The sequence below is a fragment of the Virgibacillus sp. MG-45 genome, from assembly GCF_036409425.1.
GTDB lineage: Bacteria > Bacillota > Bacilli > Bacillales > Amphibacillaceae > LDC-1.
Genome location: NZ_JAXOFU010000001.1, coordinates 1 through 230,686 on the forward strand (window position 1 = coordinate 1; position 230,686 = coordinate 230,686).

The 230,686-nt window shown below is 37.0% G+C and carries 241 protein-coding genes, 1 tRNA gene, 2 pseudogenes, 2 riboswitches and 1 other annotated feature (1 of these 247 cut by a window edge); of the genes and pseudogenes, 85 read left to right on the top strand and 159 right to left on the bottom strand.

Annotated features, from left to right (window positions below):
• Positions 1–141: 141 nt before the first annotated feature.
• Positions 142–1,008: a LysR family transcriptional regulator gene (locus SPK86_RS00005; RefSeq protein ID WP_284140878.1), complete on the bottom strand. Its 867-nt coding sequence runs from the start codon at positions 1,006–1,008 to the stop codon at positions 142–144.
• 119 nt (positions 1,009–1,127) lie between these two features.
• Here SPK86_RS00005 and SPK86_RS00010 point away from each other — a divergent pair, with 119 nt between their 5' ends.
• On the top strand, positions 1,128–1,904 hold the full coding sequence (locus SPK86_RS00010; RefSeq protein ID WP_330948419.1) for a class I SAM-dependent methyltransferase: 777 nt from the start codon (positions 1,128–1,130) through the stop codon (positions 1,902–1,904).
• Positions 1,905–1,986: 82 nt separating this feature from the next.
• On the opposite strand, the gene pyrE is transcribed toward SPK86_RS00010, so the two are convergent.
• The 36 genes from pyrE to SPK86_RS00190 form a co-directional block, all read right to left on the bottom strand.
• The gene (gene pyrE, locus SPK86_RS00015; protein ID WP_330948420.1) at positions 1,987–2,601 is read right to left on the bottom strand and encodes an orotate phosphoribosyltransferase; all 615 of its coding nucleotides are present in this window, start codon (positions 2,599–2,601) and stop codon (positions 1,987–1,989) included.
• The gene (gene pyrF, locus SPK86_RS00020; protein ID WP_330948421.1) at positions 2,591–3,298 is read right to left on the bottom strand and encodes an orotidine-5'-phosphate decarboxylase; all 708 of its coding nucleotides are present in this window, start codon (positions 3,296–3,298) and stop codon (positions 2,591–2,593) included. Before pyrF ends, pyrE begins: the two co-directional genes overlap by 11 nt.
• Complete coding sequence (locus SPK86_RS00025) at positions 3,295–4,206, bottom strand: dihydroorotate dehydrogenase (protein ID WP_330948580.1); 912 nt, start codon at positions 4,204–4,206, stop codon at positions 3,295–3,297. Before SPK86_RS00025 ends, pyrF begins: the two co-directional genes overlap by 4 nt.
• Positions 4,206–4,958, bottom strand: coding sequence for a dihydroorotate dehydrogenase electron transfer subunit (locus SPK86_RS00030; protein WP_284140882.1), 753 nt, complete (start codon positions 4,956–4,958; stop codon positions 4,206–4,208). Before SPK86_RS00030 ends, SPK86_RS00025 begins: the two co-directional genes overlap by 1 nt.
• Before the next feature lie 118 nt (positions 4,959–5,076).
• A complete protein-coding gene (locus tag SPK86_RS00035; protein ID WP_330948422.1) occupies positions 5,077–6,357 on the bottom strand; it encodes a dihydroorotase in 1,281 nt (426 codons plus the stop codon).
• The gene (locus SPK86_RS00040; RefSeq protein ID WP_284140884.1) at positions 6,314–7,237 is read right to left on the bottom strand and encodes an aspartate carbamoyltransferase catalytic subunit; all 924 of its coding nucleotides are present in this window, start codon (positions 7,235–7,237) and stop codon (positions 6,314–6,316) included. Before SPK86_RS00040 ends, SPK86_RS00035 begins: the two co-directional genes overlap by 44 nt.
• A 182-nt stretch (positions 7,238–7,419) precedes the next feature.
• Positions 7,420–7,968: a bifunctional pyr operon transcriptional regulator/uracil phosphoribosyltransferase PyrR gene (gene pyrR, locus SPK86_RS00045; protein ID WP_284140885.1), complete on the bottom strand. Its 549-nt coding sequence runs from the start codon at positions 7,966–7,968 to the stop codon at positions 7,420–7,422.
• Positions 7,969–8,115: 147 nt separating this feature from the next.
• Positions 8,116–9,024: an RluA family pseudouridine synthase gene (locus tag SPK86_RS00050; protein WP_330948423.1), complete on the bottom strand. Its 909-nt coding sequence runs from the start codon at positions 9,022–9,024 to the stop codon at positions 8,116–8,118.
• Positions 9,021–9,494 (bottom strand): signal peptidase II, encoded by a 474-nt coding sequence (gene lspA, locus SPK86_RS00055; RefSeq protein WP_284140977.1) that lies wholly within the window; start codon positions 9,492–9,494, stop codon positions 9,021–9,023. The genes SPK86_RS00050 and lspA overlap by 4 nt, the downstream gene beginning before the upstream one ends.
• Positions 9,495–9,620: 126 nt before the next feature.
• A complete protein-coding gene (gene ileS, locus SPK86_RS00060) occupies positions 9,621–12,380 on the bottom strand; it encodes an isoleucine--tRNA ligase (protein ID WP_284140978.1) in 2,760 nt (919 codons plus the stop codon).
• A 49-nt stretch (positions 12,381–12,429) separates the two neighbouring features.
• Positions 12,430–12,667, bottom strand: a binding site (T-box leader).
• 69 nt (positions 12,668–12,736) lie between these two features.
• Entirely contained in the window at positions 12,737–13,240 is a 504-nt protein-coding gene (locus tag SPK86_RS00065; RefSeq protein WP_284140887.1) for a DivIVA domain-containing protein, read from the bottom strand.
• Positions 13,241–13,341: 101 nt separating this feature from the next.
• Positions 13,342–14,118: a YlmH family RNA-binding protein gene (locus tag SPK86_RS00070; protein ID WP_330948424.1), complete on the bottom strand. Its 777-nt coding sequence runs from the start codon at positions 14,116–14,118 to the stop codon at positions 13,342–13,344.
• Positions 14,119–14,129: 11 nt separating this feature from the next.
• Positions 14,130–14,396 carry a YggT family protein gene (locus SPK86_RS00075; protein WP_284140889.1) on the bottom strand — a complete coding sequence of 89 codons (267 nt, stop codon included), beginning with the start codon at positions 14,394–14,396 and terminating at the stop codon, positions 14,130–14,132.
• A gap of 6 nt (positions 14,397–14,402) precedes the next feature.
• Entirely contained in the window at positions 14,403–14,825 is a 423-nt protein-coding gene (locus SPK86_RS00080) for a cell division protein SepF (RefSeq protein ID WP_284140890.1), read from the bottom strand.
• A 45-nt stretch (positions 14,826–14,870) separates the two neighbouring features.
• Positions 14,871–15,548: a YggS family pyridoxal phosphate-dependent enzyme gene (locus SPK86_RS00085; protein ID WP_330948581.1), complete on the bottom strand. Its 678-nt coding sequence runs from the start codon at positions 15,546–15,548 to the stop codon at positions 14,871–14,873.
• A 21-nt stretch (positions 15,549–15,569) separates the two neighbouring features.
• On the bottom strand, positions 15,570–16,382 hold the full coding sequence (pgeF, locus tag SPK86_RS00090; protein WP_284140891.1) for a peptidoglycan editing factor PgeF: 813 nt from the start codon (positions 16,380–16,382) through the stop codon (positions 15,570–15,572).
• Between the two features lie 66 nt (positions 16,383–16,448).
• Positions 16,449–16,712, bottom strand: a complete 264-nt coding sequence (locus SPK86_RS00095) for a YlmC/YmxH family sporulation protein (RefSeq protein ID WP_284140892.1) — start codon at positions 16,710–16,712, stop codon at positions 16,449–16,451.
• 87 nt (positions 16,713–16,799) lie between these two features.
• The gene (gene sigG, locus SPK86_RS00100) at positions 16,800–17,579 is read right to left on the bottom strand and encodes an RNA polymerase sporulation sigma factor SigG (protein WP_284140893.1); all 780 of its coding nucleotides are present in this window, start codon (positions 17,577–17,579) and stop codon (positions 16,800–16,802) included.
• A 121-nt stretch (positions 17,580–17,700) separates the two neighbouring features.
• The gene (gene sigE / locus SPK86_RS00105) at positions 17,701–18,420 is read right to left on the bottom strand and encodes an RNA polymerase sporulation sigma factor SigE (RefSeq protein WP_284140894.1); all 720 of its coding nucleotides are present in this window, start codon (positions 18,418–18,420) and stop codon (positions 17,701–17,703) included.
• Between the two features lie 23 nt (positions 18,421–18,443).
• Complete coding sequence (spoIIGA, locus tag SPK86_RS00110) at positions 18,444–19,364, bottom strand: sigma-E processing peptidase SpoIIGA (protein ID WP_330948425.1); 921 nt, start codon at positions 19,362–19,364, stop codon at positions 18,444–18,446.
• 319 nt (positions 19,365–19,683) lie between these two features.
• Positions 19,684–20,811 (bottom strand): cell division protein FtsZ, encoded by a 1,128-nt coding sequence (ftsZ, locus tag SPK86_RS00115; protein ID WP_330948426.1) that lies wholly within the window; start codon positions 20,809–20,811, stop codon positions 19,684–19,686.
• Between the two features lie 121 nt (positions 20,812–20,932).
• The gene (gene ftsA / locus SPK86_RS00120; RefSeq protein ID WP_284140897.1) at positions 20,933–22,216 is read right to left on the bottom strand and encodes a cell division protein FtsA; all 1,284 of its coding nucleotides are present in this window, start codon (positions 22,214–22,216) and stop codon (positions 20,933–20,935) included.
• A 219-nt stretch (positions 22,217–22,435) separates the two neighbouring features.
• On the bottom strand, positions 22,436–23,218 hold the full coding sequence (locus SPK86_RS00125; RefSeq protein WP_284140898.1) for a cell division protein FtsQ/DivIB: 783 nt from the start codon (positions 23,216–23,218) through the stop codon (positions 22,436–22,438).
• 165 nt (positions 23,219–23,383) lie between these two features.
• Positions 23,384–24,493 carry a stage V sporulation protein E gene (spoVE, locus tag SPK86_RS00130; RefSeq protein WP_284140899.1) on the bottom strand — a complete coding sequence of 370 codons (1,110 nt, stop codon included), beginning with the start codon at positions 24,491–24,493 and terminating at the stop codon, positions 23,384–23,386.
• A gap of 80 nt (positions 24,494–24,573) precedes the next feature.
• Complete coding sequence (murD, locus tag SPK86_RS00135) at positions 24,574–25,923, bottom strand: UDP-N-acetylmuramoyl-L-alanine--D-glutamate ligase (RefSeq protein WP_330948427.1); 1,350 nt, start codon at positions 25,921–25,923, stop codon at positions 24,574–24,576.
• Complete coding sequence (mraY, locus tag SPK86_RS00140) at positions 25,920–26,894, bottom strand: phospho-N-acetylmuramoyl-pentapeptide-transferase (protein ID WP_284140980.1); 975 nt, start codon at positions 26,892–26,894, stop codon at positions 25,920–25,922. Before mraY ends, murD begins: the two co-directional genes overlap by 4 nt.
• Positions 26,895–26,982: 88 nt before the next feature.
• Complete coding sequence (locus SPK86_RS00145) at positions 26,983–28,344, bottom strand: UDP-N-acetylmuramoyl-tripeptide--D-alanyl-D-alanine ligase (protein WP_330948428.1); 1,362 nt, start codon at positions 28,342–28,344, stop codon at positions 26,983–26,985.
• The gene (locus SPK86_RS00150) at positions 28,344–29,819 is read right to left on the bottom strand and encodes a UDP-N-acetylmuramoyl-L-alanyl-D-glutamate--2,6-diaminopimelate ligase (protein ID WP_284140902.1); all 1,476 of its coding nucleotides are present in this window, start codon (positions 29,817–29,819) and stop codon (positions 28,344–28,346) included. The genes SPK86_RS00145 and SPK86_RS00150 overlap by 1 nt, the downstream gene beginning before the upstream one ends.
• 138 nt (positions 29,820–29,957) lie before the next feature.
• On the bottom strand, positions 29,958–31,886 hold the full coding sequence (locus SPK86_RS00155; RefSeq protein WP_284140903.1) for a stage V sporulation protein D: 1,929 nt from the start codon (positions 31,884–31,886) through the stop codon (positions 29,958–29,960).
• Positions 31,887–32,012: 126 nt separating this feature from the next.
• Entirely contained in the window at positions 32,013–34,256 is a 2,244-nt protein-coding gene (locus SPK86_RS00160) for a penicillin-binding protein (RefSeq protein ID WP_330948429.1), read from the bottom strand.
• 14 nt (positions 34,257–34,270) lie between these two features.
• Positions 34,271–34,642, bottom strand: a complete 372-nt coding sequence (gene ftsL, locus SPK86_RS00165) for a cell division protein FtsL (RefSeq protein WP_284140905.1) — start codon at positions 34,640–34,642, stop codon at positions 34,271–34,273.
• On the bottom strand, positions 34,642–35,619 hold the full coding sequence (gene rsmH, locus SPK86_RS00170; RefSeq protein WP_284140906.1) for a 16S rRNA (cytosine(1402)-N(4))-methyltransferase RsmH: 978 nt from the start codon (positions 35,617–35,619) through the stop codon (positions 34,642–34,644). The genes ftsL and rsmH overlap by 1 nt, the downstream gene beginning before the upstream one ends.
• 42 nt (positions 35,620–35,661) lie before the next feature.
• Entirely contained in the window at positions 35,662–36,093 is a 432-nt protein-coding gene (gene mraZ / locus SPK86_RS00175) for a division/cell wall cluster transcriptional repressor MraZ (protein WP_284140907.1), read from the bottom strand.
• Between the two features lie 273 nt (positions 36,094–36,366).
• Complete coding sequence (gene bshC / locus SPK86_RS00180; protein ID WP_284140908.1) at positions 36,367–37,989, bottom strand: bacillithiol biosynthesis cysteine-adding enzyme BshC; 1,623 nt, start codon at positions 37,987–37,989, stop codon at positions 36,367–36,369.
• Between the two features lie 218 nt (positions 37,990–38,207).
• Complete coding sequence (locus SPK86_RS00185; protein ID WP_330948430.1) at positions 38,208–38,588, bottom strand: DUF3397 domain-containing protein; 381 nt, start codon at positions 38,586–38,588, stop codon at positions 38,208–38,210.
• Positions 38,585–39,472, bottom strand: coding sequence for a 2-dehydropantoate 2-reductase (locus SPK86_RS00190; protein ID WP_330948431.1), 888 nt, complete (start codon positions 39,470–39,472; stop codon positions 38,585–38,587). The genes SPK86_RS00185 and SPK86_RS00190 overlap by 4 nt, the downstream gene beginning before the upstream one ends.
• A 154-nt stretch (positions 39,473–39,626) precedes the next feature.
• On the opposite strand from SPK86_RS00190, the gene SPK86_RS00195 reads away from it, so the two are divergent.
• Positions 39,627–40,106: an N-acetyltransferase gene (locus SPK86_RS00195; protein WP_284140911.1), complete on the top strand. Its 480-nt coding sequence runs from the start codon at positions 39,627–39,629 to the stop codon at positions 40,104–40,106.
• Between the two features lie 73 nt (positions 40,107–40,179).
• Here the strand turns inward: SPK86_RS00195 and SPK86_RS00200 are convergent, their stop codons facing one another.
• From SPK86_RS00200 to SPK86_RS00215, 4 genes are all read right to left on the bottom strand, one after another.
• On the bottom strand, positions 40,180–40,653 hold the full coding sequence (locus tag SPK86_RS00200; RefSeq protein ID WP_284140912.1) for an RsfA family transcriptional regulator: 474 nt from the start codon (positions 40,651–40,653) through the stop codon (positions 40,180–40,182).
• 97 nt (positions 40,654–40,750) lie between these two features.
• On the bottom strand, positions 40,751–41,512 hold the full coding sequence (locus SPK86_RS00205) for an enoyl-CoA hydratase/isomerase family protein (RefSeq protein WP_330948432.1): 762 nt from the start codon (positions 41,510–41,512) through the stop codon (positions 40,751–40,753).
• Positions 41,513–41,681: 169 nt separating this feature from the next.
• Positions 41,682–41,855: a 50S ribosomal protein L32 gene (gene rpmF, locus SPK86_RS00210; RefSeq protein WP_284140914.1), complete on the bottom strand. Its 174-nt coding sequence runs from the start codon at positions 41,853–41,855 to the stop codon at positions 41,682–41,684.
• A 33-nt stretch (positions 41,856–41,888) separates the two neighbouring features.
• Positions 41,889–42,416: a YceD family protein gene (locus SPK86_RS00215; protein WP_330948433.1), complete on the bottom strand. Its 528-nt coding sequence runs from the start codon at positions 42,414–42,416 to the stop codon at positions 41,889–41,891.
• Positions 42,417–42,621: 205 nt separating this feature from the next.
• On the opposite strand from SPK86_RS00215, the gene SPK86_RS00220 reads away from it, so the two are divergent.
• Entirely contained in the window at positions 42,622–43,830 is a 1,209-nt protein-coding gene (locus tag SPK86_RS00220; protein WP_330948434.1) for a nucleotidyltransferase, read from the top strand.
• Between the two features lie 83 nt (positions 43,831–43,913).
• Here SPK86_RS00220 and SPK86_RS00225 read toward each other — a convergent pair whose 3' ends face one another.
• A complete protein-coding gene (locus SPK86_RS00225; protein ID WP_284140917.1) occupies positions 43,914–44,939 on the bottom strand; it encodes a SepM family pheromone-processing serine protease in 1,026 nt (341 codons plus the stop codon).
• A gap of 248 nt (positions 44,940–45,187) precedes the next feature.
• On the opposite strand from SPK86_RS00225, the gene ylbJ reads away from it, so the two are divergent.
• On the top strand, positions 45,188–46,399 hold the full coding sequence (ylbJ, locus tag SPK86_RS00230; protein WP_284140918.1) for a sporulation integral membrane protein YlbJ: 1,212 nt from the start codon (positions 45,188–45,190) through the stop codon (positions 46,397–46,399).
• Between the two features lie 55 nt (positions 46,400–46,454).
• Here ylbJ and coaD read toward each other — a convergent pair whose 3' ends face one another.
• The 7 genes from coaD to SPK86_RS00265 all read right to left on the bottom strand — a co-directional run bounded on the left by coaD (position 46,455) and on the right by SPK86_RS00265 (position 50,650).
• Positions 46,455–46,952 carry a pantetheine-phosphate adenylyltransferase gene (coaD, locus tag SPK86_RS00235; protein ID WP_284140919.1) on the bottom strand — a complete coding sequence of 166 codons (498 nt, stop codon included), beginning with the start codon at positions 46,950–46,952 and terminating at the stop codon, positions 46,455–46,457.
• The gene (rsmD, locus tag SPK86_RS00240) at positions 46,945–47,526 is read right to left on the bottom strand and encodes a 16S rRNA (guanine(966)-N(2))-methyltransferase RsmD (RefSeq protein ID WP_330948435.1); all 582 of its coding nucleotides are present in this window, start codon (positions 47,524–47,526) and stop codon (positions 46,945–46,947) included. Before rsmD ends, coaD begins: the two co-directional genes overlap by 8 nt.
• Before the next feature lie 360 nt (positions 47,527–47,886).
• Entirely contained in the window at positions 47,887–48,162 is a 276-nt protein-coding gene (locus tag SPK86_RS00245) for a YlbG family protein (protein ID WP_284140921.1), read from the bottom strand.
• Between the two features lie 87 nt (positions 48,163–48,249).
• Positions 48,250–48,690, bottom strand: coding sequence for a YlbF family regulator (locus SPK86_RS00250; RefSeq protein WP_284140922.1), 441 nt, complete (start codon positions 48,688–48,690; stop codon positions 48,250–48,252).
• Positions 48,691–48,750: 60 nt separating this feature from the next.
• Positions 48,751–48,984, bottom strand: coding sequence for a YlbE-like family protein (locus SPK86_RS00255; protein ID WP_330948436.1), 234 nt, complete (start codon positions 48,982–48,984; stop codon positions 48,751–48,753).
• Between the two features lie 7 nt (positions 48,985–48,991).
• A complete protein-coding gene (gene ylbD / locus SPK86_RS00260; protein WP_330948437.1) occupies positions 48,992–49,378 on the bottom strand; it encodes a spore coat protein YlbD in 387 nt (128 codons plus the stop codon).
• Positions 49,379–49,585: 207 nt separating this feature from the next.
• The gene (locus SPK86_RS00265) at positions 49,586–50,650 is read right to left on the bottom strand and encodes a CAP domain-containing protein (RefSeq protein WP_330948438.1); all 1,065 of its coding nucleotides are present in this window, start codon (positions 50,648–50,650) and stop codon (positions 49,586–49,588) included.
• 249 nt (positions 50,651–50,899) lie between these two features.
• Between SPK86_RS00265 and SPK86_RS00270 the strand changes: the two genes are divergently transcribed.
• Positions 50,900–51,268 (top strand): YugN family protein, encoded by a 369-nt coding sequence (locus tag SPK86_RS00270; protein ID WP_284140926.1) that lies wholly within the window; start codon positions 50,900–50,902, stop codon positions 51,266–51,268.
• A 226-nt stretch (positions 51,269–51,494) separates the two neighbouring features.
• Entirely contained in the window at positions 51,495–52,553 is a 1,059-nt protein-coding gene (ytvI, locus tag SPK86_RS00275) for a sporulation integral membrane protein YtvI (protein ID WP_284140927.1), read from the top strand.
• Between the two features lie 117 nt (positions 52,554–52,670).
• Here ytvI and SPK86_RS00280 read toward each other — a convergent pair whose 3' ends face one another.
• The 7 genes from SPK86_RS00280 to cyoE all read right to left on the bottom strand — a co-directional run bounded on the left by SPK86_RS00280 (position 52,671) and on the right by cyoE (position 59,178).
• Positions 52,671–53,126, bottom strand: coding sequence for a DUF420 domain-containing protein (locus SPK86_RS00280; protein WP_330948439.1), 456 nt, complete (start codon positions 53,124–53,126; stop codon positions 52,671–52,673).
• A 54-nt stretch (positions 53,127–53,180) separates the two neighbouring features.
• Positions 53,181–54,092 carry a cytochrome c oxidase assembly factor CtaG gene (ctaG, locus tag SPK86_RS00285; RefSeq protein WP_284140929.1) on the bottom strand — a complete coding sequence of 304 codons (912 nt, stop codon included), beginning with the start codon at positions 54,090–54,092 and terminating at the stop codon, positions 53,181–53,183.
• Positions 54,093–54,263: 171 nt separating this feature from the next.
• A complete protein-coding gene (gene ctaF, locus SPK86_RS00290) occupies positions 54,264–54,584 on the bottom strand; it encodes a cytochrome c oxidase subunit IVB (RefSeq protein WP_284140930.1) in 321 nt (106 codons plus the stop codon).
• A gap of 3 nt (positions 54,585–54,587) precedes the next feature.
• Positions 54,588–55,211: a cytochrome c oxidase subunit 3 gene (locus SPK86_RS00295; RefSeq protein ID WP_284140981.1), complete on the bottom strand. Its 624-nt coding sequence runs from the start codon at positions 55,209–55,211 to the stop codon at positions 54,588–54,590.
• The gene (ctaD, locus tag SPK86_RS00300; RefSeq protein WP_284140931.1) at positions 55,211–57,067 is read right to left on the bottom strand and encodes a cytochrome c oxidase subunit I; all 1,857 of its coding nucleotides are present in this window, start codon (positions 57,065–57,067) and stop codon (positions 55,211–55,213) included. Before ctaD ends, SPK86_RS00295 begins: the two co-directional genes overlap by 1 nt.
• A gap of 51 nt (positions 57,068–57,118) precedes the next feature.
• Complete coding sequence (gene coxB, locus SPK86_RS00305) at positions 57,119–58,171, bottom strand: cytochrome c oxidase subunit II (protein WP_284140932.1); 1,053 nt, start codon at positions 58,169–58,171, stop codon at positions 57,119–57,121.
• Between the two features lie 65 nt (positions 58,172–58,236).
• Positions 58,237–59,178, bottom strand: coding sequence for a heme o synthase (cyoE, locus tag SPK86_RS00310; RefSeq protein ID WP_284140933.1), 942 nt, complete (start codon positions 59,176–59,178; stop codon positions 58,237–58,239).
• Positions 59,179–59,689: 511 nt separating this feature from the next.
• Between cyoE and SPK86_RS00315 the strand changes: the two genes are divergently transcribed.
• A complete protein-coding gene (locus SPK86_RS00315; RefSeq protein WP_284140934.1) occupies positions 59,690–60,643 on the top strand; it encodes a COX15/CtaA family protein in 954 nt (317 codons plus the stop codon).
• 66 nt (positions 60,644–60,709) lie between these two features.
• Here the strand turns inward: SPK86_RS00315 and pyc are convergent, their stop codons facing one another.
• The 3 genes from pyc to SPK86_RS00330 all read right to left on the bottom strand — a co-directional run bounded on the left by pyc (position 60,710) and on the right by SPK86_RS00330 (position 65,981).
• Positions 60,710–64,153 (bottom strand): pyruvate carboxylase, encoded by a 3,444-nt coding sequence (pyc, locus tag SPK86_RS00320; protein WP_330948440.1) that lies wholly within the window; start codon positions 64,151–64,153, stop codon positions 60,710–60,712.
• On the bottom strand, positions 64,141–65,325 hold the full coding sequence (locus SPK86_RS00325; RefSeq protein WP_284140936.1) for an FtsW/RodA/SpoVE family cell cycle protein: 1,185 nt from the start codon (positions 65,323–65,325) through the stop codon (positions 64,141–64,143). Before SPK86_RS00325 ends, pyc begins: the two co-directional genes overlap by 13 nt.
• Before the next feature lie 374 nt (positions 65,326–65,699).
• The gene (locus SPK86_RS00330) at positions 65,700–65,981 is read right to left on the bottom strand and encodes a YlaN family protein (protein ID WP_284140937.1); all 282 of its coding nucleotides are present in this window, start codon (positions 65,979–65,981) and stop codon (positions 65,700–65,702) included.
• A 231-nt stretch (positions 65,982–66,212) separates the two neighbouring features.
• On the opposite strand from SPK86_RS00330, the gene SPK86_RS00335 reads away from it, so the two are divergent.
• Positions 66,213–66,701, top strand: a complete 489-nt coding sequence (locus tag SPK86_RS00335) for a hypothetical protein (RefSeq protein ID WP_330948441.1) — start codon at positions 66,213–66,215, stop codon at positions 66,699–66,701.
• Positions 66,702–66,834: 133 nt separating this feature from the next.
• A complete protein-coding gene (locus SPK86_RS00340; protein ID WP_284140939.1) occupies positions 66,835–67,437 on the top strand; it encodes a YhcN/YlaJ family sporulation lipoprotein in 603 nt (200 codons plus the stop codon).
• An 83-nt stretch (positions 67,438–67,520) separates the two neighbouring features.
• Here the strand turns inward: SPK86_RS00340 and SPK86_RS00345 are convergent, their stop codons facing one another.
• Positions 67,521–67,775 carry a hypothetical protein gene (locus SPK86_RS00345; protein ID WP_284140940.1) on the bottom strand — a complete coding sequence of 85 codons (255 nt, stop codon included), beginning with the start codon at positions 67,773–67,775 and terminating at the stop codon, positions 67,521–67,523.
• A 138-nt stretch (positions 67,776–67,913) separates the two neighbouring features.
• On the opposite strand from SPK86_RS00345, the gene SPK86_RS00350 reads away from it, so the two are divergent.
• Complete coding sequence (locus tag SPK86_RS00350; RefSeq protein ID WP_284140941.1) at positions 67,914–68,117, top strand: YlaI family protein; 204 nt, start codon at positions 67,914–67,916, stop codon at positions 68,115–68,117.
• 81 nt (positions 68,118–68,198) lie between these two features.
• Here the strand turns inward: SPK86_RS00350 and SPK86_RS00355 are convergent, their stop codons facing one another.
• Positions 68,199–68,504, bottom strand: a complete 306-nt coding sequence (locus SPK86_RS00355; RefSeq protein WP_284140942.1) for a YlaH-like family protein — start codon at positions 68,502–68,504, stop codon at positions 68,199–68,201.
• Between the two features lie 255 nt (positions 68,505–68,759).
• Here SPK86_RS00355 and SPK86_RS00360 point away from each other — a divergent pair, with 255 nt between their 5' ends.
• Positions 68,760–68,936 (top strand): DUF5325 family protein, encoded by a 177-nt coding sequence (locus SPK86_RS00360; protein WP_284140943.1) that lies wholly within the window; start codon positions 68,760–68,762, stop codon positions 68,934–68,936.
• A gap of 4 nt (positions 68,937–68,940) precedes the next feature.
• On the opposite strand, the gene SPK86_RS00365 is transcribed toward SPK86_RS00360, so the two are convergent.
• Both SPK86_RS00365 and SPK86_RS00370 read right to left on the bottom strand, forming a co-directional pair.
• Positions 68,941–69,750 carry an inositol monophosphatase family protein gene (locus tag SPK86_RS00365; RefSeq protein WP_284140944.1) on the bottom strand — a complete coding sequence of 270 codons (810 nt, stop codon included), beginning with the start codon at positions 69,748–69,750 and terminating at the stop codon, positions 68,941–68,943.
• Positions 69,751–69,925: 175 nt separating this feature from the next.
• Positions 69,926–70,135 carry a hypothetical protein gene (locus SPK86_RS00370; protein WP_330948582.1) on the bottom strand — a complete coding sequence of 70 codons (210 nt, stop codon included), beginning with the start codon at positions 70,133–70,135 and terminating at the stop codon, positions 69,926–69,928.
• Positions 70,136–70,429: 294 nt separating this feature from the next.
• Here SPK86_RS00370 and SPK86_RS00375 point away from each other — a divergent pair, with 294 nt between their 5' ends.
• Positions 70,430–71,056: a YktB family protein gene (locus tag SPK86_RS00375; protein ID WP_330948442.1), complete on the top strand. Its 627-nt coding sequence runs from the start codon at positions 70,430–70,432 to the stop codon at positions 71,054–71,056.
• Positions 71,057–71,214: 158 nt separating this feature from the next.
• On the opposite strand, the gene SPK86_RS00380 is transcribed toward SPK86_RS00375, so the two are convergent.
• The 4 genes from SPK86_RS00380 to SPK86_RS00395 form a co-directional block, all read right to left on the bottom strand.
• On the bottom strand, positions 71,215–71,484 hold the full coding sequence (locus SPK86_RS00380; RefSeq protein WP_284140947.1) for a UPF0223 family protein: 270 nt from the start codon (positions 71,482–71,484) through the stop codon (positions 71,215–71,217).
• A 1-nt stretch (position 71,485) separates the two neighbouring features.
• Positions 71,486–72,454, bottom strand: coding sequence for an NAD(P)H-dependent flavin oxidoreductase (locus tag SPK86_RS00385; RefSeq protein ID WP_284140948.1), 969 nt, complete (start codon positions 72,452–72,454; stop codon positions 71,486–71,488).
• 107 nt (positions 72,455–72,561) lie between these two features.
• Positions 72,562–72,666 (bottom strand): GapA-binding peptide SR1P, encoded by a 105-nt coding sequence (locus tag SPK86_RS00390; RefSeq protein WP_284140949.1) that lies wholly within the window; start codon positions 72,664–72,666, stop codon positions 72,562–72,564.
• 247 nt (positions 72,667–72,913) lie between these two features.
• On the bottom strand, positions 72,914–73,768 hold the full coding sequence (locus SPK86_RS00395) for a polysaccharide deacetylase family protein (RefSeq protein WP_284140950.1): 855 nt from the start codon (positions 73,766–73,768) through the stop codon (positions 72,914–72,916).
• Positions 73,769–74,012: 244 nt separating this feature from the next.
• On the opposite strand from SPK86_RS00395, the gene SPK86_RS00400 reads away from it, so the two are divergent.
• Positions 74,013–75,551: a glycine betaine uptake BCCT transporter gene (locus tag SPK86_RS00400; protein ID WP_284140951.1), complete on the top strand. Its 1,539-nt coding sequence runs from the start codon at positions 74,013–74,015 to the stop codon at positions 75,549–75,551.
• Between the two features lie 120 nt (positions 75,552–75,671).
• Here the strand turns inward: SPK86_RS00400 and lpdA are convergent, their stop codons facing one another.
• The 5 genes from lpdA to SPK86_RS00425 form a co-directional block, all read right to left on the bottom strand.
• Positions 75,672–77,081, bottom strand: coding sequence for a dihydrolipoyl dehydrogenase (gene lpdA / locus SPK86_RS00405; RefSeq protein WP_284140952.1), 1,410 nt, complete (start codon positions 77,079–77,081; stop codon positions 75,672–75,674).
• Positions 77,082–77,085: 4 nt separating this feature from the next.
• Positions 77,086–78,390 carry a dihydrolipoamide acetyltransferase family protein gene (locus SPK86_RS00410; protein WP_330948443.1) on the bottom strand — a complete coding sequence of 435 codons (1,305 nt, stop codon included), beginning with the start codon at positions 78,388–78,390 and terminating at the stop codon, positions 77,086–77,088.
• A 27-nt stretch (positions 78,391–78,417) separates the two neighbouring features.
• Positions 78,418–79,395 (bottom strand): alpha-ketoacid dehydrogenase subunit beta, encoded by a 978-nt coding sequence (locus SPK86_RS00415; RefSeq protein ID WP_284140954.1) that lies wholly within the window; start codon positions 79,393–79,395, stop codon positions 78,418–78,420.
• A 3-nt stretch (positions 79,396–79,398) separates the two neighbouring features.
• Positions 79,399–80,442, bottom strand: a complete 1,044-nt coding sequence (gene pdhA / locus SPK86_RS00420) for a pyruvate dehydrogenase (acetyl-transferring) E1 component subunit alpha (RefSeq protein WP_284140982.1) — start codon at positions 80,440–80,442, stop codon at positions 79,399–79,401.
• Between the two features lie 465 nt (positions 80,443–80,907).
• The gene (locus SPK86_RS00425) at positions 80,908–81,564 is read right to left on the bottom strand and encodes a YkyA family protein (protein WP_284140955.1); all 657 of its coding nucleotides are present in this window, start codon (positions 81,562–81,564) and stop codon (positions 80,908–80,910) included.
• 205 nt (positions 81,565–81,769) lie between these two features.
• On the opposite strand from SPK86_RS00425, the gene def reads away from it, so the two are divergent.
• Positions 81,770–82,321, top strand: a complete 552-nt coding sequence (gene def, locus SPK86_RS00430; RefSeq protein WP_284140956.1) for a peptide deformylase — start codon at positions 81,770–81,772, stop codon at positions 82,319–82,321.
• A 53-nt stretch (positions 82,322–82,374) separates the two neighbouring features.
• On the opposite strand, the gene SPK86_RS00435 is transcribed toward def, so the two are convergent.
• Complete coding sequence (locus SPK86_RS00435) at positions 82,375–83,151, bottom strand: Cof-type HAD-IIB family hydrolase (protein WP_284140957.1); 777 nt, start codon at positions 83,149–83,151, stop codon at positions 82,375–82,377.
• 699 nt (positions 83,152–83,850) lie between these two features.
• Here SPK86_RS00435 and SPK86_RS00440 point away from each other — a divergent pair.
• Together SPK86_RS00440 and rnjA are read left to right on the top strand one after the other, a co-directional pair.
• A complete protein-coding gene (locus SPK86_RS00440; RefSeq protein WP_284140958.1) occupies positions 83,851–84,060 on the top strand; it encodes a DNA-dependent RNA polymerase subunit epsilon in 210 nt (69 codons plus the stop codon).
• Positions 84,061–84,063: 3 nt separating this feature from the next.
• The gene (gene rnjA / locus SPK86_RS00445) at positions 84,064–85,731 is read left to right on the top strand and encodes a ribonuclease J1 (RefSeq protein ID WP_330948444.1); all 1,668 of its coding nucleotides are present in this window, start codon (positions 84,064–84,066) and stop codon (positions 85,729–85,731) included.
• A gap of 183 nt (positions 85,732–85,914) precedes the next feature.
• Here rnjA and SPK86_RS00450 read toward each other — a convergent pair whose 3' ends face one another.
• The 7 genes from SPK86_RS00450 to cbpB form a co-directional block, all read right to left on the bottom strand.
• A complete protein-coding gene (locus SPK86_RS00450) occupies positions 85,915–86,583 on the bottom strand; it encodes a potassium channel family protein (RefSeq protein ID WP_284140960.1) in 669 nt (222 codons plus the stop codon).
• A gap of 122 nt (positions 86,584–86,705) precedes the next feature.
• Entirely contained in the window at positions 86,706–88,547 is a 1,842-nt protein-coding gene (locus tag SPK86_RS00455; protein WP_284140961.1) for an ABC transporter ATP-binding protein, read from the bottom strand.
• A 107-nt stretch (positions 88,548–88,654) separates the two neighbouring features.
• On the bottom strand, positions 88,655–90,409 hold the full coding sequence (locus SPK86_RS00460; protein ID WP_330948445.1) for an ABC transporter ATP-binding protein: 1,755 nt from the start codon (positions 90,407–90,409) through the stop codon (positions 88,655–88,657).
• Positions 90,410–90,661: 252 nt separating this feature from the next.
• Positions 90,662–91,114, bottom strand: a complete 453-nt coding sequence (locus SPK86_RS00465) for a TlpA family protein disulfide reductase (protein WP_284140963.1) — start codon at positions 91,112–91,114, stop codon at positions 90,662–90,664.
• A gap of 156 nt (positions 91,115–91,270) precedes the next feature.
• Positions 91,271–91,813, bottom strand: a complete 543-nt coding sequence (locus tag SPK86_RS00470) for a peroxiredoxin (protein WP_284140964.1) — start codon at positions 91,811–91,813, stop codon at positions 91,271–91,273.
• Between the two features lie 229 nt (positions 91,814–92,042).
• A complete protein-coding gene (locus SPK86_RS00475) occupies positions 92,043–92,285 on the bottom strand; it encodes a YkuS family protein (RefSeq protein ID WP_284140965.1) in 243 nt (80 codons plus the stop codon).
• A 167-nt stretch (positions 92,286–92,452) separates the two neighbouring features.
• A complete protein-coding gene (gene cbpB / locus SPK86_RS00480) occupies positions 92,453–92,905 on the bottom strand; it encodes a cyclic-di-AMP-binding protein CbpB (protein ID WP_284140966.1) in 453 nt (150 codons plus the stop codon).
• 165 nt (positions 92,906–93,070) lie between these two features.
• Here cbpB and SPK86_RS00485 point away from each other — a divergent pair, with 165 nt between their 5' ends.
• Complete coding sequence (locus tag SPK86_RS00485; RefSeq protein WP_330948446.1) at positions 93,071–93,379, top strand: ArsR/SmtB family transcription factor; 309 nt, start codon at positions 93,071–93,073, stop codon at positions 93,377–93,379.
• Between the two features lie 2 nt (positions 93,380–93,381).
• Positions 93,382–94,296, top strand: coding sequence for a cation diffusion facilitator family transporter (locus SPK86_RS00490; protein ID WP_330948447.1), 915 nt, complete (start codon positions 93,382–93,384; stop codon positions 94,294–94,296).
• Between the two features lie 63 nt (positions 94,297–94,359).
• On the opposite strand, the gene fadH is transcribed toward SPK86_RS00490, so the two are convergent.
• The gene (gene fadH, locus SPK86_RS00495; RefSeq protein WP_284140969.1) at positions 94,360–95,127 is read right to left on the bottom strand and encodes a 2,4-dienoyl-CoA reductase; all 768 of its coding nucleotides are present in this window, start codon (positions 95,125–95,127) and stop codon (positions 94,360–94,362) included.
• 165 nt (positions 95,128–95,292) lie between these two features.
• Between fadH and SPK86_RS00500 the strand changes: the two genes are divergently transcribed.
• The 3 genes from SPK86_RS00500 (at position 95,293) to SPK86_RS00510 (ending at position 97,243) form a co-directional block, all read left to right on the top strand.
• A complete protein-coding gene (locus SPK86_RS00500) occupies positions 95,293–96,141 on the top strand; it encodes a metallophosphoesterase (RefSeq protein ID WP_284140970.1) in 849 nt (282 codons plus the stop codon).
• A gap of 100 nt (positions 96,142–96,241) precedes the next feature.
• On the top strand, positions 96,242–96,520 hold the full coding sequence (locus SPK86_RS00505; protein ID WP_330948448.1) for a hypothetical protein: 279 nt from the start codon (positions 96,242–96,244) through the stop codon (positions 96,518–96,520).
• A 246-nt stretch (positions 96,521–96,766) separates the two neighbouring features.
• Positions 96,767–97,243, top strand: a complete 477-nt coding sequence (locus SPK86_RS00510) for a YkyB family protein (protein ID WP_330948449.1) — start codon at positions 96,767–96,769, stop codon at positions 97,241–97,243.
• Positions 97,244–97,311: 68 nt separating this feature from the next.
• On the opposite strand, the gene SPK86_RS00515 is transcribed toward SPK86_RS00510, so the two are convergent.
• Both SPK86_RS00515 and SPK86_RS00520 read right to left on the bottom strand, forming a co-directional pair.
• Entirely contained in the window at positions 97,312–97,647 is a 336-nt protein-coding gene (locus SPK86_RS00515) for a hypothetical protein (protein ID WP_284140973.1), read from the bottom strand.
• A gap of 304 nt (positions 97,648–97,951) precedes the next feature.
• Complete coding sequence (locus SPK86_RS00520) at positions 97,952–98,164, bottom strand: aspartyl-phosphate phosphatase Spo0E family protein (protein WP_284140974.1); 213 nt, start codon at positions 98,162–98,164, stop codon at positions 97,952–97,954.
• Between the two features lie 287 nt (positions 98,165–98,451).
• Here SPK86_RS00520 and lepB point away from each other — a divergent pair, with 287 nt between their 5' ends.
• The 3 genes from lepB (at position 98,452) to SPK86_RS00535 (ending at position 101,761) form a co-directional block, all read left to right on the top strand.
• The gene (lepB, locus tag SPK86_RS00525) at positions 98,452–98,985 is read left to right on the top strand and encodes a signal peptidase I (protein ID WP_443089739.1); all 534 of its coding nucleotides are present in this window, start codon (positions 98,452–98,454) and stop codon (positions 98,983–98,985) included.
• A 454-nt stretch (positions 98,986–99,439) separates the two neighbouring features.
• Positions 99,440–100,594 (top strand): zinc-ribbon domain-containing protein, encoded by a 1,155-nt coding sequence (locus SPK86_RS00530; protein WP_330948450.1) that lies wholly within the window; start codon positions 99,440–99,442, stop codon positions 100,592–100,594.
• 27 nt (positions 100,595–100,621) lie between these two features.
• Positions 100,622–101,761 (top strand): S1C family serine protease, encoded by a 1,140-nt coding sequence (locus SPK86_RS00535; RefSeq protein ID WP_284139291.1) that lies wholly within the window; start codon positions 100,622–100,624, stop codon positions 101,759–101,761.
• A 108-nt stretch (positions 101,762–101,869) separates the two neighbouring features.
• Here SPK86_RS00535 and SPK86_RS00540 read toward each other — a convergent pair whose 3' ends face one another.
• The 4 genes from SPK86_RS00540 to SPK86_RS00555 all read right to left on the bottom strand — a co-directional run bounded on the left by SPK86_RS00540 (position 101,870) and on the right by SPK86_RS00555 (position 106,192).
• Complete coding sequence (locus tag SPK86_RS00540; protein ID WP_284139292.1) at positions 101,870–103,231, bottom strand: TrkH family potassium uptake protein; 1,362 nt, start codon at positions 103,229–103,231, stop codon at positions 101,870–101,872.
• 204 nt (positions 103,232–103,435) lie between these two features.
• Positions 103,436–103,846 (bottom strand): YwpF family protein, encoded by a 411-nt coding sequence (locus SPK86_RS00545; RefSeq protein ID WP_330948451.1) that lies wholly within the window; start codon positions 103,844–103,846, stop codon positions 103,436–103,438.
• Positions 103,847–103,890: 44 nt separating this feature from the next.
• Positions 103,891–104,907 (bottom strand): GTP 3',8-cyclase MoaA, encoded by a 1,017-nt coding sequence (moaA, locus tag SPK86_RS00550; RefSeq protein WP_284139294.1) that lies wholly within the window; start codon positions 104,905–104,907, stop codon positions 103,891–103,893.
• 4 nt (positions 104,908–104,911) lie between these two features.
• A complete protein-coding gene (locus SPK86_RS00555; RefSeq protein WP_330948452.1) occupies positions 104,912–106,192 on the bottom strand; it encodes a molybdopterin molybdotransferase MoeA in 1,281 nt (426 codons plus the stop codon).
• A gap of 146 nt (positions 106,193–106,338) precedes the next feature.
• On the opposite strand from SPK86_RS00555, the gene SPK86_RS00560 reads away from it, so the two are divergent.
• The 14 genes from SPK86_RS00560 to SPK86_RS00625 all read left to right on the top strand — a co-directional run bounded on the left by SPK86_RS00560 (position 106,339) and on the right by SPK86_RS00625 (position 116,724).
• Positions 106,339–106,491 carry a hypothetical protein gene (locus tag SPK86_RS00560; protein ID WP_284139296.1) on the top strand — a complete coding sequence of 51 codons (153 nt, stop codon included), beginning with the start codon at positions 106,339–106,341 and terminating at the stop codon, positions 106,489–106,491.
• A gap of 64 nt (positions 106,492–106,555) precedes the next feature.
• Positions 106,556–106,729: a hypothetical protein gene (locus tag SPK86_RS00565; protein WP_284139297.1), complete on the top strand. Its 174-nt coding sequence runs from the start codon at positions 106,556–106,558 to the stop codon at positions 106,727–106,729.
• A 149-nt stretch (positions 106,730–106,878) separates the two neighbouring features.
• Positions 106,879–107,085, top strand: coding sequence for a DUF1657 domain-containing protein (locus SPK86_RS00570; RefSeq protein ID WP_284139298.1), 207 nt, complete (start codon positions 106,879–106,881; stop codon positions 107,083–107,085).
• 61 nt (positions 107,086–107,146) lie between these two features.
• A complete protein-coding gene (locus SPK86_RS00575; protein WP_330948453.1) occupies positions 107,147–107,620 on the top strand; it encodes a YhcN/YlaJ family sporulation lipoprotein in 474 nt (157 codons plus the stop codon).
• A gap of 77 nt (positions 107,621–107,697) precedes the next feature.
• Positions 107,698–108,177, top strand: coding sequence for a stage V sporulation protein AC (spoVAC, locus tag SPK86_RS00580; protein ID WP_284139300.1), 480 nt, complete (start codon positions 107,698–107,700; stop codon positions 108,175–108,177).
• The gene (gene spoVAD / locus SPK86_RS00585) at positions 108,177–109,193 is read left to right on the top strand and encodes a stage V sporulation protein AD (protein ID WP_284139301.1); all 1,017 of its coding nucleotides are present in this window, start codon (positions 108,177–108,179) and stop codon (positions 109,191–109,193) included. The genes spoVAC and spoVAD overlap by 1 nt, the downstream gene beginning before the upstream one ends.
• Complete coding sequence (gene spoVAE / locus SPK86_RS00590) at positions 109,190–109,540, top strand: stage V sporulation protein AE (RefSeq protein ID WP_284139302.1); 351 nt, start codon at positions 109,190–109,192, stop codon at positions 109,538–109,540. Before spoVAD ends, spoVAE begins: the two co-directional genes overlap by 4 nt.
• Positions 109,541–109,562: 22 nt before the next feature.
• Entirely contained in the window at positions 109,563–109,766 is a 204-nt protein-coding gene (locus tag SPK86_RS00595; RefSeq protein ID WP_284139303.1) for a DUF1657 domain-containing protein, read from the top strand.
• A 15-nt stretch (positions 109,767–109,781) separates the two neighbouring features.
• Positions 109,782–110,639, top strand: coding sequence for a DUF421 domain-containing protein (locus tag SPK86_RS00600; protein ID WP_284139304.1), 858 nt, complete (start codon positions 109,782–109,784; stop codon positions 110,637–110,639).
• Positions 110,640–110,745: 106 nt separating this feature from the next.
• The gene (locus SPK86_RS00605) at positions 110,746–111,975 is read left to right on the top strand and encodes a dicarboxylate/amino acid:cation symporter (protein ID WP_284139305.1); all 1,230 of its coding nucleotides are present in this window, start codon (positions 110,746–110,748) and stop codon (positions 111,973–111,975) included.
• 733 nt (positions 111,976–112,708) lie between these two features.
• Positions 112,709–114,220, top strand: a complete 1,512-nt coding sequence (locus SPK86_RS00610; RefSeq protein ID WP_284139306.1) for a spore germination protein — start codon at positions 112,709–112,711, stop codon at positions 114,218–114,220.
• 8 nt (positions 114,221–114,228) lie between these two features.
• Positions 114,229–115,329, top strand: coding sequence for a GerAB/ArcD/ProY family transporter (locus SPK86_RS00615; protein WP_330948454.1), 1,101 nt, complete (start codon positions 114,229–114,231; stop codon positions 115,327–115,329).
• On the top strand, positions 115,313–116,557 hold the full coding sequence (locus tag SPK86_RS00620; RefSeq protein WP_330948455.1) for a Ger(x)C family spore germination protein: 1,245 nt from the start codon (positions 115,313–115,315) through the stop codon (positions 116,555–116,557). Before SPK86_RS00615 ends, SPK86_RS00620 begins: the two co-directional genes overlap by 17 nt.
• Positions 116,557–116,724, top strand: a complete 168-nt coding sequence (locus tag SPK86_RS00625; protein ID WP_284139309.1) for a hypothetical protein — start codon at positions 116,557–116,559, stop codon at positions 116,722–116,724. Before SPK86_RS00620 ends, SPK86_RS00625 begins: the two co-directional genes overlap by 1 nt.
• Positions 116,725–116,755: 31 nt before the next feature.
• Here SPK86_RS00625 and SPK86_RS00630 read toward each other — a convergent pair whose 3' ends face one another.
• The 10 genes from SPK86_RS00630 to SPK86_RS00675 form a co-directional block, all read right to left on the bottom strand.
• Entirely contained in the window at positions 116,756–117,742 is a 987-nt protein-coding gene (locus SPK86_RS00630) for a zinc-binding dehydrogenase (protein ID WP_330948456.1), read from the bottom strand.
• A complete protein-coding gene (locus SPK86_RS00635; RefSeq protein ID WP_330948457.1) occupies positions 117,739–118,680 on the bottom strand; it encodes an ArsA family ATPase in 942 nt (313 codons plus the stop codon). Before SPK86_RS00635 ends, SPK86_RS00630 begins: the two co-directional genes overlap by 4 nt.
• Before the next feature lie 27 nt (positions 118,681–118,707).
• Positions 118,708–118,965: a cory-CC-star protein gene (locus SPK86_RS00640; RefSeq protein ID WP_284139312.1), complete on the bottom strand. Its 258-nt coding sequence runs from the start codon at positions 118,963–118,965 to the stop codon at positions 118,708–118,710.
• A gap of 252 nt (positions 118,966–119,217) precedes the next feature.
• On the bottom strand, positions 119,218–120,951 hold the full coding sequence (locus SPK86_RS00645) for a carbon starvation CstA family protein (RefSeq protein ID WP_284139313.1): 1,734 nt from the start codon (positions 120,949–120,951) through the stop codon (positions 119,218–119,220).
• A gap of 314 nt (positions 120,952–121,265) precedes the next feature.
• Positions 121,266–122,684 (bottom strand): hypothetical protein, encoded by a 1,419-nt coding sequence (locus SPK86_RS00650; protein WP_330948458.1) that lies wholly within the window; start codon positions 122,682–122,684, stop codon positions 121,266–121,268.
• A gap of 86 nt (positions 122,685–122,770) precedes the next feature.
• Entirely contained in the window at positions 122,771–122,917 is a 147-nt protein-coding gene (locus SPK86_RS00655) for a hypothetical protein (RefSeq protein WP_330948459.1), read from the bottom strand.
• 158 nt (positions 122,918–123,075) lie between these two features.
• Complete coding sequence (gene thiT / locus SPK86_RS00660; protein ID WP_330948460.1) at positions 123,076–123,654, bottom strand: energy-coupled thiamine transporter ThiT; 579 nt, start codon at positions 123,652–123,654, stop codon at positions 123,076–123,078.
• Between the two features lie 121 nt (positions 123,655–123,775).
• Positions 123,776–123,876: riboswitch (TPP riboswitch) on the bottom strand.
• 73 nt (positions 123,877–123,949) lie between these two features.
• The gene (locus SPK86_RS00665) at positions 123,950–125,740 is read right to left on the bottom strand and encodes a M3 family oligoendopeptidase (RefSeq protein WP_284139317.1); all 1,791 of its coding nucleotides are present in this window, start codon (positions 125,738–125,740) and stop codon (positions 123,950–123,952) included.
• 121 nt (positions 125,741–125,861) lie between these two features.
• Positions 125,862–126,728 (bottom strand): VanW family protein, encoded by an 867-nt coding sequence (locus SPK86_RS00670; RefSeq protein WP_284139318.1) that lies wholly within the window; start codon positions 126,726–126,728, stop codon positions 125,862–125,864.
• A 282-nt stretch (positions 126,729–127,010) separates the two neighbouring features.
• Entirely contained in the window at positions 127,011–128,219 is a 1,209-nt protein-coding gene (locus tag SPK86_RS00675) for an NAD(P)/FAD-dependent oxidoreductase (protein ID WP_284139319.1), read from the bottom strand.
• 624 nt (positions 128,220–128,843) lie between these two features.
• On the opposite strand from SPK86_RS00675, the gene uraA reads away from it, so the two are divergent.
• On the top strand, positions 128,844–130,130 hold the full coding sequence (uraA, locus tag SPK86_RS00680) for a uracil permease (RefSeq protein ID WP_284139320.1): 1,287 nt from the start codon (positions 128,844–128,846) through the stop codon (positions 130,128–130,130).
• 222 nt (positions 130,131–130,352) lie between these two features.
• A complete protein-coding gene (locus SPK86_RS00685) occupies positions 130,353–130,877 on the top strand; it encodes a DinB family protein (RefSeq protein WP_284139321.1) in 525 nt (174 codons plus the stop codon).
• A gap of 149 nt (positions 130,878–131,026) precedes the next feature.
• On the opposite strand, the gene SPK86_RS00690 is transcribed toward SPK86_RS00685, so the two are convergent.
• The 5 genes and pseudogenes from SPK86_RS00690 to SPK86_RS00710 all read right to left on the bottom strand — a co-directional run bounded on the left by SPK86_RS00690 (position 131,027) and on the right by SPK86_RS00710 (position 139,759).
• A complete protein-coding gene (locus tag SPK86_RS00690) occupies positions 131,027–133,393 on the bottom strand; it encodes a YhgE/Pip family protein (RefSeq protein ID WP_284139322.1) in 2,367 nt (788 codons plus the stop codon).
• 101 nt (positions 133,394–133,494) lie between these two features.
• A complete protein-coding gene (locus SPK86_RS00695; protein WP_284139323.1) occupies positions 133,495–134,067 on the bottom strand; it encodes a TetR/AcrR family transcriptional regulator in 573 nt (190 codons plus the stop codon).
• Positions 134,068–134,181: 114 nt separating this feature from the next.
• Positions 134,182–135,606: a D-alanyl-D-alanine carboxypeptidase/D-alanyl-D-alanine endopeptidase gene (gene dacB, locus SPK86_RS00700; protein ID WP_284139324.1), complete on the bottom strand. Its 1,425-nt coding sequence runs from the start codon at positions 135,604–135,606 to the stop codon at positions 134,182–134,184.
• 132 nt (positions 135,607–135,738) lie between these two features.
• Positions 135,739–137,313 (bottom strand): annotated as a pseudogene (gene abc-f / locus SPK86_RS00705) (ribosomal protection-like ABC-F family protein).
• A gap of 712 nt (positions 137,314–138,025) precedes the next feature.
• Positions 138,026–139,759 (bottom strand): methyl-accepting chemotaxis protein, encoded by a 1,734-nt coding sequence (locus SPK86_RS00710; protein WP_284139325.1) that lies wholly within the window; start codon positions 139,757–139,759, stop codon positions 138,026–138,028.
• Between the two features lie 257 nt (positions 139,760–140,016).
• Between SPK86_RS00710 and SPK86_RS00715 the strand changes: the two genes are divergently transcribed.
• The 3 genes from SPK86_RS00715 to SPK86_RS00725 all read left to right on the top strand — a co-directional run bounded on the left by SPK86_RS00715 (position 140,017) and on the right by SPK86_RS00725 (position 143,124).
• Positions 140,017–140,553, top strand: coding sequence for a hypothetical protein (locus SPK86_RS00715; protein WP_284139326.1), 537 nt, complete (start codon positions 140,017–140,019; stop codon positions 140,551–140,553).
• A gap of 60 nt (positions 140,554–140,613) precedes the next feature.
• Positions 140,614–142,179 (top strand): flotillin family protein, encoded by a 1,566-nt coding sequence (locus SPK86_RS00720; protein WP_284139327.1) that lies wholly within the window; start codon positions 140,614–140,616, stop codon positions 142,177–142,179.
• A 276-nt stretch (positions 142,180–142,455) separates the two neighbouring features.
• Positions 142,456–143,124: an HAD family hydrolase gene (locus tag SPK86_RS00725; RefSeq protein WP_284139328.1), complete on the top strand. Its 669-nt coding sequence runs from the start codon at positions 142,456–142,458 to the stop codon at positions 143,122–143,124.
• A gap of 102 nt (positions 143,125–143,226) precedes the next feature.
• Here SPK86_RS00725 and SPK86_RS00730 read toward each other — a convergent pair whose 3' ends face one another.
• The 3 genes from SPK86_RS00730 to SPK86_RS00740 form a co-directional block, all read right to left on the bottom strand.
• Complete coding sequence (locus tag SPK86_RS00730) at positions 143,227–144,639, bottom strand: DHA2 family efflux MFS transporter permease subunit (RefSeq protein ID WP_284139329.1); 1,413 nt, start codon at positions 144,637–144,639, stop codon at positions 143,227–143,229.
• Between the two features lie 214 nt (positions 144,640–144,853).
• Complete coding sequence (locus SPK86_RS00735; RefSeq protein WP_284139330.1) at positions 144,854–145,807, bottom strand: C45 family autoproteolytic acyltransferase/hydolase; 954 nt, start codon at positions 145,805–145,807, stop codon at positions 144,854–144,856.
• 161 nt (positions 145,808–145,968) lie between these two features.
• Positions 145,969–146,274 carry a DUF378 domain-containing protein gene (locus tag SPK86_RS00740; protein WP_284139331.1) on the bottom strand — a complete coding sequence of 102 codons (306 nt, stop codon included), beginning with the start codon at positions 146,272–146,274 and terminating at the stop codon, positions 145,969–145,971.
• Between the two features lie 338 nt (positions 146,275–146,612).
• Between SPK86_RS00740 and SPK86_RS00745 the strand changes: the two genes are divergently transcribed.
• Positions 146,613–146,873, top strand: coding sequence for a transcriptional regulator SplA domain-containing protein (locus tag SPK86_RS00745; protein WP_284139332.1), 261 nt, complete (start codon positions 146,613–146,615; stop codon positions 146,871–146,873).
• Positions 146,866–147,894, top strand: coding sequence for a spore photoproduct lyase (splB, locus tag SPK86_RS00750; RefSeq protein WP_284139633.1), 1,029 nt, complete (start codon positions 146,866–146,868; stop codon positions 147,892–147,894). The genes SPK86_RS00745 and splB overlap by 8 nt, the downstream gene beginning before the upstream one ends.
• Before the next feature lie 170 nt (positions 147,895–148,064).
• Here splB and SPK86_RS00755 read toward each other — a convergent pair whose 3' ends face one another.
• From SPK86_RS00755 to SPK86_RS00765, 3 genes are read right to left on the bottom strand one after another with little or no spacing between them, the layout of a single operon-like run.
• A complete protein-coding gene (locus SPK86_RS00755; protein ID WP_330948462.1) occupies positions 148,065–148,829 on the bottom strand; it encodes an ATP-binding cassette domain-containing protein in 765 nt (254 codons plus the stop codon).
• 21 nt (positions 148,830–148,850) lie between these two features.
• Positions 148,851–149,609, bottom strand: coding sequence for an aliphatic sulfonate ABC transporter permease SsuC (ssuC, locus tag SPK86_RS00760; protein WP_284139334.1), 759 nt, complete (start codon positions 149,607–149,609; stop codon positions 148,851–148,853).
• Positions 149,610–149,630: 21 nt separating this feature from the next.
• On the bottom strand, positions 149,631–150,599 hold the full coding sequence (locus tag SPK86_RS00765) for a sulfonate ABC transporter substrate-binding protein (protein ID WP_284139335.1): 969 nt from the start codon (positions 150,597–150,599) through the stop codon (positions 149,631–149,633).
• Positions 150,600–150,793: 194 nt separating this feature from the next.
• Between SPK86_RS00765 and SPK86_RS00770 the strand changes: the two genes are divergently transcribed.
• Positions 150,794–151,285, top strand: coding sequence for a DUF3231 family protein (locus tag SPK86_RS00770; protein ID WP_330948583.1), 492 nt, complete (start codon positions 150,794–150,796; stop codon positions 151,283–151,285).
• A 143-nt stretch (positions 151,286–151,428) separates the two neighbouring features.
• Positions 151,429–152,667, top strand: a complete 1,239-nt coding sequence (locus SPK86_RS00775; RefSeq protein WP_284139336.1) for an MFS transporter — start codon at positions 151,429–151,431, stop codon at positions 152,665–152,667.
• Here SPK86_RS00775 and SPK86_RS00780 read toward each other — a convergent pair.
• A complete protein-coding gene (locus SPK86_RS00780) occupies positions 152,664–153,224 on the bottom strand; it encodes a YitT family protein (protein WP_284139337.1) in 561 nt (186 codons plus the stop codon). The two genes, SPK86_RS00775 and SPK86_RS00780, sit on opposite strands and share 4 nt — an antisense overlap.
• Positions 153,225–153,500: 276 nt before the next feature.
• Between SPK86_RS00780 and SPK86_RS00785 the strand changes: the two genes are divergently transcribed.
• From SPK86_RS00785 to SPK86_RS00800, 4 genes are all read left to right on the top strand, one after another.
• Positions 153,501–153,689: a YjcZ family sporulation protein gene (locus SPK86_RS00785; RefSeq protein WP_284139338.1), complete on the top strand. Its 189-nt coding sequence runs from the start codon at positions 153,501–153,503 to the stop codon at positions 153,687–153,689.
• A 274-nt stretch (positions 153,690–153,963) separates the two neighbouring features.
• Positions 153,964–155,931: an acetate--CoA ligase gene (locus SPK86_RS00790; RefSeq protein WP_330948463.1), complete on the top strand. Its 1,968-nt coding sequence runs from the start codon at positions 153,964–153,966 to the stop codon at positions 155,929–155,931.
• Between the two features lie 211 nt (positions 155,932–156,142).
• Positions 156,143–156,877 (top strand): ABC transporter ATP-binding protein, encoded by a 735-nt coding sequence (locus SPK86_RS00795; protein ID WP_330948464.1) that lies wholly within the window; start codon positions 156,143–156,145, stop codon positions 156,875–156,877.
• A complete protein-coding gene (locus SPK86_RS00800; RefSeq protein WP_284139341.1) occupies positions 156,874–157,647 on the top strand; it encodes an ABC transporter permease in 774 nt (257 codons plus the stop codon). Before SPK86_RS00795 ends, SPK86_RS00800 begins: the two co-directional genes overlap by 4 nt.
• A 60-nt stretch (positions 157,648–157,707) precedes the next feature.
• Here SPK86_RS00800 and coaW read toward each other — a convergent pair whose 3' ends face one another.
• From coaW to SPK86_RS00815, 3 genes are all read right to left on the bottom strand, one after another.
• The gene (coaW, locus tag SPK86_RS00805; protein ID WP_330948465.1) at positions 157,708–158,562 is read right to left on the bottom strand and encodes a type II pantothenate kinase; all 855 of its coding nucleotides are present in this window, start codon (positions 158,560–158,562) and stop codon (positions 157,708–157,710) included.
• Positions 158,563–158,774: 212 nt separating this feature from the next.
• Positions 158,775–159,140, bottom strand: coding sequence for a DUF4363 family protein (locus SPK86_RS00810; RefSeq protein ID WP_330948466.1), 366 nt, complete (start codon positions 159,138–159,140; stop codon positions 158,775–158,777).
• Between the two features lie 4 nt (positions 159,141–159,144).
• The gene (locus SPK86_RS00815; RefSeq protein ID WP_330948467.1) at positions 159,145–159,876 is read right to left on the bottom strand and encodes a DUF421 domain-containing protein; all 732 of its coding nucleotides are present in this window, start codon (positions 159,874–159,876) and stop codon (positions 159,145–159,147) included.
• 176 nt (positions 159,877–160,052) lie between these two features.
• Between SPK86_RS00815 and SPK86_RS00820 the strand changes: the two genes are divergently transcribed.
• Entirely contained in the window at positions 160,053–160,508 is a 456-nt protein-coding gene (locus SPK86_RS00820; RefSeq protein WP_284139345.1) for an Hsp20/alpha crystallin family protein, read from the top strand.
• Positions 160,509–160,715: 207 nt separating this feature from the next.
• Here the strand turns inward: SPK86_RS00820 and SPK86_RS00825 are convergent, their stop codons facing one another.
• From SPK86_RS00825 to SPK86_RS00835, 3 genes are all read right to left on the bottom strand, one after another.
• Complete coding sequence (locus SPK86_RS00825; RefSeq protein WP_284139346.1) at positions 160,716–161,156, bottom strand: GNAT family N-acetyltransferase; 441 nt, start codon at positions 161,154–161,156, stop codon at positions 160,716–160,718.
• A 55-nt stretch (positions 161,157–161,211) separates the two neighbouring features.
• Positions 161,212–161,922 (bottom strand): class I SAM-dependent methyltransferase, encoded by a 711-nt coding sequence (locus tag SPK86_RS00830; protein WP_284139347.1) that lies wholly within the window; start codon positions 161,920–161,922, stop codon positions 161,212–161,214.
• 90 nt (positions 161,923–162,012) lie between these two features.
• A complete protein-coding gene (locus SPK86_RS00835; RefSeq protein ID WP_284139348.1) occupies positions 162,013–162,267 on the bottom strand; it encodes a YppG family protein in 255 nt (84 codons plus the stop codon).
• Positions 162,268–162,463: 196 nt separating this feature from the next.
• On the opposite strand from SPK86_RS00835, the gene SPK86_RS00840 reads away from it, so the two are divergent.
• Complete coding sequence (locus SPK86_RS00840) at positions 162,464–163,264, top strand: DUF2268 domain-containing protein (RefSeq protein ID WP_284139349.1); 801 nt, start codon at positions 162,464–162,466, stop codon at positions 163,262–163,264.
• A 91-nt stretch (positions 163,265–163,355) separates the two neighbouring features.
• On the opposite strand, the gene SPK86_RS00845 is transcribed toward SPK86_RS00840, so the two are convergent.
• Positions 163,356–163,604: a hypothetical protein gene (locus SPK86_RS00845; RefSeq protein ID WP_284139350.1), complete on the bottom strand. Its 249-nt coding sequence runs from the start codon at positions 163,602–163,604 to the stop codon at positions 163,356–163,358.
• A 520-nt stretch (positions 163,605–164,124) separates the two neighbouring features.
• On the opposite strand from SPK86_RS00845, the gene SPK86_RS00850 reads away from it, so the two are divergent.
• The 3 genes from SPK86_RS00850 (at position 164,125) to SPK86_RS00860 (ending at position 164,745) form a co-directional block, all read left to right on the top strand.
• Positions 164,125–164,271, top strand: coding sequence for a YjcZ family sporulation protein (locus tag SPK86_RS00850; RefSeq protein WP_284139351.1), 147 nt, complete (start codon positions 164,125–164,127; stop codon positions 164,269–164,271).
• A gap of 200 nt (positions 164,272–164,471) precedes the next feature.
• Positions 164,472–164,582 (top strand): YjcZ family sporulation protein, encoded by a 111-nt coding sequence (locus tag SPK86_RS00855; protein WP_284139352.1) that lies wholly within the window; start codon positions 164,472–164,474, stop codon positions 164,580–164,582.
• A 28-nt stretch (positions 164,583–164,610) separates the two neighbouring features.
• Positions 164,611–164,745 (top strand): YjcZ family sporulation protein, encoded by a 135-nt coding sequence (locus SPK86_RS00860; protein WP_284139353.1) that lies wholly within the window; start codon positions 164,611–164,613, stop codon positions 164,743–164,745.
• A gap of 115 nt (positions 164,746–164,860) precedes the next feature.
• Here the strand turns inward: SPK86_RS00860 and SPK86_RS00865 are convergent, their stop codons facing one another.
• The 4 genes from SPK86_RS00865 to SPK86_RS00880 form a co-directional block, all read right to left on the bottom strand.
• Positions 164,861–166,069 (bottom strand): S8 family peptidase, encoded by a 1,209-nt coding sequence (locus SPK86_RS00865; protein ID WP_330948468.1) that lies wholly within the window; start codon positions 166,067–166,069, stop codon positions 164,861–164,863.
• Between the two features lie 309 nt (positions 166,070–166,378).
• On the bottom strand, positions 166,379–167,173 hold the full coding sequence (locus tag SPK86_RS00870) for an aminoglycoside phosphotransferase family protein (protein ID WP_330948469.1): 795 nt from the start codon (positions 167,171–167,173) through the stop codon (positions 166,379–166,381).
• Positions 167,174–167,255: 82 nt separating this feature from the next.
• Complete coding sequence (locus tag SPK86_RS00875; protein ID WP_330948470.1) at positions 167,256–167,693, bottom strand: CBS domain-containing protein; 438 nt, start codon at positions 167,691–167,693, stop codon at positions 167,256–167,258.
• 50 nt (positions 167,694–167,743) lie between these two features.
• On the bottom strand, positions 167,744–168,907 hold the full coding sequence (locus SPK86_RS00880; protein ID WP_330948471.1) for an MFS transporter: 1,164 nt from the start codon (positions 168,905–168,907) through the stop codon (positions 167,744–167,746).
• A gap of 248 nt (positions 168,908–169,155) precedes the next feature.
• Between SPK86_RS00880 and SPK86_RS00885 the strand changes: the two genes are divergently transcribed.
• Entirely contained in the window at positions 169,156–170,382 is a 1,227-nt protein-coding gene (locus SPK86_RS00885; protein WP_284139359.1) for a dicarboxylate/amino acid:cation symporter, read from the top strand.
• Between the two features lie 140 nt (positions 170,383–170,522).
• On the opposite strand, the gene SPK86_RS00890 is transcribed toward SPK86_RS00885, so the two are convergent.
• The 6 genes from SPK86_RS00890 to SPK86_RS00915 all read right to left on the bottom strand — a co-directional run bounded on the left by SPK86_RS00890 (position 170,523) and on the right by SPK86_RS00915 (position 178,549).
• Positions 170,523–171,638 (bottom strand): anti-sigma-I factor RsgI family protein, encoded by a 1,116-nt coding sequence (locus SPK86_RS00890; RefSeq protein WP_330948472.1) that lies wholly within the window; start codon positions 171,636–171,638, stop codon positions 170,523–170,525.
• Positions 171,635–172,363 carry an RNA polymerase sigma-I factor gene (sigI, locus tag SPK86_RS00895; RefSeq protein WP_284139361.1) on the bottom strand — a complete coding sequence of 243 codons (729 nt, stop codon included), beginning with the start codon at positions 172,361–172,363 and terminating at the stop codon, positions 171,635–171,637. The genes SPK86_RS00890 and sigI overlap by 4 nt, the downstream gene beginning before the upstream one ends.
• Before the next feature lie 427 nt (positions 172,364–172,790).
• Positions 172,791–174,182: a DUF5667 domain-containing protein gene (locus tag SPK86_RS00900; RefSeq protein ID WP_330948473.1), complete on the bottom strand. Its 1,392-nt coding sequence runs from the start codon at positions 174,180–174,182 to the stop codon at positions 172,791–172,793.
• A 50-nt stretch (positions 174,183–174,232) separates the two neighbouring features.
• Positions 174,233–174,327: riboswitch (cyclic di-GMP riboswitch) on the bottom strand.
• Positions 174,328–174,882: 555 nt separating this feature from the next.
• Entirely contained in the window at positions 174,883–175,935 is a 1,053-nt protein-coding gene (locus SPK86_RS00905) for a phosphotransferase family protein (RefSeq protein ID WP_330948474.1), read from the bottom strand.
• Between the two features lie 124 nt (positions 175,936–176,059).
• Positions 176,060–177,298 (bottom strand): metal-dependent hydrolase family protein, encoded by a 1,239-nt coding sequence (locus SPK86_RS00910; RefSeq protein ID WP_330948475.1) that lies wholly within the window; start codon positions 177,296–177,298, stop codon positions 176,060–176,062.
• Between the two features lie 81 nt (positions 177,299–177,379).
• A complete protein-coding gene (locus SPK86_RS00915; RefSeq protein WP_330948476.1) occupies positions 177,380–178,549 on the bottom strand; it encodes a hypothetical protein in 1,170 nt (389 codons plus the stop codon).
• A 261-nt stretch (positions 178,550–178,810) separates the two neighbouring features.
• Between SPK86_RS00915 and SPK86_RS00920 the strand changes: the two genes are divergently transcribed.
• Positions 178,811–180,064, top strand: coding sequence for a DNA polymerase IV (locus tag SPK86_RS00920; RefSeq protein WP_284139366.1), 1,254 nt, complete (start codon positions 178,811–178,813; stop codon positions 180,062–180,064).
• 29 nt (positions 180,065–180,093) lie between these two features.
• On the opposite strand, the gene SPK86_RS00925 is transcribed toward SPK86_RS00920, so the two are convergent.
• Positions 180,094–182,838 (bottom strand): UPF0182 family membrane protein, encoded by a 2,745-nt coding sequence (locus SPK86_RS00925; RefSeq protein ID WP_330948477.1) that lies wholly within the window; start codon positions 182,836–182,838, stop codon positions 180,094–180,096.
• A gap of 244 nt (positions 182,839–183,082) precedes the next feature.
• Here SPK86_RS00925 and SPK86_RS00930 point away from each other — a divergent pair, with 244 nt between their 5' ends.
• Positions 183,083–183,307 (top strand): hypothetical protein, encoded by a 225-nt coding sequence (locus SPK86_RS00930; protein ID WP_284139367.1) that lies wholly within the window; start codon positions 183,083–183,085, stop codon positions 183,305–183,307.
• Between the two features lie 61 nt (positions 183,308–183,368).
• On the opposite strand, the gene SPK86_RS00935 is transcribed toward SPK86_RS00930, so the two are convergent.
• The 3 genes from SPK86_RS00935 to SPK86_RS00945 form a co-directional block, all read right to left on the bottom strand.
• Positions 183,369–183,776, bottom strand: a complete 408-nt coding sequence (locus SPK86_RS00935) for a hypothetical protein (protein WP_284139368.1) — start codon at positions 183,774–183,776, stop codon at positions 183,369–183,371.
• A 140-nt stretch (positions 183,777–183,916) separates the two neighbouring features.
• Complete coding sequence (locus SPK86_RS00940) at positions 183,917–184,342, bottom strand: OsmC family protein (RefSeq protein ID WP_284139369.1); 426 nt, start codon at positions 184,340–184,342, stop codon at positions 183,917–183,919.
• Between the two features lie 156 nt (positions 184,343–184,498).
• Positions 184,499–185,314, bottom strand: a complete 816-nt coding sequence (locus tag SPK86_RS00945; RefSeq protein WP_330948478.1) for a nuclease-related domain-containing protein — start codon at positions 185,312–185,314, stop codon at positions 184,499–184,501.
• 162 nt (positions 185,315–185,476) lie between these two features.
• Between SPK86_RS00945 and SPK86_RS00950 the strand changes: the two genes are divergently transcribed.
• Positions 185,477–186,196 carry a YebC/PmpR family DNA-binding transcriptional regulator gene (locus SPK86_RS00950; RefSeq protein ID WP_284139371.1) on the top strand — a complete coding sequence of 240 codons (720 nt, stop codon included), beginning with the start codon at positions 185,477–185,479 and terminating at the stop codon, positions 186,194–186,196.
• Positions 186,197–186,284: 88 nt separating this feature from the next.
• Here the strand turns inward: SPK86_RS00950 and SPK86_RS00955 are convergent, their stop codons facing one another.
• The 7 genes and pseudogenes from SPK86_RS00955 to SPK86_RS00990 all read right to left on the bottom strand — a co-directional run bounded on the left by SPK86_RS00955 (position 186,285) and on the right by SPK86_RS00990 (position 192,258).
• Positions 186,285–186,617, bottom strand: a complete 333-nt coding sequence (locus tag SPK86_RS00955) for a DUF4870 domain-containing protein (protein WP_284139372.1) — start codon at positions 186,615–186,617, stop codon at positions 186,285–186,287.
• Between the two features lie 296 nt (positions 186,618–186,913).
• On the bottom strand, positions 186,914–187,885 hold the full coding sequence (locus SPK86_RS00960; protein ID WP_284139373.1) for an NAD-dependent epimerase/dehydratase family protein: 972 nt from the start codon (positions 187,883–187,885) through the stop codon (positions 186,914–186,916).
• 299 nt (positions 187,886–188,184) lie between these two features.
• A complete protein-coding gene (locus tag SPK86_RS00965; RefSeq protein ID WP_284139636.1) occupies positions 188,185–189,057 on the bottom strand; it encodes an alpha/beta fold hydrolase in 873 nt (290 codons plus the stop codon).
• 88 nt (positions 189,058–189,145) lie between these two features.
• Positions 189,146–189,494 (bottom strand): annotated as a pseudogene (locus SPK86_RS15165) (GNAT family N-acetyltransferase).
• Between the two features lie 47 nt (positions 189,495–189,541).
• Positions 189,542–190,462, bottom strand: a complete 921-nt coding sequence (locus SPK86_RS00980) for a Gfo/Idh/MocA family protein (RefSeq protein ID WP_284139374.1) — start codon at positions 190,460–190,462, stop codon at positions 189,542–189,544.
• Positions 190,463–190,550: 88 nt separating this feature from the next.
• Positions 190,551–192,005: an alkaline phosphatase family protein gene (locus tag SPK86_RS00985; protein WP_330948480.1), complete on the bottom strand. Its 1,455-nt coding sequence runs from the start codon at positions 192,003–192,005 to the stop codon at positions 190,551–190,553.
• 64 nt (positions 192,006–192,069) lie between these two features.
• Positions 192,070–192,258, bottom strand: a complete 189-nt coding sequence (locus SPK86_RS00990; protein ID WP_330948481.1) for a gamma-type small acid-soluble spore protein — start codon at positions 192,256–192,258, stop codon at positions 192,070–192,072.
• Between the two features lie 423 nt (positions 192,259–192,681).
• Here SPK86_RS00990 and SPK86_RS00995 point away from each other — a divergent pair, with 423 nt between their 5' ends.
• The 4 genes from SPK86_RS00995 (at position 192,682) to SPK86_RS01010 (ending at position 195,892) form a co-directional block, all read left to right on the top strand.
• Entirely contained in the window at positions 192,682–194,277 is a 1,596-nt protein-coding gene (locus tag SPK86_RS00995; protein WP_330948482.1) for an aspartate:alanine exchanger family transporter, read from the top strand.
• Positions 194,278–194,385: 108 nt separating this feature from the next.
• Positions 194,386–194,661 (top strand): hypothetical protein, encoded by a 276-nt coding sequence (locus SPK86_RS01000; protein ID WP_330948483.1) that lies wholly within the window; start codon positions 194,386–194,388, stop codon positions 194,659–194,661.
• Positions 194,662–194,933: 272 nt separating this feature from the next.
• Positions 194,934–195,638: a Na-translocating system protein MpsC family protein gene (locus tag SPK86_RS01005; protein ID WP_330948584.1), complete on the top strand. Its 705-nt coding sequence runs from the start codon at positions 194,934–194,936 to the stop codon at positions 195,636–195,638.
• A gap of 86 nt (positions 195,639–195,724) precedes the next feature.
• Positions 195,725–195,892: a hypothetical protein gene (locus SPK86_RS01010; RefSeq protein WP_330948484.1), complete on the top strand. Its 168-nt coding sequence runs from the start codon at positions 195,725–195,727 to the stop codon at positions 195,890–195,892.
• A gap of 53 nt (positions 195,893–195,945) precedes the next feature.
• Here the strand turns inward: SPK86_RS01010 and SPK86_RS01015 are convergent, their stop codons facing one another.
• Positions 195,946–196,929 (bottom strand): ring-cleaving dioxygenase, encoded by a 984-nt coding sequence (locus SPK86_RS01015; RefSeq protein WP_284139380.1) that lies wholly within the window; start codon positions 196,927–196,929, stop codon positions 195,946–195,948.
• 166 nt (positions 196,930–197,095) lie between these two features.
• A complete protein-coding gene (locus SPK86_RS01020) occupies positions 197,096–197,704 on the bottom strand; it encodes an alpha/beta hydrolase (protein ID WP_330948485.1) in 609 nt (202 codons plus the stop codon).
• Positions 197,705–197,831: 127 nt separating this feature from the next.
• On the opposite strand from SPK86_RS01020, the gene SPK86_RS01025 reads away from it, so the two are divergent.
• The 3 genes from SPK86_RS01025 (at position 197,832) to SPK86_RS01035 (ending at position 199,606) form a co-directional block, all read left to right on the top strand.
• Complete coding sequence (locus tag SPK86_RS01025; RefSeq protein WP_330948486.1) at positions 197,832–198,800, top strand: ring-cleaving dioxygenase; 969 nt, start codon at positions 197,832–197,834, stop codon at positions 198,798–198,800.
• 49 nt (positions 198,801–198,849) lie between these two features.
• A complete protein-coding gene (locus SPK86_RS01030) occupies positions 198,850–199,305 on the top strand; it encodes a MarR family winged helix-turn-helix transcriptional regulator (protein WP_330948585.1) in 456 nt (151 codons plus the stop codon).
• 106 nt (positions 199,306–199,411) lie between these two features.
• Complete coding sequence (locus SPK86_RS01035) at positions 199,412–199,606, top strand: hypothetical protein (protein WP_443089740.1); 195 nt, start codon at positions 199,412–199,414, stop codon at positions 199,604–199,606.
• A gap of 133 nt (positions 199,607–199,739) precedes the next feature.
• On the opposite strand, the gene SPK86_RS01040 is transcribed toward SPK86_RS01035, so the two are convergent.
• Entirely contained in the window at positions 199,740–199,862 is a 123-nt protein-coding gene (locus tag SPK86_RS01040) for a hypothetical protein (protein WP_284139384.1), read from the bottom strand.
• Positions 199,863–200,048: 186 nt separating this feature from the next.
• Here SPK86_RS01040 and SPK86_RS01045 point away from each other — a divergent pair, with 186 nt between their 5' ends.
• Entirely contained in the window at positions 200,049–200,531 is a 483-nt protein-coding gene (locus SPK86_RS01045) for a hypothetical protein (RefSeq protein ID WP_284139385.1), read from the top strand.
• Positions 200,532–200,800: 269 nt separating this feature from the next.
• On the opposite strand, the gene SPK86_RS01050 is transcribed toward SPK86_RS01045, so the two are convergent.
• A complete protein-coding gene (locus SPK86_RS01050; protein ID WP_330948487.1) occupies positions 200,801–201,598 on the bottom strand; it encodes a hypothetical protein in 798 nt (265 codons plus the stop codon).
• Positions 201,599–202,013: 415 nt separating this feature from the next.
• Between SPK86_RS01050 and SPK86_RS01055 the strand changes: the two genes are divergently transcribed.
• The 4 genes from SPK86_RS01055 to SPK86_RS01070 all read left to right on the top strand — a co-directional run bounded on the left by SPK86_RS01055 (position 202,014) and on the right by SPK86_RS01070 (position 203,739).
• Positions 202,014–202,214, top strand: a complete 201-nt coding sequence (locus SPK86_RS01055) for a hypothetical protein (protein WP_330948488.1) — start codon at positions 202,014–202,016, stop codon at positions 202,212–202,214.
• Between the two features lie 350 nt (positions 202,215–202,564).
• Positions 202,565–202,966 carry a spore coat protein gene (locus SPK86_RS01060; RefSeq protein WP_330948489.1) on the top strand — a complete coding sequence of 134 codons (402 nt, stop codon included), beginning with the start codon at positions 202,565–202,567 and terminating at the stop codon, positions 202,964–202,966.
• A gap of 136 nt (positions 202,967–203,102) precedes the next feature.
• A complete protein-coding gene (locus tag SPK86_RS01065; protein WP_330948490.1) occupies positions 203,103–203,312 on the top strand; it encodes a hypothetical protein in 210 nt (69 codons plus the stop codon).
• 13 nt (positions 203,313–203,325) lie between these two features.
• Positions 203,326–203,739: a spore coat protein gene (locus SPK86_RS01070; protein WP_330948491.1), complete on the top strand. Its 414-nt coding sequence runs from the start codon at positions 203,326–203,328 to the stop codon at positions 203,737–203,739.
• A gap of 145 nt (positions 203,740–203,884) precedes the next feature.
• Here the strand turns inward: SPK86_RS01070 and SPK86_RS01075 are convergent, their stop codons facing one another.
• The 4 genes from SPK86_RS01075 to SPK86_RS01090 all read right to left on the bottom strand — a co-directional run bounded on the left by SPK86_RS01075 (position 203,885) and on the right by SPK86_RS01090 (position 206,292).
• Complete coding sequence (locus SPK86_RS01075; RefSeq protein ID WP_330948492.1) at positions 203,885–204,649, bottom strand: hypothetical protein; 765 nt, start codon at positions 204,647–204,649, stop codon at positions 203,885–203,887.
• Positions 204,642–204,854 (bottom strand): helix-turn-helix transcriptional regulator, encoded by a 213-nt coding sequence (locus SPK86_RS01080; protein ID WP_330948493.1) that lies wholly within the window; start codon positions 204,852–204,854, stop codon positions 204,642–204,644. The genes SPK86_RS01075 and SPK86_RS01080 overlap by 8 nt, the downstream gene beginning before the upstream one ends.
• A gap of 483 nt (positions 204,855–205,337) precedes the next feature.
• Positions 205,338–205,730, bottom strand: coding sequence for a hypothetical protein (locus SPK86_RS01085; protein WP_330948494.1), 393 nt, complete (start codon positions 205,728–205,730; stop codon positions 205,338–205,340).
• Positions 205,731–206,219: 489 nt separating this feature from the next.
• Positions 206,220–206,292 (bottom strand) — tRNA-Val (locus SPK86_RS01090).
• 262 nt (positions 206,293–206,554) lie between these two features.
• On the opposite strand from SPK86_RS01090, the gene SPK86_RS01095 reads away from it, so the two are divergent.
• From SPK86_RS01095 to SPK86_RS01120, 6 genes are all read left to right on the top strand, one after another.
• Positions 206,555–208,288: an ABC transporter ATP-binding protein gene (locus tag SPK86_RS01095; protein WP_330948495.1), complete on the top strand. Its 1,734-nt coding sequence runs from the start codon at positions 206,555–206,557 to the stop codon at positions 208,286–208,288.
• Entirely contained in the window at positions 208,278–210,110 is a 1,833-nt protein-coding gene (locus tag SPK86_RS01100; protein ID WP_330948496.1) for an ABC transporter ATP-binding protein, read from the top strand. The genes SPK86_RS01095 and SPK86_RS01100 overlap by 11 nt, the downstream gene beginning before the upstream one ends.
• A 138-nt stretch (positions 210,111–210,248) precedes the next feature.
• A complete protein-coding gene (locus tag SPK86_RS01105; RefSeq protein ID WP_330948497.1) occupies positions 210,249–210,974 on the top strand; it encodes an alpha/beta hydrolase in 726 nt (241 codons plus the stop codon).
• Positions 210,975–211,115: 141 nt separating this feature from the next.
• Complete coding sequence (locus SPK86_RS01110) at positions 211,116–211,634, top strand: YjcG family protein (RefSeq protein WP_284139390.1); 519 nt, start codon at positions 211,116–211,118, stop codon at positions 211,632–211,634.
• A complete protein-coding gene (locus SPK86_RS01115; protein ID WP_284139391.1) occupies positions 211,631–212,062 on the top strand; it encodes a GNAT family N-acetyltransferase in 432 nt (143 codons plus the stop codon). The genes SPK86_RS01110 and SPK86_RS01115 overlap by 4 nt, the downstream gene beginning before the upstream one ends.
• 140 nt (positions 212,063–212,202) lie before the next feature.
• Positions 212,203–212,907 carry a DUF421 domain-containing protein gene (locus tag SPK86_RS01120; protein ID WP_330948498.1) on the top strand — a complete coding sequence of 235 codons (705 nt, stop codon included), beginning with the start codon at positions 212,203–212,205 and terminating at the stop codon, positions 212,905–212,907.
• A gap of 56 nt (positions 212,908–212,963) precedes the next feature.
• Here SPK86_RS01120 and SPK86_RS01125 read toward each other — a convergent pair whose 3' ends face one another.
• From SPK86_RS01125 to SPK86_RS01135, 3 genes are all read right to left on the bottom strand, one after another.
• Complete coding sequence (locus SPK86_RS01125) at positions 212,964–213,227, bottom strand: hypothetical protein (protein ID WP_284139393.1); 264 nt, start codon at positions 213,225–213,227, stop codon at positions 212,964–212,966.
• 111 nt (positions 213,228–213,338) lie between these two features.
• On the bottom strand, positions 213,339–213,545 hold the full coding sequence (locus tag SPK86_RS01130) for a hypothetical protein (RefSeq protein ID WP_284139394.1): 207 nt from the start codon (positions 213,543–213,545) through the stop codon (positions 213,339–213,341).
• 369 nt (positions 213,546–213,914) lie between these two features.
• On the bottom strand, positions 213,915–214,298 hold the full coding sequence (locus SPK86_RS01135) for a hypothetical protein (RefSeq protein WP_284139395.1): 384 nt from the start codon (positions 214,296–214,298) through the stop codon (positions 213,915–213,917).
• Positions 214,299–214,516: 218 nt separating this feature from the next.
• On the opposite strand from SPK86_RS01135, the gene SPK86_RS01140 reads away from it, so the two are divergent.
• Entirely contained in the window at positions 214,517–215,005 is a 489-nt protein-coding gene (locus SPK86_RS01140) for a CotY/CotZ family spore coat protein (RefSeq protein WP_284139396.1), read from the top strand.
• Between the two features lie 88 nt (positions 215,006–215,093).
• Here SPK86_RS01140 and SPK86_RS01145 read toward each other — a convergent pair whose 3' ends face one another.
• Positions 215,094–215,657 (bottom strand): CotO family spore coat protein, encoded by a 564-nt coding sequence (locus tag SPK86_RS01145; protein ID WP_284139397.1) that lies wholly within the window; start codon positions 215,655–215,657, stop codon positions 215,094–215,096.
• A gap of 172 nt (positions 215,658–215,829) precedes the next feature.
• Entirely contained in the window at positions 215,830–217,188 is a 1,359-nt protein-coding gene (gene mgtE / locus SPK86_RS01150) for a magnesium transporter (RefSeq protein ID WP_284139398.1), read from the bottom strand.
• Positions 217,189–217,405: 217 nt separating this feature from the next.
• Here mgtE and SPK86_RS01155 point away from each other — a divergent pair, with 217 nt between their 5' ends.
• Together SPK86_RS01155 and prpE are read left to right on the top strand one after the other, a co-directional pair.
• Positions 217,406–218,584 carry an FtsW/RodA/SpoVE family cell cycle protein gene (locus tag SPK86_RS01155; protein WP_330948499.1) on the top strand — a complete coding sequence of 393 codons (1,179 nt, stop codon included), beginning with the start codon at positions 217,406–217,408 and terminating at the stop codon, positions 218,582–218,584.
• A gap of 134 nt (positions 218,585–218,718) precedes the next feature.
• A complete protein-coding gene (gene prpE, locus SPK86_RS01160) occupies positions 218,719–219,465 on the top strand; it encodes a bis(5'-nucleosyl)-tetraphosphatase PrpE (RefSeq protein ID WP_284139639.1) in 747 nt (248 codons plus the stop codon).
• A 58-nt stretch (positions 219,466–219,523) separates the two neighbouring features.
• Here the strand turns inward: prpE and SPK86_RS01165 are convergent, their stop codons facing one another.
• The 4 genes from SPK86_RS01165 to SPK86_RS01180 form a co-directional block, all read right to left on the bottom strand.
• Positions 219,524–220,045, bottom strand: a complete 522-nt coding sequence (locus SPK86_RS01165) for a GrpB family protein (protein WP_330948500.1) — start codon at positions 220,043–220,045, stop codon at positions 219,524–219,526.
• Between the two features lie 39 nt (positions 220,046–220,084).
• Entirely contained in the window at positions 220,085–220,969 is an 885-nt protein-coding gene (locus SPK86_RS01170) for an RluA family pseudouridine synthase (protein WP_330948501.1), read from the bottom strand.
• Positions 220,970–221,033: 64 nt separating this feature from the next.
• On the bottom strand, positions 221,034–221,837 hold the full coding sequence (locus SPK86_RS01175; protein ID WP_284139401.1) for an NAD kinase: 804 nt from the start codon (positions 221,835–221,837) through the stop codon (positions 221,034–221,036).
• A 74-nt stretch (positions 221,838–221,911) separates the two neighbouring features.
• A complete protein-coding gene (locus SPK86_RS01180) occupies positions 221,912–222,526 on the bottom strand; it encodes a GTP pyrophosphokinase (protein WP_284139402.1) in 615 nt (204 codons plus the stop codon).
• Positions 222,527–222,667: 141 nt separating this feature from the next.
• On the opposite strand from SPK86_RS01180, the gene SPK86_RS01185 reads away from it, so the two are divergent.
• From SPK86_RS01185 to SPK86_RS01200, 4 genes are all read left to right on the top strand, one after another.
• A complete protein-coding gene (locus SPK86_RS01185) occupies positions 222,668–223,240 on the top strand; it encodes a CYTH domain-containing protein (RefSeq protein ID WP_284139403.1) in 573 nt (190 codons plus the stop codon).
• An 83-nt stretch (positions 223,241–223,323) separates the two neighbouring features.
• Complete coding sequence (locus tag SPK86_RS01190; protein WP_330948502.1) at positions 223,324–223,704, top strand: globin domain-containing protein; 381 nt, start codon at positions 223,324–223,326, stop codon at positions 223,702–223,704.
• A gap of 18 nt (positions 223,705–223,722) precedes the next feature.
• Complete coding sequence (locus tag SPK86_RS01195; protein WP_330948503.1) at positions 223,723–224,616, top strand: ClpXP adapter SpxH family protein; 894 nt, start codon at positions 223,723–223,725, stop codon at positions 224,614–224,616.
• A gap of 293 nt (positions 224,617–224,909) precedes the next feature.
• Positions 224,910–225,089: a hypothetical protein gene (locus tag SPK86_RS01200; protein ID WP_443089741.1), complete on the top strand. Its 180-nt coding sequence runs from the start codon at positions 224,910–224,912 to the stop codon at positions 225,087–225,089.
• 103 nt (positions 225,090–225,192) lie between these two features.
• Here SPK86_RS01200 and pepF read toward each other — a convergent pair whose 3' ends face one another.
• From pepF to SPK86_RS01225, 5 genes are all read right to left on the bottom strand, one after another.
• Positions 225,193–227,007 (bottom strand): oligoendopeptidase F, encoded by a 1,815-nt coding sequence (pepF, locus tag SPK86_RS01205; RefSeq protein ID WP_330948504.1) that lies wholly within the window; start codon positions 227,005–227,007, stop codon positions 225,193–225,195.
• 212 nt (positions 227,008–227,219) lie between these two features.
• Positions 227,220–228,410 carry a competence protein CoiA gene (locus tag SPK86_RS01210; RefSeq protein WP_330948505.1) on the bottom strand — a complete coding sequence of 397 codons (1,191 nt, stop codon included), beginning with the start codon at positions 228,408–228,410 and terminating at the stop codon, positions 227,220–227,222.
• A gap of 131 nt (positions 228,411–228,541) precedes the next feature.
• Positions 228,542–229,231 carry an adaptor protein MecA gene (mecA, locus tag SPK86_RS01215; protein ID WP_284139408.1) on the bottom strand — a complete coding sequence of 230 codons (690 nt, stop codon included), beginning with the start codon at positions 229,229–229,231 and terminating at the stop codon, positions 228,542–228,544.
• A gap of 323 nt (positions 229,232–229,554) precedes the next feature.
• Positions 229,555–229,950: a transcriptional regulator SpxA gene (gene spxA / locus SPK86_RS01220; protein ID WP_284139409.1), complete on the bottom strand. Its 396-nt coding sequence runs from the start codon at positions 229,948–229,950 to the stop codon at positions 229,555–229,557.
• A gap of 373 nt (positions 229,951–230,323) precedes the next feature.
• A protein-coding gene (locus tag SPK86_RS01225) for a GNAT family N-acetyltransferase (RefSeq protein WP_284139410.1) crosses the window boundary here: on the bottom strand, positions 230,324–230,686 show its 3' portion. 231 nt of this gene lie beyond the right edge of the window; only the last 363 of its 594 coding nucleotides appear in the window; the start codon falls outside the window, past its right edge; it ends in the stop codon at positions 230,324–230,326.

The following is a 230,686-nucleotide window of genomic DNA, read 5'->3' on the forward strand; positions in this document are numbered from 1 at the left end:
TAAGCTTGTACCACCGCTAGCTTAAAAGCCAAGTCATACTTTGCCATACTAAAACACCCCTAGAGTTAGATTTTTTGGTCTAACTCTAGGGGTTCACATCAATCGGAAAAATTCGATTGCCCTTTTTTCTCATTCCTTTCTTTAATGCGATAAAAAAGTTTCTTTCGTTAATAAGGATATAAATTCATGAACTTGTGGAAGATCACGGATCCCTTCTTGAAAGCATACCCAGGAATCACGCGTAACCTTCTTCCCTGCTAGCATTAATGGAATGTGTGGATATTCTTCTTTCATGGAATCAGAAACACTTTCTGGTAATACTGCCATGCCAATTCCTTGCTTCATAAATTGCTTACACGTCTCTATTTGATCTACTCGGATTGTTTTCAACGGTTTAATATCGTGTTGATGATGATACAACCAATTGTCCACAAGCTCGTGCATACTATCGTCACTCTTAAATGCGATTAATGGTCTTTCCTTCAACTTCCCTAATGGAAACGGTTCTGTATCAAAAATATATAGTGGATCCTGAAACAGACGGATACATGTACTTTCCTTTAACTTATCTCCGCGAATAATACAAACATGAAAATCTTTATGATTTTTTCGAATATCCTCACTAATTCCTGTTACTAAATCAATTGTTACATTTGGATAAAGAGCTGTGTACTCTCCTAGAATAGCGGGTAAAAAACGCTGACTAATTAATGAAGAACACGCAATGGATAATGTTCCTTGAACTTCACTACTCGAACTAGCAAGTTTATTCACAATCGCCCTTTCGCCATCGATAACTTGTTTAGCATGCTGAAGAATTAACTCGCCTGCTGGGGTCAAAATAAGTCGTTTCGGAGATCGAATAAAAATAGCTTGTCCAAAGTATGCTTCAATATATTTTAATCGTTGTGTTACAGCAGGCTGTGAAATAAGAATCGCCTTTGCTGTACCACGGATCGTTCCAATTTCCTGCAGCTTTAACAATAGTTCATAGTCTTCTATTTTCATCTTCTCACCACCATATAATAAATTATTATCACTTTCTATTATATATTAGTATTTTACTTATTGCACAACTGTTTTTAAACTAAGAATGAGAAAGGAACAACATGGAGAGAAGGGATAGCGTGGATAATAGTAAACTGACGGAAACGATATTTGCTAGAAATACAGAAGAATATATTACTAGTAGTACGCATGCAAACGAAAAGGACTTGAAAACAATTATAGAATGGCTCAAGCCAGCTTCGAACATGGTATGCTTAGATATTGCTACTGGGGGTGGTCATGTTGCAAAACAGCTGGCAATGCATACAAAACATGTTATTGCTTTAGACGTTACGCGGGAAATGCTTTTTGCAGCAGCAAAGCATCTAGAAGACCAGTCAAACATTCTTTATTGTGTTGCAGACGCAGAACAGCTACCGTTTTTGAACAGTCAATTTGATATTGTCACATGTCGTATTGCCGCACATCATTTTTCCAATCCGAATCAATTTATATTAGAAGTTGCTCGGGTGCTAAAACCAAACGGAAAATTCCTGTTAATTGACAATGTTGCTCCTGAGGATACAAAACTAGATATATTTTATAATACGTTTGAAAAAATACGTGACAAGAGCCATGTTAAAGCACATAACGTTTCGAAATGGAGAGGCTTCATCCAACAAAATAAGCTGCAAATTCACAAAGAACATACTCGTAAGAAAACATTGCCCTATAATGAATGGATAGCACGAGCTGGACTAGCGGAAGATGTAAAGAAGAAGCTAGAAGACTATTTGCTAGCAGCACCAGCTGCATATCGAAGTTATTTTCAAATCCAAATGAAAAACAATTCCATTGATTCTATATCTATCGACGAATGGATGACATTGTGTATAAAAGAACATCCCGATTCCTAAAAGAAATTATCCCATCTAGTTTTATCTTCAACTAGATGGGGCCTTATACATAATTCCTTATGATTGTTGCAATGTGCAACGACTATAATGCTTGTCGCCATTCGAATAATTTCTGCTTTTGATGACGATTAACCTCTCCTCTTGCCTCCATCATCGAAACAAGCTGATCAAAGCTTGTTATCGTTTGAAGGGGAAGCTGTAATGCAGAAAAGCGCTCAGTAGCTACTTGAAGCCCATATGTAAAAATAGCTAGAACACCAATCACCTCTACTCCAGCTCGCTGCAATACTTGCGCAGTTTCAATCGCAGATCCACCTGTTGAGATTAAATCTTCGATCACAATAGCCTTTTGTCCAGGGGTGATTCGCCCTTCTACTTGATTTCCTTTCCCATGTCCCTTCGGCTTTGACCTTACATATACCATCGGAAGATCTAATCGATCTGCTAACCAAGCCGCATGTGGAATACCTGCTGTAGCACAGCCAACAATAATATCAGTCTTTACATTCATGTCAACAATCATATGTTCAAATGCATCCGTAATTTTCTTACGAATAGCAGGATAAGACATGGTAAGTCGATTATCACAATAAATCGGCGACTGAATCCCTGAGGTCCACGTAAAATATGATTCTGCGTTTATTTGAATTGCTTTGATCTGCAATAAATCTTGTGCTAATTCCCATTCATTCGCCATTATTCCACTCCTTTAATGCTTGTTGATAAGCTTGATGAGGATCAAGTGCTTTTGTAATACTTCGTCCAATAACGAGGATATCTGCTTGCTGTTTTTTTGCATACGCAGGTGTTGCGATTCTTATTTGATCATGCTGATGAGATTGTGCCAATCGGATTCCAGGAGTAACGGTTAAAAATCCCTCCCCACAAGCTGCTTTAATCTGCTTCGCTTCATGAACAGAACATACCACACCATCAGCCCCATTATTTTTTGCTAGCTTAGCAAGGTGAACCGCTTCTGCTTTCATTCCACCTTGGAGGTGCAATTCATTTTTCACAACACCTTCATCCATAGAAGTTAATATTGTAACGGCAATTAATTTTGTCTTTCCATTTGGATTTCCTTGTAATAGTCCTTCTTTGGCTTGTTCAATCATTTTCGCCCCACCAAGCGCATGAACATTAACGATATCCATATTAAGCCTTGCCAGATTCATCATCGCCTGCTTCACCGTGTTAGGAATATCATGCAATTTCAAATCTAAAAACACTGGATAGTTTTCCGCGATTAATTTTTCTACAACACTTGGTCCTTCGCGATAAAAAAGCTCCATTCCTATTTTTACAGGGACTTGCTGTAATCGATGCACCTTTAAAAAGTGCTTCGATTCCTCCCAGCTCGGAAAATCCAGTGCAAGATACATTGAACCCCTCATATCCCATGCCCCTTTCCAATCGCATCCTCGACCGAACGGAATCCGTTTTCCTTTAAGACAGTCGGCAAAGCGTCAATAATTTCTGGACAGACATACGGATTTTGAAAATTAGCTGTTCCAACTGCTACTGCACTAGCACCAGCAAGTAAAAATTCAAGTACATCGGTTGCAGTTGAAACACCACCCATCCCAATGATTGGTATAGAAACATGCTCGTACACCTCATAGACCATGCGAATTGCTACCGGTTTAATGGCTGGTCCTGAAAGCCCCCCTGTTTTATTTGCGAGCACTGGTGTTTTAGATGGAAGATGTATTTGCATCCCAGTTAGTGTATTTATCAAACTAAGCCCGTCTGCACCAGCCGCTTCCACTGCTTTCGCCATTTCTACGATATTCGATACATTCGGTGATAATTTTACATACACTGGTTTATTACTAACCTTTTTCACAGCCATTGTAACTTGAGCTGCGATGTTGGGATCTGTTCCAAACTGAACGCCGCCAGCCGTTACATTCGGACAGGATATGTTAAGCTCAAGTGCATGAACTGTCTTTACATCATTAAAGGCATAGGCAACGCGTTCATATTCCTCTTTCGTGCTGCCCGCAATATTAGCAATGATACACGTATCATATTGGGCAAGAAAAGGAACCTCTTCCTCAATAATCGTATGCACACCTGGATTTTGAAGTCCAATTGCGTTTAGCATGCCACTTTCTGTTTCCGTAACGCGTGGAGTTGGATTTCCTAGCCGCATATTTTCAGTAGCTGCCTTCATCATAACAGCACCTAATTTTCCTAAATCATAAAATTGACTATATTCTCTGCCAAAACCAAAGCACCCTGAAGCAGGCATTATTGGATTTTTCAGTGATAAACCTGGTAATTCAATCGACGTGTTTATCATAGAATAACCTCCCCTACTGCAAATACTGGACCATCCTTGCATATTTTTTTGTACCCAATTTCATTGTTGGATGGAACAATACATGCAAAACATGCACCAACTCCACATCCCATCCGTTCTTCCATCGAAATATAGCCTGGAACACCTTGTAGGTTGGATGTAACTGCTTTTAGCATGGGAACAGGACCACAGGTGCAAAAAACATCGACTTGTTTCTTATCTGGAAGTGCAGCTGTAACGAGCCCTTTTAAGCCATATGAACCATCTTCTGTCACAATAACCGTCTCTCCTAATTGACGAAACTGTTCCTCATAAAACACATAATTCAAGCTTTGAAAGCCTAATACTGCTGTTATTTGGCAGCCTTGCTTACTCAATTCTTTTCCAAGATAATAAAGTGGTGGAACGCCAATCCCACCGCCAATTAATAAGACCGTTGAATCTTGCATTCTATCTATCGGAAAACCATTCCCTATCGGACCAATTCCATCAATCACTTCATCTACGTGAAGATTTGCAAGCGCGGAAGTCCCTTTGCCTACAACCTTAAATAGGAGCGTAACCGTTCCTGCTTGCTTATTTACATCTGCTATGGAAATTGGGCGTCTTAGTGTATGTCCATTCACAGATAAATGGATAAATTGCCCTGGCTTTGCACACTTACTTACCCGATTATTTTGTAGCACCATTTCGATTGTATCCTTTGCAATTTGGTGCTTTTGTTGAATTCGTAATGGTTCTTTTCTCATCTCTTTACACAGCCTCTTTATTCGTTATAGAAATCAATTTATTATCCATTTAATATAGTACGTTGCAGTCCACATGAAAAAACGTTTCGGATCGGAAAGCGTCCCATCTGAAGCTTTATCATCGAGTGGACGCTTTAAAAACAATGTTCCCTTCAACGATTGTTAACGTAGGTTGACCTTGCACCTTCCAGCCATGAAATGGGGTGTTTTTTCCCTTCGAAAAAAATTGAGCTCGGTCAATTAAAGACACTTCTTCTATATCTACTACGGTCATATCCGCGACAGCTCCTTCTTCGAGCTTGCCGTACGGAAGGTTAAATACAAGAGCAGGCTTTATCGTTAGCCATTCTACCAATTGCTGTAAGGTTACTTGCTTTGTTTTTACAAGATACGTATAAAGCAACGGAAAAGCTGTTTCGAGTCCAACGATTCCAAATGGAGAATCGAGCATTCCTTTTGCTTTTTCATCAGTAGCATGTGGGGCATGATCCGTTGCAATAAAATCAATTGTCCCATCAAGTAGACCTTCTAATAAGGCTTGTTGGTCTGCTTTACTTCGAAGGGGTGGATTCATTTTAAAATTTGTATCTTTTGTAATGATTGCCGTTTCATTTAATAGAAGATGATGTGGTGTAACCTCCGCAGTTACATGGATCCCTGCTTTTTTTGCATCTCGAATGACACGAACAGATTCCTTTGAACTAACATGGCAAACATGATAATGACATCCTGTTGCTTCTGCTAATAATACGTCTCTTGCAATTTGTACGGATTCACTTAGTTGCGGAATTCCCGGTAGCTCTAATCGCTCACTAACAAGCCCATCATGCACAACGCCACCATACACAATGGAGTTATCCTCACAATGGGCAACAATCGCTTTTCCACAAGCAGCCGCTTCCTTCATCGCACGTAGCATTACATCCGCTGTTTGAATCCCAATCCCATCGTCTGTGAAGGCAAAGGCCCCTTCCTCAGCAATTGCTCTAATTTTTGTTAGTTTTTCACCTTGCAAACCTTCCGTAATTGCTGCATATGGAAGCACCCGAACGCATGCCTTTTCTTTTATTTTTTTTTGTAAAGACCGTATTTGTTCTACATTATCTGGAACAGGATTTGTATTAGGCATCGCACAAACGGTTGTAAAACCACCTCGCGCTGCTGCTTTTGTACCTGTTTCAATTGATTCTTTATGCTCGCCACCCGGCTCACGCAAATGAATATGAACATCAATAAAACCTGGCAACAATAGCTGGTTATCGCAATCGATGACTTGATCTACTTGTGAATGAAGCGCTCCGCCAATCGAAATAATTCGATCGTCTTCAATTAATACCTCACAGTTTTCCGTTGTATTATCCGGCAATAAACGCTTGGCGTTCTTTAGCAGCATGCGCATTGGTAATCCCCCATCCTTCTAATAAGTGTGTTATTACAGCCATCCTGGCATAAACCCCATTCTCCATTTGCTTAAAAATTCTTGAGCGATTACATTCTACTAAGGATTCATCTATTTCAACTCCTCTGTTCACTGGAGCGGGATGCATAATGATAGCATTCGGTTTCATTTTACGTTCACGTGCTTTTGTCATTCCATAATGCGCTAAATAGTTTTGTAATTCTTTTTTATTTGCATGACGCTCATGCTGGACACGAAGTAGCATAATCACATCACAGCGTTCAACTGCTTCATCAATCGTTAAGGCTGGAATTTCTAAACAAGGATCTTCAAATCCAGGTGCAGCACTAATGAATACATTCGCCCCTAACCTTTGCAAGGCTTGCGCATTGGAATGTGCAACTCTACTGTGCTTAATGTCGCCAACAATTGCGATATTCAAGTTTGAAAAATCTCCAAACTCTTGATAGATTGTTAGTAAATCAAGCAAGCATTGCGTAGGATGCTCTTTCGTTCCAGCACCTGCATTAATAACTGGAATTGCCATTTTATCCGCGAGCCCTTCTATCCAATTATCATCATGATGACGAATAACGAGAAGATTTGCTCCAATCGCCTCAAACGTTTTCGCTGTATCGTACAATGATTCTCCTTTTTTTATACTAGACGTATCTGCATGAAAATCGATGACTTCCATTCCTAATTTTTTCTGGGAAACGATAAAGCTCATGCTCGTTCTCGTACTCGGTTCAAAAAATAAATTCGCAGCAAATAAAGGAGTATCTATTTTTCTTTCATTTTTCCGATGCTGTTCTGCACTTTCTAATAACGACATGATTTCCCCCACAGATAATTGATCTAATGAAATAAAATGTTTCATAGCTTCCTCCTTAACAATAGTATGAAATTTCATCCCACAATCCTATTGGTCTTTGTTCAGCTCCATAAAAAAAACTCTTTGCGAATTTTAGTCGCAAAGAGATGAACGTATCCTTATCTAGCAATACGTAAGCTGTGCGACCTTGTAAATCTCGCTGGATTTTCTTAAAGGTCTTTCGATATTTAAACTTTTTCATATAGACTAACAGAATCATCCTGCTCATCAGTTTCCTGTAATTGAACGACGATAATCTCCTGATCCGATGTTGGAATATTTTTCCCCGCAAAATCTGCTCTTATCGGTAGCTCTCGATGTCCTCGATCAACAAGCACTGCTAATTGAATTTGCGAAGGTCTACCAATATCCATTACTGCATCCATTGCTGCTCTTACTGTTCTTCCTGTATAAAGGACGTCATCAACTAAAATTACTTTCTTCCCAGTAATGTCGATCGGAATATTTGTATCCTTTAACTCTGGATCATTAGACTCAACCGCGATTTCTAAATCATCACGATACAAGGTAATATCTAATTCTCCTAAAGGTACTTCCAAGCTCTCAATCCGTTTAATATTATCCTGTAACCTTTTAGCCAGCGGGACCCCACGAGTCTTAATTCCTACTAAAATGATATCCTCTCCACCCTTATTCTTCTCCAGAATTTCATGTGAAATCCTAGTCAGCGCACGATGGATAGCCGAATGATCGAGTAAATCGGTTTTTTTTCGCATGCCACCACTCCTCCCAAAAAAAATTCCCTTTCTCCACGAGGAAAAAGGGATAAACAATAACGAAGATATCCGTTCCCTTGTAGCCTCACAGGACTATATTAAAGGTTCGATTCATTGTTATTATTATTCCAAACTCTACAACCGTTGTCAATACATATTCTTCATATCGTCTAATAATTGGTTAAAATATGCTGGAGCATCGACTTCAAATCGCATCCTCTCTCCAGTTCTAGGATGCTGGAAGCCGAGCACCTTGGCGTGAAGTGCTTGGCCGTTGATTTGCAAGGTTTTTCGTGGCCCATACTTTAAGTCTCCAACGAGTGGATAACCTATATACCGCATATGCACCCGAATTTGATGGGTTCTTCCTGTTTCAAGCTGACACTCAATATGTGTAAATTTTTCAAATCGATGGATGACCCGAAAATGGGTAACTGCTTGTTTTCCCTTATCTACAATTCCCATTCTTTGACGATCATTCGGATCTCTGCCAATTGGGGCATCAATCTTTCCGTGTTCATGATGAATAACCCCATGAACAAGGGCTTCATATTTGCGTTCCATTTGTTTATCCGCTAATTGCTCTGCTAAATGAATATGTGCCTGATCATTTTTTGCTACAACAAGTAAGCCACTTGTATCTTTATCAATTCGATGAACGATTCCAGGCCGTTCGACTCCGTTAATCCCCGATAAGTCATCACAATGAGCCAATAACGCATGAACGAGTGTACCAGTTTGATGACCAGCGGATGGATGAACTACCATACCCTTTGGCTTATTTACAACTAATAAATCACTATCCTCATACATAATATCTAATGGGATGCTTTCTGGCTCTAAATTCAAAGGAACTGTTTCTGGAATTTGCCACTGAATAACATCCCCTGATTGGCATTTATAATTCGGTTTGACAATCTCTTCATTCACTGTAACATTTCCGTCTGTAATCCAATCTTTAATTTGTGAACGTGATATTTCTGGGTTTATCGACGACATTAATTTATCAATTCTTGTTTTTGCCTCCGTATCGGCGACAACATGCTGAAAGCTCATTTAGCTGTTCCTTTCCGTTGTTTCTTTTCGTCTATTATTGTAGCAATAATTACCATTCCTACGCCAACGACTAATGCTGCATCGGCAACATTAAAAATTGGGTAGTCATAATTAAATAGGATAAAATCAAAAAAATCGACAACCTCTTTCCGAAACAAACGATCAATAAAATTACCTATTGCTCCGCCTAAAATAAAACTCAGCGCAATTGCTAGTAACTTACTTTCTCTTGCAAACTTCTGAAGGTAATAAACTACTGCTATAACGACAATAATCGTAATGATATAAAAGAATACCATCTGGTCTTGTAAGATTCCCCATGCTGCTCCTTTATTTCGGTGGGAGGTAAGATAAAAGAAACCATCAATAATCGGTATTTGTTCATACAACTCCATATTTTTTACAACAAGCCATTTTGTAAACTGGTCAACGGCAATTATGCTTGCTGCAATAAGGTAATACCATATCATGCGCCATCCTCCGTTATATTCAATTTGTACATCGTTTCGAATCATCTGTGTCATATTAAAAGGCTGTCCGCAATGGATTTGTTTATGCACCTTTTCCATGGGACAGCCTAGTAGCTTACACCGTAATTAAGACGAATAATTTGTTTTTACGATATCCGCACAACGCGTACAAAGGGTTGGATGCTCCTGATCTTTTCCAACTGTATTGGAAGCAACCCAGCAACGTTCACATTTTTCTCCAGTATGCTTTTGAACTACAATATCAACATAGCGGAAAGGTTTCGCATTTTCATCCTTCTCTACAATTTCTGCCTCTGACACGATAAATAATTGGTGTAGATTCGGAATCGACAATAAGATGTCTTTCGTTTCTTCGTCTTTTGGCACAAGCGTAATTTTTGCCTCTAACGATTTCCCGATAACCTTTTCATTCCTTGCTTCCTCTAGCGCTTTAAGCACATCGTCACGAACGAGCATGAAGTGGTTCCATTTTGTTTCCTCTTGAACGTCGAACTGTGCAATCTTTCTTGGCTCTGGAATATCAGTTAGCTGAACACTTTCTTCCGTAACACCTGGAATATACTCCCATACCTCATCAGCAGTATGTGGAATTATTGGTGTCAACAGCTTCACTAATGTTGTTAAAATTTCATAATAACCGGTTTGAATACTTCTTCTTCTATGATTGTCTTTTGCTTCAATGTATAATACATCCTTCGCAAAGTCTAAATAGAAGGAGCTTAAATCATCCGCACAGAAGTTATGGATGCGATGAAAGATTGGCGAATATTCAAATGCATCATAGCTTGCACGCACATCTTTTACTAGCTGCTGTAATCGATAGATCATAAAACGATCTACTTCCTCTAGGTTTTCCTCTGCTACACGATCTGTCTTCGGATCAAAATCTGCTAAATTTGCAAGCATAAAGCGGAAGGTATTTCTAATTTTACGATAAGCCTCCGATGTTTGCTTTAAAATATCGTCCGAAATTCTAACGTCAGCCTGATAATCAACGGAAGCAACCCACAAGCGTAAAATATCGGCACCAAGCTGCTTTAGAACCTTAGATGGCAAAATCACATTTCCTAATGACTTACTCATCTTACGGCCATCTCCATCCATAACAAATCCGTGGCTTACTACATTTTTGTAAGGTGCCTTACCGGTAACAGCAACTGCAGTTGATAAGGATGAATTAAACCAACCACGATATTGGTCACTTCCTTCTAAATACAAGTCTGCAGGTCGCTGATGATCGTCTCGTCCTTCAAGAACTGCCTCATGCGATGAACCCGAATCAAACCATACGTCCATAATATCGGTTTCTTTCGTGAATTTTCCGTTCGGACTATGCTCCGATGTAAATCCATCTGGAAGTAATGCTTCTGCCTCTTTTTCAAACCATATATTAGATCCATGCTCTTTAAACAATTGAGAAACATGATTGATGGTTTCATCCGTAATTATTGGTGTTCCATCCTCGCCATAAAAGACAGGAATCGGAACCCCCCACGTACGTTGACGAGAAATACACCAATCCTCCCGATCACGGACCATATTATAGAGACGTGTTTCTCCCCATGCAGGATACCAATTTACTTTTTTAATTTCATCTAAAATATTTTGACGAAAATCCTTAATCGATGCAAACCATTGCGATGTTGCTCGGAAAATCGTCGGTTTTTTTGTTCTCCAGTCATGTGGATAAGAGTGTGTAATAAATGAAAGCTTTAGAAGCGCTCCGACCTCTTCTAATTTTTCCGTAATTGGTTTATTCGCTTGATCATAAAATAATCCTTCAAAGCCAGGAGCTTCATTTGTCATAACTCCTTTTTCATCAACAGGACACAATGCATCGATACCATAGCGCTTCGACACGTAAAAATCATCTTCCCCATGACCAGGTGCAGTGTGTACACAGCCAGTACCAGCATCTGTTGTCACATGATCTCCTAGCATCACAAGTGAATCACGATCATAAAACGGATGCTTCGCAACAACTTTATCTGCCTGTTTTCCGACAAACGTGCGAATCGTTTCGCTGTTTTCCCAGCCTAATTCTTCAGCAACTGTTTCCAATAATTCTGTAGCTACGACAAAATGATTAGCACCCACCTTCACAACCGAATATTCAAGCTCCGGATGTAAGCTAATTCCTAAATTCGCTGGAATAGTCCAAGGTGTTGTCGTCCAAATAATAATTTTTTCTCCGTTCTTCAATACATCATTTCCTTCTTTTACATCAAACGCGACATAAATGGAAGGAGATCGCTTATCTTGATATTCAATTTCTGCCTCTGCTAAAGCAGATTCAGATGATGGTGACCAATAAACAGGCTTTAATCCTTTATAGATATAGCCTCTTTTAGCCATTTCACCAAATACTTTAATTTGAGCTGCCTCATAATCCTTTGTTAATGTAATGTAAGGATTATCCCAATCACCACGAACACCGAGTTGCTTAAATTGAATCCGTTGATTATCAATTTGGTTCATTGCATAGTCAGCACATTTTTGTCTAAACGCTGCAATACTCATTTTTTTACGATCGACTTTTTTATTTTTTGTTAAAGCAGCTTCAATCGGTAGTCCGTGCGTATCCCACCCAGGGACATATGGCGCTTGAAAACCCGTCATTGATTTATAACGAACGATAAAATCCTTTAATATTTTGTTTAAGGCATGACCAATGTGCAGATCTCCATTCGCATATGGGGGACCATCATGCAAAATAAATAACGGTCTTCCTTTTGTTCGTTCTTGAACCTTTTCATATAAGTTGTTTGCTTCCCATTCTTGTTGCCTTAATGGTTCTTTATTCGGTAAATTTCCACGCATCGGAAAATCTGTCTTAGGCATAAGTAATGTTTCTTTATAATCCATCATAATTTCCTCCTATAGTCCAAAATAATATAAAAAGCCTTCTAATCCCAGAAGGGACGAGAAGACTCGCGGTACCACCCTTATAAATTTAAATAGCAAAGCTACTTAAACTCACTCGATATTCGTAACGTGAATAAACGTCCTTTCCTACTCAATAGCGGTAATGCTATTTTTCGTAAGGATACTCCAGAGTGATTTTCTAAAAGAAGTACTGTAATCAGGCTCCCACCATTTCCCGACTCGCTTCACAGCCTTTGCTTTTATACTTTCTCTTTCACCGTAGTTACATATTAAAAAATGATTTCATTCATTACATGATAATGAATTATATGTAAAATTGCAATATACGTCAAGCTTTATGATTCATTTTCAACAAGATCTAATTCTTCTTCCACATCTGTATCCAATAAGCCTTCCCAATCATTGGTAGATATCATATCGAGTTGCGCTTCAACAAGCATTTTTAGTCTTGTTCGGAAGACTTTTGCTTGTTTTTTTAATTCTTCTACTTCAATAGAAATTCTTCGTGACTTACTCAACGCTTCGTTAATAATACGATCCGCATTTTTTTCTGCTTCTTTAATGATAAGCTTTGATTCTTTTGTTGCATTGCTCTTTAACTCTTCCGCTGTTTCCTGCGCAATTAATATCGACTTATTTAAAGTCCCTTCAATATTCGTAAAGTGACTTAAACGATCCTTCATTTGCGCTACTTGCTCTTTTAATTCTTTTCTTTCTCGAATTACGATTTCATAATCTTTAATTACTTGATCAAGAAATTCATTTACTTCATCTTCATCATACCCTCGAAAGCCTTTTGTAAATTCTTTATTATGAATATCTAATGGTGTTAATGGCACATTGGCCACCTCCTCATCTTATTTACCAAAAAACTTGTATACGAACATTGTTTATCCTATATTTCGACAAAAAAACATCAGATTCCTGCATTTTCAGTTCATTATTTTAATAAAGCGGCAGTAATTCTAATTTTGTCTTTTTTTGTACGTCCATTGACATCAATAAGCTTACTTCTTCCTTTTCCTCGTAGGGAAAGAATATCTCCCGGTTGCACGAGGAATTTAGCATCATCCACCACACGAAAATTAACCTTTACTTGTTGCTTATTAATGTATTCATTTGCTTGCTTTCTGGGTATATTATATATTTCTTTAACTATATTATCCAGCCTTAAAGAGGAAATCGTCTTTGATACTTCTTCCCATATAGGCGCTACTTCAATAAGTTGATTAAATGATACCTCATGTAATTGTATACTAGCTCGTTTTACAGCAGTTAACTGAGTCATTACAAACGGTGAAATTTCTTTAGCTAGAACAATTTGAATGATGCCATTTGATACATATATATCCCCAAGCTTTTCTCGTTTCACTCCAAGCGATAAGAAAGCTCCTAATACATCTCGATGCTCAATTTGAATAAACTTGTCCGGATACGTCGCTTCTAAAAGGACCACCCCAAATGATTCTTCAGTTATCTCTTCATAGTACGGTGAAATCACTGCTCGTTTTCGTTCAGAATAATTACCGCCACCAAACAAATCTAACGTCACATCATCGCCTGATGAATTGACAAGCATCCGAACAATCTGTTGTTCTCGTGGGTCTAAAAAATCAGTGAGCCTTGATTGAAAACGGGTTTCAACCAAGGTTTTCCAAGATAAAACTTGATCAATAAATGGGTATTCCTCTTTCCGAAAGTGCTGATAAATTTCCATAGCTTTAACCCTTAATACACAAGTATTTTATAAAGCTCCCACACACCAACCTTTGCCAGTTGTAGCACTATAATCGCTACGATTGGTGAAAAGTCAATCATTCCTAATGGCGGAATTATTTTACGGAATTGTTCTAAATATGGTTCAACAATCTTCCCTAAAAATTCACCAACAGTTGATTCTCGCGCTCCTGGGAACCATGACATAAAAATATAAATAATAATCGCGAATATATAAACATATAACACAAAATCTAACAATCTAAACAACTGAAACATAGGCTCTTACCATCCTTTTTCTAATTCATCCTCTTCTTCAAAAACATCGGTGATCTTGCCAGAAACGTCAACATTATCTGGTGTACATAGAAAAGTTTCCGCACCCAACTTTTGGATATCACCATTAATTGCATATACTGTACCACTTAAAAAATCAACAATTCGTTTTGCCTCATAACGATCTACACGTTGCAAATTAATTACAACAGAACGTCGATTAACGACATGATCAGCAATTTCCTGAACTTCATTATAAGACCTTGGCTCGCAAAGCACCATTTTTGATGATGCTTGTTGCATTGATGTCAAGTTAACAACATTATCCTTGCGCTGCTTATCATCCATCCCCGGTGTAGGCATCGCGTCTTCTACATATTCATATTCATCATCCATCGTAAAAAATGATTTTAGCTTATGTTTAATACTCATATCTTCACCACCTTATAAAAGCTTTTACATATATGTATTTTTCATTTAGTGGTCGGAACCAACAAGCTTAGATCCAATCCGTATATGGGTAGCTCCTTCTTCAATAGCGATTTGATAATCATTACTCATCCCCATTGATAAATAGTTACATGGTGCAAAGGGATATCCTTTATTTTGAACAGATACACGAAGTGCATGAAGTTGCTTAAAAACCGATCTAATCTTCTCTTTATCATCTGTATGTGGTGCCATTGTCATTAATCCAACTACGTTAATTTTTTGAAACAAGGCTAGCTGCTCAATAAAGGGCAGTACTTCTTCCATAGCCAGTCCATGCTTTGACGCTTCTCCACTTACATTTACTTGAACAAAGCAATCCACAGGTTTATTTGCTCTTTTTTCAATTTCTTTTGCTAAAGAAATGCGATCTAATGAATGAAGCACATCAATTTTATCTATCACATCTCTTACCTTACGAGTTTGCAATGTTCCAATAAAATGCCATTTCGCTTCATTCGTAAAATGCGCATACTTCTCTAAAAAACCTTCAAGTCGATTTTCGCCTAAGTTGACAATTCCTGCATCAATTGCTTCTCTTGTTCGTTCTATTGTAACATATTTCGTTACGCCGATAAGTGTAATATCATTTGGATTTCGATTTTTTTGCATACATACATTATCTATTTCTTGTTGAATTGTTGCTAAATTTGCGGCTACATCCATTATTGCCATGTCTCCTCCTCATTATAAGCACTCATCAAAGCCGATATATCCTAACATTCTTCCAGTCTTTCCATTATCGCGCCGATGTGAGAAAAAGAGTTCTTCGTCGCGAAATGTGCATAAGTTTGTTCTTTCTATATTATGACGTAATATACCATTTTGTAAAAGGATTTCGACGTTTAATTGCTTTAAATCAATCATATATCGACCATTCTCAAGATAGGTGACAGTTTTGTCAACGTGCTGCTTAGGAATCTGCTTCATTACATAATCATCTACCTCATAAAATTGCTGACTTATAGATGGACCAATGGCAACTTGTAATTGATTAACAGAAACGCCCAATGCGATCAATGCGTGTACCATTTCTGCAGCGATTCCTTTCACAGTACCTTTCCATCCTGCATGTGCGATTCCAACATAACCTGTTTCTGGATCGTAAAAAAAGAGAGGTACGCAATCTGCAAAAAAAGCGGTACAAAGAATCCCAGGTTTATTTGTAATTATACCGTCTGTACCTTTAATGGAAGTGCTCATCGAGCTAGCTCCCTTTCCTTTATCCTCATCATCCACGATTTTTATCTCCACTCCATGCACTTGTTCTGCACATACCCAATTTTCGACTGCAAAATGCAGCTTCTGTGCAAGTAGATTTCGGTTTTCGATAACATTTTCATGTAAATCATCAACATGAAGTCCAAAATTAAAGTGATTATATGGCTCTTCACTTACTCCACCTCTTCTTGTAGTAAAGCCTACACGAAGATTTGGGTTACTTTCTTGCCATTTTTTTATAACAAAGATATTCTCATCCAAATTAAATGGTTCGTTCACATTGATCAACCCCTATATAGAATACTCGTATTATTTTACCATATTTGAAACGAGGTTGTTCTACATTCATTGCTTTGTTTCCTCATATAGGATGGGCTCCTCTATTTGTTTAACTAGGATCACATCCGAACCTATTGTTACAATTTGTTCCCAATAAATAATCATTTCTTCTGCTTTTCCGAATAGTCCTTTTTTCTCACGTAAGTAAATAATAATCGCTGTAATTTTTCCACGGCTTGGATCAATATCTAAATCAGAAATGTGACCGATTCTTTCCCCACTATTAATAGCTATAACTTCCTTTACTTGAAGTTCTGATAATTTTATCATTACGCTCACCTTCCTTCTTTTATTTATATGCAACGAATGCCTATTTTTTCATAAAAAAACGGAACAGGCACATCCTGTTCCGTTTTTTTATTCAAACATTTGCTTATTCATTTGACTGATCGCTGCTTTTTCAAGTCTTGATACTTGTGCTTGAGAAATACCAATTTCCTCTGCAACTTCCATTTGGGTTTTCCCTTGAAAAAAACGTTTATTTAAGATCATTTTTTCACGTTCATTCAATCGGTACATCCCTTCTTTCAAAGAAAGCTTGTCTACCCAACCTTCATCTTTATCCTTATCGTCACTTATTTGATCCATCACATATATTGGATCTCCTCCATCATTATATATTGGCTCAAATAACGAAACCGGGTCCTGAATCGCATCCATTGCAAATATAATATCAGAATGAGGAATCCCCATTTCTTCGGCTATTTCCATTGGGGTTGGTTCTTTAGAGGTTTTATTGATTAGCTTTTCTCTTACTTGTAGTGCCTTATAAGCAATATCTCGTAAAGAACGTGACACACGAATTGGATTATTATCCCTTAAATATCTGCGTATTTCACCAATAATCATTGGAACCGCATATGTAGAAAATCGTACATTATGGCTTAAATCAAAATTATCAATTGATTTCATTAATCCAATACAACCAACCTGAAACAAGTCATCTACATACTCTCCACGATTGTTAAAGCGTTGAATAACACTTAACACTAAACGTAAGTTTCCATTTACAAGTTCTTCTCGTGCTGTTAAATCACCTTCTTGCATCTTTACAAATAATTTACGCATTTCCTTGTTTGTCAACACAGGTAATTTAGACGTGTCAACTCCGCAAATCACTACTTTATGTCTAGACATTCTGTACCCTCCCGATTGGAGATGCTGTTCATGGACAGTATCTCCGACCCGGGAGTTTTTTATGCAATAGATAAAAAATAAATTCATCTATTCAGTTACTGAAATAAAGTGCCTATTCTAGCTAAACCATCTTGTTAAATTCTTTTTTTAAACGACGGATAATTTTCTTTTCTAGCCTTGATATATAGGATTGGGAAATGCCCAGCATATCTGCAACATCTTTTTGCGTTTTTTCTTCTTCCCCTATTAATCCGAAACGCAATTCCATTATCTGTTTTTCTCTTGCGTTTAATTGAGATAGTGCATCCTTTAAAAGATGTTTATCCACTTTTGTTTCTAAATCCTTTGTAATAATGTCATCATCTGTACCAAGGACATCTGACAACAATAGTTCATTCCCATCCCAATCAATATTTAACGGTTCATCAAACGATATTTCTGATTTTAGTTTATTATTCCGACGCAAGTACATTAGAATTTCATTCTCAATGCATCGAGACGCATATGTAGCAAGCTTTATCTTTTTTTCAGGATTGAATGTATTAACTGCTTTAATGAGACCGATTGTTCCAATACTTATCAAATCTTCAATATTTATTCCAGTATTCTCAAACTTGCGGGCAATATACACTACAAGTCGTAAATTCCGCTCGATTAGAACTGCTCGCGCTGATCTATCTCCTTTTGGAAGCAGCTCTAATAATTCTTTTTCTTCATCTTTACTTAATGGAGGTGGAAGTGCTTCACTCCCGCCAATATAATATATTTCCTCAGACTTTATTCCCAACTTAATTAATACCTTATACCACCATAAACGTATACGTAACCTCATAATTCTCATATCGATCCGCTCCTTCATTTTCATTATGCAGAATTCATTATTGCTAGCTTTACAATTTGTGGATGCAGTAAGCAATGATACATCTGATCACCCGTTAGTGTAGCAAATTGGATACCAACAAGTACCTTAGATGTTTCTATCGAGTGATTATGATAGTGAATAACTAAATGATCTGGCTTTATTGCTAGCATAAAGCTATTCTTTCCCGCAACACCTTGATATGGAATCAGCTGGATTACATCTTCCCATCGAGATGGAATGTTAGCTATATTCAAAGTTTCATAAATAGATTTTAATGTTGTCCAGTCGTCTACTGAAAACCAATTTTTTAGAAATGGTTCATCACAAATAACAACTGGTTTTTTTGTTAACGGGTCAACTAGCTGATTTCCACTATCGATATATCCTGTTGTTGAATAAGTTTCACCCTTTATCGTAAGATCAATTGAATAAAGCTGATCATATCGGATTTTCTCTATTGCGTGCTTGTCCATACGCCACTTCGTAAAGAACCATGAAATAGGGAAGCCTAAAATAACAAAAGTCCAGCTAACTGGATCACCAAAACCACTTTGAAATGTAAATAATCCTTCAGCAGAGATGCCAATAGGACGTTGGAATAAATAATGTACAGCTATCAATCCTCCTCCAATTGAAAAGGTTGTAAAATAGAACAAAAAGAGTAATTTTAGAAATCGTTTAACCGAGTACCAACGAAACGTACACCCAATAATAAGAAGGGAATAGGCAATTTTTCCAATGACTGTTGATGAAAATGAATTTGGATAATAGAGTGTAATCGGGACAAGAAGCGATGCAATAAAAGCACCAACAACAAGCCTTTTCACCGTAGTTTTCTCTTTCGCTATTGCTTGTGTCAGCATTAAGAGCATCATATCAAGAAAAAAGTTTAGCGCCCAAACGACATCAAGATAAATCGTCATCCTTTCCCTCCCATCAAAACCCCCAATGCCCAATAGACTTCGCCTTCAGTTCTTCTCACTTACAAAAACTAGATAATGTTTAAAGACAAATACGCAATGTTTCATTTTTTAGAAACTATGAAAAGTATAGCTGACGCTTCTTGCAAAGTCTGTCAATTCTTGTATGCAAAAATAGACTATTTTGTACTAGTTATCACCTTATTTGTCGGAGAAATATTACGAGTATATAAGTGAACGAATAATCTAAAAAACAAAAAACAAACAGCTATAATGTATAGCTGTTTGTTTGTAAAATTCGAATTCAATTGTAAATTAAAACCTATCGATCACGATTTCGGTTTCTTAAAAAGGTTGGAATATCAAGCACATCATCTTCCTGCCTTACATGCTGTCCTTGTCCAGCATCTCTTGAATAATCCTCTGTCGCTCTCGTGGCAGCCTGTTGATGATGATGGATAACAGGGCGTTGCTTTGGCTGTGGTTCAACCTGCTTTGATTCGTCAAACCCAGTAGCAATTACTGTTACAATAATTTCGTCTTTCAAACTTTCATTAATTACAGAACCAAAGATAACATTTACCTCATCATCCGCAGCTGTAGTTACTAGATCTGCAGCTTCTTGCACTTCATAAAGACTTAAATTCGTACCGCCAGTAATGTTCATAAGAATTCCATGCGCACCATCAATAGATGTTTCTAATAATGGGGAGGAAATTGCCTTTTTAGCAGCTTCGGTTGCTCTATTTTCACCTGTCGCAACACCAATACCCATTAATGCAGATCCCTTATCAAACATGATTGTTTTAACGTCTGCGAAATCCACATTAATCAATCCTGGTTTTGCAATTAAATCGGAGATCCCTTGCACTCCTTGACGTAGGACATTATCTGCTTCACGGAACGCTTCTAGCATCGGAGTGTTCTTATCAACAATCTCTAATAAACGATCGTTTGGTATAACGATTAGCGTATCCACACTACTTTTTAATGCATCAATTCCAGATACAGCTTGTGTCGATCTTCTTCTTCCTTCAAATGAGAATGGGCGTGTCACGACACCAACAGTTAACGCACCTAACTCCTTTGAAATTTGAGCAATAACAGGTGCAGCACCAGTTCCTGTACCGCCTCCCATGCCAGCAGTAACAAAAATCATATCAGCACCTTGTAACACTTCTTCAATTTGCTCTCTGCTTTCTTCTGCTGCCTTTTTACCAACATCTGGATTAGCGCCAGCACCCAAACCACGGGTTAACTTAGAACCAATTTGTAATTTCACTTCTGCTTTTGATAAATTTAAAGCTTGTGCATCCGTGTTGACAGCGATAAATTCAACACCTTCTACACCATGCTCAATCATTCTGTTAACAGCATTATTTCCACCACCGCCAACACCGATGACTTTAATTGTCGCTAGTTGATCCATATTTGTATCAAAATCTAACATACTATTCGTTCCTCCTAATATGCAAAATGACAAAATTTCAAGTAACTCTTTGTCAGCAGTTGCTTCTAATCCGATTCTGAATAAATCATCTTACCTACAGCTGCTAACAAGGAACGCTCGATTAATCAAAGAAATACTTAAAGAAATTAGCGATTCCAGATTCTTTCTTACTTTCTTTTGATTCCTTCGTACTTACTTTTACTTGCTGTTTTTTAATTTTCTTTGGTTGTTGTTCATATGACTGAGAAATCGAAGGAAACAATTCTTTTCCTTGTATTTTCGCATTATGATAAGCAAATTGCAAGATGCCTACCCCTGCTGTAAATTGAGGCTCTCGAACACCAATATAATCTGGAATAGCAATTCTCACATTGGCACGAAATATATCTTGTGCTAACTCTAATACACCAGGCATTTTCATAGAACCACCTGTAAGCACATACCCTCCAGGCAACTCTCTGAAGCCCATTTTACGAATTTCTCGTTCAGCATATGCATATATTTCTTCTAATCTAGCTTCAATCATATCTGCTATTTGTAATTGATTATATGATTGCTTATTATTACTACCTATAATAGAGGCTTCAAAAATTTCATCTTCGAGTGCATTATTATAAAAAGCATGTCCATGATTAATTTTTATATCTTCTGCTTCTTCTGTTGTCGTACGCAACCCAATAGATAAATCTTTTGTAATATTATCGCCACCGAGTGGAACGACACTTGTTGAAACTAAATGATCATTTGCATAGATAGAAACTGTTGAACAGCCGCCTCCCACATCAATAAGTGCGACACCAAGATTTCTTTCGTCCTTAGAAAGGGCAACAGTTCCAGCAGCTAATGGCTGCAGACAAATATCTGATATTTGTAGATTTGCTCGTTCCACACATTTCAACGTGTTATGTAATACTGTTTTGGAGCAGGTAATAATCGTACCTTCCATTTCTAAACGAACACCTATCATTCCTCTAGGATCCGTTATTTCATCTAGACCATCAACAATAAATTGCTTTGGAATAACATCAATGATTTCACGTTCTGGAGGAATAGAAATAACTTGCGCTCCATCAATTACTCTCTTTACATCTTCATCGCCAATTTCACGATTTTCACTTTGAACAGCAACAACGCCGTGACATGGTTGCAATTGAATATGATTCCCACTAATCCCTACAACCACACTATCAATTTGCATGCCAACCATTCTTTCGGCTTGCTCGACAGCATTTCGAATGGACTGTACCGTTTGATCAATGTCAACAATTGCTCCTTTTTTCATGCCATTGGACTTCGCTGTTCCAACACCAATTACATTTAACGAATCGTTTAAAACTTCACCAATGATTACTTTTGTTTTTGATGTACCTATATCAAGGCTTACCAGTATTTCACTGTTGTTCAAAGAAGGGCACCTCCAGTTTAAAACCATCCACTCACATGGTAGATTGTTTCAAAATTTACCAATTGTATAATCTAACTATAATCTCTTATTCTATCGGACTTACACTAAAAAATAAATATATATTCAGTATTTCCTTTAGAACCATGCTTATTTTTCATTATAAACTATTCGTTAAGACTTTTACATATTTGACTGCACGAAAAAATGATCAAATGTTCTTTATTCTCCAACCGTTTCTTCATTTAACTTATCCTTCTTGTTAAATGACTCGAAATATGCACCTACACCAATATGGATAATTCCTTTTTCTTTTGGATCGAGCTGCGACACAATAGATGGATAAACCTGCATACGATCTGCAAAATTGCGAATCGTTCCGGAAACGATATATCCATCATTCATGTATAAAGTTATCTTATTGGAATTTTCCTTTGATGGTGTCCAATATACTTCTGAAATAATATCGAGAATACTCTTTGGCAATTGCGAAAGTTCATCTGTCATGCGGTCAAGTAATTTTTTATTATCAAAGTCTAATAACATGGGAGCATCTCCACGCATACCATTAAGCACTTCATCTTTTAGAATAGTACCATTACCAAGCACAGCATATACCTTATTCTCTTTCTTTATGTATCCAACTCGATCTTGCTCTACTATCCGTATATCTACTGTCCATGGTAGTTGTCTACTAATTTCTACTTTCTCTACAATTGGGTCTTTCAATAATTGTGTTTTTGCTTCCTCTTTATTTATCGTCCAAATGTTCATATGTTTTAATAATCCACTTTTTTCCATTACTTCTTGATCAGTCAGAAGCGCATTTCCCTGGATAGTTATATTTTTAATCTCACTTAACGGAGACTGTAAATAAACAATGATAGAAAGTAAGAAGAAAAAAATAGACAGGTAAAACACAAGACGCCGATTTGCTTTTTTCTTTCGGGCTTGCTTCAATTTTGGAATTCGATCCTCAATCGAAACAACTTTTTTTTTGCTCATCTATTTTCGTCCTTTTAATAAAGTAATAGAAGAAAATGGCATGTATCATGCCATTTACCCCAGTTAAATGAATTATAACACAATATTGGAAAGAACAGATAGTAGTCAATGGTAGTTTTCAAGCTTTTTTTGTAAAACAATAATAGCGCGATTTCTTTCCCCCTTTTATAAATGAGAAGATTTACTTATATTAAGCAATATTCCTACAGAACAAAGTGTTAAAGTTAAGGACGAACCACCATAACTAAGAAATGGCAAAGTAATTCCTGTAACCGGAATTAAACCAATAACTACACTAATATTTATCATTACTTGAATTGCTAGCATGGAGACAATCCCTAAAGCCAGTAACCGTCCATATTGATCAGCTGCTTCTAATGCGATCCGTATCCCACGCCAAAACATAAATGCAAATAATCCAATTACAAATGTTCCACCAATAAATCCAAGCTCTTCTCCAAGAATAGCAAAAATAAAATCTGTCTGTGGTTCAGGAAGATAGAAATACTTTTGTAAACTTTCCCCTAATCCCATACCCATTAATCCACCTGGTCCAATGGCATAAAGTGATTGGATAATTTGAAAGCCATCTCCAAGTGGATCTTCCCACGGATTTAAAAATGCAGTAATTCTGCTAATTCGGTAGGGTGCAGATAATATTAAAAAAGCGAAACCTGCTAGCCCTAATATGGCTAGTCCAAAAAAATGTGACAGTCGTGCACCAGATACAAAAATCATAATCATACATGTAAGCACAAGAACAACACCTGTTCCTAGATCTGGCTGTAGCATGATAAGTCCGAAGGCAGTAAAAACCAACAGTAAAGACGGAAAAAATCCTTGTTTAAACGAAGTAATATATTTCTGATTATGATCTAAAAACAAAGCTAAATAAATAATCAAACCTAACTTCATAAATTCAGAGGGTTGTATACTAAATGCTCCTACTCCAATCCAGCTTTGAGCTCCACCTCTTGTCATACCGACACCTGGAATTAACACGAGTAGTAATAAACAAAAGCAAGCGAATAAAATTCCCTTCGCATACTTTCGCCATGTTCCGTACGGAATATTCATCGTAGTAAACATAGCAGCAATACCAGCACCAGCGAAGAGGAGCTGCCGTTTCAAGAAGTAAAGCTTATCATTATACTTATATTCTGCCCACACATAGGAAGAGCTTAGCACCATAATAATACCGATCAATAGAAGCAATAAAATGATTGTTAATAGTGTATAGTCTGGTTTGTCACCGAGCTTTGATTTTGAAAACAAAAAAAACACCCCTTTTTCCAAAGATGGAATAGGGGCTTCTAGCAATTATATACATCATTCATTTTCTTTGAAACAAGCCCCTACTTTAATGTATGCACGGCTTGCATAAACATGTCTCCTCTTTCTTCAAACGTACGATATTGATCCCAGCTTGCACAGGCAGGAGACAATAAGATTACATCACCTGGATCAGACAAGGAATATGCTTCTTTCACTGCTTCTTGCATGTTTTTTACAGCGATTTGTTTCTCTATTCCTGCTTTTAGAGCTGTTTGACTAAGTTTTGCTGCAGTTTGCCCGAATAATACCATCGCTTTCACGTTTTCTAAATAAGGGATTAAATCATCAAATGAATTTCCTCTATCTAGTCCCCCCGCTAATAAAATTACAGGCTGCTGAAATGACGCTAACGCTTTTTTTGTTGCCAGCATATTGGTTGCTTTGGAGTCATTATAAAATTGACGATCTTGTATAACGTCCACAAATTGTAGCCGGTGCTCTACACCCGAAAAAGTACGCAATACCTTCTGAATACCTTTGTTCGTTGCTCCTCCTAGCTTCGCTGCACTAACTGCAGCTAATATATTCTCAATATTATGCTCCCCAACCAAAACAACTGAATGGCGATCCATTACTTTCTCCGTTTTAAAGTAGATACTGTTATCATCTATCCATGCTCCATCAGCTAACTTTCTTGTAACCGAAAAAGGAATCTTTTGTGCAGATGCTTCCTGCACCTTCTTAGACAGAATAGGGTCATCTGCATTATAAACTAACATATCCGTATCACGTTGATTTTTATAAATATTACATTTAGCCATTACATAATTATCCATCGTTTTATGATAATCCAAATGCGCTTCAAAAATATTTAATAATACTGCGATATGAGGTCTGAATTGAGAGGTTCCTTGGAGCTGGAAGGAAGATAATTCAAGAACAAGCTTTTCTTCATCCTTAAGTGCTTGTGCAACTTCTGTTGCTACAAAGCCAATATTTCCCGCTACCTGTACACCTTGATTGCTTGCCTTTAGCATTTCAGTGATAAGCATCGTAGTCGTTGTTTTCCCATTAGATCCGGTAATACCAATAATCTGGTCTTCTGCAATATAACCCGCAAGCTCTACTTCCGTTATAATTGGAATATTGCGCTTCACTGCCTCAGCAACGATTGGATTATCATATGGAATTCCGGGATTTTTCACAACGACATCAATCTCTGTTAGCGTCGATAATGGATGGGAGCCAAGTATTACCTCTGCTCCCATATTTTTCAGCTCCACTACTTCTGGATCTAGACCCTTTGCTTTCATATCATTTACACGTACCTGTTTATCATTTAGAAGTAAAGCTTTCGCAGCCGCAGTTCCACTTTTCGCTAATCCGAGTACTAATATATGTTTATAAGGGAATTCCGCTAATTTCTTCACCCTAGCCACACCTCGATATATATTCCTAAAGCGGCGAAAATAAGTCCTACTAACCAAAAAGTAGTTACCACACGCCATTCTGACCAACCTAATAGCTCATAGTGATGATGTAATGGACTCATTTTAAAAATACGTTTGCCAGTCGTTTTAAATGATATGACTTGAATAATAACCGACAATGTTTCAATTACAAATACACCACCAACGATGACTAATAATATTTCTAACTTCATTAAGATAGCAATAGCCGCAATTGCACCACCGAGTGCTAATGAACCTGTATCACCCATAAATACCTTTGCTGGATGTGCGTTAAATACCAAGAAGCCAAGGAGCGCACCAACAACGGCTAAAGCAAAAATCCCAATTTCCTGCTGTGGGAAACCGTGCCAAGCAAGAATTCCAAAAGCTCCAAACGCTATTGCTGCCGTCCCCGCCAGTAAACCGTCTAGCCCATCCGTTAAATTAACAGCGTTTGAGGCTCCAACAAGCATAAATACGATTAGGATTGCGTATCCCCAGCCTAAATCCCACTGAATGGTAGTACCAGGAATTTGAATATGTGTTGGAAAGTCGTTACTACGTAAAATAAAGTAAAAAATAAATGCGATCACTAATTGTCCAAGCATTTTTTGCTTTGACGTTAGCCCTAAATTTCGCTTCATTACGACTTTAATAAAGTCATCTAAAAAACCAAGTAATCCATAGCCAACAAGCACAAAAATTAATAGCCAAAGCTCATAGCCAATATTGCCACTCGCCGTATATTTCCCTGCCATTATAATTGCAGTTATAACGATACTGAATACGATCATTATTCCACCCATCGTTGGTGTACCTGTTTTCTTCATATGTGATTTTGGGCCCTCTTCGCGAATACTTTGTCCAAACTTTAATCTTCTTAGAAATGGGATAAATATCGGTGATAAGAGGACGGTAATTAAAAATGCAATTGCTATTGTTATCGTCATAACGAAAATATTCACTGTAATTCCTCCTTGTATAAACCGTCCAAACGAAATCGTTGTTGCGTACTGCGCTATTGTTGTTCATTTATTATTATGATTGGATTGCTTTTACCATTGTTTCAAATTGCATTCCACGTGAGGCTTTGAATAATACTAATGTATCGTGCATAAGATATTCGTGCAATTCTCCCAATAAATCCTCTTTTGATTGAAAATGCGCACATAGCATGTTAGGTTGCTGTTTGCTTACAGTCTTACTAATGATTTCCGCTTCCTTGCCTACCGTATACAAGACAGTAATTGGAGGCTCGATACTTGCTGCTACAGACTGATGTAACTGTTTAGCTTTATCCCCTAACTCAAATATATCTCCCAGTACAAGCACTTTGTTCTTGTACCCTGTCATTTGTTTTATTACTTCAATAGCAGCAACCATAGAAGTTGGCGAAGCATTATACGTATCATTGATGATTGCAACACCTGATGCTCCTCGTGTAATTTCCATACGCATAGAAGTTGGCGGCAAAGTAGCTAGCGCCTTTTCTATTTGCTCCTGCCCAATATTTAGTTTCCTTCCAACCGCAATCGCATACGAAGCATTTTTGGCATTATGTACTCCGAGTAATGGAATAGAATATGAATAATTATCCGAGAGCTTAAAGCTTGTTTGGGTATTACTAATGGTAACATCTGACAAAACAACATCGTTCTCAGATTCAAGCCCACATGTTAATACATTATCATCCTTTTTAACATGATTTAGTAATGGTTCATCGCCATCGATAATGAGGCAACCATTTTGCTTTAATCCATGTCGAATTTCTAATTTTGCCTTGGCTATGCCTTCACGTGAACCGAGAAACTCAATATGTGATTCCCCAATATTTGTAATGACTGCATAATCAGGCTTAGAAATTTTCGTTAAACGTTCAATCTCACCAAAATGGTTCATTCCCATTTCCAGCACAAGCAGTTCTGTATCGCGTGTCATTGATAATATTGTTAACGGCAGTCCAATATGGTTATTAAAGTTTCCTTGTGTAAAATGGGTCTTATAGCTTGTGCTTGCAATAGCTGCGATCATTTCCTTTGTTGTTGTCTTCCCGTTTGAGCCTGTAACGCCAATAACAACAGGGTCAACTAGATCTCGATATGCCGCTGCCAGCTTCTGCAGGGCGACATCCGTATCCTCAACTAAAAAAACTGGAAAGTCAGTCGGTAGGAATCGGGGTAACGCTTTGTCTTTATTCCAAATCGCTGCAACAGCACCATTATTAAAAGCTTGCTTTATATAATCATGACCATCAAACTTTTCACCAACTAAAGGGATAAAAAGTGAGTGGGAGGCATTTTCTCGGCTGTCTGTTGATACCGCATTGATAGGAATTGCAGACTGTGCTTCTCCACGATAATTTTCAAACACACTAGCAATCCATTGTGTTGTAAATAACATTATTTTCTCTCCTTAGCTACTATAGCTTCCTGAGCAACCTCACGATCATCAAAATGAAGTTTTTCATGACCGATTTGTTGATACGTCTCATGTCCCTTTCCAGCTATAAGAATGATATCATCGTTTTTAGCAAGTGCTACAGCATGGTGTATTGCTTGCTTCCGATCAACGATGACCTCATAATTTGTTTCTTTTGTTAACCCATTAACCATGTCTTGCAAAATTGCTTCAGGCTGTTCTGTTCTAGGATTATCAGACGTAAGTACGGCGTGATCAGCATATTTTGTAGCAATTTGTGCCATCAGCGGACGCTTCGTTCGATCACGGTCTCCTCCGCAGCCAACAATCGCATATATTTTTCCTTTCACAAACTCTTGTACTGTTTGTAATACATTTTCTAATGAATCCGGTGTATGCGCATAATCCACTATCACACCAAAATCTTGCCCAGCTTTTACTGGTTCAAAACGACCATTTACTCCAGGAATCGTTTCAAAAGCTTGCTTAATAACTTGAAGGTTAACCCCATCTGCTATTGCAGCACTTGCGGCTGCGAGCATATTATACACATTAAACATGCCAATTAATCTACTCTTCACGTTAATCGTTCCGATAGGTGTTACGAGTGTATACGTTGTTTCCCCTGCGTGTAGCTGGATATCTGTTGCCGATACATCCGCATCATTACGACAACCATATGTTAAAACATGCTGTGCCGTACTTCGTTTTAAGAGATCGATGGAGGAATCATCCGCATTTAAGATAGCAAATTTTCTTCCTGCTTTTATATAACTATTTCCTAATTGGGCAAAAAGCAGACTCTTCGCACGTAAATAATCATCTAAATCTTTATGATAATCAAGATGATCCTGAGATAAATTCGTAAATATGGCTATATCAAAATCTGTACCATGAACTCTTCCTTGATCTAAGGCATGCGAGGAAACCTCCATTATCCCCTGTTCCACTCCTGCTTCTATCATCTGATGGAATGTGCGTTGGAGAAAAAGTGCATCTGGCGTTGTGTTTTGAATTGGAAACGCCTCATCCCCAATTTTCATTTGAATCGTACCAATAACACCTGTTTTCTTTCCATTTACTCGATAGATTGAATCTAAAAGATATGTTATAGTCGTTTTCCCATTCGTCCCAGTAATTCCAATGAGCGGGAGCTGACTTGAAGGATAATTATAAAAATGAGAAGCAAGCAAAGCCAATGCGCGTGTTGTATCCGATACAACAATCACAGGAACTGCTGCCTCTACTTTCTTTTCAGCAATGATTGCAACCGCACCATTTTCGATTGCTTGTGGTATGTAATTATGTCCATCGACCGAAAAACCAGTGATACAAATAAAAACATCACCTTGTTCGATTGCACGTGAGTCTATCTTTAACGATTGCACTTCAATATTGTCTAATTCACTATAACTAGTATAGAACGGTACGGGTGTAAGTAATTCTAATAATTTCATTGTAAACATCCTCATTATTATTTTTTCGAAACAATGCCTAAGTATAATTATTCTAAACCGAAACAATTTTTAAGAGGGTGGATCACCCTCTTCATTTTATATCCCATTTATTATAGCAAAATTCACCTTGAATCTCGATTATTTTTTATTTGAAAGATAAATCCGAATCTTAGAACCTTGCTCTACTTTCACACCTGGCTTTGGTGACTGATCAATAATATAGTCTCCCTTACCACTTGTTTCAATAGCTAAATTAGTTTGAAATTCAACAATCTCCTTTTTTTTCAATCCAACTAAAGAGGGAACCTCGACCTTTGGCTGTTCAGGCCATTTATACTCTTTTTCTAGTCCATCTTTTCGTCTTTTAACGCCTAAAGCGTTAAGACTATCACCAATAATCGTACCAACAATAGGGGCTGTCACAACACCACCAAATTGAACCGTTCCTTTTGGATTATCAACCGCTACATAGACAACAATCTCTGGATCATCTGCAGGAGCAAATCCTATAAAAGAAACAATATGGTTGTTCGACATATATTTCCCATCTGGCCCAACCTTTTGGGCAGTTCCAGTTTTCCCTCCGACACGATAACCATCAACATAAGCTGGTCTACCTGTACCTTTTGCTACAACACTTTCTAACGCATTCCGAACTTCCTTTGAGGTGGCGTCAGAAATAATGCGTTCCTTTAATACTGGTTGATGTTCTTTTACTGTGCTATTTGTTTGTGGATCAATCCATTCTTTAGCAACAAACGGCTCATACAAGTAGCCGCCATTTACTGCGGCTGATACTGCCATTACTTGCTGTATAGGGGTAACAGATACGCCTTGTCCAAAAGCAGTTGTGGCTAACTCGACCGGCCCAACATTTTCTGGCTTAAAGAGAATCCCATTACCTTCTCCTTGTAAATCAATCCCTGTCTTCGTTCCAAACCCAAAATCTCGGATGTAACTAAATAACCGTTCTTTTCCCAATTTCTGTCCAAGATTAACGAATCCGGGGTTGCACGAGTTTTCAACAACTTCCAAATAAGATTGATGACCATGGCCTCCACTTTTCCAGCAGCGTAGCTTCGCACCACCAACTTTAATCGAACCTGAGTCATGATAATGATCCTTTTGTAAATCAACGACTCCTTCTTCTAAAGCTGCGGCTAATGTAATAATTTTAAATGTTGAGCCCGGTTCATAGGTACTCCAAATCGGTAAATTACGATTATAAATATCAGCATCCACTTCTTGATATTTTTCTGGATGGAAAGCTGGTCTTGCTGCCATTCCTAATACTGAACCATTTTTCGGATTCACGGCAATCGCTAACGCGCCATCTGGATTATATTTTGCGACAGCAAGGTCAAGCTCTCTTTCAATAATTGTTTGCACTCTACTATCAATCGTAGTTTTTAAATCTAAGCCATCCTCTGGTGCTTTATATACATCAGCAAGCTGCTTTAGCTTACCTCCCTTTGCATCCGAATAAAATGAAAGACTTCCTTTTTCACCACTTAATTTCTCATCATGATAAAGTTCTAAACCCATTAAGCCCTGATTATCTATGCCCGTAAATCCAAGAACATGAGCTAAATCATCTCCGAACGGATAATGTCGCTTTGAATCCTTTGCTAAATACACACCTTCCATATCAAGTGTACGGATTGCTTTTTCCTGCTCTTCAGAAATCTTTATCCCTTCTGGTCTTATTTGTGAGGACATAGCTGACTTTGTTATTTGCTTGTACGCTTTTTCAACAGATATATGTAAAATAGCTGCCAGCTTCTCTGCTGTTTCCTGTGGATTTTTAATTTGTCTGGGTACAACTACAACAGAAGGTGCTGTTACGTTTTCTGCTAATACTTCCCCATTTACATCTAATATTAAACCTCGCTCAGGTTCAAAGAGAATATCTCTACTCCAAGATTCATCAGCAAGCCCCATAAGTTTATCTCCAATAACAAATTGCACATAACCTAAACGAAAGTCAATGATTCCAAAGAATAAAATGCCAATAAGAAAAACAGTAACTAATCTTTTTCTAACGGTCACAGTCGATACTCGCTTCATCTTTTTACCCCTTTTCATAGGTATGCTTGTATCAACTATATGAGATAGAATATAGATTAGAACACTGTTTTTCTGAGAAAATAATTCACATATATGGAGTACTAGCTGCAAGCAGCTCCACTATTTTTATTCTATGTCACCATCACTTTGTTGCGCTTCTTTTTCTTCCGTGTTTTTTTCTAGTTTCAGCTTATTTGGTGGCTTCAATTCCACGCCAAGGTATGCATTTTCTTTTATTGGTTTCCCTTGTTGAATGCTTTGCTTCACAACATATCCATTGCCAATTGTTTCAAGCTTTAATTCGGTTAATTGCGCCAGCTGAAGTACATCTCGCATCGACCAGCCAATAACCGATGGCATGCTAGGATTTTCTGTCAACAAAAGCACACGTTTGCCCGGGAGAATATCATCACCCACTGCCACGTTAGCACGAGTTATCGTATCTCCAGAACCTATTACAGTAACATGAATATCTTTTTCTGCTAATACCTGTTTTACTTTAGTCACAGATTCTCCTACCAGATCTGGAACCTTAACTTTCTGCGTTTTATTGTTCTCACTTTTATCTGGCTTAATGTCCATATAATGTAGCCCGTTTTGCATCACATTTTTAAAAATAAATGATGTTGGCGTAGCTCCATGCTCATAGCCTTCTTCAAAGAACAATTTTGGTTGTTTAATCGATACATACATCATTAATTGTGGATCATCCTTTGGAGCCATTCCAAGAAAAGAATAGAGGTTATTTTCTACTCCACTCATATATCCACCTGTTTCTGGATCAGGAATTTGTGCTGTTCCTGTTTTTCCAACAACGGAATAATCATCCAATGCGTACATTTTACCTGTACCATACTTTCCGTTTACAACAGATTCCATCAAGTTTAACATTTGCTTCGAGGTTTCTGGAGATATCGGCTCCCCTACCACCTTAGGCTTGCTTTCTTCAATAATTGTACCGTTGTTTGCATCAACAATTTTCTTTAAAACAAATGGCTGCATCATTTTTCCGTTATTTGCAATGGCTGTTGCAGCCTTCATTTGCTGGATTGGTGTGATCGTACTTCCTTGCCCAAAAGCTGTAGTAGCTTTTTCAAGTGGCCAATTATAAAGAATCTTCCCTTTAACTTCACCCGGTAAATCAATGTTCGTTTCTTTATCGAAATCAAATGCTTTTAAATACTCTAGGTACTTCTCAGGACCAAGCTTTTCCCAAGCAAGTTTAGCAGCAGCAACGTTGGAGGAACGTTGGAACCCTTCATCATAAGATATGGTTCCCCATCCCTTTCCATAGTTATGATCTGGGATTGCCCTAATTTGCTTATTAATCTTGTACTTTCCTGATTTATATAAATCCGCTCCGTTGTAGACTCCTTCTTCGATAGCAGAAGCCCATGTAAATATTTTCATTGTAGAACCTGGCTCTATCGGGGTGGATATCGCATCATCGTACCAGTTCTTTACGTCTGCTGGGTTATTTGGATCATAGCTCGGCCGGTTGCTCATTGCGAGAATTTCACCAGTTTTAGGATTCATAACAATCGCCGTTAGCCGTTCTGGCTCATATTTATCCTCTACCTGACTCATTACATCCTCTAGCAATGTTTGTATTTTTTGATCAATTGTTAAGTATATATCATCACCATCATGTGGTTTCTTTATTTTTTCATTGGGATCAAGCAGTTTCTTATTAAACCGATCACGCTCGAATGAAATATAGCCATCCTTTCCGGCTAATAAATCATTCATTTCTTTTTCAATCCCAGTGACACCGGTTATATTTTGTTCCACTCCTGTGTCCGTTTTCTTTTCTGATTCTTGTGCAAATCCAATGATATGTGATGCAAATTTCCCATTCGGATAATATCGGATCGCTTCCTCCGTAAAATTAATGCCAGGCAGCTTTAATGCTTCAATCTCTTCTTTCTTTTTTTGCGAAAGTTGTTTCCCCTTCGCACCGAATTCCACCTGTGTTCGACCTTTTTCAATTCCATCTTTTATTTGTTTTACGATGTACGTTTTGTCCATATTTAATAAAGGAGCCAGCATTTCCGCAGTTTTCTCCGGATCTTCGACATGCTTAGGCTCCTTTAAATTTTTAGAATAGGCTTTATCGACGATAGCATAAAGTCGAAAAGTTGGTCGATCATAAGCCAGTAGCATTCCGCTACTATCATATATTTTTCCTCGTTCCGCTTCGATCGAATAAGAGGCTGTTCTTTTTTCCTTGGCCCAATCCTTTAATGATACGTTATCCACTACACCAGTTACTTGAATGTACAAAAAACGACCAGTTAAAAGTAAAAACAAACCAACAAAACAAACAATAAGGATACCGGCCATCATATGCGTTGTTTTATTTTTTTTCATTTTCCTTCACCCGATCAATTATGGAATGAAGCCGCTTGTTTTACAGTAGCATTTTGTATTTTCAAGCCATTTTCCTTTGCGATTTTAATAATTCGTTCAGGCTCACTTAACTCTTTTACTTCATATTGCAAGTGTTCATTGCTAAGCTGTTGCGTTTGAACGGTTTTTTCTAATGATTGCAACTCTCTATTTAATGCGTCCGTTGAAGAAGAAAAAGAAACAACCAATGTTGCAGCAACAACAAGGATGATTGCTACCACAGAATACAAAATCTTTTCACCCTTTGTAATCCATCCCGCTTTACGAATTATGACTTTTTGTTTATCCTGTTGCGGCGTCTGGACAGTATAAGATTGTTCCCAGCTTCTTGCGTGATTTGCTGCCATTATTTTTTCCACCCTTCTTCATAAGTAAAGTCATCGTTCCACGCTTTTGTTTTTTCCACGATTCTTAGTTTTGCTGATCTTGATCTACGGTTTTCATCAAGTTCGTTATCTTCTGCCACGATTGGTTTTCTAGTCACTAATTTAAATGGTGCTTCATTTTCTTTTGGAATAACCGGTAAGTTCCGTGGCGTTTCTTTTCTTGTACTCCATTTTTTAAAAGCTTGCTTACATAGTCTGTCTTCTAATGAATGGAAGGTAATCACAACGATACGACCATCCACAGAAACAAGTTTCGCCGCTTGATGAAGTGCATCATTAAACACTTGCAATTCATTGTTTACAGCTATGCGAATTGCTTGAAAAATTCGTTTTGCTGGATGTCCACCCTTTCTCCTTGCGGGTGCAGGAATTCCATCCTTAATGATATCTACTAATTGGTGCGTTGTATCGATGGGTTGTTTTTCACGATATGCTTCAATTTTTCTCGCAATTTGCTTTGAAAACTTTTCTTCGCCATATGTAAAGAAAATTGCTACTAAATCGTTATATTCCCAATGATTAACGACATCCCATGCAGTTAAATCTTGTTCTCTATTCATCCGCATATCAAGCGGTGCATCATGCTGATAACTGAACCCTCGATCCTCTCTGTCTAACTGAGGAGAAGAGACCCCTAAATCAAATAATATGCCATCCACATGAGTTATCTCATGCTTGGTTAATTGTTCTGTTAGTTGACTAAAGTTACTGTGTATAAATAATATTCGATCCTGATAGAGCTTTAATCTTTCTTTCGCTGCTTTTAAAGCATCTTGATCCTGATCAAATGCAATAAGCAATCCATTCTCATTTAAGCGAGAAGCTATTTCTTCTGAATGCCCTCCACCACCAACTGTACAATCTATATATGTACCATTTGGCTTAATGGATAGCCCTTCAATGGCTTCCTTTTTTAACACGGTATAATGTTCAAACATGGGTTCACCTTCTTTATAAATTCCACCGCTACCTTTATGTTCCTAAATATCAAAATCCATTAGGTTTTCGGCGATTTCCGCAAATGACTCTTCTGATTCATTGAAATAATCCTCCCAGTTCTCTTTCGCCCAGAATTCGATCCGGTTAGATACGCCAATGACTATGCAATCCTTATCTAGAACTGCATATTTTCGAAGTGGTTGCGGGATATTTATTCTTCCCTGTTTATCAACATCACATTCTACTGCGCCTGAAAAGAAAAAACGAGTGAAGGCTCTAGCATCTTTTTTTGTTAATGGAAGCTGCTTTAACTTGTCTTCTAGTGCCTTCCATTCTTGCATTGGATAGGCGAACAAGCATTTATCTAGTCCACGGGTCACAACAAAGCTATCTCCAAGTCCATCACGGAACTTGGAGGGAACAATTATTCTTCCCTTTGTATCAATGCTATGTTGGTATTCTCCCATAAACATAGAGTCCGCCCCACTTTCATATTTTCATATTACCACAACACCCCACATTTCACCACTTTTTTTCTAAAAAAAGCATATTTTTTTAGAAAAACAAGCTTTATTGGTATTCGATATGATCAAAAACCACTCGTCTTATCCTCTAAAAAATGATCAAGCAAAAAAAGCATAAACCTTGTTGAAACAAGGTTTATGCTAGATTCAGATCAATTATTTAGTATGAATAAACAGAAACAAAATCATGATAATTAAAAAAGTGGAGAATGGTGGGGGAAATTATAAATAAACAATATAATGGTCCTCATCCATCCTAAAAGATTGATCTAATAATTGGCTAATAAATGATGCACCATGCTCGTTAATGAACGGCAACGGATTCCATATTCTTTCCTGAAGTCCGCCAGCAGGATGAAGTGCTTTTTGTAGCAAGTCAAATTCCTCTAGCTCTTTCGAACATTTTTCCTCGATTGCTTGCAAAATTCGTTTTTCAAAATACGCAATTTCAGAATGTAAATGGGAAAGGTTTCTTTCTCCTATTTCTCCAAGATCTGCGCGAAGATTCTTTGCGATTTCGCGAAGTGGCTTGTGTGCTTCTGTTAATGTTTGTTTTAATTGCGCTACAACAGCATGAACCTGTGGGTTATGCTGGCTTGCTAGCCAATCCGCCCTCACCTGATCTATTCCACCATTCACTGCAGATTCAATCGAAATGTTATATTTGTGTGCTATTTTTTCGATATGACGATCAATATACGTAAACGACAATCGCGGCAGCACTGGCGGCATCTTCATATCTAGTGCATGAAATGCAGGCTTCAAGACAGACCAATATGCAATTTCTCCTGGTCCACCTATAAAAGCTAATGATGGAAACAAGAGTTCTTGCATTACTGGCCGTGTTACTACATTGTTACTTAATTGTTCAGGATAATTTTCTGCGATATGTAATATTTCTTCAGTAGTAAGCTTTACTTCGTCTTGCTTTCCAAGCCAATCTCCATTTTGATCTCGAGTCAATAAAATTCTCTCATTGTTATAATGGTAGAATAGATGTGCATCCCTTTCATTACAATCTAAAGAAACTGGATAATCCTTTTCCTTGATACGACGTATCGTCTCATAAACACCTGAACTAATCTCTGATTGTTTCTCCAGCATCCGGACAAAATAGTCGCTTTCTAATTTACGAAGCGCTTCATTTCCTGAATCAACTAAAACGAGACCTTCTTCAGCGAAAAGCAGATGAATGATCCTAGCAAAAAAGTCGACATACGTTTCTGAAAGGAATAAACAGTTCTGTAATGACTGATAAAGATCGTTCGTATAAGCTGTCTCCTTTAACTGCGAACATATTTGATACAACCATTCTTCCACTACGGGTTTATCCAATTTAATATCAGAAACCGGATATTTGTACATCACTTTTTGAAGAAGCTTATGTTTTTGCATTTCTTTCTTTCCTGGTAAATATACATGATTAATTTCATCGAAATCATGATCTTCCCCAGCAATCCAGAACACAGGTATAACCGGTATTCCAAGTGATTTTTCTTGTTCCTTTGCATGGTACAGGATAGAAATTATTTTATTAATCGTATACATTGGCCCCGTTAATATTCCAGCTTGTTGTCCACCGATTATAACGACACTATTTTCATCCTTTAAACGATGGATGTTCGTAATTGTTTTATTTGAAGCATCCCATGCTTTATTCATTGATAGTAAGCATTCAGATAGTTGTTCACGTTTAAATTGACGGTTGTTTAAATCACGGACCCTATTATTTAAATCTGTTAGTGAAAATGCATAATCAAAATAAGACATAATTGCATCATCATTGTTTCTGTAATCTCGAATTAGTTTGTTCTGACCATTCAATTGAATAGGGTCTATATGCATAAATAACTTACTCCTTTTATTTTAATAAAGTAAAACTTTAATAAATCATTCCTCGACGTCCCCTCAATTTGGGGTTGTCAGTTTTATGTAGGATAAATACTTCCATTATGTATTTTACATAAGTTTACCTTTCTTTTCATGTATTCTGTTTAGGAGTTTAATCGACCCAATGGAAGGTATACTTTTATCGTATCCGCCAAAGAGGCTTCCTGAATTCGTTAAACAAAGATCTTCCCTAAAATTCCATAGCATATTAATACGAAATATAAAAATGAGAAAAGCAAAAAGCAGCTTCGCCAAAGCACTTTAAATGCTGCTTGATAATTTATTTCTATTTTTGTTTTCCATTGAACGATAATGATAACCGTAAATAATATTAATAGTACAAGTAGAAAAATACCAATAAAAAATTGATCAAACAAATTATTCAAAATAATAAATACTGCAATTATGTATAATAATGTCGTCCAATTCACTGCCTTAAAAAATGCTTTGCGTGAATAATTCGATTTAAGACGGAGCAATCGATAAATTAAAAAAGTTGTAATTGGTGGTACGGTTACGAAAATCGCAATGAAATATGCCATCATATCGATCATTTATTTTGTTTCCCCCTGTTCCATTCCATCGCAAGCACGGCATCATGAATAAAAGCTATATTCGGAATTGCCTTTTCTGCTCTTTCCATTATATATCCTGTGATGGAAGAAATCTCTGTACGTCTCCCCGCAATTATATCTGTAAGCATGGAGGAATAATTATTTTTTGTCTTTTCTGCGATTTGTTGCACCCGATGCCAATGCGTTGAAAAATCAACGCCTAAAACCATAGCTGCCTCATTACAAATTTCCTTGGCAATCGCATGAAGGTAAGGATTCTCATTCAGCTGGCCATTCGTAACGTGAAACAAAGCAGTTAAAGGATTAATTACTACATTTATCATTAATTTCTCTACTAGCATCTGTTCCCATCGGTTTTCAACTATAATTGGAAAATCTGACTGTTCAAGCTGCCTTTTGACATTCGCTAATTTTTCTATATCGATTCCTTTATATGTCGCTAACCGAATACATCCATGGCCTGTGTGCTGGTACGTATAATCATTGTGTTTGAGAGCTCCATGCTCTACAATCCCAACAATTGTAGGATATTCAAGCGATTCTAACAATTTCACATGCCCCATCCCGTTTTGCAAAAAAATAAGAGGCGTTGAACGATTTACATGCTGTCGGATACTTAACAAAACGTTAGGCAAATGGTATTGCTTCACACATAAAAACAAATAATCTACTTCCTCTAATTCTTCGAGTAGCTTTACAGTAATATACTGCGATTGCGTAGAATTAGCTTTTTTTAATCCAAAGCGCATCAGGTCGTTCTTTTGCTCTAATCTTCGTACATACAATGTAACCTCATGCAGATTGTTTAGAAATCCTGTAATTAACAAACCGATCGAGCCACCGCCGATTACTCCTATTTTCATGGTTATACGCCTCTCCATTGTAATATTCAGTCAGGGAAAAAGGAAATGTTTCACCACATTTGCTACCCTGTCATTTCTTTCTATATTTTTTTATACTATAATAATATAAAAGGGGTAAAAACAAAAACAATTTTCAACGAAGGGGGAAGTTACATTGGACACGATCAAGGTGGAGCGTCTCTTAATCAACTACAAAACATTAGAGGAGTTTAAACGATTTAAGGAATACGGACATCAGGAATTGTCCATGCTAGAGGATCTAGAATCGAATATTGTTGAGAACAACAGTGAATCGCCTTTTTATGGAATTTATTATGGAGATACGTTAATTGCACGAATGAGCTTATATAAAGTAGATAAGAAATATGATGCTTATTTTGAACCAGCACATGATTATTTAGAACTGTGGAAGCTAGAGGTAATCCCACACTACCGTAATAAAGGGTATGGAAAGGTATTAGTTGATTTTGCAAAAAGCTTTGAACTTCCAATTAAGACGAATCCAAGGGTTAACTCACATGGCTTTTGGGAAAAGATGGGATTTCAGAAAGCGCATTATGATATGCAGCGTGATTTAGGAGAAAACCCATTAATTTGGTTACCACAAGGGGTTAGCGAAAAAGGAGTCGAATAACGTAATAAAAGAGGCCAACGCCTCTTTTATTTCATTTCGGCAACCAAGTATAGTATGATTTCAGCGTGTAAGGCTATTTAAGTGCTTTATCGTTTACCCAGCTCCATAATTTCCCCATTTCTTGCCATGCATTCTCATATCGAAGGAGTTGTTCTTTTAACCTTCTATTTTCTTCCTCTAACAGCTCCGCCTGCTTTTGTTTTTTCTTGTTGGAGCTAAACTCCATTGCAAACCCTGATCGCATTTTCTCCAACAATAATATCGCGGAATCTATCGTATCTTTTTCTACATCATCTTTCACAGCTTCTGCACTATATGTCCCCCCGCGCTTCCGCTCTTCTTTTGCACGCTGTATCGCATCTTCATATTGCTTTCGAATGGTTGCATTCCAACGAAAGCCACAGGCAGCCGCCGTTCGAGATAGCCTTTCTGCTACTTCTTTAAAAGCTTCCAGTTGAGTCTTCCCATCACGAATATAGCGAAGTACTGTTTCAGCAAGTATCATATCTTCCTCTTCTGTCCATGCATCCTGCCGTGTCACATTCATACCATCACTCCTTACATGTTTGCTTACAATGTATGCAAAAAATAGGAATGATAGAATAACTGTTTCATAAAACGATATAAAAAGTCACTATCAAGTACTATTTACGATGCATAAACCGGTGGACTGCTTGCTTATGCTCTGGACTATCCCATAACGTTGCACAGCTTCGAACCTCTGCATTCATTTCAGCGTTTAATGCTAGAGCGGATAGTTTTTTCTTATACTGCGCTTTCAATAGTTTCATTTGATCAACTGATTTTAAAATATAGGGTTGAAGGAAAACATTAGGATCAGACCATTGAGATTTATCAACTACTTGTTGTATCCATCCCTTTTCCATTAAATAGGATGCTGAATAGATAGCTCCTTCTAATAACCATTGAAATGCGAATGTATGATGCACCTTTTCATAGAGCAAGACCCCCCCACCCCATCCAGGAACAATGCCTAATGTACTTTGTACAAATCCAAATGTAGTAGATTCTTTTGCGATTCGAATATCACATGCAGTGGCTATTTCGCAACCACCTCCAAGCGCATTGCCATTCAACAAGCAGATAACTGGAACTGGAAAAGCTACAATTTTATATAATACCTCTTTCATTGGATACAAGATCGAAAATGCTTCATCAGGAGATAAATCCCCGTGTAAATCATATAAATCTCCACCAGAACAAAACATCTTATCTCCGAATCCCGTCAAAACTAAAAAATTTAACGGTTTTTGCTTCGCTTTTTCTAAACAATCGTTCAAGTCCTGTGTCATTTTTTTCGAAATAGCATTATGTTTTTCTGGTCTATGTAATGTGATAACTCCATAGCCTGCCGCTTCGAACGCTAATGTTACATTGCCTGCCACCTTCATCAATTCCTTTCTCAGCATGCTCCGTACAAAATATCATATTTATCATAGCCCGAATAGCGATTACTGTCCAATGACTACGAAACCGAGAGAATCAATGTAAGAATCTCTTTTTCTATAAACAAAAAACAGATCACTTCAAATAGTGATCTGTTTTATACGTTCATTAGCTATTAACTACTTCTTTTCCATCGTAATGTCCACATGATTTACATACATGGTGTGGCTTTGTTAACTCACCACAATTTGAACATTCTACCATGCCAGGTACATGTAGCTTTTTATGCGTACGACGTTGATTTTTAACCTTTTTAGAAGTTCTTCGCTTCGGTACTGCCATGACTTACACCTCCTTCAAATGAAAAGCATCTTACTATTTTTGCTTACTATCTTTTAATAAGGACTCTAGCTTTTGCAAGCGAGGGTCTATTTTCTTTTCACTTATTTCCTCAGAAAGTACTTCCCATCCATTCCCTTTATTAGGGATATTGTTCTCAGTATTTGCTTCATCGGAAAAAACACGAAAAGGAATCTCCAATAGAATATTTTCCTTTATAAATGGAGTTAAGTCAAGCACTTCTCCATTCACCGGATGAATTTCATTTGCTTCATCTTCATTTTCTAAATATGGTGAAGCAGAAAAAATTTCCTGTGTTTTTATTTCGAATGGATATGGTACATCGACTAATGTACGTGCACATGGTAATACCATTTCTCCTTGAATCGTAAACGAAAAAATAAACTGATCTCCGCTCATGGTGCAATCACCATAAACATGAACTGGTTTAATAAGACGAATGTCATTATTCATCGTTTCTAGTTCAGACACATCTACTTCTCCATCAAAGGAAAATGGTTTTGAATGTGCATTTTTTTTAATTTGTCCTAATGTAAATTTCATTTCCTTCACCTCAAGGCAACAAAAGTAATTTTAAAATGAAAATCGGTATTTGTCAATATCATTCTCTTTACAGAAGCAAAAATTTATCATTTCGAATAGTATTCCCTTCTAGCATTGCATTAATCATGCGCAAGATGAAGGCGATGCAACGAGCAACAATCTTTGGTACAATTATAACCATCAATTTATATTTGGAGATGGGACTATGCGAGCATGTGGACTAGTTGTTGAATACAATCCTTTTCACAATGGGCATTTATATCATTTGCAACAAGCAAAAAAAACGACTGATGCTGATATCATGATTGCTGTTATGAGTGGCTCTTTTCTCCAACGTGGAGAGCCGGCAATCATCGATAAATTCCATCGTGTACAAGCTGCATTAAAAAGCGGCATCGATATAGTTTTAGAATTGCCTTACGCATTTTCTGTACAAAGCAGTGAGCTTTTTGCCAAAGGATCGATTCAAACATTATCAAAAATTGGTGTTGACTCCGTTTGTTTTGGCAGTGAATCTGGAGATATTCACGATTTTTTGACAAGCTATCAGCTCCTCAAAAATAAGTTAAATACATATAAAGCATTGTTACACGAAAACCTAAATAAAGGACTATCTTTCCCTGAAGCTAGTAAAATTGCCTATGAGCATATTGGACTTACTAAGGATTTTGACCTTTCCAAGCCAAATAATATACTTGGTTTTAGCTATGTAAAAGAAATACTTGAACAGCATTTACCAATCAAGCCAGTAACAATAAAAAGAATTAAAAACAACTACCATGATGTTGATATCTCTGACACGATTGCAAGTGCTACGAGTATTCGAAGTGAGCTTCTAGTTAAGCAGTCCCAGTTAAACGATTTAGCTCAAACTATGCCTTCTCCAACCTTTGAGGTTTTACAAGCTTATAAGGATAAGGCTTCACAGTGGCATCAATGGGAGGCCTATTTTCCTTTTCTTCAATATCGCGTGCTTACTATGGGGAGTAAAGAACTTGCCTTAATCGAAGGTGTCATCGAAGGACTAGAATATCGGATCTATAAAACAGCTAAAAAGGCTTCAAGCTTCCATGAATGGGTGCAGTTAATTAAGTCAAAACGGTATACTTGGACGCGCATTCAACGTATCTTCGTACATATTTTAACGAATACAAAAAAAGCGGAAATAGCCTCTTTAAACCTAATGGAAAGTATTCCATATGTAAGGCTGTTAGGGATGAGTCCATCTGGACAACACTATTTAAATATTAAAAAGAAACAGATGGATGTGCCTATTGTGACAAAGCTTTCACGAAGCATGCATCCGATGTTACAAATCGAAGAAAGAGCTACCCATGCTTATTATAGTATTCTTTCTTCGGCACAAAAACAGGAATTGTTTCGCAAAGAGCTATCAGCCCCAATACAAGCTTAGTACGTTATTAAGCTCGATTATCAAAAAAAGATAATCGAGCTCTTTTTCGTTTATGAGGTAGCTTTTTTATTACTTTCGATAATTCATTTTTTCGTATCAATCGTTTCTAAATAATCAATAGCATCCTGAAAGCTATCTACTGGAACGATTTTCATATCTGAATCAATTTCATTTACTGTATCAATCGCAATTTCATAATTCGAGTTTGCTGCTCCACCTTCATTTGGAGCAAAAAAGATATCACAACCTTCTTTATCAGCAGCAATGACTTTTTTATCAATACCACCAATTCGATAGACACGGCCATCATAGTCGATTTCACCCGTTCCAGCAATCTGATACCCCTTCGTTATATCCTCTTCTACTAATTGATCATAAATTTCTAAAGAAAACATCAATCCTGCACTAGGGCCGCCAATACTTCCACTAGCAAAGGTAATGTTAGGGTTGACCTCAACACTTCGATCAGTAACAAGCTGAATACCCAACCCAACCTTTTCTTCATCATCTTGGAAGGTCTCCAACGTAACTTCTTTTGTCAATTCTTTATCATCACGTACTATTTTTAACTGAACAGAATCACCAGCTTGTTTGCCATCTACAAAATCGATGAGGTCTTTCGCTTCGGTTATTTTTTTGGAATCAATACCAATTATCCGATCACCTGATTTTAACTGCCCATCCGCGGGCATTCCTTCTACAACAGAAACAACATAGACACCATTATATTCTATTTTTATTTGTTCATTAGCTGCTTTATATGCTACAACAGTTGACGCTTCCTGTGAGCTTTCCATCATTTGTAATTGCGCTTGAAAGTAAGCCTCCTCAGATACCCCTTCAGGCCGAACCTCATGAAGTGGTAGCACTTCTTGATGTGGTAACAATTTTGCCAATATAAATTGCATTGGTGTCGCTTGACCACCTCGAACAGTTACAAGGTGCATATCGCCTTTACTTTTATGTCCACCTTCTACTTCTACAATTGGATTAAGTGCATCTGCACCCCCAGGCTTATATATGTAAAACGGTAATTTATACATTGATAAAAATAGTACAAGTGCTGACATTAATACGAGTGTTACGAGTTGCCTTTTTGTGAATTTCATTGATTAACCCCTTCCAAATTCTTGCTCTCATCTATTACTATATTTCGCGGATCATGCTCACGAAGCTTCTTGATATGTATCTTTAAAAAAGTGAATGGCATAAACCGATACGGTACATGCGTATATTGATAAAAGAACCTTGGTTGTCCATAACATATTAGCTAAAACAACATCATGATAGCATTATTATTTTACTACGTTCAAAAAGAGAAGTACAGGAACCAACACCACCAATTAGGAGGAAGTCAATGAGGCAATTAATGAAAACGATCCTATTATCTGGCTTTACAATATTCATTGCAATCTCGTTAGTTACTTTCCCCAAAGATGCATTCGACGCCAGCCTACATGGACTTGACATGTGGTGGGGTATTGTATTTCCTTCTCTGCTTCCATTTTTTATTACTGCTGAGCTTTTATTAAGCTTTGGAGTAGTAAAATTTCTCGGTGTATTGTTCGAACCAATCATGCGTCCTCTTTTTAATGTTCCGGGCACTGGAAGCTTTGCGTGGATTATGGGAATGGCAAGTGGCTATCCAACTGGGGCTAAGATTACTGTTCGATTACGTGAAGAAAAGCAATTAACACGGATAGAAGCAGAACGTCTTGTTGCATTCTCAAACGCTTCTAGCCCATTATTTATATTTGGTGCGGTATCAGTAGGTTTTTTCTATGATCCGAAGCTCGGATTATTAATTGCCACCTGCCATTATGTTGGTAACGCGATTGTCGGTATCCTTATGCGCTTTTACGGTCGTTCACAGGAAAGACCGACAAACAATCAAAAAGAAAAGGTATCCTTTTTCAGAGCATTTCGAGCGATGCACGAAACGAGAATCCATGATCCGAGGCCATTTGGAGAAATATTAGGAGATGCAGTGCTTAGTTCCATTAAAACATTAGTAATGGTCGGCGGCTTCATCATTTTGTTTTCTGTGCTTACTAAAATTTTATATTTAGTAAAAATTACGCCAATGATTGCTACTTTTTTCGAATCTATCTTATCGCTCTTTTCTATTCCAGGAGAACTGACGTTACCATTCATTTCAGGCCTGTTTGAAATAACGATTGGTGCCAATATGATTTCCAATACAACGGAGGCGCCATTACTAGCAAGCATCATTATTATTAGCTTTATTCTAGGATTTAATGGACTTTCCATTCAAGCTCAAGTTGCAAGCATCCTTGCTAAAACGGACATACGATTTTTACCTTATTTTTTTGGAAGAATACTACACGGATTCATCGCTGCACTGTTAACCGTACTATTGTATCGTCCATTATATACTGAGCGACCTGCATTTTTTCAATCTAATCCGGTTCCGGCTTTCCAAATGGTTTTCGAAAATCATTGGAGTGCTACGATGCAATTCATTCAGGATTTTGGTCCAGCAATTACAATACTATTCCTCGGTATTAGTGCCATTCTATTACTTCAACGAGCGTCTCATAATCGATGATTAATGATAAAGTAAAAAAGATGCTGCTAATTTAGCAACATCTTTATCTTTATCTTTAGTCAGATATAGGTACATCTTTAAATTTTTTTGCCAATGCTTTTTCTACTGGTTTTGGAACAAGGTCAGCTACGCCTGCACCATATTTCGCTACTTCTTTCACAATACTTGAGCTTAAAAATGAGTATTGGTTATTCGTCATCATGAACAATGTTTCGATATCATTATTTAGTTTTCTATTCATCGAAGTGATTTGCATTTCATATTCAAAATCACTCACAGCTCGTAATCCACGAAGAATAACCTGTGCGTTTATTTTTTCCGCATAGTCGATTAACAAACCATCACTTGCATCCACTGATACATTGGGAAGATGCTTTGTAGATTCTTTGATTAATTGAATTCTTTCCTCAACTGTAAACAACGGAAACTTTGCTTGATTATTAAATACTGCTACAATGACATTATCAAAAATACGTGCTCCACGTTCAATAATATCTAAGTGACCATATGTAATCGGATCAAAGCTTCCTGGACATATTGCCAATCTACTCATTATAACTGCCTCCTACAATCGTTGTTTTTTTATAGATGGTCACACCAATTGTTCCACCATAATCGTATTCTTTCATGCACACAAGCCCTGCAATCGTATGCGGCAGTCGTTCGCTTGCATCATGCTCGCAATATATGTAGCCATCTTCCTTTAATAGCTCTAACTCGAGTATTTTTTCAATAAATTCTTTATAATTTAATTTTCCATATGGTGGATCAAGTAGAATTAATGAAAATTGTAGATTCCTTTTTGCAGCTGCATAAATGGCTCGATATGCATCTGTTCGATATATTTCAACATAATCACGTAAACCTAGTGTTCTTACATTCTCTTTTATAGTTTGAATTGCTTTTGATTGCTTGTCTACAAAGATTGCGGTCTCCATACCTCTACTCAACGCTTCTATTCCTAATGAACCACTTCCGGCAAACAAATCAAGACAACTTCCTCCTGTAAAAAAAGGCCCCATTATCTGAAATACTGCTTCTTTCACTTTATCTGTTGTTGGTCTCGTTGCTTTTCCAGGAACTGCTTTTAATTGTCTTCCTTTATGTACTCCTGCTACTACTCGCATTTTATCACCCTTAAACAGAACATTTATCCGAATTAATCCTAACATAAAGAAAAAGAAATTGCAGTTTCAAATAGTGTTTTTTCTCTATTTTTCATTTTATATCCTGATTATAAAGAAAAAATGTATAAAAAAATACCGATTTGATCATACTAGAATAACGAAACGACTCTTGCGTAGCTTAGTTGTTTCAAACGGAGAAGAGACTTACACTTCCCCATAAGTTCTCCTCCGGTTTCTCCTCTCCCTTTGCCTTTTTGTTTTCAACAAGAAAACAAAGGGACCTGCAGAAATTGTTTCTGCAGGTTTTTTCTTTGTTTAAAATTAAAAAAGCCTGCGGATAGAAGCTTCTATCCTGCAGGCTTAAATACCCATTTTGTAATCATATTGCTTTGCTTTATCTGGCTTTGCATTTTCAAACATCGTATTTACAAATGGTTTATACGATCGATCGATACGCGATACAAAAGAATGTTTTAATATTTTCGTTTCCACGTTTTCTAGCTCATCCTGGTCAACATAAATAACAGCATACTTTAATCGCTTTGACGCATACAATAAATGACCGTATTTTTTTAATTGTCTAATGTTTTTCATATGCTGAAACCAAACGACAAGTCCTTGACGATTCATTCTCATGGTAATCCTCACTTATATCCTTTTGAACATATTTTAACAAAAAGAGCATCTTACAGCAATCCAATAAGTTATTTGCATTTGAATTCACTATGAAGCTTGACAGCCACAGCCTCCACCACTTCCACAGCCACAGCCACTATCGGTTAATGCTGCTCCATCGATTGGAACTTTAATTTGTTCACTAACACCTAAGGCAATGATTTGACTAAGTTCATCTAATAATCTTTGTAAATTTCTTTCTGTCACTTTAAATGCTGCAACTTTGTCATTCATATCCACTGCTCGTTTTGCAGCTCTTACCTTTTTCATTATTTCATTATAATCTGGATGATAGCGCCCAAATCGTTGGATATCCTCATAATCACCCTTTATATTGTTAAAAGCCGTAATCAGCTTTTGTGTCTCTATGTCACCGTCCATATCACGACGTGCGTTTTTGTAAGCCTTCATTTCTTCCGACTGCATTACCATTTTTCCTAATTGCTCTGCACGGTCTAGAACATCTACAAATTCAAGTGTTGCGATCACTACCTTACCACCTCCACTATTATAGTATCATTTAATTTAGTCTATGAAAATGATTTAACACTAGGCTTTCATCGTTTCTGCAAATTGCAAGAGCATTCCAAGTAACTGTACGCGATCATTCGCTTTTTCTAACCGCTGTGGCATCGTTTTCCCATAGAAAACCTTTGCCTCTTTTTCTAGTTCCGCTAATTGATTTGGATCCCGAGCTAAAAAACGATACCATATTGGATTACTTCGTATAAACTGCTGAAGGTCTGGTCGAGTTTGCAAAAAGGTTGTTACACGTTTATCCATTTAAGATTCAATCCCTTTGCCAGTTATTAATGCGCTGGTTTTGTAGTGGGGGAGGATTTTTATTCGTGCTTTGAAACTGTCCAAGTAATTCCTGTAACGTAGCTATTGTAGAGTTTAATTGTTTTGCTTGGCTTTGCACCTTATTTACATCCACATTTTCTGTCAATTTTTTTATTTGTTTAAAAAGCTCCTTTTTTTTCTCCGTTGACTTTTTTGTATTTTCCTCATCCTGATACTGTTCCCAAAATGAATCATCTTCACCTAGCAACACCCATTTTTCATAATATTCCTGCCACCCCCTCCTCTTCTTCCTTATTTCTTCAATTAGTTTAGGATGCTTATTAATAAACTCCTTAAATTCTCTTACAGTTGGATGTAGCTTTTTTTCATCCATCTATATCACCCCATCATTCCATTTAAATTAATCAATGGGTCTATGAAGGCCGTTACTTCCTTCGATTTTTAGTGCGATATGCACTACCTATTAAATAATTTATGCATGACAGGTTGGAATGTGCCCGGTTAGGTATTTTAAAATAAAACGATTGAATCCAATCTATCTAGATTGGATTCAATCGTTTTTATATTTATTTCTTCTCCACTAAGGCTTTGCTAAAAAATTTTGTGTGTAATACAGTCGATACACTCCGACACCTAAGTGCGTATATCCATCATTCAATAATGCTTCACGATGCCCCTTGCTATTTAACCATCCTTCCATCGCTGCTGCTGCATCTGGATATTGGGCTGCAATATTTTCACCTGCCGAAAAGTAAAAGACTTCCTTTGCAGCCAACCTTTCTTTTAATCCATCTCCATTTTGAGCATAATGTGAAAAATAATTATTTACAGACATATCCTTACTGTGTAAAAAAGCAACCTCGCTTACTTTCTCTTCCCATTTCAATGACGATTTTTGATTACTGTGTCGCATCACATTCGTAATATCAAATATTTGCTGCTCCATTCCATGCTCTACCTGTAACCATTCATCATCCGATAAGGAAGGCTGCTCTGGTAGCTCTCCACGATATTGAAGCTCATATGGTCGATGTTGTAATAATAAATCACCAGAAAGAATACGAACCGAAGAAAGCTTGTCTGTAAAGGTATCAAAATAGCATTGGATGAATAGATCATTCGTTATCTTTGCTAATGGACGCTTCTTCATATCATCGTTATTTAATCGGAATGTGTATGAAGAGATTCCTTTTTTATAGGTTATTTCCTCTGAAAAAGGAAATACCTCGTTTACTTCCTCATAGGATTGACCAATAACAAGCGGGTCAATCGATAGCTTGCTCCCCGTACCAAAGACGGTTTGAATTTTATCATTTAATATTCCAAATTGAATATACTGTTCTTTTTGATCGGTATAAACCCACCATGTATACCCGTAGGAGCTTAAGTCCTTTCTAATTGGCGTACCTAACTTTCCCTCTAATTCTTTCGTCGTTTTACCGATCCACTGAAATAAGTCTCCTCCATACCTATCACTAAGCAGCTGTTTTTCTGGAGCGGTTTTGGTCTGAATGACATTCTTCTTTTCCTTTATTACCTGACTAATCTTGTGAAGGCTATTAGAATCCACCACATACTTGTCAGCAACATAAAATAGAGCTCCGATGAGTAATAAAACGAGTAATAGACGGCGTAATAAGCGCATATGTTTCACCCTTTAATTAGAATATAGTAATGTAACTATATGAACTAGAACGTAATTCTATGCATCATAGTTTTTAACTGTAAGAATAGCAACTGCTTATTTACTTACTATATTAAGCGAAGCTATCCTTTTCATTGTATACTTTTCATCTAAAGCTAGCTACCCATATAAGACCCCTTTTATGATTGCAACTTCTTCCATTTCATACTATTATAGTTTTGAGAGGAAAATTTGTGAGGTGGGGTTAAAATGAGACTAGAAAACTTAGAAGTGGAAGACATGCTTGTTGATGTAAAGCCATTGGACCATGTTATGGGGAAACATGCGTTTATCCGAGCCGGACAATGGGATTATGAGCGAGTAACCTATGACTATAAAATTGGGTCAAATGAAAAAAACATTACATATTATGTTCGAATTCAGGGCTATGCCGTTGAAGGAGATGTTGATCGAGGAAATGCAGTCATTAAGCTTATGACGCCGCTTCTCGGTAAGCATTATTATCCACATGGCGTAGAATATGGAGAAGAAGAAAACTTTCCAGAAAATTTAGTTGAACGAGCAAAAAATCTTATTATAAAGGTTAAAGAAGAACTAACTGAATTAAAAAATAACTAACTTTAAATTACCAACTGATTTTACTTCATCAAAGAATCCTAACTTCAAGGTGTACGATTTTTAGCTTTTGATTCATTAAATTTAGGGTCGATCCCTCTCTTTGAGGAATCCGACCCTTTTTATATCGCAAATAAACTAATTCTGTTCAAAACATCATATAAATGCTATATTTTTTATAGATGTAAATTGAGAATAATGGGTTTTTGAAAGGAGACATTGGTTCATCTTGTTGCGTAATATAACAAAACGTCAATGGACGCTTATTTTTTTAACTGTCTTACTCATTTTATTAGGTTATTTTATTTTACCTATTTCAGTACCGTTAATTATTGCTTTTATTACGGCACTTATCCTGAATCCGGTGATCCGATCTATCCAGACCCATATTAAAATTAGCCGAAAAAATGCCGTTATTATCGTCTTTTTGCTATTTCTTATATTGGTTGGTATTACTGGTACATTGATCGTTACAAAAGCAGTCACACAGGTTGTTAACTTTGTCGAAGATGTACCCGAGCATTTTAATCAATTAAATCAAATTTACCGTGATTGGGAAGATAGCTTCCAGCAATATGCGAAAAATCTTCCAAAGGAATTCGTAGATCAAATTACAGATAGCCTTGAAAGTAATTTAACTTCCTTAAGCTCTACTGCGAAGGAAAAATTTACGATCGATTACATTGCTCAGCTATTCGCAAAGGTACCACAGTACTTAATTAGCTTTCTTGTCTATTTAATCGCGTTATTCTTATTCATGCTTGAGTTACCAATTTTAAAATCAAAAACCTATGAAATGTTAACACATGAAACTGCAGAAAAGGTTTCATTTATGAATGCTAGACTATCAAATGTCATTCTTGGTTTTCTCAAAGCACAATTTCTCGTCAGTATTATTATTTTTATTGTTTCATTAGTCGGGTTATTCTTAATCGCTCCTGACATTGCTATCATTATGTCAATATTCATCTGGATCATTGATCTGATTCCGATTATTGGTTCGATTATTGTGTTAGGTCCGTGGTCTCTATTCATGTTTTTATCAGGGGATACAGCGATGGGTGTACAACTAGCCATCTTGGCAATTATTCTTTTAGCCATTCGCAGAGTTGTCGAACCAAAGGTAATGGGAAAACATATCGGGTTATCTCCACTCGCTACGTTAATTGCTATGTTTCTAGGGTTGAAGTTACTCGGTATATTAGGTTTTATTCTTGGACCACTATTGGTAATCGCATTCCATTCAGCGAAAGAAGCAGGAATCATTAAATGGAACATTAAAATTTAATACGTAGTGTAAAATAAAAGAAACGATTCGAAAGTCATCTAAAACTTTACGGATCGTTTCTTTTATTTATACAGATCTCCCCACCACTTCGTTAACAGATTCAGTGGTCCATTCTTCTTAAAAACCTAAAATTGCTTTAATCATGCTCGTTGTTTCTCCACCCTTATAAAATACATAAAGCAATAAATATACCATAATTCCAGTAAGTGCGCTAAAGAACCAAATGATACTCGTAATCGGTCCGAGCTTTCTGTGCTTCGATATTTTTCGTTTCATTGCTAATGTAATCGTAACAATCCCAAACACAGCTCCAGTCGTAGCTAAAGCAATATGAAAAATTAAAAAAATCGTGTAATAAATTTTTAAATCCTCAGGTCCCCCAAAGCTTGTATTACCAATAAAAACTGTTCTTGATACATAAATCGTTAAAAACAAAAGTGCACTTATAGCTGCTGCGAGCATTGTTTTTTTATGTGCAGCTTTCTTACCTCGTACAATTAATATCCACCCAATAGCAACTAAGATTGCGCTAAGTAAAATAAAAAAAGTACTAATTGTTGGTAAAATTGGCATCTAAACCAATCCCTTTCTCTATATATTGTGAAATGTAATAGTTAGTAAAACAGATTATTGTAAATTCTGGACAGTCGTATTCTCTGGTACAGGATCGACCTTTAAACTTTCCTTTGTAAACCAACCGAAAAAGATTCTCGCTAAAACAACACCATACGTAATCTCTTGCATTATTTTCATAATGATTCCACCAAGCTGCTGATCCTCCATGATATTCATCGGAGAAAACATCTCTGGACCCGAAATTTCAGTTTGTAAATTTTGCAGCACATCTCCTGGCACACAAAGACTCATTGCTTGAATCCATGCTCCTCCAGAGCTATACGCTGCAAATAAAGGAACATCTGCAAAAATGATTAATACACATGCAGGAGTAATAAGCACCCCATTCCCAAAAATATAAAATATTTTCATCAATGGCGTCATTACATTAAATTCCTTAAGCGTTGTTAGTATCGGGAACCACATGATAAAAGCAGCAAATAGCAAAACAAGCGAGATCGATGTATGTGCCACCTGTGATGACTTTGCGAAATTAAATACTGCTGGTATATGGTATAACGAAAATAACGCATTAAAAAGAAGGATGGATATTAACGGTTTAGACAAAAATCGTAACAAAGGGAAGATGACTGGCTTAAAAACTACCTTCTTCCAAATCCAGATCGGAATCCCTTTTATCATTAAGATTGGAAACAGCAGATAAAAAAGCGCCATTTGCGCCATATGGGCTGATAGCATAATGTGCGTAAGTAAATCAATTGGCGAACCCTTCACGACATAAAGAAGAAACATGCCCGTATAAAAGGCTATCTTTTGTTTTGGAGTAGGCTTTTCTTCGCCTCCAAACTTATGACGATACGGACCGGTTACTAAAAAATAAATCAAAGCTAAACAAAGTACAAATAGTAAAAAGTAAGGACTCCATAACGCACGAAATCCAAATATCTGTAACTCCAACCACATAGTTATTCATCTCCAGTTTAAACGGATGCTACCGCTTATTATAACGTACACTACTTATTTATTCATCTTTTGAATGTGACAAAAACCGAACAAATGAAAGATTATACAAAGAAGGTTTATTCTTCCTGCTTGCAAAATAAAAAGATCGGGAGTGTCCCGATCTTTTTATTTTTACCACCAAGTAATGACAGCAAGACCTGCGATCGTTAATATGGCAGCCCATGCTCCCCCATAAATCATAATGGATGGCATTTCATGTCCCTTATCCTTCATATGCATGAAATAATAATATTGAAAGGCGACTTGAATGAGAGCTAGAATTAACAAAACAGGAATAGCGAACATTTTTTCCATGACACCCGTTGCTACGATTGTAAAGGCGATAAGCGTAACGACAATCATTAACGCAAACGAAATGAGCTGTTTTTTCATTTCTTCCTTGTTCCGTTGCTTCTGATACTCTGTTATTTTATTGGTATTGGTGTTTTCCATCCTTTAACCCACCTTTCCCATTAAATAAACAACTGTGAATACGAATACCCATACAACATCAATAAAGTGCCAATACAAGCTAAATGTATTGAATTTAGGTGCATTATATAAGTTTAAGCCTCTTTTTGCATTACGAATCATTAGTGTAATTAACCAAAGGATACCAAATGTAACGTGCCCTCCATGGAAACCTACTAATGTATAAAAAGCAGAACCAAACGCAGAAGAACGGAATGTAAAGCCGTATTCTGTAATATAATGCGCAAACTCATATATTTCCATTGCTAGAAAGCCAATTCCGAGTAAGCCCGTAATTCCTAGCCATAATTGCATCTTTTTAAAATCATTGTTTTTCATATGGTACATTGCATACACACTTGTTAGTGAACTTGTTAATAACATGATTGTCATAATAAATACAAGTTCTAATCCGAAAAGTTCTTCTGAGGTTGGACCACCTGCTGTTGAATTTTTCAAGGAAAGGTATGTTCCAAATAAACTAGCAAATAATACCGTTTCTCCTCCTAGGAAGAACCACAAGCCTAAAAATTTATTTTTACCTTCAAGGGTCGCCTTTTCTGGCGATTGCGGCATTGTTTCTGGATTTAAAATGTGATCGTTACTCATCATTCATCAGCCTCCCTTTCCAGTTCTTCTTTTGAGATATGATACCCAAGATCATCCTTCACAGAACGTACAATCATCGCACCAAGTGCAATTGCCATTCCACCAAATAAAGCAATAAACCATGCATTGTTATCTGTTTGATAAATAAAACCAAATCCGGCAATAAATAAACCAAGGGACATTACAAATGGAATAAATGAATTATTCGGCATATGAATCTCACCTAAAGGCTCAGCCGGTGTCATTTTCCCATTTCCTTCTGTTTTTTCCACCCATAATGGATCTAAGCCACGTGTTAACGGTAATTGCTTAAAGTTATAATATGGCGGTGGTGAAGGAATGGACCATTCTAATGTACGACCATCCCATGGATCAGCTGGTGCCTTTTCGCCTTTAACTTGACTATATATCGCATTAATAAAGAAGACGATTACTCCAATTGCCATGAAGAATGCTCCAATGGTACTAATAAAGTTTCCAAGATCTAAATTTTGATCCTCTAAGAACACCCAGTAACGACGCGGCATTCCCATTAAACCGAGAAAATGTTGAATAAAGAACGTTAGATGGAATCCAATAAAGAATGTCCAGAACGCAATTTTACCCATCGTTTCATTTAGAATACGACCAAACATTTTCGGCCACCAGTAATGGAATCCAGCGAAGATACCAAATACGGTTCCTCCAACAATAACATAGTGGAAGTGTGCAATAACAAAATACGTATCATGGTACTGGTAATCCGCTGCTACAGTCGCAACCATTACCCCTGTCATCCCACCGACAGTAAAGGAAGGAATAAAACCAAGACTCCAAAGCATTGCTGAATTGATCGTAATGCTTCCTCCCCACATCGTAGCAAGCCAGTTAAATATCTTAATTCCAGTTGGAACAGCAATTGCCATCGTTGCAATAGAGAAAATGGTATTTGCTACTGGCCCTAGACCAACAGTAAACATGTGGTGCGCCCATACCATAAATCCTAAAAATGCAATTAGCATCGTTGCGAAAACCATTGCTGTATAACCGAATAAACGCTTTTTAGAAAAAGTTGAGAAAATGTCACTAAACAAACCAAATACAGGCAATATCAAAATATAAACTTCTGGATGACCAAATATCCAGAATAGATGCTGCCAAATAATTGTGTTTCCACCTAAAGTAACATCAAAGAATGCAGAATCAAACATACGATCAAACATTAACAAAAATAGTCCAATCGTTAATGCTGGAAATGCAAACAAAATTAGAATACTCGTTACAAATGTAGCCCATGTAAATAAAGGCATTCGCATATAAGTCATACCAGGAGCACGCATATTAATGATCGTAACGAGAAAATTAATACCACCTATTAATGTACCTGCCCCGGCAATTTGCAGTCCCATTACATAAAAGTCAACACCATGTCCAGGAGAAGTCGTCGATAATGGTGCATACGATGTCCACCCTGCGTCTGGTGCACCGCCTAAAAACCAACTACAATTAAGTAAAATACCTCCAAACATAAATAACCAAAAACCTAAAGAATTTAAAAACGGAAAAGCCACATCTCTTGCTCCAATTTGTAACGGGACCGCGGCGTTCATCAATCCCAATAACAAAGGCATTGCTGCCAAAAATATCATTGTCGTTCCGTGCATCGTAATAACTTCATTGTAAAATCCTGCACTGACAAAGTCATTTTCTGGCTTTATTAATTGAATCCGTATGATTAAAGCTTCTATTCCACCGAGTATGAAGAAAAATCCACCACCAAATGTGTATAAATGTGCAATTTTCTTATGGTCGACAGTGGTTAAATAATCCCATATTACAGCGCCGAAGCCCTGTTTCTGAGTAGCTGCTATACTCACAGGTTAAACCTCCTTTTTTCTCTTTCATCCCATTTATTAAATACATTCTCTCTATTTTCCTGCACTTTCTGGACCAATTTCACTTGGTTTTAGTTGCAATAAATATTCTGCAATTTTTTCAGCTTCTTCTTTATTCACAGCAGGATATTTACCCGTCATCAAGTTACCAGGCTTAATCTTTTCAGGATTAACAATCCACTCTACTAAGTTTTCTTTTGTTGGCTCTACGTATCCAGCAAGCTTTGTCCGATTACCAAAATCAGTTAAATTCGGACCAGTAGCAATTGGCGATGAGCCGATTGCATGACAAGCCATACAATTATTCGCTTCAAAAAGCTCTTGCCCTTCTTGTGCAACTGAATTTTCCGGCTTTGCTTTTGGATCTACACTTTTCATATCTGCTATCCATTGTTCATACTCTTCTTCACTAACAACAATCACTTTAAAATCCATTAAGGAATGCGAAGGTCCGCAAAGCTCTGCACACTTACCCCAATAAACACCTTCTTCATAGGCTTGGATATACATGGTATTTGTATTATCCGGATTCACATCCATTTTACCTGAAATAGAAGGTACCCAAAAAGAGTGCGTAACATCTGAGGACAGCATGTTTAAGTATACTTTCTTACCTACTGGTATATACAAATCCTGACTCGTTTGTATTTCTTCCCCTTTGTAGTCGAAATGCCACCAATACTGATTTCCAGTAATATCAATATTAATGCTATCCTTTTGATCATTTGTCTTTGCCAAATCAAAAGAAATGAGTGTGGTAGGTACTGCCATTATAATAACTAAAATGATTGGAATAATTGTCCAAACCGCTTCTAGTCCTTTATGACCTTCCACTTGCTTCGGTATAAAATTTTCTTGCCCTTTCTTTTTACGAAAACGAAGCAATACAATTACATAAACTATCATTACAATTACAAATACAGCACTCATGATAACCGTTGTTAAAATGATCAGCTTCATCGAACTTTCTGATCCATACCCCTTCGGTACAAGGGCTGTTAAGTTTTCTCTGCCACAGCCGGATAATATAAGTGCTACCAAGCCTAACAAAAACAAAGCCCTAAGTTTTCCCATCCAACCTTTCATGAATTATACCTCTCTTTCTCTTTGTGTCTTCCTTATATATAAATGTTGCATAAAGGATAACCATATTAAATAGGATAATTAATCGTTACTACTGCCATTAATAAAAATAATATAGTTAAATAGTTTAACGAATAGATAAAAATAAGATTTGCCCATTTCAAATCATTTTTCACAAAGAAGCCAGCAATACCTAATGCTAGCCATCCAATATTAAGGATGGTTGCAATGATTAAAAATGTTGTTCCTAATGAAGCTAAAAAGAATGGTAATGGTAATAGGCAAGTAATATAAACAACAATTTGTCGTTTCGTTATTTCAAATCCATACACTGCAGGCAGCATTGGTATGCCAGCTGCTTTATAGTCATCGCACTTTTTCATTGCCAAAGCAAGAAAATGTGGTGTTTGCCAAATAAACATAATTAAAAATAATACCATTGGTACAATGTGTATTTCTGGACTGACCGCAGCCCAACCAATTAAAGGTGGAATGGCTCCAGAAAAACTTCCTACTGCTGTATTAAGTGTATATCGTCTTTTTGACCACATTGTATAAAGCACAACATATGTAAACCATCCAAAAAATGCAAACAACGTCGCTTCAACTGTAGTAAATAATAATATTAGATGTCCAAAAGTCGATGCGGCTATTCCTAGTACAAGTGTTGTCTGCATAGAGATATTCCCCGTTACAGTAGGACGTGATTTTGTTCTTGACATAACGGGATCAATATCAACATCAAACCAATTATTTAATATTGCACCTCCAGCAATTACAAATCCGCTTCCGAACATGGTAAGCAAAAATAACTGCCAATTATCCAATATGGAAGCATTCGTAAAATAAAGCGCAAGCCAAAATCCGACAAACGTCGTGATTAAATTTGAGTTGACAATGCCTATTTTAATAAGTGCTTTAAAATCCTTCATAAAGAGTGTACTCTTTTTTGCGGGAACAGCTGGGTTACTCATAATTTGTGTCGACGCAGTTGTTTCCATCTTGTTCATGCTAATCCCCCCTTTGTTCCAAGATAAATGAACATATTCAACTAAAAATATAGTGGAAATAAATTATCATATTCTTAATTTCTTCACTACTTTTACAATCATTGTATCATGAATTGAATTTTTTACCATCGACCAATACGTTGTCCATTTTACCAATAGTTGGTTGGCCAGTACAATTTTAAATGTGACAATTTTGTGAAATGTGAACACAAACAAAGAAAAGGCGTAAAAGCCTCTATCATTAAACGAAAATATGCACGAACCCAAGAAAAACGGGCATAATTATGTAAAGCTTATCAAATATCCCTACACTTATTTCTAGCAAACAATGCTAAACTTTGCAAGCGTTTTTTATATTTTCATAGTGAAAACGATAATTCGTTACAATTCTGTGACAAATATCCTTTCCATTCTTAATTTGTTTGCTTTATCCATTTATATGATATTATGATGGACATCGGGGTATTTATTTACATCAAATATTGGAAGTTACATAAAGTGGGGAAAACATATGATAAAAACACTAAAATCACTGTCTGTTGTTGCAACAATTGGGATGATATTCATATTAATGGGTGGAGCGCTCGTTACAAAAACAGAATCAGGGGCAGGTTGTGGTTCAAGCTGGCCGCTATGTCACGGACAACTTATCCCTTCTGAAATTACGCCAGAGTTGATTATCGAATTAAGCCATCGACTTGTTTCTGGGATTATTGGTGTTGTTGTTCTAGGACTTTCTATTTTGTCATGGGTGTTTATTGGACATATTCGAGAGGTAAAATTCTTATCCTTCCTCTCTTTGTTTTTTCTTGTATTACAAGGGTTAATCGGTGCAGCTGCAGTTATGTGGGGGCAGTCAGACTTTGTCCTAGCCATGCATTTCGGAATATCGCTCATTTCGTTTGCTGCTGTATTTTTACTCACATTGCTCATTTTTGAAATCGATCAAAAGTTTGATACGAACACATTACTACTAGAAAAAAAGCATCGAATAGAAATATATTTATTAGCTGTTTATACGCTAGTTGTCGTATATACTGGTGCACTTGTGCGTCATACAGATGCAAATCTTGTTTGTAAGGATTGGCCGTTCTGCTTTAATGATGCACCATTTGCTATAATGGACTATCGTTTTGATCAATGGATTCAAATGGGGCATCGGTTTGCTGCTGGTATTCTTTTTATATGGACAATCATTTTCTTTGCACGATTAATTCGGAATTACAAAGGAAGTAAGGTGATTTTTTGGGGCTCACTTACACAAATAATCTTTATATCGCTTCAAGTGCTTTTTGGGGCTCTTATCATCTTTACGCTATTAAATCTTGGTATAGCCTTACTGCACGCACTGATTATATCTTGTTTTTTTGCCGTCTTATGCTACTTTATTTTACTTGCTTCACGGAGTGCAGCAGCAGAAAAACAAAACAATTTACGAAATACTAAAAACGAAGCACTAAAATAAATCAAGTTCATAAAAAGCAGTGGGATGAATTGAACTCATCCCACTGCTTTCTTATTATTTGATGCTTTATTCAAATTCAATTAGTAAATCATTTACTGTAATTGCATCTCCATCTGAACAATGAATATTTTTAATAACACCTGCAAATGGTGCTTGTACCGTCGTTTCCATTTTCATCGCTTCTGTAATTAACAAGTAATCACCTTTTTGAACATGCTCTCCTTTTTCGCAAAGCACTTTAATGACCGTTCCAGGCATTGTAGCACCAATTTGTTTTTCATTTGTTGCATCTGCCTTTGGTTTCGCCGCAGTTTCGGCTTTAATGCTTTCATCTCTTACAACAACCTCTCGCGGCTGCCCGTTCATTTCAAAATAAATAACACGTGTACCATCTGAACGAGGCTCAGAGATAGAAATAAGCTTCACAATTAAAATTTTTCCTGGCTCAATTTCAACTTCAATTTCCTCACCTAGCTTCATACCGTAGAAAAAGGTAGGTGTATCCAGGACAGAGACATTGCCATATGTTTCATAAAACTTGTGGTAATCCATAAATACTTTTGGATATAATGCATAGGCAATAATATCAAAGCTTGTTACATGTCTATCAAGGGATTTAAACAGTTCTTCATTTAACTGACTAAAGTTAATCGGATCCATAAGTGCACCTGGACGAACTGTAATTGGTTTCTTCCCTTTTAAGATAATTCTTTGTAACTCTTGTGGGAAGCCTTGATAAGGCTGACCAATATACCCTTGGGCAAACTCAATAACTGAATCTGGAAAATCAATTGACTCTCCTTTTTCATATATATCGTCCTCTGTTAAATTGTTTTGTACCATGAACAAAGCAAGATCGCCAACAACCTTTGAAGACGGCGTTACCTTAACAATATCCCCAAACATATCGTTTACACGACGAAACATTTGTTTTACCTCATTCCATCGTTCACCAAGGCCTACCGCTTTTGCTTGTTGCTGTAAATTACTATACTGTCCCCCAGGCATTTCATGGAAATACACTTCCGTATGTGGTGAATTCATACCACTTTCGAATTCCTGATAATAAGCACGAACATTATCCCAGTATTGTGAAAGTTTCTCATAGGATCGTATGTTAACATGTGGTTGGCGTTTTGTTCCTTCTAACGCATGGTATAGAGATTGCGCACTTGGCTGAGAAGTTAACCCTGCCATACTATCGCACGCTACATCAACCGCATCTACACCAGCTTCAATTGCACGTGCATACGTATAAACGCCATTTCCGCTTGTATCATGCGTGTGTAAATGAATTGGTAAGTCTACCGTCTCTTTTAATGCTTTCACCAATTGATAAGCCGCTTCAGGCTTTAATAACCCTGCCATATCTTTAATTCCAAGAATATGAGCGCCAGCTTGTTCAAGCTCTTTCGCGATATTCTTATAATATTCCAGGTCGTATTTTGTTCGACCAGCGTCTAATATATCTCCTGTATAGCAAATAGCAGCTTCAGCGATTTTGTTGTTCTTTCTTACTGCTTTAATCGCTGGAAACATTCCTTCTACCCAGTTCAAGCTATCAAAAATTCGAAAGACATCAATTCCTGCATTTGCACTTTTTTCTACAAATTCATCTATTAAATTATCAGGATAATTTTTATAGCCTACTGCATTACTTGCACGAAGAAGCATTTGAAATAATACATTTGGCATTTTCTCGCGCAGTTTAAGTAATCTTTCCCACGGATCCTCTTTCAAGAAGCGATAGGAAACATCAAATGTTGCTCCCCCCCACATCTCTACAGAAAATAGATCTGGTAACAAACGTGCTGTCGGCTCAGCAATTCGATCTAAATCCTTCGTTCGAATTCTCGTTGCTAATAAGGATTGATGTGCATCTCGAAACGTTGTATCTGTTAACAGTACTTCCTTTTGTTCAAGCATCCACTTTGATACAGCTTCAGGACCTTGTTCATCCAGCAATTGCTTTGTACCATTCGGAAATGCTTCTAATGGATTAAATGTAGGAACAACCGGCTTTTCAAACTCTGGCTTCTTTCTTTTCGTCATGCCTTCAAATCCATTAACTGTCGTATGACCAATATACGTAAGCATTTTTGTTCCACGATCCTTACGCTTTGGAAACACAAACAATTCTGGTGTTTGATCAACAAATGTCGTGTCATATTCGCCTGACATAAATTTAGAATGAAGCATCACATTTTCTAAAAATGGGATATTTGTTTTAATGCCACGAATACGGAATTCCTTTAGGTTACGGACCATTTTCTGTGCTGCCTGTTCAAAGGTTAACGCCCATGTAGATACTTTGACAAGTAAAGAATCATAATGTGGTGAAATTTCAGCACCTTGGAAGCCATTACCAGCATCTAATCTTACGCCAAACCCACCACCAGTTCGATATACATTGATTTTTCCTGTGTCTGGCATAAAGTTGTTTAATGGATCCTCTGTTGTAACCCTTGATTGAATGGCATATCCATTAATTTGAATATCGGCTTGCTCTGGAATACCTATGGATGCATCATGCAACTCATGCCCTTCTGCAACCTTTATTTGTGTTTGAACAATATCTACACCCGTAATCATCTCTGTAATCGTATGCTCTACTTGCACACGCGGATTTACTTCAATAAAATAAAATCCTTCATTCGTAACAAGAAACTCTACTGTACCTGCATTTATATAGTTCACGTTTTTCATAAGCTTTACAGCTGCATCACATATTGCTTCACGCATCTCTAAAGTTAAGGATACACTTGGCGCAATCTCAACTAATTTTTGATGACGACGTTGTACTGAACAGTCTCTCTCATATAAATGAACGATATTGCCATCCTTGTCCCCAACAATTTGCACTTCAATATGTTTTGGATTTTCGATTAATTTCTCTACGTAAACTTCATCATTGCCAAACGCTGCTTTAGCTTCGGATTTTGCACGGTCAAAAGCTTCTGCAAGATTGCTTGCATTCCGCACAATACGCATTCCACGACCACCTCCACCTAATGTGGCCTTAATAATAATTGGATAGCCGTGCTTTTCGCCAAATGCTTCCACATCAGCAACCGTTGTTACTGGACCATCACTTCCAGGGATTACCGGAATACCAGCATTTACAGCTTGCTCTCGTGCTCTTACTTTATCTCCAAACATGTGCAAGTGTTCACTTGTTGGGCCAACAAAAATAATACCCTCTTCTTCACATCGTTTTGCAAACGCAATATTTTCCGATAAGAATCCATAGCCAGGATGAATTGCATCCGCCCCTACATTTTTAGCTAATTGAATAATTCCCTCAATATCTAAGTAGGCATCAATCGGTTTTTTACCTTCTCCAATCAAATAGGATTCATCTGCTTTATAGCGATGATAAGAACCTGAATCCTCTTTTGAATAAATTGCTACTGTACGAATATTTAATTCTGTACATGCACGAAATACTCGAATCGCTATTTCACCGCGATTTGCAACTAATAATTTATGAATCTTTTTTAACTGGACCATTGTTTTCCTCCTTTAAAATAAGCTTTTTGTGTAGGTATTGGCTTTGTATGCGAAGGCCTTGGTTCTTGCTCTCTTTTTTTGATAGACATCGCAATGTTATTCATGATTCCCATGGAAACCATTAACACAAGCAATGATGAGCCACCATAACTAACAAATGGTAATGTAACACCAGTAATTGGCAGAATTCCACTAATGGAGCCTAAGTTCACAAATGCTTGTATTCCTATCATCGAAGATATCCCGATTGCTAATAAAGCACCAAAGCTATCCTCACATTTTCTAGCTATGAAGATGCCACGTAAGACAATTGTGGCAAGTAACCCAATGACGATAATCACACCAAGAAAGCCAAGTTCTTCTGCAATGACTGCCATGATAAAATCTGTGTGTGCTCCAAATAAGTAGCCAAGCTTTTGTACGCTTTGTCCTAATCCTTCTCCTGATAATCCACTACCACCAATCGCAAGATAGGACTGAATTAAGTGATAACCTGCATCATCAGGTGCATTAAAAGGCTGATATGCTCCTGTAAACCTAGAAACCCGCACGTCAGTCACCATATTTGGCAGTGCTACCATTAATGTTATCACGCCGATTAAAATAAGTAACAACAAATGCTTCAATCGAATTCCGGAACTGAAAATAACGGAACAAGCAATTAAAAATATAATGGCCGCCGTCCCGATATCTGGTTGCATGACAATCAGTCCAAGCATTACACCCGTCAAAATTAGTGGAGGTAGCACACCTTTATTAAATTCATTTATGTAGGCTTGTTTTTTAGAATAAACAGATGCTAAATACATAATAAGCCCTATTTTTGCGAATTCAGAAGGTTGCAAGCTAATCGGACCTAGTACAAACCAGGATTTTGCATTTCCTCTTACTTCTCCGAAAATTAAAACACTAATTAATAGCGCCAAGATACCTAGCACAATTATTTTCATTAGCTTTTGATAATACTTGTAAGGGAATATGCTGCAAAATATAAATCCTCCCAATCCAATGAAAAACCATTGCATTTGCTTGAATAAATAGTGCGTTGCTTCAAATCCTTCTACAATAGCTGATACCATGCTGGCACTGTAAATCATTACAATTCCAAATGCAGCTAATAATAATGGTGCGATTATCAATGTAAAGTCAAAATATTTTAATTTTCCCTTCATCTTAGATCTCCCCAACTAATCCAAAGCATAAATTGTCTCGCTCTCTCTTATTCTACTTCAGATATTAATTATTCTACCTGTATACAGCTTATTGCCATGCATGCTATAAGTTAATGAAAGGGTTTCTGTTCCTTTCATCTATTTTAATGTTTTTTTCTATTACATAGAAGCAGAATGAATTTGTCAGGTAAATATAAGATGAATTTTAATAATAGTATAACACATTCAAGATAATAGTATATCACTTTTAATGTATTTTTATTTATTTATTCATCCTAATATAGCTATATAAACAAAAAAACCTTGCCCTCGTGAATGTCGGCAAAGTTTTGCTATAATGTCTACCTTAACCCAGATGCACAAATCTAAAGGCATTAAATGGATTTCTGCGCTGCTTCATGCAATATATTAAGCTGCCTCTCCAAATTTTCAAGAAGCGCTTTTCCTTCATTTTCGCTGATTAACTCTAACCGTACAGCAAAGTCAATCTCTCTAGAGAGACCAAACATCTGTGTATCGAGTACTTCTTCATACAACGGGCATTGTGGCATTGTTAAATTTTCAATCTGAACCTCGATGAGCCGTAGAATTTTATCAGCATCAGCCTTAAGAAGGGCATAGGCTTTTTCACGATGATCGATCGTTACCTCTGGCATCAAATATATCCCCTCCATTAGGAAAACTTAGCAATCGATAAAAAGCCTGCGATTACTCAAAAAGTAAAATAAAGTACAGATTCATAAAAAGAAAATATCTTCCTTTATATTATATTAGCGGTTGCTACAAAAAAATGCAAACAAAAATGACACATCGATAGAGTAAAGGAATGAAAAAAAAGAGCATGTCTGCTATTCTTAAACAAGATATAAATAGAAAGGTGGATCAAGATGATTGTTCCAATTACTGGTAAGGTTACTTATCCAATTACATTAGACCCTACTGTTTGGATTTTTGATGACCGAAAGATTATTTTAGAAGATGCGTTTTTAGCTCAAGCTAGCTCGCCAGATACAACAAATGAACTTGAAAAAGCTGCAAAAAGATGGGATCGTGAGCTTCAGCAAGATGTAGTGAAGCCACCCGTTAACCAAAGCATCAATAAGTTCGAGCGCGAAAAAATATTAACGCATTCTTATGTTATGCCAATAACTGATTTTTTAAACCATGCGGAAATAAAAGCGGATGCAAAAAACGCCCGCTTAGAAACACTGCAAGGAGATGTAGTACTTTCTATTTCTGATTTGCAAAAAAGCTACTTGCTTTTCGCAATGAATGGCAAGCCATTAAAAGAAGATGGACCGGTACATTTAATGTATCGTGATGGTTCAAATAAAAATAATCCAATCACGGGTGTAAAAAAGATTGTCATTCAATAATTAGTGATTAAAGCACAGGAATTTGGTTTATGCTCAACCTATTTTATGAAGGTAATTTTTGTCTGCATATTTTGGCATATCCTATCTAAAAATAAGGAACATAAGGTGGGAATATTTTAGGAGGAGTGCCAAAATGTATAAATTAATCTTTATTCTATCCGTTGTTCTTCTATTCACAATAGGTTGTAACCGTGAGAATACGCAAGATGCCCTTCCATCAGATAATAATAGTGATCGTTTTTTACAAGTCGAAAACTCAAGTGAAGCAAAGAAACAAAATTTATCAAATGAACAAATTGCAACCCACCTAGCTAATGTAGCTACTAAGGTACCGAATGTAAATAATGCGACGGCACTTATTGCCGGTCCTTATGCAGTTGTTGGAATTGATGTTGATAAAGATCTTGATCGCTCTAGAGTAGGAACAATTAAATTCTCCGTATCTGAGGCATTACGTGAGGATCCTTATGGAAAAACAGCGATTGTTGTCGCAGATGGTGATGTGAATGAGCGCATTCGCATGATGGCAGATAAAATGAGGCAAGGACATCCAGTTCAAGGTATTGTAGATGAGGTTGCTGCTATCGTTGGAAGATATATGCCCGAGTTTCCAGTTCCGAGAGAGCAGCCAGTAGAACCGGATGAAAACAAACAACTTGTTCCCGAAGGAGAAAAACAAGAGCTAGATGACATTCAAAATGATCAATCGAATAAACAAAAGGATAAAAAAGATTAGCTCATAAAAAATGATGGCTTGATAGTGCACCCCATAAGTTAGCATAAACATCTAACTTATGGGGTGCCTTTAAAAACACACAATTATTGAATTGGATTGGCTTGTTCTGTTTCTTTTTCCTTTAGTTCATTATAATAATGAACACCGAATTGTGATCCCTCTGAAACCATTTTCGCATTTTCTAATTGGGTGATATCCTTGTCATTTGTTTGATCTGGTACCCCAGCATCCTCAATCGTATTCGTAAATCCGGATGTTTTTTTACTACGATTTAAGAAGTAATACCCTGCTGCTGCACCAACTATTCCAACTGTAGTCCCGATATATCTTTTTTTCATTCGTGATACACCTCTCTATGATTAGTTAAAAACGTTATTCCCTAATTATTTTCCAATAAAACATACTTTACTATGCATGGGAAAAATATGCTATCATAGATACAAACGCAGTTATCTAACTAGTTTTGAGGTGAAAAAATGCAAGTAAAATGTGTACTATGTGATCAAATTGAGGGAATCGAAGACAATTCATTACAAGCGAAGCGGCTTCGAAACCGTAAAATTTCCATGTATCTCTGCGCAACATGTGACAATCGAATTAAGGTAAGCACATTGGAACGTCATGCTAGTGGAAATTTTAAGCTTTACCAGGAAGAAAAGGAAATAAATGGATTAATTTAATAAGAATATGCAATTGATAAAATAAAGCAGTCACCAATGTTTAACACGTTGGTGACTGCTCTTGTTTAAGCAACTATTGAATTATTGTTGATTTTGTTTGCGTTGGTTATGCAAACGGAAACGATATATAGCTAAAACAAGCGATATAATGATTAAGCTTTCTGTAATAGGAAGTTTAAATATACTAAAAATCGTCATGATATAAGTACCAATTGCCAGCATTACATAAACAAAAATATTTTTAACTAATGGAAGCTTCCGAGCAAACCCAAGCTTGTAAGCAATTGCAGCAAAAATAAGATTCAACACATATAAAATTTCAAAAATATGCGATGTACCATACTGTTTTAAAATAAAATCAAAAATAATACTAAAGTTTACATCCATTGTTTTCCCCCACTAATATATTTCTTTATATATAGATCATGAATTTTCTACCCTATTTTCTATCTTACTAAATCTTTTTACATCTCGCTAGTTGTTTCTCTTCTTAATTAAATCCATCCTCCTGTTTATCTTCCTTGTCTTTGAACATTATTTCTATTTCCATTATAATAGCTAAAGTAAGTTATAGGATTGAATATAGGATCCCCCTTCATTCCTATATACCTTTAAGGGCAATTAAGAAGCAGAGGTGACAAAATGAAGCAATTGAATGTTCCGATGTTTTTATTAGCTTTTCTAGTTATTTTAATGTTTATTGGCAGTGGAGCAGCGATAGCCATGCGTAATACATGGCTTATTATTCTATTTTTGCTATTAGGATTTGGCTTCATGGGATATGGCTTGACTTTAAAGCGTAAAAGAAGTGACAGCTAGCTTGTCACTTCTTTCCTTTTATTAAGAATTCAGATAGAATCGATTCATGAATTGCTGGATGACACGTAAGCACTGCATCACTATCTAGCATCGTGAATTCATTTCCGCTAATATTTGTTGTTATTCCTCCTACTTCATGAACAATTATTTTTCCAGCAGCAATATCCCATGGGGAAAGCTTCATTGCTAAATAACAATCGATTATCCCTTCTGCAACATAGGCAAATTCCAGTGCAGCTGATCCATATGTTCGCGTTCCCCTCACTTGTTTCACAAGCTCTTGCATCGCGGTCTCTTTAACAAGGTTATTTTTACAAAGCCAATAGTGATTCATCCCTACAATGGATTCCTGTAAGGTCAAATCCGTTTTTAAAGGCGGAAGCTTTGCACCATTTTTCATTGCGCCTTCCCCTTTTTTAGCACTATATAATATATCTGCCATCACATCATAAATAAATCCAATTTCCCCTATTCCATCCTGATATATCCCTACTGAAATAGCAAAATGACGCTTTTGATGAACAAAATTCATCGTTCCATCAATTGGATCAATGATCCATACCGTTCCTTCTAATGAGGAAAGCTTATCTCCAAAGCCCTCTTCACTAAACAAATAATGCGATGGATATTTCGATTTAATTTTTCCAACAAAGAATTGCTCTGTTTCCTTGTCCATCGTTGTCACTAAATCATTTGCATTCGATTTCGTTTGAATTGTAATTGGATCATTTATTTTTCTCCGTATTGTTGCACCTGCCTCAAGTATCCATTGCTTCGCTTGGTCAAATAGTAGATCACGTGTCTCTTTATTCATGATTATGCCCCCAATACGTTTCATTCTCCTTTAGCTTATCAAAACAAAAGAAAAGAGTCATTCACAAAGCGAAACTACTAAATAGATCCATGGATTATCCTTATCAACTTTGAAGTGTTACAAATTCAAAAAATGATCCCTATGTATAATAATAAATAGAGATCATTCTTAAAAATTATAAGAGCGCATCATTTTCTATCTTTTGCAATTGCCGTGACAATTGCAGCAACCTTTCTTTTGTCTTAATAATTTTCACCTTATCCTCATCCTGCATTGCTTCATAAAGGGTTAATAGTTCATAATCAATTTCCATTCGTAGGACTGGGAGCTTTTCTTGTTCTTCTTTTCTTCGCATTGCTTCAATGACGTATTTCAACCTAATCACACCTTTCACCATAATAAATTTCAACAAGTGCATCTTCTTCTATTAGTCATTTCTCCAGTTTAAAAATTCATGCAACCTTTTCAACATATCTTTTAGTTTTCTTTATATATATGATGCTCCCATCATTTCGTTCACTAAAATCAGAACGATTATTTTAAAAATACCCAATTGGTATAAAATTAAACATGAGCTGTAAGGCTTGACTGAACGAACTAAATCCTTAATAATAATTATTATAATTAATGATAGCTTAGGTTACTTCTATAGAATATAAACAAGAGAGGATTACTAGAAATGACTTTCAGCGGTTTTAGTAAAGAAGACTTTAACACTTTTTCCATTCCTGGACTTGAAGGAAGAATGGAAGCAATCCAAACAAGAATACAACCAAAATTCAAGCAAATAGGTAATGAATTAGTTGACTATTTAGCTGTACAAACAGGCAATGAAATGCATTTACATATTGCCAAGCATGCGAGAAGAACAGTGAATCCACCGAACGATACGTGGCTTGCTATCGCTGATAATAAACGCGGTTATAAAAAGCATCCCCACTTCCAAGTTGGCTTATTCGATGATCATGTATTCATTTGGCTCGCCCTTATCTATGAACTTGATTTTAAACGGGAAATTGCCGAAGCTTTCATGGATAGCTTTGAGGAATTAAAAGCATTACCTGCTAGTTTTGTTATTTCCCTGGATCATATGAAAAAAGCGGCAATTCCATTAGAAGAGTTGGAAATGGACCATTTAGAACATTTTCGCAATGTGAAAAAAGCAGAGTTTCTCATTGGTCAACACTTTTCTCCTGAGGATTCCATTGTTACAAATGGGGCAAAATTTATGGAAAACGCGAAGCAAACAATTGATCCTCTTATTCCGTTTTACCATAAAGCATTACAAGCGAGAAAAACGTTATAAAATCTTACAAGGTTCAATCATAAAAAATAAGACTGAATATATTCAGTCTTATTTTAGTATGGAAGCCCGCATTTTCTGAGGAAGTAAAAGCGTTGCCTGGCAAGTGAAGCGCATTCGGCTAGTACGCAGATCCCACAATCCGAATCGTAAAACCTTGTTTATTTCATCGTAAATATCTTCGTTTGTTCTTCACGTGCTTTTTTGATTACGTGATAACTTGAATAATTGGATTCATTTTGAAACTGAGCAAAAAGACGCTTTTCTTCCGCTTTAGAAGGAACAATTTCCTTGAAGCGATTATAATTATCTAGCAACGCGCCTCGTTCTACTTTACCTTCATACGCTTTTTCGATAAAGGTAAAAAATTGCACAACAGCAACGATTTCTTCCTTCGTCCACGTTATATCAATTGGATATTGATAGCTCATACTATTTCTCCTTTTTTATCAAGCTTTGACGGATGTTGTTACCCTCGTTTACTATTCTAGAAACCAATTCGTGAACAGTCGGGATATCCGTAATTCCGGCAGCACCTTGACCTGCCCATCCAAACCCATTTTCGGCATCACCGTCATGTATAAACCGCTTATTAGCAACACCACTTATGTATGTTTTTAAATCTTCATAGCCTTTGCCAGCCTTTTCTAGCTTTAAGATTTCTTCTGTCCATTGATTCTTTAATGCTCGAGCAGGCATTCCGAGTGACCGTTTAATTACAACGGTTGCCGTTTCATCTGCCGCTAAAATCGCATTCTGATACATTGGGTGCGCATCAACACATTCTTTTGTTGCGATAAACCTTGTTCCCATCTCGATTCCTTCTGCTCCAAGTGCGAGTGATGCAACGAACCCACGTCCATCAATAATTCCACCTGAGGCGATTACTGGAATAGAAACAGCATCTACTACTTGAGGAATTAAGACAAACGTGCCTGTATCTGCTCGACCTAAATGACCACCACCCTCTTGGCCTACTACAATTACTGCATCTGCTCCTAATTCTTCCGCCTTTATCGCTTGTCGTTTAGAAGCAACAAGCACTAATTTCTTCATCGGTTGACCCACAAGCTTATCTAATACATGCTTTGGATTTCCGCCTGTTACAGATACAACGGGCACTTGTTCCTCTATTGCTACTTCTACCATTTCCTCATACGGTCGACCATGTTGTCCAATTGCGAAATTTATCCCGAATGGTTTAGAGGTCATTCGTTTCACCTTTTGAATTTCTTTTCTTAAGTGCTCTGGGTGAGGTAGACTCATCGCTGTAATTTGTCCAAGCCCTCCAGCATTTGATACCGCTGCTGCTAGATCTGCATATGCTAGATGTGCTAAGCCACCTTGAATAATTGGATATTCAATACCAAACAGCTTGGTTACGCGTGTCTGCCACTTCATATCATCCCCTCGCTTTCCAATTCCATCCTAGCATGTTTAAAATAAAAGTAAAGAAAACACAGTAGCACAAGCACGCTACTGTGGAATATGACACATACTTTATCCTTCTATTTTTGATTGCAATTTGGGCAGGTTCCATAAAGGGTTGTTACTTTTTCATCATCATAATGGTCAATAACCTGTTGACATTCTTGACAGACGATCGTCCCCATTTGATCCAGCTCCTTTTTAAAAGGTTATCATATTTATATTATAATATGTCACAATTGATTTTTCAACACAAATAGTATAACACATTTGGAAAATGTGTCTCAAATAGAATGAGATTGGAGGTGGAGTTCCTTCTTTACAACAACTCTTAGACTTACAGAATGCTTACTACACTTTATATGAGGGATAAACAAAACACTCTAATCGCCTAAATAAAGAAGCCATTAGAGTGTTGTTTAGTTTAGATGATTATTTTGTTTCAATTAAAGCAGGATTAGCTATTTCAAAGCCTTGCTCTCGTAATCCGTTTACAATATCTTCTAAAGCTGCTGCTGTCCATTCTCTGTCATGCATCAAAAGATTTGCTCCATTTCCTAAAAACTGATTATGAAGCATAATATCCGTAATCGCGTCTTTCGATTGATACTGCTTTTCCCAATCATGGCCATACACCCAATTCATTCTTATCATGTTTTCTTGCTGTAAGAGTTCGTTTGAATATGACGTATTATCTCCGAAAGGGGCCCGAAAAATCTTAGGACGTTCACCAGTGATTGCTTCCACCATATCATTCACACGTAATATTTCTTCTTTTTGTGTTTGTTCATCAATATCGCTCAAACTCGGATGACTGTATGTATGGTTTCCAATAACAAATCCCATATCATGAATTTCTTTTAAAATTTCCTTTTTCTCATTTGTTTCGAGAAAATGTCCATTTACAAAGAAAATCGCATTTGCATCTAGCTTTTTCAACGTTTTTGCCATTTCTAATGCATGTTCATCAGGAGCATCATCAATCGTTAGTAATACTATTTTTTTATTTCCTTCTGGATCAATTGGTTGAATATGCCAAGTTTTATCATTTATACGATACATCGGCTTGTTTGCATCTGGTTCTTCCTTTGTTTGCTCCTCTTCTTTCGCTACTGTATTCGATTCTTCCTCCTGTTTCTCCGCTTTCTCTGATGGTGTAGTCGTTTGAGGCTTTGTTTCCTCATTTTTTTCTGTATCCGATCCTTCTTCCTTTAAAGAAGAATTAGAACAACCTATACTAAGCACCATCCATACACAAGCAAATAAAAGTACGATTATTTTTTTCATGCAAACCTCTCCTCCGTTATGTATATGCCATGCTGTCCATACGATACCACCATTATAAAGGATAGAAGAAGATTATGACTACCCATTATAGGGATTCTCTATTTTTATGTTTCAAGTAATCAAATGAAAGGTATAGGGAATATATCGAATGTAAATGATGAAGACAGGAAATAATAACGAAAGCATAGCTTTGTGAAAATGTAAACTTCATAATTATCGAAAAAAGAAAAGAAAGGAAATGAATATGAAAAAGGTAACACGTGTGTTTTACATATCGACTATTGTTGCGGCATTATTTATTTTATGGGGCGTCATTCCAAAAGAAGTATTACCTGTTGGCAATTTAGATCATATTACAGGAATTATTCAAAATTTTTTAGTTGATAAATTTGGTTGGTTCTACTTATTTTGCACAACTGGGTTCTTGTTATTTGCGATTTTTTTGATTTTTTCCAAGTACGGGAACATCAAGCTAGGAAAGCCACAGGATGAACCTGAGTATTCTTATATTACTTGGTTTGCAATGCTGTTTAGTGCAGGAATGGGAATTGGATTAGTTTTTTGGGGAGCTGCAGAACCCCTATCCCATTTCCATACACCTCCATTCGGAGAATCAGAAACCAACGATGCAGCAAAAACGGCTTTAAGGTATAGCTTTTTTCACTGGGGATTACATCCTTGGGCTACCTATGCAACTATTGCCCTTGCATTAGCATACTTTAAATTCCGCAAGCAATCTGCTGGGGTAGTTAGTGCTGTACTAGAGCCATTATTCGGGGATCGAATAAAAGGAGCATGGGGAACGCTTGTCGATTTTATTGTTGTATTTGCAACAATCTTTGGGGTAGCCACATCACTTGGATTTGGTGCCATTCAAATAAGTGGTGGGTTATCTTATGTATTTGGAATAGATCAGTCCTTTTTAATCCAATTAATTATCATTTTAATTGTCACTGTACTTTATATGGCCTCTGCTATGACTGGCCTAAATAAAGGGATCAAATATTTAAGTAATGCAAATATTGTATTAGCACTGGTCTTAATGCTTTTCCTACTTTTTCTAGGTCCTACTAATTTTATCATGAACTTATTTACAACGACATTCGGTAGTTACCTGCAAAATCTACCTAGTATGAGCTTGCGTATGACACCATTCAATGAAGAAAATGCAACTTGGATTAAAGACTGGACTATTTTCTATTGGGCATGGTGGATTGCTTGGGCGCCATTTGTCGGCACATTTATTGCACGCGTGTCACGAGGTAGAACTGTTCGTGAATTTATTTTAGGCGTATTACTTGTTCCAACGATTTTTGGGGCATTATGGTTTTCGATTTTTGGTGGCTCCGCTATTAGCTTAGAATTCTTTCAGGATGCCAACATCATCAAAGATGTACATGAGTTAGGAACAGAAACAGCGCTATTTGCTGTCCTTGAGAATTTTCCATTTGGAACGGTTATGTCCATGATAGCGATTTTACTCATTAGTACCTTTTTTATCACCTCCGCCGACTCTGCGACATTCGTTTTAGGAATGCAAACGACTGGTGGAAGTCTATATCCTCCTAATCGTGTTAAATTTATTTGGGGAATTATTCAATCAAGTGCAGCGGCCATCCTCTTATGGCAAGGTGGGTTAGGTGCATTACAAACGGCTTCTATTATCGCGGCATTTCCATTTGCATTTATTATGATTTTAGTCGTCTTCTCATTAATTAAATCATTTCGACTTGAAGTAAAGGAAGCAGAAAGGAATCGAAAAAAACAACCAACAAAATTTTAGTTTATAGGACTAAAACCTAAAGTTGTCTCAAGCAAGATCGTAACCTTGCGAACAATTAAAATTACCTATTACAAAGATAAAAAACTGTTCTTCTCTAGATGAGAAGAACAGTTTGTTTTATTATTTCATCATATGAACAGGTTTACCAATTGCAACCTCAGCAGCTTCCATTGTAATTTCACCTAATGATGGGTGCGCATGAATCGTGAGTGCTATATCTTCTGCAGTCATACCTGCTTCAATTGCTAAGCCAACTTCTGCAATCATATCACTAGCATTCGGACCAGCAATTTGCCCACCAATTACAAGACCATCTTCTTTACGAGTAACCAGCTTTAAGAACCCATCACTATTATTTAATGATAATGCACGACCATTTGCCGCGAATGGAAACTTCGAAGCTTTTGCTTCAATTCCAGCCTCTTTCGCTTGTTTTTCTGTATATCCAACTGATGCAAGCTCAGGATCAGCAAACACAACAGCTGGTATACCTAAATAATCAATCTCTGATTTTTCACCACTAATCGCTTCAGCAGCAATTTTAGCTTCATAAGAAGCCTTATGAGCTAATGGTGGTCCTTCAACAATATCGCCAATCGCGTATATGTTTTTCACACTTGTGCGACATTGCTTATCAATCTTCACCAATCCTCGATCTGTTACTTCCACGCCAGCTTGCTCTAGTCCAATTTCTTCTGTATTTGGACGACGACCAACAGTTACGAGAACATAATCAGCTTCAATTATTTCTTCTTTTCCTTTAGCTTCATAGGTGACTTTAACACCATTCTTTGTTTCCTCGACACCTTTTGCCATTGCTTCTGTAATAATTGTCGTTCCTTTTTTCTTTAAGCGTTTTTTAACAAGCTGACTCATTTGTTTTTCAAAACCACTTAATATATCTTTTGTTCCTTCTAATATCGTAATTTCAGTACCAAAGTTAGCATAGGCAGAGCCAAGCTCTGTTCCAACATAACCGCCACCAATGACAACCATCTTCTTCGGAATTTCATTTAAATTCAATGCTCCAGTGGAGTCAAGAACTCGATCCGAAAATGGGAAGCCTGGGATTTCAATTGGACTAGAACCAGTAGCAATAATACAGTTATTGAATGTATATGTTTGCGAGCTCTTATCATCCATTACTTTTACTGTATGGTCATTAACAAAGTATACTTCTCCCGCAACAATATCCACTTTATTTCCTTTCAATAAAGATTCTACTCCAGAAGTAAGCTTATTAACTACTTTGCCTTTCCATTCCTGCACCTTAGAAAAGTCAACAGAAACATTTTCCGTTTTAATTCCCAATTCTTCAGATCCATGTGCATGCTCAGCTAAGTGTCCTGCTTGTATCAAAGCTTTGGAAGGAATACAACCTACATTTAAGCACACACCACCTAAAGCGTTTTTTTCAACAATGGTTACTTTCTGTCCAAGCTGTGCTGCTCGAATAGCAGCTACATATCCCCCAGGACCAGCTCCAACGACTAATGTGTCGACTTCAATTGGAAAATCTCCTACTACCATATACTTACGCCTCCATCATGATTAGTTGTGGATCGTTCAATAAACGCTTGATTTGATTTAGGGCTAATTGAGCAGTAGCTCCATCTACAATGCGATGATCAAAGCTTAGTGATAACGCAAGTACTGGTGCTGCTACAATTTCACCATTACGAACAATCGGCTTTTCTGCAATTCTTCCGATACCGAGGATAGCTGCTTCCGGATAATTAATAACCGGTGTAAACCATTGTCCCCCAGCAGAACCGATATTTGTAATTGTACTAGAAGCTCCCTTCATCTCCTCAGGTGCTAGTTTACCACTACGTGCCTTTTCTGCCAATTCATTAATTTCTTTAGAAACAGCAAATATAGATTTACGATCTGCATCTTTTACAACTGGTACGAGTAACCCTTTATCTGTGTCAGCAGCAATACCAACATTGTAATAATGTTTTTGAATGATCTCATCTGTATCATCGTCAATAGAAGCATTTAAAATCGGATAATTTTTCAGAGCAGATACTAGCGCCTTCACAACATAAGGCAAGTAAGTAAGCTTTATATCCTGCTCTGCTGCTATTTCCTTAAATTTCTTACGGTGATTAACCAATTCAGTTACATCAACTTCGTCCATTAATGTAACATGAGGTGCCTTCGTTTTTGAATTAACCATTGCTTTAGCAATTGCTTTCCGAATTCCACTCATTTTTTCTCTTGTTTCTGGATATTCTCCTTGAACAATTGGTGCGGCTGTAGTAGATTTGCTTTCTTCAGTTTGAGTCGACTTTTCTACTTCTTTTTCTTCACCTGAAGCTACCTTCTGATCACCATTTAAGTAACGATCGATGTCTTCTTTCAATACACGACCATTTTTACCAGTTCCAGCTACTTTTCGAATATCCACACTTTGCTCACGTGCGTATTTTCGAATGGATGGCATTGCAATTACCCGTGTGTTTTCTAGCTCTTCTGATGACTCTGATGCTGGTTCGCTTTTTGTATCTTCCTCTTTTTTCTCTTCTTTTACAGACGCCTCTTGCTGTGGCTCTTCCTGTTTAGCTTGGTCAGAATCATTATCCTCTGATTCATACCCTTCCGCGTCAAAAGTGATTAACGTATCACCAACTACCGCTACTGTTCCTTCATCTACATGGATATTTTTTACTGTACCGTCAACCGGGGATGGAATTTCAACGACAGCTTTATCATTCTGCACTTCACATAACACATCGTCTTCTTTGATCTCATCGCCTTCTTTGACGAACCATTTTACTATTTCACCTTCATGAATACCTTCACCAATGTCAGGGAGTTTAAATTCATATGCCATAATATCCTTACCTCCTATCCGTTAATGTTAAAAGTTTATGACTGCTTGAACCTTTTCAATAATATCTTGATGATTTGGTAGCCATACTTCTTCCGCTTCGGAAAACGCATATACAGTATCAGGAGCCGCAACTCGTAATATTGGGGCTTCTAAATGAAGAATTGCTCTTTCTTGAATTTCTGTTGCAACATGAGCCGCAATCCCAGCTTGGCGCTGAGCTTCTTGAACGATAACAACACGATTAGTTTTCTTTACAGAAGCTAAAATCGTATCAATATCAATTGGAGAAACAGTTCGTAAGTCAATTACTTCAACATCAATATTTTGTTTTTCTAACTCCTCGGCGGCTTTCAGTGAAGCATGAACCATTGCTCCGTACGTTACTATCGTAACATCCTTTCCTTCTCGCTTTACATCCGCTTTTCCTAATTCTATCGTATATTCTTCCTCAGGAACTTCTCCACGGAATGAACGATATAACTTCATATGCTCAAGGTAAACAACCGGATCATTATCTCGGATAGAAGCGATTAATAGCCCCTTCGCATCATAAGGCGTGGAAGGGATTACTACTTTCACTCCTGGCTGCTGAGCAATGAGTCCTTCAAGCGAATCCGCATGTAACTCTGGTGTATGCACCCCACCACCGAAAGGAGAACGAATCGTTATCGGAGAATGGTGTTTTCCTCCTGAGCGATAGCGCATACGAGCCATTTGTCCATTAATGGAATCCATTGTTTCATAAACGAAGCCGAAGAATTGAATTTCCGGCACTGGACGATATCCTTCAAGCCCTAGTCCAATCGCGAGACCACCAATCGCAGATTCAGCTAGCGGTGTATCAAATACACGCTCTTCACCAAATTCAGCTTGTAATCCCTCTGTAGCACGAAATACACCACCATTTTTACCGACATCTTCCCCAAACACTAATACATTTTCATCATTTTTAAGTTCTGTACGTAATGCATCAGTGATGGCTTGAATCATTGTCATCTGTGCCATAATTTATTTCGACTCCTTTTCTTTATATTCTTCCATTTGCTCTTTTAAATTCGTTGGGAGCTCTTCGAACATGTGTCCGATTAAATCAGTTACTTTTTGCTTCGGATATTTATCTGCTTCTTTAATCGCTTTTTTAATATCATCTTTTGCTTCTTCAATAACTTTGTTCTCATCTTCCTCAGACCAGAGCTTCTTATCTTCTAGAAACTTACGGAAACGAACGAGCGGATCTTTCTTTTCCCATTCAGAATCTAAATCAGAAGTACGGTAACGCGTCGGATCGTCTCCAGCCATTGTATGTGGTCCATAACGATAAGTCATTGTTTCAATGAGCATAGGTCCCTTTCCTTCAATTGCGCGCTCACGTGCATGCTTTGTAGCAGCATATACAGCAAGCACATCCATACCATCCACCTGGATTCCTTCTATTCCAGCTGCAACTGCTTTTTGCGCTAATGTTTTCGCTTTTGTTTGCTTTTCTCGCGGTACCGAAATAGCAAATCCATTGTTCTGAACCATAAAGATACAATTCGCATCATATGCTCCTGCGAAGTTAATTCCTTCGTAGAAATCTCCTTGGGATGTACCACCATCCCCTGTATATGTGATCGCTACAGCTTTTTTACCTCGCATCTTCATGCCAAGTCCAACACCAGCAGCCTGAATATATTGTGCCCCGATAATAATTTGTGGACTTAACGCATGAACACCCTCAGGCATTTGATTTCCATGATAATGACCTCTTGAAAAGAGGAAAGCTTGATAAAGTGGAAGGCCATGCCAAATCAATTGAGGTACATCACGATACCCAGGTAAAATAAAATCTTCCTTTTCTAACGCGAAATGGCTCCCTAATTGCGATGCTTCCTGTCCGGCCGTCGGTGCATAAAACCCAAGACGTCCTTGACGATTTAATGCGATAGAGCGTTGATCAAGAATACGCGTATAAACCATTCTGCGCATAAGCTCTTTTAATTCATCATCAGACAACTCCGGCATTGCATCCTTATTGACTACCTTTCCATCTTCATTAAGAATCTGAAACATCTCGAACTTACTTTCAACACTTTCTAATACGTGTTTCAAATCGTTCACCTCTTCCTTTCTTATCTCCAATTTAATAATCTATTTCTAGCGTTCCCAAACAAAGAAAAATTGTGTACCATTTTGTCTTATTTATGTACCCACTTTCTTTTCCTGTTAATCTAGATGCGCTCAATTCTGTTACATAAATACCACAAAAAAAATTGATACAACTTTGAATACATTTAAAGTTTAGCCTAATACCCCATCATAGGTCAACTACTTTGTTTCATACTATTATTTAATCGTGAAACGCTTTCAAAATGTTACTCCAATATTATAAATCAGATACAAACTGTTACATTCATAATGTAATCTGTATTATTTTAAGACATTATTTGAAAATTACTGATTTATCCATAAGAATAAACGAAAAAATCAAAAGGACACCCTTCTTTTTTGAAGGATGCCCTTTAATAAGTTTCACACTTATTCATAGGTTACATCTAAATCTGATGCTTCATAGAATTCTTTTTTTTGTGCATTATAATTTGCTGTAGATTTGTTAAATTGTTCATTAGCTTTGATTACCGTTTCATAACTGGCATTTAATTTATCGATGTGCTTTGTTAAGGTTGCTTGTTCTAAATCTTCATCTTGAAAAAGTGCATACAACTCTTTTTCCAATTTAATGGAATCAACATATGCATCATGAAGCTGTTCATATGCTTGATATCGTTCCATCATCGTTTCGTACATATTGCGAGCCTTCTGCTTAATTGTCTTTTCCTTTAAATCATCCAATAAATCTTTTATTTCCTGAAACTCTTTTTTAGATGCATCGATGCTTTTCTTTTCTAGCTGTATCTTTTCATGACGCGCTTCAATAATCTCCGTCGCTTCCTTGGAAAGCTTTTTAATTTGATCAAATTCATCCGTACCAAGTGCAATTACTTTATCATATATTTCCTTTTCCTGTGTTTCTAATGCAGTTATTTCATCCTGCTGCGCTTCAAAATCCGCTTCTAATGCCACCGCTTCTTCCAAATGAGTATATATTTTCTCTTGTGTAGATTCGCCACAGGCAGATAGTAAGACAGCAAGCCCAAGCATAATAATTGCTCCTATTTTCTTCTTAGCAGGCATGAAAGCACTCCCCTTTATTCATCGTCCGTTCATGATGATTTTATCAAATTTCCATGTAAATCAGTATACCATAGAAGTATGTTAATTTTTGAATAAAAATAAGTTATACTTGTCCTATAGACAAATTATGCTTTTCTTGCATAAATTATGTTAAACTATTTAATTAGAATTTAGAAAGCTGAAATAATGTTTGGAGTGACACAGGATGATAACGATGAAGGATATTGTGCGGGAAGGTCATCCCGCTTTAAGAGAAATAGCAAACGAAGTATCTTTACCTGCTACAAACGAAGAAAAGCAACTTTTAGCGGATATGCTACAATTTTTAAAAAACAGTCAAGACGAGAAGGTTTGTGAAGCACATAACCTTCGACCTGGAGTTGGACTAGCAGCACCACAGCTAGGTATCTCTAAACGAATGATTGCTGTACATTTTGAAGATTTTAATGGGAAATTTTATAGCTATGGTTTATTTAATCCCAAAATTATTAGCCATTCAGTAGAGAAAGCTTATTTAGCTGCTGGTGAAGGCTGTTTATCCGTTGACCGAAGTGTAGAAGGGTATGTTCCGAGATATGCGCGTATTACTATAAAAGCAATTGATTTAGAAGGAAACCCGATCAAACTTCGCTTAAAGGATTATGCTGCCATTGTTTTCCAACATGAAATCGACCATCTAAATGGGATTATGTTTTATGATCATATTAATGAAAAAAATCCATTTGCAATTCCAGAAAACGCAAAAGTAATCGAATAATAAGTTGTAATTCAAAGGCTGCTCCACACGTATTCGTGGAACAGCCTTTTATTTTAGATTAGCTGAAGATGCTTTAATCCATTTGCAATGCCACCTTGATTAACAGGATCAGTGACATAATCAGCAATTTCTTTGAGCTCCGCTACCGCATTCCCCATTGCAACACCTGTTCCTACTTCTCTTATCATTTCAATATCATTCAACCCATCGCCAAACGCATAAGTATGTGCGATATCTACTCCATACGCTTCAATTAATTTTTTGATTCCGATTGCTTTTGATGCTCCTCCGGGCAAAACATCGCAGGAAACATCATGCCACCGAATAAAATCAAACGCATGATGCAGCTCACGAAACTTCCTTTCTTCCTGATCCTTGCAAAACAAGAGCGCTTGATAGATCTTTTGTTTATCATAGTACGTCGTATCAATCGGTGGATAATCAAATTTCAAAGTAGAAACCATACTCTTTTCTATATACGGATGATTCTCAACAGACGCCCGCATTTCGTCACTATGCATAAAAATCATCGGAAATTCTTCTCTAGAAGCCGCTTCATACAAATGAATAAGTTCTTCTTTTTCAAGAGGATTTTCATATATTGTTTTCCCTTCTAGCACAACATATTGACCATTAAAGCTTACAAAAGAGTCTATTCCTAATTCCTCCCGAAGCTCTTTAAACATAAAAGGAGCTCTTCCTGTAGCAATTGCAACCATCACACCCGTTTTTTGCAATGCTTGAATCGCCTTTTTTGCAGATGATGGAATTTGTTTTGCGTCATTTAGTAAGGTGCCGTCGATATCAAAAAATACGATGTTCTTTGTCATGTTCATACTCCTTTTTAGATTCGATGCATAAGAATCTATACCCTGCGAAAAATACAAATAGCTAATTAATCTGACCTTCTTAACAGAGTATTTTTTATGATTTTATAGTAAAATTATTTAGCTTTATTGTATCAATAAAATTGTTATATAAATAATTTTTTGGATAAATAAAGTATTTTTATTTAAAAAACCAGTAAATCATACTATACTATATATTAAGAGGGATTGGATCGGTAGAACGTTTTTATGCTTTTCTTAAATATTCGAAAGGAGATGCATCATTCATGCTAAAGCGTTTAAAAGAAAAGCTTAAAAAACGCTGGAAGGATTTTTTAGGCCGAGGTCGTGTACCAACTACTTATAAGGAAAATTAATTTGAACCGTGTTCGGTACGGATGAGTATGAACCTTTGTTGTTACGATATGAGCTGATATTAGAGCTTAAAATAAATCTGATAGTGGAAACAGGGACTACCACAAAAACCCAATCACAACTACAATACCTGAATGTTTTACGGAAGCATGAGGGGATTCGTATTATGGATCGGTTAATATTACCAACTGCAAACAAGAGGGGTACTACCGCTCTAGGTAGTAGTGCTATTTATAATTGCAAAATTCATAGTATGACCTTTTTTCTCCATGTCATTTGGAGAACCTTTTTAATTCAATAAAAACAATACATGTTAGGAGAGATGAAATGATTTTTAAAGTATTATACCAGGAATCCATGCATCAAGTTCCTGTTCGAGAACATACAAAAAGCTTATATATTGAGGCCGAATCAAACCGAGAAGCAAGAAAAAAAATAATCGATCGCAATTACAATATTGAATTTATCCAGCCACTTGAGGGCGCACACCTGGATTATGAGAAAAAATCAGAACATTTTTCTGTGGAGAAAGTATAACCGATGAAATTTGTTAAAAATGATCAAACCGCTGTTTTTGCATTAGGTGGATTAGGTGAAATCGGAAAAAATACGTATGGTGTGCAATTCCAAGATGAAATCATCCTGATCGATGCTGGAATAAAATTTCCAGAGGATGAACTACTTGGAATCGATTATGTAATTCCAGATTATTCCTATTTAATTCAAAACAAAGAAAAAATTAAAGGTCTCATTATTACGCATGGTCATGAAGATCATATCGGAGGTATTCCTTATTTATTACGCGAGTTAAAGATTCCTATTTATGCAGGAAAGCTTGCAATTGGTTTAATTCGCAATAAATTAGAGGAGCATGGTCTATTAAGATCAACAAAGTTAAATACGATTCAAGAAGATGATGTTATCAAGTTCCGTAAAACATCCGTTAGTTTTTTCCGTACGACACATAGTATCCCTGATTCTTATGGAATTGTAGTTAAAACTCCTCCAGGAAATATCGTTCATACTGGAGATTTTAAATTTGATTTTACACCAGTTGGAGAGCCAGCCAACCTAACTAGGATGGCGGAGATTGGAAAAGAAGGCGTTCTATGCCTACTTTCCGATAGTACAAATAGTGAAGTTCCCGGCTTCACTCTATCAGAAAAAGTAGTTGGTGCAAATATTAATGATATATTCGCACGTGTAGATGGAAGAATTATTTTTGCGACATTTGCTTCTAACATCTATCGTTTACAGCAAGTTGTAGAGGCTGCTGTTAAAAACAATCGTAAAATTGCAGTATTTGGACGAAGCATGGAGTCATCCATTACACTTGGACAAGAGTTAGGATATATTCAAGCACCTAAGGATACGTTTATCGAAGCGAATCAAATTAATCGCCTTCCAGCACATGAAGTAACGATTCTTTGTACTGGTTCCCAAGGTGAGCCAATGGCAGCTCTTTCAAGAATTGCCAACGGAACGCATCGTCAAATTCAAATTATTTCTGGTGACACCGTTGTATTTTCTTCCTCACCAATCCCTGGAAATACAATTAGTGTAAGCCGAACGATTAACAGTCTTTATCGAGCTGGCGCGGATGTTATTCATCATAAGGTAAGTGACATTCATACTTCTGGCCATGGTAGTCAAGAAGAGCAAAAGCTCATGCTCCGATTAATGAAGCCTAAATACTTCATGCCTATTCATGGAGAATATCGGATGCTAAAAGAACATACAAAGCTTGCAGAGCTTTGTAATGTAGATCCTTCTCACTCTTTTGTAATGGATAATGGAGATGTGTTAGCACTCGGAAAAGATAGTGCACAAATAGCTGGGAAGATTCCTTCTGGATCCATTTACGTTGATGGTAATGGTATCGGTGATATCGGAAATATCGTCTTACGAGACCGTCGCATCTTGTCTGAAGAAGGACTTGTGATTGTCGTTGTAAGCATTAATATGAAAGAATTCAAAATTTCAGCTGGTCCTGACATTATTTCACGTGGGTTTGTATACATGCGTGAATCTGAGGACTTAATCAACGAAGCGCAAAAGCTTGTGGCAGCACATTTAAGTAAGATTATGAAGCGCAAAACGACACAATGGTCACAAATTAAGAATGAAATTACAGATACAATTGCACCGTTTCTATATGAAAAAACTAAACGACGCCCTATGATTTTACCAATCATTATGGAAGTATAAAAAAAATCCACGGAGTATATAAAACTCCGTGGATTTTTCTATTAGGCTTTATACTAATGTGGTGGTGCCCTCTGTTCAATTAAGGCTTCAATAGAAGACGACACCGCAAAATTTAACCTACATCTAATAAAAAAGAAATGGTGGAGTAAAAATCCACCACCACGTCTATCAGAGAACCTTTTATTATTCATCATCAATGACTAAATGCTTTTCAAAGCGAGAAATATCTTTATCTGCCCCAATTACAATCAGAATATCATTCTCCATTAAAATCTCTTCCGCTAAAGGTGACACATTAATATCTTTACCTTGCTTAATCGCCACTACGTTACAACCATAGTTTGCACGAATATCAAGGTCTATTAACGATTTACCAAGCATTTTTGTGCCGACCTTAACCTCAACAATACTATGATCCTCCGATAATTCTAAGTAATCAAGTATGTTATTTGAAATAATACTATGTGCAATTCTTTTCCCCATGTCTCGTTCTGGGTGAACAACATGGTTCGCCCCAATTCGGTTTAATATCTTCTCATGATAATCATTTTGCGCTTTAACCGTTATTTTCTTAATCCCTAAATCCGTTAGAATAACTGTCGTTAAAATACTTGCTTGAATATTATCGCCAATCGCCACAATAACATGGTCAATATTCTTAATTCCTATTTCCTTTAACGTTGCTTCATCTGTCGAATCTGCAATCACCGCATGGGAAGCGATGTTTTTATATTCATTTACCTTATCCTCATCGTTATCAATTGCTAACACTTCCATACCTTCCATACACAATTCCCTACAAATACTGCCCCCAAAACGACCAAGTCCAATTACTGCAAATTCTCTTTTCATATCATTTCCTCCAAGCTCTAAAATGCCTAGTTTCTTCCTCCATAAATAGGAAGATTGATGGATAAACTTATTATAACGCAAATAGAAAGCAATCTCTATCTGTAATAGAGATTGCTCTATAGTTAAATCGCATCAAGCATTTGAAATTGAGATTTAACTAGGTCAAAGTATTCTCCTTTTTGCTCCATTAACGCTTCGTGGTTTCCATTTTCTAAGATCGTTCCATTTTCCAAGACAAAAATATTATCTGCTTCGCGAATAGTCGATAATCGATGCGCAATGATGATAGCTGTTCTTCCTTTTAACAAGCGTCGAAGCGCTGTTTGAATTCTAACTTCTGTTTCCGTATCAATACTAGCTGTTGCTTCATCTAAAATTAGAATGCTTGGATCTGCTAGTAATGCACGTGCAAACGATAGCAATTGTCTTTCACCTGCTGATAAAATGTTGCCTCGTTCTTCTACTTCTGTTTCATATCCTTTTGCAAGTCGTTGGATAAATTCATCAGCACCGACTACTTTTGCAGCTTCGATTACTTCTTCATCTGTTGCAGCAGGATGTCCAAAGCGGATATTTTCCATAATTGTTCCAGAGAAAATAAATGTATCCTGAAGAACGACACTTATTCGATTTCGAAGACTTCGTAAACTAACATTACACAAGTCATGACCATCAACCTTTACGGACCCACATGTTGGATCATAAAAGCGACTAATTAAATTAGCAATCGTCGATTTTCCACTACCAGTGTGTCCAACCAATGCGACCGTTTGCCCGGCTTTAATGCGTAATGAAATATCTTTTAAAGCAATGCGGTCTTCATTATAGGAAAACTGAACATTTTCAAATTCAATTTCTCCATTCATCTCTTTAAATTCATGTGCATTTTTTACTTCATCGACAATCGGTTGCTCATCTAAATACTCAAAAATTCTTTCTGAGGCAGCCATCGCCATTAATAACTGATTATACATTTGTCCTAACCTAGAAATTGGATCCCAAAACATGCCGAGAAAGAAAGCGAAAGAAACGAATGTGCCAATTTCAATTCCTCCATTATCTACTCCAAGTAAAATGAGGTATGCACCATAGGCAATTAAAATCACGGTTCCAATAGCATTACTTAATTCTACTAATGGACGAAACATCGCACTTTTCTTTGTTGCTTCCTGCCAGCTTAAATAGTTATCGTTATTCAATCCATGGAAAAATTCCGTATTTTCTTTTTCCTGAGAAAACGACTGAGTAATTCGAATACCTTGAATGCTTTCGTTTAAGTGAGAATTCATGCGCGATTGCTGAATACGAACATTTTGCCAAGAGCGGCGAATATTTCTTCGCAGCTTCGTAGAGATATAAAACATTAATGGCAAAACGACCATAATTGCCAAAGCGAGCTTTGGACTTAGCGAGAACAAAATTATAATAATCCCAATTAATGTCACAATGTCCATAAGGAGATTAATAATACCGTTCGTAAAAAGCTCTTGTAATGAATTCGTGTCATTCATAATTCGCACTAAAATAGAGCCTGCAGACCGGGAATCAAAAAATCGATGGGACAAAGATTGCACGTGTGTAAATAAATGTTTTCTTAAATCATAAATAACATTTTGCCCAAGTATATTAACCCATTTAATGCGAAATATATTACCTACATAGTTTAGGAGATATAGTACACCTATACCAAGAACGAGGTATGTGAGTAATGTCGGATCCTTCTCTGCAATCGCGACGTCAATAGCTACTTTTCCAATTAATATCGGAACAATTAAACGAACTGCTGTTGATAATAGCATCATAAGAATTGCACCAGGCAAATATGTTTTCGAATATGGTTTTAAATAATTCAGTAAGCGCCACATTTGCTTCCAATTAAACGGTTTCTCAATTGCTTGATCAATTGTATAATGAAACCTTTTCAAATGACGCTTCTCACCGTTCTCTGCCTTTTTTGCAGTCATTTATTTACCCTCCTTTTCAACGTACACATGCATACAGTAGGGGTGAATAGAGCTTCTACCCCTACTCAGCGCGTGAACCTTCATCTTTGTTATAATTTTTATCTTCATCATGATAAATGTGCTGCATTCATAATAGCTTCTCGATCCTGATACTGGATATTATAAATGCGTTGATAAGGTCCGTTATTTTGTAGTAGGAAGTCATGCGTCCCACGCTCAACTACTTCCCCATCATCCAACACTAGTATTTCATCTGCATGCTTAAGGGAAGAAATTCGATGCGCAATAATAAATGTTGTTCGATTTTTCATCACTTCCTTTAATGCTTGCTGAATTTTAAATTCCGTTTCCATATCTACTGCAGAGGTTGCATCATCAAGAACTAATATACTTGGATTAATACAGATAGCTCTCGCAATTGCTATTCGTTGCTTTTGACCTCCTGATAATCCCATCCCTCTTTCTCCAAGAAGCGTGTCATAGCCTTTTGGCATTTCCATAATAAAATCATGTGCTTGCGCTCGCTTGGCAGCATCGATAATTTCTTCCTCTGTTACATCTGGACTCCCGTAAGCTATATTTTCACGAATAGAGGTAGAAAACAAAAATGATTCCTGAAGCACGAATCCAATATGTTTTCGTAACGTCTTTAATTTATATTGGGAAACAGGACGCCCATCTACAAGTACTTCTCCAGACTCTGGCTCATAAAATCGCGTCAGTAATTGTGTGATACTCGTTTTTCCAGAGCCAGTTGCTCCAATGAGTCCGATTACTTTTCCTGGCGGCGCATCGAAATTAATATTTGTTAATGCTGTGTCATCATCCTGTACATATGTTAATGTTACATCTTTAAACGTTACATGCCCTTTTATCGGCGTATCTAGTGCATCCTCTCGTTCTACAATATCCTCGACTGCATCTAAAATTTCATTTAATCGTTCACCAGATGCTTTTGCTTGTGAGAACATATTAACGACAAAACCAAGGTTCATTAACGGCCCCATGATATACCAAACAAGACTAAAGAACGCAACCAATTCGCCAAGCTCCAGCTCTTGATTGATTACTAAATATCCTCCAAAAGCAAGCAAAGCAACAGCACAGAAGTTGCCAATAAACTCCATTAGCGGGAAGTATTTAGACCATATATTTGCAGTTTTAATATAGTTTTGACGATAGTCATGATTATTCGTAGAAAATCTCCCAATCTCAAAATCCTCGCGTGATAAAGACTTTACTGTGTTCATTCCACTAATATTTTCTTGAACCCTCGTATTCAATCTTCCAAATGACTTTCGAATACCCCGAAACGCAGGGTGAACTCGTTTATCAAATTTAAAAACAACAACCGCTAGAAATGGCATTGCGGCCATTGTTACCAATGCAAGTGGAATAGAATAATAAAACATAACGCTAAGACTTAATCCAATTAATAACAGGATACGGATAAGCTCTGAGAAACCAAAAGAGAGGAAAAAACGAAATCCTTCGACATCTGAAGTCAATCTTGACATGATATCGCCAGTTTTTGCATTATCATAGTATTTAAAAGAAAGTACTTGTAGTTTTTCATAAAGTGCATTCCTTACCTTATAAACAGACTTTATGCCAAACATATCTCCTAAATATTGATGAAAAAAAGTAGCAATCCCTTTTATGACCATTAGTCCAATAAATGCGGCTGCTATATAAGGAATTAAAGCATATTTATCCTTTAATACAACTTCATCAATCGTTAGCTGTAGAATGATTGGATATACAACGGTAATACCTGTTACAAAAAATAAAAAGAACAACGATACAAAGAAATACCGTTTGTATGGCCAATAGTATTGTTTTAATTTTCTAAACGTATCCAAAAGGTTCCCCCCTCAAGCGTATTTTATTTCGTAATATCTAATATAACGGTTTCCGAAATAAAACGCCATAGCTTTTTCGAAATTTCAAAAAATATTTAATTTGCTCCCTTCCATTAATTGTTATTCCATTATAACAATACGAACATATGTTGTCACGTGTGATTTAATATAAATTTCATTAAAAAACCGAAAACAGTTATGCATGCAATTGCACCATAACCATTCTCGGTCTAATCATTTAAAATGTATCTATTATTTATCTGTTTTTCCTAATACCCGGTTGACCCGCTTACGTAGCATTTTCATACCACCGCCACCAGCTTGAAAATGACGTAATTGGCCGTCCTTATCGAAAACATAGTACGCTGGAACATATTGATTATCAAAAGCATCCGTTAATTTATGGGCATTGTCCACAAATATCGGCTGTGTAATATCATGTTCCTTAGCCACTTCCTCTACTTGTTCAAGATCAAGATCTTTTTCAGAGCGTGGCATATGAACTGCGATCACATTTAATTCATTTTTATATTCATCTCTAAATTCATTCACATTAGGCATCGCTTCTTTACATAAGCCACAGCTAACAGACCAGAAATGAATTAAAGTTGGTCGTTCACCTAATAGGTCCGATTTTTGTATTGGATCGCTATTTAACCACGTTGTTGCTCCCTCTAATTCGGGCATTTGATCGCGTAATTTCATTCTAGTTGCCTCCTTCTATACTACGTCGATTATTTTTTTATTCAATTAAAGAAACTGGCCCGCCTGGAGCTAGTTACCTCCAGCAATCATGGGGCCAGCCCTTTCTTTGCATTTTATTCTTATTTTATAATCTCGTCTGTACGTATTGCTTATTTATTAAAGTGTTTCTTGACCAGGCTTCCAGTTTGCTGGACAAAGCCCACCAGTTTGTAGCGCTTGAAGTACACGTAATGTTTCATCTACATCACGACCAATATTATTGTGGAATACGGTTTGATATTGCAATTCGCCTTCCGGATTGATGATGAACAATCCACGTAATGCAACTCCTTCTTCTTCAATCAACACACCATAATCCTTGGAAACAATATGATTCGTATCTGCAGCAAGTGGATACTTTAAATCCCCTAACCCATTTTCATCACGTGACGTATTGATCCATGCTTTATGTGTATGAATAGTATCTGTAGATACACCAATTACTTCTGCATCTAAGTCTTCGAATTCATCATAGCGATCAGACATTGCAGTGATTTCTGTTGGACATACAAATGTGAAGTCCATTGGATAGAAGAAAAGAACTGTCCATTTATCTTCTTTCATAAGATTCTCTAGGCTAACCTTTCCAAACTCTTTATTTGGAAGTACTGCCTCCATTTCAAAGCGTGGTGCTTGTTTTCCTACCATTCTTTCTGCCATATGTAATCCCTCCAGAATTGTTTTGATTATTGGCTTCGATTACTATTATAAGAAACCTCTTTTTTTAAGTCAATTTTAAGTGATAATTATTGTAATAAAGTCATTAAATATTCATTTTATCCTTATATACCCTAACATTTGTATGTTAGTATTGTCCATTCAAATACTAAACTGCTATCCTTCCATACAATAGGCCCCCAACAATTGTTGAGAGCCTTCCAAACAACCATTACGAAAAGCGGTCATTTACTTCTTGTGCAACATCTGCTGCACTTTGACCTTGTGCATTAATGACTGGTCCTTCTAAAAATGTATCTGATACACCCATCATATCCTTATCTTGCCCGGAAATAACACAACAATCGCATTGTGCGACATCTTGCTCTGTATGCACATCAACTACCTCGTGTCCCATCTCCATTAAAGCTTCCTTCACTTGAGTCAATGTAGGTTCTACTCCAATACGTGCCACTTCTTTCACTCCTCTTTATTATCCGTATATTCATGCTTATTATCACCAGAGTTAATAAAGGTATACATTAGAGAGCGAATCAAGTGAACTACACCTAAAAACTGAACTTACACGCTTCACGTTTTTTAAGAAAGGATAATACTTTTGGAAATACGTTAAAAAGATAGTTATTTTTCTTCGTTTGGTTCCATACTTATATTCCTTCTTAGCTGCTTTAAGATTGCTCTACGTGTTAAAATCCCATCAAAGTACCCTTCTTGATCAGCAACACATACAAAAGGATAATCAATCACTGCATGAAGTCCTTCCATGAACGAAGCCTCTCGAGACAGAATTGGTATATCTGTATGCATGATTTCTTCGACACGTCTGTCTGCTAACGTTTCAAATTCAAATCGTTCAAGACCAAGTATTTGGTTTAAAATGATCGTTTTCCCAATCGTACCTGCTAATTTATAGGAAGCATCTAATACAGGCACTGCAGAATATCCTGATTTTACGAGCACTAATAATGCGTGCTCTAATGGATTATTTACTTGAACATGAGCCACCTTTTCTGATGGAATCATTAAATCAGCAACATACACATCAGCAAGCTTTTTATCTTCTATCAAACTCATTGCATACGCTCCTTCATTCAAACTATTGTTACTTTATCCCACTAAAGGAGTTTCCATATCTAGTTTACCACAGTTACTTTCCAAGAAAAATGGTATTGACTTGAATTTAACACGCAACTATTTTATAATATGAACATATGATCATATTATAAAGAGGTGAACGTTATGTCCTATCAACCTTTAGATGATAAGTTAATTGAAGATGTAGCCTATATATTTAAAGCACTTTCTGATCCAACGAGAATAAAGATATTACATCTCTTATTTTATAAGGAGTGTTCCGTAAATGAAATTGCAAGCGAATTGAACATGCAGCAATCGACGATCTCACATCAATTAAAATACTTACGACAGCTTCATCTCGTGAGAAAACGACGTGAAAAAACGATGTACTATTATTCACCAGACGATTATCATGTTATGAACTTACTGGAGCAAACTATTGAACATACAAAACATACATTAGGAGGGTAATTATGGGCCATCATCATGACCATGGTGCAGGACATGCACATCATCACACGGCAAACAAACGCGTTTTATTTTGGAGCTTTATTGCAATTTCAACCTTTATGATTATTGAAGTAATAGGAGGCTTACTAACGAACAGCTTAGCACTGCTTTCAGATGCTGGGCATATGCTGAGTGATGCCGCTGCACTGGGGTTAAGCTTATTTGCTTTTAAAATTGGCGAAAAAAATGCCACAGTAGATAAAACATTCGGCTATAAACGCTTTGAAATCGTGGCAGCTTTTCTTAATGGAGCTACATTAATCATTATTTCCCTCTATATTTTTTATGAAGCTTTCGGTCGATTTCTGGAGCCTCCTGAAGTTAGTGCTAGTATGATGATCATTGCGTTTATTGGACTACTCGTTAATGTTGTTGTTGCATGGCTTTTAATGCGTGGAGATTCACACGATAATTTAAATATTCGAAGTGCATTACTTCACGTTTTAGGCGACTTATTAGGTTCTGTTGGAGCAATTATAGCAGGGATACTTATTTATTTGTTCGGATGGAACCTAGCTGATCCAATTGCTAGTGTAGTTGTAGCTGCATTAATATTAATCTCCGGAATAAGAATATCAAAGGATTCGCTTCATGTGTTAATGGAAGGAAAACCGGAAAGAATCGATGTTGAAAAAATGAAGAAAACCTTATCCGATTTAGAAGGTGTAAAAAAGATTCACGATCTACATGTATGGTCGATTACAAATGAATTTCCAGCGATGAGCTGTCACCTTGTTGTTAATGAAGGAATTAATCGAGATCAGTTACTCCTTAAGGCGACCAACTTAATTACGAAACAATATAATATTTCACATTGCACCATCCAACTCGAAGGGGAAAAAATCTTTTTAGATGGCAATTGTGATTCGTGTAACTAACACCTAACGCTCATTTAGTTGCAGCTAACCAAATTACGATTCTTCGGTTAGCCGCAACTCGTCTTAAAACGGGTATTGATTTAGCCATTGTCCTCCATCTAAAGTAACTACTTCTCCATTCATATAACTAGCCTTTTCCGACAGCATAAAGAAGGCAAGCTCTGCTATTTCCTCTGGCTTTCCTAGGCGTTTTAATGGGACAGATTGAATGGTGCGCAAGGCAGCTTTTTCTGATTGAAACAATTTATCTGCTCCACCTGTTCGTTCAATTGGTCCAGGTGCAATTGCATTCACTCGAATACCATATCTTGACCCCCACTCTACCGCCAACGTCCGTGTCATATTCAATACACCTGCTTTTGCGGCAGAAGAATGCACAACACCCGCTCCTGCATTCCACGCATACGTTGCAACCATATTGATGATTGCTCCTTTTATCTTATTATCTATCCAATACTTTGCAACAGCTTGACTAGAATAAAAAGTGCCATTCAAAACAATATCGATAACCGCATCCCAGCCATTTTTAGACAGATCTTCTGCAGGACATATAAAATTCCCAGCTGCATTATTCACTAAATAATCGATTGATCCAAAGGCAGCGGTTGTTTCTTTAATTAATCTAGCAATATCTTCTGTGTTTCGAACATCCATGGATACAGTTAAAAGATTTCCCTTTGCAGTAGTAAGTAGTTCTTTTTTTGCTTCCTCTAGTTTTTCTTCTTTTCTCCCTGTTAGAACGACATTAGCCCCTTCATCAGCAAATTTTTTTGCCATATATTTTCCCATTCCACTTGAAGCACCAGTAACAATCACTGTCTTTCCATTCATAACTGAATCCCCCTTCATTTTTTACTCATTATTCATACTATTCTATTTTATTAATGAAGTCAAAATATACCAGCTGAAATTGTTACATTTTTACCAGTTATAGTTTCTATTTTCGTGCTATAATTCGAATAGATAAATATACTGATTAGAGAAAGGTTTGACAGAATGAACAGGCGGTCGTTTCTCAAAAAAATGCTTGGAAGCTTTTTAACGTTCGTCGGTCTTGGTGGTGGTTCATACTATTATGCTAGAGAAATTGAACCTACATTACTCCATATTCAAAGAGAAACTATTTCATCGCCAAAAGTTCCGACTAGCTTTAACGGATTTACCATTGTCCAATTTTCAGACACACATATTGGATTTCAATATACACTTGATCAACTTAAAAAACTAGTAGCTAAAATAAATGAAATAAAACCAGATTTAATCGTTTTTACAGGCGATCTAGTAGATGAACCGAATAAATACAAATGGAATAACGAGCTTGTTAATCTATTAGCAACATTAACAGCTCCTCAGGGAAAGTATTGGGTTTACGGTAATCATGATCATGGAGGTTATGGGACAGAAATCGTAAAAAATGTCATGGAGCAGGCTGATTTTAAGCTATTAAAAAACAGTCACACCACTATAGAAAACCAAACAGATCGAATTATCGTTGCGGGGATCGATGATGTGATGCTAGGTAAACCTGATTTAAATTTAGCATTAAAAAACAGTAACCCTGATCTATTCGCAATTCTCCTTTCCCATGAACCCGATTATGCAAATACGACCAAAGCGTTTCCGGTTGACCTACAACTCTCAGGTCATAGCCACGGAGGCCAGGTTCGTCTCCCATTTATCGGGCATGTATACACCCCAGCATTTGCTGAAGAATATGTGCAAGGTAGATATGAATTGAGCAAGGACCTAACACTGCTTGTAAGTAAAGGTATTGGTACGACACGTGTGCCATACCGCTTTCTTTGCAAGCCGGAAATTCAAGTTATCACATTAAATGGAATGTAACTAATTAAATATAAGATTTAATACACTTCTATATAGGCAGGCGCACTTTATGGACAGATGCATATACTGAAATTGTAAATCTGTATAAGGGAGTGTTCGTATGAATTACCAACATCCAGTATACTTCCCGTATAACCGCCAATCGGAAAATCGGGAAGAAGATGAACGGTTCCTTCCTTTTCTAACTGGGCTTGCCTTTAGTCCATTCCTATTCGGTGGCGGTGGCTATGGATTCCCTTATGGTCGTCCAGGTCGTCCTTTCTATCCACCTTCACCATATGGATATGGCGGAGGCTTTGGCGGTTATGGTGGTTACGGCGGTTATGGCGGATATGGTGGTTACGGAAATAACCCGTATTTTTATCCAAGATATTACTAGCAGCTATTAACGTATCCCCTCAATCAACCTATCTTTTTTCATGCAAGAGCGAATTCATGTGTTACATGTATTCGCTCTTGCTATGTTTGACTAAATTTCCTTTATCATGCAAACAATAGTTTTGATTTTCCCAATTGCATCTAAACTAGCTTTACTGTACGATTGGAATAGAAATCCACCTAGACACATACAACTTAGAAATGGACAAGCTATCGATATCGAATAAAGAAAGGAGGCATACTTTTTATGAAACAGAATATTTCGATCGGCGAGTTAGCTAAAGCACTTTATACGATTAATAGACATGCTAAAACTGCACCAGAGCCTCAGCACTTATATTTTATTAAAAAAGAAGCAATTAAACGGCTACTTCAAGAAGATAAAGCTAAAAAGGTCGGACTTCATTTTTCCGAGCATCCTAAATTTAGTAATCAGCATTCAACCCTGCTTGTTAAGGTAGATCATTACTTTTTTCATATTCCTCCATCAAAAGAAGATTTTAAAGAACTCGAGCATTTAGGAAAAATTGATCAAAGCTATCGTAACCCTCAGACAAAAATGTCTTTGTCTTATGCAAAGAAAATAATCTATCAATATATTGACTGGAAACCCAAAAAGCAATCCAGTCCAAAGCAGAGACATTACTCATCCTACTTCACTCCCTCATCTTTAGGAAAAATGGAATGGCCTCCGACTAAGAAATCGTTCGAACGGAAAAGTTAATGTAACTACACTTTTTGTAGCCAAAGCTTCTATGTAAACTTTGGCTACTTCTTAGCTTTCCATTCTATCTAGGAACCAGTCCTCCGCGTCCATTGCAGGAAAAGATGAATAAACCATAATAGGACTCCAAATAAAGCTAAAGTTTGTAATGCAATTTTTAACGATGAAAGCAGCATCTCTGTCGATACCTCTATCCAATTACCAATCACAAAAAAGAGAACTAGAAATAACAAGCTCCCATTAATGTAGCAAAGCAGCATTTTTGATTTTAGTAAAATCAATAAAGAACTGATAGGACGAAATATATAATAGCAACAAATCACTCCAGCTAAGATAACTAGTGCAAGCATATGTTCATCCGTTAGACCAAAGGAATAAAACCTTGAGAAATCGAGCCCCTTCATAGAGAATTCCTCCTCATTTCAGAAAATGGTATTCTTCCCATTTTAAACAAAAAGGAATCGAATTATCCTATTTTTCTCATTTAATATAAATTATCTAGCATTAGATAGGAGCAATGACATACAACGAGCACAAAGAGAACGATAATTTGTTGTCTTAGGAGCTAGCAATGTTGTTCCTCTCCTATAAGGTATCCATTCCCTTTATATTGTTTTTCGGAGACTCTTAATTTCTCTTCCTATAAAATTACGTTCAATAAGAAATTCGGGATAAAGCAGTTGGTTTTACTACTTTATCCCGTTAACGTTATTGTGGAGTTTTTGAGTTTACTTCTCTATTTCTGGTAGCTTGAAAATCGTTTTGCTTCATATGCTCGTAATTATTTAGTAAGCGGTCTAGCTCTTGACTAATGGAGATAGATTCCAAGCTGGTCAATCCTTTTTCTAGGGCAACCGTTGTCATTCGTTGACGAAGTGATTCAATTCGTTGAAGGAGTTTGAGTCTGTCATTCGTATACATGTTAATTTGTCATCATCCTCCTTTTTCTAGTTATTATTAACATTAGCATAATATTTCTGTAAATAACATTTTTTTCTACTTTTCAAGAAAATAGTATACATGAATCTTCTTAACAACCTATTTGTAAATTTATTATTTAATAGCACCCATTAGTCGTAAGCAATGCTTGATTATGATACTATAAAAGCAAAAGCAAATTATTTTATATTTAGTTTTGCTTATGGCATTATATTTACTATCGTCAACTACATAATATATTTTAAATGATGATGGTTTTTGAAGAGAGGATGTCTTCTTTGGCAAAAGAAAAGAAAAAGAATGAATTAATCGAGTGGATAAAAGCTATTTTTGTTGCTATTTTATTAGCTCTCTTCCTCCGCTCGTTTATCTTCGCCACATCAATTGTGGAAGGTGAAAGTATGGAACCGACACTTGAAGATGGGGAAAGAGTTATTTTCAATAAATTTATTTATATTATAAACGAGCCTGCAAGAGGAGATATCGTTATTATTGAACGGCCCTTTAAAAATTATGTGAAACGTGTTATTGGATTGCCTGGGGATACAATTGAAGTGAAAGATCATACTTTATATGTTAACAAAAAGGTGTTCAATCAGGATTTCTTAACAGAAGAAGCATTGAATCGAACAGGAAATTTTGGTCCTTTTGAGATTCCTGAAGAAAGCTATTTTGTGATGGGAGATAACCGAGCGATAAGTAAAGATAGTCGCAACGGACTTGGGCTAATCGATAGAGAGGATATTATAGGTCGTTCTGAATTTATTATATACCCATTTAGTGAGTGGGAAACAACACGTTGAACTACCATTCACTTAGCCTAATTGGGTGAACTTCCGATTATGTGAGATAGAATAGAATAACGGTCCACTTGTTTCTTTAAAGTATGGACCGTTATTTTTTTACTTCTCATTGTCGAACACGCTATAGCCAATATTCATTATTAAAATACCAAAACAAACAATACCGAATACAATTTCTAATGCCTCCATGAATCACATCCCCCTCTCCATAAATTCCCTTGTCTCATTAAAATCTTTACATTTACAATAGCCACATCCTTCTCCTATCTTATCAATATGTTTTCCCTAAATAAAGTAAAAGTGTGCTAAAATATATAAAGATATTTTCAAATGAAGTGTACATTTTTCTTCTACCATATACTATTTTAAAAAAGAGTTTACTCTACCCTTTTAATCTATTAAAAAAATGATATCTTTATTTCCCCATTAAAACATTTAGAAAGCAGGTGGCACGATGTTATTTTGCCCTTATTGCGGATCCACAATAAAAGAAGATGAAACATATTGTGTCTCCTGTGGTTCTCCATTGCCAGAAGATATCAATAATCGAACCAAGGCAAAGAAAAGATTTAACAAGAAATGGCTTCTTCCTATAAGCGCAAGTATTCTATTAATCTTCTCGATTAGTATCTTTTTTTTCGTCCTACAGGCAAAAACGAGTCAAGCAAAAGAATATTACGAACAAGGTGAAAACAGACTTTCAGACGGCGACTTTAGTAAAGCAAAGCAATTGTTTGATAAAGCCTTACAGCAAAAAGCTAACTTCTCTGAGGCTGAAGTTGCGTCTATATATATTGATAAAGTATTCACTGTTCAATCTGCAATAGAAAATGCACATTCTGAATCTGAACGTGATAATTTTCAAGAGGCGCTCTCTTTAGTCAACGAGGCCGAAAAAACATTAAAAAACTATTCTGGCACTGCAGTTTCATCTATTGTAAATGAACTATCAAAAAATCGTGATGCGATTAAACTAGCACAAATCAAAAGCATGTTAAATAATGAAACAGACATCAATAAACTAAAACTCATCATCTGGGAAGTAGAAGCAATACGAAGTCCAGAAGCGGTGAAGATTACAACCGACATTCGTGAGCAAATTATTGATTATACCTTTTCAATGGCGAGTGAGCAGTTAAACAAAAAGCAATTCCGGGATGCGCAATTGATCGTTGAAGATGGAATAAAATATGCTTCTGCATCCGAAAAGCTTCAAAGTCTCAAAACAACAATTGAAAAAGAAAAGGTAGCCTTCGAAACAACACAGCAACAACGTATTGAACAGGCGATGACTACTGCTGAGCAAGAACGAAAGCTAAATGAAAAAGATGCCATTAAGCTCGTTTCTGTAAAGGTGGAAAGTGATGATCAGAACAAGCTAGTTGTAAATGGAAATGTAAAAAGTGTAGCAACCGTTCCTATTAATTCGATTAAGATTGATTATTCAATTACTAAAAACGGTACGCCTTTTATTACAAATGAAGTTTATGTTTTCCCTGATACATTGTATCCAGGAGATAATGGCAAGTTTGAATTCACGCATTATGATACGAAATCAACAGAGAATGTCAAAATAAAAGTAGACAAAATCACGTGGTATACGGATTAAATATTACCCATTAACGGAGTGAAATACATGCACAAAAAGCTTGTTTCCCCCATTATTATAACCATCATTATTGGAGCTCTGGGAATTGCTTGTTTCATCTATATATACCAAAGCTGGCAGGAAAAAACGATATCTATCAGTAATCCAATCATTGAAAAAGTAAATAAAGATCCGCAGTCATTAAATTTAAAGTCAATCATCCATGAGGCTGAAAAAAATGTTGTACAAATAGATGGTCAAAATGAAATGAACACGACTACTGGTTCAGGTTTCTTAATTAATGATAAAGGAGATATTATTACAAATGCGCATGTTGTTCAGGATGCGGATGTTATTTACGTCCGAACAGCAAATGCTCGAGTCTATCCAGCAGCAGTGATAGGGATTGGCGAAGAATTAGATGTTGCCGTTATTCGTGTCCCACAACTTTCTAATCAGCAGGCAATGACAATTGAAAGGGAGACTTTCTCTGAAATTGGTGATGAAGTAATTGCACTTGGTAGTCCCCATGGCTTTCAAAACACTGTAACACTTGGTATTATTTCTGGAACAGAACGAAATTTTTCGGTCGATGACTACCATTATAATAATGTTTACCAAATTTCTGCACAGATTACGCACGGTAACAGTGGTGGTCCTTTAATTAATCGTAATACAGGAAAGGTCATTGGAATTAATTCAGTTGGAACAGAGGATGGGACAATTGGCTTTAGTATTCCGATTCATACCGTAATCGAAACCATTGAAGGTTGGATAAATAGTGCACAACCCAACAATCTAGACTTTGGAAACCCAAACAACATCGTACAATCAACTGACACTGATCAATTAGAAAAAGATGCCGCATATATCGTGGACTATTTTTTTGAAAGTATTGATATTAGAGACTATATTAATGCTTACACGTTACTAGGTGATACGATGCAATCCGAACAGACATATTCTTCTTTTAGAGAGCAATATATTTATATTACAAAAGTAAACAGCGAAATAGTCGAAAATAAAGTAGCATCTCAAAATCAAGCAACGTTACTAGTAGATGTGACAATAGAAAATAAGCTTCCGAACAAACAAGAAACTAAGAAAGAAAAAATACGTTATTCGATAACAGTAGGTTTTGAAAATGATCAATTAAAAATACTACAACTTACTAAAACTAAAGACTAACGCATACATTCATATATAGAACAAGAGGTTATCTCATAAGCTTAAAAAGCCTACGAGATAACCTCTTTTCTTAATAAAATCTTCATTCCATGCCCTGCATTTTGCATCCTATCCAATAATAATTCTTTCCTTTGGATAGTGATAATTTGCAGTACTTCGATTGTTCCTAAAGATAAACAAAAAGGTAACGATACCAACTCTTCCAATAAACATTAAAATCATTAAAACAACCTTACTTGCTGTACTTAACTCACTTGTAATTCCAAGGCTTAATCCTACTGTACCAAACGCGGAGCTTACCTCGAAAAATATTTTTGTCACAGAATAAGGCTCTACTGCTGATATAAACACAACAGAAACAAAAACGAAAAACATCCCAAGCAGTGTAACTACAACAGCTTTAATAAGGTCATCATCATGCACTTCTCGACGAAACAGTTTAATACTTTTTCCACCACGGGCATACGTAATTAAAAAGATAACAACTAATGCAAAAGTGGTTGTACGAATTCCTCCACCAGAACTGCTAGGAGATGCACCAATTAACATTAAAAATGACATGACTAAATGGTTTTGCTCGGTTAGCAGTCCTACATCCATTGTCGATAGTCCTGCACTTCTCGTTGTAATGGATTGAAAAAACGTGTAAAAAAGAATTTCATGCCAGGATTTATCCGCAAAAAAATTATTATAATCAAGGATAAAAATAAGAAAAGCCCCCGCTATGATTAAAATAACAAATGTAGCAGTCGTTAGCTTTGTAAATAAGCTAAAACGAAAATATCTGCGATCATCATATTTTGCAAATAAATATTCCTTCACTTCAATTAAGACGGGAAATCCAATCGCTCCAAAAATAATTAAAAGCATCGTCACAAACTGAACAAAATAATCATCCTTATAAAAAATAAGTGACTGTCCAGTAATATCGAAACCACCATTGGATATAGCACTAATTGTACTAAAAAAACCATGCAAAATAGCTTCATTAAATGAATAATACTGTAAAAAATATGTACTAAAAATAAGAAAACCAAAAAACTCGATTGTAAGTAAAACTAAAAACAGCTGTTTGACTAAGCGAACCATCCCTTCAAACTTCGTCTGATTCTGATCTGTCATAATTAAGCGTCGTTCTTTAAAGCCAATTTTCTTTCCTAACAGCAGCCAAATAAATGTACCGATTGCCATTATCCCAACCATACCAAGCTGCAAAATAAAAGCTAACAGGATAATTCCTGTCACACTTAACGTATCTGCCACCGTTATCGTTGATAATCCTGTTACACTCAATGCACTAACTGCGGTAAATAATTTATCAATAAAAGGAATACTTACTCCTTTTTGATAAGCAACAGGTAAAGATAATAAAGCAGTGGACAAAATTACTGCTAACAAATAAAAAAGTAGGATCATTTGCACTGGAGAACGTTTATTAATCCAGTTCATTATAGTTGTTGAGTGGAACATTATAGTCTCCTTAATACATTTCGATTATTCTATCCATCATTAAATACAAAAAAACTTATTAACATTATAACAGGCAACTTACATTATTTCCTTACTTTTCGACAATTTCATATTATCGTTTGCTCCTGATATCTGTTTATCAGGATCTTTCGAACAAAAAAACACACTTTCTTTTCAACAGAAGAAGAAGGTGTGTTTTTTCGATTAGATTAGTGCTTTAAATTGAGTAAGTAATTCTTCGCCATGATATCCTTGATTGATTAAATCCCTTAGCATTTGTTCTATATTTTGTATCCGCTGATCGATGATGGTCCCCATAAAAAGCACATTAATATGCTCGCCAATATCGTTTATACTAATAATTTTGCTAATAAAAGTTGCCGGCGAATTAGATTCCTTTGTTATTTTCACCTCAATCATTAACTCATCTCTTTCTTCACGAAGTCGATGAATTAAATCATAATAACGTTTATCCATATAGGCCTCTGTTATCCAGCGGTTTTTTTCATCCTCGCGATTGATAATTAATCCATCCATTAACTCTATATCATGGTGAAACAAGTCGTCCTTGACACTTTCTTTGATCTTTAATGATTTTAATTTAAACGTCTTCATTTACTTACCCACCCCCTTACACTTCAATCTACCCATTTCAAGTATTATCCACCAATATATGACATTTCAATTTTTCTTTCATCCGTATTCTTTCGTTCGGCTCGTTCATCAGAATAACGATCTGTTCTTTCCCTCCAAAGAGAAACAATTGCTTCACGTAATTGTTCATCGTTTATGCCAGCTCGTAACTCCTTCTTCAAATCGAACCCGCTAATTGCAAACAAACATGTATACAATTTACCATCAGCTGATAGTCGTATTCTTGTACAAGTTCCACAAAAGGAATCCGATACAGAAGAAATAACGCCGAACTCTCCACTACCATCCTTATATCGAAAACGTGATGCAACTTCCCCATAATAATTCGCCTCTGCAGGCTCCATTGGCATCTGTTCATGAATTGTATCAATAATTTGTTGTTTTGTAATCACATTCTTAATGTCCCATGCATTATGATTTCCAACATCCATAAATTCAATAAATCGAAGAATAACAGGACTATCCTTAAAATACGCTGCCAATGGGATAATTTGTCCTTCGTTCATTCCTTTTTTCACGACGGAATTAACCTTCACCTGTAGCCCTGCATTTATTGCCGCCTCAATCCCTTTTAGCACAGGAGCTACACTAACCCCTTTTCCGTTTATTTGCGTAAAAACATGGTCTTCAATAGCATCTAAGCTAATATTTACTCGCTTTAATCCCGCTTCTTTTAATTTTTTTGCCCTTTTTGGAAGAAGTATTCCATTCGTTGTAAGTGCAATATCCGTAATTCCAGTTTCCTTTGCTAAACGTGCAATTAATTGGTCAAGGTCTTTACGTAATAAAGGCTCTCCACCAGTAATCCGTATTTTTTCTACACCTAATTTAGCAAAATGCTTGGCAACACGAACAATTTCATCAAAACGAAGTAATTCATTATCATCCAAGAACTCATAATCATCTCCAAAAACTTCTTTTGGCATACAATATGTACAGCGTAAATTACATTTATCAATTACAGATATACGGATATCCTTTAATACTCTACCAAACTGGTCGCGAATTTGTTGTGCTTCCATTTGATCACTCCTTTACGATTGGCAAAAATGCAGCTTGGCCCTCGTCATTTTCAAGTAGTAAGACATTAACCATATCTCCTGCCTTATACCCTCTTGTCCCACCAGGTAGAATCATTAAAGCATTAGCACTGGACAGCGAGGTAACCACATTAGACTTATCTACTCCTGCTAAATGCACTTTAAGCCGATCTTCCTCATAAGAAATATAGCTGCGAACAAATCTTGAAAATGGATTTGGCTTTGGAAAGTTATCCATCATCATAGCTTTTACACGTTTATGAAATGGTCGTTTGTTAAATAAGGCCGCTTGAATAATTGGGTGAACAAATAACTCAAAGCCTACATAGCATGCCGAAGGGTTTCCTGATAATCCGAACAACAGCTTATTTTCTTTTACAGCAACAGTTGTCACACTTCCTGGACGCATTGCTAATTTATTGAATAAAACCTCTGCTCCAAGCTTTTCATATATATCTGGTAATAAGTCCCAATCCCCTACCGATACCCCACCAGTTGTAATAAGGACATCTACTTGTTTTAGTGCCTCCGAAATCGTTTGATAACTCGTTTCGAGCTCATCCTTTAATTTACCAAAATAAATATAATCCGCACCTGCACGTGTCACTTGAGAAGCAATCATATGGGCATTGGAATTACGAATCTTTCCAGGCTCTAATGGTTCGTCAACATTAAGAAGCTCTGTTCCGGTTGCAATGATTCCTACTCGTGGTCTTTTGGCGACCGCCACTTTATCATATCCAAAAGTTGCTAATAAAGCTTTCACACCAGGATTAATTTTTTCACCAGCTTCTACTAAAACTTCTCCTTCTTTTACTTCTGATCCAAGTTCGATAATATTTTGACCTTTTTCCATTTTACGTTTTAAACGAATAATTGGTTTTTCTTCCGTTTCAACAGATTGACATACTTCAAACATTGCCACACAATCTGCCCCATCTGGAATTTGTGCACCAGTCATAATTCTGGTCGCTTGCCCTGCTTCTAACTTTTTCTTAGGCACTTGACCAGCACCGATATGCTCAATGACTTCAAATTGAACTGGATGATCTAAGGAAGCATCCAATGTATCAACTGAACGAAGTGCAAACCCATCATAAGGGGACTTGTTAAAGGATGGCACATCATTTCGTGCGATTAAAGGCTCAGCTAATCTTCTTCCATCACACGCTTCAATTGAGATAATTTCGGATTGCCCTGTAAACGTATGATTTATGACTAGCTCAACTGCTTTTTCCACTAAAATCGGTTTGCGTATCTCAATCATCAGATCACCTTATTTTCTATTTATTTCATCTAGCTCAAGTTTATCAGAGAACAGAAACAATTCATACTTTATTTCACAGGTTTAACAAGACTAAAAACGGGTAAAACCTACTATAATTCAATTCTAACGAATGAGGTGACAAAATTATGAACAATGATAAAAATGTCGAAGTAAGACATGAGGAGAAAAAATCGGAGCCAAGTTTAATCGGGGTAGCATTAATTAAGTACGCAACCTATTTAATTATCTTTTTTGGGATAATCTGGTTCGTTATTCGTTATATTTTTCCGTTATTTTAAATAAAAACGGGTACCCTATAAATGGAACATTGGATAAAAACAAATCCACTGTGGGGTGAATTTATTGGAGATACTTCTTATCATTATCATAATTCTTGTGCTACTTTTCGTCTTCATGGCTTATTTAAAGCATCGGTCACACGGGACTCATCTATCAAAAAAAGAAGCAGAGCAATTACATGAGGATTACTTAACGCACGGTACACAATCAAACGAAGATGATCCTAAAAATGTATAAACTGGATAACTCCCATTACATTTTTTCATCTTAATAAGATATTTTTTCTAAAACAGTACATACTACGTATGTGCTATTTTTTTCGGAAAAAATAGTACGTATAGATCGTTTCCATCTGTTAAACGATAAACAGTGAAAGGGGTCATTCCATGACAGTAGCAAGTCAGGTTAAACAAACGATTGCTGGATTAAAAAGTGCACAAGCAAGCTTTGAACAATTTGCTCTACAAACAGAAAATAAACAAGCAAAAAAACTATTCGAAAATGCTGCAATGCAAACGGAGACCATTCTTCAAAGTGTAGAGCCTCGTGTGCAACAACTTGAACAGGAAGAGCCTCAATATAAAGGATTTTAAATTGACAAAAGGGGCCTCCCCCCTTTTGTCTTCCTATACTACAACCTAAAGAGGGATTCACATGTTTAACTGGAAGAAAGCTTTGTATTTCATCCTCTTCATCCTTTTAACCTTCATATTTATTGGAGGATGTCAGAAAAATAATAGTCAGCAAGCTAATCCCGATTCTGTTCAATTTAGTAAGATTTCAACGCAAAACAATAAAACAGATCAGCAATTAGCAAATGAAGCAAAAGATTATTTAAGTAAAAAGAAAAATGTTTCTTCCGTATTTGCCGTTAATACATCAAAGAAATTACTAGTAGCCGTTGAGATCCCGCACAACATGCGTTTCCAATTGGCGACCATTCGAAAGCAGCTTACAAAGGACTTGAAAGAGAAATATGCAGATTATGATGTAGAATTATCGACCGATAAAAAAATAACAATTGAGCTAGAGAAGTTAGAACAGCAGCTATCCAATAAAAATATTTCTGAAAAGGATTTAAAGAAAAAGCTCAAACGACTCATCCAATTATCCAAGGAACAAACATAGATACCAAAATCATTACCAGTCCCGCTCATCACAATGATAGCGGGAACAATTTTCAATGGAAGAAAGAGTGACATTAAATGGCAGATAAAAAAAAGAAGAATCTCCCTCCGGCAGCACAAAAATATAAAGCATTCCAGCAAAAAAGAGAAACAAAGCGGCCTATTTTAAAAAACTGTGTAAAAGCATTTTTCGTTGGGGGCTTTATTTGTCTTATTGGTCAATTTATTTCTACCTTTTATATTTATTTTTTTGATTTTACGGAGCAGACGGTTGGCAATCCAACAACGGCGACTTTAATCTTTATTACGATGATCTTAACAGGCTTTGGAATCTATGATCGTATTGGACAATTTGCAGGAGCAGGATCAGCAGTACCGGTCACTGGTTTTGGTAACTCTGTCATTTCAGCTGCAATTGAACACCGCACAGAAGGCTTTGTATTAGGTGTAGGAGGAAATATGTTTAAACTTGCGGGATCCGTTATTTTATTTGGGGTTTTTTCAGCTTTTGTCGTTTCAATTATTAAAACCATTTTAATTCAATGGGGGGGATTATAATGCTTGTTGGACATCGAACCTGGATATTCAATCAAAAACCTGTCATCATTTCAACCGGCACTGTAGGCGGTCCCTTTGAAGCGAAAGGGAAAATCCCTGAGGCATTCCATATTTTGCATGATGACATGTGGTTAAAACAAGCATCATTTGAAAAAGCGCAGCAAATGATGATGGAAGAAGCATGCCAATATGCCATTAAAAATAGTCCTATACAAAAAGAACAAGTAACGTTCTTTATTAGTGGTGACTTAATCAACCAAATAACACCAACAAGCTTTGCAGCTAAAACAATCGGAGTCCCTTATTTCGGTTTATTTAATGCATGTGCTACGTCGATGGAAAGCTTAGCCTTATCTGCACTCATTTTAAACAGTAATGGCGCAGAATATATACTGAGTGGTTCTTCAAGTCATAATGCGGCAACAGAACGACAGTTTCGATATCCGACTGAATATGGTGGACAAAAACCTCCAACAGCGCAATGGACAGTTACTGGTGCCGGATGCTGTTTACTTGCAAAAAAAGGAACAGGTCCAATCGTTACTTCTGCAACAATTGGTAAAGTTGTTGATATGGGGATGACTGATCCGTTTAATATGGGGGGCGCAATGGCTCCAGCCGCAGTAGACACAATAATTGCGCATTTAAGAGAAAGGAATGTGGATATTTCTTATTATGATTTAATCATAACTGGTGATCTTGGTCATATAGGTAGAGAAGTTTCACTCGATCTTTTACATGACAATGGAATTGAAATCAAAGAAGATCAGTTTGTTGATTGTGGTCTTTCCATTTATCGCGAGGATCAGCCTGTGCTAGCGGGAGGAAGTGGATCAGCTTGTTCGGCTGTTGGAATTTACGGACATTTTATAAACTTATTAAAGAATGGCGAAGCAAAGCGAATCCTTGTAGTAGCAACTGGTGCTTTACATTCCCCATTAAGCGTGCAACAAAAGAGTTCTATTCCTTGTATTGCACACGCAGTATCTATAGAAGCTGGAAGTGATGCTTTATGATCTTTTTTTGGGCATTTGTAGTAGGTGGTATCATCTGTGTAATCGGTCAAATCATGTTTGATGTATTCAAGCTTACACCAGCACATACATTAAGTATTCTCGTCGTTGCTGGAGCAATATTGGATGGTTTCGGATTATACGAACCATTAATTGATTTTGCAGGAGCTGGTGCTACCGTTCCGATTACGAGCTTTGGAAATTCTCTTGTACATGGTGCCATGGCAGAAGCAGAGAAGCATGGGTTAATTGGAGTTGTAACGGGCATGTTTGAAGTGACAAGTTCAGGAATATCTGCTGCCATTATTTTTGGAATGATCGGTGCGTTATTATTTAAACCAAAGGGATAGCAATTAAAAAGGAGCAATTAATATGACTGTTGGATCAGATGTAAAAACTTGTTTTGCTAGTATAAAAAGCATTGAGGCAACATTAACTGGGCTTGCTGTACAAACAACGGAAAATGAAACACGGAAATTATTTGAATCGGTCAATCAGATTATTAAGGAGATTAAAGTTGATTTAGATAAGCAAGTAATAATGCTTTCAAACGAAGAACCGCAATATAAGCAGTAGAAAGGAGATAATATCATGCCTGAATGGACAACCATATTATTACGCTCTTTCTCTCTTGTTATCGTACTTTTTTTTATCACGAAATGGCTCGGAAAAAAACAAATTTCACAGCTTAGCATTTTTGAATATATTTCTGGAATTGTACTAGGAGGTATTGTTGCCATCCATTCTAGTACGACAGAATATCCGTTCATGTATGGATTGTTAGCAATGCTCGTTTGGTTTATTATTCCATTTATCGTAGAGCTTATCTCGTTAAAAAGTAAATCGTTCCGTAACTTCACCCAAGGAAAGAGTACTGTCGTCATACAAAATGGAAAAATAATGGAGGATAACCTAAAAAAAGAAGGCTACTCCTCTGATGACTTATTGGAAAATCTCCGAGAGAAAAATATATTTAAAGTAGCAGACGTTGAATTTGCAGTAATAGAGCCCTCGGGATCTATTAGTGTTTTACCAAAAAGAGAAAATCAACCTCTTACTGCGAAAGACATCGGTTTAAAGCTTGCTCCAACAAAAGAACCAGAAACCGTTATTATGGATGGAAAAGTACTGCTTGAACCACTCGCGAACCTTTCGCTAAATACGAATTGGCTCGAAACAGAGCTTGAAAAGCAAAATGTTAGCATTGAAAATGTTTTTTTAGGCCAAGTTGATAGTAATGGACAATTAACCATTGACTTATATGATGACAAAATTACAGTTCCAGTTCCTACACAAAAACCGTTATTATTAGCGACGATGAAAAAGGTACAAGCTGATTTAGAGCTTTTTGCATTACAAACAAACAATTCACAATCCAAAGAAATGTATCAAAGAAACAGTAAAAAAATGCAAACGGCCATTGAGCGCATTCAGCCCTTTTTAAAGTAATACTAGCTTGACAAACTACCTTTACAGGTAATCAACCTTTCTTGTCCCAGCAAATTCGTGTAAAATAGAGCCATTGAGCTTATTACTACGAAAAGGGAGAATGAAGATGAAAGCAAAGCTAAAAGCTTATCGGTTTCCAATAATTTTATTATTATCTATAATTATTGGCTCCATTATTGGATTAATATTTGGAGAAAAAGCAGAAATCATTAAACCATTAGGTAGTTTATTTATTAATTTATTATTTATGGTTGTAATACCACTTGTATTTTTTTCTATCTCATCCGCGATCGCAAACATGGACAGTATGAAAAGACTTGGCAAAATTCTTGGCACGATGATGTTCGTGTTTATAATTACAGGGATCATCGCCGCTGTTGTTATGCTGTTTGCAACCGTGCTGTTTCCACCTGGTACGAATGCAGACATTCCACTAGAAACGCCTGAAAACATAGAAGAAGTTACGCTAGCAGACCAATTGGTCAATACATTTACAGTTCCTGATTTTATTGATTTGTTCTCGCGGAAAAATATGCTCGCACTCATTATTTTTTCTGTATTAGTTGGTGCTGCTGCTGGACTATCAGGTGAAAAAGGACGCCCATTTTCGAAGTTTCTAACGAGCGGCTCAGAGGTGTTTATGAAGCTTGTTCAACTTGTTATGTATGTTGCACCAATTGGACTCGGGGCTTATTTTGCTTCCTTAATCGGTCAATTTGGAGCAGATTTAATTGGCGATTATGCGAAAGCAGTCATAATTTATTATCCGGTTTCGATTTTATATTTTGCAATCGGATTTACACTCTATGCTTTTCTAGCTGGAGGGAAAAAAGGAGTCACACGTTTTTGGAAGAATATTCTTTCTCCAGCAGTGACCTCCTTGGGAACAGGAAGTAGTATTGCTTCCCTACCTGTGAACCTGCAAGCAGCGAAAAACATCGGTGTACCAAAAGACATTCGCGAAACAGTGCTTCCTTTAGGAGCTACCATGCATATGGACGGTTCATGCTTATCTGCAATGCTAAAAATCGCCTTCGTTTTTGGTGTGTTTAACATGGATTTTACAGGTTTTGATACGTTTATTACGGCAATTGGAATTTGCTTATTATCTGGTATTGTAATGAGTGGTATTCCTGGTGGAGGTTTTATGGGAGAAATGATGATTGTAACCCTTTACGGACTCCCAATTACCGCATTACCAATCATATCTGCAATCGGGGTTGTCGTTGATCCTCCAGCAACGATGGTGAATGTTACAGGGGATACTGTTTCAAGTATGCTCGTAGCAAGACGACTTGAGGGTAAAGATTGGATGGAGAAAGCAGAAATTGCATAGCATGATCTAAGCTTGAGATGGCTCTTATTGGGCCATCTTTTTTTGTTGTTTAACAATGATGAAAATCGTTCGTTGTGTATAACCTTTTATAGAAAGAAAGCCCCTCATCTAGCACTATGCGCCAAAACGGGAAATAAGCTTACTTCCGCAGGATGCTCGCATATTTTCTCTGCTAAAAATCTTTTATAATAAAACTTTTCTAATCTCTGTCGCACCAGTATTTTCTTCTATAATTAAAGAAAAAACTTACTGAAATCAGTTTAATCAACCTAAAATGATATTTGAATTTTGGAGTTTATCAAAAACAGAATAACCTATTTAAATTTATTACCATCGTATTGAGGCAATTGAATTACAACTTATACCGATGCAAACTTAAAAACTGCTCCACCACCATTAGCGGAAGAAACCAACGAAGACTCCTGCAGGAATAGCAACAACCGAAAATCATTATTGCGACACGTTAGTGGAACAATAAGAGTTAGTAGGAAGGCAAGCTAAATGAGACCTTTGCGGGCAACGCTTGCACACCACTTACCATGGAGCCCGCGGAAAGCGTCTACCTGAAGTGGAAATCAAAGGAGCTAGAACTCAAACCAAAAGGTATAGTCGAAACCATTTACGACTATGCCGGTTCCATCCCCTCTCAGATTTAAATTTCCCATCTTACCGTACATATTATTGGAATTTGGTGGCACGATAATAAAAAATAAACTAATTTGGAGTTGTTTTCATGCGGAGAAAATATATGCGAAGTAAAGCAAAAAGAGAACAATCGACTCCTGATATCGGATCATCTATCAAGGAAACAACAATTGAAAAAAATCTCAACAAAACGGTGCAAATTTTCCAATCCCTTTACTCGTTTCCAAAAAACAAAGATGTAACGATTCGACATTTTCATATTCCAGCGCTGCAAAAGGACGCAGCATTACTTCACATAAGTACAATAACAAGTGCAGAGACTATTGACACAGATATTCTTAAACCTTTAATGACGATAAATGAAGCCGCGCAACAAATCGATGATTTAATTACGGTGCCATCGACGTCCAAAGAAAACAAAGTAAAAACCATTTGTAAAAAAATTAATGAAGGTAGTGCTGCCATATTTATCGACGGTGAAGAAGAAGCTATTTTAATAAATGTAGCAAAATTTGAAGGACGTAGCGTAGAACAGCCCCAAAACGAAAACGTCGTGAAAGGGCCAAAAGAAGCCTTTAATGAGTTAGCACAAACAAATATTTCGCTCGTTCGCAAAAAAATTAAAAGTGAATCCCTTGTCGCAGAATCATTTACCATCTCGAAGCGCTCTAAAAATGAGCTATATGTTCTTTATATAAGTGATCTTGTGGATGATAAACTACTAGCTAATGTCAAAAAAAGAGTGCAATCGCTTAATACCGATTCTATTCAAAACCTTGGTATTTTAGAGCAATATATTGAGGAAAGAAGATATTCGATATTTCCATCTACGTTGTACACAGAACGACCAGACCGAGCGGCATCTTTTTTAGAGGATGGATACATTGTCTTAGTCATGGATAACGACCCTGCATGTCTGGTTCTTCCAGCAACGTTTTGGTCTTTTTTTCATTCATCTGAAGACCACTATTTGCGTTTTATGTATGGTAATTTTATCCGATTATTACGTTTGATCGCTTTATTTATTTCTGTATTTATTTCAGCAATTTATGTAGCAATCACAAATTTTCATTCTGAAATGATTCCAGGAGATCTTCTACTTGCCATTATTGCTACACGCGATAAGGTTCCTTTTCCCGGTTTAGTTGAAGTGCTACTAATGGAATTATCCTTTGAATTGATTCGTGAAGCCGGACTCCGTGTGCCAACTCCAATCGGACCAACCATTGGAATTGTAGGAGCATTAATTTTAGGGCAAGCTGCGGTACAAGCAAATATCGTTAGCCCTATTGTAGTTATCGCAGTAGCTTTAAGCGGTTTGAGTTCCTTTGCAATTGGGGATTTAAGTATGAATTTCGCCATTCGATTAATGAAGTTTCTTTTTATTTTTGCAGCAGGTCTAGTTGGTATTTTCGGTATAACAGCTTTGTTTACTGTTGGCTTTTTTTACCTTGTATCAATTAAGTCGTTTGGGGTGCCTTATTTTTCCCCGCTTGCACCATCATATCAATCTTCTGGAGATACGATTTTTCGAAGAACATTACAAAACGAACTATTTCGACCTGGTTATGTTAAACCAAAAGATATAACAAAAAGATAGGTGAGCACATGGGGCAGCATGAGAATAGAGTTGGAACAAAAGAATTAGTTGCCATCAACTTCATCATGATGGGAGTAAAGGTAGGAGATGATACGCCACCTATTTTATACGATGTTTTAAAAAACGCTGCCTGGATGGGTCCAATAATTATTGCCTTGCTAACGGCAGTCATTCTATTCGTTTTATTTAAGGTCGCTTCTGCCTATAAACAAAAAGGGTTAATCGATATCGTTTTTCATCTATTTGGAAAATACCTTGGTTGGATTATTCTGTTCGTATTATGGCTTGGTATATCTGCTGCAACCATCATTGATTCCTCAATTTATTCTGACATCATTGTCACCATGTATTTTCCAAAAACACCGACGATTATTATTTATTTACTATTAATGGCAGCTTGCACATATGGCGCAAAAAAAGGATTCGGACAGATTGGTTCTGTTTCATGGGCAGTATTCCCATATATTACGGCTTCTTTGATCATTGCACTTGTAATTTCACTTCGTAATGGAACAACCGCTTTCTTTTTCCCATTCTTCGGTCCAGGAGAAATGGAGGTTATTAAAGAAAGTATAATAAAAACATCAATCCTTTCTGATTACTTATTTTTATTTGTTTTTATTCCTTTTATGAAGGATTTGAAATCCTTTAAAAAAGCATCCTGGATTGGTCTTATTCTTATTACTCTTATATTAATTGGTGGCATCATGAGCTTTCTACTCATCTTTGATTACAGATCCGTTCAAATGCTGGACTATCCATTTCATGAAGTAATTCGCTATATCCAGCTTGGATTTTTAACGAATGTAGAAACACTCTTTTTCCCTTTCTGGCTTATTTCTTCTCTTGTTCGCTTTACCGTTTACCTCTATATTAGCGCAGTTATTATGGGGCGGTTATTTAAAATTAATAATTTCGAATATGCCATTCCAGCTTTAGCTACTGTGTTCGTCTTTATTGGATATATACCAGAAAGTCCAGATTATTTAATTTTTCATCTTCGAGAAAATTTATTAAATATACTCACTCCAATCTTTATTTTTCTTCCCTTTATCCTATGGGCTGTAGCTAAGCTAAAAGGAGATTTGCGTCGTGAAAAGACTAACTAGAGTTATTGTATTTTTATTATGTATCGTTCTTCTTGCAGGATGCTGGGATCAAAAGCAAGTTGAAAAACGCGCGTATGTCTTCGCAATTGGGCTTGATAAAGGAGAAGAAAATGATCCAATAGAAGTCACATATATTATCGTTAATCCAGATTACGGCTCTCAGCAGCAAGGAGGCGGTGCCAATGAACCTGCCTTTGAAACAATTACCTTCCCGGCAAATGATATTATCTCAGCCAAGGATACAGCAAACGTCATTGTTGCAAAAGAAATAACCTACGATATAGCTCGGCTCGTCAGTGTTTCGGAAGATTTTGCAAAGGAACCAGATTTTATTAGATGGATGTATGATTTAACAAAGGATCCGGAAATAAGAAGAGATCTTCAACTATTAGTTACGAAGGAAAAGACGAGTGACTTTTTAAAAAATAATAAACCTGTTCTCGAAACGAGGCCACATGAATATTATAAGCAAGCGTTAGAGCGTGGAAAAGAAACATCGATGATCCCCTTTTCCGACCTATTAACATTTTTCCGAATTACAGAAACCGGAGAGGATCTATATCTCAGCATGTATGGCACCCTTGAGAAAACACCAACTACAAATGAAAGTACGGACAATTTTAAAGCTGGGGAGTTAAAAGCAAGTGGAATATCAGGACAAGCACAATTTGCGGGTTCAGCTGTCTTCATGCAAGGAAAGATGATTGGAACACTGACAGCGGAAGAAACACGCCTCGCTTATTTATTGAACAATACACTGAATCCTCAGGGTATGGTTATGACATTTCAAGATCCAAAACACGAAAAATATAAAGTTGCTGGTAGAGTTTCCTTAGACTCCCCTGCGAAGGTCAAACTATCTATTCGTGATAATAAGTCCCCTAAAATCAATGTTCATATTCCTTTAAACATTAAAATTTTTACGAATCATAGTATGGTTAACTATACAAAGGACTACAGTAAAAAAGAAATACTTAAAAAATCGATTGAAAAAGAATTAGAACAAAAAATGAATACATTGGTAGAAAAAACAAAACAAGAATATAAAGCCCAGCCATTTGGTTGGTCATTAACCGCCAGAAAAAAATTCTCTACAATTCCTGAATTTAAAAGCTATAATTGGCTCAAAAAGTACCCTGATGCAGAGGTCTCGATTTCCGTTAATGTTCGTTTAGGACAATTTGGCAGACAAAGTGAAGTTCCAAAAATGAAGGAGCTGAGAAAGTAATGTCCTTGATAATATGGCTTGTTATGATTGGCGTCTTTCTTTATTCCTTTGGATTCGCAATTACATTATGGAAAAGAAAGAACAAGGCCGGTGTATTCATCATGCTAATCTTAGCCTTTGCCGTCCTTATTCTTCCCTTCTTCTCTGTTTTCAGAGATAAATGGTGAGATCAATTAAATAACCCGTACGGAAGTTTCCTTATACTGATGTAACAGTTAATGCAAGCTTTCCAAACTGCTTTCCATCCTTTAAATAATTCCAAGCATCTGCAGCATCCTTTAATGGAAAGGTATGATCAACAACAGGATGTATGTGATATTTACTAACAAGGGAGAGGAATGCTTGAAGCTCCTCTCTACTCCCCATTGTTGTACCATGTAATTCATATTGTCCATAAAAAAATGTTCTTAAATCAAATGTTACTTCATCTCCTGTGGAAGAACCAAAAACAACCATTCTACCACCCTTTCGAAGAACCTCCAATGAACGTCTAAATGTAGCATTTCCCACACTATCGATTACAAGATCGATTTTTTCATTTTTTAATATAGCAGGCCAATCACTCGCTGTTTTTATAACGACATCTGCACCAAGTTTTTTTGCTTTGTCCAGCTTAGCTTTACTTCGTGACGTTACAATTACCCGTGCTCCGATACATTTAGCAAGTAGAATTAATATGGTTGCAACTCCACTTCCTGCCCCCGGAATAAATACCGTTTCTCCACTTTTTAATTTACCTTTTGTAAACATTGCTCGGTACCCCGTCAAGCCTGAAAGCGCCAATACTCCTGCTTCTTCCCAAGAAAGATGCTTTGGTTTAGCCTCAACCTGATCTGCTGATAATACAATTTTTTCGGCAAATGTACCATTGTCAGGCATTCCTAATATATCAAATTCTTTCGGAGGAAAATCACTTTGTTGAAACCATCTAAGCGAAGGGTTAATAATTACTTCATCCCCGCATTTAACATGTTGAACCCCTTCTCCTACCGTTTCAATCATTCCGGCTCCATCTGATCCAATGATTAGTGGAGAGTGATCCTTTGATAAGCGATCTGGAATAAACAAATCACGATGATTTAACCCCGCTGTTTTTATGGAAACTATTACTTCACCTTTACTAGGAACAGGATCTTCCATCTCTTTCAATTTGAACGTACCTTGATCAATTACAAATGCTTTCATTGCTTCGCCTCTCCTTCCAAATATGAACTAAAAATCTCCAAATCACTAATAAAACTTATATCTTTAGAAAATAACGGCACCTCACATAAGTGTTTACGTGGAAATAATTCGCGAATTTGTTGCAAATAGAACCGTTCAAGCTTGCGTCGCATTTCTATATATTCCCCACTTGCATCATTTGGTAACACTTTATTTATTATTAAGGATTTCACAAAAAGCTGATAATTATCAAGTAAATTGATTGCTTTCTTCGTTTCTAAAATAGGAAGGCGTTCCGGATTTAATACAAATATAAAGCCAGTTTGATCATTATCAAGCAATATTGTCCGTGCATGAGCAAATTTTTCCTGCCGTTTTTTTAATACTTGATAGATTGGATCATCTACTCTTTCTCCATCATGCAAAAGCTTACTGTAATGCTCATTCGTCTTCTTTCTTTTTTGAAGCATGCTTTCGACCCAAACTCCCATCAATTCTGGAAGAGAAAGCAATCGAATCGTATGACCTGTTGGTGCCGTATCAAATATGATCGCATCATATTGCTTGCGTTCTTCAACAACTATGTCAATTACTTTATTAAACATTGCTGCTTCATCTGCACCTGGAGAAACACGTGCTGTATCTAGTAATCGGTTCACTTCATCCAGCCAGCCTGAATGAATAACATGCTTCATATTTTCTTTTACTTCTGAAATATATATCTCGGTTTCAAACTGAGGATCAATTTCTAATACGGTAAGTGATGGTGAAATCCTTGTTCCTTTCCTATCAATAGGAGAATCGAATAAATCTCCTAAGTTATGTGCTGGATCTGTAGAAACAAGTAAGGTTTTTTTTCCAAGCATTGCTTGTTTCCAGGCAATAGCTGTTGCTGATGTTGATTTACCAACACCACCTTTGCCACCAATGAACAAGATTTGCTTATTCCATTCCTCCATTTAATTCTTCCTCCTTTCTGGCCCCTATTAACAGCATCTAATTCCCGATAAAGGAGACTTATCCATTCCCATACGTAGATGCCAATCATGAAAGTCTTCGATTATGTATGGATAGAGCTCTAATGTAAAGTAATAGGCCGGATTAGGTACACCTAGCAACTCAGAATAGAGGAGTAGAAAGAACAAATCATCCTCTCCTCGTAGTTCGCGAGCAATTTCTGTACGATGTGGCATTGACAATACTTCTTCATACCAACGAATTAATTGTTTAGCTTGTTTGATCATCCAATATCACCCCTATGCAAAGTTAGTAAAAACAATTAGATTAAGGTATACCTTTTGCCTGTAGATAGACCTTACGCTCGAATATCAAATCGCTCTGAAAAATACGATAGCCCGTAATCCAGTATGGAGTAGCTTAATTACTACTTCTTTGAAGGCGATCGTATTGTCCAGAGCGCGTATTTACCTGTATAACTTTTACTTTACGTAAAACGTTTAAATGCTAGCCGCATTGATTTATTCATCCACACGTATTTATTCTCTAGGGGAACCCGAACGATGTTCATTACTTAATACGGAAAAAGCCGTCAATGTTATCCAGATAGCAAACACGAAAATAATTGCTCCAAATATAAACAATAAGCTATTGGAGCTGGAACCAAACCATGACCATTCAAAAAAGACTTGCTGGAACATCGCATACAATGTCATGAACATTAGGAAAACCATTGGAATAAGAACAATTGCATAATTCCTACCAAGACGTTTTAACCAAATTGCAATTAACAAAAGACTTATCCCTGCTAATAGTTGATTGGATGTTCCAAACAAGGGCCATAGCAAATATCCGCCAGACCCAAAGCCTTTAGGTCCTTCAGGTAACAAAACAAGGGCTGCACTAGCAACAACAGCAATACTTGTAGCTACATGCTTTTTGGATAAGGTTGAGAAATTGTACGTAATTCCTAATTCCGCGATAATATAACGCATTAGACGAACTGAAGTATCTAGCGTCGTTGCTGCAAAGCTCACAACAATAATAGAAACAATGGTAGTGGCAATCGGAACTGGAATCATTAATCCAGTTGCTAGCTTACTAGCTCCCTCAACAAATACATTTAACCCAGCACCATTTGCAGCCGTATAGCTGTGGTATGTTGCTAAAAATTCATCTGCACTCGGGAAAAATGTAACCACCGCAAGAATAGCTATTAACGCTAATGATCCTTCACCTACCGCACCTAAATAGCCGACAAACCGTGCATCCGTTTCTTTATTTAATTGTTTAGAAGACGTTCCAGAGGAAACTAATCCATGAAAACCAGAAATGGCTCCACATGCAATAGTAATAAACAATAAAGGAAACCAGGATACATCTGTTCCTGTATTTGTAAGCGGAGCCGTTATCGTTGGATTCGTAAATAAGAGCCCTAAATATAATATCGCCAGTCCAACAATTAACTGATGCGAATTAATAAAGTCACGTGGCTGCAATAGCTTCCATACCGGGAGTGTTGAAGCAATATAAACATAGATCATCAAGATGATAATCCAAATGAAAAAAGCAGACGATACAGCCCCTAATCCAAATAAACCTGCCCCATTCTCTCCACCCATGTATTGTACAAGATCAATTTGTAAAAAATCAATTTTACTAGCAAAGATAGCTACTACATACATTAAAACCAAGGCAATTAACGAAGGGCCAAGCATGCGTTTCTTACGTTTATATACCGCATGCCCAATCCAAATAGCCAATGGAATTTGAATAAATACTGGTAATACACTTGCCGGGAAAGATATAAACAAATTGGCAATGACCCAGGCAAATACTGCATTTACCATTAGTACAAGAATTAATATAATGCATAGAAACAATATTTTCGCACGCTGTCCGATCAATTTGTTTGCAAGCGTTCCAACAGACTGTCCTTTATTTCTGACAGATAAAACTAATGTTCCAAAATCATGAACACCCGCAGCAAAAACGGTTCCTAAAATAACCCATAGAAATGCTGGTAGCCATCCCCAATAAACCGCAATGGCTGGTCCTACGATTGGTGCAGCGCCTGCAACTGATGTAAAGTGATGGCCCCATAAGACATATTTGCTTGTCGGAACAAAATCGACACCGTCCTTGAAGCGATGCGCAGGTGTGACATAATTTGGATCTAGTCGAAATATTTTCTCTGCAACAAATTTCGAATAGTATCGATAGCCTAATGCAAACACGACCATTCCAATGAATGCAATGAACATGCCATTCATTTGTATACCTCCCATTCTCATTAAATTAATATAGCGTATGTCCACATTCATTTGTTTAGTACAACCCATCTCTCAATTTCTCTGAAATCTCCTAACTGTAAAAAAGGAATCCCAGGGAAGGTGCGAATGAACCGACGAGTACTGAAGCTAGACGTAACTATTGTTCTATAAAACGTTATCCACAACGAACGATTTTAATAATTTTCTAAACATAAAAAAGCTGTCCGTAAATGAACAGCTCCTTCATTCCTTCCATATATGTTGCTTGATGCAGACCATTCTCGTCTATCTCTCCTTAATATTAAAAACTCGGATTAAAATAAATACACAGCAATAACCGTAGCAATAAATAGTCCTAGCACGACGGGTAAAAAATTCTTACGGACTAATTCCATTACGGATACGCCACAAAAACCCGCAATAGCTATTAACGATGACCAAGCGACGAGCGTTCCTCCACCTGCCCAAATAGCTCCCATTTGTCCAATTGCAGCAAGTGTTTCGGAACTAATCGTACTTGTTCCCATTGTGGCAGCCAGCGCTCCTGTTAATGGCAATCCGGAAAAACCTGATCCATCCAGTCCTGTTATCATACCAACCAATAAGACACTAAACCCTACAAATAAAGCGTCCTGTGGTAAAAATCCTTGCATCGATTGAATTAAGTCAAACAAAAGAGCTGGTCCCTCATCAACACCAAGGATACGACCAGAAAAATCTGGACTTCCTAGAAAAAAGAATCCAGCAATTGGAATGACTGGACCCATTGCCTTAAACGCAAATACAAAACCATCGGTAATATGATTGCTAATATAGTCTAGAGCATGTTGCTTTCCAAACGCAATCGTAGCAAGTAACAATAAGATTACTGCTACACCGCCAATAAATGCTGCTCCATCTCCTCCTTCTAGTCCACCCATTCTTCCAGAAACTAATTTTGTATACATCATATAAGCAACAACTGCAACTAATGCTAATGGGACAAAGATGGCGAACACTTTACTCCATACTGTTAGATGAGTTGCATTCGTCTTATTCACCGTACGTTCCGCTGTTCGCAACGACTGAAGCTCAACTTCATTCATTTTATCTCCCTTTAAACGAATGGCTTTTCGATGGATTAAATACGCGCACATAATGGCTACACATCCAACAATTAATGATAATATAAATGCTTGATCAGCAACCGTACTTACCTCCAACCCACCAGCCTTAGCTGATAAACTAGGTGCAACTTGAACCACATAATCAGAAGAAAGCGCCATTCCTTGCCCTGCAAGCGCAATTGCTACCGCAGCACTTATCGCCGGTAAACCAGCTCGCACAGCCGCTGGAACAAGAAGCGCACAAATAAGTGGAACAGCTGGTGTTGGCCAGAAAAACAGCGAAATAATATACGTAATGATAACAAGGATAAAAAACGCAAGATGCCCATTCACCATCATTTTTTGTATCGGAAGAATCATTCGTTGATCTGCTCCTAAATCATTTAAAGAATGGAGTAAGGCAATCATGAAGGTGATTATCAGAAAAATATTAAACAATTCTTGTGCAGCTACAAGATTTGCATTGAATATGGCAGTAAACCCATCTAAAAGACTTCCTTTATACACTAATGCAATGAGAAAAGTACCAAATAGCGTTGGAAGCACCACTCCTTTTCGAAACATCATTGTGATGATAATGAGCAATGTAAAAATACCGTATAGCCAATGGGATAATGTTAATTCCAACTGAATCTCCCTTTCCAAAAGTACTATACAATAGCCTATGCTCGCTTAATTAGAGCGGTGCTTAGAAATATGTCCATTACAAATTTTTAAAATTGTTGATCCTCTTCTAACTTTGTTTCACCTATACAGCTCGCACATAATAATACGCCATCTACATGCAAGCCATTGAAAAATCCATCCTCACAATACACCTCTACTCCACAACAGCTGCAATACCCAACAAATTCACGCATTAAATCGCTCCTCATTCTATAACATTCGATCTATCATTATATTTACTTGCGACAATTCTGTTGAAGAACAAGAAGGGAGAAAAATTCACTCCATTATGGAAAAAGGGTAATTCCGTATTATTGGAATTACCCTCCTTCGAGCGGATTCTATTCTTCTATTACGCAGCAGCCGTTAACAAAGTTCGCGGCTGTTTATTAAATAGCCAATAAATAACAAATGTACATATGACAAAAGACGGAAGCATGTACGAGCCATTATAAAGTAAGGAATATAACCATGCTGGCTGTCCCTCAGGTGCAAACTCAGCAAAGAAAATAAATCCTGCGAAAAAATGAGCTAGAAAACGAAGTGACGTTCCGATAAATACACCTGACATAATATAAATAAAACTCTTTTTGCGCTGTCCATCCTTGATCGTACGATGCACAGACCTTGCAAATATCCCTGCTAATCCAAGCGCTGTAAAAGCAAATCCGTACTCAATTACAGCTTGCCAAAAATAGTAAATGGCTGCTTCGCCAACGGCAATTTGCAGTATCCCCCACAAAAATCCTGAAAGCAAACCGCCTTTTAATCCCCAGCGAAATGCGACGATAAATACCGGAATCATTGCAAATGATACAGAGCCACCCTGTGGCCAAATTTTAAACGAGAGAAATGGAATTAAATCCAATACAAGTGCCAATGAGGTAAAAATGGAAACTTCGATCAAAAACAGTAAACTTTTAGATTGCATACGAAAAAATACCTCCCCTAATGCTAGTGACTATAACAAGCATGTGATATTTACCAACACAAAAAAAGTAATGCCAAGGGGAAGCTTCCTGATGGGGAATCCGCTCACAGCATTACTTTTCCATCAAAAAAGCCACCATCCCTACGCTAGTACTAACTAACAGGTTCAAAGGGTCTGAACATCTTGTTCACTCTCAGCCAAATGGCTCCCCCTGTAGGCTTCTTTCTATACTTTTTTTGTTACATGTATTGTAGCTCATTCTAAAATCGATTGCAAGATTTAGAATATAATAATACTAATAAGCGATAAATTCCTCTACATCTTTCACACATAAATGGATCGCGCGTTGCCAAAAATCAGGCTTCGTCAAATCAACTTTAAGATGCTTCGCTGCCAAGTCTTCTACGCTCATCCGTCCTGTATCTTGTAATAAAGCAATGTAGTCGTCTTCAAAGCTGCCACCTTTTTCAAGCGCATAGGCATAGATTCCTAAGCTAAATAAATATCCAAATGTATACGGGAAATTATAAAACGGAACACCAGTGATATGAAAATGAAGCTTAGAAGCCCAAAAATTAGGATCATATTCCTCAAGACTATTATGGTAGGCTTCTTTTTGCGCTTCGAGCATTAACTCATTTAAGCGTTGGACAGAAACCATGCCCTGCTTACGTTCTTCATAAAAACGTTGCTCAAATAAAAATCGTGCGTGAATGTTCATAAAAAAAGCAATACTTCGTTGAATTTTATCTTCTAATAGCGCCAATTTTTCCTCACGTGTTTTCGCTTGTTTCACAGATGCATCTGCTACAATCATCTCTGCAAACGTAGACGCTGTTTCTGCAACATTCATCGCATACTTTTGATTCAAACCATGCATTTCATTCATCACATGTTGATGATATGCATGACCAAGCTCGTGTGCTAACGTTGCAATATTTGAAGAAGTACCGGAATATGTCATGAAAATTCTCGTTTGCTTACTATCTGGAAAGCTCGTGCAAAAACCACCAGGGCGTTTTCCAGGTCGATCCTCCGCTTCAATCCATCGCTTTTGAAAAGCCATTTGAGCAAAATCAGCCATTTTAGGACTAAACTTTTGGAAATGCTTGGTGATAAATTGCGCTCCTTCAGTAAAGCTATAGCGCTTCACACTATTTGATATTGGCGCACCGATATCATACATGCTTAGCTTATCTAGACCAAGCAATGCGGCTTTTTTGTCTAGAAAAGCTTTAAAATGTGGTTTCGCCTCCCTAATTGCATCCCACATCGCATCCAATGTAGCCTTTTCCATTCGATTAATGGACAAAGGTTCTTGGAGAACGCTTTCCCAACCACGATGTTTGTACGTTTGTAAACGAAACCCTGCTAAATGGTTTAATGATTGGCTAAATAACGGCGCATTTTCCTCCCACGCTTTTCCGATTTGATTAAAGACATATCTGCGTACCCCACGATCCGGATGGCTTAGCTTATTTGCCGCTTGACTAACAGAAAATTTTTTATCCTCTCCGTTCTCTTGCAGGTTCACATGCATCTTTCCAACGATCGTATTATACATTTCCCCCCAAGCATGATAACCATCAATAGCTAAATCGCCAATCAGCACCTCCATATTACCTGGAAGATGCTGCTTCGCTTTTTCACGCATTTCATTTAAGCTAAAAGAAACGTCCTCTAAAGAGGGATGTAACTCGATTTTTTCCCATTCTTGCTCCTCTATCGTTACAAGCTTCTGCTTTAAAACCGTTTGAATGGCTCCCATTCTGGCATTTAATTCTGTCCGCTTTCCTACAAGAAGATTCGCCTTTTCGTCATGAACATTTTGTGCACTCAAGCAGCTAACAAACGCAGATACTTCACGTAGCTGTTTCATCACTTTTTCAAGAGCACTAACGATTTTAACTAATCCCTCGATCGCCTGTTCTTTATCCTTCCATTGAAATTGGTCGACCATCGTTTCAAGTGTTGTCATCGCTCGTTGTAATTTTGTTACATAAACTTGAAATTCAGTTGAGTCACTTCCCCCCGAAAAAATGACCTCTAAATCCCATGTTGGTTCATACTCAACCTTTTGTTGCATCCAATCTCTCCTTTGAATAGAAATGAAATGTATGTATATTCCTATTATACTGAAATAACAAACATTTTCTATACATAAGTTTGCATAAGATCGAGAAATGCAATTGATAAGTCTGTTGAGTCTAATTTCTTGCTTTTACATGTTCAGATGAAAAAATATGTATTTCCATCTTCCCATTTTTTGCTTGTGCTCGAATTAATATTGGTTGATTGAAATTATTTTTAAATGAAAAGTCAGGCCCCCACCAGCTCACTGTTGCATCTTTTCCGGGTGGAACATAAGGTACTTCTCTGCTATGCGAATACCGCTCGATAATTTCTATCCCTCTTAAATTAACCGCATTAAACAGTGTCGACGAAACTTGGCATATTCCGCCTCCTATATCCTCAGCTAATTCTCCTCTTACAATAACAGGTGCTCGCTCATAGCCCCGCTTCTCTGTACGTTTCCCCACCACTTTATTAAAAGAAAACGTTTCTCCAGGAAATACAACATGATTATTAATTGCTTTTGCTGCAAGCCATATGTTATGAGAGCGTTCCTCATTTTCTTGTCGAAAAAAAGTCTTGAAGCTGCCAATTTTTTTCGCACTAATCTCTGCTAAAAGCTCCCCATCGACTTTCGGATAGATAAGTGTTTTTGGAATAGAATATTGCTTTGACTGACCACTATAAAAAAAGGAATAAAAATATTCCATCGTCTTTGTGCGATTCAATTTCCATCCGGGCTTTCCAGCGATTATCTCCCCGCCCAATCCAATTTGGGCATTTTCGGGAGATGTATAAACTTGTTCTTCTAATTTATCTAACAGAAGTGTTAGTTTCTGATAATCCACTACGTATGGTTCAACAGCATCCAATGAGAAATGGCTTCTAATGAGGGTTTCACTCACGTTTTCTTCTTTTAGAATGAGTCTTAAAGCTGAAGTATGAAGGGGCAGTATAATACAAATGGCCAAACACACTATCGTGGCGATTATTTTTTTCATAATACGACCTCCTCCAAAATAGTATGAAACTAAATTTAATTTTCATGTATAAGTAAGAACAAAGAATGGAAAAAAGCCATATTAAAAGAGCTACCACGAAAATCATTGTTCATGACTTTTGTGATAGCTCCATCATTATATTATCTAAAGTCTCTATTGTCCTCTATTTTTCTGCTAGCAAACATATAGCCAACAATAGAAGCTAGTCCTAAAATAAAATAAAATGAACTTCGTTTCATTCTTTATTCCTCCTTTAATTTTGGAGCCGTGCACCATACAAGCTTAAAACGGACGAACTTTTCCTTTTTTCAAGAATAGCTTAGGTCCACCTAATAAGAATAAATAGCGATTGTCAACAACTTTCTTCATCGCTGCTGCTGGTTTTCCTGAGAGCTTTGTTCCAGATAACACGTTTCCTACACCATCGGTAATGCCCAATGATGCAACTGTTCCCTTATCATGGAATTCAAAGTTCTGTAAGGCTTCATGTCGAAGTAATGCTTTGATATTGCTTGCACACGTATCCGCATGTTGCATAGCTGCTTGCGCAGTTGGTGGATATGGACGACCTTCTTTTTCATTCATTACCCATGCACAATCACCCAGAATAAAGATGTTTTCTTCTTCTGGTGCTCTTAAATCACCATTAACAGTTACTTTTCCTCTTGTAAGTTCAAAACCGGATTTTGCAAGAATCGGATTTCCAGTAACCCCGCCCGTCCAAACAATTGTTCCAGCTTTAATCTCCTCACGGTCATCGCCAACAATAAATGCATCTTCTGTACATTCCTGGATTTTCGCATCTAAGCGGAATTCTACACCACGATGCTCTAACGATGTTTTCGCATATTCTACTAAGTCCTTTTCAAACATTGGTAAAATAGATGGAGCAGCTTCTACATTAATAATCCGCGCTTTACTACGATCAATATCATACTTCTTGCACAGCTGTGGTACCTTTTCAGCAAGCTCTCCAACAAATTCAATGCCAGTAAATCCAGCTCCACCGACTAAAATCGTTAAATCACTGTCATTCTTTTCTTCACTATTTTTATATTTTACAAACTGATATTCAATATGATCTCGAATTAATTGACATGAATCAATATCCTGGATGAAAAATGCATTTTCTTCCATTCCTTTAATACCGAATGTGTTCGTTACAAACCCAAGTGCGATAACAAGATAATCATATGTAATTTCACCATTTTCTAGAACAACACGATTATCTTCTTTTTCCACTTTTACAACGGAATCATAAATTAACCGAACTCGATTCGGGTTAATAACATCACTTATCATGATACGTGCTTGGTTATGATTAATCGTACCAGCAGCTACTTCATGAAGCCATGTTGTTTGATAATGATAATTGTGTTTATTAATTAACACAATTTCCGCTTCTTCTGGTGATAACTTTTGTGTTAAACGCTTCGTCGTCATCATCCCGGCATAGCCTGCCCCAAGGACGACAATTCTAGGTTTACTCATTTTTACATCCACCTTTCTGTTCTTAAGCAAATTGCTGATGAACTTCTCCCATCCTAAATTGCTTAATTTTCATTGCAAATAACCAACTTAAAACCTACTTGGAATTACATTTCCATAATATCAAAGTTTTTTTAAATAGGCTAATAATGTTTACTGTTTTTACCATAACCTCTTTTTATCTTTTATTGCTTTACATAGAATATCGATTCCATTATGTCCCATTCTTCATAATTATATGCTACCTTAAATTCACTTGGTTCAAGGAATCTATTAGAATGCTGTTTTAAGTCCTACCAACTCTCAGGAGAGTTATCGACTCCCCTTGCCTCCGCCTCATGAGTTTGATATGCATCGCTTACTGTAGGTTCCACGCGAAAAAATTTAACACAAACTAGAATGAATGTGCTATGATATATACAAGTTCATACGGTTACCTTTAAATCAGTCCTGTGAGACTGGCAAGGTGAGCAGACGAAGGTCTGCAAATTTATCAGCACAGATTGGACATTTATTGTTCCATTTATGTTGTATGAAAAAACCTTGCTATCTATTGGCAAGGTTTTTTTATGTTTCATCCTTAAACGGTAACATATGAACCTCAATAATAACGAGGGAGAGAATTGCATGAAACAGTATAAAGAAATTCAAGTAGATGAACGTTTACCATTTATTCAAAGCATTCCATTAAGTATTCAGCACTTATTCGCCATGTTTGGTTCAACTGTCCTAGTTCCAGTGCTTTTTGGCATAAATCCTGCAACTATTCTACTTATGAATGGATTAGGCACACTCTTTTATCTATTTATTACAAAAGGGAAAATCCCAGCCTATCTTGGCTCGAGCTTCGCTTTCATATCACCTGTATTTGTTGTGTTAAGTCACTATGCAGGTGGGGAAGGTTATGGCTATGCACTTGCAGGGTTCTTTGTCGTTGGTGTTGTACTCACCATTGTCGGTTTAATTGTTAAAGTAGCAGGAACTAGTTGGATTGATGTATTGTTTCCACCAGCTGCCATGGGAGCAATCGTTGCTGTCATTGGTTTAGAAATTGTGCCAGTTGCTGCAGAAATGGCAGGCTTGATTGCACCAGCTGATGCGGCTGCGGACTGGGCAATCGATTCAAAGGTTGTAATGGTTTCCATGCTCACCCTTGCCATAACAATTATAAGCTGGGTTACTATGCGTGGTTTCTTAAAAATTATTCCGATATTAATTGGTATTGTTTCTGGTTATATAATTGCATTTGCAGCAGGTTTAGTAGATTTAACAACGGTATCTGAAGCAGCGTGGATTTCAGTCCCTGATTTTTACCAAATGAAATTCGATTGGTCTGCGATTTTAATTATTCTACCTGCCGCATTAGTTATCATTCCAGAGCATATAGGTCACTTATTTGTTACAAGTAACATTGTCAAACGTGATTTAGCAAAGGATCCTGGTCTTGATCGCTCCCTTTTAGGAAATGGACTGTCCACCATGGTTTCTAGCTTTTTTGGTTCGACTCCAAACACAACCTATGGTGAAAACATTGGTGTATTAGCAATAACAAGAGTATATTCTACATGGATTATTGGTGGGGCTGCTGTACTCGCGATCTTCCTTTCTTTCTGTGGAAAGCTTGCAGCATTAATTTCATCGATTCCCACCGCTGTAATGGGAGGAATCTCGCTATTATTATTCGGTATTATAGCAGCGAGTGGAATTCGAATGCTCGTGGAAGCAAAGGTAGATTATAGCCACTCCCAAAACCTTATCTTAACGTGTGTTGTACTTGTTATTGGAATAAGTGGAGCAACAATAAGCTTAGGGGGAAATGTTGAACTAAAAGGTATGGGACTCGCAACAATTGTAGCTATTTTTCTTAGCATGTTCTTTAAACTTCTTGATTTACTTAAGCTATCCAATGAATAGGGAAAAAAAGATGTCCATATGGGCATCTTTTTTGTAGATATGTGTTTAGAAAATATTGCATAGTGAATAACTCCATAGGTATTTCCTACTGTTTTTTTACATTTCCCAACTTTCTTTACACGTTATTTTTCTAAATATGGTATAATTTTGATAATTAGAATAATATTACGTAATCGCATGTGATTAGTCGAATCGGAGGACTGAATACAGGAGGATCAATTCATGAAAACAACCCGTGACTTAGTCGATGAATTATCACAATTTAATGTATGGGTAAAATCTTTAGAGCATATGAGTGATACGCATTTTTTCACTCCAATAAAAAAAGACAAATGGTCTACAGCAGAAATCATTTGTCATATTACCTTCTGGGATATTTATATTATCGAAGAAATATTACCATTTATGAAAAATGATGCATCCATTCAAAGTATTTCTTTTGATATTTTAAATAAGAAAGCGGCAGAATATGCAAACTCAGGTGTTACAAAAAGTGAATTAATTGATCACCAGCTTTGTGCACGAACACAGCTAGTCTCTGTATTAAAACGAAAAAACGAAGAAGACTTTCACGCGTCCTTCACAATAAACGGGGATACAATCGATCCTTTTTCTGGGCTTCCACATACAATGTTCAATTATTTTTGGAGCTTTGTTTGGCATGATAATCATCATAAAAAGCAAATCGAGTTGTTTATAGAAGAAAAACAAAGCAAAGTTCGTCTAAACAACAGTACAAGTTCATAAGCAACCTTATTACTTTTAATTTGTATAACGCTCCCCGCATAGTTTTTTTAGTGAAGGAATCAGTAATACTATCCCTTCTAATTGTGTAGCTTCGAACTTTTCATATTATAAAAATCGACACTCTCCATTTTTAAGAGAGTGTCGACTTTTTATTGCAATGCTTCATTACCATTTGGATTCTTCTTAGTTTTATAGGTGAAATACACTATTGTTAGCATAGCAAACGTAAAAAGATAGCAAGCTAATATACCGATATTATGCCACATAAAGGAGAAATCTCCACTTGATATCACTGCTTTAAACGCTTGAACGGAGTATGTCATAGGTAGCAGTGCGTTTATAGGCTGTAACATGTTTGGTATCAATTCCAATGGAAATGTTCCGGCACTTGTTGTTAGCTGGAGGATTAAAAGCACAATGGCAATAAATCTTCCGGGATCACCTAATGTGGTTACTAAAAATTGGATTAACACGATAAACACAAGACTCGTAATTATAGTTGTCACAATAAATAATGGTACACTCTTCACTTCTATATCAAGACCGAGAAGAAGAACAGCATCGACTAGCAAAGCTTGCAGTATTCCTACAATACTTAACACACCAAACTTCCCAATAAACCATGTGATTCCACTTTGAGCCTGTATAGCTGGTTCTTTTATCTGATAAACAATCGTTATTAATAATGCGCCAACAAATAATCCTAATGAAACAAAATATGGTGCAAATCCGGTACCATAGTTTGGCACATGGTTTATTTCATTTTTGTCTAAAGCAACTGGATTACTAAACATCTCATACGTGTCATCATCCGCTTTAACCGAACTTGCTTCATCTGCTGCATCATCTAGCTTTTGATGAAGCTCATTTGTTCCTTTTTGTAAATCGGTTGCCCCATGATCAAGTGCGACAGAACCTTCTGCTAGTTTTTGGGAGCCGTCATTCATTTTTTGAGCGCCATTAGATATATCATGCATCCCATCATCTAAATCGGTAGCTCCTTTTTCAAGCTGCTTTACCGCCCCATTTGCTTGCACAAGCTTATTCTGGAACTGCTGCATGCTGTCAACGAATTGCTGTTGGCCATTATTTAGCTTATCTGCACCTGCTGCAAGTTCATTTGACCCGCCTGCTAATTTCGTAATGCCATCCAGTAGCGTGCTTTGTCCATCATTAACTTGTTCAAGACCTTGTAGTAATTCGTTAAATGTTGGATCAACTGCTTGTTGGATTTGCATTTCCATATTATTAGCTGTTGCTGCAAATTGATTATTTACTTCTTCCTTAAAAGGTACAAATCCTGCTTGAAGTCCTTTATCAATTTCTTGTTTTAATTGTGCTTCAAGCTGTTTTTGACTTGGTGTATTATTCGCCACTTGCTCTTGTAATGCTTGAATAACTTGTGGATCAACATTACTTTGCTTTAGCGCTTGAAAAAGCTGCGTCATCTGTGCTTCCTGCTGTTGTGATAGTTGCGCTGCGATTTCTCGTGAAAGCCCTTCGCCAAGCCTGCTCTGTAGTTGATCAAGCCCTTGGCTCATTGCACCAGCACTTGCATCTGATTTTTCACCTATTGCATTCGCCATTTCTTTAGGAAGTTTGTTTTGAAATGCGCGTAAGCCTTCCTCTATCTGCTTTGTAGCGTCAACAAGGGAAGGTATTTTTTCTTCCATTTGACTTGCCCCAGCTTGGATGTCGGTAATTCCATTCGTTAGCGTTCCTGTTCCAACTTGGAGTTCCGTTGATGCGTTCAACAGCTTTTCATTAGCTTCTGTAAACTGCTCTATTGCTGTAGAAAAGTCTGTCATCCCTGTTGCTAACAAATTGGCTCCCTTCATTGCTTTGTTTGTTCCTTGTTGAAATTCTATCGCTTTTGCTGCGAAATGTGCTAGATTTTCTTTTAACGATTGTGTACCATTTTGTAGTGTTTCTGCCCCTTCATTTAAGCTCCCACTTCCATCACTTGCCTTCGTAAGCCCATCTGACATTTCGTGTACACGATCAAACATCGTTTCCGCATACGTTGCCGAAATTTCATTCGCAATCGCTGTTTTAATTTCCTTTACTGCAGTTTCACCAATTTGTGCGGAAAGAAAATTATAGCTCTCATTTGGAACATACTTTAATTCCAACTGTTTTGGTGCTTCATCCATTAATGTTGTTGCATTCTGAGAGAAATCAGCAGGAATTTCAACGAGCATGTAATATTCTTGTTTCTCTAAACCCTTATACCCTTTCTCTCGTGTTCTAAAGTGAAATTGAAATTCGTTGTTATCCTTTAACTTATCAACAAGTTCATTTCCTAAGACTAATCTTTCTCCTTCTAGTGTTGCACCAGCATCTTCATTGACGACTGCAACTGGTAGTTTGTCGAGTTGTGAATACGGGTCCCAAAACGACCATAAAAACATACCAGCATATAAAATAGGTACAAAAATTACTCCAACAATCGGTACCCACACTTTTTTGTTGGAAAAAATTTGCTTCCATTCAGAAATGAATAATGACTTTTTCATACTTTCTTCCCTTCCCTCAATCATTAACGTTTTACTCATTTAGCCATTTATTTATGACTGTTTTATTCATTTGGTCATTTTTTGAAAAAAATCAAGGATCATCATTGTGATAATCCTTCGAACAAATATAATTTAAATAGCTTTGATATTTCATCCTTATTAAATGGCTCATGAAATTGCTCCCAATCGACAATTAATGAAATGTAGAGCTTTAACATGACAAAGGCCGTAACCTCCGGATTACAATGCTTGATTTCTCCTTTATCGATTGCCCGTTGGACAATCTCCTTAATATAACCAACAATAGCCGCTTCTAACTGTTGAACCACCTCTGAAACCGCTGGAGTTCCCATCTCTTTTTCCTCTTGTAGCAGTTTAATCGTAAGCTGGTGATCCTTTCTAAATTCCAGTAAGCTATATAAAGCCCGATCGGCATTTTCATGGAAGGAGCTATTCTCATCAATAACCGCTTCAGCCGCGGCTTTCATTTCTCTAATGAGTGATGCGATAATATCTCCGAACAATTCTTCTTTATTTTTATAAAATGTATAAATTGTTCCTTTGCCAACTCCTGCTAATTTTGCAACCTGATCCATTGTTGTTGCTTTATAACCGAATAAGGAGAACGACTTTGTAGCTGCTTCGACGATTTGTTTTTTTCGGTCAATTGCCATTTGCCTCACCCTAACCTTTTGCCCGAAATGACTAAATGAGTATTTTGGTCATTATTACAATATAAAAATAATAGCATGATTTAACATGTTTTACAACCACTTTTTAAAGGATTTTTATTCTTTACTCGTTAACACAGTATTTGCTTCAATAATAGTTACGAGTTGATCAATAATAGCTGGTCCTTCTTCTTCATCTAATAAATTGTTCAACATTATTGAAAAAATAAGCTCTTCACCCTCCTTTGTCCACATGTAGCCTGATAATGTACTAACACCTTGAATGGTTCCGGTTTTTGCTTTCACCATTTCAAGTCCTTCCATTCTATCACGTAATGTTCCTCCCACCATTCGATCAATCTCTCCGGCAATCGGCAAGGACTGAAGAAACACCGGATACCAAGCTTGATTTTGAACCTGGTATAGTAGATAACTAATTTCATTTGGAGGAATCATAGTTGCATTCGAAATTCCGGAACCATCACGCAAGAGGCAGGAGGAAATTGATAAGCCTAACGCTTCCATTTCTGACCGAAGCACCGCTAACCCATACTCCCAGTTCCCGACTCCAAGAACTAGCTTCCCCATTTCCTTTACGAATATTTCCGCATGATTGTTATTGCTTAGTTTCATAAAGGGGATGAATAGCTCCCTTAAAGGCATCGACCATTTCGTATACACAGTTATTACATACGATGGCGTGATGTCACTTCTTAATGTGCCAGTAAACGAAATATTTTGTGCGTCAAGTGCATTTTTAAAAACATGTAATGCATAATAGGTTGGTTCCCAAACAGCTACCCACTCTTGTACCGGTTCATGATCAATTGGAATCATACCCTTAATAATGATGCGATTACTTCCATGCTCTCGTTCTATTACGATTTCTCCGTCATCACTAGCAGAGGTAGTGATCGAATGGTTCACAATTTCTATCATGTCAACATTCGGTTCTAATAAGACAATCGTATCTTCTCCACATTTCTTTCCAGGTTGTACTTTTACAATAACTGTACCTGCATCATAATCTCTATCTGGTGATACGGTTAACGCAGAAATTTGCGATCCATAATAAAAATGCTCATCACTCCATATTAAATCAGGTGATAAACGAATGGAATCAAACCATGAATCATCACCAATAATATCTCCCTCTATCTTATGAATGCCTTGCTCGACAAGCTTTAAAGCAAACAAAGTAAAATCATCTGGAAGTAATGTTGGATCACCTTTTCCTTGTAAATAAATATTTCCATACAATGTATCACCTCGAATTTCGCCATCAAAAGATAACACGGTTGAAAAGCGATATCCTTCTCCTAAAACGGATAATGCAGCCGCGCCTGTTAACAGCTTCATATTAGAGGCAGGATGAAATCGCGTACTGCCCATTTTTTCATAAATAATCGCTCCTGTATCTGCTGAACGGATACTAATCCCAGATAATGCACCGGTTAGTTTTGTTTCTTTTGTTAAATACGTATAAATTTCTTTAGTTAACGAAAAACCCATGCCGTTACGATTGCTTTTCTCATCATTCATCTTCTTCCTCCTAACGAAAGCATTGATAACTTATTTACATAAAGTTCAACAGAATTCATTAAAATCCTTTATTTGCATACAAATTCATATAATAAAAAGATATTCCTTACGAACCTCTTTTTTGTCGCCTTGCTATTTGTCTTTTTGCAGTCCTTTTTTTTCCCATAGTAATTGTTGAAGCCTTTCTTCTAATTTTGAATCAGGTTGTATGCTCAAGCGACTAATGATTTCAGTTATTTCTGTTTCCAAAATCAATAAGCGTTCGCTATGATTCGAAGTCTTCTTGCTAGTCATTTGCTGTTGATACATACTGAAATTGCCATCAAATAGCTCCATTTCCTCATTCTTTATGATGAGTAGTTGTGTTGCAATATGATGAATAAATCGACGGTCATGAGAGACGAAAATAACCGTGCCCTGATACTCTTTTAGCAACGATTCAAGTTCCTTTATGGCGAAAACATCCAAAAAGTTTGATGGTTCATCAAGGACAAGTGTATTAATGTCACTTAAAAAAATTTTAGCAAAAGCTGTCTTTACTCGTTCTCCGCCACTTAATAGTTGTACCGGTTTATACACATCCTCGCCAAAAAACTGCAATCGGGCTAAAACAGTGCGAATTAATGCTTCCACTTGGGAAGATGTTTGTTGCACATTTTCTATAATCGTTTTCGTCTCATCTAAAACATCGATATTTTGACTAAAATAGCCTATTTTCACAGCGTTGGAAACGTTAATTCCTTCCACCCTGGCACATAGGTTTTTTATAAATGTCGTTTTTCCAGTACCATTTCCTCCAAGTATCGCCAGTTTCGTTCCGGCACGTATATGAAAAGTAGTTGGCTTCCACAACAATCGTTCTTTTATTTTTCCTGTTAATTCATTTACTCGAATAATAACACGATTCCCCAATTCATCTGCTTTTACAATATTCATTTTTAATGGAGGGACTTCATCCACTTTGTCTACTTTATGCAATTGCTCCATTCTCGTTTTGATGGCATTGGCAGTTGCATCTAACTTTTTTTGTTTTTTTGCAAAATAAGGCTTCGTTCCCATTTGTTTCGCATCGGAATCAGTTTTTTTATTTGGATTTTTAGTTGCTCTCGCTGCTTTCTTCTTCTTTAATTCAATCGCTCTTTCAAGTTCTTTCTTTTTTTTCACATAATGATCATAATCACTTTCCTGCTGCCTTATTTTCAGTGCTCTTGCTTCCTCGTAATTGCTATAATTTCCTTTATATTCGACTACTGTTCCGTTTTCCACCTCCCAAATTTTGTTACATAACGCATCGAGAAAATCACGATCATGTGAAACAATGACAATACTCTCAATCCACCGTCTTAAATCTTTTTCTAACCTTTCAATATGCTACGTATCTAGATTCGTTGTTGGTTCATCAAGTAACAATAATTCCGGTCGATGAACATACGCAGCATTTAAGTATTCCTGTGTTAGTTCCCCACCACTTTTAAAAGAAGAATTTCGTTTTAATTGTGGAACTAACCGGACCGAGGAAGCAGTTACAACCTCGCCTTTTGCTGGTTTAATCTTTCCCGCTAAAATGTTTACAAGCGAAGTTTTTCCGCTACCATTTCTGCCGACAACGCCAATTACATCTCCTTTATTCATTTGTAATTGTTCGACTTGCAGCAATTCCCTTCCTTGTATTTCGTATACGATATCCGTTGCAGTTATAATGACCATTCCATCCGCTCCTATCTGTACAATTAAAAAATCCTGTTCACAAGGAACAGGAAAAAGACTTATACCGAGAATGGACTACGCATGAAATCATTCTGGGCAAACTTAATCCTATCCCTCGCAAACCGAAACCTTTGCTTACTAAATAAACAGAGAGACCCCCTGTTCAGTAAGCAACCATTCGATTCAACGTAAAAAATAGGATTAATTTTTCATCTGCCCATGATCATCCTTTCCGCTTATATTATGTTCATTATAAAGTTAATATAGGGTTATCGCAACATTGTTAGCGAAGATTCTGAATTCCTTCTATAAAAGAACTTAATCACTAATTTGAAAAACACAAGAGGATCAAACAAAACAAACGTATGTAGATCAAAATCCGAATAATTTCATTGCAGCTTGAAAATGGGTTCGATCTCCCCGGGCACGTCCTCAGCAAACTAAGAAAAAGAAAGTTTGCTTTTCCGAGTGGATTTTTCGACGTACAGGAATTATTAGCGCAGACATTGTCACAGGCCGTAGCGGTTTTAGTCTGCGTTCCCTGTTGCTGATCCCTTAAGACGAGGAATGCTACATTAGCGACTCATTGCACCAGAAAAAGCGCATCTCTTTTTCAAGGAATCTCACCCATCTCAACTGCTCAATAATTTTATTTCATTATATTTTGTTCGGATTTTTCGGATGAAAAATTGTTTTGTCCAGCCTCTTGATTTTACAGTTTAAATTTCTTTAATAAAGTATTTAATTGCATAGATAGCTTTGCTAATTCCTCAGAGCTTTGTGTTATTTCCTCCATTGAACTGCTCGTTTGCTGTGAGGATGCCGATGCTTCTTCTACACCAGCCGTAGATTCCTCAGATATAGCTGCAATCTCTTCAATAGATCCATTCATCTCTAACGATTCATCAACAATTTCTGATAAATTCTTTGTGACCAACTGAATATTACTCGCCATCTCATTTACAAACATCGAGATTCCTTGGAACGTTTCATTTGTTGATTTTATTTGACTTGAACCTTTTTCTACCTCATCATAGCCGTGCTGTAATGAAGCCGCTACACTTCCTGACTCCTCCTGAATCGTTTTCACAATCCCCGTTATATCTCCAACCGATGCAGATACTTGTTCAGCAAGTTTTCTTACTTCATCAGCAACAACAGCAAATCCTCTGCCTTGTTCTCCTGCTCTTGCTGCTTCAATTGCTGCATTTAAGGCAAGTAGATTTGTCTGTTCTGCAATATCCTTGATTACGTTTACGAGCTGTGAAATCTGCTTTGATTGCTCGTCTAGGCCTTGCATTTTATGAACTGCTTCTTTCACAATCCCATCAATAATAGCCATCTGCGCTGTTGAATCTTTCATCAATTTACTTCCATCGTTCGTCATTGTCTTTATTTCATTTGATGCCAGTGCAACAAGCTCACCATTTTGATTAGAATCCTGAACTTTAATAGAAAAATTCCCCATTGCTGCAGAAAGCTCACTTGCTCGGTTTGCTTGTGTTTCAGAACCAGATGCCAATTGCTGCATCGTTACTGCAATTTGCTCTGACCCTTCTTTTACTTCGTTTGCCGACTGTGTTAATTCATTACTATGACTACGAACTGTTTCAGATACAAATGCAACTTCCTTTAATATATTTCGTAAGTTCTCTCCTACCTTATTAATCGAGGTTGCAAGTCTACCAATTTCATCTTTTCCTTCATAGTTAATAGGTTCAACAAGCAAATCTCCATTAGCAATCTGATCACTAGCATGAACGACTTGATTTAAATTTCGTGACACAATACGACTAATAATTATTAGACTAATCACACCAATTACGATGGAAGCAATAAGAAAAACAATTTGTGTTGTATACGTATAATTTTGCTCCTGCTTCGCCCCTGCTACTGCCTGTTCACGTTCTTTATTTATCGCAGCTGTGAGCTCATCAAGCATAGCAACATTTTCTTCTCTTATATCTCCTGCCTGCTTTACATAAGATAATGCAGATGCTGCATTTCCATTTGCAACAGCGCCTTGTACATAATTCTCAAATACTCGGTTAATTTCCATGTCATTATCAAAAACAACCGCAAGCTTCTCTTGTTGCGCTTGATTCTCTATTTGTGCTGTTATACGTTCCTTTAATTCATTAAATTCCTTGCTATGTGCATCAAATTTCTCAATATATTGTGAATCACCCTCGTGAAAATAACTAATGATATAAAGTCCTTTTGCACGCGTCAATGAGCCTAGCTCCATAATATCTACTGCTTGATTACTTTTTTCATCAACTGTATTTATGCCTTTTCCTACATTGGCAATTAAGAAAGATACCGCTAAAGCAGAGCCGCTAAAAAGGATAATCGTCATCAGAAAAACGAAGCCGTATTTCCAGCCAATCGAAATATTTTTAAACCGTGGTTTAAAACGTGGTTTGAACCGTAGTTTTTTTAGCATACATTTCCCTCCGTTTTGTTATGTAATAAAGCTATCATTCCTTCTCTTATATCGGCTTCCTTTTTATACAATTCAAGTGTAATTATTGAAGAAATAAGTAACCTATCTTTTTATTTCTGAAAACCCCTTTCTTTTCGTTTCTAACCTAATAAATCCGCCAAAACGAATGCTTTACACTGAAAATTCCTTTTATTGAAACTTTTCTTAATTGGAATCGTAATATAGGTATCTTACTTCTTCATAAAGGATGGGTGCATATGACGCTTTTTGGATTACCGATGGAAACAATCTATTTTTATTTGCTAATCCTGTTTGGATTTCTAACGATTATCTATTTATTCTTTGGAGATGTTATTGAAGGTATTGGTGGGGCAAGCGGATTCCTGAATCCTGCACTTTTCTTAGCTTTTGTTATCTTTTTTTCTGTTAATGGCTATATATTCGAAAGAGTTACTTCTATTAATAGTTTTATTATTTTAGCTATATCTATCGGAATCGCAATAATACTCAGTACTATACTAAATGTGTTTGTACTTATCCCGTTATCCAATGCGGAGGGTTCATTAAGCTATACAGAGGACTCATTAATCGGCAGAGTAGGAAAGATCATCATTCCTATTCCTGAGGATGGGTATGGAGAAATATTTATTGAAAGTAACAGTGGAATGATTTCAAAACCAGCAGCAAGTATGGATAAGGTTTCCATTCAAGAAGGGACGCATGTACTCGTTTTAGAAATAACAAATGGTGTGCTTTATGTTGTCCCATATGAAGATAAGCTCAGATCTGTTTAAATATACCCTTCCAATCGGAAGTGTAATTTAATTAATAAATAGATACAAGGGGGAAAAGAAATGTTTGAAGGTATTTGGATTGTAATCGGTATAGCAATTGTATTCTTACTAGCATTAATTGGGCTCTTCATCTCAAAATACCGAACTGCCGGACCAGACGAAGCACTCATTGTAACAGGAAGCTATCTAGGTGGGAAAAATGTCCACCTTGATGATTCAGGGAATAAGATTAAAATCATTCGTGGGGGAGGAGCCTTTGTCCTTCCGGTATTTCAACAAGCATCACCGCTAAGTTTACTATCTAGCAAGCTTGATGTCACATCACCAGAGGTATATACAGAGCAAGGTGTACCAGTTGCAGCAGATGGAACAGCAATTATTAAAATAGGTGGTTCAATTGGCGAAATTGCAACAGCAGCAGAGCAGTTCCTCGGAAAATCAAAGGAAGACCGTGAAAATGAAGCAAAAGAAGTATTGGAAGGTCATCTTCGCTCTATTCTTGGATCGATGACTGTTGAAGAAATATATAAAAATAGAGATAAGTTTTCCCAAGAGGTTCAACGTGTTGCATCACAAGATTTGGCCAAAATGGGCTTAATTATCGTCTCATTCACAATAAAAGATGTCCAAGATAAAAATGGATACTTAGAATCACTTGGTAAACCAAGAATTGCCCAAGTAAAGCGTGATGCTGATATCGCAACTGCTGACGCAGAGAAAGAAACACGAATAAAACAGGCTGAAGCAGCGAAAGAAGCAAAAAAAGCCGAGCTCGAGCGAGCGACGGAAATTGCCGAAGCTGAAAAAGAAAACCAGTTAAAAACCGCGGAATATCGTAGAGAGCAGGACATTGCAAAAGCTCGGGCTGACCAAGCCTATGACTTAGAAACTGCACGTGCGCATCAAGAGGTAACCGAGCAACAAATGCAGGTAAAAATTATCGAGCGCCAAAAGCAGATTGAATTAGAAGAGAAAGAGATCCTCCGTCGTGAAAGACAATATGATTCAGAGGTTAAAAAGAAAGCAGATGCAGATCGTTACGCTGTGGAACAAGCAGCTGTCGCTGAAAAAGCAAAACAAATTGCTGATGCTGATGCAAATAAATACCGCATCGAAGCAGAAGCAAAAGCGGAAGCAGAAAAGGTTCGTATCGACGGGATTGCTAAAGCCGATGCAGAACGAGCACAAGGTGAATCACAAGCAGAAATTATCCGCTTAAAAGGATTAGCGGAAGCAGAGGCCAAGCGTAAAATCGCAGAAGCATTTGAACAATACGGTGAAGCGGCAGTCCTCGATATGGTAATGAAAATGCTACCTGATTACGCAAAGCAAGTCGCAAGTCCATTATCCAATATAGATAAGATCACAGTAGTTGATACTGGCGGAAATAGTGCAGAAGGTGGAGCAAATAAGGTGACAGGGTACGCTACCAATCTTATGTCTACACTTCAAGAATCATTAAAAGCCTCCTCTGGAATTGATGTGAAAGAATTATTAGAAAATATTTCTGGAAAAAATCGCTTTCTGGATATAGAGCAAAACGATCGTTCACTTTCCTTCCAAAATCACAGAGAAAGCACAGAGCAAATGGTAGCAACAAAAACAGAAGATGAAGAACAAGGATAAAGCAATCTACTTCTAAATTTTGAAGCTGTGCCAAAATACTTATAACTTTTGAAAGTCCGAACTGATTCATTTTTATGCTGAATCATAGTTCGGATTTCTTCTTGTGACCATTTTGTGCCTATACTTAAAATAGTATTATAAACATCGTTATGTTGAAACAAATATTTTCATAGAAAAAATTAATCACTCCAATTATTAATGGATTAAATCTTTCAAAAAAGGTAAAATTTAAAGATAGATTTGCGCATTAGGATAATACAGTTTTTTCAGGAGGTTATGATGGCTTTAAGATATAAATGTTTAATCCTAGACCACGATGATACTGGCGTAAAAAGTACACCTGATATACACTATCCATCATTTGTAGAGGCTTTGAAAGATTTGCGACCGAATGATAAGCCTATTACACTAGAAGATTTTGTTCGATATTGTTTTAATCCTGGCTTTTCTTCTCTGTGTAGGAACATCCTTAAATTCACAGAAGCAGAACAAGCACATCAGCAAGCAATATGGAGAAAATATACAGAATCAACTGTGCCAGATTTTTATGAATTGTTTATAGAGACTGTTCAACAATTTAAAAAACAAGGTGGAATTGTAACGGTCGTTTCTCATTCTGAAAAGGATCGAATTAAAAGGGATTATGCTATTCATTGTGGGTTTGTTCCAGACGCAATTTTTGGTTGGGAACTTCCTGAACCTCAGCGAAAACCACATCCATATCCGATAAAAGAAATATTAAAACGCTTTAATCTTCTAGAAACGGAAGCCTTAATGGTTGACGATTTAAAGCCAGGACTGGAAATGGCAAAAAGTTGTAAAGTGGACTTTGCTGCTGCAGGTTGGTCACACAGTATACCCGAGATCAAGAAAGAAATGAAATCAGATTCCGACTATTACTTTGAAACCGTAGAACAATTTCAACATTTTTTATTCCGTACATAACTTAAAGCAAGTAAGAGAGACTTATTTAGAAAAAATGTTAAAAAGAGAGCCACATCCATTATTTTCGATGTGGCTCTCTTTCAATAGAGTCTGTTACCAGCATTATGCGTTTTTCATATTCGGTTTTCGATCCTTTATAAAGAAGGCTAAAATAAAGGCAACGATTGACAACATACCAGCTACACCAAAGGATACATTCACACCATGAATCATACCATTCATCCCTTCACTTGGTATTGCATGATTCGTCATCAAGGTAACAAGAAGTGCTGTCCCTACTGCACCAGCCACTTGTCGCATTGTATTATTCATCGCTGTTCCATGTGGAATAAGCTTCGAGTTCAATTGATTTAAACCGGCAGTTGTTACTGGCATCATTACCATCGCAATGCCGAACATTCTAACTGCATTTACAATAGCAAGATACAAAAATGTTGTCTCGACAGAAAGTAGCGAAAACATAAATGTTGTTATTGTTACAATTAGCATTCCAATAATCGCCAACCATCTTGCACCAAAGCGGTCAAATAAACGGCCCGTGATTGGATTCATAATCCCCATTAGCACAGCACCGGGCATTAGCATTAAGCCTGATTCTAGCGCACTAAATCCAAGCATATCCTGCATAAATATTGGTAATACAACTGCCGCACCAATCATCGCTAAAAAGGAAATCATTCCTAATGCAGTAGTTAATGTAAACATCTTATTCTGGAAAACACGAAATTCTAATATTGGTGTCTCTAATTTTAACTGCCTTAATATAAACAAAACTAAGGAAATTGCCCCAACTATTAATGAAAGGATAACGTGAGAACTACTCCACCCATGACTACCTGCAGTACTAAAACCATAAAGCAAGCCACCAAAACCAAATGTGGAGAGGATAATCGAAATAACATCGACTTTAGGAAATGTACGCTTCGTCACATTTTTCAAAATGAAAAAGGCAACAATTAAATCAATAATTACAATAGGCAAAACTACATAAAACAGTGCTCGCCATGGATAATGCTCTACAATCCAACCAGAAAGTGTCGGTCCAATTGCGGGTGCAAAGGCAATGACCATGCCGAACATCCCCATTGCTGAACCGCGTTTTTCAATTGGAAAGATAAGAAATAAAATGGTTTGCATTAATGGCATCATAATACCAGCACCAGATGCCTGTAGAATTCTTCCTATCATTAAAAATGTAAAATCAGGTGCAATTGCACACACCAATGTTCCAAGTCCAAAAAGTCCCATTGCCGATAAAAAAAGCCCTCTTGTCGTAAATCGTTCGATCAAGAATGCTGTAATTGGAATCATTATCCCATTTACAAGTAAAAATACAGATTGAAGCCATTGGACGACACTTGGCTCTAAATTCAAATCTCTCATAATGTGCGGAATAGCAGTAACGAGTAAGGTTTGATTTAGTATTGCTACAAAAGCCCCTGAAATCAATACAAGCATGATAGGTACCTTGTTCACTTTCGGTGCAGACTGATTTTGGGCTTTATCGTTAGCCATATTTATCCTTCTTTCTCTATAAAGTTACTCTTCTCAAAATATTTTATTAATTGTTAGTTACGAAAAGTTATTCTAACATACTATCACTGGAAAAAAAAGCTCTAATTTCTTCAATAGAAATAGTAAGCCATCCAAATTGTGGATGAGAGTTTACATCGTCTATAAAGTTACCATATCTTTTTATATAACTAAGTCCTTTGTTAATCATATGATTTTAAAGGGTAAATGATTTCGTTTCACCAGTCATATTCGTTCGGATCACCTGTGCAACTTTTGGAAGATAAGTTATTGTATACAAGGTACCGAAAAAAGCGTCATAATCTTTATAAAAAACTGGGGAATCGGTATTAGCAAACCATTCATGTACTTCTTCGGCCGAAGGAATGTACTCCCAATTTTTAATCGCTTCCACCCTTTTTTGTGAAGAATCATGATTCGCTCGATTATATGGTTGCAAATCCTGTGCATAAAACATATTCGTACCTATCAAATAATTAGTGTTCCGATGAACATATTGAATCGATGGAGCAGCTTCTACGATTGCCATACTCCCATGCCTATCCAACAAAGAATAATTATAGCTAGCAGCATGCGGCAACTTTCCTAAAAGTTCAATTGCTTCTTCTGTCGTGGTACATGTTTCTAAAACTATTCGCGTAATCGTACTACATAAAAAGCCTTTCTTATATGTATTGTTATTTACAAAATGCAGTCCAATTATTAATCCATTTTCATTCATCCCGTCTAATCTTCCCAACAACAGCTGTGAATGACCACATAACATACGGCCGTCTACAGGATGTTGAACCATAAATATGTTATCAAACAACTGTGGGCTAAAATCATAATTTCGAACGTAATAGTCTTGCGTACAAAAACTGGTACAACCCATTCCTTCAAGCTTTGGCATATCATAGCCTGCAAAGAGTCTTAATCCCGATTCATTGGAAATTTTTAGTCCATCGCTTATTCCAGCAATCTCATCTAATAATTGTGGACACCATTCCGTGAGTTTTTCTCTAATTTCATGTGAATCCTGCTGAAAATTATATTGTTTAATCAAAGCTAACACCTGTTGGAAATGCAGCGATTTCCCTGCTTCTTCCCCTATCTTTTTTCCTATTTCATAATAACTCCCATCTAATTCGAGAAGCTTGTTATGTATCATACACCCCACTCCTTTATTAAATAAACTACCCCTAATCAACTATAACACATGGTAGGTTAAATAAAGTTAATTTTCAATTAATTAATCGTGTTATCCTTCTTTAATGTCAAAGAAAAAACCATGCATATCTTTTCATATGCATGGCGAATCATGTAATTCGATTAATCCCGATTTGGCTTGTCCGTATTAGAAAAATCCGGGTCCTCTCCAAACTCAGTTCCATACTGTAAATTCCCTGTATTTACAGTACGATCGGTTACGTCATCTTCTTCACCAAGCGGGGCGAATAACAAAGAAATACAAACCAAACCGCTTAACCCAACAAGCGCATAAATGACTCTTGATAAAGCTGCAGTCTGTCCTCCAAAAATGGCGGCAACTAAATCAAAATTGAAAAAACCAATTAGACCCCAGTTAATTGCACCGATGATGACCAAAGCTAATGCGATACGTTGCAGTGTTTGCATGATGCATCCACCTCCTTCCCATAAGCTATTCCTTGCAAGAAGCCTTCACTTCTAATTGAATCTAACTTGCATTCCTCCAGCACTGGACACGGCAATAATGGTACAAAACAAACTTCGATAACGTATACGATAAGCCATTTCGTGAACAAGCTCTCTTCTCATTGAAAATAATCCTTCTGCAAGTATGATTCAATGATATCTTTTACAACTTATTGTAAATTCATACGAAAAAATTTCGTTTTTAAAAGGGGTTTTAGTTATCCGTAATACACAGCATAAAATAATCGCTTAAAAGCATAATAAAAAGATATTAAACAAAGAAAAGGTGGAACAATACGATGGTAAATGAAACATTCTCTGCTGGTGAAATTGTATATGTAATTATTCGAAATCCACATGTCCAAGGAGTAGCAAATGTCCAGCAAGCGGCGATTGTGGAGAATCCCGAACAAAGAGGACAACTTGCCTTATTTGTCTATGAAACCTATTATCCTTTGTCAGATGAATTTGCTATTTTTAAATCAGAGGAAGAAGCAGAAAATGCTTATCAAGAAGCCTTTAGTGGTGCAGTGATGGATGATGGTGATTTGTATGGTTAAACCTTTCATTCCCCAGCTTGTATATATTGAACCAAAAGCATTAGATTATCCGCTCGGCAATCAGCTTCTGAAAAAATTCGAGGAAATGGGAGTGGAAATCAAACAAACAACATCCCATAATCAAATCCGTAATTTTCCTGGTGAAAATCATTTTCAGAAATATCGACTAGCTAAATCAACATTAGTAATTGGTATTCGAAAGACACTTCAATTTGATTCATCGAAGCCATCCGCAGAATACGCCATTCCCTTTGCTACTGGTTGTATGGGGCACTGTCATTATTGTTACTTACAAACTACAATGGGAAGTAAGCCGTATATCCGAACCTATGTTAATGTGGAAGAAATACTAGATGCAGCGGAAGGATATATGAAAGAGCGCGCTCCAGAAATCACTCGGTTTGAAGCTTCTTGTACGTCAGATATTGTAGGTATAGATCATTTAACCCATACATTAAAGCACGCGATCGAATATTTTGGACAATCGGAGCATGGTCAACTGCGCTTCGTAACAAAGTTTGCACATGTAGATCATCTTCTAGATGCAAAACATAATGGCAGAACTCGGTTTCGCTTTAGTATTAATGACGATTACATTATTAAATATTTTGAACCAGGCACCTCAAGATTACATGAAAGAATCGAAGCAGCTGTTAAGGTGGCAGAGGCTGGATACCCACTTGGATTTATCGTTGCACCGATTTATTTACATGAGGGCTGGGAACAAGGATATCTCGAAATGTTTGAGAAACTTGAAGCAGCACTTCCTAGCTTCGCCAAGAAGGATTTAACATTCGAGCTTATTCAACATCGCTTTACAAAACCAGCAAAACGAGTCATTCAAGAAAATTATCCAATGACAAAGCTTGAGCTTGATGAATCAAAAAGAAAATGGAAGTGGGGTCGATATGGAATTGGTAAATACGTGTATCCGACAGACCAACAAGAGCAAATTAAACTAACACTCGGTAACTATCTGAAGTCATATTTCCCCGAGGCAAGAATGGAATATTTCACGTAATCCCCTATCCTTATCACTATGTTTACCTAATTTGAAAAAATCCACCTCGCCTTCGATGAATTTGAACATTCCTCTTCAAATAAATACAAATTAAAAAGCAATTGTTTCTATCTGTTTTCAATCATAGAGACAACTGCTTTTTATATCTTTGAAATTATTTTTATCCTTATTTAATTTACCGCCTGACTCTGAAGTGGATTCGGAAGCGGTTTCCGTCCTAATATTCGATTCAAAATCATTTCCGTGTACATACCAAACGCCTGTTGTGTACGTAGTCTAGGTCGTGGAAGATTAATCTCTTGATTCAGCTTTATCGTTCCATCTTCAATTAATAGTACGCGATCTGCTATCGCAACCGCTTCTTCTACATCATGTGTCACTAATACTGCTGTAAATTTATTTTTCCTCCATAACCGCTCAATTAGCTCCTGCATTTCAATTCGTGTTAATGCATCAAGTGCACCAAGCGGTTCATCTAGTAATAGAAGCTTGGGATCGTGCACTAACGCTCGTGCTAAGGCGACACGTTGTTGCTGTCCCCCTGATAATTTATTCGGCCAGTCTTTCATACGCTCTGCAAGTCCTACACTATCTAATGCCTCCAAAGCCTTTTCTTCTTTCCCTTTCCCAAGTCCAATTGCTACATTTTCAATTACTGTCTTCCATGGAAGTAAACGCCCATCCTGAAACATGATACGGGCCTTTTTGTTAAAGGACCGTAGAGGTTGTTCTCGAACGGAAACATTTCCAGAGTCATACGTTTCTAATCCTGCAATAATACGAAGTAATGTACTCTTTCCGCAGCCACTCTTCCCTACAATCGCAATAAACTCGCCTTCATTAATCGATAAATTAATCCTTTTCAATACATTTCTATTATCAAATGCTTTATCCACATGATCTAGCCGGATAAACGCGTTATTGTTACTAACCATCTCCTTCTTCCCCACCTCTCTTTACGTATTCCACTGCAACAATTTCCCCTCAAAATATTTCGCAATCACATCTGAAAGCTTACCAAATAATGCATACAGTAAAATACTCAGTACAATAATATCCATTTGCATAAACTCACGGGCATTCATGGCCATATACCCAATTCCCGATCGGGTTGAAATCGTTTCTGCCACAATTAATGTAAGCCACATAACCCCCAATGAAAAACGAACACCGACAAGAATGGAAGCCATCGCTCCAGGTAAAATAACATGCATAAACAAGGAGCGTCCTTTTAATCCATAGGCTTTACCCATTTCTATTAGGCCTTTATCCACTGATTTAATGCCATGATACGTATTAATATAAATCGGAAACATGACCCCTAATGAAACGAGAAAGATTTTCGAAAATTCATCAATGCCAAACCATAGAATAACGAGTGGAATTAAGGCTAAATGTGGGATATTACGTAGCATTTGTACCGATGTATCAAACAAAAGCTCTGATATTCTAGAAATACCATTAAAAATACCGAGTAAAAAGCCAATGCCACCACCAATCAAAAACCCAGCTAAAGCACGCCAAAGGCTAATTGAAACATGCTCAAACAGCTCCCCTGTGCCAATCAGTTCAACTGCTGCCTGTAAAACCGCTCCAGGTGACGGAAGTATTCTAACTGGGATGACTCCAATCATCGATAAAAGCTGCCAACAACATACTAATAATATGGGAACGATCCAAGGAGTTATTTTTAAAAATTTCCTGCTTCCTTGCAATCGAATCGACCTCCCTTTCTACTATTTTCGCATCACATCAGATACATTAACCGCTTTTGGAATGATATCTAATTCATAAAAAATATTAGCAATATCCTGTTGTTCTTGAATAATTTCTTCTCCTATTTTATCTACGCCATATTCTCTGCGTTCAACAGCTTTTGTTACAGAATCCTCATCAAGATTTAGTATCGGAGCAAGCATTTCCACTAATTCCGCATGATTTTCATTTGCCCAAAGAGAAGATTTTTCTACTTCTTCCATAATAATCTTTGCTATATTGTCATGTTTTTTTGCAAATGCTTCTGTTGCGATAAAAAAATCTCGATCTGTTGAGAGCCCTTCCCCACTTGTAAGTAAAGTTGCATTAGCGTGTAGCTCTGTAGAAGCTGTATAAGGATCCCACACAACCATTGCATCTACATCTCCTTGTTCAAAAGCTACTCGCGCATCTCCCGGTGACAAATATGCTGGTGTAATATCGGAATATTGTAATCCTGCATTTTGTAATGCTTTGATTAATAAGTAGTGGGAACTAGAGCCTTTAGCAAAGCTTACTGTTTTCCCTTTTAGATCTTGAATCGATGTAATGTTGGAATCGTTTGGCACAAGAATTCCACTTCCATAAAATTTTGGTTTTCCAGCGCCAAGTGTAACAAATGGGGTACCAGCTGCTTGTGCGAAAATAACTGGGGAATTCCCGGTCCTACCAACATCAATGCTCCCTGCATTCAATGCCTCCACTAAAGCTGGACCAGCTTGAAATTCCTTCCATTCTAATTTATAGCCAAGTTCATCTAAGCGCTCATCCAATTTTCCTAAGCCTTTAACAATGACGAAAGGACAGTTTTTCTGATAGCCAATACGCACTACTTTGTCTTTTTCCTCATCCTTCGTATCCTTCTTTTTCGCTTCACCACTGCAACCATATGCAAATAACAGCAGCAAGCCTATAAGCAAGAAAAATAATTTTCTTTTCAATCCCACCATGTCATCTCCTTTGCTTTTTCCTAAAACGCCCAGCTTAAAATCTCTGCTTTTAGCCTATGTAAAAATTCAATCTAGGTTCCTGTCCCGCTCCATTTTCTCTTCTTTTCTAAAACATTTATATCCAATACCATCATATTTTTCTTTATTTATGGAAACCTAAAACTAAAAAAGAAGGGAAAATCCATGTGATTGAAATGAGCAAAAACAAAGAAAATGAACCATTCCATTCAGGGGAGATATACCATTTATGGGCATATCTATTTCATACAAAGCATTACTTAGTCACACTACAAGTCTTTATTAATCATACTGGCGATGAAGATTTAAAAGCATATTTAGAGGATTTATTGGAAAATGAAGTAACGCAGGAAGCACAGCAAATCGAAATGATTTTAAAAGAGGCTGGAATCCGATTACCTCCTGCCCCACCTGATCGTCCAAATGTTGAAGTGGAAGACATTCCCGCAGGCGCTCGTTTTCATGAACCTGAAATTGCGATATTAGTTCAGGAAGAGCTAATGTATGGCAAAATACAATGTAGCTCTATGATGAACATATCTATACGAACAGACTTCGAGGAAATATTTGGTGACTTTCACGAACAAAAAATAACTTATTACCGAAAATTATCCGATTTATCAAAGAAAAAAGGATGGGTTGTTTCACCACCTGTCCATATAAAATAATCAGCAATCAGTGGGGGATTATCCACCACTGATTGTTAGTTGAATAGAACCAACCTAACTTGTGGGCTAATACCTATATGCTAAAGTGAGAGGCTTACTGCAAGTTACATGCTGATAAAAAATAATGCAGGAGTGGCTAATTCATGGCTAAAAAAAATAAATCGATGGCGATTTGGGCCATCGGATCGATTCCATTAATTACGACATTAGGAAATTCCATGCTTATCCCCATATTACCAGCAATGAAAAAGGCCTTACACCTGTCTGAAATGCAAGTGAGTTTAACCATTACAGGATATTCTATTGCGGCAGCCATCTTTATACCTTTATTCGGCTATCTATCTGATCGTTTTTCTCGGAAGGCGATTATAATCCCTGCACTTTTTCTTACTAGCATTGGGGGATTGCTCGCAGGTTTTGCAGCAGCAGCATTTTCGAATGCCTATTTATGGTTAATGGTAGGTCGAATTATTCAAGGAATTGGAGCGGCTGGAACAGCTCCTATTGCAATGGCACTAGCAGGGGATTTATTTAAAGGTGCCGAACAAAGTCGTGTACTCGGGATTTTGGAAGCTTCTAATGGACTGGGAAAGGTGCTCTCCCCAATTCTCGGAGCATTATTAGGCTTACTCATTTGGTATGCCGTCTTTTTTGCTTTTCCAGTTATATGTGTGCTTTCAATCTTCCTCACATGGATATGGATAAAAGAAAAAAAGAATCAACAAGCTCCCCTCTCATTTCGAAAATACGTCCATGGACTTGTAAGTGTTTTTAAGCTTGAAGGAAGGTGGTTGTTTGTAACCTATTTAGCGGGCGGGACGTGTTTATTCACACTGTTTGGGATTTTATTTTTTTTATCTGACCTGCTCGAGGAAAAGCATCGTATAACAGGCTTTACGAAAGGGTTGGTTTTAGCTATTCCATTACTTGTCATGGTAACGTCAAACTATTTTACGGGAAGTAGAATTAAAAAAAATCTAGAAAAAATGAAGAAATTTATTCTTATTGGATTATTATTCATGACGCTTTCCTATACACTGCTTATTTGGTTTGACAAACTCATTCTTTTTTTAATTATTCTCTCCATCAGCAGTGTAGGTGCCGGACTCGTACTTCCATGTACTAACAGCTTAATTACTGGAGCTGTCGGTAAAGATAGAAGAGGATTTGTTACGTCTTTATATGGTTCTGTTCGATTTATTGGTGTTGCCATTGGACCTCCAATCTTTGCTCGATTAATGAGTTGGTCTGTTGCTGGTATGTTTTTATCGATTGCCATTTTCACTTTTATTGTTGCTCTACTTATCTTATTCTTGCTTCATGTAAAAGGGCTAGATGGAAAAAAAGACAAGCATACAACCTTTAAGTATACGTATACTTAATATCGATAAATCATATTAACGACAAAAGTAGATATCCATTGGCTAATAAAAGCTAGGATTAACACCTTCCAGCTAATAATAGCTGCAGTTAATAAAAATATGCAGCAATTAATCCAAAATAATGGTTTGCCTGGAAGTGTGTTTCTCCAATGGGATATCATGAAAGCTATCACTCCAATTCCACCATTGGATACACCACTACGCATCAACAGCCCAATGCCTGTCCCTAAAAATATTGATCCAACAAATAAATCAAACCACAGTAATCTTTCTTCAATAAAAAAAAGCTGCTCAAAAAAATAAATGGAAAAGGAAGTTATACTTATCCCTACAATTGTCCATAATACAAATCGCTTTCCTAAATAATACATACCACATAAAAGAAGTGAAAAATTTACAATCCATAATGAGAGACCCATTCCAACGGAAAAAAAATGGTGAATAACTAACGCCAATCCACCAGCTCCCCCTGATGGAATCGACTGTGGAAAGAGAAAAAGTCCCATGCCAAACCCTTGTATCACCCCTCCTAATATCACGCTAAACGTTTTATTCATTTGCTTCCTCCTAATAAGGAATTAATTCTTGCTATATTGCGAAATGGAAAGTCAGGGGCTTTACATAAAACTCACACGCATTCACACCGTACCTTCTTCACTTATGAAAATGAAGCATTTCGATTTTAAGTTAATAGGACAAGTATTTCTAATATCCTATTCAGAAAATCCTGTAATGATTACGACGTCTATCATTATTTTATGGATATACGTCCACACATGCTGATTAGGGACACATACACTAACAGTATCGCAAGGAAGAAGGAGGTGTATTTCATGAGTGAAAGCTATGGAGCTGGTTCTGGATTTGCGTTAATCGTTGTGTTATTCATTCTACTCGTCATTGTTGGCACGGCATATGTCGGTGGATTTGGTGGTGCCGCCGGTTATGGTCCTGCCTATGGCGCTGGTTATGGTGGTGCAGGCTATGGACCCGGATATGGCGGTCCAGGCTGGGGCTGGTAATCGTCCCTATATGAATATAACTGACAACTTATTCAATGAAATATACCGAGACTTATGGAGTCCCCATAAGTCTTTTTTCTTTTCTCAATGCATTAACAGTAATTGACGACTCTGTTCATCCCCACCTTGATTGCTGTTTTATTTTATCGTCTTATCAGCTGTTTTTCTCTAAATTTGTCACTTAACTGTCATCATCAAAATTCAGAACATTGCTTATAATAGTACCTAGGCATAATACCTTATGCTAAAATAGAGGAAAGAATGGAGGGATTACATGGATCAAAATCGTATTTTACAGGTTGTTCAACAAAGTAAGCTTGTTTATTCTAACCGAGATAAAGAACAAGCAACTACCATAAAGAGTAGAGAAGCATTTCAAGATCTCCTAGAATTTTCACAGAAAGACCCTGACCATTTTTGGGAAACCGTTGCGAAAGACTTTATTTGGTACCATCCATGGGAAAAGACTATTTCTGGAAAGCTACCTAATTTTCAATTTTTTACCGGTGGAATTAGTAACCCGTGTGTCAACCTCCTTGATCGTCATGTTCAAGCCGGCAATGGAAATCAAACTGCACTCATATGGGAGGGAGAGAATGGGGATACCACTTCGTACACGTATGACACGCTACTCGCTGAAGTGAATCGTTTTGCTAACTCCTTACGTCGTTTTGGTGTTCAAAAAGGAGATGGTGTTGCAATATTTTTACCAAACTTAGCAGAAGCGTTCATTGCGGTTTTAGCATGTTTTCGAGTTGGTGCAGTATATAATGCAATCTTCTCTGGTTTTTCTGAAAAATCCCTTATGGATCGGTTAAACAAGTTCGATCCAAAGGTTGTTGTCACAGCTGATGCTACAGAACGTCGTGGAAAGCAAATTTTCCTAAAGGGAAAGGTGGATAACGTACTCCCTCACGTTCCTTCTGTGGAAGCCGTCATTACGATTAACAGAATGGGAACCAACCCTAAAATGGAATCAGGTCGGGACTATTATTGGCATGATATTCGTGAATCAGCCAGCATTGAATGCGAACCAGAGCAAATGGAAGCAAATGAGCCTGGAATTGTTTTCTATACGAGCGGAACAACTGGAAAGCCAAAAGGTGTCGTTCATTCTGGGATGGCGTTCGTTATTCAAAATTATCTTTATGCAAAATACCATATGGACTTTCATCAAGATGATGTGTTTTGGTGCTCTGCAGACATCGGTTGGTTAACGATGCATATTTGGGGAATAGCGGGTGCACTCGCAAACGGCGTAACCACTGTTGTTTATGAAGGAGCTCCTGATTATCCAACAAAGGATCGATTCTATCAGTTAATCGAGAAATATCGTATTAATAAATTGTTTACTGCTCCTACCGCATTACGGATGCTTAAGAGCATGGGCGAAAAACCTTTACAGCACTATGATTTATCTTGTTTAGAAGTCATATCACTTGTTGGCGAGCCATTCGATCCAGAAACATGGCAATGGACATATGAAACACTTGGAAAAAAACAAATTTATATTAATAATACATGGGGACAAACAGAAACAGCTGGAACACCATTAGCTGGTGCTGCTTGGCTCACTCCAATGAAGCCAGGGTCAGCAGGTGTCCAGTTTCTAGGTGCAGATCTAGCAATTGTAGATGATGCTGGTCAACCAGTTCCTCCCAATACATTAGGAAATCTTGTCATTAAGCGTCCGTTTCCGATGCTTTGTCGCACACTTTGGAAAGAGCCGGAACGCTATTATAGCTCTTATTATAGCCAGGTAGATGGCTGTTATTTTGCAAGTGATTTGGCACTCATGGATGAGGATGGGCATTTTTGGGTAGTCGGCCGATCTGATGATGCATTTAATGTAGCTGGTCATCGCCTAAGTACGATGGAAATGGAAAGTGCCATTTTAGAGGTAGATGGTGTGGTGGAAGCTGCTGTAATTGGCGTACCTGACCAAATTAAAGGAGAGGTTCCAATTGTATTTGCTCGGTTAGCAGATGACATAGAACACACGGGTTCAATTGAACAATCGATTCACCACGCCATTATTGAAAACATTGGTAAAATCGCTCGTCCGAAAGAGATTATTATTACCAAGGCGTTACCGAAAACAGTAAGTGGAAAAATAATGCGTCGATTATTAAAAGAAGTTGTAACGACCGGTGAGGTAGCTGGAGATATTACTGGTTTAGAAGATCCTTCTGTCGTTGCGCAGATCCAGAAAGTTATTCACAATAGAAAAACAAATTATTAATTGGAGTGTTACATGCTTTGAAACATACTTGTGGTTTACGCAAGTATGTTTTTTATTGCGATAATTCAAACAAAATGTAATTCGTGGCAAAAAAGCGCATAGCCATGTAAGATAAAATCGAATGAAGTACATACTAACTAGTTGAAGCATTAATTAATTAATTAATTTATTTATTAATTATAATACTAGACACGCAAGGATGTGGATCACATTGTCAACAACGACAGAACCTGCGATTGAATTAAAGAATGTTAGTTATTCGAATGGCAACACTGCGATTTTAAAAAATATTTCCGGCACCTTTTATAAAGGAAAGATTACCACTTTGATTGGTCCTTCAGGAGCTGGGAAAACAACTTTATTTAAGCTTTGCAATGGACTAATCTCACCCAATGCTGGGGACATTTTTATTGCCAATAAGCATATTAATCAGTTTGAACCCGTTGAACTTCGACGTACGGTGGGCATTGCATTGCAAGATGCAGCAATGATTCAAGGTACCGTTTTTGACAACCTATCATTACCGCTTCGATTACGTGAGCAGCAATTAGATAAAGTGGTTGCCTCCGAACTACTCGAAATGGTGGCGTTAGAAAAGGAATTTCTTCATAAACAAGTAAATGATCTTTCAGGAGGGCAAAGGCAAAAATTATCGATTGCAAGAACACTTGTAAACCAACCAGACATTTTATTGCTTGATGAAATCACGTCATCACTTGATCGTGTATCGCAACGAGAAATTGAAAAATTAATTAAAAGGATTAATGATACTTATGGAACGACGATCCTATGGATTACGCATAACTTAGAGCAGGCTCGATCAATTGGTGATTATACTGCATTTATGATGGCAGGCGAATTAGTCGAAACAGGAAGGTCTGAAGTGATGCTAGAAAATCCAACAACCGATCGTGCAAAGCAATTTATAAAGGGGGAGCTTGAATGAGTTACCTTACATTATCACTAGCATTAATTTTTGTGCTCCTACCGCTTCTCTTATCAAAAACATTAAAATTAGGGCTAGAAAAAGATACGGTTATTGCAACGATCCGCTCGATTATTCAATTGCTTGCAGTTGGATATGTACTTCAATTTGTCTTTGATGCAAATAATTTCATATATATTCTGCTCATGATCGGACTAATGATTACCGCCGCTACACATAACGCTAGAAAAAAAGGCGCTTCAATTCGAGGAATTACCTGGAAGTTAGTAGTAACATTTCTCACAGTTGAAATTTTAACGCAAGGAATCTTGATTGGATTACAAATCACACCACCAACCGCTCAATACATTATCCCAATAAGTGGCATGATGATTGGGAACTCAATGGTCTTGTCTATCTTATTTTTAAACCGCTTTACTGCGGAAACAGAAACACATCGAAATGAAACCGAATTAATTCTTTCACTAGGAGGAACACCAAAACAAGCCATTCATAAACAATTAATTAACTCTATAAAAGCTAGTACAATTCCAACGATTGAAAGTCAAAAAACAATTGGGCTTGTACAGCTTCCTGGGATGATGAGTGGACAAATCATTGCAGGAGCAGACCCTGTACAAGCTGTTTTCTTTCAGTTACTGATCTTGTTTCTATTGTTAACTGCAGCTGTCATTACAAGTGTACTACTTGGTTTTTTGAGCTATCCAGCTTTATTTAATGAAAGAATGCAATTAATAAATCTTCATGATAAGGAAGGAGATGAGAAATAAGACGATGTGAATACTCCTCACACCGTCTTATTTCTAAAAAATATATGCTATAAATTCCGCTTAAACCAAAAATAATGCCCCAATTGCACCTGCATGAGTTCCTTTTTCTAAAAAAATAGGTTCATAATCTAGCATCCCTTTAAACTGAGCTAACACATTTTTTAATGGGGCATTTTCATGTATTGTGCTACCAACGAATACGATAGAGGAAACTCCTTTCGAAACAGCCGCTTGATACGAAAATACAATAAGAGTCTCGCCAATTAATTGTGCAAGAGCAGCCATTCGATCTGCTTTCGTTCCTTCCATGTTTAAATGTGCTTTGCCAAAATTTGCTGCCGTTAAATTTCCATTAAGTGGAGCTTCGCCTTGTCGATAAATATCCTTCACTAGTAAGTCTGTCTTCTGCTGATCTCCGTTTGATGCTAATGATACCAGAGACTTAAAATCAGCTTTCTCTGTTAACAAGCTTCCTAGACCCATCCACAAACCTCCACCGATTCCACTTCCAAAGAGACGCTCATAATGATCCGCCGTCACCGAAAAAATCGATGTACCTGTCCCCACATTAACTAGAATAAAGGCTTCTTCACTTCTTTTCTGTTGGAGTAAATAACGGGTTCCTGTCACCGTAGCTAAAAATTCATCAGCAATGCTTGCAGCATGTGTTATTTGTGCTTTTATTTCCATACTTCTTCCACCCGTTACAACAAGCTTTGCATCTGGCGCATTCGTCTCGAGCCATTTGTATAGCTTATGCAATTCTGTCGTTGCAAAAGTTTTAAGATATAACTTGTTATCCAACTGATAAGCTACCTTCACTAATGTTCCTCCAGCATCAATTCCGACCGTATCCAGCTTTCCCTCCGCTATGTTCAGAGGCTTCACACCACATATTCCTTCCTGTTTATACATTCCAAATCATCCGAATTAAAAATATCATTGACATAATCGATTAGACAAACTATTGGCAAGCGAGTTACCCCCTTGAAAAAAGTTTTTCAGTAATTACTCATTTCTTAGCTAAAAAACGTTTGTATTCACAAAAATTATATCATATTTCAATTCCATACAAGCATTTCCTTGAAGAAGAACAAGAGTAGCATCCTATTCATCGCTCTCATCTGCTAATGTCCAATTTCCGCCCACACATATCGAAATTCCGCCATTTCTGCAATGACTCCAATCTGATCCTTGGCATCAATATGTCCATGTGCCCGTTCAAGCATTCTACTAATATCATTTATTTCATCCTGTCCTGCATTAAATTGAATGCGCATCACTACTTTGTTCCATGCATGTTGCGCTTTTTTTAAGCTCTCGGTAGCGTTCTTCCAATCATTTTCTTTCACACTACCTTCCACTTGCTTTATATAATGGATAACATCATCATCCCCCCATAATGGTTGCTTCAAGAAAGCACCTGAGGTCATAATAAAAATAAACACCGCCAACACCATGATTGGGATTATCTTCAGCCAACCTTTCTTCATATCATCACCATTCTAGATCCTTATAGTCACTTATATCTTTTGGTTGCTGCAATTTATCTTGATAGCCATCGATAAAAATAGTTCCTGCTTCATTAATCACTGCTAAAAATACCTCTTTTGGATGTTGAAATCCAAAATCGTTTATTTGTTTTTCTAACCAAGCATAATTTAAACGAAGTTGCTGTAAATTTTTCTCCATCACTTCTCCGTCATAAATAAGCTCCGTACTCATCCCTTTATAACTCGGTTTTAACCGCAAATCCTTTAATGTAACTGGTTGATATTCCGGTTTTTTTAATATCGATAGCTTTCCATCTGTTTCAAGGACCGCATAGTCTACTTCCGTCATCTCAAAAACACCATTTTGTCGAAGCTGAACTAATAAATCTGTTAGCCGATATCGCATTTTTTTCATATTGTCCTCCAATAGCTTCCCCTTTTGGATGACAATCGTCGGCTCCCCATCAATATATTTTTCTAGCTTTCTCCGCTTAATTGTTAACCATTGAAAAATTAATACAAACAATGCCCAAACTGCAAGTCCCACCCAATGTGCCCATGTACTATTTGCTAAATCAATGGTAAGCGAACCTGCAATAGATCCAATAGTTATTCCAAGAATATAATCAAAAAAAGTAAGCTGGCTTACCTGCTGTTTGCCAAGAATACGCGCAAAAATCAACAAAGAAAAAAAAGCAATTAGTGCTCTAGAGAATACAACTAACGTTTCATTCACTTTACGTCCCCCTTCAAAAATAACAGGAACATTTTTACTTATTGTCTGTTGTGACTCTCCTTTTTATGCATTCACATTGATTCAAGCTAATCATAAAATAGTTTTATTCGCCCACTACTCTTTCCTATTTCACGCATAGGTTATTAATGTAAATTAATATTGGAGGAGGAAATGATATGGATTCTAGAAAGAATAACCTTTCCCGCTTCGATGTGGATATGTCTCCTTTTAGGGATTTCGTTAAACACATGGACCGCTTTTTCAATGAATCCTTTCGTGAAGCCAATTCAATCTTTCATTTAAGACCATTTTGGGTTGATGTGCGTGAAACGGAAGCAAATGTCATTGTGGAGGCGGACTTACCTGGCTATAAGCGTGATCAAATCGAGCTAGAGATAATTGGAAATCAATTACGCATTGCTGCGGAGGATAAGGCATCACAGAAAACACAACATGATAACAAGCAATATTTCCATAGTCAACGCTCCTTGCAACGAATGGAACGGTTTATCACATTACCATTTACAATCCCAGAAAAAGAAACGAAAGCACAATTTGAAGACGGTAAATTAAAGGTTCTAATACCCAAAAAGAATCAAAACCGAAAATATATCGACATCCATGAGGAATAACCTTTATTCTAATGGCATTCGCATCCCTCTATTGCGAATGCTTTTTTCGGGATTTTTCTTTACATGGGCAAGGAATCTAACATCCGAAAAGTCGCTTATTGAATGGAATGTATATTGATAATGATAAGTTTTACATTCCTTCTGATTTTCCAAGCTACTTACCGGAACAAAAAGATAGCCGGAACTTATGCCCGGCTTAATTATTTTCTAATCTTTAAATTTTTTCTCCATTAATGTCATCACATCGTAAAAGCCTAATTCCTCATAAAGCAGCTTTGCTCCATTTCCAGCAAATACATTTAATTGTACTTTCGAATAGCCTTCTTGTTCTAATCTTTGACATGCATCTATAAATAATTTTCTTGCAATACCTTGCTTTCTATATCGGGGAAAGACATAAAGCTCGGTTAACATGCCAATTATTTCGTTCGAGTACATATCAAACGTTCTTCCGACACCAATCCATCCTTGGATTTGGAAGTCTTTTTTAAAGACAAGATAATATCCACCATCTGCTAAAAAGGATGCCATTGTCTGTACGAGCAATTCACTTGGCTTTACCATTCCAACTGTAGCCTCATGCATTACAACAAGGGAATGGCTTTGGATAAACTTTATTTCATCATTTGTAGCTTTTGTTATTAGCATCCCTTAACCATCCCCATTTTGTTTTATTGTCTGATAAACACACCAATTCATATCCTTACAGCTTACAATGAAAAATACGGAAACCAAGCTCTTTCTGAAATTGTTTTGTTAAATAATCGTGCTCTAGCAGTGTATCTACATGTGCATCATCAACGCTTTCTGAAAGCTGAAATTCAGGTGCGTCATCAACTGTTATCTGATGGATATCATATTCAAACGTTTTAGAATTAGTCATTTTAAAGCCAGCATTCTGAAGTAAAGACACCCATTCCTCTTCTTTAAATATTTTTTCCATTCCATAAAAATCAGTAATCTGATTAAGCTCTTTACTCGATTTCTCTAGCACCATCTCAATGCAATAGAAGATACCATCGTCTTTCAATACACGACATATTTCTGATATCGCTTTTGATACATTCGTAAATGCAAGCACCGATTCAGAAATAACCATATCAAATGAATCGTCTGCAAAAGGAAGTGCTTCTACATTGCCATTTACAACGTTTATTGTGAGTTGCTCCTGTTCCTTTCTTTTTAAAGCTTTTTCTACCATCATTTCATGATTATCTAGTGCGGTTACGTTTGCCTCATACTGTTTTTCGAGAAAGGCTGCTGTTTGACCTGTGCCACATCCAACGTCTAGGATGTTTAGTCCTCTTGGGATGCTCACTTCATTAAGCACGTATTTGGTAGCTAGTAATCCTCCGGGATGTGCACCACCAATTCCCATATATGCCAAACACTCCAAGTATTTATTTTTTTCCAAATCACATTCCGCCTTTAATTTTTCATACGTTATTGTATGACTACAGCAGCCAATTGTTCCATATCTACGAAATCTAACGATGATGGATTCTTATTTAAAAAACTTTAACATCGGACTTACCTGACCATATAATTTTCCTACTTGTTGAACTGTATTGGTTATTTTATTCATATCAAAATTCCCATCAGGGGTTTGAAACATAGACATTAGGTTAGATGTTGTATTTTTTTGCTGAGGAGGCTGCTGTTGAAAAGGTTGTTGAAATGGCGGGCGATTAGAAAAAAGTCCTGGTCTTGGTGGCTGCTGAGGCGGACCTTGATTCGGTGGGGGTCCAAACGGAAACATCCTGCATCACCTCCTATTTTCCGATTTGTACTATCATATTCTAGATTCTATTACTTTGAAAAAGATAAATGTCCAGCATTTAGTAAATTTTCACTACTTTCGAGATAGTGCCATAGATACGAAGCAATACATACACTTTTATTAAGGCGGTGTTGAAAGGCTATTAAGATAAACCCTAAAGCGAGGAGGTAGAAAAATGGGCGTTATTCCAACGAACAATTGGTTGCTCGATAACGATGGAGATGCTCAATCAATCGGGGAAAAACTCAGTCCCTATTTCAGTGGATATGATGGTGTAAATATCCTTCGATATTTACAAATGCACGGGTTAGATAGACAGCTAGGAAAAGACAATACTATTATTGAGAAGCTAAATAAAATGAAAATATGGGAGCTCGTTCGATCAGACGTAAAAAAACTAAAAGCAAAATGGAACGGACCAGATATTCCTATCTTTATCTTTCCCTCTGATTCATACAACAAGGAGCTTCGAGATAATTATAATTCTAAATCAGGATTATCCTTTCGCGACAAACTCTTCTTATTCGTATCCGAAAAAAACACCGCAACAGAAATAAAAGCACTCTTTACACATGAATATAATCATGTTTGTCGATTGCATTATGATAAAAAAGACGAAGCAGATTATATACTTTTAGATTCAATCATTTTAGAAGGGCTCGCCGAAAATGCTGTTCAAGAAAGGTTTGGAGAAGCATATACTGCAAGCTGGACCTCCCTTTATTCAGATAAACAATTAGAAAAAATATGGAATGATATTATTCTTCCATCGTACGATTTACCAAAAGCGCTCCGAAAACATCGAGATATTTTATATGGAATGCGTTTTTACCCTAAAATGGCTGGTTATTGTGCAGGGTACTATAAAGTAAAGCAATATTTATTAAAACATACATGCGATAGTAAAACCCTATTTAAAATTCCTTCCGAACAAATAGCTGGACTTTTTATGGAAAATGAAAACAGACGGAAATAATACGCCGTCTGTTTTCTTAACGTAAAAGGGGATTATTAAAAACAACCATATGAACCAATTGTTCATTTTTTTCTATTTTTACATCGCAATATTACCATAAGAAAAATGGAAGTAATGCAAATGAGGCAATTGCACCAAGCGCAAGACCGAAGCCAAACCCATAGAACGGTGCGTAAAATCCGTATCCATATCCCCCGCCTTGACCAAGCGGACGTAGATAAACACGATTGTGATCTACATTTTGAATAATTCCTCGATGGACTCTTCCATCTCTCGTTTTAATCTCAACTGCCCTACCTTTATAACGATTGCATAATTGATGATAGTGCTGTACAGACATTATTTCACCTCCAAAAATTATGAACATATGACATTATATGTAGATCGTTTATTTACCGTAAGGGACAACTGTATCAGGGAAAATGCGGAGAATAATTCACATCATTTGAAAAACCTTGTCATCTCGATTCACATGCACTTTCGAAAATTAGGAGAAAAAACCTCCACTAGGCATCTGCCCTAATACAGCGGATTTGGGGGAATAACCATAGCAAACTTAGTCGCTTTACATATATTAATTGCAAAAGAACATGGTGTTCTTTGCTAATCACTGTGTAGTATTCTTACACAAATATAGAAATACACCAGCGTTCTTTTCGCCAATTACAACCCCGGCATCTATAAGATTGGCTACCGTGGCATTTTTGAAAGAAGGAGAAAAAAATTTATTTGCTGCGGCTATTAATCGCAATAAGAATTCACCTACAACGAGCATTTCCTATGTAACATTTCACGTGACACACTTCCCTTCTTTAATGCAACATTCACAGTGAAATTCTAATTAGAAAGGGGGAATTTAAATGAGTTTCGGTAGAGGATATGGTTATGGTTGCCCAAGTTATGGTTACACAGCTCCAGTAGCGCCAGCGTACGGAGCGGGAAAAACCTTTACCTTAATCGTTGTATTATTTATCCTACTAGTCATCGTAGGAGCAGCTTGGTGCTAATATAAATCACACATTGATTAAAGCTGCCAATTAGTCAGGGATAGTAACCACACAGAAATTTAAAAATCCCCCAAATGTTCAAAAGGTTAATCTAACTATCTATGAACAACGCCTAATCGTTAAAAAAATGGGATAACAACTATACCAACCATTCCTGACTGCATATATTGAAAATAAATAGCGTATGGAGGTGTTTGTTTATGAGCGGAGCTGCTGGAGGTGCTGGATACGGCTATGGTGGTGGATTTGCCCTACTAGTCGTGTTGTTTATTCTTTTAGTTATCGTAGGTGCTGCCTACATTGGGTACTAATCAAATAAGTAAGTAAGGAGGAATTGTTATGTCTTATGGTTGTGGATGTGGAGGATATGGATATTCAGCTCCTGCATACGGCGCTGGCGCAGGTAGTGCTTTTGCGCTTATCGTTGTATTGTTTATCCTCTTAGTAATTGTTGGAGCAGCTTGGTATTACTAAGTCGTAAAATAGATTATAAATAACGGCAAAAAAGCCATGAATAGTCAAAAAAATTCCTTAATAAAAAAAGAGCATCGTCCACAAAGTAAAGTGGAACGTTGCTCTTTTTTCTATACTAATAGTTTACTGCATCAAAGGCATTTATTATTCCATACTTAAAATAGGTTCCTTTTCCTGGGATTGTATCAGCAGTATTTTGAATTGCTGCACGTACTTGGGAATTATTTTTCCCTTGACCTGTTAATAGACCTGCCAATCCTGCTACATAAGGAGAAGCCATAGATGTACCTGATAAATAAACATAACGATTGTTAGGATAGGTAGAAGCAATATCTACTCCTGGTGCCATTACATCTACCCATGTACCATAATTCGAAAAGCTTGCTTTTCGATCATTACGATCTGTTGCACCAACTGCGATTACATTTGCATAGGAGGCAGGTTCAAATGTTGTGGATACACCATCATTTCCAGCTGCTGCAATAATAACTGCTCCTTTATTCCATGCATAATTAACTGCATTTTCTAATGTTGTTGTGTTACAATCACATCCGAGTGATAGATTAATAACTTCTGCGCCATTATCTGCCGCAAATCTTATCCCATCCGCAACATTAGCAAGTGACCCACTTCCTCTTGCATCAAGTACTCTAACTGCGAGTATTCGAGTATTGGGAGCCATCCCTGCAATACCAACTCCATTATTTGTTTCTGCCGCAGCAATTCCAGCGACATGTGTTCCGTGCCCATTTAAATCATTAGGGGTATAATCTTGATCAACAAAATCATATCCAAGAATTGTTTTTCCATCTAAATCGGCATGATTATAATCAACACCTGTATCCAAGACAGCGATTTCCTGACCCGTGCTCCCCTTAGCAACATCCCAGGCTGTATTGGCATACGTATGGAATAACCCATATTGATAGTTAGGACTAAAATACGTATCATTCGGTGACCACGCTACATTAAATTTAAAGTTTGGCTCTGCATATGCCACATTTGGATTATTATTCAATGCTTTCACTACTGCTTCAACATTTTTTACCTTTAATATCTTAAACGGAGATTTGACAGCATCTAAATCTGGCAATTCTTTGGCATCCAATTTCTTTAAAAGCTCTTGCTGCACTTTATTTGATACGGTTTCATTAAACTTTACGATAACTTCATCTTTGACAAAGCGACTTTCAGTAACAGAACTACCTTCTAACGTCTCCTTCGTCAATTCTTCTCCACCTTGACTGACAGCAGCTTCACTTACTATTGGCATCCCGATAATAAATAATGCGATAGCCAACCCATTCAGAAACTTAGATTTCATTGCAAATTCCTCCTTTTTAAGATTTACATATGTATTCTAAAAAAAGAGCTGATATCCTGCTTCTTATGGGTTGGGAAAAAAATGTCGATTCGAACCATTTTTTTCGAACTATTTGCCTATTTTTTATCAAAAATATCCCTTTCATCTTGAGAGAAAATAGGAAACCCCAATAAAATTAAGCTTTATTACTTTAAAATTTATTGAATAACATTGGAAATATTTTAAAAAACAGACGTTTTTTTTACTATATTTTATAAATTTTCAGATATATTTAAGGTAAATGACCTACTATCTTTTATAAAAAAACTCTTAAAAAAATTCGTATAATCCTTCCGCAAAATATGTATATTCCATCTTGTTTAGTAACCTTTCGCCATATCCCGCAAAAAAATGGATCCTATCTTCTTCCGTTTGGAAAGCGAATGGCTTCGGGCGAATGGCAAGTGCAACATCATAACGTGGGTCTCCATATGCACCTCCACTCCAATCGATGACACCACTAATCTTCCCATCACTAATTAATACATTATCAACAGTAAAGTCCCCATGAATTAGTCTTTGTGGATAAAAAGCAGGCTTGTTCTGTTTCAGCTTCTGCAGTAAGCTTGGTGAGCCATCTACTTGATAATGCGTTAAGTTAATCATGGCATTATCGAGCATATCATCTAACCAAATATTATTCGCCTGTTGCCATTCTTTCGGACACGGAGTAAGATGTATTGTTTTTAATATCTTTCCATACTGAAAAAGCAGCTTTTCTTTTTGTTCTTTTTCTACAGCTGTATTAAGCACCTCTCCTAGCGAGATTCCCTTTAGTCTTTCCATTAATAGCCAGCATTGATTTAACTCCTGTTGTACTACTTTCTCATAGACCTTTGGGGTCGGTAAGCTCGTTTTTTCCAACATTTCTAAAGCCTCTATTTCTTTCTCTAGCCAAGACCGATACTGGTTTCCTTTTGCTCGTTTCAATACATAATCGATTTCTTTTGTTTCTATAAATGCGACATCTGATGTACATCCTTGTTTTGGAAAAGAAATCTTTACGATATCACCACATTTTTTCTTTATTTTTAATGGGATCTCATTCCGTGTTATAGGCTCCATCTACTCCCCCCTCATTTTTCCTCATTTTACCATGTAAAACAAAAAATAGCCCCTCACTTCAAAAAATGAGAGGCTATCTTCTCTATTGCTGTGGCGCGGAAGGAGTGGATATACTAGATAACGCTTGTCCCGCCTTTTGATCATGCTGCTTATCAACAGCTAAATCACCAAGTGAAACCATCCCGACGATGTTTTCATTTTCAACGACTGGCAAGCGACGAATTTGTTGTTGTGCCATGAGCTGGGCAGCTTGCTCCACTTCCATTTCAGGTGTTGCTTGCACAACACGCTGCGCAGTCATCACTTGGGATACTGGGGTTTGAGCTGCTTCCCCCTGTGCAGTTGCTCTTAACGTAATATCACGATCTGTAATAATGCCAGTCATTTGACCACTATTATTCACGACTGGTATTGCGCCAATATTCTTTTCACTCATTAAAGCTGCTGCTTCTTGAACAGACTGTGTTTCGTTTACAGTTACAACGTCCGAAGTCATTACATTTCGTAATTGTTGGCTCATTGTATAACCTCTCCTTTCATAGAATAGGATTGGTTATACGTCTTAAAATATTAAAGGGAAATTTTTCTTGCACGTGTATGAAAACTGCTTTTTTTAGCAATATAAAGAAGCAGCCCTGCACTAAAGAGCATCATTACACCGCTAAATATAAACGGAATTCCCCATATCTCTGTAATAATTCCTGAAATAAACGAACCGGCAACAACACCTAAAGAGAAAAACGCGTAAAAAATACCATACGCCTTTCCGCGATCTACTTGTGTTGACGCATCAGCTACCATTCGATTCATGGAAGGAAATACAAAGGCAAAGCCAGTTCCATAAACGATCATTGCTACAATTCCAATCCATAAGAACGGGGTAACACTTAAAATAAAGAGGGCTATTCCAATTAGTGTGAGTCCAGCAGCTACTAAAGATAAAGGGCTGAACCGATCATATATTTGATTAATTGGCGTTAAGAACACGACAAGGGCCATAATTCCAAACGTACTCAACAGCATGCCCGTTGTTTCTGTTGTCATTCCTAATTCCTGAACCTTAAGTGGCAAAGCAAATGCAAGTGTTCCATTACTCACCATTAAGGCAAATGCACCAAGTGACGCTTGAAGCAATGCAGGTGTTTTTAATAACGGAATAAAATGTTTTAAATTGACTTTCCCACGTTCTCTAGAAACAAAAGACTCGTGAAGATATTTTAGTACAAGCAGTGATGTAATAAAGAACAATCCTGCCACAAGTAAAAAGACATATTCTACTTCAGAGCGCGCCGCCATTGATCCACCAATAGCAGGCCCGATAATAGCAGCGATTCCGATTGCCGCTCCAGTATATGCCATCGTTTTTCCTCGAGATCCTTTTATTGTTTGATCTCCGATATAAGCAAATGCTGCAGGGATTAAGAGACCTCCTGCTAACCCATGCATAAAGCGAACGACGAACAACTGCTCACCAGATTGTGCAAGTGGGTAAAACAGTAAAATAACAAAAACAGATATCATCCCTGTAAAAAGCATCCGCTTTCGACCATATTTATCAATCCAATGCCCACCGATTATATTTCCAACCATATTGGTTAAGGAATATACTGCGACGATTGCACCAGTTAATATTTCCGAAGCTCCCAATTCTATTGCAAAAGGAGTAATAATCGGAAGCTGTATAAATGTATCTAAAAATGAAACTATAATAAAAAAATAAAGCATTTTTGACATACTTACATTCCTCTCTTTCTCCCACTAATTATACTTTAAAATCTAATATAATTCAGAGGAAAAAGAGTGAAATCAACGTTTTGTCACATATTCTACAAAAAAATGAAACAATCCATGCTTTCATTGTCATCATAAATCATTCAAAAAGGGTTATTTTTCACATTTACATCATCTGAATGTAGTAATCCGTCTTTTTTTGGTAAGATAAGAATACACATTAAATCTATCGAAAAAGGCGTGGAATAACCATGATGAACATATGGAAAAAATACAAATCTACATCATTTGTATTAAAAATGTCAGTTGCTTTTTTATTAGGAATTCTTTTCGGAATCATTTTTCGTCAACAAGCAAGTATTGTTGCACCGCTTGGCACATTACTCATTCATTTACTTAGCTTAGTTGCTATCCCAGTTATCTTTCTTACTGTTGTACTCGCTGTTAATAAAATGAACATAACAAAGCTCGGAAGAATGGGTGGAAAACTGATTTTATACTATGTTGCTACTACTGCAGCAGCCGTATTAATAGGCTTAGGCCTAGCACTTTGGATTAACCCTGGTGAAAATCTTTCTTTACCAAATGTACAAGTCGACAAACCAACAACACCAAGCTTTTCTGACATCTTACTTCAAATCGTTCCTAAAAACATTTTTGCAGCATTTACAGCTGGCGATTTAATGGCAATATTGTTTTTAGCTATCATTATTGGTGTTGCTATTTCATCCATGCGATTCTCTACTGATAAAAAGATGAAGGAATATGGAACTATGCTCGATACGTTTTTTACTGCTTTAAATGAAATGTTTTATAAGATTTTGCAAGGGGTTCTTTTATACGCACCAATTGGTATTTTTGCTATTAGTGCTTCTGCCTTTGGCGGTCAAGGCTGGTCAACAATCCAATCGCTTTTTAAATTTACAGCTGTGTTTTACATTGGTATTCTTTTGCTTTGGGTATTTGTTTATACAGCATTTCTTAAACTTTCTGGCACCCCAATCCTCTCCTTCTTTAAGGAGACAAAAGAAGCTTATACGACTGCTTTCTTTACATCAAGCAGTATTGCATCGTTACCAATTGCAATTCAATCCGCAAAAAAAGCTGGTGTTTCCGAAACTACCGCAAATTTTGCCCTACCATTAGGTGCTGTTTTTAATTCTGATGGTGGTGCTTTACGTATGGGGGTTTCACTCGTCTTTGCTGCAAACATAACGAATCTAGCACTTTCTCCAACTGATTTTCTTATCATTATCTTAATAGGGACATTGTTATCGATTGGAACTGCTGGTGTTCCTGCTGCTGGTTTAGTTACTTTATCAGCTGTTTTGAGTATGTTTGGATTACCGCTTGAAATTGTTGCACTTATTGCGGGTGTAGATGCCATTATTGGAATGGCCGGAACTGCTTCAAATGTCATCGGCGATATCGTTGGTGCTGCCGTCGTAGACAAATCTGAAAAGAAACGAGCAGCATAACGACTACTTCTTTAAAAATGGCCTCCTACGTCTAATCTAGGAGGCCGTCTTCTTTACTTTTTTATATGTCAATTAAACAACGGCTTGCATAAGAAGACTCTTATGCAAACCGCTATTAATAACATTCCATTACAATGTGCTTAATCTTCTTCCGCTTCCTCTTTTTCCTGCTCTTTTTCTTTCATTTCTTCTTGTTTTTCACGCTCTTTTTCTTCTAATTCGTTTTGCTTTTCACGTTTCTTTTCTCTTTCTTCTGCTAACTTTTCTTGACGTTCCTTTTCACGTTCTGCCTGCTCTTCACGTCTTTCTTTTTCACGCTCTTTCTTTTCATCTATTAATTCTTGTCGATCTTCCTCATTATTATCATCATCGTCTGTTCGTTGTTCACTTTTATCTTGAACTGGCTCGCGATCTTTCTTTTCATCATTTGTATACGACTTTTCTTTCTTAGGTGTAGCAGGAGCATTCGTTGTTGGCTTTTTTGATTTATTTCTTTTTACTGCTTCTTTAATGTTTTGTTTGTTCTCATTCAAAATGGTAGAAATTGATTTTTCTCGTGAGTCCTTTACACTAACACGTACACCTAATTTATTTAATTCATCATAGACTTGATATTTATTTAAGGATAAATTTACATTTCTTGCTTCTTCTAATAAATTTTTATTTCCCTTTCTTATCGTAACAACAGAAGCAATCGCATGAGCCTTTAAAGATTGCTGGACCTTTTGTTCCAATACCTTTTCACTTGGTAGCGAATGTTCATCTTTCCCTAGTGATACAACTGTGATAGCTATCCGATTGTTATGTTCTTTTGATAAATAATGCTTTTTCACAGAATTTGTCACGACTTCATCAAGATATTCGTAAAGTGCTTTATTCTTATTTTTAATACCTTCTACAACAGCGCTAGCATTCTTATTTAATGACTTTACGCGCATTACTTGAAAATCTTTATCCGTATATATTTCCAAGCTTGGATTTATATCAAGGGCGAAGACATATGCTTCATCTTTTTTCATTGTATCTAGCATGGTATAAGCAACAAGAGATATAAAGATAATAGCTATTGCAGTCAAAATTTTTGTTGTTCTATAAAATGGCATTTGTCGTTTTTCTGTATAAGTATATGCTTGTCCAATACGAGGTACATCATTTTTAGCACGGGGAACATTTTTAAATTGTCCATCTGAACATAAGAGTACAATATCTGTTGAAGTTACTTTGACAACTATTCCATCATATTGTTTCGTCTTCATGATTTCCCCCACTTTCTAGCAGATCCTTCTACATATTCCGACAGCCTGTTCCATTCGGGATGAAGCTTTAACACGAGGAGTGTAACAATGTATTTTCGATGACGCTCCACTGTTTTCCGCTTATAGCCTGTACGTTTTAAGAAAAGGGTTACAGGCAGCTGTTTCTTTTGCTTGAATTCCGCTACTAAATCTTGATAAACTAAAAATTCTCCTACCAATTGTTGTAGCATATAACGCGTATCTCGATGCTTCGGGGAGTATCTCTCTAATTCCTCAAATGCAATATCATATTGATGCAGTACTTCATTTAATTCCAATATTTCTTCAACTAAATCTTCTTCTTCCATAGATTGCTGATATGTATCCATTGATTTTTCTACATCATACACATTTACATTGCCTGTCCCATCTTTTTTGGGTATAACTAACGGAACGTGCTGCATCTTTGTTTCTTTTCGGTAAAAATCAATTAAATCTCTTTTTATTAATAAATAGACATAATTTAGAAATGATTTTCGTTCTTTCTTGTCATATGTATCGATTGCGCGATTAAACGCTAATAATCCTAAGCTTGCTTCTTCATCACTCCACGTAACATACCTTTTACAAATTTGACCGACTACATTTATAATATATGGTCTGTAATGCCGGATTAGCTTTTCTCTTGTTAGCTCATCGCCCTCCGCAGCTAATGTAACGTAATCGGCGATTTCCAGTTCCTGCATTCCATTTCCCCCGATCGAATAATCATTTCTAGAATAATCATACGTGTTTCCATGTTGGGGGTAAAGTCTTTTTCTACTACCCATTAATTCTTTAAGTAAATCCAAATAAGAATGAGACAATACGAAATCGTTTGCCTCAAAATATGAACAATAGCATCACAGTTTAAAAATGGGTTCGCTTTCCCCAGGCACGGCCACAGCTAACACGGAAAAGAAAGTCTGCTTTTCCGTGTTGGTGTTCGACGTACAGGACAGGCTAGCGCAGACGTTGCCACAGGATTTAGCGATTTTAGTCTGCGTTCCATGGTTCCTGTTCCTGAAGGAATCTCACCCATTTCAACTGCATGCAATTAAATTTAAATGATTATCATCATTATTTCATTCGGACTTTTCGGATGAAAAATTGTTTTGTTCCAGCCAAGTTCAATTAATCTTCATCGTCCTCTTGATCGTCATCATCGGCTTCTTTTTTATTGGCTTTTTCAGCCTTTTCTTTTGCTTTCTCTTCAGCTTCTTCGCGTTTTTCGCGTTCTTTTTCAGCTTTTTCTCTTGCTCTTTCTTCTGCTTCTTCTCGTTTCTCGCGCTCTTTTTCAGCTTTTTCTCTTGCTTTTTCTTCAGCTTCTTCGCGTTTCTCTTGTGCTTTTTCAGCTTTTTCTCTTGCTCTTTCTTCTGCTTCTTCTCGTTTCTCACGTGCTTTTTCAGCTTTTTCCTTTTGCTTTTCTGCTAATTCTTCTGCTTCATCATCTTTATCTTCTTGCTCATCATCAAGGTCATCATCATCTTCTTCTCTTGCTTCTTCTTCCGCTTCCTCTTTTAACTCATTAAATTCTTCTGCTGCTTCTTCTTGTAATTCTTTTATTTTTCGGTCTGCTTCTTCCTGTGTAATCTTTCCAGCAGCTAAATCTTCTTGAATTTCTAATAACTCTTCTTTGATTTCCTCTTCAAGTTCTGCATATTCTTTGACAATTTTAAACTCGATTTTCTTACGCTTAATGTTTTCCTTTGCTTTTAGAAGATTTTGAAGCGCAGTTTCATCGCCAGCTTCTTTTGCTTTTTCAACCATTTGGTCAATATACTTCTCTTTTTTCTTAATTACTTTTTTCATAATTTGACCTGGATCTACATTTAATTCCTTCGCTATCTCGCCATATCCTTTTCCTTCTTTTAACATGGCTGCGATTTCATCTTCTGTTTTACCACTTTCTTGTGCTAAAGCCACTACTTTAACAATTTCACCAAAGCCAAATCCTTGTTCACGAAGTGTTTTTACTTTCTCTGGATCAAGGTCTTTTACTACATTAGCAACTAAATAAGCTTCTTGTCTTTTTTCCTCTAGGGTTACTGCTTTTTCTTCTTCCAGTTTTTCTGTTACAGCATCAGAAACGGACGTTACATCTTCCAGTTTTGTCGATAAATCCTCTTTTACTGTTTGATCGATTTTCTCTGAAATTACAATTTCCGCCACATTTTCCTGTGCTTTTTCTAAATTTGTTAAATAAGCATCGATAAGTTTATTAACGTACTTATCTTTATCTTTTCCTGCCATTTGATCTGCTTCAGATAAGCGCTCATTAGCAAATTGTAATAATAGATCTGATTCTTTTTCTGGATCTGTTGTAAAGAGCAACTGCATATTTTCTCCAAGCTTATCAAAGAAATAAAAGAAATGATCAGGTGTCATTCCTGCTTGCTCGGTTGCTGGCTCCTTTGTTGTGTTATTCCCCTCTACTCCAGTTGTATCCGCGTAGGCGGAGTTTGCAACGAGTAAAGTCCCCGCAAACACAGTCGTTGTTAAGATTTTTTTTAGTTTATTCTCCATTTGACTTCTCTCCTTGAGTACTATAAAGACAATTTTTAGTTCCTATGTAACACGGCAGCTGGCTGACATAGATATTCTCCATTAAACATCTTTAGTCCCTCTAGCTTTGCGTCACCACCTTTCAATGGTTTTGCCTTTTTCATCTTTTATTTTGAAAATATCTATCATTCATACGCCATTGTGTCGAATTTTGAGGGGGGATGACGAAATAAATTCAAAAAATATTTAAAATCAAAAAAAGATGCTGTGCATAAGCAGCATCCTTTCGTTTCGGACTATAAATAGCCAAAAAAAATTAGGAACATACGATCGAATATGGTATAATTTAGTTAACAATAGGCCGGCTTCACATGAGGGGTTCGGGCACACTGTTAACCTTCTAGGATGTTTTCCTTGAAGGGGGGTGATGCCTATGGATATGGAGGGTGTATTAACGCTGATGATTTCATTTGGCATGTTAATCGCTTTTATCATGTCCGAGAAGAACAATAAAAAATAACCCCTCATGTGCTTTAGCCGAGACGTGAAGGGTTATTCCCAAATCGTGCCTTCCCCTCTTGCTGGGGTTGGTCTATTGTAACCGTTCCATGCATCCGCATGGGGCGGTTTTTAATGATAAATTAACTTCTAAACGTATTATACCACGAAATCAGAAATTATACACAGCTTATGATCAAATTAATTCAGAAAATTCCTTGCTTTATTGATGTAAGCAGGAAGGGTTATCGATTTTGTCTACGAAATCTGCAACCTTCTCTGTGTAACGACTAGCCCATATAAAGAATGCAAGATCATTATCCCAATCGACTTTATTTATAGCCTTTGCACATCCCCAATCCAATATACGCTGATGAAGCATGTGCACCATAAGACGTTGCTTTATTTCCGTTTTTTCATACGAATGCATACAACCGTTTATATACGTTTTCATCAAATGCAAGGCGATGCTCTCTTCTTCCTTATCTATATATAGCGTGACAAGCTTTATTAAATCAGATAATGGATCACCAAAGTAAGCGTTCGTAAAATCAAAGACACCACTTACTTTCCATCCTTCCGTTTTTGTGTGATCAATCAAAAAATTTCCCGGTTTAAAATCTCCCATCACAAAGCATGGCGATGAAAACGCTGCAAATGCGGATTGCGATGTATCTAATATGTGCTGCACCCATGCGATATCCTTCGGTAAAATCAATGAATACTTCGTTGCATCCTGTAACCAAAAATAAATTCGTTTATATAGCCAAGCTTGGTATCCCTCTTGGAATGGAGTAATAGAACATGTTAATGGATTTAATTCTCCACAATCACGAACCCGCCATTGATGAAATGCTGTTAATGTATGTGCGATCCTCTCGGCGATTTTTACTTTCTCCTCATAAGGAAGCTTTTCGTAAAGCTGTTTATCTGTTAGATGATATCCACTGAGACGAGGCATAATTGCATAGTTCCATCCGAAAATATCTTCAGATTCATCAAGAATGTATGGGACTGGAACGGGAATATCCGTGTGTTTATGAAGCTGTTCAATAAAGTATTTTTCCTCTTTAAGCTGCCCTTCATACAACGGGTTTCCTTTTAACACATAATCTCCCTTTGTCGTGCAAACATACATCGTTTGTCCCATTGCACCTTGTGCTGTTCTTTGTGCGGAAATGAATTGACCAAGCCCTTGTTTGTCAACCATTTGCTTTATTTGTTGGTCATTAATATTTTCCAATTTATTTGAAGCAAATATGATTTTGGCAGTCATCCCTTATCCTCCAATAAGCTTTCTGTGCTTTTATGAATATCATATACTATCCTTCGTGCCACTTTCCAGTAAAGACCAATTCTTATAAAAAATAATAAGGCCGCCAATTTGGCAGCCTCATCACCTATAATACATTTTTTTCGATTTTGCCATTTTTCATAACGACTTGCACCGTATTATTATTGGCAAGAGAATAAATATCAGCTAACGGATCTCCTTTCACAATAATTACATCGGCAAGCTTTCCGTTTTCCAACGTTCCAACTCGATCCTCCCAGCCTAGACAAGTTGCAGCGGTTTTTGTGGAAGCCACAATCGCCTCCATTGGCGTCATTCCTCCGTCAACCATTAGTCCAAGCTCTCGGAGGTTTGTGCCGTGCTTCATGACACCAGCATCGGTTCCCATTGCAATTTTAACACCTGCACGGTACGCTTTTTGAAAGCTTGCTTGGTGCTGTTCGATTACTTCCTTTGATTTTTGCACAGCTGTTTCTGGCATTCCTGTTTCTTTGGCCGTTTCTAAAACTGCCACCGGTGCGAGCAAAGTAGGCACTAAATAAGTTCCGTTTTCCAGCATTAATTCAATTGCTTCATCATCGATAAATATACCATGCTCGATCGAATGAATTCCTGCTCGTACCGCATTTTTTATTCCTTCTGCTCCCTGTGCATGTGCCATTACTTTTATCCCTTTACGGAATCGTCCTTCTTCTACAATGACCTTTAACTCCTCTAAGGAAAACTGGGTGAATTCTGGATGATCGGTTGCACTTAATACACCGCCCGTTGCATGTACCTTGATAACCTCAGCACCAGCCCGTAGCATTTCTCTCGTCTTTCTTCTAACTTCTTCGATACCATCACACTTCCCATTTGGCATACCGGGATAATCTGATGGCAAAATGTCCATTTCCTTTCCAGAGACCGTATAACCATCCCCATGCCCACCTGTTATTGTTAAGGCATTAATGCTTAGCTGTAGCCTCGGACCAGGAATAACCCCCTCCTCTACAGCCTTTTTCACGCCTAAATCGGTTCCAAGGGCATCTCTTACAGAAGTGATTCCCGCATGTAAAGTCGTTTTTAAATATTGCGCGGCTTGATAATACATAAATGAAAATGGAGTTGCTAATCGTTCCGCTAATGGGGAATATTCCATCATCATATGTACGTGTGTATCAATCAAGCCTGGCATGATCGTACCACCTTGCGCATCAACAACTTGTTCTTCCCCCTTTAATTCATATCCATCTTCAGGTCCTGCATAAGCAATGTAGGCTCCTTCAACAACTACTAGCCCCTTTGAAATTGGTTCACCACCATTGCCATCTATCACTCGTCCATTTTTAAATACGATTGCCATGCTATGTCCTCCCTTATATAGAGTAAGCTTTTTATAATCCTATGCTGCTAAGCAGCTTCTTATTTTCAATTAAAGATAGAGCTATAATGTTTGTACTAATATACCTGCTAACACAACCGAAGCTATCGTAACTGTTGTAAAACCACCAATAAGCATCGGAGCTAAAAGTTCATTAAAAATGATGGAGGATTCCTTTTCATTTCTAGCTGTACTCCTGCTAACTTCTTCACAAAGAATGTAATCACCAGGAAAACCAAATAATGCTGTCAACGCTACAGGCATTCCTTTATATGGATGCCATTTCACTAATTTCGAGGTAACATATCCACCAATAGTTATGCCAATTGTACCGATAACAAGAATAAGGACAATGCTTGGAAGATTTTCTAATACATCTCCTGGAGTAACATCTGCCATCGTACCAATCACTACAAAAATGATACCAATCATCGTAATCGTAAACGAATTTGCCTTCTCAAGTGATTTTTCCTCTAATAATCCAAGCTTTAAACCTACAATCCCAATTGCTAGACACCATAGACTATAATGAATAGGGGTAACGCTTCCTAATGCTACACCAATTCCCGCACCAACAAACACATAGAACAGCTTTAAAGTCATACTTGATTTTAGCGGGTCTAAGCCTTCAGCTTTCTTTCCGCCTTCTATCTCATCTACTTCCTTTACCATTGGAACAAATGTCCCTTTGTCCATTTCCTGAATAATTTTTGCTGCATACCTTCGCATAAAGCTCATCGCAATTGGCATGCCCATCACACCTTGAAATGCTACGATTAATGCTGGAATGATGACCAAGCTTGATAAGCCGATTTCTGTTAGCTTTTCCGAAGTAATAAGTAATGCAATAATGCCTCCACTAATTGGACCAACTCCCGCCACCGCTGTTGGATAATCAAAGACCAACGGTACAATCGTTAATATTAAAATCCCTGATACAATTAGTCCGCCTAGAGCAATGAGAACCGCTTTTATTTGACTCTTTAATAACGAGAAGGGAATTAACGTACCCATGTGTGTAATAGCTGGTCCGATTAAAATAGCTCCAAGTGCAGGCAACGTAGATTTTTCTAAAATATCCGTTGGAAAAACCCCTGTCCATACACATACAAGAAAGCCTACCATGGCAGTGAGCAGCATCGGAATTCTTGCCCTTGAAATAATGGAAAGCCACTCTCCAAATGCAATTAGTGCGAAAATCATTACTGTAGCAATTAGTGGATTACTAAGCATGTAATACCCTCCTCATGTTGCAATTTTTAAAATATTGTATGTAATATATCACCCTCTACTTTATTTGTCTATTGTTTTTTGACTATTTTTTATTAAGAAAATATTTTTGTTATTTTGAAAGCGGTTGCTTTGTTTTTTATTCCCAAATACGGATTTAATTAGATTGATACAAGCCTTTTCCATGCACCATTTTTTCCCATTGGTAGTTCGATCTCTTCTTGGTATAATAAGAACAAATGTTCTATTTTTGGAGGAGATAAAATGGACTACACACGTTTTCCTCGTCATGATGTACTTTGTATTGATATGCGTTCTTTTTATGCAAGTGTTGAAGCGATAAAGCTTGGACTTGATCCAATGAAAGCATTACTTGCAGTTGTTGGAGATCCAAGCCGATCAGGCAGCATTGTTTTAGCCGCTTCGCCTGCTTTAAAACAAAAATACGGGATAAGTAATGTAAGTAGATTTTTTGAGCTTCCAACCGATGATCCAAGCCTCGTTATCGTTCAAGCCCATATGGCAGATTATGTTGAAGTCTCACTTGCTATTACAAGGCTCCTCAACAATTATGCGCCTAAAGAAGCAATTCACCCGTATTCGGTTGATGAGGTTTGGATTACAGTGGATGGCTTACAAAAGCTCTTCGGGGATGTACATCAAATCGCGCATACCATTAAAGAAGATATCCTGCACTCTTTTGGTATTACATGCTCTATCGGCATCGGCGATAATAAATTTCTTGCTAAGGTTGTCATGGATCTCCACGCAAAGAAAACTGGCATTGCCGAGTGTCGATATGAAGATGTTGAAAATAAGCTGTGGCCCGCTCCAATTGAAAAAATTTGGGGGATTGGCAGTAATATGAAGCGAAATCTTAATCGAATGGGAATTATTACCCTCGGACAATTAGCAAAGACCGATCTACAGCACTTAAAAAAACGATATGGCGTAATGGGAGAACAACTCTATTGGCATGCCTGGGGGATTGACTTAAGCCCTGTCTTTGGAAACTTTACGAAAACAGAACAAAAAGGCTTTGGACATGGAATGACCTTATTACAAGACTATTCCAAGGAAGATATTCCGGTTTGCATCCTTGATTTATGTGAAGAAGCCTGCCGACGAGCACGAACTGCAAAAAAGGTAGGAAAAACGGTCCACCTTGGTGTTGGCTATTCGAAAGAGGTTGGTGGTGGCTTTAGCAGATCCCGATCCCTCCTCCTTCCAACAAACACCACCATGGATATGTACGACGTTTGTATGCAATTATTTCATCAGTTTTATGATGGACATAGTAGCATCCGCCGGGTGTATGTGACACTTGATAACTTGTCTGATGACAATGAAACACAGCTCAGCCTTTTTCAAGATACAAGTAAGCGTAAGGATATTGGATTCGTGATGGATCAGATTCGAGATAAATATGGATATACCGCCATTTTAAGAGCTTCTAGCTACACATCTGGCGGCATTGCAATCGACAGAAGTAAAAAAATCGGTGGTCATTTTGCATGACCACCGATTCGTTATTTTTAGCTTATTACTTATTCTACTTCATTTAAACGAGCTTCAATTGCTTCCATGATTTCGCCCGCTTTTTTCCAATCCCCTTCAGCCATTGCCTCACGATAAGCCTCAAATTGCTGTGAAAGCTCCCGCAACACATCTTCTGCACCAAGAATCGGATCTGTTTGTTCCTGTGAATCTTCCCCTTCATCCTTTTGAGGAGGCTTTTGTTCTGTCGTACCATTACGATCTGGGTTTATTAAATCAAGGATTTTTTGTAATGACTTATCAAAGGTTTCTTCCATTACAATATGATCCTCATAAGCCATGATCACTTGCTTTACTTCAGGAAGCGATGTTTCATTGGACGACTCGATATAAACCGGTTCTACATAAAGCACCGTATCCTCAATCGGAATAGCTAGCAAATTACCACGAATCACCTTAGATCCACCTTGTGACCATAAGTTTAATTGCTGTGAAATCACACTATCCTGGTTAATTCGATTTTCAATTTGCTGTGGTCCATAAATATTTTTCTGCTTTGGAAAACGGTAAACGAAAATCTCGCCATAATTTTCTCCATCATTTCGTACACCCATCCATGAAATCATGTTCTGCCGTTTTTTTGGCGTGTATGGCATCATAAGGATAAATTCTTCTTCATCATATTCTGGTAGCTTCATCGTCATATAATATGGCTCCATTTGAATATCCTTATTAAAATATTTCTCTGTCGGGAATTGCCAATAGTCTTCCCGATTATAGAAAATTTCTAAATTAGACATGTGATACGTACCATACATTGCTGCTTGGATTTTGAATAGCTCCTCTGGATAACGGAAATGCGCTTGCACATCAGCAGGTATTTTCGTTGTAAACATATCTGGGAAGATGTTCATATATGTTTGCAGCAATGGATCCTTTCCGTCAACCACATAAAAGCTCACTTCACCCGTATAGGCATCAACGACAACCTTCACAGAGTTTCGCACATAGCTTTCATTTCCTTTATGTGGCTCTGAATAAGGATAGTTATCAGCAGATAAATATGCATCGAGCATCCACGCCAAGCTTCCATCCTCGCGAACGAAGATATATGGATCCTTGTCATATTTAAAGAATGGTGCAATACGTTTTACACGATCCTTAATATTCCTCGTCGCTAATAGCTGACTTTCCTCTGTTACCTGATCGGAAATTAACATACGGAAAGAGCCTTCATGAATCGCGAACAAAAATCGGTTTATTCCTTTTAATGGAATACCCGCTTTCGCTTCATAACGATTTGTCTGGTTCTCATCACCAGATGGATAGTCAAATTCATCCACCTTTGAGTTTACTACCACGTTCGGATAGGACTCTTCCCCAAAGTAAATTTGCGGACGTTTTACATCCATCACGCCTTCTGGCGGCAGGTTTTTCAACATATATTCCGGCTGTCCCTGTGAGGTTACTTTATTCACATGACTCATTGCCACTCCATAGCCATGTGTATAGCGTAACGTGCGGTTTCTCCAAGTCTTTGCTTGATCTGGAAGACTATCCGTATTCATTTCCCGAACACCAACAAAAACCTGTTCATACTTTCCATCAATTTGATAGCGATCGATATCGATATCATTAAACTTATAATACGTTCGAAACGTCTGAAGCTGATTATAAATATCAAGTAATGGTCGCGAGTCATTAATTCTTACATTATTGACTGTCAACGCGTTCCGCTCTACCATCGCTTCATCTAAAGAATGATTACCTGGATGTTCCTTTTCCTTAATGTTATCTAGATCATAGGCAGCTCGGGTGAAATTCAAATTATGCTCTAAATAGGGCTTCTCTTTGGTAAATTCATTTGGTGACACAATAAAGTTTTGCACGACAATCGAAGCCGCCTGCCCAACGATGACTAAGCCTACATATGCAATTACCGGCACTACCATTGCATGTAGCTTGCCACGAACAAGTGAAACAATCATCCAAATCGTTCCAATAATCGCCACTGCCGCTAATATATAAGCCTTCGGAATATTGATTACTTTATCCGTATAGCTTAATCCATGAACAACACTATCCTGAAAGATATTCACACTGTTTGTTAGCAACGTACCATAAGGTGCAAGCAAATGAAGACCTGCTAATAACACACCAATAACTGCTAATGTTATACCTAAATGAAACTGAGCGGATCTACTCTTTAAGTACATATTAAAAACAGAGTATGCTCCAATTTCAATAAACAGGAAAAAAATACTTAAACCTAGCAATACATACAAAATAAATTCCACAAATGGTAGGACGAAAATATAAAAAGATATATCCATGTTAAAATATGGATCCGTCTTCCCAAAGGAAGCATAATTTAATACTTTTAAAGCCGGCTCCCAACCAACCCCTTGAACGATCATACTACCAATTAATCCAAGAAATAGCGCAATTCCAAGCATAATAAGCGTGCTCGGTTTACGATATTGGATTACTGGTGGAACCTTCTGCGGGCCTAAATGAGTCATATACGAGCGGCGAATCCAAAACAAGGTAAAGTAACTGACTATCGCAAACAAAATGAAGCCTGCTACACCAAGCATGATTTTACTAGAAAAAATAGTTGTAAATACGTTACTAAAGCCGAGTGAATCCATCCAAATATAATCAGTAACCCACTGGAAGGAAATCAGGGCAATAATAATTAATGCGAGCAAAATGGCTACTATAAAGCCTATTCGCTTGCCTACTCGTTTCATTTTATGTAACTGCGTAACGTTGATGTTTCCATTAAAATCCAATACTGTTCCTCCTAAACAATTCTATAATTCCCTTTTACTATCATACCAGAATTCAGAAAGACTTTCTTACTTGTAATACGCAGCAATTAAATAAAAGTTTCAATAAAATAAAACTTCATTTAGGATAATAAATGGTTCTCGAAGATCATTTTATATAACATAGGTGATCAATTGCATAAAAAGGCAGGAATCATTGCTTTTTTCGTGTATAATAGCTTTAAAATGAAAAAGGAGCGTGCATACATTGGCTAGATCAAAAGCAGCAAAAACACGAAAGAAACGGGTAAGAGAAGGAAGACTTGACCCAGAATTGATGCGAAGCCCTTATGCTGAGTTAGACTTACGAACAAGAAAAACGAAAAATAAAAAAGACCTTATTTATAAGATCAAACATAAGAATCGTCCTTTGCAACAGCGGGATAACGATTCTTTTTTTATTGTTATATGCACCAATCTCAATGCTTGGTAGCTTGACTAATTTTTTATAAAACAGAATCCGATTTTTCATTTTTTAATTGGGAGTAACTTCATTATCGCCAGCGAATAGCCATTGTCAGCTTACAGCACTCTACTTCGCCTATATCTGCTTCCAGTCGAATATTTATCCCATCTGGATTATAGTCAATTACCGAACGGGAGCTTATACCGGTTGATTTAATAAGACGCTGCACAGTCTTTTTATCACTTTCCTGTGCTGCCTTCATGACGTCTCTGGCAAAATCAGTTGAAACTGAGATCTTTTCAACGATTCGCTTGGCATCCACCATTAAAGGCTCAAAGGATTGAGCTGATTTTGAAAAAATCGTAGGATCAACTGGTGGATATTGTCGAGTAGAAGGTATGTAGGCATCATGTGGATATGCAAATGAAAGAGGATGAACATAAATAGGCTCTAAAATGAATGGATATGGGTGATATACTAAGTTCGCGTACTGCATGCACACTACCTCCGAATGAAAAGGATGTCATACTTAATACATAGCATATGCAATCAAATTTCCAATGTGCTGTAGCACTGTCAATAAAAAACGCTCCCCCAGATATGGAGAAACGTCTTATATGAAACACCTTATTAATGTTAAATGGATACGTTACCTTTTACGCCATTAATCGAATAGCTAGCTGTCATTTTCGCACTTAACGAATGGGCAACAGAACAATATTTATCCTTAGATAACTGTACTGCCCGAGCAACTTTATCCTCTGGCAAATCACCCTCTAATGCATAATGAATATGAATCGCTGTAAAACGCTTTGGATGATCATCCGCCCGCTCACTTGTTACATCCATTTGAAAGGATGAAGGATCCAAACGCATCTTATTTAAAATCGAGATAATATCCATCCCTGTGCAACCAGCTACCGCATTTAATAGTAGCTCCGTTGGACGTGATCCACCATTTTCACCACCGACATCTGGAGATGCATCCATTTTTATTTCATGTCCAGAAGGGGTATCTCCCGAAAACGCCATTTTTCCATCCCACTTAATTGTCATATCCATAAACATCCAACTCCTTCATAGATATTGTATTCCTCACCGTACTGCTCTAAATCAACTTATCTAGAAAGCAACATGCTTCCCTATATTTATTGTAAACCAAAACAGCTAAACTATTGATAAATATGCTTGAAAACTAACCGTGATTTCAAAAATGGTCTAAAATCCTTTTTGGTGCGCATAACAATAAATCTCTCCATTATATTTTGCATTCGATTGACAATACTTTTCCACTTTTTCAGAAACGCTTTTATTACATATAGCACATTTTGCAGTACTCGTTCTTTCGTTTGCCTTTCTATTTTTTTTAATCGCAGCATTATGCTCCATTCTTTTTTCTGGATCCGTAATGTTTACATTTGAAAGTGCTTGAAAAATTTCGTTTATATCCTCATTACTTAGTATAGCTTCTTTATGTAATAGCTTTGCTCGTGAAATTTTTCTCGTTATTGTTTCAGTCAAATAAATATCATATATAACCATCTCATTTGCTGTAATTTCTCTTAGCGATTGATCAATTTTTAATGTACATCTTTTAGTAAACGTGACAATCGAATAAAAGCTAGAATAGAATTTATTATCAATCCATGGCTTCATTGCTTTGATATGCCCATAGTTTTGAACGATTGGATTCAGCATTTTAAACTTTCCGTTCACAAGCCATGTTTTTTTATCTTTTTCTCCATAAATGGTTCCCTGATAGTTTTTCGTTTCAATGACAAAAATTCCATAAGGAGTCAAAACGAGATGATCAATTTGTGAATAGCCAGAAATAGACTTTTTATTTTCGATCATCAAATCATTTATATATCGATATTCCTTTGGCAGCTGACTTAATTGTATATCTATTTTATACTCCCCAATTTCTCCTTTTCGTAAAGCAACCTTCTCTTGTTTCTTTTCCGAAGGCTGTTTCCTTATCTTTTCATCTGCAGGTTTTTTTCTCTTTGAAAATACATTTAAAATATTTCGCATCTAAAAACTCCTTTCCAACTCCCCCTTTATATCGGCCTCTTAATTTAAAACATGAATGGTAGTTATCTAGATCTCTTTAATAAAAAAATGTTGAACAAATGGAACGTTTTGTATTACTATTTTTAATGTAGATTTGAAAGAAACGGGAAGCGAGTGTTCATTATGGGCCGAAAATGGCAAAATATTAAAGAAAAGAAAGCATCGAAGGATACAAATACAAGTCGCATCTATGCAAAATTCGGACGAGAAATTTACGTAGCTGCCAAGCAAGGCGAGCCAGATCCTGAGTCGAATCAAGCTTTAAAAGTCGTTCTAGAGCGTGCAAAAACATATAGTGTACCGAAATCCATCATCGATCGTGCCATTGAAAAAGCAAAAGGTGGATCTGAAGAAAGCTATGATGAGCTCCGATATGAAGGGTTTGGTCCAAATGGATCGATGCTAATTGTAGATACACTAACAAACAATGTAAATCGAACTGCATCTGAAGTCCGTTCTACCTTTGGGAAAAACGGCGGAAACATGGGGGTCAGTGGTTCAGTTGCTTATATGTTTGATCATGTAGCTGTGTTTGGTGTAGAAGGAAAGTCTTCTGATGATGTATTTGAATTATTGTTAGATAATGATATCGATGTACGAGATATTTCAGAGGAAGAAGACCATGTTATCATCTATGCGGAGCCAGACCAATTCCATGCCATTCAACAAGTATTCCGCAAGATTGATATAACCGATTTCACAGTTGCAGAATTAACGATGCTCGCACAAAACGAGGTCAATCTGTCACCAGCGGATAAAGAGCAATTCGAGAAGCTTGTCGATGCTTTAGAGGATCTAGAGGATGTGCAGCAAGTCTACCATAATGTTGATTTAGGAGAATAAAAGATAGCCGTGTAATTTCCAATAAAAATGAGAAGCTACCATAAAAATGATGTTTAAAATGGTAGCTTCCTCTTTTTAGAATACATATTTACTTAATTAAACGAAAAACAAGTGGAATTCGATAACGCTCTCCATTATATGCCTTAAACAATGCGATGAGTGTAAAAATTAATGCTAACGCACCAACAATAAATATTAAAAGAATTCCAATCAAAACCAGTATTAATATTCCGCTAATAAAAGAATAAATGGCAAATGAGATAAAGAAATTAAAATATTCCTTTCCATGATAATCCACGAACTCTGATTCATCACGTTTGATCATCCAAATGATAAGCGGTCCAATTATTGGAACAAATAAACTAACAAGATAAATTAACATTGCAAATAAACGATCATCACTTGTCGTTCTTTCATCCATAATCTCTCACTCCCCCATATTTTTTCAATTTTAATCATATACTAAATATCGTAATAAGAAAACAAATTTCTGCATTTATTGAGAAAATACACATTATTCCACCAATTAAATCGTCCCTTCATAAAACAAAACCCTCCATGGGTTGGAGGGGAGTTTGACCTTATCACGCGAAAATTCAATCAGACGCTTTTTTCTAATAGAAAAGAACTGGACATTTTCCGTTTGTATACCTTTATCTTTTAGGCTTGAAGTTAGATCTTGCTATCCATCTCGAGAACCATAGTCTTTGCAATCATTTATTCTATGCATGATTTTATCGTTTCAATAATCGAAGCCTTTACATCATCTTTGTTATATTTTAGTATTGGCATCGTATCATTCGGGTCAATGTATGCATCCCGGTTTTGAAGATCCGCTGTTACAGCAGCATGAATTGCATGCTCCTTCCCTGCTTCTGCCGCTTGTTCATCCCTTTTCGCATAGGCAGGCTTCATTTTCTCTAATGGAACCACTTGAACAACTGTATCTTTTTGCCCTAGTACATCGGCAATCAACTCGAAAAATGCTTGATACTTCATATTTGTATCGGAAATGGCATACTTTTCACCGTGCTTCCCGAATTCTAATGCCCCGATGGTTGCCTCCGCAACTTGCTTGACTGTAACCATTGCCGTACCTCCACCTAATACAGGAACAAATTCCTTTCCTTGAATTTGTGGAAGGAACATTTTCCATAATGGTGTGCGTCCAGGCATTGTTCCAAAAATATACGGCAAACGCAAGGTCATTACGTCCATTTTACCTTCGCCTTCTAATATCGCTACTTCTTCCTGTAGCAATCTAGTTCTTGGATAAGCTTGGTCGGTTGCCAATTTAAATTCTGGCCATTTTTCTGCAAAGTGGGCAAAGTAAGAACCATAAAGCACAAAACGCTTCACACCTGCTTGACGTGCTAGTCTTGCTAACCGCTGCGTAGGTAACACGTTTTGCTCATAGAAAAAACGCACTGCTGGCGCATCTGGAACAATTCGTTCATCTGCACCCGCCGCATAAATAAACATTTCTTTTCCTTTTAATAATGCAAGTATCTTATCATCACTCATTTCATTAATATCACCGAGCTCACATTCAACCTCAGGAGGTAATAATTCCGCACTAGGCATCGGTGGCAATGAAACCGTTGAAACTGTATAGCCACGCTTCAATAACTCTCTCGTTGTATGATAACCTAATAAACCTGTTCCACCAAGTATAAATACATTCTTCATAAGATCTCCTCCACCTTTGTGAAATTTTGAACATACTTTATATTTTTATTATAGCTGAAGTTCTCTCGGATATACTTTTTATTTTCGTCTGAAATGTGTCATTTCATGATTTTCAATTTTTCTTGATTTCGTGCATGTACCAACAACAGTAGATATAACAATATATTTTTTATATAAAGGGGAAGGCATATTCACTCATTTTATATAAAAAAAGCCACTGTACAAATAAGAGTGACTTTACATATATTTATAGTATGCCATCGTATGAAGATTATGGATTGAAAAATCACCTTTTATACTTACTTTCTTATCCGATGCTTCTCCAAGAAACCTACATATTTATTGGTGACTTCTTTACTTCCCTTTCCAATCCAGATTAGATGCCCTGGAGAATTAAGTACAAGTAATTCCGACGAGTTTATATGACGATGGGCATGATAAGCATGTTCGATTGGCACTGCTGCATCCTGTTCACTATGCATAATAAGCGTAGGTGTCGTAATGCATTGCAAAAGTTCTAACGTAATATCTTTCGTTTGATCAATATCTATCATAAATCCCTCATATGAGCGCTGGCGTTGGTTCATTTTTTTAAATGCTTCAATATCTGACTTCTCTATTTCGCTTTTGATTTGTTGATATGGTACAAGGCTAAAAGAACTCCACATTTGCTGGAATAAATAGTGTGGAGCACAAGCATTAAGAACTGCAATCATCCTCCAAGTCAGTCGTTCCGTTTTTGGATGAAACAATATTTTAGCAGTTTTATAAAGCATGTCACCTTTTTGATGCCAAACTTTCGAAACCGCACTTTGTAACGTAATAGTTTTAAACCGCTTAGGATATTTATAAGCAAGATAAATCCCGCTTGGACCTCCTGCTGACATACAAAGAAGATGCGTTTTTTCATGCCCCAGATAATCTAATAGATTTAAATAATATTGTGCAGCTGTTTCTAAACTTTTTCCAATTTCTCGAGAAGTATTTCCATACCCTGCCCTTGAGGGAGTAATAAGCGAGTAACCTTCTTCAATTAAAGCTTCATAACCAAACGCTTCCATGCAGTTTGAGTGCCCACCATGCATTACAAGTATGGGCTCATTTCCCTCTCCTACAATAGAATATTCCAATGTCATACCATTATGAGTGTAAGTACCAAGCTTTCTTTGCATACCACTGCATGGATAATGAAGTTGTAATGTCATTCTTTCACCCACTTTACAATAATTACAATCTGCAAATATTGACTTCTTCGTTTAATCAATCAACATACTCTTCTTGCAATAACCCCATAAAAACAATGTCATGCCAGTTTCCAGCTCTAAACAAACTCTGCCTAGCCGTTCCTTCCTGGACAAATCCTAGCTTTTGATATAATTGAATCGCCCGGTTATTGAAAGAAAACACACGTAAAGATACTCGATGGAGGTTCATTTCCCGGAATGCATAATATGATATTGGTTTTCGCGCTCGCTTGTCCAAGCATAATATTTTCGACGAACTGTGTGGTCTCTTCGATATCATAAACATCTAAAGATAGACTCGTAGATTGCATCATCGATGTATCGTTTCGCCAAGCATGATAAAGCGGGATATCCTCTAGCGACATTTTCCTCAATTTTACTTTAGATGCTTCAAACAACCTCCATACCTCCCTTAACTAAATTCAGAATTCTTTTCATGAATAGCATTTACAACTAATTCCGCGACAAGGTGCCGTTCTAAGTCTTCTGCATAGTCTTTTGGTTGAATCGTTTCCGTTCTAACCTTATGTAGAAAGCACTCGACAATATGGTGAAAGCCTCGTTTATATAAAGTTGGCTCCCAGTCATCACTTCCCTTTAAGGTCATTGTTTTATTTTGAAAGCTAGCTTCATCACGTATATTACGAACGGTTCTCGTTTCAGTTGTACTACAAATTTTTACCTGTTCCTCCGTAGTACCTGCTTCCCGATTCATTATCCCAATAGCGGTGCCTTCTTTTGCTTCTAACTGCAACATAACATGATGAAGTTGATTATCAGCCAGTTTGGCACGTACTCGGTAATGTTCTATTGAATAAGGAAATAAATAAAGTAACGTATCAATCACATGGATAAAATCATCGAAGATAAATGTTCGAGGATCTGCAGCCTGGTGTCCACGATGCTTTTCTACAATAAGCAAATTAGGATCTTTCACATCTTTTAATGCTTGATATGGCGGTGCAAAACGACGATTAAATCCAACCATTAAAAGGAGCCCTCTATCCTTTGCTTTTTGAATTAACCGCTCGGAAGAAGGCCCATCGTATGTAATCGGCTTATCAACATATACATGTAAATTATGATTCAATAGTTTATCAATTATAGCTTCATGCGATTCGGTAGATGAATGCACAAACACTGCTTTTACGCCACTGTTTACCAAATCCTCAAATGATGTGTAAATATGTTTAATACGATATTGTGCTGCAACTTCCTGTAGCGTATGTGCATTCCGCGTATAAACATGTAATTCTATTCCACTTAATTGTGTTAACACTGGAAGGTAGGCTTTTTTTGCAATGTCACCGATCCCTATCATACCAACTTTCATCCTTTTCACTCCTATTCCTATTTTGTTCACATCGTAGCATAAGTAAGAAGGAACAAACAAGCTACTCTCCAGATTCACACTAGTTCTTTTATTCGGTGAGCAATTTTAATATAAATGCTTTTAAATCAATGATACGATTATATGTTGGTGTTTGTTCTGTGCCCGTAATAATTAACGGAACAAGCGATTCTTGCTTATTTAATGAGCCATGAGCAGCACCACTTAAATGCGTTGGTGTTGATTGTGCTTTGAATTCACAACCCGACTGTGCATTAACTACTAGAAATCTTCCTTCCTGCGAAAATAAGGCACCATAGAGTCTTGCTAATGCATCAGGATAATCTCCGTAAATAAGCTTTGAATCGTTAATCGTCAAATCAAGTAATGTTAAATCCCCCGAAATCCGCCATGATTGCTTATACCTATCTTCTATATCTCCTCCCCTTTGGAACACAAGCGAATTCTTTTTTCCACCAGAAATAACCGTAATCGATTCATTCTCACGCCAAGCAATTACATCAATTCGTTGATCACGATGCAAGTAATTAGCAACCGCTTTTAGTTTAGTCCCCTCGTCTAGAACATAAATATAAGCCATCCGTTGATTTACACAAATTGCAAGCTGATCATTTTTCCTTACTGGGCGTTCAATTTGAGCAAGTTTATATGTTGATAGAAGCTTTCTTAAATCAATTACAACATTTCGACGCTTCGAACCTGTCGCCGCGTGCCCATTATCTCCAATAACAAGCCATATATTTTCATCGAGTGCATTTTCCCAGCTGTCGTACATATCCAATATTTTTTTAATCTCTTTGTCGACTTTTTTAATCCCTTTCATATCAAACGGGCCTTTTAAATGAATTCTTGCATCCATGTCCTGGAAAATACAAAACGTGAATCCAGGGAGCTTCTCTTCTTGGATCAAATAACGAAGCTCACGCGCAGCATATGTGAAGTTACCTGCAGTAATTTGTAATGGTATCCCTCTTGGGCGTATTCGCGAAAAAACACCTAACGAAAAAATGGATGGTGTCAGGGTGCTAGCTTCTAGTTGTGTAAATGGACGTAATAACCGTGGTACATGCAGTTGTCGCGGAAAATTCCCACGATAAACAAACGAATTAATCGACGCTGTAGGTATTTCTAGCTTGGCCAATTCCTCGTGAATCGTTGTTACTTCCTTATTCATATGTACATTATTCAAACGATACAGCATATTATGTATGGTACGACGTGCACCAATCCGTATCGTCTCTCGAAAACCTGTACCGTAATTTACAAATGAATTCCAGGTCGTATCAAACCAGTGCAGACCCGGAATTTTATGCTCATTTGGATACGTACCTGTAAGCAAGCTCGTATCAATTGTGACAGACATTGTCGGAAACGAGGTTACAAGCTCATTGCTATAATATCCCTTTTCCATTAAAAACTTTAACGCTGGTGCTCGTCCAGTTTGGATAGCAGTTTCTAACGCTTGGGGCATAAGCGAATCTATATTTAATAAAATAACAGGCTTGTGATTTTTTTCATGATCCATGAATTTATCCTCGCAATCTAAGGTTGAGATTTTCTTTGTAAGCTATTTTAATTACAAGATGAAGTTACTCTGTTTTAGATTGTTGCATTGATTTAGCATTTTGCTTTCTTACTTCTGCTACATCGGTATCACTATAAATCGATGTTCCATGACCACCCGTCGTTTTCGCTATCCATTCCTTAGCTTCATTGTAGGACATCTCAGTGTTTAAATCCTTCCTGTTCGTTTCCTTATTTGATGCTTCATTCTTCATTTTTTAAACCTCCAACATATAGCGTATGACACCCTACTTTTTTTACTGAAAATGAAACTTCTATCAGAGGAAAAAAGAAAGTCATCTTCCTATTATTTTACACCTTTCCCCATCGAACTATGTGCTTAATTCGATCTTTAATTAGTGAGAGCATATTACCTAATAGAAAACGTTATCATTGAAGAAATCGTGAATTTTCTACTTGTTTCCGTTTTAATCCAAATACTTATAGTACACTATACTTGAAGAAGCTTTGTACAAAACTTCAATCGGTGGATTTTCTTTTATCCCCACTGATTGTTCGTTAAACGAAGTTGGACTATTAACTTTCAGTTTAATCCCAAACTTTTCCTCTTATCTTTGCCTGATAGGCAAGTTGGAAGATGGGTTCCGCTAGTTACATAAGGGATAAAGGAGAAAACAATGGACGATATACTTCAATTACTTAATGAACCACTTATCTTAGTATTTGTGATCTTGTTTCTAGGCTCTTCTCTTGGACAAATAAAAATAAAAGGACTTAGTCTTGGAGCGGCTGGTGTTTTACTAGTTGCCATGGTCTTCGGTCATTTTGGTTACGAGGTCTCCCCGATTATTCAAAACTTAGGGCTTAGCTTATTCATTGTGGCAATTGGATTACAAGCTGGACCGCGCTTTTTTCGGATGCTCCGTTCGAATGGACTCGTTTTTGGAATGATTGCATTTTGTATTGTTATTGTATCTGTCGTTACGACCATTCTCGTTGCAAAAATCTTTCACTTATCCGCGCCATTAAGCGTTGGATTAATGACAGGTGCACTTACAAGCACACCCGGACTTGCCGCAGCGCTTCAAGCAACAAACGATCCCTTAGCCTCTGTTGGTTATGGGATAGCTTATCCTTTTGGTGTAATTGCTGTCGTATTATTTGTTCAGCTCTTACCACGCCTTCTGAAAGTCGATCTGCAAAAGGATTTAGAGGAAACAAATAATCCAATAAAGACAGCGCAATCTCCAGAAGTGATGACCTTTAAGGTGACAAATGCTGCGCTTCATAAAAAAACATTAAAAGAACTAGCCTTCAGTAAAAAATCGGTTGTCATTAGCCGTGTGATTCGGGACGAGCATACGATGATTGCGCTTCGTGATACTGTCATATTACTCGGTGATGAACTTGTGACAGTTGGAGTTCAAGGGGAGCTTATTGCTTTTGGAGCATATGTTGGAGAAAAAGTAGACACCCATTTAGATAATCCTGATAATATTCAACTACGAAAAATAACCGTTGATGCAGATGACGTAATCGGCAAAAGCATAAAAAAATTAAAGCTTCGTAGAAACTATGGAGCAACGGTGACACGGATTCAACGTGAAGGAATTGAGCTTAATCAAAATGCAAATATGCCATTGCTTCGAGGAGATGTGCTAACGATCGTGAGCAGTGAAAGCAGATTAGATGAAGTGGAAAAACTATTTACGCGGAAAAAGCTTGCTGTAACTAACATTCATATTTTTTCTATTAGTATTACGTTGTTAATTGGCATCTTGATCGGAATGCTGCCTATTCATCTCCCAGGGCTTGGAACGATCACACTTGGTATAGCTGGTGGTCCCCTTTTTGTTGCACTCATTATTGGACACTTTGGTAAGCTAGGACCTATTCATGTACGCTATTATGGTCGATCGAACCACGTTATTCGTGAGCTAGGACTTGTATTGTTTTTAGCTGGTGCTGGGACAACAGCTGGTCAAGGCTTAGTTGAAGTTATTCAAACGGAAGGACTAAAGCTGATGGTTGGAGGAACATTCATTACTATTATCCCTATTATCGTAGGATATTTCATTGCCAAAAAAATCTTTAAGCTGAGTGTCATTCATTCGCTAGGAGCGCTTTCAGGTGGCATGACGAGTACGCCAGGGCTTGGAGCATTAAACCAACTCATTGATTCAGAGGATCCGGCAATCGCTTATGCAGCTGCTTATCCTTTTGCACTAATCTTTGTTGCAATCGCGGCTCAATTAATTGTTTTCTTTTTATAGTTTTCACTAAATATACGTAAACAATGAATAGCTACAAGAAAAATTGATACATATCGATTCCCTTCCATGCGAAAACTAATTTTTATCACGTCTTAAGGAGGGATCGATTTGAATACGGAAAAGCTACAATTACAGCTTCAACATGTAAGCAGCAAAATAAAAGCAGCCCAGGATGCCATTTTACAAGCACAAGGAACGAATAAAACCCTATTAGAGCAAGCATACGAGCAGCTACATCAGGCAGAAGGGGAATTAAAAAACGCCCAGCAAACGTATGGCACAACAGCAATCAATCATCCACATTTCCAGCAAGCATACGAAGCGCTTCACGATACCCGTCAGCAAGTACAAGAAGCTCAGCAAAATATAGACGACATTTTATAAGTTACCCATTCGCAAAAGCCAAACTACAAGGAGTTTGGCTTTTTATCTCTTCCTGCTCTTCTTAGTGAACCAGTTTCGGCTGTAAGAAAAGAGTGAATCGCCATCACGATTTCCCATACAATCCCCTCTGGATTCCCCTTACTCGCTTTTATAAAATAATAATTGAAATCAAATAAAAGGTTTTGCTTGAACCTATTTGTGGTAATGTTACACTAAAAACTGGGAATGCAATATAATGTGCCTTCCTATATAAAAGGAATGAACAATTGAATATGAAAAACTTGGAATCACAAATTTCAAGCTCTGTAGGCAAATTACTTCGTTCGTATTTTGGTAAAGGTCCTCGCACCATTTACGTCTCTGTAGGAAACAAGTTTATCACCATCTATCTTCAGCATTTCCTGGCACCGATGGAACAAGTTCTATTGAAGCAAAACAGTCTAGTGAAAGTGCAGGAAACACGAGATATTATGATGGAAGAATTAATGCCAGAGCTTAAAGTTCTTCTTTCTACCCAATTACAAATGCCCGTACAACAATTGTATTATGATTGGGATTTAGAAAAAGAATCAGGTATTATATTTGCAGAATTAACAGAGAACCAAAATGAAGAAAAATTACAAGTAAGCTTGGACTATAATGCGAAGGAAAAAGTACATGAAGAAATTGCCCGTTTTACAAAAAAGGCTCAAAAAACACCAAGAAATATTGTTTCATATAGATTAAATGAACGTACCATTATCTCCAAAAGAGAAGACATTCTAGTTTTAATTGAAAAAGAACTTATCCGAACTGGATTTAGTGAACAGCTTCGATTAACAAAACGCAGATTAGAAAAGAATTTACTAAACAGAGAATTTATCGAAGATGTTCTCCAACAAAAGATTCAAGATGTCTTTGTTGATTGGGATTTCGAAAAGAATATTGGTTATATTGTGTTTATCTTAGAAAAAGAAGAAATTGGTGGTAATGTCTAGACAAATTGCGCTAAGACATAAGCCGAAAAGGAAAGCATCCTTTTCGGTTTTTTTGTGCTTTAAGCCACACAAATAGGGGGAAAACAATGTATAAAATCATTGCGGTTGGAAAGAACAGTGTGCAAGCAACTGTTTCTGAAAATGAAGAAGCGCTTGTTTTTAAAACGATAGAAGAAGCAGAACAATATGTTGTAACGCTAAATACAGATTTACTTTTACCTACCAATTATAAGTTCATCATCGAAGAACTTTAATATGCAAAAAAAGGATTGCCACTTAAAATGGTGGCAATCCTTGTAATAAAGGCTTATTCGTACTCTTTCTCAAAAATCTTCGTGCTTCGAGTCGTATCAATTGGTCGAACAATCTGTTCAATTTCTTCCCGCTTCGACTCTAAAAAAGGTGGAAGGGCTAGCTTTTCGCCTAACGTTTCATATGGCTCATCCCCAGTAAACCCAGGTCCATCAGTTGCGAACTCAAATAAAATCTGTGGAGCTACCCGCGCATATAACGATTCAAAATAGAACCGATCCACATGACCAGAATTAGGTAAACGAAATCGATTTAGTCTTTCTGTCCATTCGTCTAATACCGCTCGATTATCTACTCGGAATGCAACATGATGGACGGTCCCATACCCTTGGATTGCATGCGGCGCTGTTGTATTATGCTCAACGATAACCTGTGCACCATTTCCTCCTTCTCCAACCTCAAATAAATGAAATGAATCTTCACTTGCAATTTCCTCAAATAACAGAACTTCCTCTAGTATCTGTTTGAAAAAAGCGTAATTATCTACTCGTACAAAAACAGGACCAAGCCCTGTGATAGCGTACTCTAAAGGAATAGGTCCCTTTTGCCACGGTGTGCCTGCTGCAACGCCCTTGTTTAACGAATCAGAAATTAGCTGATAATGCTGATCATCAAAATCACTAAACGCTAACGTCTTCTTACCAAACTGCTCTTGAATCCCTGTATGTGCTATCTGTAATCGGTCAAAACGTTTTTCCCAATACGTAAGTGCCTCATCCGAAGGTACACGAAACGATGTTTTCGAAATTTCATTCGTTCCATGTTTTCCTTTTTGCACATTAGGAAAATCAAAGAATGTTATGTCTGTTCCAGGACTTCCTTTATCATCCGCGAAAAACAAATGATACGTACGTATATCATCTTGATTTACCGTCTTCTTTACTAATCGCATTCCAAGCACATACGTAAAGAATGTATAATTTTTTTCTGCGCTACTTGTCATTGCTGTTACATGATGAATTCCTTTTAAATGATTCATATGCCTCACTCCTAAATATATTGTAATAAATCCAACTTTCGCGGTATCACTGGATAAACTAAATTATTAAAAACTATATCCAATTGGAATTTCTTTTTGTTCTTCACCACTAGTAATATGCAGAACAAGACAGAATAGCTGAAAATAGTCGACTCATCCTTGGTTATTAAATGCGCATTCCATGATTCCACCAGCTTGTAACCTCGGAAACTTCCGACTCACGCAGTTCATGTCCACCATCTGTAAGAAATAATGATACAGATGCACCTGATTCCGTTAACTGTCTTTTTAATGTTACAGCTTCTCCTGGTGAAACGATATGGTCTGTTGCCCCAGCAGTGATAAAAACAGGTACGTTTGACAAGTTAGCATGACTTATCGCATGTGGTGAAGCACTTGGATGCAGCAGAACCGCACTTTGAAAATGTTCAGGAGAATGAAGCAGCAGGTTAACAGCCATATTCGCCCCATTCGAATAGCCAATTAAATGAAGGCGTGTTTCTCCAGCCTGATATTCCTTCAATTTCTGTTCTATAAATTGGAGCATAATTTGGGTAATTGCTTTTAAATCGATTTTATCAAATGAACCATCTTTTAATAGCTTAAAATATCTGCGTTGCCCATTTTCGATCACATTCCCTCTTATTCCGAATACTGAAAAATAAGGATTTACGTTTCCTACAACCCTTAACAAGTCTGTTTCTCTTCCCCCAGTTCCATGGAATAAAATAAATGTATCTGCTGAATGCTTAGTTCTATGAAAAAAATACCGCACCCCTTCACCCCCCAAATAGATATAGAAGTTGACTTCCTTTAAGTTTACCTCTAAACTGATAATACATAATCATTTATTTTTTTGCAAGTAACAATGCTTCAACTTATCACAAAGAGGAGGAACTCCGATGCAATTAACTGGAATTCACCATATATCTTCACTCACTGCAAACGCTGAACAAAATTTACACTTCTACACAAATATATTAGGGCTTCGTCTAGTTAAAAAAACGGTTAACCAAGATAATACATCGAATTATCATCTGTTTTATGGTGATGAAAAAGGAAGCCCTGGTACAGAATTGACTTTTTTTGAGATTCCAAATTTGGCTGTCAATCATCCAGGGACAAATAGTATTTCCAATATATCACTTCGTGTTGCATCAAATAAGGCACTTACATTTTGGAAAAATCGGTTTGAGCAGTTTAACGTAGATCACGATGAGATTACAAACCAGTTTCACAATGCTGTACTCTCCTTCCGTGATCCAGAGGGGCATCGTATGACATTAGTTTCTGATGAGCATGACAAAGGGCTAATAGGTGGAAAGCCCTGGTCTAACAATGATATCCCCGAAGAATTTGCAATAATCGGCCTTGGACCGGTAACATTAACCGTTCGCTATTACGAGCCTACTTTTCAAGTGCTAACTGACCTGATGGGTTATAGAGCTGTTGGGAGTTATTCCTCTAACAATAACCCTGATTCGATCATTCATGTATTGGAAACTGGTCAAGGTGGAAACGGGACAGCCATTCATCTGGAAGAACGAAAGGATCTCCCTGAAGAAAGACAAGGTCGGGGTGGTGTGCATCATGTAGCATTCCGTGTTCAGACAGAAGAAGAACTAAAGCAATGGGTTGCACATATCGAGGAGGATGGCTTTCAAAGTTCAGGTTTCATTGATCGATACTATTTTCGTTCCCTATATTTTCGTGAACCAAATGGCATTTTATTTGAACTAGCGACAGATGGACCAGGTTTTATGATCGACGAATCATTAGAGCATTTAGGTGAGCAGCTCTCCCTTCCTCCATTTTTAGAAGCACAGCGACATCAAATTGTGGCAAAGCTAAAGCCATTACCGTCTAAATAAACGTAATCACAGAAAACTCATGGAGAGTAGGCTATGGATAATGACAGAAATGAATGATGTATGGAATTTAACTCAAAAAGAAAAACGGCTCGGTTTAATGCTCTGGTTTCGTCTTTCGCGCGTATACAACCATAGCATTCGGAAAAATAATGATTTCCTTAAAAAATGGGGACTAACGAGTGCTCAATTTGATGTACTCATTCAAGTGGGAGTTCATCATGCCATTACGCAAAAAGAGCTTGGCGAAAAGCTTTTTGTTACAAAGGGCAACATCACCCAATTAATCACGAAAATGGAGAAGCTCGGTTGGGTTACACGAGAACGAAATTGGAAAACAAAAACGATTTCTCTGACAGAAGAGGGAAAATCCCTAATGGCAGAAATTGTTCCAGAACAAGAGCAATTTCAAGCCTCCCAGTTTCTAGGACTTGATGCAAATGAACAACGTCAGCTTATCGAGTTATTAAAAAAAGTTCAAAAAAGCATGGAAACGGAGCTCTCTTAGCTGAAAGAGAGCTCCACATTCAATAAAGTTTTTGTTGAATCTTTTCTCGTGCATGCTCTGCATCGTCAAATGGTATCGTTTGATTCTTAATAATTTGATATGTTTCGTGTCCTTTCCCCGCAATAAGTACCACATCCTTAAATTAAAGAATGCATCACAAGAAGATATTAGAAAAGTCGCTGAAGCAGCAACTGTTGAGGGCGAAACCATTCACCAAGCATTTAACATTACTGCCGACGATGTCGTCGATGCTATTTATGCTACTGACCAATATGCAAGGGCATATAAAGAAAAACGTTAAATTATTTACAACAGCCTGTAGTCTAAAAAAGCTACAGGCTGTTTCATATTATCTACCCTTATATAATAGCAGCTCATCTCCCTGCTTTCTAAAAATAAAAAGCACCCATCCAATTGGACAGGTACTGTAACGGTTATTTTGAATTTTTATTAGGGCCAGAACGTCCCTCTAAGCGTGAATCTTTCTTACTTGTATTCGTTGTGTTCTCTTTGCTAACTTCACCGGGTTTTACTCTACCTTTGTCTTTTTCAGCCATGAGAGCACCTCCTTTGCTTATACGTTATACCCTTTCTATTCTCTATTAAACGATTCTAGTAAATCTTCCTACTTTCATCCTGTGCACTGTAGATCAAAAGCACTGATTTAATAGAGATAGGTTTAATATCAACTCGCACGGGCTATTAAACACCTATACATCATGATAGAAAGAGGTACATCTTATATGTTTGCATGGGACGATTTTTACACAGCATTTTGGGCATTCTTTGTTTTGCTCCCTTTGGTAACACTTATACATCAGCTTGGCCATTACCTTATGGCATTGCTCTTTGGAGGCAATTCAGAGCTTGTAGTAGGTAGAGGAAAGACGCTATTTGAAATCGGTACGTCGATAAAAGTTAGAGCTTTTTATTTTCTAGATTCCGCATGTCATTACGAATCTTTAAAAATAGACAATCGACTAACGCATATTTTAGTACATGCTGGTGGTATTCTGCTAAACTTAATTTCTGTAATTATAGTCAATAGCTTGATCATGATTGGTTGGCTACCAGAGCTGCAATTCTTTTATCAGTTTGGATACTTTTCTGTGTACTATATATTTTTTGCTTTATTCCCTGTTCAATATTCTGAGACGCATGCAAGCGATGGAAAGCAAATCATTAATATTTTTAAAAAATATGAGCCATCTGATATATTTGATTAACTAGAAAGAGCACTCTCTCAGGTTGGGACATTGAGGGAGTGTTTTCACTTTCTTCTTCGACAAATAAGACTCAGATGTGTCTGCATAAACGTATCCATTTTTCATGCCTCGTTGAAGGCTTTCTTCACAAAGTTTTTAATTCGGTTCCAGACAGACTAACATAAGAACCGTCCAAAGTAAGAACAATTCTTTAACACATTCACCAAGATATCGTGTATCATGTTAAAATTCTATCCTTGCTTGTAGGAAAAATATGTTGTTCTCTCTATTTATTCCGATAACAAGCTGTAGGTAACCAATTTATCATCTTCTAAGTAAGTATTCTTTATGCTGCTGATTTTACCGTCTTTCCAGCCTATAAATAATTGCATTTTCACAAATCCATCTCGTATTCCCTTTTCGTCAACAACATTAAAGCCCTTTTCTGCGAATTGTTTATCTAACGGATTCTCATACTCATCCATAGCTCCAATATCATATCTCCATAAATGGGAAGCATTTGTATCTTCTACCCCTACCGCATCTGCTTCTCCAAGTAGATCGATCACATCACTTTCTGTCATTCCAATTTCTAGATTTTCTTTAATAAACTCATTTTCAAATCTAGCTCTTTCATACTCTACATCGTATACATATTCTATGAATCTCTCGAATTGTTCATTATAAACGTATTTAAACGACCACTTAAACATATGTGTAGCTAGTTTATATATCCAATTCGAAGGAACTAAAGAAACGTTAACAATAAAATTTGTGCCTTCTGGTGTTTCTTCCATACTATATTCTGTCTTACTAATCCCCTCTTTTGTTTCAGTTTCAACTGAAGCATAGTTTGGTGGATCATATTTTGTATATTTCCCTTGCAACTCATATACTTTTTTCCCTATTTTTTGTCTCGTAATGAAAGTTGCCCCTTCTCCTAAGTCATCTTCACTTCCATCGTAAATATTTTCGATTATTTGTGTATTCCATTTTAAGACATGTTCATCTTTATTCAAACATTCTGATACTAAATCAATATTGGTATATATTTCTGCTTCAAAACGGAAACAGTGAATTTCTTTCATCTCATCCTTCTCCTATTCATTTTCATCGATTAATTATACTATGACCAGGAAATATTTACTATATTATTTTATGGAATATTCTTCTTATTTGTAAATGCTCGGCTATTTCTAGTCCCTCTTCCCCATCAGCAGCTTCTTTCCTCTAAAAGCTTGTCCACCCAAAATATTTAAACGCACATTATTATTTGGAGGTCTATTTTATTTCTCACCATAGTATCTCCCCACAACCAACGTATTTCCAATCACTAGCTTAAACGCAAACCCCCGCAGGCATATAAACTATTAGTCACCTCAAAATCATAGACGAATCTTAAGGCAAGTCTACCTAAATTAATTTAAAGCATATATTTTACCCACACCATAACAACGGTATTACATAGAATGCCAGTACAGTATGAAAGGAGGGAGCTTGGATATGAGTGGTGAGGATTCAATCAATCAAATAAAAGGGTTAACTGATAACTTAGTCAAGTTGCATGTTTCCAATGTCTTACAAAGAGAGCAACTAAATAAAGTCACTGAGGACCAAAAACAACAGGTTAACCAGATCGTCGAGGATTTGAGTAAACAAGTACAACAATATTTAAAAGAAGGAAAGAAAATAGAAGAAAACTAAATAAGCAGAAATCTATTTTTTCGTAAGTACTAGAAAACATTTAGGCGTATTCCTGTAACAAATATATTCGAGGATTGGAATAGAGAAAGTCTTCTAAATTCACAAATTCTCCAAACGTATTTCTTTAACACTCTCTTCCAATCTTCTTACACGGAGTGCTGCAAATGAAAACAAGTGAAGTATGAAAGAAGCGCTCACCAACCACAAGCATTAGCTATTAATCGGATCCAGATGTTTCCCCCAACACTAGCCGCACGTGAGATCTAAGCCTTACAGCGTGTTACTTTCCTTTTGCGTCATACGTGCGTATTGAAAGAAAACAATACTTTATTGAAGGAGTGTGATTAATTGTGCAAAGAAACCAAGGACGTTGTAGCCAAGACCCAGCAACACAAAATGCGCTACAAAATCTAAGTACTTTCCAGGAAACAGAGGAATTTATTCACATTATTGATTCTTCAGGAGTAAGAGTTCATACAACGGATACACAGGTCGGTGTATCTCTTCAAGCTGCTTTACAAGTAGCCATTGCTATCGTAATCAACATAACAATTGCTGATAGTAACTGCGCAGAACAAGTAACACAAGAATTATTACAAAGTGCTCGAACAAGACAGGTGCAAGAACAGACACTAGTGATCCAAGGATCTGAAAATGTGGATGTTACAACTTCTGATACAGATGTGGCTGTATCTATTCAAGTTCTTCTTCAAATCCTTGTGACACTAGTTGCCCAATTGGATATTTTATAATATGCCATTTGTGTAGAATATGTGCACGTCCAAAATTATCGGAATAGGAGATTATTATTGCAGTTTCATATGAATAGCATCTTCTCTGTTGATATCTTCACCATGTGTGAGAAATGCGTTTAAAGGAGGAACAGCGTTGAATAAAAGAAATTTAATGAACCAGCTATCGGAGAGCTTAATCTTTATGCATTTTTCCAAAGACCAGAAAAAGCAACTTCACGAAATTGTAGTTGAACTACAAAAACAATTAGAAACAGAAAGAAAACAAAAGGACAGTTCTATGGCGGAAGAAACACCTAGTGAAAGTCCGCTTCGCCAAAGTTTTTTAAATAAAAATAATAAATGATAGGAGTGTATAGATGATGGCACGAGGAAGAAATGTTCCAAATGCAAATGCAAGAAGTACGGTAGGTCAAATTAATCCGCAAGTGGCTGGCACTTATCAAGGCTCCAAGGAGTATATTGAAATAACTAACTCCTGCAACGTTACTGTGAAGACTACAGACACACAAGTTGGTGTATCCCTGCAAGCTGCACTTCAAGTCGCCATTGCAATTGTCATTAATATTACCATTGCGGACAGTGCTCGAGCAGAACAAGTAACACAGGAATTACTCCAAAGCGCAAACACACGTCAATATAACCATCAGAAGCTTATTATTGAAGGTTCAAACGATGTGGAAGTAACAACCTCTGATACAGATGTGGCTGTATCCATTCAAGTTCTTCTTCAAATCCTAATTGCATTAGTTGCCCAATTGGATATTCTATAAAAAAATAGGAGACCGTTATTAAAATAGCGGTCTCTTTTCTATTACACTTGATTATATCCTTTATCCAATTCATCCTATGGATAGATTGGATAAACTGAGTTAGACAAGAATTGCTAGTATTATAAGCTCACAAGCTAAGACTGTTTTAATCATCTTCACAAGAAACCTTGCTCACCCCAAACAAACCGTTCTCCTCAAAAACCACTGTTCCCCCGTTATCCAAGCAAGATTCTGCTTTAGAAATATTCTCTTTATGGTTACTTTCAATTTGTAGTATACGAATAACCACTGTGGAAACAATTATAATTAACACACCAAGAATAACCATTACTACATACCTTTGCAATTTGTTTTTTGAGGCAGTTCGTACATAATCAGAACTTTGATCAATACTATATTCACCTTTCATAAATTTCCGAATCTCTAAGTAATACAATACGTTGTGAATAATTATCAAAAGAAAAAGCAAGGATATAATTAAATACCGATCTAAAGGAAAAAACATCAAGCATATCAATAATGGTATCGTATGGGAATAAAGAATATACACTTTTTGGGTTGCATTACGAGTCACCTGTCTTAGCATTTCATCATCTTCTAACAATTCCCCTGGTTTTAAAAATGTAATGAATGGAATTTTCCTATTGGGATTCTTTTTGTTATGTTTTTTAAGTTTTATAGAATATGCAATAAAGAAGATAATGAGAAAGAAAAAACCAATTATAATTGATAGTATCCCTGGTAAATTCCAGTTGATAATCACACTGTTACCTACTACATCGTAAACCCCTTCAAATTCATTAAAAATTACATCTACAGAATATACAATTCCATATGACCAAATCATTAAAATCACCATCAAAGCTATGTTCCATAATGGCAACTGAACACGTAAATCATTATTATTCACCTGAATCCTCCCCTTCTATCCAAAAAAGTTCATCGACTCGGATTTGCAATTGTTTTGCTAAACGTAATGATAATGCAATAGATGGTGAAAACTGTCCCTTTTCAATGAAACCAATAGTCTGTCTTGTAACGCCAACTCGATTTGCTAATTCAGACTGTGAAAATCCATGCCTTGCTCTTAGTTCTTTTATACGATTACGAAGCATGTTGTACCCCTTTCATTAGAAAGTATTAAATTATATATACATAATGTAAACAATAATTAACATAATGTAAAGTTTTATTAACTAAACTTCAAAAACTTTATATAAGAAGAAAAAGCCACTCTAACAAATAGAGTGGCTTGTTTGCAAAGGGAGGTAACAGATTTTCTATCTCATAAAATTCCTCTATGATACCTAATTAATATTCTTTGAAACTGATTGAGAAATTTCAATTATGTCCAATCCAGGTTGCGGATCGTTTAACACTTCTACATACAGATATAAAGATCCTTCTGCTGCAAGATATTATTATAGAAATGAAGGAACGTTTAATTGGGGAAAGCTGTACATGGGATAATAAACCAGCCTATGCACCAGATGTGTTTGGGCTGGCTGTCGTAAGTAGTTCAACTGGTACTTAACAGGTGGGTCCATTTCGGCATATGAAAAAGCACCCTCTAAGGTGCTTTTAATATGGACTAAAAACTATTTATTTGCTTGAAGATTATTATCAAAGAATAAACTAACAATGTTAAACACAACTACTATTACACTTATAATAATAGTTACAAAAAATCCTGATTGTACATAATCTTTACTAAATGATAGGTCAATCCCTGAAATATTTAAAGCAGGTGCAAAATAAACATATTGGATCAGTGATAGAATTGGGATGATTAACATTAATATTAGAGTGATAATATTAAAGTAAAATCTAACTATTATTACAATCACAGTTAATAGAATCAACAATATCCATAAACCAGTCCAGTGGTTTAGGCCATTTGCATGTTTAAATTGTATTTCTACCCATTTAAGGAACAATCCAACTATGGAAATTACTAGAAATATTATAGACGTAATTTTAATTATTTTCATAGCTTTTTCATCCTCTTACTGTTAAATTTATTTAACCTACTTTATTGTGCAAATTTGAACACTGTCCAATTGTTTGACCCCTCTTTGATTTTTCTTATTAAAACATAATCTCCTTTCTAAATTTCAATAAAAATCTATTCTAAAATTAATTCCGAAATTTCACAAAAATTCCTTTATTTTTTGTCGACATATTTTGCAATGTAAAAAAGCACCCTTTAGGATGCTTTAAACAAATCTCTATACGTGCTGGCCACTCCGGAACCAGAATCATAAATGACACTTATGGGCACCGTGTTCAAACGATAGACGAATTAGCAACTGCAAGATTATCCGAAGTCTTCAATAGAAAATTAATTAACCAAGATGAAACATCAAAAAACAACGAAAAACAAGCTTCTGCCGTCAAAATGTCGACAAATTAGAAAATAAAAAGCATAAAGCGACTCCTAAATTTATAAGGAACCGCTTTATATCAAGCTCTTAATGTAGTGATTCCGATTGGGCTCGAACCAACGACCTCTACCCTGTCAAGGTAGCGCTCTCCCAGCTGAGCTACGGAATCGTATGGGATTTAACTGCACTATTTATTATAGGTAGTTCATCCCCTTCTGTCAATCTATTTTCACTTCATCACTACGCATGCTATTGTTTTTATGCAGCTCTCTCACATTATCTAGTGAATAATCCTAGAAAGGATCATCCTCTCCCCTTTTACTTCTATTCCCGAAATACATTCATGGATATATCATTTTAATTCCGATATAATAAAATGAAAATTATGATTGCATTTCTGAATTTACATATAAATGGAGGTTACCTCACAAGTGAGAACTGTTTTATCTTTTCTTAAACCATATAAAATCGCTATTGTTATTGCATATGCGTTAACATTAATTGAATTATCTGTGGAGCTGCTACTCCCTTTTTTTCTTGGTAAAATGATTGATTCTGGTGTTATGAATAAGGATGTTCAAACAATTATCAAGTGGGGAAGCATCATGATTGCGCTCGCATTCATCTCGTTTATAGCAGGGATTCTAAACACCTTCTTTGCTTCCCATACAAGCTGGGGCTTTGCCTATAACATTCGGAAAAAGTTATTTGAGAAAGTCCAGGCATTCTCATTCGCTAACTTAAATCAATATCCAACATCTGGGCTTGTTACACGCTTTACAAACGATGTTCGGCAAATTCAAAATACCATTTTTATGGCGCTACGTATTATGTCAAAAGCACCTTTAATTGTAATCGGTGGGGTCATTATGGCATTCGTCGTTAATGCTAAGCTTGCTTTGATTTTCTGTATTACAGTCCCTTTATTAGTAGGCTTTTTACTGTGGGTGTTGAAAAAAGCTACCTTTATGTTCGATGGCGTGCAAAAGAGCGTTGATAAAGTAAACCGTGTCATGCAAGAGAATCTCGCAGGAATGCGGTTAATTAAAGCGTTCTTACGACGAAATCATGAAGAAACGCGCTTTCATAAAGCAAATAAGGCGTTAGCAGATACAACACAAACTACCTTTCGCTTTATCGAGTCTTCCATGCCTGTCCTTTTGTTCATTATGAATCTAAGTCTTATTTCCATTCTTTGGTTTGGGAATATGCAGGCAGTAGCAGGAACGACAGCGGTCGGTGATGTTGTTGCGATCGTCAACTATGCGATGCGCGTAGCGATGGCGATTTCGATGTTTACATTTATTATTCTAGCCTTTTCACGGGCAAAAGCATCTGCTGAACGCATTGAGGATGTATTATCTGTTGAGATTGACCTCAAGGATCATCATGATGCCGACCAACAGCAAGTAATCAAACAAGGGAAGATTTCTTTTAACGATGTATCCTTTTCCTATCCGCTTGCTGATGACGTAGTACTTGATCATGTTACCTTTTCTGTTGCACCAAGAGAAAAACTCGCAATTATTGGTGCCACAGGATCTGGGAAAACATCGCTTTTCCAGCTGTTGCCCCGATTATATGATGCAAAAGAAGGATCCATTTCCATTGATGATAAGCCAATTACAACGTATTCGTTAGATCATTTGCGACAAAGCATTGGATATGTTCCGCAAAGCCCACTTTTATTCACGGGAACAATTGCTGATAATATCGCATGGGGGAAAAAGAACGCAACAAGGAATGAGGTTATCCAAGCGGCGACCGCTGCACAAATACATGATACGATCATGACGCTACCGAACCAATATGAAACAAAGGTAGGTCAAAAAGGGGTCAATCTATCCGGTGGCCAAAAGCAACGTATCTCAATTGCAAGAGCCTTAATTCGAAATCCAAAAATATTAATGCTCGATGACAGCACGAGTGCACTCGATTTAGCAACAGAAGCGAATTTATTGCAGGCAATGAATAATTACCAAAGTACAATGCTCATCATTACCCAAAAAGTATCTACAGCAATGAAAGCAGATCGCATTCTTTTAATGGACCAGGGAAGGCTGCTGGCAGTTGGCTCACATAAAGCGCTCATTAAAACCTCTGATCTCTACCGAAGAATCGTAGCATCCCAATTTGGAAAGGAGGAGATTCAGCATGCTGAATGAAGTAAAGCGGCCTTTTCAATATAAAAAAATCCCCTTGGATACTGTTGCAAACAATAAACGCAACAAGGCCAAGGATGCAGCAGGTACAATTAAACGAATTAGTGCATATCTTGCCCGCGAAAAGGTAACGTTAACACTCGTTATCCTCGCAGTTATGGCTAGCTCAGGGCTAAGCCTTTTAGGACCGTTTATGATTGGGATGGCGATTGATGATTTTATCGTTACAAATAAAAGTGCTGGCTTAGGAATCCTGCTACTTTTATTAATTGGAATCTTTCTCCTTCATTCTCTATCGATCTTTTTACAAAATTACTGGATGGTTGGTATTGCACAAAAAACTGTATTTACCTTGAGGAAAGAGCTCTTTCAGCAATTTCATCGGCTTCCGATTCGGTATTTTGACAAACGGCAGCATGGTGAATTAATGAGTCGAATTACGAATGATATTGATAATGTCAACAATACGCTAAATCAGTCAGTCATCCAGATTTTCTCGAGTGTGCTTACACTCATTGGAACTATTGCTGTCATGCTTTATTTAAGCCCTTTGCTAACCGGAGTGACAATGACAATTATTCCAATCATGTATATTGCGATGCGCTGGATTACAAAACGTACCGGCCCATTGTATAAGGTCCAACAAAAGGATTTAGGCACACTCAATGGCTATGTAGAAGAAACTGTTTCTGGACAACATATTATCAAAGCCTTTTCACAGGAAGAGCGTGTGAAAGCGGAATTTGATGAAAAGAGTAAAAAGCTTGTTCACTCTGGATTTTGGGCATTAACGATTTCTGGATTCATACCAAAAGTAATGAACATGTTAAACTTTTTAAGCTTTGCACTTATTGCACTTGTTGGTGGTTTATTGGCAATTAAAGGCTATGTAACGGTTGGTGTAATCGTTATATTTACTGAATATGCTCGCCAATTTACAAGACCATTAAACGAGCTTTCCAATCAATTTAATATTTTATTATCTGCTGTTGCAGGTGCAGAACGCGTATTTCAAGTGCTTGATGAGACACAGGAAGAAACAGATGAACAACAAGCAATAACTTTATCCGAAACAAAAGGACATATGGTATTTAATGCCGTTACCTTTGGCTACGAGGATACAGCTATCCTGAAGAAGGTTAGCTTTGAAGCAAAGCCTGGCGAATCCATTGCCTTCGTCGGACATACTGGAGCTGGAAAAACGACCATTATTAATCTTATTGCACGTTTTTACAATTACGATGCTGGACAAATAACCTTGGATGGCATCGACATCAAAAAAATAAAACGTTCCAGCCTTCGCAGTCATATGGCTTTTGTTTTGCAGGATGCTTTTCTGTTCCAAGCTACCATACGGGAAAATATCCGCTACGGACGACTTGATGCAACTGACGAGGAAGTCGAAGAAGCAGCGCAAAATGCGAATGCCCATGATTTTATCACACAGCTACCACATGGCTATGATACGATCCTTGATCAGGATGGAAGTGGAATAAGCCAAGGTCAAAAACAGCTCCTTACAATTGCAAGAGCATTTATTGCCAAGCCTTCCATTCTTATATTAGATGAGGCAACAAGTAATATCGATACGATTACAGAATTAAAAATTCAAGCTGCACTTGATCGCCTCATGCAGGGAAGAACGAGCTTCATTATTGCTCACCGTCTCAATACGATACAAAACGCCGATAAAATCATCTTGCTTGAGCACGGGGAAATCCAAGAGCAAGGCAGCCATAAGGAACTAATTCAACAAAAAGGAAAATATGCTGCACTCTATCAAGGGCAGCTGCAAGGAAAACAAGGCGAAGAACTATACCAATAGCCTATGGAATATTCAGACTTTTAATGATAAACTAGAGAACAAGCTTTGGATTACTCAAAAAAGATTGACCTGTATAATAAAGGGGAAATATAAATTAATAGATGTGTCCAAGCTGTGATTCTAATTGGGGTGTACAAAGTGGGAAGAAAAGGGAAAATGATCGAACAAGAAATAAACAGTACGTATCTAAATGAAGCAATGATAATTAAAATTTATCAGCCTGAGACATTTTCACCGCTATATAAATATCATGTTTGTATGATGCAGGATGGAAATGATTATTTTCAAATGGGACGTGTTGCTACATTTAGTGACAGGCTTCATGGGGACAAAGAAATCGAAAACACCGTTTTTGTCGGAATTCATTATCAGGATCGATTTGATCGCAGAAAAAAATACCATCCATCAGGAGAGCAACAAGCAGCCTATATGCAATTTCTTGTACATGAAGTCGTCCCAATGCTTGATCGTCTCCTTCCTACGTATCATATGGGACAATCACGAGCATTAATGGGCGATTCACTTGCAGGTACATTAGCATTAATGACTGCATTAAAATATCCAAATACGTTTGGCAAAGTAATTATGCAATCACCTTATGTAGATAAAACCGTACTAGAAGCTGTCAGCAATGCATCTAATATAGCAACCATAGACATATACCATACGATTGGTGCAGATGAAACAGCTGTTCAAACATTAGACAATCCTGAGGTCGATTTTTTAACACCAAATAGGCAGCTAAATAAGCTTTTAGTAGAAAAGGGCGCTATTTACCATTATAAGGAATTACCAGAAGGCGTACACACATGGAAGTATTGGCAAAAGGACTTGCCAAACGCATTAAAGCAAATGTTTCAGTAGAATTTTCAGCTAAAATGTTATTTATTAACAAAAATATAGTATCATTCTCTAAATTCACGGAAGTTTTTTGTTATAATAAACCGTATACACTAAAGGTCACGGAGAATGGTATGTAGAAAATATAAAATAGGAGGTTTTACAATGAGATATGGTATTGCTATTTTTCCATCCAAAGAAATCCAAGATGAAGCGAATTCATATAGAAAACGCTATGACCCACATTATGCACTAATTCCACCTCACATTACCATTAAAGAAGCATTTGAAGCAGACGATCATACAATAAATGAGCTCGTTATAGAATTAAAGAAAATCGCAAACGCTACAGATCCATTTTCTATTTCAATTAAGAAGGTTAGCTCCTTCGTCCCAGTAACGAACACAATCTACTTAAAGGTAGAACCAATGAAAGAGCTAGATGATCTATATGCGCACATGCATTCTGGCAAGTTCCCTAAAAGTAATGAGCATCCGTTTGTCCCCCATATTACGATTGGTCAGAATTTATTACATGATGAGTATTCTGATGTTTTTGGAAGCTTGAAAATGAAAACCTTTAATTTTGAGGATCGTATCGATCGCTTTCAGCTTTTGTATCAATTGGAAAATGGATCATGGACAGTATATGAAAGCTTTGTCTTTGGAAAGGAACAGCTGTGAACATCCAAATCGCAACAAGCCAAGCAGAAATCGATGATGCATTCTACGTTCGAATGGTCGTATTCGTTGAAGAGCAGCATGTACCTCCAGAAGAAGAACTCGATGACTTTGACCAAGAATCGATTCATTTTATTGGCTATGAAAACAAGATGCCTATTGTAGCAAGCCGACTACGCTTCGTTGATAACTACGGGAAACTAGAACGCATCTGTGTTCTTAAAGAAGCCCGTGGAAAAAGTTACGGAAAACAGATGATTAAAGAAATGGAAGCGGTAATCGAGAAGCACGGGTACACGAGAGCAAAGCTAAACGCCCAAACACATGCAATTGCGTTTTATGAACGACTAGGATATACGGTCATTTCAGAGGAATTTATCGATGCTGGTATTCCACATGTTACCATGCTGAAAGAACTCGTAAACCGATAATGAATTTTCATAATGAATTATAAATTCTACACGAACAACAGGCTCTCCGCATAGAGCCTGATTTTTTATTGGTGAAACGCATGACTTCCCTTTAACTGGTTACGCTAAGACTATTATGATATTGCGTTAGGGGGACAGACATGCATTCGTATTTGCTAATGTTCGTTGATACGATTTTTGGTTTTTTTGCCTTGTTTGTGCTAACTAAAATTCTCGGTAAAACCCAAATGTCACAGCTTACAGCATTTGACTTTATTTCGGCAGTTATATTAGGTGAGCTCGTGGGAAACGCCTTGTTCGATAAAGAAGCAGGCATCCTAGAAATTGCCTTTGTCATTATTTTATGGGGTGGATTATTATATGGTGTAGAAATTACCACGCAGAGGTTTAAACGTACAAGGTATTTGTTAGAAGGAAAGCCTTCTCTCGTTATCCATAAAGGAAATATTATCCGCAAAGAAATGAAGAAAAATAAAATTGATATTGGCGAGCTACAGCATTTATTGCGCGTAAAGGATGTTTTTTCTGTGCAAGAAGTAGAATACGCCATTCTAGAAACGAATGGACAATTGTCTGTTTTAAAGAAAGCCGACTATCAGTCACCAAATAAAAAAGATTTAAATGTTTATCCAACGGAACCGTTCTTACCCTTCACAGTTATTAGTGATGGGGAGATACTAATGGATAATATCATTGAAGCTGGATTAACAGAAGAATGGCTTCATAACGAGATAAAACGGCAAGGTTATACTAGTGTAAAAGATATTTTTTATGGTGAATATGTAAAAGGACAAAAGCTCTTTCTTCAGCCATTCATTGAAGAGAAAAAAAGAGAAAGCGATTAATCAGGGATGCTTTTTCATATATAAAAGGCAAGTGCGATTTGCACTTGCCTTTTATATTATACGTGTTCATTTATATAATAGCCCTTCCCTGTAAATAACGGGAAAGAGTCTTTACCTCGTGCTTCCTCAAACAATTTTTGTTGATAATATTTTGGGAAAGCACCACTTGCTTGCTTTGGCTCTTCTTTTACATCTTCATATTGTGATTCAAACACAACCTTATAAGGTTTTTCAACGGTAGGAATAGAATTGGTTGGTTTGTTTAGACGACTCTGATAATCCGTATATTGAAAGCTTTGAATTGGTAGGATATACCCCATATAAATACCCCCTCCAGCAAATGCCTTTTCTCTTACTATATGATTCGTTAAACAACAAAAATTTATGACTTATTTAGCTATACCCTTTCTTATACATGATGAAACCTATTATCAATCACCAAATTGCTTTTCTAAATCCTTCATGATTTTTTCAAGCTGCTGCATTTGCTCAAGAAACCCGGTGTTCCATGAACTCATCATTTTATCGAAGTCAAGCATTCTTCCCTCGGGGTATTGAAACCATTTTTCATTTTTATCTAAATGCTTTTCTATAATATCCAACTGTTTGACAAATGGAATTTCTGGCTTTTCTGCCATGTTATCGCCTCCTCCTCAACATTACGGGGCATACCATACCAACGCTTTTTATGAGCTAACAGCTACTAGATGTCTGTCCATATTTTCAAAAAAAAGAGGCTGGGACAAAACAATTTTATACCCAAAAATCCAAGCGAAATATGGACGACATTCATTTAAAATTAATAAAGTAGATTTATCTAGCAGTTGAAATGAGTAAGACTCCGGCGGGAACAGTTTGAGCCGATGACTTGCTTATGCCAGTGGTAAAAAGCAGATCGATATTCAAACTGCAAGGAATTATTCGGATTTTTGATACAAATGCGCTTGTTTTGTCTCATCCTTAAAAGCAGTTGGGCTACGAACAGGTAATAAGCTGTGCTTTAATGATTAAATCCAAGAAAATGGCCTTCGCTCACGACGATCATCATTACTTTCCTCATCTTCGTGACTGCTGCTTTCATGTGACTCCGATTCCTTGCTTGCTGATTCAACATGCTCCGGCTCTCTTCTCATCGGTCTACCCCAAAATGGATCTACGCGTTCTCTATTGGAGGACTCTCCTTCCTCCCCTTCTTCTCCACGCTGTCTTCTCATCGAAGTTTGATTATGAGATTCTCTCCCATCTTCTCTGCTTTCGTGCTCACGATCATCGGGACCGAATCCCCAAAATGGTGATTTACGACGCGGTGGAGGTGGCTGCTCAAGATGTACTTGATCTGCCTTAATGACAAGATCCCGCACATGGATTACCTTTTTATTTTTTTCGGACATCCTGCTATCACTCCTTTTGCATGTTAGTCGTTAATAGTTTATGTGGTCAAAAGTGGAATGTATGGACGATTGCCCGTATTTACGAATTAATTTAGAAGTTGGATTCAGCAGCTTTTTTCTTGTTTTTTCTAAATTCAAACAGCTGCCCACACCTTCCAAGCGACCGTACATATTCTATTAGGGATAAGTCATCAAACACAAGAAAGGAGAATTCATTCATGGGTTGTGGATGTGGTAAAGATTTTAAAACTGGCCAATGTGTATGTGACATTCTAAAGGAAATCGAGGCCGCTCAAAACGATGTTGTAGAGAATTGTTGTACGACAAGCTGTGAGCAATCAATTAGCGATCTATTAGGAGAAACTGAGCCAGGTAATGGCTTAGACACGGTACCAATCATTCTTTATTGCAAAGACTCCTGTAAGCCATTTAAGGGCTTCGGTGCTTTGCCAAACAGTGCTGACAACAGTACAGGTCCGATAAAAGCAAGCTTCTTATTCCGTGTAAAGCGTGTCGATGATGATTGCTGTGCTGTAATAGAATTAATTAAATCTGCAGATGAAAATACACCTTGTAAGCACCTTGATGATCCGTGCAAGCAAGAAACAACTAATTTATACGGAACAGGTATTTGTATCACAGTTGATCTACACTGCTTCTGTCACGTTACTTGCTTACCAGCAGTTTCTCTTTTTGGTAACGCATAGTCTTCCTTTATTCCCATTGCAACGAGCCCCCCTCATTGCAATGGGGTATTTTATCATGCTTCCATTTTCCACAAGCGAATGAATGCTATTAAAATCCTAGCATTCGTACTTGCTGTGCAGCCTCAAAAGGAATTGTTATCGTTTGTGTTCTTCGACCTGTTCTCATAGTAATGCTTTCACCATCAAAATCAGTGATTACCCCGCGATACGTTTTCTCTTCTGTTTTTAACTCGCAGCGCATCTTTGGAATATGGCTAGGCGTCCTAGCAAAGTATTCTATACGTTCTTTTAATGTCATTTCTTTAAATTTTTTATTTTGCTCATAGCCTTCCACATGCGGATCGGAATCAGATTCAGACTCTATGTCTTCTTCGACGTGCTCTACAGCTGCTGTATTCGTTTCCTTTTCTTCTGTTTGCTGTGGTTTTGTAACGTTTCCTAAAGCAGGTCTTTTACGGACTGGCTTTGGCTCCGTATTCCTTTGTTTTTCTATTTCCTTTGTATTAGGACTGGATGGTATAGAAATCGGTTGTACGGTTTTTCTTTCCTTTTTTGGTGTTACATATTGATGTTGCATACGCGCCTCTGGCTTTACAACCTTTGGCTGATTAATATACAATAACGGGTTTTTAGCGTAACGTTCTTCGCCCATTCTTCTCTCTCCCTTTGTTTAAAGTTGACACTCTAGTATATGTAGCAATTTTTAAAATTGTGTTCCTGCCTATTTACAATCCTTATGAATACAATTCTGTACAATGAAAAAAGCTCCACCACCTTAGCTAAAAGCTATGGCAATGGAGCAAATCATCAATAGAATGAGCTTATTATATTAACAGATTCATAAACAATGTAGCCATTCCGAAATAAATTAACACGGAAATAATATCATTAATGGTTGTAATAAATGGACCTGAGGCTACAGCAGGGTCTATTTTCAAACGATCCATTAAAATGGGAATTAATGAACCGGTTAAGGTCGCTACGATCAGTGTCACCATAATAGAGAAGCCGACAAGTAAGCCTAAAAACAATTGATCCTTCCATAGAAAGATAACGAGGGCGATGACTATACCAGATACAGAGCCAGTAATAAGGCCGGTAGCCCCTTCTCGAAGAATTAACTTTAGCTTTCCACCTTTTCCATATTCACCAGTAGCAAGCCCTCGTACAGCAACAGCAAGTGCCTGTGTTCCTGTATTTCCTGCCATCCCAGCAATGACTGGGATAAAAATAGCCAATACAGCTACCTTTTGCAGTGTATCTTCAAATTGACTAATTAAGCTTGCGGTTAGCATTCCAAGAAACAACAGAATAATTAACCATGGGAGCCTTTTTTTCGCTGCAATAAATGCATTCTCATCTGGGCGATCTACATCTGATACCGCTGCGAATTTCGAGTAATCATCACTTGCTTCTTCTTCCATAACGTCTAAAATATCATCAACAGTAATAATACCGAGTAAATGATTTTGAAAATCGACGACAGGTAACGCTAAAAAGTCGTAATCGCGGATCATTTGCGCAACATCTTCCTGATCCTTGCCAACAGATACATAAACAACCTTCTCGCTCATTAAATCTCCAATTATCGCATGATCATCCGCAATAATCAGATCACGGAGAGAGATTACTCCAGCTAACCGTTTATCTTCATCAACGACATACAAATAATAAATCGTTTCTGCTTCTGGCGCTTCTTTTTTAAGCTGGAGCATCGTCTCCTGTACGGTTTTCGTTTTATCGATTGCGACAAATTCTGTCGTCATAATACTTCCTGCAGTTTTTTCTTCATAGTGCAGAAGCTGTTTGATTTCCTCTGCTGCTTGTTTATCCATAATGGTTAGAAAGCTTGCTACTTTATCCTTTTCCATTTCATTAAGGATATCTACAGCATCATCTGTAGCCATTTCCGCTAACACTGCTGAAGCAAATCGAGGATCCATTTCCGTAAAAAACGATGTTGTATCATCTAATTCAATATGCTCCATCAATCCTGCTACCTCTAGCGGAGATAAATAGGCATATATTTTCATTCGATAGCTTTCTATTTGTTCCATAAAGTACATCGCTTGATCATAGGGATGTAAATCTAAAAAATCCTGTCGAAAAACACCAATGTCATCATTCACTAAGGCATAATCGAGATTTTCTAGACTTTGATTTAATCTATCATTGTTTTCCATTCTATACACATCCTTTCAAGCGTTTATGCTAAAACACCTATTAGTTATACCATACATTAAATATGTTGTCATACAAAATTTTTAAATTGAAAGCGGTATTTTCTACTGAATTCGTACTCTTTTTAAAAAGACACTTAAAATAATGTTGGAAATCGTGTAAACTAAAGCATGGAGGGTTCTAAAAAAATCCATCAATTAGAGAAAGCTAGGTTAAAAAATGAACCAATCAAATCAGACAAAATTAAATTTAGATAGCACACTAATTTTCATTGTTATATTGTTAGGTGTAATTAGTGTTTTTACGATATATAGCATTGAACCAACCTTACCAGCTAAATATGAAGGCTACCATTTTCCAATAAAGCAAGCGGTATGGTATGTGTTGGGCGGAATTGCGGTGATTTTCGTCATGCTTATTGACTATGACCGTTTTAGACAAATAACCTGGTGGCTATACGGGCTTGGCATGGTCCTTTTGCTCATTCTATTTTTCAACTTTCCTTCATCCATTGTTTATGAAGCAAACAACGCTGTCAGCTGGATAAAGTTTCCTGTTCTCGGAACAATCCAGCCAGCAGAGATTATGAAAATCTTTTTAGTACTTGCAATTGCTGACGTCATTACCCGCCATAATCATAAATACGTGAATCGAACAGTGCATAGTGATCTAGGCCTACTCGTTAAAATTGCGATAGTTTCCCTGCCACCAATGGGGTTAATTGCAGTACAGCCAGATTTGGGCGGGTTTCTCGTGTTAGCAGCTATTGCTAGTGCAATGATTCTCGTTTCAGGTATTCGCTGGCGAGTTATTTTTTCTATAATTGGAGTTGGTATAGGCAGTTTAGCCGTTTTATTTGTTGCTTATAAGCTGTTCCCTGGATCTATAGGGACATTTCTAGATGAATCCGTTTTTAATCATGTCGCAAGTCGTTTTTATGGGTGGATTGACCCCGAAAAATATCCTGATTCAGGCTTCCAGCTTGTTTATGCAATGCTCGCTATTGGCTCAGGACAGCTTTTCGGCAAAGGCTTGCACACATTCGAAGTCTATATTCCTGAACGACATACGGATATGATTTTTACAGCAATTGCTGAACAATTTGGCTTTATCGGAGCAAGTGTTGTCATTACACTGTTTTTCCTATTAATTTACCGTATGATTCATATTGGTATCCAAAGTAATGATAGCTATGGGAGTTATTTAGTTACCGGACTTATTGGTATGTTTACGTATCAAATTGTTCAAAACATCGGCATGTCCATCCAGTTGCTTCCGATTACAGGGTTGCCGCTTCCGTTCCTTAGCTATGGAGGAACCTCAACATTAACGTATTTAATTGCGATTGGTATTGTCTTAAATGTGCATTCCCGTACCCGAACATTTATGTTTGATTAATTCGGAATTTGGCATACTAATAGCAGGATTAGTAATACTCAGCTCTGTTTACTTAACAACCCGTTTTAAAAATGTTAACTTATTGGCCTGTTCCTCTTCCTAGGAGCAGGCCATTTCGATAGGAGGAGTTGAAAATAAAAGTTGATGTAATTGGTGATGTCCATGGTTGCTATAACACGCTTTGTCAGCTGTTTGAAAAACTCGGCTATCAGAAGCAAAAGAAAATATTTGTTCACCCTGATGGAAGAATCCCGATCTTTTTAGGTGATATTACAGATCGGGGACCAGAATCGATGAAAGTCATTCAACTCGTCTATGCGTTAGTCCACATTCATCAGGTAGCAGCTTATGTTCCTGGGAATCATTGCAATAAGCTTTATCGCTACTTTCTTGGAAACAATGTAAAGATTCAGCATGGCTTAGAAACGACAGTTGCTGAATTCAAAGCACTATCACCGGATGTGCAACATACTATTCGCACGCAATTTATGGAGCTATATGAGCAGGCAGACCTTTATCTTCAATTGCCAAAGGTGAACGCAATAATTGCACATGCTGGTATTAAAGAAAGCCTCATAGGAAAAAAAGATAAGAAAACAGAGACGTTTGTACTTTATGGAGATATTACCGGGAAGTTCGATGAAGCTGGTAAACCAATACGTCGTGACTGGGCCAAGCATTATCATGGAGCAGACTGGATTGTATATGGTCATACGCCTGTACTTGAACCTCGATTTATCAATCAAACAGTAAATATAGATACAGGCTGTGTTTTTGGAAATGCGCTAACCGCCTTTCGTTTACCTGAAGAATCAATCGTTTCCGTACCTTCTTCCCTTCCTTTTGTTCCAGAAAAATTTCGGTCATTTCCAAACCATTAACAAAAAAAAGCCTGTTTCTTAGAGAAACAGGCTTACATATTATGCTATTTCATACTGCTCAACGTACTGTCCAATACCATTTTAGTGCTTCGTCTTCGATTTTCTTTACTAAAGAGTCTTTTTCATTACAATATTGTTCTGAGTCAAATGGGTATTGCATTGCAAGCTGGTGCTTTAATTCTCCATATTGTTCAGCTATCTTTTTATGTTCACAAAGGAAATCTCTAAAAGCTACATGTCGTTCGATTTCTCCGATATTGGTATACTTATAGGCATGAATATGGTGCGTGCGTTCTTGATTCCCCTTGTAAAAAAATCTTCTTCCACGAATGCCATGTTCTCCCATAACCGCATAGCCGGCATCTGAAAAATCCTTGGAAAACGTATCTAGCCTTTCAATGCTTTGAACGACAAGCAGCATATCAATGATAGGTTTTGCTTTGAGTCCAGGTACCGACGTACTACCGATGTGAACACTGCGTATCAATTCTTTTTGAAGAATCTTCTTTACAAGTGCTTCTTCTTCTCTATACGCACCTCTCCAGCTTGAATCATATTCTACAACCGAAATAAACCGCAACTTTATTCCCCCATTCATATCAAGAACTTACAATTAACTTCAAGGGCTATTTTTCAATAACGCTTCCATATCTGTTGGCATAGCTGCTTGAAAGGTAAGCTCTTTTTTTGTAAAAGGATGTTCAAAAGCAAGCTCTCGGCAATGTAAGGCTTGGCGTTTTATTCGTAAGGTACTTCCACCATATAGATCATCACCAGCAAGTGGATGTCCGATAGAGGAAAAATGCACACGAATTTGATGGGTTCTCCCCGTTTCCAGCACGATATCAAGAAGCGAATGCGTATCTTTTTCGGCTATCACCGTGTAATTTGTAGCAGCCTCCTTCCCATCTTCTCGCACCTCTCGTTCGATAATGGAACCTTCTTTTCTTCCGATTTTCGTACGGATACTGCCTGATTTACTTTGTAAAACGCCTTCTGCAATAGCTCGATATTTTCTATGTATATGTCCAGCATTTTGCGAATTACTAAGAAGCGAGTGCGCATAGCGATGCTTGGCAATAAGTAACAATCCAGATGTATTTCGATCTAGTCTCGTAACAATATGAATGGTATAAGGGATATTTTTCTGCTCATAATAGGCTAATACTCCATTAGCAATCGTTAGCTCATTTTGATTTAGCGATGGAATGGTAGCGATTCCTGCTTGCTTATTAATGACCAAAATCGCTTCATCCTCATACACGATATCCAATGGGATAGCTGCTGGATTCATATATGCAGCTTTTTTTTCAATTGGAAAACGGATTGAAAGCTCATCCCCTTCTGCGAGAGGCTCATTCACTTTCTTGATTTCTCCATTAACACGTATCTCCCCACCTTCAAACTTAATTGCTTTTATAATTCGCCTCGAAAATGCATGCTCTATTCGTAAATAATCACGAATAAGCATGCCACCTTGTTTTTTATGAATTATCCATTTCAACCTTAGTCACCTGCGATTATGAGAAATTTCCCAATATTACTTGAATATTTCTATAAACTTCCGCTTAGATTTTATCTTCTGTTACAAAGGAATCACGAACTCTGTTCCAAAATGGGAATGGACGGAAGCGAGCAAACCGAATTTTTTCCTTTGCTACGCGACATTGAATTGATTTTACATTCGTATAATTTAATGTGATATGATCGATTGTCATTAAAAAGCTTCGTTCCACCATCGGCTTTAATAAACATGTATGATGCTTTGGCAATATTAACGGAGATCCTATCGTACGGAATACGCGATTATTAATCGATGCCATTTCTGTTAACTGGATTGCCTCGATGGAGGGATGAATAATTCCGCCTCCAAGTGCTTTGTTATAAGCAGTACTTCCAGATGGAGTTGAAACACATAGTCCATCCCCGCGAAACGTTTCAAAATGCTCGCCTTTAATTTCCACGTCAAATACAACAGAACCTTCTGATGTTTTTATCGTTGCCTCATTTAATGCAAGGTGCCTATCTTCTTTTCCACCAGCGTGCGAACGAATAATCACCTCAAGTAATGGATATTCTACGATTTGAAAAGGCGTTTTTGCGATTTCAATAATTAAGCGTTCAACCTCATCAGGTAACCAGTCTGCATAAAAACCAAGGTGCCCGGTATGCACTCCAATAAAAGCTGTTTCTTCGAGGCGGTGAATATAGCGATGAAATGCCTCAAGTAAAGTGCCATCGCCTCCAACAGAAATGACGAGATCTGGTTCATTTACATCATATACGAGGTCAAAATCCGTTAAATATTGCTTTATTGTTGCCTTAATTTGATTCGAACGGCGATCGCCTTTTGATACGATTTTAAATTTCATTCTGTCATCCCCTTTTGTCACCATGCTACTAGTATGTAATCTTTTATGTATCCATCCTGTTTTCTTGTTGAATCTTAATTCCGTTTTCGATGAAAAATGCGTTGTGCTTCCTGTACTTCATTTTTAATTTTAGACATTTCTTCGTCAAGCTTAAATGCAGCTTCTGCCGCAAGCTTCAAGCGGAGTTTAATTTGCTCCGGAATTCTTCCCTTATATTTATAATTCAATGAATGCTCATTCGTTGCCCAAAAGTTCATTGCTAATGTACGAATTTGTATTTCGGCAATCACATTTTTTCTACCATGAATCGTTTCAACCGGATATTCAATCACCATGTGAAAAGATCGGTATCCACTATCCTTCTTTTCTGTCACATAATCTTTTTCTTCGATAATAATAAGATCTCCTCTAGAACGGAGCATATTGACAATCGTATATATATCATCAACAAACTGACAGACAACACGTACACCTGCAATATCCTGAATATCTTTTTCAATTCGATTTAATGGGATTTGCTTTTTTTCGGCCTTTTCCAAAATACTTTGAATTGGCTTTACCCTTCCAGTTATAAACTCAATTGGAGAATGCCGTGATTCATATTCAAATTGTGCACGCATTCCTTTCAGCTTTACCTTTAATTCTTCCACGACCTGTGCGTAAGGAGCAAGTATTGCTTCCCAATTCATATTACACACCACCTAATATCGGATTTCAAGTATCGTCCTTATTTTACCATAATGATCTGAAAAGGATAATCTTTGCATATTTCTTTCAGATTCGCCATAATCAATATTAATTCAGTAGTCCAAGCATGTGGAGGCAAACGTATGGCACAAGAAATTGAAATTGAATATAAAAACTTACTTACAAAAGAGGAGTTCGATCGATTATTATTCGCCTTCCCTTTTCCAGAACAGCCCATTATCCAAACGAATCATTATTTTGAAACAAGGAACTTTGCTTTAAAAGATAGACAAAGCGCACTGCGTATTCGTGAAAAAAATGGTAAATATCAGCTAACATTAAAGGAACCTGCTGCAGAAGGGCTTCTTGAAACGCATGATTCGTTAACAAAAGAAGAAGCAGAGGATTGGCTTAAAGGAAACATCCGAGGTCAACATCATACCGCAAAGCAGCTCGTCAAGCTAGGAATATCCATCGATGAGCTTGTTTATCATGGTAGCCTCGTGACAGCACGTCGTGAATGTAAGTATAAAGATGTTTTACTCGTTCTTGATTTTAGTACGTATCATGGAACTTCCGATTATGAATTTGAACTCGAAGCCCCTAACGCACAAATAGGACAACAAGCATTCGATCAAATCCTCACACATTTGAATATCGAACATCGAACAACACCAAATAAAATTCAGCGCTTTTTTTCTACGCTTCGTTCCTAATATTCATGGACGCTAATCAGATAAGTTGCCCATGACAAGTTACGTTGCTACAATATATACAAACTAGTTAAGGAGCCATATGAATGAAAGAAGCTGGCACAATATATGAAGCAATAGGTGGTTGGGAGACGGTTGGAAGACTCGTTACTGCCTTTTATAAACGTGTAGGAAATCATCCACAATTAATACCTATTTTTCCAAACGATTTAACTGAAACAGCACGAAAGCAACGATTATTCTTAACACAATTTTTCGGTGGTCCGAAGTGGTATACCGAAGAACGTGGTCATCCAATGATGCGAAGGAGACACCTGCCATTTGCAATTACTCCTTCTAGAAGAAATGCATGGTTAGCCTGTATGAAAGCAGCACTTGCGGAAGTAGAAATTGAAGAACCATACCGTACCGCAATCTTTGAAAAATTAAGCATGACTGCTAACCATATGATGAACACACCAGAATAATCAGAAAGGAGAATCGATGTGAGTTGGAAGCAGACTGAGCTAAATAGCTCAACAAAAACAAACACATCGCCTCAATATAGCTATTTTGATTTTGTTCAAAAACCAATTGAAATTTATGTATTTATTGACCCTTTGTGTCCAGAATGCTGGTCATTAGAACCATATCTCAAAAAACTTTCTATCGAATATGGGCGCTTTTTTACGATTCGGCCTATTCTAAGCAGCTATGCAAATCCACTAAATAAAGACCATTTTCAACAACCCAAAAAATTAAAAGAAATTTGGGAGCGTACTGCAAAACGGACTGGAATGAGCTGTGATGGCGATCTATGGCTGGAAAATCCGATTTCATCTCCTCGAATTGCTGCCATAGCAATAAAAGCGGCTGAACTACAAGGAAAAAAGGCAGGGCGCGTTTTTCTAAGAAAGGTTCAAGAAAGCCTATTTTTAAAAAAACAGAATATATCAGATGAACGTGTTTTAATTGATTGTGCACGTGAGGCAAGGCTAGACATTCATGAATTTAGAAATGATCTTCATTCTACTTCTGCCAGAAAAGCACTTCAATGTGATATTAAACTGACTAATGAAATGGAAGTTGATTATATTCCTACAATGGTATTCTTTAATCAACGGATCGATGAACAAGGCATTAAAGTTTCTGGTCTTTATCCATATGAAATCTATGTACGTGTTTTAAATGAAATCTTGCAAAAACGTCCAATTCCATCTGAAAAACCACCTTTAGAAGATTTTGTAGCCTTTTATCATGTGGTCGCAACAAAAGAAATCGCTGTTGTTTATGACTGGTCGCTTGCAAAAGCCGAGCGCGAAATGAAAAAACTTCAATTAAAGCAAATCGTGAACAAGATTCCAGTAAAACACGGGACATTTTGGCGTTTTATTAAATGAAGATATAAAATCAAAAAAATGAAGGATATACGTTTTCACGTATATCCTTCGTTTCTCACTTCTTTGTATTTAAACAAAGGGGGATGGGAGAAAGATTCATGATCAAACAAAGGGGTTTTGTTTGTGATTCATCTCACATTTATATAATAACAAGTCCTAGCATTACTTTCAATAGCTTTGCTCATGTATTCACAAAAATGTCACTTTTTTTGTTCACTTAGTCACAATCCTTCTATTTTCTTTCGTACATGCATAGGATATTCATAGTACTGGTTAAATGAGGAGGATGTTTTATGCGCGAACTTATGCCTTTTCTCTTTCTTACGTTAACAATCATTGCCTTCTTTCTTAACATACTCGGATTAATGCGATTAATTCCACTCTATATTACACTCCCACTTTTGTTCTTTTCGATTTATTTCACCATTTATACCTTTACACATAAAAATGCATATCGTGGAAGAATGCGCTAAAACAACTTGATATATATCGATAAAAAAGAATGACTGCTGCAACACAGTCATTCTTTTTTTTAATAGGCTTGCTTTCTCAGTTATTGTATACTCAATTAGGAATTTATCCTTTTAAAAGGAGTTTCTCCATCTCATCTAATTTTTCTTCAAAAACAGCGAGTGCATCTAGAATAGGTTGTTTGGAAGTCATATCCACACCAGCTTTTTTCAATACTTCGATTGGATAATCACTGCTTCCAGACTTCAAGAAGTCGAGATAACGATCAACCGCACCTTCTTCTTTTGTTAAAATTTTGCTTGCCAGCGCTGTTGCTGCCGAATAACCAGTAGCATACTGATAAACATAATAATTGTAATAGAAGTGCGGAATGCGTGCCCATTCTAACCCAATTTCTTCATCAGAAACAACCCCATCGCCAAAGTATTTCTTATTTAAGTTGTAATAAATCTCCGTTAATTTGTCAGCGGTTAACGCTTCTCCACTTTGAGCATGCTTATGAATTTCATGCTCAAATTCTGCAAACATTGTTTGACGAAATACAGTGCCTCGAAATCCTTCTAAAAAGTGGTTCAATAAATATAGCTTTTGTTTTTCATCGTCCACATGCTTCAGCATATAATCATTTAGTAATGCTTCATTACAGGTTGAAGCTACTTCAGCTACGAAAATAGAATAGTTTCCATAACGATAAGGCTGGAATTTTCGCGTATAATAACTGTGTACAGAATGCCCTAATTCATGAATTAATGTAAATAAATCATTCACATTATCCTGCCAATTAAGTAAAATGTATGGATTTGTACCATATGCACCAGATGAATACGCGCCACTCCGCTTTCCTTTATTTTCTTCTACATCAATCCAACGATTTGCATAGCCTTCTTTTACGATATCCGTATATTCCTGTCCAAGCGGTTCTAGGCTATCGATTACATATTGCTGTGCTTCCTCGTAAGATATCTTCATGTCAACATCCTTTACGAGCGGTGTATACATATCATACATATGAAGCTCATCAACTTCTAATACTTGCTTACGTAGTTTCGCATACCGATGAAGCAAGGGGAGCTTCTCGTTAACTGCGGCTACCAAATTATCATACACTTCCTCGGGGATGTTATTATCATCTAAAGCTGCTTGACGAGCAGAATCATAATTCCGTACCTTAGCACTAAAATTATGGGTTTTCACATTTCCAGAAAGTGTGGATGCAAATGTATTTTTAAAGCTTCCATATGTTTGATACATTGCTTTAAATGCTGCTTCACGGACGTTACGATCCTTCGACTCTAGGAACGTAATAAAACGACCGTGTGTAAGCTCAACCTCTTCTCCATCTGCATTTTTAATGGTTGGAAAAGATAGATCAGCATTATTCAGCATACTAAAGGTTTGTGATGGAGTAGATAACGCATCCGACGCTTCTGCCAAAATTGCTTCTTCCCGCTCACTAAGCACATGTTCGCGCTGTCTGGTAATTTCTTTAATCGTATGCTCATAACGCTGTAATTCCTTATTTTCCTTTAAAAACCCTTGGAGTTTATCTTCTTCAATACTTAATAATTCCGGGACGAAAAAGCTCATTGCACTAGATGCGAGCGTCAATAAATTATCTGCCTTTGCATTCATTGCTTGATAAAAAGAGTTGGTTGTATCTTGATCATAACGCATATGTGCATATGTATAGAGCTTTCCTAGCCGCTCCGATAATTCATCCTGAAGCTTAAATGCTTCATATACCGTTTCAGCAGATTGTGCGAGCTTTCCTTTAAACTTTTCTATCTTTGGAAAGTCTTGTTTTAAGCTTGCGAATTCAGTTTCCCAATGTTCGTCTGTTGCATAAATATCTTCCAATCTCCATGTCAGTTCTTCTGGTACATCACTTCTCTTTTGAAGTTCATTCGTTGATTTACTCATATTCATTCCTCCTCTTATACGATTGTTAGACTTCATTTTTGTCTAACATCATTTCTACCTTTCATCACTTCATATCCCTTACAGATCCACATATGAAAACCTTATAGAGGTAATTTTACTTTATCCATTCTATTCTTTCAAAATATAACACTTCGGATCTCGAAATAATATTCATGAATATAGTTTTTACCTTCTCAAAAATGTCAGCATCTTTATATAGTATGACTGTTTTCTTGAGAATCATGCTTAGTATTTCGTTCTAGCGTTCGTAAATAGTGCATTAAAGAACGATCAGCATAGACTGCCTGTTCAACATGTTGATGAAATTGCAGCGGTCTGATTTTTTCGTATATTCCATGTGTCTTTTCCTGTAGGAGGCCGAGAGTGATTAATATCTGAAGGTATGCATAGATAGGAGAAGCTCCAGAAAGTATTTCATGAGGGTTTAAGAGGTTTTTACAAGCAGTAAGGGAGAAGCAAACTCCTATTGGAAGTGGTTCTATAATCGATAAGCAAATTCTGCTTTGCCAGTCCCAAAGTGGCCGATTGATCACATGTGCATGTGGAACAGGTAGAAAAACAACAGAAGGTAAATGTTCTATCGACGTTTGGTGTTTATACAGCCATGTTAGCCATTGACCAGCCTGTTTTCCCACACCTCTACCACCATATAAACGAAAGCGATATTTTTCTTTTTCCCATTTCCTGTACAATTCTTGCTTGTCTACAAATGTGTTTAATAACATCGATTGCAATGACAGCTTATCTAAACTAGAAAATTGAAAATGGGCAAATGCACTTGTTTGATTAGAAAAATAGAGATCATTTACACGTAGAAATTGTTTTGAATTCGAACAATAAAAAAATAGCTTCGTAGGATGCTCCTGCTTAAATTGATGAATAAACAATCGAGTATTTGCATTAATCTTCAGTTGTTGATTCCTTTTCCTTTGTAATCGATTTCCTCCTAATATCCATATAGGCGTAATTCCAATTCGCTGGTAACCAAGATTTCGATGTCTAAATTCTTCGGAGGAAATGGTTGCACATTGATATTCAAGCGCAATATGCTTTTTGTTAATGGATAGGAAAATATCTGGGCGCTGTGATATTTCACGAAGGTAAACTTCAAGATTGGGCTTGTATCCTAATGATTGTAGCCATTGGTAAAGCTGAAGCTTGCCCTGTTCATGGTAATAACCCTCTCCAATATGGTGAGTGTGACAACGTTTTGTGGATTGGTGTGCAAAATGAGGAATCACGTGAGAGCCTGCTTTAATGAGCACTTCTTGTTTACAAGCTGGACAATAAAAGCGGGTCGTCTTGCGAAGCTGATTAATGTCATTCTTAGCAAGAGTAGCTAAAATAACTTCCTTCCCGTGTTCTGACAAAGCTTGTAGCATTGGGGAAATCACCTCCTGCCTTAATCTATTCGACACCTTTTACTGCTTTTCCTTCTTTTCATTTACACCCATTAGAAATTCGTCTTGTCCATTTTATAGACAAAAAAAATAGATACCTCTCTATTAGGTATCTATGGCTGTACCGGAAAATAATTCCTGACTTGTGCAAATGTATCTTCTGCAAATATTAAAGTTCCATACTCATCTAACATATGAATTGTCGTGTCTGCGTCATCCGCAAACTCCAGTACTCTACTGATTAAGTCTTCTTGACGATCCTCATCTTCCACTTCTTCAGCAAATTCTATATACAAAAAGTATTTATTCTCATAGTGATAGAGAACTGATTTCATATCATCTTTTACATCTTCAAAGGAATGACTTAATTGAATGACGTCTTCAAAGCTAGCAAAATCAACGATAAGCCAAAAATTTCCCGTATCCTCTTCTGTGTCATTATCTTCTGTCACATTCTTATTATCTAACTTTTCCTCTAATAAACTCTCTACCTTCTCATGAATAGAAATATCAATCATATTTCCATCATCGGTAGGAATCTCAAGGTTTTCTCCATTTTTAGACATCTGTGCTTTTGTTACAATGATTTCAAGTCCCTTTTCCATTGCTTGTACTTGTATCCATAATGGACCTTCTACATTGAAATCCTCTTTATAATTCAGTTCTTCCATCATTTGCCAGAATAACTGTTCACTTCGCTCACGATTGTACCAAATCTCTTCTCGATTAAAGCCGCGATCTTCAATATCCATATAAGATATATAAAACTTGATCGTATTTTCATTAATTCTTTCTATCTCCATCTTCTTCTCTCCCTTCATCACTTCATTCAGGTGGGAGTTTCTTCACCCTTTATTTTTTGAGGATGTCATTTTTATCTATATCCCTGATTAGTTCCTGGTATTGTAATTAACTATTTCCATTATTGTATGTTTCAAAACCATACTAGGAAAATGTATACGCCTAATTTATATAGATTTAAATAATAATTTTAAAGGAATAAACGTAATTTGTCATCAAAAGAAGCCAAAAAAGATATGATAAATTTGTAAACGAAAATAAAAGCGCAGATCTACCAACTGTGATCTCCGCTTTTTATTTTAACATTGTCCAAGATAGCTGACAATTAGTTGACCATGCGCTGTGCTTCTCGTAACTGAAATGTGCGAACTGTTCTTGGAAGGAAACGACGAATTTCATCTTCATTATATCCAACCTGCAATCGCTTCTCATCGAGGATGATTGGTCTTCTTAACAAACCAGGATTTTGTTGGATTAAGTCGAACAACTGCTTTAATGGCAATTGATCAATATTCACATCCAACTTTTGAAATACCTTGGACCTTGTTGATATGATCTCATCAGTTCCATCTTCAGTCATGCGCAATATTTCCTTTATTTCATTCAATGTTAAAGGTTCGGAGAAAATATTACGTTCTTTGAACGGTATGTCATGCTCTTCCAACCACGCCTTTGCTTTCCTGCAAGATGTGCAACTTGGTGAGGTATAAAGTGTTACCATGAAACTTCACTCCTCATTCTATGTCTATATTTACTTTCATAAATACTCACATTTGTTCATTTTTCTAAATAATAATTACTTTAAATAACTCTTATTGTAAGTATACTATATTTGTCAAGTAAAAGGTAGGGGATTTCAAATAAAAATCGATAATTTTCTAAACGTTACATTTGATTTTCACTTAATTGTAACATTCCCCAAATAAAGAAAGAATAAACACCTCCTTTGAAAATATTTTCACCAGATATTTTAGATAAAGTTTAAAATCAGCACTTCTTTTTGTAAGGGGAGGCAAAACATAATTTAGAACTCCAATGTAAATTGAAAAAAGACCTATCCTATTCTCAATAGGACAAGTCTATAATTCCTCTCTTTACGCTTTTTCTGGCACATTTAAGTTTTCTAATAAATCGTCTGTATCTCTATTTTCATCATAGCTTAACACTTCATCCACATGCTGATAAGATTTTCCATATATTTCTTTATCTTTATACGTATGAATGGCTTCATACATTTTTTTCATTTGTTCAAATATCATTTCTTCTGATTCATCATTTGGAGACCAATATAAAATCTCCATGGGTGTTTCTTCATTGGTTGCTAAAGAACGTCGATTATACCCAATTGATTGCGCATGAGAAAAATCTTCTCTTTTATAAAAACGAAGCCGTTTTTCAGTATCTGAATCCTCGTAATCAATCGGTTCAACTTCTAAAATAATGGGCTTCTCTTTCTT

Coding starts and splice junctions, on each gene's coding strand:
- SPK86_RS00005 (WP_284140878.1), bottom strand. CDS start 1,008: ATGAAAATAGAAGACTATGAACTATTGTTAAAGCTGCAGGAAATTGGA.
- pyrE (WP_330948420.1), bottom strand. CDS start 2,601: ATGGCGAATGAATGGGAATTAGCACAAGATTTATTGCAGATCAAAGCA.
- pyrF (WP_330948421.1), bottom strand. CDS start 3,298: ATGAGGGGTTCAATGTATCTTGCACTGGATTTTCCGAGCTGGGAGGAA.
- SPK86_RS00030 (WP_284140882.1), bottom strand. CDS start 4,958: ATGAGAAAAGAACCATTACGAATTCAACAAAAGCACCAAATTGCAAAG.
- SPK86_RS00035 (WP_330948422.1), bottom strand. CDS start 6,357: ATGCGCATGCTGCTAAAGAACGCCAAGCGTTTATTGCCGGATAATACA.
- SPK86_RS00040 (WP_284140884.1), bottom strand. CDS start 7,237: ATGAAACATTTTATTTCATTAGATCAATTATCTGTGGGGGAAATCATG.
- pyrR (WP_284140885.1), bottom strand. CDS start 7,968: ATGCGAAAAAAAACCGATTTACTCGATCATTCGGCTATCCATCGTGCG.
- SPK86_RS00050 (WP_330948423.1), bottom strand. CDS start 9,024: ATGAGCTTTCAGCATGTTGTCGCCGATACGGAGGCAAAAACAAGAATT.
- lspA (WP_284140977.1), bottom strand. CDS start 9,494: ATGATATGGTATTACCTTATTGCAGCAAGCATAATTGCCGTTGACCAG.
- ileS (WP_284140978.1), bottom strand. CDS start 12,380: ATGGATTATAAAGAAACATTACTTATGCCTAAGACAGATTTTCCGATG.
- SPK86_RS00070 (WP_330948424.1), bottom strand. CDS start 14,118: ATGGAAATTTATCAGCACTTTCGGAAAGAGGAATACCCATTTATTGAT.
- SPK86_RS00075 (WP_284140889.1), bottom strand. CDS start 14,396: ATGTTTCAGTTGTTTAGATTGTTAGATTTTGTGTTATATGTTTATATA.
- SPK86_RS00080 (WP_284140890.1), bottom strand. CDS start 14,825: ATGAGTATTAAACATAAGCTAAAATCATTTTTTACGATGGATGATGAA.
- SPK86_RS00085 (WP_330948581.1), bottom strand. CDS start 15,548: ATGGATGTAGCCGCAAATTTAGCAACAATTCAACAAGAAATAGATAAT.
- SPK86_RS00095 (WP_284140892.1), bottom strand. CDS start 16,712: ATGATAAAATTATCAGAACTTCAAGTAAAGGAAGTTATAGCTATTAAT.
- sigG (WP_284140893.1), bottom strand. CDS start 17,579: ATGTCTAGACATAAAGTAGTGATTTGCGGAGTTGACACGTCTAAATTA.
- sigE (WP_284140894.1), bottom strand. CDS start 18,420: ATGAGAATTATGAGGTTACGTATACGTTTATGGTGGTATAAGGTATTA.
- spoIIGA (WP_330948425.1), bottom strand. CDS start 19,364: ATGACGATTTATCTTGATGTCGTTTGGGCGCTAAACTTTTTTCTTGAT.
- ftsZ (WP_330948426.1), bottom strand. CDS start 20,811: ATGTTAGATTTTGATACAAATATGGATCAACTAGCGACAATTAAAGTC.
- SPK86_RS00125 (WP_284140898.1), bottom strand. CDS start 23,218: ATGAGCAAAAAAAAAGTTGTTTCGATTGAGGATCGAATTCCAAAATTG.
- mraY (WP_284140980.1), bottom strand. CDS start 26,894: ATGACGATAACAATAGCAATTGCATTTTTAATTACCGTCCTCTTATCA.
- SPK86_RS00145 (WP_330948428.1), bottom strand. CDS start 28,344: ATGTTATTTACAACACAATGGATTGCTAGTGTGTTTGAAAATTATCGT.
- SPK86_RS00150 (WP_284140902.1), bottom strand. CDS start 29,819: ATGAAATTATTAGAATTACTTACACCCGTACCGTTCTATACTAGTTAT.
- SPK86_RS00155 (WP_284140903.1), bottom strand. CDS start 31,886: ATGAAGCGAGTATCGACTGTGACCGTTAGAAAAAGATTAGTTACTGTT.
- SPK86_RS00160 (WP_330948429.1), bottom strand. CDS start 34,256: ATGAAAAAAAATAAAACAACGCATATGATGGCCGGTATCCTTATTGTT.
- ftsL (WP_284140905.1), bottom strand. CDS start 34,642: ATGGCAGCAAATCACGCAAGAAGCTGGGAACAATCTTATACTGTCCAG.
- rsmH (WP_284140906.1), bottom strand. CDS start 35,619: ATGTTTGAACATTATACCGTGTTAAAAAAGGAAGCCATTGAAGGGCTA.
- mraZ (WP_284140907.1), bottom strand. CDS start 36,093: ATGTTTATGGGAGAATACCAACATAGCATTGATACAAAGGGAAGAATA.
- bshC (WP_284140908.1), bottom strand. CDS start 37,989: ATGCATATAGACCCTATTCAATTGAATGGTCAGAACAAACTAATTCGA.
- SPK86_RS00185 (WP_330948430.1), bottom strand. CDS start 38,588: ATGATCGATATGATGGCATATTTCATTGCGATTTTCGTAACCGTACCA.
- SPK86_RS00190 (WP_330948431.1), bottom strand. CDS start 39,472: ATGAAAATAGGAGTAATCGGCGGTGGCTCGATCGGTTTGTTAATTACA.
- SPK86_RS00200 (WP_284140912.1), bottom strand. CDS start 40,653: ATGAATGTGACACGGCAGGATGCATGGACAGAAGAGGAAGATATGATA.
- rpmF (WP_284140914.1), bottom strand. CDS start 41,855: ATGGCAGTACCGAAGCGAAGAACTTCTAAAAAGGTTAAAAATCAACGT.
- SPK86_RS00215 (WP_330948433.1), bottom strand. CDS start 42,416: ATGAAATTTACATTAGGACAAATTAAAAAAAATGCACATTCAAAACCA.
- SPK86_RS00220 (WP_330948434.1), top strand. CDS start 42,622: ATGCGAGCATGTGGACTAGTTGTTGAATACAATCCTTTTCACAATGGG.
- SPK86_RS00225 (WP_284140917.1), bottom strand. CDS start 44,939: ATGAAATTCACAAAAAGGCAACTCGTAACACTCGTATTAATGTCAGCA.
- ylbJ (WP_284140918.1), top strand. CDS start 45,188: ATGAGGCAATTAATGAAAACGATCCTATTATCTGGCTTTACAATATTC.
- coaD (WP_284140919.1), bottom strand. CDS start 46,952: ATGAGTAGATTGGCAATATGTCCAGGAAGCTTTGATCCGATTACATAT.
- rsmD (WP_330948435.1), bottom strand. CDS start 47,526: ATGCGAGTAGTAGCAGGAGTACATAAAGGAAGACAATTAAAAGCAGTT.
- SPK86_RS00245 (WP_284140921.1), bottom strand. CDS start 48,162: ATGAGAATGAATCGTCAAGGACTTGTCGTTTGGTTTCAGCATATGAAA.
- SPK86_RS00255 (WP_330948436.1), bottom strand. CDS start 48,984: ATGGATAAACGTGTAACAACCTTTTTGCAAACTCGACCAGACCTTCAG.
- ylbD (WP_330948437.1), bottom strand. CDS start 49,378: ATGGATGAAAAAAAGCTACATCCAACTGTAAGAGAATTTAAGGAGTTT.
- SPK86_RS00265 (WP_330948438.1), bottom strand. CDS start 50,650: ATGCGCTTATTACGCCGTCTATTACTCGTTTTATTACTCATCGGAGCT.
- SPK86_RS00270 (WP_284140926.1), top strand. CDS start 50,900: ATGAGACTAGAAAACTTAGAAGTGGAAGACATGCTTGTTGATGTAAAG.
- SPK86_RS00280 (WP_330948439.1), bottom strand. CDS start 53,126: ATGCCAATTTTACCAACAATTAGTACTTTTTTTATTTTACTTAGCGCA.
- ctaG (WP_284140929.1), bottom strand. CDS start 54,092: ATGTGGTTGGAGTTACAGATATTTGGATTTCGTGCGTTATGGAGTCCT.
- ctaF (WP_284140930.1), bottom strand. CDS start 54,584: ATGGAAAACACCAATACCAATAAAATAACAGAGTATCAGAAGCAACGG.
- SPK86_RS00295 (WP_284140981.1), bottom strand. CDS start 55,211: ATGAGTAACGATCACATTTTAAATCCAGAAACAATGCCGCAATCGCCA.
- coxB (WP_284140932.1), bottom strand. CDS start 58,171: ATGAAAGGTTGGATGGGAAAACTTAGGGCTTTGTTTTTGTTAGGCTTG.
- cyoE (WP_284140933.1), bottom strand. CDS start 59,178: ATGAACAAGATGGAAACAACTGCGTCGACACAAATTATGAGTAACCCA.
- SPK86_RS00315 (WP_284140934.1), top strand. CDS start 59,690: ATGATAAAAACACTAAAATCACTGTCTGTTGTTGCAACAATTGGGATG.
- pyc (WP_330948440.1), bottom strand. CDS start 64,153: ATGGTCCAGTTAAAAAAGATTCATAAATTATTAGTTGCAAATCGCGGT.
- SPK86_RS00325 (WP_284140936.1), bottom strand. CDS start 65,325: ATGAAGGGAAAATTAAAATATTTTGACTTTACATTGATAATCGCACCA.
- SPK86_RS00330 (WP_284140937.1), bottom strand. CDS start 65,981: ATGCCAGAGGTAACGATCGATCATCGTGAAAAAGCCTATGCCCTTCTT.
- SPK86_RS00335 (WP_330948441.1), top strand. CDS start 66,213: ATGATTGTTCCAATTACTGGTAAGGTTACTTATCCAATTACATTAGAC.
- SPK86_RS00340 (WP_284140939.1), top strand. CDS start 66,835: ATGTATAAATTAATCTTTATTCTATCCGTTGTTCTTCTATTCACAATA.
- SPK86_RS00345 (WP_284140940.1), bottom strand. CDS start 67,775: ATGAAAAAAAGATATATCGGGACTACAGTTGGAATAGTTGGTGCAGCA.
- SPK86_RS00350 (WP_284140941.1), top strand. CDS start 67,914: ATGCAAGTAAAATGTGTACTATGTGATCAAATTGAGGGAATCGAAGAC.
- SPK86_RS00355 (WP_284140942.1), bottom strand. CDS start 68,504: ATGGATGTAAACTTTAGTATTATTTTTGATTTTATTTTAAAACAGTAT.
- SPK86_RS00360 (WP_284140943.1), top strand. CDS start 68,760: ATGAAGCAATTGAATGTTCCGATGTTTTTATTAGCTTTTCTAGTTATT.
- SPK86_RS00365 (WP_284140944.1), bottom strand. CDS start 69,750: ATGAATAAAGAGACACGTGATCTACTATTTGACCAAGCGAAGCAATGG.
- SPK86_RS00375 (WP_330948442.1), top strand. CDS start 70,430: ATGACTTTCAGCGGTTTTAGTAAAGAAGACTTTAACACTTTTTCCATT.
- SPK86_RS00380 (WP_284140947.1), bottom strand. CDS start 71,484: ATGAGCTATCAATATCCAATTGATATAACGTGGACGAAGGAAGAAATC.
- SPK86_RS00385 (WP_284140948.1), bottom strand. CDS start 72,454: ATGAAGTGGCAGACACGCGTAACCAAGCTGTTTGGTATTGAATATCCA.
- SPK86_RS00390 (WP_284140949.1), bottom strand. CDS start 72,666: ATGGGGACGATCGTCTGTCAAGAATGTCAACAGGTTATTGACCATTAT.
- SPK86_RS00395 (WP_284140950.1), bottom strand. CDS start 73,768: ATGAAAAAAATAATCGTACTTTTATTTGCTTGTGTATGGATGGTGCTT.
- SPK86_RS00400 (WP_284140951.1), top strand. CDS start 74,013: ATGAAAAAGGTAACACGTGTGTTTTACATATCGACTATTGTTGCGGCA.
- lpdA (WP_284140952.1), bottom strand. CDS start 77,081: ATGGTAGTAGGAGATTTTCCAATTGAAGTCGACACATTAGTCGTTGGA.
- SPK86_RS00410 (WP_330948443.1), bottom strand. CDS start 78,390: ATGGCATATGAATTTAAACTCCCTGACATTGGTGAAGGTATTCATGAA.
- SPK86_RS00415 (WP_284140954.1), bottom strand. CDS start 79,395: ATGGCACAGATGACAATGATTCAAGCCATCACTGATGCATTACGTACA.
- pdhA (WP_284140982.1), bottom strand. CDS start 80,442: ATGTTTCAGATTCTTAATGAAGATGGAAAGGTAGTCAATAAGGATGCA.
- SPK86_RS00425 (WP_284140955.1), bottom strand. CDS start 81,564: ATGCCTGCTAAGAAGAAAATAGGAGCAATTATTATGCTTGGGCTTGCT.
- def (WP_284140956.1), top strand. CDS start 81,770: ATGATAACGATGAAGGATATTGTGCGGGAAGGTCATCCCGCTTTAAGA.
- SPK86_RS00435 (WP_284140957.1), bottom strand. CDS start 83,151: ATGACAAAGAACATCGTATTTTTTGATATCGACGGCACCTTACTAAAT.
- SPK86_RS00440 (WP_284140958.1), top strand. CDS start 83,851: ATGATTTTTAAAGTATTATACCAGGAATCCATGCATCAAGTTCCTGTT.
- rnjA (WP_330948444.1), top strand. CDS start 84,064: ATGAAATTTGTTAAAAATGATCAAACCGCTGTTTTTGCATTAGGTGGA.
- SPK86_RS00450 (WP_284140960.1), bottom strand. CDS start 86,583: ATGAAAAGAGAATTTGCAGTAATTGGACTTGGTCGTTTTGGGGGCAGT.
- SPK86_RS00455 (WP_284140961.1), bottom strand. CDS start 88,547: ATGACTGCAAAAAAGGCAGAGAACGGTGAGAAGCGTCATTTGAAAAGG.
- SPK86_RS00465 (WP_284140963.1), bottom strand. CDS start 91,114: ATGAAATTACGCGATCAAATGCCCGAATTAGAGGGAGCAACAACGTGG.
- SPK86_RS00470 (WP_284140964.1), bottom strand. CDS start 91,813: ATGGCAGAAAGAATGGTAGGAAAACAAGCACCACGCTTTGAAATGGAG.
- cbpB (WP_284140966.1), bottom strand. CDS start 92,905: ATGAGTTTGATAGAAGATAAAAAGCTTGCTGATGTGTATGTTGCTGAT.
- SPK86_RS00485 (WP_330948446.1), top strand. CDS start 93,071: ATGTCCTATCAACCTTTAGATGATAAGTTAATTGAAGATGTAGCCTAT.
- SPK86_RS00490 (WP_330948447.1), top strand. CDS start 93,382: ATGGGCCATCATCATGACCATGGTGCAGGACATGCACATCATCACACG.
- fadH (WP_284140969.1), bottom strand. CDS start 95,127: ATGAATGGAAAGACAGTGATTGTTACTGGTGCTTCAAGTGGAATGGGA.
- SPK86_RS00500 (WP_284140970.1), top strand. CDS start 95,293: ATGAACAGGCGGTCGTTTCTCAAAAAAATGCTTGGAAGCTTTTTAACG.
- SPK86_RS00505 (WP_330948448.1), top strand. CDS start 96,242: ATGAATTACCAACATCCAGTATACTTCCCGTATAACCGCCAATCGGAA.
- SPK86_RS00510 (WP_330948449.1), top strand. CDS start 96,767: ATGAAACAGAATATTTCGATCGGCGAGTTAGCTAAAGCACTTTATACG.
- SPK86_RS00515 (WP_284140973.1), bottom strand. CDS start 97,647: ATGAAGGGGCTCGATTTCTCAAGGTTTTATTCCTTTGGTCTAACGGAT.
- SPK86_RS00520 (WP_284140974.1), bottom strand. CDS start 98,164: ATGTATACGAATGACAGACTCAAACTCCTTCAACGAATTGAATCACTT.
- lepB (WP_443089739.1), top strand. CDS start 98,452: ATGTCTTCTTTGGCAAAAGAAAAGAAAAAGAATGAATTAATCGAGTGG.
- SPK86_RS00530 (WP_330948450.1), top strand. CDS start 99,440: ATGTTATTTTGCCCTTATTGCGGATCCACAATAAAAGAAGATGAAACA.
- SPK86_RS00535 (WP_284139291.1), top strand. CDS start 100,622: ATGCACAAAAAGCTTGTTTCCCCCATTATTATAACCATCATTATTGGA.
- SPK86_RS00540 (WP_284139292.1), bottom strand. CDS start 103,231: ATGTTCCACTCAACAACTATAATGAACTGGATTAATAAACGTTCTCCA.
- SPK86_RS00545 (WP_330948451.1), bottom strand. CDS start 103,846: ATGAAGACGTTTAAATTAAAATCATTAAAGATCAAAGAAAGTGTCAAG.
- moaA (WP_284139294.1), bottom strand. CDS start 104,907: ATGGAAGCACAACAAATTCGCGACCAGTTTGGTAGAGTATTAAAGGAT.
- SPK86_RS00555 (WP_330948452.1), bottom strand. CDS start 106,192: ATGATTGAGATACGCAAACCGATTTTAGTGGAAAAAGCAGTTGAGCTA.
- SPK86_RS00560 (WP_284139296.1), top strand. CDS start 106,339: ATGAACAATGATAAAAATGTCGAAGTAAGACATGAGGAGAAAAAATCG.
- SPK86_RS00570 (WP_284139298.1), top strand. CDS start 106,879: ATGACAGTAGCAAGTCAGGTTAAACAAACGATTGCTGGATTAAAAAGT.
- SPK86_RS00575 (WP_330948453.1), top strand. CDS start 107,147: ATGTTTAACTGGAAGAAAGCTTTGTATTTCATCCTCTTCATCCTTTTA.
- spoVAC (WP_284139300.1), top strand. CDS start 107,698: ATGGCAGATAAAAAAAAGAAGAATCTCCCTCCGGCAGCACAAAAATAT.
- spoVAD (WP_284139301.1), top strand. CDS start 108,177: ATGCTTGTTGGACATCGAACCTGGATATTCAATCAAAAACCTGTCATC.
- spoVAE (WP_284139302.1), top strand. CDS start 109,190: ATGATCTTTTTTTGGGCATTTGTAGTAGGTGGTATCATCTGTGTAATC.
- SPK86_RS00595 (WP_284139303.1), top strand. CDS start 109,563: ATGACTGTTGGATCAGATGTAAAAACTTGTTTTGCTAGTATAAAAAGC.
- SPK86_RS00600 (WP_284139304.1), top strand. CDS start 109,782: ATGCCTGAATGGACAACCATATTATTACGCTCTTTCTCTCTTGTTATC.
- SPK86_RS00605 (WP_284139305.1), top strand. CDS start 110,746: ATGAAAGCAAAGCTAAAAGCTTATCGGTTTCCAATAATTTTATTATTA.
- SPK86_RS00610 (WP_284139306.1), top strand. CDS start 112,709: ATGCGGAGAAAATATATGCGAAGTAAAGCAAAAAGAGAACAATCGACT.
- SPK86_RS00615 (WP_330948454.1), top strand. CDS start 114,229: ATGGGGCAGCATGAGAATAGAGTTGGAACAAAAGAATTAGTTGCCATC.
- SPK86_RS00625 (WP_284139309.1), top strand. CDS start 116,557: ATGTCCTTGATAATATGGCTTGTTATGATTGGCGTCTTTCTTTATTCC.
- SPK86_RS00630 (WP_330948456.1), bottom strand. CDS start 117,742: ATGAAAGCATTTGTAATTGATCAAGGTACGTTCAAATTGAAAGAGATG.
- SPK86_RS00635 (WP_330948457.1), bottom strand. CDS start 118,680: ATGGAGGAATGGAATAAGCAAATCTTGTTCATTGGTGGCAAAGGTGGT.
- SPK86_RS00640 (WP_284139312.1), bottom strand. CDS start 118,965: ATGATCAAACAAGCTAAACAATTAATTCGTTGGTATGAAGAAGTATTG.
- SPK86_RS00645 (WP_284139313.1), bottom strand. CDS start 120,951: ATGAATGGCATGTTCATTGCATTCATTGGAATGGTCGTGTTTGCATTA.
- SPK86_RS00655 (WP_330948459.1), bottom strand. CDS start 122,917: ATGCGTGAATTTGTTGGGTATTGCAGCTGTTGTGGAGTAGAGGTGTAT.
- thiT (WP_330948460.1), bottom strand. CDS start 123,654: ATGCAATCTAAAAGTTTACTGTTTTTGATCGAAGTTTCCATTTTTACC.
- SPK86_RS00665 (WP_284139317.1), bottom strand. CDS start 125,740: ATGCAACAAAAGGTTGAGTATGAACCAACATGGGATTTAGAGGTCATT.
- SPK86_RS00670 (WP_284139318.1), bottom strand. CDS start 126,728: ATGAAAAAAATAATCGCCACGATAGTGTGTTTGGCCATTTGTATTATA.
- SPK86_RS00675 (WP_284139319.1), bottom strand. CDS start 128,219: ATGAGTAAACCTAGAATTGTCGTCCTTGGGGCAGGCTATGCCGGGATG.
- uraA (WP_284139320.1), top strand. CDS start 128,844: ATGAAACAGTATAAAGAAATTCAAGTAGATGAACGTTTACCATTTATT.
- SPK86_RS00685 (WP_284139321.1), top strand. CDS start 130,353: ATGAAAACAACCCGTGACTTAGTCGATGAATTATCACAATTTAATGTA.
- SPK86_RS00690 (WP_284139322.1), bottom strand. CDS start 133,393: ATGAAAAAGTCATTATTCATTTCTGAATGGAAGCAAATTTTTTCCAAC.
- SPK86_RS00695 (WP_284139323.1), bottom strand. CDS start 134,067: ATGGCAATTGACCGAAAAAAACAAATCGTCGAAGCAGCTACAAAGTCG.
- dacB (WP_284139324.1), bottom strand. CDS start 135,606: ATGAATGATGAGAAAAGCAATCGTAACGGCATGGGTTTTTCGTTAACT.
- SPK86_RS00710 (WP_284139325.1), bottom strand. CDS start 139,759: ATGCTAAAAAAACTACGGTTCAAACCACGTTTTAAACCACGGTTTAAA.
- SPK86_RS00715 (WP_284139326.1), top strand. CDS start 140,017: ATGACGCTTTTTGGATTACCGATGGAAACAATCTATTTTTATTTGCTA.
- SPK86_RS00720 (WP_284139327.1), top strand. CDS start 140,614: ATGTTTGAAGGTATTTGGATTGTAATCGGTATAGCAATTGTATTCTTA.
- SPK86_RS00725 (WP_284139328.1), top strand. CDS start 142,456: ATGATGGCTTTAAGATATAAATGTTTAATCCTAGACCACGATGATACT.
- SPK86_RS00730 (WP_284139329.1), bottom strand. CDS start 144,639: ATGGCTAACGATAAAGCCCAAAATCAGTCTGCACCGAAAGTGAACAAG.
- SPK86_RS00735 (WP_284139330.1), bottom strand. CDS start 145,807: ATGATACATAACAAGCTTCTCGAATTAGATGGGAGTTATTATGAAATA.
- SPK86_RS00740 (WP_284139331.1), bottom strand. CDS start 146,274: ATGCAAACACTGCAACGTATCGCATTAGCTTTGGTCATCATCGGTGCA.
- SPK86_RS00745 (WP_284139332.1), top strand. CDS start 146,613: ATGGTAAATGAAACATTCTCTGCTGGTGAAATTGTATATGTAATTATT.
- splB (WP_284139633.1), top strand. CDS start 146,866: ATGGTTAAACCTTTCATTCCCCAGCTTGTATATATTGAACCAAAAGCA.
- SPK86_RS00755 (WP_330948462.1), bottom strand. CDS start 148,829: ATGGTTAGTAACAATAACGCGTTTATCCGGCTAGATCATGTGGATAAA.
- SPK86_RS00765 (WP_284139335.1), bottom strand. CDS start 150,599: ATGGTGGGATTGAAAAGAAAATTATTTTTCTTGCTTATAGGCTTGCTG.
- SPK86_RS00770 (WP_330948583.1), top strand. CDS start 150,794: ATGAGCAAAAACAAAGAAAATGAACCATTCCATTCAGGGGAGATATAC.
- SPK86_RS00775 (WP_284139336.1), top strand. CDS start 151,429: ATGGCTAAAAAAAATAAATCGATGGCGATTTGGGCCATCGGATCGATT.
- SPK86_RS00780 (WP_284139337.1), bottom strand. CDS start 153,224: ATGAATAAAACGTTTAGCGTGATATTAGGAGGGGTGATACAAGGGTTT.
- SPK86_RS00785 (WP_284139338.1), top strand. CDS start 153,501: ATGAGTGAAAGCTATGGAGCTGGTTCTGGATTTGCGTTAATCGTTGTG.
- SPK86_RS00790 (WP_330948463.1), top strand. CDS start 153,964: ATGGATCAAAATCGTATTTTACAGGTTGTTCAACAAAGTAAGCTTGTT.
- SPK86_RS00800 (WP_284139341.1), top strand. CDS start 156,874: ATGAGTTACCTTACATTATCACTAGCATTAATTTTTGTGCTCCTACCG.
- coaW (WP_330948465.1), bottom strand. CDS start 158,562: ATGTATAAACAGGAAGGAATATGTGGTGTGAAGCCTCTGAACATAGCG.
- SPK86_RS00810 (WP_330948466.1), bottom strand. CDS start 159,140: ATGAAGAAAGGTTGGCTGAAGATAATCCCAATCATGGTGTTGGCGGTG.
- SPK86_RS00820 (WP_284139345.1), top strand. CDS start 160,053: ATGGATTCTAGAAAGAATAACCTTTCCCGCTTCGATGTGGATATGTCT.
- SPK86_RS00825 (WP_284139346.1), bottom strand. CDS start 161,156: ATGCTAATAACAAAAGCTACAAATGATGAAATAAAGTTTATCCAAAGC.
- SPK86_RS00835 (WP_284139348.1), bottom strand. CDS start 162,267: ATGTTTCCGTTTGGACCCCCACCGAATCAAGGTCCGCCTCAGCAGCCA.
- SPK86_RS00840 (WP_284139349.1), top strand. CDS start 162,464: ATGGGCGTTATTCCAACGAACAATTGGTTGCTCGATAACGATGGAGAT.
- SPK86_RS00845 (WP_284139350.1), bottom strand. CDS start 163,604: ATGTCTGTACAGCACTATCATCAATTATGCAATCGTTATAAAGGTAGG.
- SPK86_RS00850 (WP_284139351.1), top strand. CDS start 164,125: ATGAGTTTCGGTAGAGGATATGGTTATGGTTGCCCAAGTTATGGTTAC.
- SPK86_RS00855 (WP_284139352.1), top strand. CDS start 164,472: ATGAGCGGAGCTGCTGGAGGTGCTGGATACGGCTATGGTGGTGGATTT.
- SPK86_RS00860 (WP_284139353.1), top strand. CDS start 164,611: ATGTCTTATGGTTGTGGATGTGGAGGATATGGATATTCAGCTCCTGCA.
- SPK86_RS00865 (WP_330948468.1), bottom strand. CDS start 166,069: ATGAAATCTAAGTTTCTGAATGGGTTGGCTATCGCATTATTTATTATC.
- SPK86_RS00870 (WP_330948469.1), bottom strand. CDS start 167,173: ATGGAGCCTATAACACGGAATGAGATCCCATTAAAAATAAAGAAAAAA.
- SPK86_RS00875 (WP_330948470.1), bottom strand. CDS start 167,693: ATGAGCCAACAATTACGAAATGTAATGACTTCGGACGTTGTAACTGTA.
- SPK86_RS00880 (WP_330948471.1), bottom strand. CDS start 168,907: ATGTCAAAAATGCTTTATTTTTTTATTATAGTTTCATTTTTAGATACA.
- SPK86_RS00885 (WP_284139359.1), top strand. CDS start 169,156: ATGATGAACATATGGAAAAAATACAAATCTACATCATTTGTATTAAAA.
- SPK86_RS00890 (WP_330948472.1), bottom strand. CDS start 171,638: ATGAAGACGAAACAATATGATGGAATAGTTGTCAAAGTAACTTCAACA.
- sigI (WP_284139361.1), bottom strand. CDS start 172,363: ATGCAGGAACTGGAAATCGCCGATTACGTTACATTAGCTGCGGAGGGC.
- SPK86_RS00900 (WP_330948473.1), bottom strand. CDS start 174,182: ATGGAGAATAAACTAAAAAAAATCTTAACAACGACTGTGTTTGCGGGG.
- SPK86_RS00905 (WP_330948474.1), bottom strand. CDS start 175,935: ATGACTGCCAAAATCATATTTGCTTCAAATAAATTGGAAAATATTAAT.
- SPK86_RS00910 (WP_330948475.1), bottom strand. CDS start 177,298: ATGGCAATCGTATTTAAAAATGGACGAGTGATAGATGGCAATGGTGGT.
- SPK86_RS00915 (WP_330948476.1), bottom strand. CDS start 178,549: ATGCTTAGTAATCCACTAATTGCTACAGTAATGATTTTCGCACTAATT.
- SPK86_RS00920 (WP_284139366.1), top strand. CDS start 178,811: ATGGACTACACACGTTTTCCTCGTCATGATGTACTTTGTATTGATATG.
- SPK86_RS00935 (WP_284139368.1), bottom strand. CDS start 183,776: ATGCAGTACGCGAACTTAGTATATCACCCATATCCATTCATTTTAGAG.
- SPK86_RS00940 (WP_284139369.1), bottom strand. CDS start 184,342: ATGGATATGACAATTAAGTGGGATGGAAAAATGGCGTTTTCGGGAGAT.
- SPK86_RS00945 (WP_330948478.1), bottom strand. CDS start 185,314: ATGCGAAATATTTTAAATGTATTTTCAAAGAGAAAAAAACCTGCAGAT.
- SPK86_RS00950 (WP_284139371.1), top strand. CDS start 185,477: ATGGGCCGAAAATGGCAAAATATTAAAGAAAAGAAAGCATCGAAGGAT.
- SPK86_RS00955 (WP_284139372.1), bottom strand. CDS start 186,617: ATGGATGAAAGAACGACAAGTGATGATCGTTTATTTGCAATGTTAATT.
- SPK86_RS00960 (WP_284139373.1), bottom strand. CDS start 187,885: ATGAAGAATGTATTTATACTTGGTGGAACAGGTTTATTAGGTTATCAT.
- SPK86_RS00965 (WP_284139636.1), bottom strand. CDS start 189,057: ATGCAAAGAAAGCTTGGTACTTACACTCATAATGGTATGACATTGGAA.
- SPK86_RS00980 (WP_284139374.1), bottom strand. CDS start 190,462: ATGAAAGTTGGTATGATAGGGATCGGTGACATTGCAAAAAAAGCCTAC.
- SPK86_RS00985 (WP_330948480.1), bottom strand. CDS start 192,005: ATGGATCATGAAAAAAATCACAAGCCTGTTATTTTATTAAATATAGAT.
- SPK86_RS00990 (WP_330948481.1), bottom strand. CDS start 192,258: ATGAAGAATGAAGCATCAAATAAGGAAACGAACAGGAAGGATTTAAAC.
- SPK86_RS00995 (WP_330948482.1), top strand. CDS start 192,682: ATGGACGATATACTTCAATTACTTAATGAACCACTTATCTTAGTATTT.
- SPK86_RS01005 (WP_330948584.1), top strand. CDS start 194,934: ATGAAAAACTTGGAATCACAAATTTCAAGCTCTGTAGGCAAATTACTT.
- SPK86_RS01010 (WP_330948484.1), top strand. CDS start 195,725: ATGTATAAAATCATTGCGGTTGGAAAGAACAGTGTGCAAGCAACTGTT.
- SPK86_RS01015 (WP_284139380.1), bottom strand. CDS start 196,929: ATGAATCATTTAAAAGGAATTCATCATGTAACAGCAATGACAAGTAGC.
- SPK86_RS01025 (WP_330948486.1), top strand. CDS start 197,832: ATGCAATTAACTGGAATTCACCATATATCTTCACTCACTGCAAACGCT.
- SPK86_RS01030 (WP_330948585.1), top strand. CDS start 198,850: ATGAATGATGTATGGAATTTAACTCAAAAAGAAAAACGGCTCGGTTTA.
- SPK86_RS01040 (WP_284139384.1), bottom strand. CDS start 199,862: ATGGCTGAAAAAGACAAAGGTAGAGTAAAACCCGGTGAAGTTAGCAAA.
- SPK86_RS01045 (WP_284139385.1), top strand. CDS start 200,049: ATGTTTGCATGGGACGATTTTTACACAGCATTTTGGGCATTCTTTGTT.
- SPK86_RS01050 (WP_330948487.1), bottom strand. CDS start 201,598: ATGAAAGAAATTCACTGTTTCCGTTTTGAAGCAGAAATATATACCAAT.
- SPK86_RS01055 (WP_330948488.1), top strand. CDS start 202,014: ATGAGTGGTGAGGATTCAATCAATCAAATAAAAGGGTTAACTGATAAC.
- SPK86_RS01070 (WP_330948491.1), top strand. CDS start 203,326: ATGATGGCACGAGGAAGAAATGTTCCAAATGCAAATGCAAGAAGTACG.
- SPK86_RS01080 (WP_330948493.1), bottom strand. CDS start 204,854: ATGCTTCGTAATCGTATAAAAGAACTAAGAGCAAGGCATGGATTTTCA.
- SPK86_RS01085 (WP_330948494.1), bottom strand. CDS start 205,730: ATGAAAATAATTAAAATTACGTCTATAATATTTCTAGTAATTTCCATA.
- SPK86_RS01100 (WP_330948496.1), top strand. CDS start 208,278: ATGCTGAATGAAGTAAAGCGGCCTTTTCAATATAAAAAAATCCCCTTG.
- SPK86_RS01110 (WP_284139390.1), top strand. CDS start 211,116: ATGAGATATGGTATTGCTATTTTTCCATCCAAAGAAATCCAAGATGAA.
- SPK86_RS01120 (WP_330948498.1), top strand. CDS start 212,203: ATGCATTCGTATTTGCTAATGTTCGTTGATACGATTTTTGGTTTTTTT.
- SPK86_RS01125 (WP_284139393.1), bottom strand. CDS start 213,227: ATGGGGTATATCCTACCAATTCAAAGCTTTCAATATACGGATTATCAG.
- SPK86_RS01130 (WP_284139394.1), bottom strand. CDS start 213,545: ATGGCAGAAAAGCCAGAAATTCCATTTGTCAAACAGTTGGATATTATA.
- SPK86_RS01135 (WP_284139395.1), bottom strand. CDS start 214,298: ATGTCCGAAAAAAATAAAAAGGTAATCCATGTGCGGGATCTTGTCATT.
- SPK86_RS01140 (WP_284139396.1), top strand. CDS start 214,517: ATGGGTTGTGGATGTGGTAAAGATTTTAAAACTGGCCAATGTGTATGT.
- SPK86_RS01145 (WP_284139397.1), bottom strand. CDS start 215,657: ATGGGCGAAGAACGTTACGCTAAAAACCCGTTATTGTATATTAATCAG.
- mgtE (WP_284139398.1), bottom strand. CDS start 217,188: ATGGAAAACAATGATAGATTAAATCAAAGTCTAGAAAATCTCGATTAT.
- SPK86_RS01155 (WP_330948499.1), top strand. CDS start 217,406: ATGAACCAATCAAATCAGACAAAATTAAATTTAGATAGCACACTAATT.
- SPK86_RS01175 (WP_284139401.1), bottom strand. CDS start 221,837: ATGAAATTTAAAATCGTATCAAAAGGCGATCGCCGTTCGAATCAAATT.
- SPK86_RS01180 (WP_284139402.1), bottom strand. CDS start 222,526: ATGAATTGGGAAGCAATACTTGCTCCTTACGCACAGGTCGTGGAAGAA.
- SPK86_RS01185 (WP_284139403.1), top strand. CDS start 222,668: ATGGCACAAGAAATTGAAATTGAATATAAAAACTTACTTACAAAAGAG.
- SPK86_RS01190 (WP_330948502.1), top strand. CDS start 223,324: ATGAAAGAAGCTGGCACAATATATGAAGCAATAGGTGGTTGGGAGACG.
- SPK86_RS01200 (WP_443089741.1), top strand. CDS start 224,910: ATGCGCGAACTTATGCCTTTTCTCTTTCTTACGTTAACAATCATTGCC.
- pepF (WP_330948504.1), bottom strand. CDS start 227,007: ATGAGTAAATCAACGAATGAACTTCAAAAGAGAAGTGATGTACCAGAA.
- SPK86_RS01210 (WP_330948505.1), bottom strand. CDS start 228,410: ATGCTACAAGCTTTGTCAGAACACGGGAAGGAAGTTATTTTAGCTACT.
- mecA (WP_284139408.1), bottom strand. CDS start 229,231: ATGGAGATAGAAAGAATTAATGAAAATACGATCAAGTTTTATATATCT.
- spxA (WP_284139409.1), bottom strand. CDS start 229,950: ATGGTAACACTTTATACCTCACCAAGTTGCACATCTTGCAGGAAAGCA.